This is a genomic window from Bradyrhizobium sp. HKCCYLR20261 (assembly GCF_051168435.1).
Classification (GTDB): Bacteria; Pseudomonadota; Alphaproteobacteria; order Rhizobiales; family Xanthobacteraceae; genus Bradyrhizobium.
The window spans coordinates 173,015-394,683 of sequence record NZ_JBNPUZ010000005.1; the positions used below are offsets into that span (position 1 = coordinate 173,015).

The 221,669-nt window shown below is 65.8% G+C and carries 218 protein-coding genes and 3 tRNA genes (2 of these 221 running past the window's edge); 128 read left to right on the plus strand and 93 right to left on the minus strand.

The features are described from left to right. The 6 genes from ACQR1L_RS13380 to ACQR1L_RS13405 all read left to right on the plus strand — a co-directional run. On the plus strand, positions 1–655 hold the 3' portion of the coding sequence (locus ACQR1L_RS13380) for a tetratricopeptide repeat protein (RefSeq protein ID WP_434858431.1). 263 nt of this gene lie to the left of the window's left edge; the window shows 655 of its 918 coding nt (coding positions 264–918); its start codon lies off the left edge, out of view; its stop codon occupies positions 653–655. A 280-nt stretch (positions 656–935) separates the two neighbouring features. After that, complete coding sequence (locus tag ACQR1L_RS13385) at positions 936–2,648, plus strand: C2 family cysteine protease (protein WP_434858432.1); 1,713 nt, start codon at positions 936–938, stop codon at positions 2,646–2,648. Between the two features lie 355 nt (positions 2,649–3,003). Beyond that, positions 3,004–5,121, plus strand: a complete 2,118-nt coding sequence (locus ACQR1L_RS13390) for a type I secretion system permease/ATPase (RefSeq protein ID WP_434858433.1) — start codon at positions 3,004–3,006, stop codon at positions 5,119–5,121. A gap of 10 nt (positions 5,122–5,131) precedes the next feature. Further along, positions 5,132–6,550, plus strand: a complete 1,419-nt coding sequence (locus ACQR1L_RS13395) for an HlyD family type I secretion periplasmic adaptor subunit (protein ID WP_434858434.1) — start codon at positions 5,132–5,134, stop codon at positions 6,548–6,550. A gap of 153 nt (positions 6,551–6,703) precedes the next feature. After that, positions 6,704–7,822, plus strand: coding sequence for a DUF2336 domain-containing protein (locus ACQR1L_RS13400; RefSeq protein ID WP_434858435.1), 1,119 nt, complete (start codon positions 6,704–6,706; stop codon positions 7,820–7,822). Positions 7,823–7,848: 26 nt separating this feature from the next. Next, on the plus strand, positions 7,849–8,070 hold the full coding sequence (locus ACQR1L_RS13405) for a hypothetical protein (RefSeq protein WP_434858436.1): 222 nt from the start codon (positions 7,849–7,851) through the stop codon (positions 8,068–8,070). 230 nt (positions 8,071–8,300) lie between these two features. Here ACQR1L_RS13405 and ACQR1L_RS13410 read toward each other — a convergent pair whose 3' ends face one another. Beyond that, positions 8,301–8,993 carry a TetR/AcrR family transcriptional regulator gene (locus ACQR1L_RS13410; RefSeq protein ID WP_434858437.1) on the minus strand — a complete coding sequence of 231 codons (693 nt, stop codon included), beginning with the start codon at positions 8,991–8,993 and terminating at the stop codon, positions 8,301–8,303. 248 nt (positions 8,994–9,241) lie between these two features. Here ACQR1L_RS13410 and ACQR1L_RS13415 point away from each other — a divergent pair, with 248 nt between their 5' ends. The 7 genes from ACQR1L_RS13415 (at position 9,242) to cynS (ending at position 15,961) form a co-directional block, all read left to right on the plus strand. Beyond that, a complete protein-coding gene (locus tag ACQR1L_RS13415) occupies positions 9,242–9,784 on the plus strand; it encodes an OsmC family protein (RefSeq protein ID WP_434858438.1) in 543 nt (180 codons plus the stop codon). 29 nt (positions 9,785–9,813) lie between these two features. Continuing rightward, entirely contained in the window at positions 9,814–10,935 is a 1,122-nt protein-coding gene (locus ACQR1L_RS13420) for an acyl-CoA dehydrogenase family protein (protein WP_434858439.1), read from the plus strand. A 49-nt stretch (positions 10,936–10,984) separates the two neighbouring features. Then, positions 10,985–11,860 (plus strand): sulfurtransferase, encoded by an 876-nt coding sequence (locus tag ACQR1L_RS13425; RefSeq protein ID WP_434858440.1) that lies wholly within the window; start codon positions 10,985–10,987, stop codon positions 11,858–11,860. A gap of 108 nt (positions 11,861–11,968) precedes the next feature. Continuing rightward, on the plus strand, positions 11,969–13,351 hold the full coding sequence (locus tag ACQR1L_RS13430) for a CmpA/NrtA family ABC transporter substrate-binding protein (RefSeq protein WP_434858441.1): 1,383 nt from the start codon (positions 11,969–11,971) through the stop codon (positions 13,349–13,351). A gap of 172 nt (positions 13,352–13,523) precedes the next feature. Further along, positions 13,524–14,363, plus strand: coding sequence for a nitrate ABC transporter permease (gene ntrB / locus ACQR1L_RS13435; protein ID WP_434858442.1), 840 nt, complete (start codon positions 13,524–13,526; stop codon positions 14,361–14,363). A 160-nt stretch (positions 14,364–14,523) separates the two neighbouring features. After that, positions 14,524–15,426 carry an ABC transporter ATP-binding protein gene (locus tag ACQR1L_RS13440; protein WP_434858443.1) on the plus strand — a complete coding sequence of 301 codons (903 nt, stop codon included), beginning with the start codon at positions 14,524–14,526 and terminating at the stop codon, positions 15,424–15,426. 46 nt (positions 15,427–15,472) lie between these two features. Continuing rightward, positions 15,473–15,961 carry a cyanase gene (cynS, locus tag ACQR1L_RS13445; RefSeq protein WP_315782342.1) on the plus strand — a complete coding sequence of 163 codons (489 nt, stop codon included), beginning with the start codon at positions 15,473–15,475 and terminating at the stop codon, positions 15,959–15,961. A 73-nt stretch (positions 15,962–16,034) separates the two neighbouring features. Here cynS and ACQR1L_RS13450 read toward each other — a convergent pair whose 3' ends face one another. Beyond that, on the minus strand, positions 16,035–16,352 hold the full coding sequence (locus ACQR1L_RS13450; RefSeq protein ID WP_434858444.1) for a DUF1476 domain-containing protein: 318 nt from the start codon (positions 16,350–16,352) through the stop codon (positions 16,035–16,037). A gap of 309 nt (positions 16,353–16,661) precedes the next feature. Between ACQR1L_RS13450 and purC the strand changes: the two genes are divergently transcribed. The 6 genes from purC (at position 16,662) to ACQR1L_RS13480 (ending at position 21,087) form a co-directional block, all read left to right on the plus strand. Continuing rightward, positions 16,662–17,429 carry a phosphoribosylaminoimidazolesuccinocarboxamide synthase gene (gene purC, locus ACQR1L_RS13455; RefSeq protein ID WP_016843454.1) on the plus strand — a complete coding sequence of 256 codons (768 nt, stop codon included), beginning with the start codon at positions 16,662–16,664 and terminating at the stop codon, positions 17,427–17,429. A gap of 13 nt (positions 17,430–17,442) precedes the next feature. Then, positions 17,443–17,685 (plus strand): phosphoribosylformylglycinamidine synthase subunit PurS, encoded by a 243-nt coding sequence (purS, locus tag ACQR1L_RS13460; RefSeq protein ID WP_434858445.1) that lies wholly within the window; start codon positions 17,443–17,445, stop codon positions 17,683–17,685. Positions 17,686–17,697: 12 nt separating this feature from the next. Next, complete coding sequence (locus ACQR1L_RS13465) at positions 17,698–17,931, plus strand: hypothetical protein (RefSeq protein ID WP_434858446.1); 234 nt, start codon at positions 17,698–17,700, stop codon at positions 17,929–17,931. Further along, positions 17,928–18,629 carry a phosphoribosylformylglycinamidine synthase subunit PurQ gene (purQ, locus tag ACQR1L_RS13470; protein WP_434858447.1) on the plus strand — a complete coding sequence of 234 codons (702 nt, stop codon included), beginning with the start codon at positions 17,928–17,930 and terminating at the stop codon, positions 18,627–18,629. The genes ACQR1L_RS13465 and purQ overlap by 4 nt, the downstream gene beginning before the upstream one ends. Before the next feature lie 194 nt (positions 18,630–18,823). After that, positions 18,824–20,101 carry a DUF1236 domain-containing protein gene (locus tag ACQR1L_RS13475; protein ID WP_434858775.1) on the plus strand — a complete coding sequence of 426 codons (1,278 nt, stop codon included), beginning with the start codon at positions 18,824–18,826 and terminating at the stop codon, positions 20,099–20,101. Positions 20,102–20,349: 248 nt separating this feature from the next. Further along, entirely contained in the window at positions 20,350–21,087 is a 738-nt protein-coding gene (locus tag ACQR1L_RS13480; RefSeq protein WP_434858448.1) for a tetratricopeptide repeat protein, read from the plus strand. 247 nt (positions 21,088–21,334) lie between these two features. On the opposite strand, the gene ACQR1L_RS13485 is transcribed toward ACQR1L_RS13480, so the two are convergent. Beyond that, complete coding sequence (locus ACQR1L_RS13485) at positions 21,335–21,817, minus strand: PaaI family thioesterase (protein WP_434858449.1); 483 nt, start codon at positions 21,815–21,817, stop codon at positions 21,335–21,337. Between the two features lie 197 nt (positions 21,818–22,014). On the opposite strand from ACQR1L_RS13485, the gene purL reads away from it, so the two are divergent. Further along, complete coding sequence (gene purL / locus ACQR1L_RS13490; RefSeq protein ID WP_434858450.1) at positions 22,015–24,225, plus strand: phosphoribosylformylglycinamidine synthase subunit PurL; 2,211 nt, start codon at positions 22,015–22,017, stop codon at positions 24,223–24,225. A gap of 167 nt (positions 24,226–24,392) precedes the next feature. Here the strand turns inward: purL and ACQR1L_RS13495 are convergent, their stop codons facing one another. Further along, positions 24,393–25,589 carry an acyltransferase family protein gene (locus ACQR1L_RS13495; protein ID WP_434858451.1) on the minus strand — a complete coding sequence of 399 codons (1,197 nt, stop codon included), beginning with the start codon at positions 25,587–25,589 and terminating at the stop codon, positions 24,393–24,395. Positions 25,590–26,013: 424 nt separating this feature from the next. Here ACQR1L_RS13495 and ACQR1L_RS13500 point away from each other — a divergent pair, with 424 nt between their 5' ends. After that, positions 26,014–26,187 (plus strand): DUF1328 domain-containing protein, encoded by a 174-nt coding sequence (locus tag ACQR1L_RS13500; protein WP_315719343.1) that lies wholly within the window; start codon positions 26,014–26,016, stop codon positions 26,185–26,187. Between the two features lie 75 nt (positions 26,188–26,262). Here the strand turns inward: ACQR1L_RS13500 and ACQR1L_RS13505 are convergent, their stop codons facing one another. After that, positions 26,263–26,625 carry a DUF427 domain-containing protein gene (locus ACQR1L_RS13505; protein WP_434858452.1) on the minus strand — a complete coding sequence of 121 codons (363 nt, stop codon included), beginning with the start codon at positions 26,623–26,625 and terminating at the stop codon, positions 26,263–26,265. A 231-nt stretch (positions 26,626–26,856) separates the two neighbouring features. Here ACQR1L_RS13505 and ACQR1L_RS13510 point away from each other — a divergent pair, with 231 nt between their 5' ends. Beyond that, on the plus strand, positions 26,857–27,096 hold the full coding sequence (locus tag ACQR1L_RS13510) for a BolA family protein (protein ID WP_315719345.1): 240 nt from the start codon (positions 26,857–26,859) through the stop codon (positions 27,094–27,096). Positions 27,097–27,129: 33 nt separating this feature from the next. Here ACQR1L_RS13510 and egtD read toward each other — a convergent pair whose 3' ends face one another. Beyond that, entirely contained in the window at positions 27,130–28,101 is a 972-nt protein-coding gene (egtD, locus tag ACQR1L_RS13515) for an L-histidine N(alpha)-methyltransferase (RefSeq protein WP_434858453.1), read from the minus strand. Between the two features lie 50 nt (positions 28,102–28,151). Then, the gene (egtB, locus tag ACQR1L_RS13520; RefSeq protein WP_434858454.1) at positions 28,152–29,405 is read right to left on the minus strand and encodes an ergothioneine biosynthesis protein EgtB; all 1,254 of its coding nucleotides are present in this window, start codon (positions 29,403–29,405) and stop codon (positions 28,152–28,154) included. A gap of 305 nt (positions 29,406–29,710) precedes the next feature. Between egtB and grxD the strand changes: the two genes are divergently transcribed. Next, positions 29,711–30,049: a Grx4 family monothiol glutaredoxin gene (gene grxD / locus ACQR1L_RS13525; RefSeq protein WP_006609190.1), complete on the plus strand. Its 339-nt coding sequence runs from the start codon at positions 29,711–29,713 to the stop codon at positions 30,047–30,049. After that, positions 30,046–30,615: an O-acetyl-ADP-ribose deacetylase gene (locus ACQR1L_RS13530; protein ID WP_434858776.1), complete on the plus strand. Its 570-nt coding sequence runs from the start codon at positions 30,046–30,048 to the stop codon at positions 30,613–30,615. The genes grxD and ACQR1L_RS13530 overlap by 4 nt, the downstream gene beginning before the upstream one ends. A 50-nt stretch (positions 30,616–30,665) precedes the next feature. Here ACQR1L_RS13530 and ACQR1L_RS13535 read toward each other — a convergent pair whose 3' ends face one another. From ACQR1L_RS13535 to murI, 7 genes are all read right to left on the minus strand, one after another. Then, positions 30,666–31,733, minus strand: a complete 1,068-nt coding sequence (locus ACQR1L_RS13535) for a threonine aldolase family protein (RefSeq protein WP_434858777.1) — start codon at positions 31,731–31,733, stop codon at positions 30,666–30,668. 74 nt (positions 31,734–31,807) lie between these two features. Then, entirely contained in the window at positions 31,808–32,347 is a 540-nt protein-coding gene (locus ACQR1L_RS13540) for a hypothetical protein (RefSeq protein WP_434858455.1), read from the minus strand. Positions 32,348–32,561: 214 nt separating this feature from the next. Next, the gene (gene rpsD, locus ACQR1L_RS13545) at positions 32,562–33,179 is read right to left on the minus strand and encodes a 30S ribosomal protein S4 (protein ID WP_315782312.1); all 618 of its coding nucleotides are present in this window, start codon (positions 33,177–33,179) and stop codon (positions 32,562–32,564) included. A gap of 216 nt (positions 33,180–33,395) precedes the next feature. After that, positions 33,396–34,220 (minus strand): acyltransferase, encoded by an 825-nt coding sequence (locus ACQR1L_RS13550; protein WP_434858456.1) that lies wholly within the window; start codon positions 34,218–34,220, stop codon positions 33,396–33,398. 129 nt (positions 34,221–34,349) lie between these two features. Then, positions 34,350–34,736, minus strand: a complete 387-nt coding sequence (locus ACQR1L_RS13555; protein WP_035643542.1) for a cupin domain-containing protein — start codon at positions 34,734–34,736, stop codon at positions 34,350–34,352. Between the two features lie 60 nt (positions 34,737–34,796). Continuing rightward, complete coding sequence (locus ACQR1L_RS13560) at positions 34,797–35,570, minus strand: HpcH/HpaI aldolase family protein (protein WP_434858457.1); 774 nt, start codon at positions 35,568–35,570, stop codon at positions 34,797–34,799. 12 nt (positions 35,571–35,582) lie between these two features. Then, complete coding sequence (gene murI / locus ACQR1L_RS13565) at positions 35,583–36,380, minus strand: glutamate racemase (RefSeq protein WP_434858458.1); 798 nt, start codon at positions 36,378–36,380, stop codon at positions 35,583–35,585. Positions 36,381–37,261: 881 nt separating this feature from the next. On the opposite strand from murI, the gene ACQR1L_RS13570 reads away from it, so the two are divergent. From ACQR1L_RS13570 to ACQR1L_RS13595, 6 genes are all read left to right on the plus strand, one after another. Then, the gene (locus ACQR1L_RS13570) at positions 37,262–37,591 is read left to right on the plus strand and encodes an ArsR/SmtB family transcription factor (RefSeq protein WP_434858459.1); all 330 of its coding nucleotides are present in this window, start codon (positions 37,262–37,264) and stop codon (positions 37,589–37,591) included. Continuing rightward, positions 37,588–38,067, plus strand: coding sequence for an SRPBCC family protein (locus ACQR1L_RS13575; RefSeq protein WP_434858460.1), 480 nt, complete (start codon positions 37,588–37,590; stop codon positions 38,065–38,067). Before ACQR1L_RS13570 ends, ACQR1L_RS13575 begins: the two co-directional genes overlap by 4 nt. Positions 38,068–38,085: 18 nt before the next feature. Continuing rightward, positions 38,086–38,499: a GFA family protein gene (locus ACQR1L_RS13580; RefSeq protein WP_434858461.1), complete on the plus strand. Its 414-nt coding sequence runs from the start codon at positions 38,086–38,088 to the stop codon at positions 38,497–38,499. A gap of 343 nt (positions 38,500–38,842) precedes the next feature. After that, entirely contained in the window at positions 38,843–39,259 is a 417-nt protein-coding gene (locus tag ACQR1L_RS13585) for a thiol-disulfide oxidoreductase DCC family protein (RefSeq protein WP_434858462.1), read from the plus strand. 37 nt (positions 39,260–39,296) lie between these two features. Next, on the plus strand, positions 39,297–39,569 hold the full coding sequence (locus tag ACQR1L_RS13590) for a hypothetical protein (RefSeq protein ID WP_434858463.1): 273 nt from the start codon (positions 39,297–39,299) through the stop codon (positions 39,567–39,569). A gap of 303 nt (positions 39,570–39,872) precedes the next feature. After that, entirely contained in the window at positions 39,873–40,394 is a 522-nt protein-coding gene (locus ACQR1L_RS13595; RefSeq protein WP_434858464.1) for a helix-turn-helix domain-containing protein, read from the plus strand. A 44-nt stretch (positions 40,395–40,438) separates the two neighbouring features. Here the strand turns inward: ACQR1L_RS13595 and ACQR1L_RS13600 are convergent, their stop codons facing one another. Beyond that, a complete protein-coding gene (locus tag ACQR1L_RS13600) occupies positions 40,439–40,654 on the minus strand; it encodes a hypothetical protein (protein WP_434858465.1) in 216 nt (71 codons plus the stop codon). Positions 40,655–40,825: 171 nt separating this feature from the next. Next, positions 40,826–41,461: a hypothetical protein gene (locus tag ACQR1L_RS13605; protein ID WP_434858466.1), complete on the minus strand. Its 636-nt coding sequence runs from the start codon at positions 41,459–41,461 to the stop codon at positions 40,826–40,828. A gap of 327 nt (positions 41,462–41,788) precedes the next feature. Here ACQR1L_RS13605 and ACQR1L_RS13610 point away from each other — a divergent pair, with 327 nt between their 5' ends. Genes ACQR1L_RS13610 through ACQR1L_RS13620 form a run of 3 tightly spaced genes read left to right on the plus strand, consistent with a single transcriptional unit; the run spans position 41,789 to position 46,010 of the window. Continuing rightward, positions 41,789–42,448 (plus strand): ABC transporter ATP-binding protein, encoded by a 660-nt coding sequence (locus ACQR1L_RS13610; RefSeq protein ID WP_434858778.1) that lies wholly within the window; start codon positions 41,789–41,791, stop codon positions 42,446–42,448. Continuing rightward, a complete protein-coding gene (locus ACQR1L_RS13615) occupies positions 42,442–44,808 on the plus strand; it encodes an ABC transporter permease (RefSeq protein WP_434858467.1) in 2,367 nt (788 codons plus the stop codon). Before ACQR1L_RS13610 ends, ACQR1L_RS13615 begins: the two co-directional genes overlap by 7 nt. A 2-nt stretch (positions 44,809–44,810) precedes the next feature. Next, positions 44,811–46,010, plus strand: coding sequence for an efflux RND transporter periplasmic adaptor subunit (locus ACQR1L_RS13620; protein WP_434858779.1), 1,200 nt, complete (start codon positions 44,811–44,813; stop codon positions 46,008–46,010). Positions 46,011–46,030: 20 nt separating this feature from the next. On the opposite strand, the gene ACQR1L_RS13625 is transcribed toward ACQR1L_RS13620, so the two are convergent. From ACQR1L_RS13625 to ACQR1L_RS13640, 4 genes are all read right to left on the minus strand, one after another. Then, positions 46,031–47,134 carry a D-alanine--D-alanine ligase family protein gene (locus ACQR1L_RS13625; RefSeq protein WP_434858468.1) on the minus strand — a complete coding sequence of 368 codons (1,104 nt, stop codon included), beginning with the start codon at positions 47,132–47,134 and terminating at the stop codon, positions 46,031–46,033. Between the two features lie 88 nt (positions 47,135–47,222). After that, positions 47,223–47,795, minus strand: coding sequence for a thermonuclease family protein (locus tag ACQR1L_RS13630; RefSeq protein WP_434858780.1), 573 nt, complete (start codon positions 47,793–47,795; stop codon positions 47,223–47,225). A gap of 169 nt (positions 47,796–47,964) precedes the next feature. Beyond that, a complete protein-coding gene (locus ACQR1L_RS13635; RefSeq protein ID WP_434858469.1) occupies positions 47,965–48,147 on the minus strand; it encodes a hypothetical protein in 183 nt (60 codons plus the stop codon). 140 nt (positions 48,148–48,287) lie between these two features. Further along, complete coding sequence (locus tag ACQR1L_RS13640; protein WP_009028865.1) at positions 48,288–48,701, minus strand: hypothetical protein; 414 nt, start codon at positions 48,699–48,701, stop codon at positions 48,288–48,290. 367 nt (positions 48,702–49,068) lie between these two features. Between ACQR1L_RS13640 and ACQR1L_RS13645 the strand changes: the two genes are divergently transcribed. The 3 genes from ACQR1L_RS13645 (at position 49,069) to ACQR1L_RS13655 (ending at position 51,414) form a co-directional block, all read left to right on the plus strand. Further along, entirely contained in the window at positions 49,069–49,998 is a 930-nt protein-coding gene (locus ACQR1L_RS13645; RefSeq protein ID WP_434858470.1) for a sensor histidine kinase, read from the plus strand. A 135-nt stretch (positions 49,999–50,133) separates the two neighbouring features. Continuing rightward, complete coding sequence (locus ACQR1L_RS13650; RefSeq protein ID WP_434858471.1) at positions 50,134–50,268, plus strand: hypothetical protein; 135 nt, start codon at positions 50,134–50,136, stop codon at positions 50,266–50,268. 129 nt (positions 50,269–50,397) lie between these two features. Further along, on the plus strand, positions 50,398–51,414 hold the full coding sequence (locus tag ACQR1L_RS13655) for a zinc-dependent alcohol dehydrogenase family protein (protein ID WP_434858472.1): 1,017 nt from the start codon (positions 50,398–50,400) through the stop codon (positions 51,412–51,414). A 594-nt stretch (positions 51,415–52,008) separates the two neighbouring features. On the opposite strand, the gene ACQR1L_RS13660 is transcribed toward ACQR1L_RS13655, so the two are convergent. The 5 genes from ACQR1L_RS13660 to ACQR1L_RS13680 all read right to left on the minus strand — a co-directional run bounded on the left by ACQR1L_RS13660 (position 52,009) and on the right by ACQR1L_RS13680 (position 57,602). After that, positions 52,009–53,181 (minus strand): M20 aminoacylase family protein, encoded by a 1,173-nt coding sequence (locus tag ACQR1L_RS13660; RefSeq protein ID WP_434858473.1) that lies wholly within the window; start codon positions 53,179–53,181, stop codon positions 52,009–52,011. Between the two features lie 201 nt (positions 53,182–53,382). Next, positions 53,383–53,595, minus strand: coding sequence for an MJ0042-type zinc finger domain-containing protein (locus tag ACQR1L_RS13665; RefSeq protein WP_434858474.1), 213 nt, complete (start codon positions 53,593–53,595; stop codon positions 53,383–53,385). A gap of 86 nt (positions 53,596–53,681) precedes the next feature. Then, positions 53,682–55,412: a CHAD domain-containing protein gene (locus tag ACQR1L_RS13670; protein WP_434858475.1), complete on the minus strand. Its 1,731-nt coding sequence runs from the start codon at positions 55,410–55,412 to the stop codon at positions 53,682–53,684. A 236-nt stretch (positions 55,413–55,648) separates the two neighbouring features. Further along, positions 55,649–56,599, minus strand: a complete 951-nt coding sequence (locus tag ACQR1L_RS13675; protein ID WP_434858476.1) for an exopolysaccharide biosynthesis protein — start codon at positions 56,597–56,599, stop codon at positions 55,649–55,651. A 13-nt stretch (positions 56,600–56,612) separates the two neighbouring features. Then, the gene (locus ACQR1L_RS13680) at positions 56,613–57,602 is read right to left on the minus strand and encodes a TerC family protein (RefSeq protein WP_434858477.1); all 990 of its coding nucleotides are present in this window, start codon (positions 57,600–57,602) and stop codon (positions 56,613–56,615) included. Positions 57,603–58,163: 561 nt separating this feature from the next. Here ACQR1L_RS13680 and ACQR1L_RS13685 point away from each other — a divergent pair. Together ACQR1L_RS13685 and ftsH are read left to right on the plus strand one after the other, a co-directional pair. Continuing rightward, on the plus strand, positions 58,164–59,132 hold the full coding sequence (locus tag ACQR1L_RS13685; RefSeq protein WP_434858478.1) for a lipid kinase: 969 nt from the start codon (positions 58,164–58,166) through the stop codon (positions 59,130–59,132). 65 nt (positions 59,133–59,197) lie between these two features. Beyond that, a complete protein-coding gene (gene ftsH, locus ACQR1L_RS13690; RefSeq protein ID WP_434858479.1) occupies positions 59,198–61,045 on the plus strand; it encodes an ATP-dependent zinc metalloprotease FtsH in 1,848 nt (615 codons plus the stop codon). Between the two features lie 355 nt (positions 61,046–61,400). On the opposite strand, the gene ACQR1L_RS13695 is transcribed toward ftsH, so the two are convergent. Next, positions 61,401–61,943 (minus strand): cytochrome b, encoded by a 543-nt coding sequence (locus tag ACQR1L_RS13695; RefSeq protein ID WP_434858781.1) that lies wholly within the window; start codon positions 61,941–61,943, stop codon positions 61,401–61,403. Positions 61,944–62,251: 308 nt separating this feature from the next. Between ACQR1L_RS13695 and ACQR1L_RS13700 the strand changes: the two genes are divergently transcribed. After that, positions 62,252–63,016 carry a hypothetical protein gene (locus ACQR1L_RS13700; RefSeq protein ID WP_434858480.1) on the plus strand — a complete coding sequence of 255 codons (765 nt, stop codon included), beginning with the start codon at positions 62,252–62,254 and terminating at the stop codon, positions 63,014–63,016. Positions 63,017–63,076: 60 nt separating this feature from the next. Here ACQR1L_RS13700 and ACQR1L_RS13705 read toward each other — a convergent pair whose 3' ends face one another. Next, positions 63,077–63,607, minus strand: a complete 531-nt coding sequence (locus tag ACQR1L_RS13705) for a YcxB family protein (RefSeq protein WP_434858481.1) — start codon at positions 63,605–63,607, stop codon at positions 63,077–63,079. Positions 63,608–63,638: 31 nt separating this feature from the next. Then, a complete protein-coding gene (gene purB, locus ACQR1L_RS13710; protein WP_434858482.1) occupies positions 63,639–64,946 on the minus strand; it encodes an adenylosuccinate lyase in 1,308 nt (435 codons plus the stop codon). Between the two features lie 271 nt (positions 64,947–65,217). Between purB and ACQR1L_RS13715 the strand changes: the two genes are divergently transcribed. Then, positions 65,218–65,391, plus strand: coding sequence for a hypothetical protein (locus ACQR1L_RS13715; RefSeq protein ID WP_434858483.1), 174 nt, complete (start codon positions 65,218–65,220; stop codon positions 65,389–65,391). Then, positions 65,388–65,975, plus strand: coding sequence for a TetR family transcriptional regulator (locus ACQR1L_RS13720; RefSeq protein WP_434858484.1), 588 nt, complete (start codon positions 65,388–65,390; stop codon positions 65,973–65,975). The genes ACQR1L_RS13715 and ACQR1L_RS13720 overlap by 4 nt, the downstream gene beginning before the upstream one ends. Positions 65,976–66,255: 280 nt before the next feature. Here the strand turns inward: ACQR1L_RS13720 and ACQR1L_RS13725 are convergent, their stop codons facing one another. Next, the gene (locus ACQR1L_RS13725) at positions 66,256–67,143 is read right to left on the minus strand and encodes a helix-turn-helix domain-containing protein (protein ID WP_434858485.1); all 888 of its coding nucleotides are present in this window, start codon (positions 67,141–67,143) and stop codon (positions 66,256–66,258) included. 296 nt (positions 67,144–67,439) lie between these two features. Here ACQR1L_RS13725 and ACQR1L_RS13730 point away from each other — a divergent pair, with 296 nt between their 5' ends. The 8 genes from ACQR1L_RS13730 (at position 67,440) to ACQR1L_RS13765 (ending at position 76,476) form a co-directional block, all read left to right on the plus strand. Continuing rightward, positions 67,440–69,077 carry a flavin-containing monooxygenase gene (locus ACQR1L_RS13730; RefSeq protein ID WP_434858486.1) on the plus strand — a complete coding sequence of 546 codons (1,638 nt, stop codon included), beginning with the start codon at positions 67,440–67,442 and terminating at the stop codon, positions 69,075–69,077. Positions 69,078–69,134: 57 nt separating this feature from the next. After that, positions 69,135–70,328: a serine hydrolase domain-containing protein gene (locus tag ACQR1L_RS13735; RefSeq protein WP_434858487.1), complete on the plus strand. Its 1,194-nt coding sequence runs from the start codon at positions 69,135–69,137 to the stop codon at positions 70,326–70,328. 315 nt (positions 70,329–70,643) lie between these two features. Beyond that, on the plus strand, positions 70,644–71,423 hold the full coding sequence (locus ACQR1L_RS13740) for a MotA/TolQ/ExbB proton channel family protein (RefSeq protein WP_434858488.1): 780 nt from the start codon (positions 70,644–70,646) through the stop codon (positions 71,421–71,423). Beyond that, positions 71,420–72,091: a hypothetical protein gene (locus ACQR1L_RS13745; protein WP_434858489.1), complete on the plus strand. Its 672-nt coding sequence runs from the start codon at positions 71,420–71,422 to the stop codon at positions 72,089–72,091. The genes ACQR1L_RS13740 and ACQR1L_RS13745 overlap by 4 nt, the downstream gene beginning before the upstream one ends. Continuing rightward, the gene (locus ACQR1L_RS13750) at positions 72,088–72,705 is read left to right on the plus strand and encodes a hypothetical protein (RefSeq protein ID WP_434858490.1); all 618 of its coding nucleotides are present in this window, start codon (positions 72,088–72,090) and stop codon (positions 72,703–72,705) included. Before ACQR1L_RS13745 ends, ACQR1L_RS13750 begins: the two co-directional genes overlap by 4 nt. 220 nt (positions 72,706–72,925) lie before the next feature. Next, the gene (locus ACQR1L_RS13755; protein ID WP_434858491.1) at positions 72,926–73,138 is read left to right on the plus strand and encodes a hypothetical protein; all 213 of its coding nucleotides are present in this window, start codon (positions 72,926–72,928) and stop codon (positions 73,136–73,138) included. A 19-nt stretch (positions 73,139–73,157) separates the two neighbouring features. Beyond that, positions 73,158–75,419, plus strand: coding sequence for a tetratricopeptide repeat protein (locus tag ACQR1L_RS13760; RefSeq protein ID WP_434858492.1), 2,262 nt, complete (start codon positions 73,158–73,160; stop codon positions 75,417–75,419). Between the two features lie 118 nt (positions 75,420–75,537). Continuing rightward, positions 75,538–76,476 (plus strand): S1/P1 nuclease, encoded by a 939-nt coding sequence (locus tag ACQR1L_RS13765; protein WP_434858493.1) that lies wholly within the window; start codon positions 75,538–75,540, stop codon positions 76,474–76,476. Between the two features lie 13 nt (positions 76,477–76,489). Here the strand turns inward: ACQR1L_RS13765 and ACQR1L_RS13770 are convergent, their stop codons facing one another. Then, positions 76,490–77,215, minus strand: coding sequence for an SDR family oxidoreductase (locus ACQR1L_RS13770; RefSeq protein ID WP_434858494.1), 726 nt, complete (start codon positions 77,213–77,215; stop codon positions 76,490–76,492). Positions 77,216–77,308: 93 nt separating this feature from the next. Here ACQR1L_RS13770 and ACQR1L_RS13775 point away from each other — a divergent pair, with 93 nt between their 5' ends. Beyond that, the gene (locus ACQR1L_RS13775; RefSeq protein WP_434858495.1) at positions 77,309–78,199 is read left to right on the plus strand and encodes a LysR family transcriptional regulator; all 891 of its coding nucleotides are present in this window, start codon (positions 77,309–77,311) and stop codon (positions 78,197–78,199) included. Between the two features lie 97 nt (positions 78,200–78,296). On the opposite strand, the gene ACQR1L_RS13780 is transcribed toward ACQR1L_RS13775, so the two are convergent. Then, the gene (locus ACQR1L_RS13780; RefSeq protein ID WP_434858496.1) at positions 78,297–78,524 is read right to left on the minus strand and encodes a hypothetical protein; all 228 of its coding nucleotides are present in this window, start codon (positions 78,522–78,524) and stop codon (positions 78,297–78,299) included. Between the two features lie 69 nt (positions 78,525–78,593). Here ACQR1L_RS13780 and ACQR1L_RS13785 point away from each other — a divergent pair, with 69 nt between their 5' ends. Beyond that, on the plus strand, positions 78,594–79,058 hold the full coding sequence (locus tag ACQR1L_RS13785) for a hypothetical protein (RefSeq protein WP_434858497.1): 465 nt from the start codon (positions 78,594–78,596) through the stop codon (positions 79,056–79,058). 7 nt (positions 79,059–79,065) lie between these two features. Here the strand turns inward: ACQR1L_RS13785 and ACQR1L_RS13790 are convergent, their stop codons facing one another. Beyond that, positions 79,066–80,199 carry a hypothetical protein gene (locus ACQR1L_RS13790; protein WP_434858498.1) on the minus strand — a complete coding sequence of 378 codons (1,134 nt, stop codon included), beginning with the start codon at positions 80,197–80,199 and terminating at the stop codon, positions 79,066–79,068. 520 nt (positions 80,200–80,719) lie between these two features. Here ACQR1L_RS13790 and ACQR1L_RS13795 point away from each other — a divergent pair. Both ACQR1L_RS13795 and ACQR1L_RS13800 read left to right on the plus strand, forming a co-directional pair. Then, positions 80,720–81,460, plus strand: coding sequence for a metallophosphoesterase family protein (locus ACQR1L_RS13795; RefSeq protein WP_434858499.1), 741 nt, complete (start codon positions 80,720–80,722; stop codon positions 81,458–81,460). Between the two features lie 3 nt (positions 81,461–81,463). Next, positions 81,464–82,921 carry a serine/threonine protein kinase gene (locus ACQR1L_RS13800; protein WP_434858500.1) on the plus strand — a complete coding sequence of 486 codons (1,458 nt, stop codon included), beginning with the start codon at positions 81,464–81,466 and terminating at the stop codon, positions 82,919–82,921. A gap of 349 nt (positions 82,922–83,270) precedes the next feature. Here the strand turns inward: ACQR1L_RS13800 and ACQR1L_RS13805 are convergent, their stop codons facing one another. Genes ACQR1L_RS13805 through rpe form a run of 4 tightly spaced genes read right to left on the minus strand, consistent with a single transcriptional unit; the run spans position 83,271 to position 85,853 of the window. After that, on the minus strand, positions 83,271–83,720 hold the full coding sequence (locus ACQR1L_RS13805) for a hypothetical protein (RefSeq protein WP_434858501.1): 450 nt from the start codon (positions 83,718–83,720) through the stop codon (positions 83,271–83,273). Positions 83,721–83,774: 54 nt separating this feature from the next. Next, positions 83,775–84,605 (minus strand): bifunctional allantoicase/(S)-ureidoglycine aminohydrolase, encoded by an 831-nt coding sequence (locus ACQR1L_RS13810; protein ID WP_434858782.1) that lies wholly within the window; start codon positions 84,603–84,605, stop codon positions 83,775–83,777. A 45-nt stretch (positions 84,606–84,650) separates the two neighbouring features. Further along, positions 84,651–85,136 (minus strand): ureidoglycolate lyase, encoded by a 486-nt coding sequence (locus tag ACQR1L_RS13815; RefSeq protein ID WP_434858502.1) that lies wholly within the window; start codon positions 85,134–85,136, stop codon positions 84,651–84,653. 15 nt (positions 85,137–85,151) lie between these two features. Then, the gene (gene rpe / locus ACQR1L_RS13820) at positions 85,152–85,853 is read right to left on the minus strand and encodes a ribulose-phosphate 3-epimerase (RefSeq protein ID WP_009028548.1); all 702 of its coding nucleotides are present in this window, start codon (positions 85,851–85,853) and stop codon (positions 85,152–85,154) included. A 226-nt stretch (positions 85,854–86,079) separates the two neighbouring features. Between rpe and ACQR1L_RS13825 the strand changes: the two genes are divergently transcribed. Continuing rightward, positions 86,080–86,841 (plus strand): EF-hand domain-containing protein, encoded by a 762-nt coding sequence (locus ACQR1L_RS13825; protein ID WP_434858503.1) that lies wholly within the window; start codon positions 86,080–86,082, stop codon positions 86,839–86,841. Between the two features lie 2 nt (positions 86,842–86,843). Here ACQR1L_RS13825 and ACQR1L_RS13830 read toward each other — a convergent pair whose 3' ends face one another. Together ACQR1L_RS13830 and ACQR1L_RS13835 are read right to left on the minus strand one after the other, a co-directional pair. Next, a complete protein-coding gene (locus ACQR1L_RS13830) occupies positions 86,844–87,842 on the minus strand; it encodes a P1 family peptidase (RefSeq protein WP_434858504.1) in 999 nt (332 codons plus the stop codon). Positions 87,843–87,899: 57 nt separating this feature from the next. Continuing rightward, positions 87,900–90,674: a PAS domain S-box protein gene (locus tag ACQR1L_RS13835; protein ID WP_434858505.1), complete on the minus strand. Its 2,775-nt coding sequence runs from the start codon at positions 90,672–90,674 to the stop codon at positions 87,900–87,902. 234 nt (positions 90,675–90,908) lie between these two features. Here ACQR1L_RS13835 and ACQR1L_RS13840 point away from each other — a divergent pair, with 234 nt between their 5' ends. Beyond that, on the plus strand, positions 90,909–91,313 hold the full coding sequence (locus ACQR1L_RS13840; RefSeq protein ID WP_434858506.1) for a response regulator: 405 nt from the start codon (positions 90,909–90,911) through the stop codon (positions 91,311–91,313). A 129-nt stretch (positions 91,314–91,442) separates the two neighbouring features. Here ACQR1L_RS13840 and ACQR1L_RS13845 read toward each other — a convergent pair whose 3' ends face one another. The 5 genes from ACQR1L_RS13845 to ACQR1L_RS13865 all read right to left on the minus strand — a co-directional run bounded on the left by ACQR1L_RS13845 (position 91,443) and on the right by ACQR1L_RS13865 (position 96,551). Continuing rightward, positions 91,443–92,561 (minus strand): branched-chain amino acid ABC transporter substrate-binding protein, encoded by a 1,119-nt coding sequence (locus ACQR1L_RS13845; protein ID WP_434858507.1) that lies wholly within the window; start codon positions 92,559–92,561, stop codon positions 91,443–91,445. Between the two features lie 160 nt (positions 92,562–92,721). Beyond that, positions 92,722–93,453 (minus strand): ABC transporter ATP-binding protein, encoded by a 732-nt coding sequence (locus ACQR1L_RS13850; RefSeq protein ID WP_434858508.1) that lies wholly within the window; start codon positions 93,451–93,453, stop codon positions 92,722–92,724. Continuing rightward, positions 93,450–94,283 (minus strand): ABC transporter ATP-binding protein, encoded by an 834-nt coding sequence (locus ACQR1L_RS13855; RefSeq protein ID WP_434858509.1) that lies wholly within the window; start codon positions 94,281–94,283, stop codon positions 93,450–93,452. The genes ACQR1L_RS13850 and ACQR1L_RS13855 overlap by 4 nt, the downstream gene beginning before the upstream one ends. Further along, positions 94,280–95,620, minus strand: a complete 1,341-nt coding sequence (livM, locus tag ACQR1L_RS13860; protein WP_434858510.1) for a high-affinity branched-chain amino acid ABC transporter permease LivM — start codon at positions 95,618–95,620, stop codon at positions 94,280–94,282. The genes ACQR1L_RS13855 and livM overlap by 4 nt, the downstream gene beginning before the upstream one ends. A gap of 13 nt (positions 95,621–95,633) precedes the next feature. Then, on the minus strand, positions 95,634–96,551 hold the full coding sequence (locus ACQR1L_RS13865; RefSeq protein WP_434858511.1) for an ABC transporter permease subunit: 918 nt from the start codon (positions 96,549–96,551) through the stop codon (positions 95,634–95,636). A gap of 311 nt (positions 96,552–96,862) precedes the next feature. On the opposite strand from ACQR1L_RS13865, the gene ACQR1L_RS13870 reads away from it, so the two are divergent. Next, a complete protein-coding gene (locus tag ACQR1L_RS13870) occupies positions 96,863–97,015 on the plus strand; it encodes a hypothetical protein (RefSeq protein WP_434858512.1) in 153 nt (50 codons plus the stop codon). 169 nt (positions 97,016–97,184) lie between these two features. Then, complete coding sequence (locus tag ACQR1L_RS13875) at positions 97,185–97,730, plus strand: hypothetical protein (RefSeq protein ID WP_434858513.1); 546 nt, start codon at positions 97,185–97,187, stop codon at positions 97,728–97,730. A gap of 10 nt (positions 97,731–97,740) precedes the next feature. Here the strand turns inward: ACQR1L_RS13875 and pcaD are convergent, their stop codons facing one another. Continuing rightward, positions 97,741–98,523, minus strand: a complete 783-nt coding sequence (gene pcaD / locus ACQR1L_RS13880; RefSeq protein ID WP_434858514.1) for a 3-oxoadipate enol-lactonase — start codon at positions 98,521–98,523, stop codon at positions 97,741–97,743. 232 nt (positions 98,524–98,755) lie between these two features. Between pcaD and ACQR1L_RS13885 the strand changes: the two genes are divergently transcribed. The 18 genes from ACQR1L_RS13885 to ACQR1L_RS13970 all read left to right on the plus strand — a co-directional run bounded on the left by ACQR1L_RS13885 (position 98,756) and on the right by ACQR1L_RS13970 (position 116,221). Next, on the plus strand, positions 98,756–99,202 hold the full coding sequence (locus ACQR1L_RS13885; RefSeq protein WP_006612358.1) for an SRPBCC family protein: 447 nt from the start codon (positions 98,756–98,758) through the stop codon (positions 99,200–99,202). Positions 99,203–99,333: 131 nt separating this feature from the next. After that, positions 99,334–99,819 carry a (2Fe-2S)-binding protein gene (locus tag ACQR1L_RS13890; RefSeq protein ID WP_006612357.1) on the plus strand — a complete coding sequence of 162 codons (486 nt, stop codon included), beginning with the start codon at positions 99,334–99,336 and terminating at the stop codon, positions 99,817–99,819. Positions 99,820–99,864: 45 nt separating this feature from the next. Continuing rightward, positions 99,865–100,722: an FAD binding domain-containing protein gene (locus ACQR1L_RS13895; RefSeq protein ID WP_434858515.1), complete on the plus strand. Its 858-nt coding sequence runs from the start codon at positions 99,865–99,867 to the stop codon at positions 100,720–100,722. Positions 100,723–100,744: 22 nt separating this feature from the next. Next, positions 100,745–101,653, plus strand: coding sequence for an AAA family ATPase (locus ACQR1L_RS13900; RefSeq protein WP_434858516.1), 909 nt, complete (start codon positions 100,745–100,747; stop codon positions 101,651–101,653). Positions 101,654–101,821: 168 nt separating this feature from the next. Then, the gene (locus ACQR1L_RS13905; protein ID WP_434858517.1) at positions 101,822–103,027 is read left to right on the plus strand and encodes a vWA domain-containing protein; all 1,206 of its coding nucleotides are present in this window, start codon (positions 101,822–101,824) and stop codon (positions 103,025–103,027) included. 20 nt (positions 103,028–103,047) lie between these two features. After that, a complete protein-coding gene (locus tag ACQR1L_RS13910) occupies positions 103,048–103,371 on the plus strand; it encodes an XdhC family protein (protein WP_434858518.1) in 324 nt (107 codons plus the stop codon). Positions 103,372–103,374: 3 nt separating this feature from the next. Further along, positions 103,375–104,076 (plus strand): XdhC family protein, encoded by a 702-nt coding sequence (locus tag ACQR1L_RS13915; RefSeq protein WP_434858519.1) that lies wholly within the window; start codon positions 103,375–103,377, stop codon positions 104,074–104,076. Next, positions 104,073–105,680 carry an NTP transferase domain-containing protein gene (locus ACQR1L_RS13920; RefSeq protein WP_434858520.1) on the plus strand — a complete coding sequence of 536 codons (1,608 nt, stop codon included), beginning with the start codon at positions 104,073–104,075 and terminating at the stop codon, positions 105,678–105,680. Before ACQR1L_RS13915 ends, ACQR1L_RS13920 begins: the two co-directional genes overlap by 4 nt. 297 nt (positions 105,681–105,977) lie before the next feature. Then, positions 105,978–106,379: a DUF4189 domain-containing protein gene (locus ACQR1L_RS13925; RefSeq protein ID WP_434858521.1), complete on the plus strand. Its 402-nt coding sequence runs from the start codon at positions 105,978–105,980 to the stop codon at positions 106,377–106,379. Between the two features lie 103 nt (positions 106,380–106,482). Next, the gene (locus ACQR1L_RS13930) at positions 106,483–106,896 is read left to right on the plus strand and encodes a DUF2000 family protein (RefSeq protein ID WP_434858522.1); all 414 of its coding nucleotides are present in this window, start codon (positions 106,483–106,485) and stop codon (positions 106,894–106,896) included. A 121-nt stretch (positions 106,897–107,017) separates the two neighbouring features. Further along, positions 107,018–108,043: an alcohol dehydrogenase AdhP gene (adhP, locus tag ACQR1L_RS13935; RefSeq protein ID WP_434858523.1), complete on the plus strand. Its 1,026-nt coding sequence runs from the start codon at positions 107,018–107,020 to the stop codon at positions 108,041–108,043. 101 nt (positions 108,044–108,144) lie between these two features. Next, the gene (locus ACQR1L_RS13940; RefSeq protein WP_434858524.1) at positions 108,145–109,425 is read left to right on the plus strand and encodes an alpha-glucosidase/alpha-galactosidase; all 1,281 of its coding nucleotides are present in this window, start codon (positions 108,145–108,147) and stop codon (positions 109,423–109,425) included. 121 nt (positions 109,426–109,546) lie between these two features. Then, a complete protein-coding gene (locus tag ACQR1L_RS13945) occupies positions 109,547–110,233 on the plus strand; it encodes a TetR/AcrR family transcriptional regulator (protein WP_434858525.1) in 687 nt (228 codons plus the stop codon). Next, complete coding sequence (locus ACQR1L_RS13950) at positions 110,230–111,006, plus strand: HlyD family secretion protein (protein ID WP_434858526.1); 777 nt, start codon at positions 110,230–110,232, stop codon at positions 111,004–111,006. Before ACQR1L_RS13945 ends, ACQR1L_RS13950 begins: the two co-directional genes overlap by 4 nt. After that, a complete protein-coding gene (locus ACQR1L_RS13955; protein ID WP_434858527.1) occupies positions 111,003–111,941 on the plus strand; it encodes an ABC transporter ATP-binding protein in 939 nt (312 codons plus the stop codon). Before ACQR1L_RS13950 ends, ACQR1L_RS13955 begins: the two co-directional genes overlap by 4 nt. Continuing rightward, positions 111,938–113,095, plus strand: a complete 1,158-nt coding sequence (locus ACQR1L_RS13960; RefSeq protein ID WP_434858528.1) for an ABC transporter permease — start codon at positions 111,938–111,940, stop codon at positions 113,093–113,095. The genes ACQR1L_RS13955 and ACQR1L_RS13960 overlap by 4 nt, the downstream gene beginning before the upstream one ends. Before the next feature lie 39 nt (positions 113,096–113,134). Continuing rightward, a complete protein-coding gene (locus ACQR1L_RS13965; RefSeq protein ID WP_434858783.1) occupies positions 113,135–114,445 on the plus strand; it encodes an adenylate/guanylate cyclase domain-containing protein in 1,311 nt (436 codons plus the stop codon). Between the two features lie 90 nt (positions 114,446–114,535). Then, positions 114,536–116,221, plus strand: coding sequence for a tannase/feruloyl esterase family alpha/beta hydrolase (locus ACQR1L_RS13970; protein ID WP_434858529.1), 1,686 nt, complete (start codon positions 114,536–114,538; stop codon positions 116,219–116,221). 4 nt (positions 116,222–116,225) lie between these two features. On the opposite strand, the gene ACQR1L_RS13975 is transcribed toward ACQR1L_RS13970, so the two are convergent. Together ACQR1L_RS13975 and ACQR1L_RS13980 are read right to left on the minus strand one after the other, a co-directional pair. Next, entirely contained in the window at positions 116,226–116,684 is a 459-nt protein-coding gene (locus tag ACQR1L_RS13975; RefSeq protein WP_434858530.1) for a DUF488 domain-containing protein, read from the minus strand. Positions 116,685–116,694: 10 nt separating this feature from the next. Beyond that, the gene (locus tag ACQR1L_RS13980; RefSeq protein WP_434858531.1) at positions 116,695–117,519 is read right to left on the minus strand and encodes a DUF72 domain-containing protein; all 825 of its coding nucleotides are present in this window, start codon (positions 117,517–117,519) and stop codon (positions 116,695–116,697) included. 155 nt (positions 117,520–117,674) lie between these two features. On the opposite strand from ACQR1L_RS13980, the gene ACQR1L_RS13985 reads away from it, so the two are divergent. The 3 genes from ACQR1L_RS13985 (at position 117,675) to ACQR1L_RS13995 (ending at position 120,788) form a co-directional block, all read left to right on the plus strand. Then, entirely contained in the window at positions 117,675–117,875 is a 201-nt protein-coding gene (locus tag ACQR1L_RS13985; RefSeq protein WP_434858532.1) for a hypothetical protein, read from the plus strand. Between the two features lie 265 nt (positions 117,876–118,140). After that, on the plus strand, positions 118,141–119,274 hold the full coding sequence (locus ACQR1L_RS13990; RefSeq protein WP_434858533.1) for a glycosyltransferase: 1,134 nt from the start codon (positions 118,141–118,143) through the stop codon (positions 119,272–119,274). Continuing rightward, complete coding sequence (locus ACQR1L_RS13995) at positions 119,271–120,788, plus strand: glycosyltransferase family 39 protein (RefSeq protein WP_434858534.1); 1,518 nt, start codon at positions 119,271–119,273, stop codon at positions 120,786–120,788. The genes ACQR1L_RS13990 and ACQR1L_RS13995 overlap by 4 nt, the downstream gene beginning before the upstream one ends. An 8-nt stretch (positions 120,789–120,796) precedes the next feature. On the opposite strand, the gene ACQR1L_RS14000 is transcribed toward ACQR1L_RS13995, so the two are convergent. Beyond that, on the minus strand, positions 120,797–121,597 hold the full coding sequence (locus tag ACQR1L_RS14000; protein WP_434858535.1) for an FkbM family methyltransferase: 801 nt from the start codon (positions 121,595–121,597) through the stop codon (positions 120,797–120,799). A gap of 515 nt (positions 121,598–122,112) precedes the next feature. Between ACQR1L_RS14000 and ACQR1L_RS14005 the strand changes: the two genes are divergently transcribed. Next, positions 122,113–123,297 (plus strand): tlde1 domain-containing protein, encoded by a 1,185-nt coding sequence (locus tag ACQR1L_RS14005; protein ID WP_434858536.1) that lies wholly within the window; start codon positions 122,113–122,115, stop codon positions 123,295–123,297. Between the two features lie 648 nt (positions 123,298–123,945). Here ACQR1L_RS14005 and ACQR1L_RS14010 read toward each other — a convergent pair. Next, positions 123,946–124,269, minus strand: a complete 324-nt coding sequence (locus tag ACQR1L_RS14010; protein WP_434858537.1) for a hypothetical protein — start codon at positions 124,267–124,269, stop codon at positions 123,946–123,948. Between the two features lie 82 nt (positions 124,270–124,351). On the opposite strand from ACQR1L_RS14010, the gene paoA reads away from it, so the two are divergent. From paoA to ACQR1L_RS14035, 5 genes are all read left to right on the plus strand, one after another. Beyond that, positions 124,352–124,993 carry an aldehyde dehydrogenase iron-sulfur subunit PaoA gene (gene paoA, locus ACQR1L_RS14015; RefSeq protein WP_434858538.1) on the plus strand — a complete coding sequence of 214 codons (642 nt, stop codon included), beginning with the start codon at positions 124,352–124,354 and terminating at the stop codon, positions 124,991–124,993. Then, positions 124,990–125,940 carry an FAD binding domain-containing protein gene (locus ACQR1L_RS14020; RefSeq protein WP_434858539.1) on the plus strand — a complete coding sequence of 317 codons (951 nt, stop codon included), beginning with the start codon at positions 124,990–124,992 and terminating at the stop codon, positions 125,938–125,940. Before paoA ends, ACQR1L_RS14020 begins: the two co-directional genes overlap by 4 nt. Positions 125,941–125,943: 3 nt before the next feature. Next, positions 125,944–128,163 (plus strand): aldehyde oxidoreductase molybdenum-binding subunit PaoC, encoded by a 2,220-nt coding sequence (paoC, locus tag ACQR1L_RS14025; RefSeq protein ID WP_434858540.1) that lies wholly within the window; start codon positions 125,944–125,946, stop codon positions 128,161–128,163. A 351-nt stretch (positions 128,164–128,514) separates the two neighbouring features. Beyond that, on the plus strand, positions 128,515–128,703 hold the full coding sequence (locus ACQR1L_RS14030; protein WP_434858541.1) for a hypothetical protein: 189 nt from the start codon (positions 128,515–128,517) through the stop codon (positions 128,701–128,703). Between the two features lie 106 nt (positions 128,704–128,809). Beyond that, positions 128,810–129,346, plus strand: a complete 537-nt coding sequence (locus ACQR1L_RS14035) for an HNH endonuclease (RefSeq protein WP_434858542.1) — start codon at positions 128,810–128,812, stop codon at positions 129,344–129,346. Between the two features lie 374 nt (positions 129,347–129,720). On the opposite strand, the gene ACQR1L_RS14040 is transcribed toward ACQR1L_RS14035, so the two are convergent. Both ACQR1L_RS14040 and ACQR1L_RS14045 read right to left on the minus strand, forming a co-directional pair. Continuing rightward, on the minus strand, positions 129,721–130,788 hold the full coding sequence (locus ACQR1L_RS14040; RefSeq protein WP_434858543.1) for an IS110 family transposase: 1,068 nt from the start codon (positions 130,786–130,788) through the stop codon (positions 129,721–129,723). A 231-nt stretch (positions 130,789–131,019) separates the two neighbouring features. After that, positions 131,020–131,331: a hypothetical protein gene (locus ACQR1L_RS14045; RefSeq protein WP_434858544.1), complete on the minus strand. Its 312-nt coding sequence runs from the start codon at positions 131,329–131,331 to the stop codon at positions 131,020–131,022. On the opposite strand from ACQR1L_RS14045, the gene ACQR1L_RS14050 reads away from it, so the two are divergent. The 9 genes from ACQR1L_RS14050 (at position 131,317) to lepB (ending at position 138,639) form a co-directional block, all read left to right on the plus strand. Next, positions 131,317–131,387 (plus strand) — tRNA-OTHER (locus ACQR1L_RS14050). The genes ACQR1L_RS14045 and ACQR1L_RS14050 overlap by 15 nt on opposite strands. A 1-nt stretch (position 131,388) precedes the next feature. Further along, a tRNA-His gene (locus tag ACQR1L_RS14055) sits at positions 131,389–131,454 on the plus strand. A 375-nt stretch (positions 131,455–131,829) separates the two neighbouring features. Then, a complete protein-coding gene (locus ACQR1L_RS14060; protein WP_434858545.1) occupies positions 131,830–132,981 on the plus strand; it encodes a slipin family protein in 1,152 nt (383 codons plus the stop codon). Positions 132,982–133,212: 231 nt separating this feature from the next. Next, positions 133,213–133,500 carry a GIY-YIG nuclease family protein gene (locus tag ACQR1L_RS14065; protein ID WP_434858784.1) on the plus strand — a complete coding sequence of 96 codons (288 nt, stop codon included), beginning with the start codon at positions 133,213–133,215 and terminating at the stop codon, positions 133,498–133,500. 285 nt (positions 133,501–133,785) lie between these two features. After that, positions 133,786–133,917 carry a hypothetical protein gene (locus tag ACQR1L_RS14070; RefSeq protein ID WP_434858546.1) on the plus strand — a complete coding sequence of 44 codons (132 nt, stop codon included), beginning with the start codon at positions 133,786–133,788 and terminating at the stop codon, positions 133,915–133,917. Positions 133,918–134,118: 201 nt separating this feature from the next. After that, entirely contained in the window at positions 134,119–135,459 is a 1,341-nt protein-coding gene (locus ACQR1L_RS14075; protein ID WP_434858547.1) for an RtcB family protein, read from the plus strand. Between the two features lie 150 nt (positions 135,460–135,609). Next, complete coding sequence (locus ACQR1L_RS14080) at positions 135,610–136,194, plus strand: 2OG-Fe(II) oxygenase (RefSeq protein ID WP_434858548.1); 585 nt, start codon at positions 135,610–135,612, stop codon at positions 136,192–136,194. Positions 136,195–136,440: 246 nt separating this feature from the next. After that, positions 136,441–137,784, plus strand: a complete 1,344-nt coding sequence (locus ACQR1L_RS14085; protein ID WP_434858549.1) for an RtcB family protein — start codon at positions 136,441–136,443, stop codon at positions 137,782–137,784. A gap of 72 nt (positions 137,785–137,856) precedes the next feature. Continuing rightward, positions 137,857–138,639, plus strand: a complete 783-nt coding sequence (gene lepB, locus ACQR1L_RS14090; RefSeq protein WP_434858550.1) for a signal peptidase I — start codon at positions 137,857–137,859, stop codon at positions 138,637–138,639. Here the strand turns inward: lepB and ACQR1L_RS14095 are convergent. Further along, complete coding sequence (locus ACQR1L_RS14095) at positions 138,636–139,232, minus strand: cysteine hydrolase family protein (RefSeq protein ID WP_434858551.1); 597 nt, start codon at positions 139,230–139,232, stop codon at positions 138,636–138,638. The two genes, lepB and ACQR1L_RS14095, sit on opposite strands and share 4 nt — an antisense overlap. Before the next feature lie 125 nt (positions 139,233–139,357). Here ACQR1L_RS14095 and ACQR1L_RS14100 point away from each other — a divergent pair, with 125 nt between their 5' ends. Next, positions 139,358–140,197: a LysR family transcriptional regulator gene (locus ACQR1L_RS14100; protein WP_434858552.1), complete on the plus strand. Its 840-nt coding sequence runs from the start codon at positions 139,358–139,360 to the stop codon at positions 140,195–140,197. Positions 140,198–140,407: 210 nt separating this feature from the next. On the opposite strand, the gene groL is transcribed toward ACQR1L_RS14100, so the two are convergent. Next, a complete protein-coding gene (gene groL, locus ACQR1L_RS14105; RefSeq protein WP_006612114.1) occupies positions 140,408–142,048 on the minus strand; it encodes a chaperonin GroEL in 1,641 nt (546 codons plus the stop codon). Positions 142,049–142,199: 151 nt separating this feature from the next. After that, positions 142,200–142,514, minus strand: coding sequence for a co-chaperone GroES (groES, locus tag ACQR1L_RS14110; protein ID WP_006612113.1), 315 nt, complete (start codon positions 142,512–142,514; stop codon positions 142,200–142,202). Between the two features lie 381 nt (positions 142,515–142,895). Between groES and ACQR1L_RS14115 the strand changes: the two genes are divergently transcribed. The 3 genes from ACQR1L_RS14115 to ACQR1L_RS14125 all read left to right on the plus strand — a co-directional run bounded on the left by ACQR1L_RS14115 (position 142,896) and on the right by ACQR1L_RS14125 (position 146,439). Then, on the plus strand, positions 142,896–143,180 hold the full coding sequence (locus ACQR1L_RS14115) for an usg protein (RefSeq protein WP_434858553.1): 285 nt from the start codon (positions 142,896–142,898) through the stop codon (positions 143,178–143,180). 419 nt (positions 143,181–143,599) lie between these two features. Then, on the plus strand, positions 143,600–144,205 hold the full coding sequence (locus tag ACQR1L_RS14120; RefSeq protein WP_434858554.1) for a cupin domain-containing protein: 606 nt from the start codon (positions 143,600–143,602) through the stop codon (positions 144,203–144,205). Between the two features lie 158 nt (positions 144,206–144,363). Further along, on the plus strand, positions 144,364–146,439 hold the full coding sequence (locus tag ACQR1L_RS14125) for an acyltransferase family protein (protein ID WP_434858555.1): 2,076 nt from the start codon (positions 144,364–144,366) through the stop codon (positions 146,437–146,439). Here ACQR1L_RS14125 and ACQR1L_RS14130 read toward each other — a convergent pair. Next, positions 146,377–147,627, minus strand: coding sequence for a NupC/NupG family nucleoside CNT transporter (locus ACQR1L_RS14130; protein WP_434858556.1), 1,251 nt, complete (start codon positions 147,625–147,627; stop codon positions 146,377–146,379). The genes ACQR1L_RS14125 and ACQR1L_RS14130 overlap by 63 nt on opposite strands. 117 nt (positions 147,628–147,744) lie before the next feature. Here ACQR1L_RS14130 and ACQR1L_RS14135 point away from each other — a divergent pair, with 117 nt between their 5' ends. After that, the gene (locus ACQR1L_RS14135) at positions 147,745–148,971 is read left to right on the plus strand and encodes an MFS transporter (RefSeq protein WP_434858557.1); all 1,227 of its coding nucleotides are present in this window, start codon (positions 147,745–147,747) and stop codon (positions 148,969–148,971) included. Positions 148,972–149,189: 218 nt separating this feature from the next. On the opposite strand, the gene ACQR1L_RS14140 is transcribed toward ACQR1L_RS14135, so the two are convergent. From ACQR1L_RS14140 to ACQR1L_RS14160, 5 genes are all read right to left on the minus strand, one after another. Continuing rightward, positions 149,190–149,942 carry an SDR family oxidoreductase gene (locus ACQR1L_RS14140; RefSeq protein WP_434858558.1) on the minus strand — a complete coding sequence of 251 codons (753 nt, stop codon included), beginning with the start codon at positions 149,940–149,942 and terminating at the stop codon, positions 149,190–149,192. A gap of 45 nt (positions 149,943–149,987) precedes the next feature. Next, a complete protein-coding gene (locus tag ACQR1L_RS14145) occupies positions 149,988–150,746 on the minus strand; it encodes a peptidase (RefSeq protein ID WP_434858559.1) in 759 nt (252 codons plus the stop codon). Positions 150,747–150,988: 242 nt separating this feature from the next. Continuing rightward, positions 150,989–151,837, minus strand: coding sequence for a transglutaminase family protein (locus ACQR1L_RS14150; RefSeq protein ID WP_434858560.1), 849 nt, complete (start codon positions 151,835–151,837; stop codon positions 150,989–150,991). Between the two features lie 151 nt (positions 151,838–151,988). Then, positions 151,989–152,933 carry an alpha-E domain-containing protein gene (locus ACQR1L_RS14155; RefSeq protein WP_434858561.1) on the minus strand — a complete coding sequence of 315 codons (945 nt, stop codon included), beginning with the start codon at positions 152,931–152,933 and terminating at the stop codon, positions 151,989–151,991. A 272-nt stretch (positions 152,934–153,205) separates the two neighbouring features. Further along, positions 153,206–154,624, minus strand: a complete 1,419-nt coding sequence (locus ACQR1L_RS14160) for a circularly permuted type 2 ATP-grasp protein (protein WP_434858562.1) — start codon at positions 154,622–154,624, stop codon at positions 153,206–153,208. A 229-nt stretch (positions 154,625–154,853) separates the two neighbouring features. Between ACQR1L_RS14160 and ACQR1L_RS14165 the strand changes: the two genes are divergently transcribed. The 4 genes from ACQR1L_RS14165 (at position 154,854) to ACQR1L_RS14180 (ending at position 157,280) form a co-directional block, all read left to right on the plus strand. Then, positions 154,854–155,591 (plus strand): competence/damage-inducible protein A, encoded by a 738-nt coding sequence (locus tag ACQR1L_RS14165; RefSeq protein WP_434858563.1) that lies wholly within the window; start codon positions 154,854–154,856, stop codon positions 155,589–155,591. A gap of 78 nt (positions 155,592–155,669) precedes the next feature. After that, positions 155,670–155,960 (plus strand): hypothetical protein, encoded by a 291-nt coding sequence (locus tag ACQR1L_RS14170; RefSeq protein ID WP_434858564.1) that lies wholly within the window; start codon positions 155,670–155,672, stop codon positions 155,958–155,960. A 20-nt stretch (positions 155,961–155,980) separates the two neighbouring features. Continuing rightward, positions 155,981–156,508 (plus strand): xanthine phosphoribosyltransferase, encoded by a 528-nt coding sequence (gene gpt / locus ACQR1L_RS14175; protein ID WP_434858565.1) that lies wholly within the window; start codon positions 155,981–155,983, stop codon positions 156,506–156,508. A gap of 142 nt (positions 156,509–156,650) precedes the next feature. Next, positions 156,651–157,280, plus strand: a complete 630-nt coding sequence (locus ACQR1L_RS14180; RefSeq protein ID WP_434858785.1) for a hypothetical protein — start codon at positions 156,651–156,653, stop codon at positions 157,278–157,280. Between the two features lie 103 nt (positions 157,281–157,383). Here the strand turns inward: ACQR1L_RS14180 and ACQR1L_RS14185 are convergent, their stop codons facing one another. Next, positions 157,384–160,218: an autotransporter outer membrane beta-barrel domain-containing protein gene (locus ACQR1L_RS14185; RefSeq protein ID WP_434858566.1), complete on the minus strand. Its 2,835-nt coding sequence runs from the start codon at positions 160,216–160,218 to the stop codon at positions 157,384–157,386. A 413-nt stretch (positions 160,219–160,631) separates the two neighbouring features. Beyond that, positions 160,632–161,654 carry a methionine synthase gene (locus tag ACQR1L_RS14190; RefSeq protein WP_434858567.1) on the minus strand — a complete coding sequence of 341 codons (1,023 nt, stop codon included), beginning with the start codon at positions 161,652–161,654 and terminating at the stop codon, positions 160,632–160,634. Between the two features lie 139 nt (positions 161,655–161,793). On the opposite strand from ACQR1L_RS14190, the gene ACQR1L_RS14195 reads away from it, so the two are divergent. The 3 genes from ACQR1L_RS14195 to ACQR1L_RS14205 all read left to right on the plus strand — a co-directional run bounded on the left by ACQR1L_RS14195 (position 161,794) and on the right by ACQR1L_RS14205 (position 164,305). After that, complete coding sequence (locus ACQR1L_RS14195; protein WP_434858568.1) at positions 161,794–162,498, plus strand: glutathione binding-like protein; 705 nt, start codon at positions 161,794–161,796, stop codon at positions 162,496–162,498. Positions 162,499–162,722: 224 nt separating this feature from the next. Then, positions 162,723–163,328 (plus strand): 2-hydroxychromene-2-carboxylate isomerase, encoded by a 606-nt coding sequence (locus ACQR1L_RS14200; RefSeq protein ID WP_434858569.1) that lies wholly within the window; start codon positions 162,723–162,725, stop codon positions 163,326–163,328. Further along, on the plus strand, positions 163,328–164,305 hold the full coding sequence (locus ACQR1L_RS14205) for an NADPH:quinone oxidoreductase family protein (RefSeq protein ID WP_434858570.1): 978 nt from the start codon (positions 163,328–163,330) through the stop codon (positions 164,303–164,305). The genes ACQR1L_RS14200 and ACQR1L_RS14205 overlap by 1 nt, the downstream gene beginning before the upstream one ends. A gap of 175 nt (positions 164,306–164,480) precedes the next feature. On the opposite strand, the gene ACQR1L_RS14210 is transcribed toward ACQR1L_RS14205, so the two are convergent. The 8 genes from ACQR1L_RS14210 to ACQR1L_RS14245 form a co-directional block, all read right to left on the minus strand. Beyond that, positions 164,481–165,371 (minus strand): crotonase/enoyl-CoA hydratase family protein, encoded by an 891-nt coding sequence (locus tag ACQR1L_RS14210; RefSeq protein WP_434858571.1) that lies wholly within the window; start codon positions 165,369–165,371, stop codon positions 164,481–164,483. A 413-nt stretch (positions 165,372–165,784) separates the two neighbouring features. Next, positions 165,785–167,206, minus strand: coding sequence for an amidase (locus tag ACQR1L_RS14215; RefSeq protein WP_434858572.1), 1,422 nt, complete (start codon positions 167,204–167,206; stop codon positions 165,785–165,787). 66 nt (positions 167,207–167,272) lie between these two features. Next, a complete protein-coding gene (locus ACQR1L_RS14220; protein WP_434858573.1) occupies positions 167,273–168,436 on the minus strand; it encodes a M20 aminoacylase family protein in 1,164 nt (387 codons plus the stop codon). Between the two features lie 23 nt (positions 168,437–168,459). After that, positions 168,460–169,959 carry a M81 family metallopeptidase gene (locus ACQR1L_RS14225; protein WP_434858574.1) on the minus strand — a complete coding sequence of 500 codons (1,500 nt, stop codon included), beginning with the start codon at positions 169,957–169,959 and terminating at the stop codon, positions 168,460–168,462. A 397-nt stretch (positions 169,960–170,356) separates the two neighbouring features. After that, complete coding sequence (locus ACQR1L_RS14230; RefSeq protein WP_434858575.1) at positions 170,357–172,003, minus strand: ABC transporter ATP-binding protein; 1,647 nt, start codon at positions 172,001–172,003, stop codon at positions 170,357–170,359. Between the two features lie 112 nt (positions 172,004–172,115). Then, on the minus strand, positions 172,116–173,006 hold the full coding sequence (locus ACQR1L_RS14235) for an ABC transporter permease (RefSeq protein WP_434858576.1): 891 nt from the start codon (positions 173,004–173,006) through the stop codon (positions 172,116–172,118). Positions 173,007–173,016: 10 nt separating this feature from the next. Then, entirely contained in the window at positions 173,017–173,958 is a 942-nt protein-coding gene (locus tag ACQR1L_RS14240) for an ABC transporter permease (RefSeq protein WP_434858577.1), read from the minus strand. Between the two features lie 419 nt (positions 173,959–174,377). Then, complete coding sequence (locus ACQR1L_RS14245) at positions 174,378–175,508, minus strand: M20/M25/M40 family metallo-hydrolase (protein WP_434858578.1); 1,131 nt, start codon at positions 175,506–175,508, stop codon at positions 174,378–174,380. A 336-nt stretch (positions 175,509–175,844) separates the two neighbouring features. On the opposite strand from ACQR1L_RS14245, the gene ACQR1L_RS14250 reads away from it, so the two are divergent. Together ACQR1L_RS14250 and ACQR1L_RS14255 are read left to right on the plus strand one after the other, a co-directional pair. Further along, complete coding sequence (locus ACQR1L_RS14250; RefSeq protein ID WP_434858786.1) at positions 175,845–177,401, plus strand: ABC transporter substrate-binding protein; 1,557 nt, start codon at positions 175,845–175,847, stop codon at positions 177,399–177,401. 425 nt (positions 177,402–177,826) lie between these two features. Beyond that, positions 177,827–179,440 carry an ABC transporter substrate-binding protein gene (locus tag ACQR1L_RS14255; RefSeq protein ID WP_434858579.1) on the plus strand — a complete coding sequence of 538 codons (1,614 nt, stop codon included), beginning with the start codon at positions 177,827–177,829 and terminating at the stop codon, positions 179,438–179,440. 93 nt (positions 179,441–179,533) lie between these two features. On the opposite strand, the gene ACQR1L_RS14260 is transcribed toward ACQR1L_RS14255, so the two are convergent. Then, positions 179,534–179,677 (minus strand): hypothetical protein, encoded by a 144-nt coding sequence (locus ACQR1L_RS14260; protein WP_434858580.1) that lies wholly within the window; start codon positions 179,675–179,677, stop codon positions 179,534–179,536. A 241-nt stretch (positions 179,678–179,918) separates the two neighbouring features. Here ACQR1L_RS14260 and ACQR1L_RS14265 point away from each other — a divergent pair, with 241 nt between their 5' ends. Both ACQR1L_RS14265 and ACQR1L_RS14270 read left to right on the plus strand, forming a co-directional pair. Continuing rightward, the gene (locus ACQR1L_RS14265) at positions 179,919–181,529 is read left to right on the plus strand and encodes an ABC transporter substrate-binding protein (protein WP_434858581.1); all 1,611 of its coding nucleotides are present in this window, start codon (positions 179,919–179,921) and stop codon (positions 181,527–181,529) included. 336 nt (positions 181,530–181,865) lie between these two features. After that, positions 181,866–185,000: an autotransporter domain-containing protein gene (locus ACQR1L_RS14270; protein WP_434858582.1), complete on the plus strand. Its 3,135-nt coding sequence runs from the start codon at positions 181,866–181,868 to the stop codon at positions 184,998–185,000. Positions 185,001–185,018: 18 nt separating this feature from the next. On the opposite strand, the gene ACQR1L_RS14275 is transcribed toward ACQR1L_RS14270, so the two are convergent. Further along, entirely contained in the window at positions 185,019–186,422 is a 1,404-nt protein-coding gene (locus ACQR1L_RS14275; protein WP_434858583.1) for a methyl-accepting chemotaxis protein, read from the minus strand. Between the two features lie 181 nt (positions 186,423–186,603). On the opposite strand from ACQR1L_RS14275, the gene ACQR1L_RS14280 reads away from it, so the two are divergent. From ACQR1L_RS14280 to ACQR1L_RS14290, 3 genes are read left to right on the plus strand one after another with little or no spacing between them, the layout of a single operon-like run. Next, a complete protein-coding gene (locus ACQR1L_RS14280) occupies positions 186,604–186,933 on the plus strand; it encodes an ArsR/SmtB family transcription factor (protein WP_434858584.1) in 330 nt (109 codons plus the stop codon). Further along, positions 186,926–187,405, plus strand: a complete 480-nt coding sequence (locus tag ACQR1L_RS14285; protein WP_434858585.1) for an SRPBCC family protein — start codon at positions 186,926–186,928, stop codon at positions 187,403–187,405. The genes ACQR1L_RS14280 and ACQR1L_RS14285 overlap by 8 nt, the downstream gene beginning before the upstream one ends. Before the next feature lie 28 nt (positions 187,406–187,433). After that, a complete protein-coding gene (locus ACQR1L_RS14290; RefSeq protein WP_434858586.1) occupies positions 187,434–188,093 on the plus strand; it encodes a glutathione S-transferase family protein in 660 nt (219 codons plus the stop codon). Positions 188,094–188,117: 24 nt separating this feature from the next. Here ACQR1L_RS14290 and ACQR1L_RS14295 read toward each other — a convergent pair whose 3' ends face one another. Together ACQR1L_RS14295 and ACQR1L_RS14300 are read right to left on the minus strand one after the other, a co-directional pair. Continuing rightward, positions 188,118–188,849 carry an SDR family NAD(P)-dependent oxidoreductase gene (locus tag ACQR1L_RS14295; RefSeq protein ID WP_434858587.1) on the minus strand — a complete coding sequence of 244 codons (732 nt, stop codon included), beginning with the start codon at positions 188,847–188,849 and terminating at the stop codon, positions 188,118–188,120. A 133-nt stretch (positions 188,850–188,982) separates the two neighbouring features. Next, a tRNA-Leu gene (locus ACQR1L_RS14300) sits at positions 188,983–189,069 on the minus strand. 320 nt (positions 189,070–189,389) lie between these two features. Here ACQR1L_RS14300 and ACQR1L_RS14305 point away from each other — a divergent pair. Continuing rightward, entirely contained in the window at positions 189,390–189,857 is a 468-nt protein-coding gene (locus tag ACQR1L_RS14305; RefSeq protein ID WP_434858588.1) for a hypothetical protein, read from the plus strand. A gap of 10 nt (positions 189,858–189,867) precedes the next feature. On the opposite strand, the gene ACQR1L_RS14310 is transcribed toward ACQR1L_RS14305, so the two are convergent. Beyond that, positions 189,868–191,067, minus strand: coding sequence for an FAD-dependent monooxygenase (locus ACQR1L_RS14310; RefSeq protein ID WP_434858589.1), 1,200 nt, complete (start codon positions 191,065–191,067; stop codon positions 189,868–189,870). Positions 191,068–191,077: 10 nt separating this feature from the next. Next, on the minus strand, positions 191,078–191,320 hold the full coding sequence (locus ACQR1L_RS14315) for a zinc-finger domain-containing protein (RefSeq protein WP_434858590.1): 243 nt from the start codon (positions 191,318–191,320) through the stop codon (positions 191,078–191,080). A gap of 293 nt (positions 191,321–191,613) precedes the next feature. Between ACQR1L_RS14315 and ACQR1L_RS14320 the strand changes: the two genes are divergently transcribed. After that, positions 191,614–192,765: a hypothetical protein gene (locus ACQR1L_RS14320; RefSeq protein ID WP_434858591.1), complete on the plus strand. Its 1,152-nt coding sequence runs from the start codon at positions 191,614–191,616 to the stop codon at positions 192,763–192,765. A 43-nt stretch (positions 192,766–192,808) separates the two neighbouring features. Continuing rightward, positions 192,809–193,558 (plus strand): alpha/beta fold hydrolase, encoded by a 750-nt coding sequence (locus ACQR1L_RS14325; RefSeq protein WP_434858592.1) that lies wholly within the window; start codon positions 192,809–192,811, stop codon positions 193,556–193,558. Between the two features lie 109 nt (positions 193,559–193,667). Here the strand turns inward: ACQR1L_RS14325 and ACQR1L_RS14330 are convergent, their stop codons facing one another. After that, the gene (locus ACQR1L_RS14330) at positions 193,668–195,068 is read right to left on the minus strand and encodes a hypothetical protein (protein WP_434858593.1); all 1,401 of its coding nucleotides are present in this window, start codon (positions 195,066–195,068) and stop codon (positions 193,668–193,670) included. Between the two features lie 402 nt (positions 195,069–195,470). Here ACQR1L_RS14330 and cysE point away from each other — a divergent pair, with 402 nt between their 5' ends. Both cysE and ACQR1L_RS14340 read left to right on the plus strand, forming a co-directional pair. Next, positions 195,471–196,298 carry a serine O-acetyltransferase gene (cysE, locus tag ACQR1L_RS14335; protein ID WP_434858594.1) on the plus strand — a complete coding sequence of 276 codons (828 nt, stop codon included), beginning with the start codon at positions 195,471–195,473 and terminating at the stop codon, positions 196,296–196,298. A gap of 269 nt (positions 196,299–196,567) precedes the next feature. After that, positions 196,568–196,780, plus strand: coding sequence for a DUF3126 family protein (locus ACQR1L_RS14340; RefSeq protein ID WP_006611186.1), 213 nt, complete (start codon positions 196,568–196,570; stop codon positions 196,778–196,780). Between the two features lie 240 nt (positions 196,781–197,020). On the opposite strand, the gene ACQR1L_RS14345 is transcribed toward ACQR1L_RS14340, so the two are convergent. Next, positions 197,021–197,719, minus strand: a complete 699-nt coding sequence (locus ACQR1L_RS14345; RefSeq protein ID WP_434858595.1) for a hypothetical protein — start codon at positions 197,717–197,719, stop codon at positions 197,021–197,023. Between the two features lie 197 nt (positions 197,720–197,916). On the opposite strand from ACQR1L_RS14345, the gene ACQR1L_RS14350 reads away from it, so the two are divergent. Next, positions 197,917–198,246 (plus strand): DUF6949 family protein, encoded by a 330-nt coding sequence (locus ACQR1L_RS14350; RefSeq protein ID WP_434858596.1) that lies wholly within the window; start codon positions 197,917–197,919, stop codon positions 198,244–198,246. Positions 198,247–198,321: 75 nt separating this feature from the next. Beyond that, positions 198,322–198,852: a gamma carbonic anhydrase family protein gene (locus tag ACQR1L_RS14355; protein WP_316170253.1), complete on the plus strand. Its 531-nt coding sequence runs from the start codon at positions 198,322–198,324 to the stop codon at positions 198,850–198,852. 4 nt (positions 198,853–198,856) lie between these two features. On the opposite strand, the gene ACQR1L_RS14360 is transcribed toward ACQR1L_RS14355, so the two are convergent. Both ACQR1L_RS14360 and ACQR1L_RS14365 read right to left on the minus strand, forming a co-directional pair. Beyond that, a complete protein-coding gene (locus ACQR1L_RS14360; protein WP_434858597.1) occupies positions 198,857–199,024 on the minus strand; it encodes a hypothetical protein in 168 nt (55 codons plus the stop codon). After that, complete coding sequence (locus tag ACQR1L_RS14365) at positions 199,021–199,344, minus strand: hypothetical protein (protein WP_434858598.1); 324 nt, start codon at positions 199,342–199,344, stop codon at positions 199,021–199,023. The genes ACQR1L_RS14360 and ACQR1L_RS14365 overlap by 4 nt, the downstream gene beginning before the upstream one ends. Before the next feature lie 75 nt (positions 199,345–199,419). Between ACQR1L_RS14365 and ACQR1L_RS14370 the strand changes: the two genes are divergently transcribed. From ACQR1L_RS14370 to ACQR1L_RS14380, 3 genes are all read left to right on the plus strand, one after another. Continuing rightward, a complete protein-coding gene (locus ACQR1L_RS14370; protein ID WP_434858599.1) occupies positions 199,420–200,010 on the plus strand; it encodes a hypothetical protein in 591 nt (196 codons plus the stop codon). Between the two features lie 223 nt (positions 200,011–200,233). Beyond that, positions 200,234–200,476 (plus strand): hypothetical protein, encoded by a 243-nt coding sequence (locus ACQR1L_RS14375; RefSeq protein WP_434858600.1) that lies wholly within the window; start codon positions 200,234–200,236, stop codon positions 200,474–200,476. Positions 200,477–200,618: 142 nt separating this feature from the next. After that, entirely contained in the window at positions 200,619–200,771 is a 153-nt protein-coding gene (locus ACQR1L_RS14380) for a hypothetical protein (protein ID WP_434858792.1), read from the plus strand. Positions 200,772–200,846: 75 nt separating this feature from the next. On the opposite strand, the gene ACQR1L_RS14385 is transcribed toward ACQR1L_RS14380, so the two are convergent. The 8 genes from ACQR1L_RS14385 to ACQR1L_RS14420 form a co-directional block, all read right to left on the minus strand. Further along, positions 200,847–201,659, minus strand: a complete 813-nt coding sequence (locus tag ACQR1L_RS14385) for a dienelactone hydrolase family protein (RefSeq protein WP_434858787.1) — start codon at positions 201,657–201,659, stop codon at positions 200,847–200,849. 408 nt (positions 201,660–202,067) lie between these two features. After that, positions 202,068–202,583, minus strand: coding sequence for a hypothetical protein (locus ACQR1L_RS14390; RefSeq protein WP_434858601.1), 516 nt, complete (start codon positions 202,581–202,583; stop codon positions 202,068–202,070). A gap of 262 nt (positions 202,584–202,845) precedes the next feature. After that, positions 202,846–203,259 (minus strand): hypothetical protein, encoded by a 414-nt coding sequence (locus ACQR1L_RS14395; protein ID WP_434858602.1) that lies wholly within the window; start codon positions 203,257–203,259, stop codon positions 202,846–202,848. A gap of 221 nt (positions 203,260–203,480) precedes the next feature. Beyond that, on the minus strand, positions 203,481–205,640 hold the full coding sequence (locus tag ACQR1L_RS14400) for a vWA domain-containing protein (protein ID WP_434858603.1): 2,160 nt from the start codon (positions 205,638–205,640) through the stop codon (positions 203,481–203,483). After that, the gene (locus ACQR1L_RS14405) at positions 205,630–206,220 is read right to left on the minus strand and encodes an RNA polymerase sigma factor (protein WP_434858604.1); all 591 of its coding nucleotides are present in this window, start codon (positions 206,218–206,220) and stop codon (positions 205,630–205,632) included. Before ACQR1L_RS14405 ends, ACQR1L_RS14400 begins: the two co-directional genes overlap by 11 nt. Before the next feature lie 477 nt (positions 206,221–206,697). After that, positions 206,698–207,324, minus strand: a complete 627-nt coding sequence (locus ACQR1L_RS14410) for a transglutaminase-like cysteine peptidase (RefSeq protein ID WP_434858605.1) — start codon at positions 207,322–207,324, stop codon at positions 206,698–206,700. A gap of 332 nt (positions 207,325–207,656) precedes the next feature. Then, positions 207,657–208,271, minus strand: a complete 615-nt coding sequence (locus ACQR1L_RS14415; RefSeq protein WP_434858606.1) for a PilZ domain-containing protein — start codon at positions 208,269–208,271, stop codon at positions 207,657–207,659. A gap of 144 nt (positions 208,272–208,415) precedes the next feature. Continuing rightward, on the minus strand, positions 208,416–208,973 hold the full coding sequence (locus ACQR1L_RS14420; protein WP_434858607.1) for a PAS domain-containing protein: 558 nt from the start codon (positions 208,971–208,973) through the stop codon (positions 208,416–208,418). A gap of 526 nt (positions 208,974–209,499) precedes the next feature. On the opposite strand from ACQR1L_RS14420, the gene ACQR1L_RS14425 reads away from it, so the two are divergent. Then, on the plus strand, positions 209,500–210,294 hold the full coding sequence (locus tag ACQR1L_RS14425; RefSeq protein ID WP_434858608.1) for a rhomboid family intramembrane serine protease: 795 nt from the start codon (positions 209,500–209,502) through the stop codon (positions 210,292–210,294). A 286-nt stretch (positions 210,295–210,580) separates the two neighbouring features. Further along, a complete protein-coding gene (locus ACQR1L_RS14430; RefSeq protein ID WP_434858609.1) occupies positions 210,581–211,009 on the plus strand; it encodes a CBS domain-containing protein in 429 nt (142 codons plus the stop codon). Here ACQR1L_RS14430 and ACQR1L_RS14435 read toward each other — a convergent pair. After that, positions 210,996–212,024, minus strand: a complete 1,029-nt coding sequence (locus tag ACQR1L_RS14435) for a patatin-like phospholipase family protein (protein WP_434858788.1) — start codon at positions 212,022–212,024, stop codon at positions 210,996–210,998. The genes ACQR1L_RS14430 and ACQR1L_RS14435 overlap by 14 nt on opposite strands. 242 nt (positions 212,025–212,266) lie before the next feature. Here ACQR1L_RS14435 and ACQR1L_RS14440 point away from each other — a divergent pair, with 242 nt between their 5' ends. Then, positions 212,267–213,340: a hypothetical protein gene (locus ACQR1L_RS14440; RefSeq protein ID WP_434858610.1), complete on the plus strand. Its 1,074-nt coding sequence runs from the start codon at positions 212,267–212,269 to the stop codon at positions 213,338–213,340. 228 nt (positions 213,341–213,568) lie between these two features. Here the strand turns inward: ACQR1L_RS14440 and ACQR1L_RS14445 are convergent, their stop codons facing one another. Further along, positions 213,569–214,204 (minus strand): TetR/AcrR family transcriptional regulator, encoded by a 636-nt coding sequence (locus ACQR1L_RS14445; RefSeq protein WP_434858611.1) that lies wholly within the window; start codon positions 214,202–214,204, stop codon positions 213,569–213,571. 98 nt (positions 214,205–214,302) lie between these two features. Between ACQR1L_RS14445 and ACQR1L_RS14450 the strand changes: the two genes are divergently transcribed. Continuing rightward, a complete protein-coding gene (locus ACQR1L_RS14450; protein WP_434858612.1) occupies positions 214,303–215,148 on the plus strand; it encodes a class I SAM-dependent methyltransferase in 846 nt (281 codons plus the stop codon). A 77-nt stretch (positions 215,149–215,225) separates the two neighbouring features. Here the strand turns inward: ACQR1L_RS14450 and ACQR1L_RS14455 are convergent, their stop codons facing one another. The 3 genes from ACQR1L_RS14455 to ACQR1L_RS14465 all read right to left on the minus strand — a co-directional run bounded on the left by ACQR1L_RS14455 (position 215,226) and on the right by ACQR1L_RS14465 (position 217,248). After that, positions 215,226–215,792, minus strand: a complete 567-nt coding sequence (locus tag ACQR1L_RS14455) for a TetR/AcrR family transcriptional regulator (RefSeq protein ID WP_434858613.1) — start codon at positions 215,790–215,792, stop codon at positions 215,226–215,228. A gap of 93 nt (positions 215,793–215,885) precedes the next feature. Next, positions 215,886–216,461, minus strand: a complete 576-nt coding sequence (locus ACQR1L_RS14460) for a DinB family protein (RefSeq protein WP_434858614.1) — start codon at positions 216,459–216,461, stop codon at positions 215,886–215,888. Then, positions 216,433–217,248 (minus strand): class I SAM-dependent methyltransferase, encoded by an 816-nt coding sequence (locus tag ACQR1L_RS14465; RefSeq protein ID WP_434858615.1) that lies wholly within the window; start codon positions 217,246–217,248, stop codon positions 216,433–216,435. Before ACQR1L_RS14465 ends, ACQR1L_RS14460 begins: the two co-directional genes overlap by 29 nt. Positions 217,249–218,041: 793 nt before the next feature. On the opposite strand from ACQR1L_RS14465, the gene ACQR1L_RS14470 reads away from it, so the two are divergent. Then, positions 218,042–220,510 carry a putative bifunctional diguanylate cyclase/phosphodiesterase gene (locus ACQR1L_RS14470; RefSeq protein ID WP_434858616.1) on the plus strand — a complete coding sequence of 823 codons (2,469 nt, stop codon included), beginning with the start codon at positions 218,042–218,044 and terminating at the stop codon, positions 220,508–220,510. Between the two features lie 263 nt (positions 220,511–220,773). Here the strand turns inward: ACQR1L_RS14470 and ACQR1L_RS14475 are convergent, their stop codons facing one another. Then, a complete protein-coding gene (locus tag ACQR1L_RS14475) occupies positions 220,774–221,337 on the minus strand; it encodes a nitroreductase family protein (RefSeq protein ID WP_434858617.1) in 564 nt (187 codons plus the stop codon). A 307-nt stretch (positions 221,338–221,644) separates the two neighbouring features. On the opposite strand from ACQR1L_RS14475, the gene ACQR1L_RS14480 reads away from it, so the two are divergent. Then, on the plus strand, positions 221,645–221,669 hold the 5' portion of the coding sequence (locus ACQR1L_RS14480) for a hypothetical protein (protein ID WP_434858618.1). 893 nt of this gene lie beyond the right edge of the window; 25 of the gene's 918 nt are visible here — the first part of the coding sequence; the start codon lies at positions 221,645–221,647; the stop codon falls past the right edge of the window.

The window sequence follows — 221,669 nt, forward strand, 5'->3', positions numbered from 1 at the left end:
CAAGGCTCGTCTGGCGCGCGCCGGCGCTTATTTCAACAAGGGCGATCTGGATCATGCGATCGATGACTACAAGCAGGTGATCGCCGCTGCCTCGATCGATCCGCTCTCCGCCTTCAATCGCGTGACACACGATCTGCGCAGCCACGAGCCGCTGGCCTTGTCCGGCTCGGATCAGGCGTTGCGACGCGACAGCGACCGTGCGCGCGCCTATCGCGGGCTCGGAATCGCAAGCTTTCAGGCCGGCCTGCTGGAGCAGTCGCAAGACGGATTCAGGCGGCTCAGCGCGATCGATCCCGGCAATGCCGACACCGCCCTGTGGCTCGATCTGGCGCGCCGGCGCGCTGGCCATGCCAGCGAACTCGCCAGCCAGGCGAGGCGGCTCGATATGCGCCATTGGCCCGCGCCGCTCTTGCGTCTGTATCTCGGGGAGGAAACGGTCGATGGTGTGCTTGCGGCAGCCGACCGCGGCGGGGGCGCGACACGCCGGCTGCGGCGCTGTGAGGCAAGCTTCTTTGCCGGCGAGCTGATGCTGCAGCAGAACCGCGAAGCGGCAGCCATCAGGTTGATTGACCGGGCACTTGCCGAATGCCCGCCGGGGTCCGACATGCGATCCGTTGCGGGCGCGGAAGCGCGCGTTCTCAGCGTCGTACCTTGAACTGGATGGTGCAGGGCAGCCTCGACGCGCGAATGCTCATGGCTGGCGTCGCGCGCTCGAGCACGCCCATCGCACCCGGTACTAATACGGTCTCCGTATCATTTGCCGCCGATCCGTAAACTCCTACCGGGCGAACGGCGCTGGGATACAGCTGATCGCGACAAATTTCTAAAACTTGAACGGATCGCGCAGCTTTGCCGCAAGGCCTGATGCGAACGATGGCGGGACGATCGCGAAGGCGGTCACGACAAGTCCCATCGTTCACGGAGAGCCTCGACCAATGCCGATCCTGCCGCAGGGCCTACGCAAGCCGCAGACCGACCAGACCAGCGACCCGACCGGATTGTTCGAGACCGACACCTGGTTCACGCCCGACCTGACCAAGACGTGGCTGTTCACCCAGGCCCCCGCGACAGCGGCCGCGCCGCCTCCGGCGCCGGCTGCGGACCCGTCGGCCGGGATCGCGCTCTATGGCAATTTCTGCAGCGTCGCCGCGACCGTCACCACCGCGTCCAGCACGACCAAGAGCGTCACGACGCCGACGATCAGCACGACCGCCGTCGCTGCGACCACCGCGACCAAGAGCACCGTGCCGGCCTGGGTGAACACGCTCACCAACGCCCAGATCAAGGCCGACATGACGGCCGCGATCACCAACGGCACCGTCACCTATGCCGGACTGCTCAAGGTCTTCACCGACGTCGACGCGACGCTGGCTGCGACCAAGACCAAGCTGAGCGCCAGCCAGTTCGCCGACCTCAAGACGATCGCGGCCAACCTGAACAACGGCGTGTCGACGTCGAGCTACCTGACCTATGTCACGCAGGCATTCGTCAACGGCAACGCAGGGAACGCGACCTGGACCGGCGGCGCCGCGAGCTCGGTTGCGCTCGGCAATCTCGCGACCGGTTCGACCGAGCTGCAGTTCGCCGAACTGATCGGCAAATGGTTCCTCGGGACTGATTTGCCGTCGTCGAAGGTGATCCTCGGCAGCACGCAGTTCTCGGTCTCGTATTCGAACTCGACCAAGCCGCTGTTCTCGGCCGCCGGCGCCAGCATGAACGACATCAACCAGGGCTATCTCGGCGACTGCTACCTGCTCGCGGGCCTCGCCGAGGTAGCCTACAAGGAGCAGTCGGTCATCTCGTCGATGTTCACGAGCAACGGCAACGGCACCTATGGCGTGCGCTTCTACGTCAACGGCACCGCGCGCTACGTCACCGTCAACACCGCGCTCGCCAATGGCGGCACCATCTTCAACAATGGCGGCAGCGCGATCTGGGCGAGCCTCGCCGAGAAGGCCTATGCCGAGCTGCAGGCCAGCGGCGTCTACACTGGAAACTCGATCAATTACGGCAATTCCTACACCACGATCGGCAATGGCGGTGCCCCGCAGATCGCGCTGGAGGCGATCACCGGCGCGACCCAGATCACCGACTTCCGCGCCATGGGCGGCTCATGGGGCAAGGTGGTCTATAATTCGTCGTTCGGCGTGACGAACTATACCACCGGCAATTCGACCTCCGGCGTGCTCGCGACCATTGCGGCCAGCCTTGCGGCGGGCGACGACGTGATCCTGTCGTCCTACACCAACGCCAAGGATTCGACCGGCAAGACCACCCTGGTCGCCAACCATGCCATGTCGATCTACGGCTACAACAGCGCCACCGGCATGCTGCAGGTTCGCAACCCCTGGGGCTCGGCGGCCGGGCAGTATTGGCAGACCACGTTCGAGGTCAGCCTCGCGACGTTGCTTGCGGCCGGCGATACGATCACCATCGACAATGTCGGCGACGCCAAGAAGCTCGCGGCGAGCACCACCACGACGTCGTCGGGGCTGAAGCTCGTCTCCGACGCCAACGACCTCTCTGCGGCCGCATCCGGCTTCGTCCAGGCGATCGCCTCGCTCACGGACGGTGGCTCGTCGAACGTGGCGTTCACGCAAGGCCAGACCCTGCAGCAGCGCACGCTGGCGATGCCGATGGCGGCGTGATCCGCCGAAGGCAACCCCAGTCTCCGTCATTCCGGGGCATTCGCGCGCGAAATGGCAAAGCCATTTTGTGCGTGAATGAGCCCGGAATCCATAATCACAGAACGGTGTCGTGGAGCGAGATGCCCACCACGAGTGTGCCTCAAAGCCGCTCCCTGTGGGTATGGGTTCCGGGCTCGCGCTGCGCGCGCCCAGGAACGACGCCAGACGTGATCTGCATGGGGAGATGACCAGGTCTTGCCGGCCCGTAGCGCCACGGATGCGTGCAGTCCCCGTTAAGCATCCGACTTAACGCCACGCGAACGCAGGTCCCGGAGGCTTGCGGCGGGGACGTCGGACCGAGAGGCGGGATCAGTCGATGCAGGCGTGTACGGATCAGGGCGCATGGGCGCTGGCGCTGTCGCTGCATCTGCTCGGCATCGTCGCCGATCCCGGGCGCATTCAGCATGAGGCCGGGCGAAGCGATGCGCTCTCCATCGATGATCTCCTGCGCGCGACTGCGCGCTTTCCGGTCAAGGCCAGGCTGATCACGTCCAAAGTTGCGCGGTTGAAGTCCACGCCACTGCCGACGGTGGCCGTGCTAAGAGATGGCGGCTTTGCGGTGATCGGCAAGGTGACCGAGACCGGCGTGTTGATCCAGGGGCTCGCCGATGCCGGACCGCGCCTGCTGAGCTTTGTCGAGTTCGAAGCCGTCTGGTCCGGCCAACTCATCCTGATCGCCAAGCGCGCGGAGCTCTCCGACACCGCGCGCCGGTTCAATTTCGGCTGGTTCGTCGCTGCTATCGGCAAATACCGCCGCATCCTGATCGAGGTGCTGCTGGCGTCGTTCGTGATCCAGCTGTTCGGCCTGGCGACGCCGATGATCTTCCAGGTCGTGATCGACAAGGTGCTGGTGCATCGTGGCCTGTCGACCTTGGAGGTGATGGTCGCGGGCCTCGCGCTGATCGCGCTGTTCGAGGCCGTGCTGTCCGGCCTGCGCACCTATCTGTTCACGCACACCTCCAACCGCATCGACGTCGAGCTCGGCGCGCGGCTGTTCCGGCACCTGATGCGGCTGCCGCTGGCCTATTTCGAGAGCCGCCGCGTCGGCGACAGCGTCGCGCGGGTGCGCGAGCTCGAGACCATCCGGCAGTTCATCACCTCGTCCTCGATCACGCTGGTGCTCGATCTCGCCTTCGCCGCCGTCTTCATCGGCGTGATGTTCCTGTACAGCTCGACCCTGGCGTGGATCGTCTGCGGCACGCTGCCGGTTTATGCGCTGCTGTCGCTGGCGACGACGCCGGCGTTCCGCACCCGGCTCGACGAGAAATTCCGCCGCGGCGCCGAGAACCAGGCCTTCCTGGTCGAGAGCGTCACCGGCGTCGAGACCATCAAGGCGATGGCCGTCGAGCCCTTGATGCAGCGGCGCTGGGAGGAGCAGCTTGCGAGCTATGTCGGTGCGTCGTTTTCTGCGTCGCAGATCGGCAATTGGGCGAGCCAGGCCGCGGGCCTGCTCAACAAGGGCATCGGCGCGCTGACGCTCTTTGTTGGCGCCGGGCTCGTGATCGCCAACAAGATGACGGTGGGCGAGCTCGTCGCTTTCAATATGCTGGCCAACCAGGTGTCGGGTCCGGTGTTGCGGCTGGTCCAGGTCTGGCAGGATTTCCACCAAGTGCGCCTGTCGGTGGAGCGGCTCGGCGACATCCTCAACACGCCGGTGGAGGCGAAGAGCGGCGGCGCCGAGCAGAACCTGCCGCCGCTGGACGGCGCGATCGAGTTCGAGCGCGTCACCTTCCGCTATGGCCTCAACACCCAGCCGGTGCTGCGCGAGGTCTCTCTCAAGATCGGGGCAGGGCAGGTGGTCGGCATCGTCGGTCCCTCCGGCTCCGGCAAGAGCACGATCGCCAAGCTGGCGCAGCGGCTGTACCAGCCGGAAGCCGGCCGCGTGCTGGTCGACGGCATCGACACCGCGGTGCTCGATCCGTCCTGGCTGCGGCGGCAGATCGGCGTCGTGTTGCAGGAGAACGTGCTGTTCAACCGCTCGGTCCGCGACAACATCGCGCTCGCCGATCCCGCGCTGCCGATGGAGAAGATCGTGGAGGCGGCGAAGCTCGCCGGCGCGCACGAGTTCATCTGCCGGATGCCGCAGGGCTACGACACCGTGATCGGTGAGCGCGGTGTGTCGCTGTCCGGCGGCCAGCGCCAGCGCATCGCGATCGCGCGCGCGCTGGTGGGCGATCCCCGTATCCTCATTTTCGACGAGGCGACTTCGGCGCTCGACTATGAGTCGGAGAGCATCATCCAGGCCAACATGCGCGACATCGTACGCGGCCGCACCGTGCTGATCATAGCGCACCGGCTGTCGACGGTGCGCAGCGCCGATCGCATCCTGACCATCGAGAACGGCGTCATCGTCGAGGACGGCACGCATGAGCAGCTGGTGGCCGGCGGCGGCCGCTATGCGACCCTGCACCGAATCCAGTCCGCGGGCCGCTGAGGAGAGGGCGATGAGCACACCTGCAAGCCTCCTGCGTGGCTTCTCGTTCGGCGGCAAGACCTCTGAACAGGAGTTTCTGCCCGCGGCCCTCGAAATCACCGAGACGCCGCCCAATCCGCTCGGGCGCATTACCGCGCTGGCGCTGTGCACCGTCACCTTCGCCGCGCTCGGCTGGGCCGTGCTCGGCAAGGTCGACATCGTCGCCGTCGCCAGCGGCAAAGTGATCTCGCATACCCGCACGCAGGTGGTGCAGCCGTTCGAGACCGCGAGCGTCAAGGCGGTGCTGGTGCAGCCCGGCCAGCGCGTGCGCGCCGGCGATGCGCTGATCGAGCTCGACAAGACGGCGGTGACGGCGGAGGCCGACCGCGCCCGCAGCGATTTGATCGCGAGCCTGCTCGACGAGGTCCGGCTGGCCGCGTTTCTCGATGGCGTGAAGAGTGGACCGTTCGAGCTGGTGGTGGGCGCCGAGCCGCTCGACCGCGCCCGCGCCCAGGCGCAACTGACGGCGCAGCTGGCGATGCGCGCCAGCCAGCTGGCGGCGCTGGCGCAGGAGCGCGCCCAGCATGTTGCCGAGCGCGAGGCGCTGCAGCAGACCGTCGCCAAATATGAGCAGACGCTGCCGATGGTGACGCAGCGCGCGGACATCCGCATCAAGGCCAGCGAGATCGGCAATGCCTCGATCATCGCGCGGCTGGAGAGCCAGCAGCTCCTGGTGGAGACCCGCGCGGAGCTCGAGATCAACAAGGCCAAGATCATTGCGCTCGATGCGACCATCGCCGGGCTCGATCAGAAGATCGCCGCCACCGAGGCCGACATGCGCGACAAGGCGATGCGCGATCTCGCGACCGCGCGCGAGCGCGCCCGCGCCGCCGGCGAAGCGCTGACCAAGGCCACCCGCCGCGCCGAGTTGCAGACCCTGCGCGCGCCGATCGACGGCACCGTGCAGCAGATGCACGTCGCAGCGGCCGGAGCCGTGGTGACCCCGGCGCAGCAGCTGCTGTCGGTCGTGCCCGACGACGACCGGATCGAGGTCGAGGCCGTGGTCGAGAACCGCGACGTCGGCTTCGTCGAGGCCGGCCAGCGCGTCGAGCTGAAGGTCGATGCCTTCCCGTTCACGCGCTATGGCCTGCTCGGCGGCAGGGTGACCTCGGTCGATCGCGATGCCGAGGCCGCTCCGGTCAATTCCAGCGGCGTGCAGGGCGCCGAGCGGCAGGCCGACCAGACCGACCGCGTCGAGGCCAGCGAGCGGCTGCGCTACATGGTCCACATCGCGCTCGACCGCGCGACCCTCGACGTCGATGGCCGCGCGGCGGCGCTGGTGCCGGGCATGTCGGTCAAAGCGGAGATCCTGACCGGCAAGCGGCGCATCATCGATTTCCTGCTGGCGCCCTTGCGCGAGCATGTCCACGACGCCATGCGTGAGCGCTGAGCCTGCGGCCGAGCCGTCATGCTTAATGCGCCCTGGCGCATTTGAGCAAAAATGCCCGGTCAAATCTGCCGGGCATCGCTTACGGAACGCTCGTGCTTTGACGGTATAGTTGGCAGCATACCTTTCCTCATTGCGGCGTGACGGCTCATCATCATGAACGAGACTAAATCGGTATTGCGCGACCTCGAAGACGCGATTGCGCGTGGCACGGCCGACAGCCGCGAACGGGCGCTGTGGCATGCGACTGATCTGTTGCTCGCCGGCCGCTATTGCGAGGAGGAGATCTCGACCTTCGGCGAGGTGATCGGCCGGCTCGCGGACGAGATCGAGGTCGAGGCGCGCGCCAAGCTCGCCGATCGTCTCGCCAGGATCGAGTATTCGCCCGCCAGCGTGATCCGCAAGCTCGCCTTCGACGACGAGATCTGGGTCGCCGGCCCGGTGCTGCGCGAGTCCGAACGGCTCGACGACGCCGCGCTGGTCGAGAATGCCAGCACCAAGAGCCAGGCGCATCTGCTCGCCATCGCCGAGCGCAAGTCGCTGAGCCCCGAGGTGACGGACGTGCTGGCGCGGCGCGGCGACCGCGAGGTCGCCACCGCAGTGGCGCGCAACCACGGCGCCCAGTTCTCAGGCTCGGGCTTCCTGCACATGGTCAAGCGCGCCGAGAACGATTCCATCCTGGCCGAGCATCTCGGCCGCCGCCTCGACATCCCGCGGCATCTGTTCCAGCAACTGATCGCCAAGGCGTCGGACGATGTCGGCAAGCGGCTGGCCAGCGAGCGCCCGGAGCTGATGGGCGAGATCGAGAGCTCGGTCGCCAACATCGCCGGCGATCTGCAATCGAAGTTCGGGCCGGGATCGCGCAACTACTTCGTCGCCAAGCGCACCGTGACGATCCAGCATCGGCTCGGCAATCTGCAGGAGAGCACCATCGCCGGCTATGCGACCGCGCACAAGGTCGACGAGGTCACGATCGGCCTGTCGCTGCTGTCGGGCCTGCCTGTCGACGTCGTCGACCGCGCGCTGTTCGACCGCAACCGTGAGATGCTGCTGATGCTGGCCAAGGCGCTCGGCTTTTCGTGGGACACGATGATGGCGCTCGCTTTCCTCGGCGCCCGCGAGCACAAGATGACGGCCGGCGAACTGGACGACCTGGAGCGCGACTACATCCGGCTTCATACCCAGACGTCGCGCAGCGTGCTCGAATTCTACCAGACGCGAAAGAATGCCGGAAAATCCGGCGTCAAGCATGCGCCACGGGCCGTGGCGCATTGAGGTCCAAGCGAGAGAGGTGACCGCGGATGAATGGCATGGGACTTCATCTCCACAGCGGGCGAGGGCACGGTGGCCGCGACGCCGTGGACCGCGCCGCGGTCGATGCCGCCTGGCACGTACTCGAAGCCGCCAATGAGCTCGGCGACGAAGCCACCGTCGCCGCCTGCCGCCGCATCATCGATGCGAGCCTCAACGGGGCAGGGGCAGATCAGGCCGATTTGCAGCGCGTGGCGGATTACTTCCGCTAGGTCTCGCCTCGGGGCTTCCCTAAACGGCCGGACCCGCGCGGCCCCACGATCCGCGTAAGCAAGGCACGATCTCGCCTCGTCATTGCGAGCGCAGCGAAGCAATCCAGGGTGGTGAGCGGGACTCTGGATTGCTTCGCTGCGCTCGCAATGACGCGCCGAAATAGCTCTCCTCAAACGAACAGCTCGTAGCCGAGATAAAAGCGTGACGTAGCGGCTACGTTGAGATTGGCTCACACCGCCGCAAGCTGCGGATCCGCTTTTCCAGCGCGCCTGGCCGTCTTGTGCTTCGCCGGCTCGAACAGCGCGCTCGCCGCGATGCCCGCCGTATCGGCGACATCAGGATTGCGCGACACCATGGCGGCGACGATCGCGCCGTCGATCAGCAGCGCCAGCTGATGCGCAAAACTCTCCGGCTCCGCCGCGCCCATTTCGCGAGCCAGCTTTTCGATATGCGCCAGCACCACCTTCTTGTGGCGCAGCGCGATGGTGCGAAACTGCTTCTGGTCCTTGTCGTGCTCGCCGACCGCGTTGATGAAGGGGCAGCCGTAGAACCGCTCCTCGCTGAACCAGCTCTTCAGCGCCGGGAAGATGCGCGCGAGCTTGGTCTCGGCGTCACCGCCGCCGCTCTCCATCGCGCCGATGAACCATTCCCGCCACTGCTTGCCTTCGCTCTCGAGCACGGCGGTGACGAGCGCGGTCTTCGATCCGAACAGTTTGTACAACGTGGTCTTCGCCGTGCCGGCCTCGCCGATGATGGCATCGATGCCGGTGGCGTTGATGCCGTTCTTGCAGAACAGATGCGTCGCCGCGCCGAGCAGGCGGCCGCGCGCCGACTCGTCATCACCAGCGGCGATCGGTCGCGCGACCGCCTTCTTCTTGGCTGAGTGTTTGCCCGCGGCCGGCTTGATCTCTTTCTTGCCCATGCGCGCAAGCTTATGCGCTGTGCGCGTGAGTCAGCAAGGCCGCTGATGCGGATGAGGCAGCGCTGCGCTCAATTTCATCGCTGATGGCAGCACTCTGCATGGCGCTTGGGCAGGCTCGGGCGGGCCCGATCTTGCCATCATCATCTAAGCCGCGAGGATCATTCTGCCTTTTGAAATCCAGGCTCCCTGGCACGCTTCGTGCAGGAAACAGACCGTTCGGTATCCTCGATCCCAGGGAGAGAAAAGAGATGACCGCTGTGGTTCAGAAGACGGCGCTGACGGGCTGCCTTGCCCCCATCGACAAGGGCGGGCTCGAACAGCTCATCGCCAACGGCAAGGCCAACCCCAAGGTCATCAAGACCCTGAAGTGCAAGACCGTCGCGGAGGGCAAGTTTCGCCACGCCAACTACATCCGCAACCTCGCGCCCTACATCGTCGACGAGCCGCCGGGGCTGCTGGGCGACGACACCGCGCCGAATCCGTCGGAAGCTTCGCTTGCCGCGCTCGGCTCGTGCCTCGCGGTCGGCCTGCACGCCAATGCCGTGCATCGCGGCTGGATCGTCAACAAGCTCGAGCTGGAGCTCGAGGGCGATCTCAACATCACCGCGGTCTGGGGCACGGGCGACGTGTCCGAGAAGCCCGTCGGCTTCACCGATGTGCGCGTCAAGGTCGACATGGAGTGCGAGGGCATCTCCAAGGACGATGTCCAGGCGCTGATCGATCACGTCAAGAAGTGGTCGCCGGTCGCCAACACCTTCACGCGCCCGGTCAATCTCGAAGTCGGGATCTGAGCTGACCACGCGCAGCGGAGGGCGTCATCATGGGTTCACTCGGACAGCATCTGGCGGTCGATGGGGCGGGCGTGATGCCCGTGCCGTCGACCGTGGAGCAGGTCGCGGCGATCGCGCGCAACGAGCTCGCGCCGCTGGCCTCTGGCATCGACGCCGGCACGGTGTATCCGGCTGACGTGCTCCGCCGCTTCGGCGAGGTTGGCGCTTGGAGCAGCCATGTGCCGGAAGATGGCGCAGCCGATCTCAACTGCGCCATCGGCTCCATCGCGGCGATCGGCGAGGTCTGCGGCGCCTCCGCCTTCATGGCGTGGTGCCAGAACACGCTGGTCTGGTACATCGCCAATTCGAGCAATGCGGCGCTGAAGGATCGTCTGCTCGACGATGCCGCCAGCGGCAAGCTGCTCGGCGGCACCGGGCTCTCGAATCCGATGAAGAGCTTCTTCGGCATCGAGAAGCTCAAGCTGAAGGGGCGGAAGGTCGAGGGCGGCTATGTCGTGCGCGGCGCGCTGCCCTGGGTCTCCAACCTCGGGCCGGACCACATGTTCGGCACCATCTTCGAGCGCGAGGATGCGCCCGGCGAGATCGTGATGTTCGTGGCCGATTGTTCTGACCCGGCAGTGACCTTGCAGCCGTGTCAGCCGTTCCTCGCCATGGACGGCACCGGCACCTACGGCATTCAGTTCCGTGACCTCTTCGTGCCGGATGAGCTGATCCTCGCCGATCCAGCGGGGCCCTTCGTCAAGAAGATCCGTGCCGGCTTTATCCTGCTGCAGGCCGGCATGGCGCTCGGCCTGATCAAGGACTGCATCAAGATCATGCAGGAGGTCGAGGCGCCGCTCGGCCACGTCAATCGTTATCTGCCGCAACAGCCGGTCGATTTCAGCGCACTCGCCGACGAGCTCGCCAGGGAGACCGCTGCGCTCGCCAGCGATCCCTACAACACCGACGAGACCTACTGGCGCAAGGTGGTCGCGCTCCGCCTGCGGGCGGGCGAGGCCAGCGTCGCCGCCGCTCATGCCGCGATGCTCCATTGCGGGGCGCGCGGCTACATCAAGGGCAATCGCGCCGAACGTCGCCTGCGCGAGGCCTATTTCGTCGCGATCGTCACCCCCGCGACCAAGCAGCTCCGCAAGATGCTCGCCGACGGCTGACGCCGGCGAGAACGGCAAACAACGAAGTTTAGACCAGGAGAGGCCTGCCATGACGGACGTACTGATTACTGCCGGCGAACTCGCTGACTTCATCAAGACAGAGCCGTGTGTCGTCATCGACACCCGTAATCCCGATGCCTACGCTGCGGGCCATCTTCCCGGCGCCGTCAACGTCCATGAGATCTTCACCTATCTCGCGACGTCGACCCCGGAGGGTATCGAGGAGCTGAAGACCAAGTTCGCCGACGCGTTCGGCGCCGCCGGCCTGTCGGGCGCGGAAACCGCCGTAGTCTATGAGCAGTCGATGAACTCCGGCTTCGGCCAGTCGTGCCGCGGCTACTTCCTGCTCACCATGCTCGGCTATCCCAAGGTCAAGGTGCTGCATGGCGGCTACGACGCCTGGGCCGCGGCAGGCCTGCCGGTCACCACCGATGTGCCGTCGCCGGCCAAGGCTTCGTTCAAGATCGTGCCGGAGGCGGGCAGCATCCTGATCGATGCGAAAGCCATGCTCGCTGCCGTCGGCAATCCGGCGATCGCGATCCTCGACGTCCGCGACGTCGACGAGTGGATCGGCGATTCCTCCTCGCCCTACGGCAAGGACTTCTGTCCGCGCAAGGGCCGCATCCCCGGCGCCGTCTGGCTCGAATGGTACCGCATGATGAAGCCGACCGGCGAAGGCCCGCGCTTCAAGTCGAAGGACGAGATCCTCGCCGAATGCGCCACCGTCGGCATCACGGTTGATACGCCGGTCTATCTCTACTGCTTTAAGGGCGCGCGCGCATCGAACACCTTCCTCGCGTTGAAGAACGCCGGCGTGAAGGATGTGCGGATGTATTTCGGCTCGTGGAACGAGTGGTCGCGCGATCCCTCGCTGCCGATCGAGGAAGGTCTCCCGATGCCGGCGCTGACCAGCAAAGCGGCATAGAAGCTGCATGAGATGCACGTCCGGCCGCTGAAAAACGCGGCCGGATGAGCAGTTTGAAGGCGCTGATAGCGCGAGTCTGACTACAGGTGTGACAAAGGGGCGCAGCACATGTCGATTTTCGATGATCCGTTCGATGCCGAGTCTCGCGTGAATGCCGGTTGTATCTGCGGCCAGCATCGCAGCCCGGCCGAACACGAGCACGCCATGGCGCTGCGCTGTGAGCCGGTGGTGGACTCCACTGAGAAGCAGTACGAGAACGTGGTCGCTTCGGCCGTGCTGCGCGCCGTGTTCCCCGAGGTTGCCACGCGCCGCGCGTTCCTGAAGACGGTCGGCGCCGCCACGGCGCTCGCGGCTGTTTCTCAGTTCTTCCCACTGAAGACCGCGACCGAAGCGTTCGCGCAGGCCGGCACGCCCGAGAAGAAGGATCTCAAGGTCGGCTTCATCCCGATCACCTGCGCGACGCCGATCATCATGGCCGCGCCGCTCGGCTTCTATGCCAAGGCTGGCCTGAACGTCGAGGTGGTCAAGACCGCCGGCTGGGCCGTGATCCGCGACAAGACCATCAACAAGGAATACGACGCCGCGCACATGCTGGCGCCGATGCCGATCGCGATCTCGCTAGGGCTCGGCGCGCAACCGATCCCGTTCACCGTGCCCGCGATCGAGAACATCAACGGGCAGGGCATCGTGCTGTCGATGAAGCACAAGGACAAGCGCGACCCGAAGGACTGGAAGGGGCTGAAATTCGCCATTCCGTTCGACTATTCGATGCATAATTACCTGCTGCGCTACTACCTCGCCGAGCACGGCATCGATCCCGATACCGACGTGCAGCTGCGCTCGGTGCCGCCGCCGGAAATGGTCGCCAATCTCCGGGCCGACAACATCGACGGCTTCCTCGCCCCCGACAACATCTGCCAGCGCGCGATCTATGACGGCGTCGGCTTCCTGCACATCCTGTCGAAGGAGATCTGGGACGGCCATCCCTGCTGCAGTTTCGCCGCCAGCCGCGAGTTCATCACGACGGCGCCGAACAGCTTTGCCGCGCTGACCCGCGCCATCGTCGACGCGACCGCCTATGCGTCAAAGGCCGAGAACCGCAAGCAGATCGCGGAGGCGATCGCGCCGGCCAACTACATCAACGCGCCGGTGACCGTGCTGGAGCAGGTGCTGACCGGCACCTATGCCGACGGTCTCGGTGGCGTGAAGACCGACCCGAAGCGCGTCGATTTCGATCCGTTCCCGTGGCAGTCCTTCGCGGTGTGGATGCTGACCCAGATGAAGCGCTGGGGCCAGATCAAGGGAGACGTCGACTACAAGGCTGTCGCCGAGCAGATCTATCTCGCCACAGATACTCGCAAGGTCATGACGGAGATGGGGCTCTCGCCGCCGAAGGATTCCTACAAGTCGTTCTCGGTGATGGGCAAGAGCTTTGACCCGACCAAGCCGGACGATTACGTGGCGAGCTTCAAGATCAAGAAGGCGTCGTGATGGGAGCAGCGCTGTCGGCCTCGCCAATGGTGTCGTCCCGGCGAACGCCGGGACCCATACGCCGTGACCTGTCGTGGGGCAGGGCTGGTGGAGAATATCTTATCCATCCATCGGATTCGGTGGTTATGGATCCCGGCGTTCGCCGGGATGAAGGCGGCAGGTGGGGCTGCTGATGACCACCTCACTCCGGCTGCGCGCCGCCGTCGTCTCGATCGTCCTTCTCGCCGTGTTCCTCGGCGCCTGGCATCTTGCCACGCGCAGCACCGGCACGGCCGCCAACATGAGCCCGGAATACGCCAAGCTGATGGGCATGACCGCCACCCAAGGCAAGTCCGCCATGCCCGGGCCGCTCGATGTCGGCGCCAAGCTGTGGGAGCATTTGAAGCGGCCGTTCTACGACAACGGCCCCAACGACAAGGGGCTCGGCATCCAGCTCGCCTACTCGATCGGGCGTGTCATGCTGGGCTATCTGATCGCGGTCGCCATCGCGATTCCGCTCGGCTTTTTGATCGGCATGTCGCCGTTGATGAGCAAGGCGCTGGATCCGTTCATCCAGATCCTCAAGCCGATCTCGCCGCTCGCCTGGATGCCGCTGGCGCTCTACACCATCAAGGATTCCAGCCTGTCGGCGATCTTCGTGATCTTCATCTGCTCGGTGTGGCCGATGCTGATCAACACCGCGTTCGGCGTCGCGAGCGTGCGCAAGGAGTGGATCAACGTCGCGCGCACCTTGGAGGTCGGGAATTTCCGGCGCGCCTTCACGGTGATCCTGCCGGCGGCGGCGCCGACGATCCTGACGGGCATGCGGATCTCGATCGGCATCGCCTGGCTCGTGATCGTGGCGGCCGAGATGCTCGTCGGCGGCACCGGCATCGGCTACTTCGTCTGGAACGAGTGGAATAACCTGTCGATCACCAATGTGATCATCGCCATCCTGATGATCGGCGTGGTCGGCATGGTGCTGGACCAGCTCCTCGCCCGCGTCTCGCGGCTCGTGACGTTTCCGGAGTAGGGCGCATGATCGGGCAAGCTGCTGCAACGGGCGCGACTCTGTTCCCCTCCCCCTTGCGGGGAGGGGTTAGGGGTGGGGGTGCCACAAGCGAGAGTCTTTGTGGAGGCCCCCCCTCCCTGACCCTCCCCCACAAGGGGGGAGGGAACGGAGAGACCGCGTCATGAGCGACAAATTCATCTCCATCGAGGGCATTGCCAAGCGTTATGACGGCGCGCGGAGCACGACGATCTTCGAGAACCTCTGGCTCGGCATGACCAGGGGCGAGTTCGTCTGCGTGATCGGGCATTCCGGTTGCGGCAAGACCACGGTGCTCAACATCCTGGCCGGGCTGGACGCGCCGAGCGAGGGCGTGGTCGTCGTCGACGGCCAGGCCATCGAAGGGCCGAGCCTCGACCGCGCCGTGATCTTCCAGAGCCATGCGCTGCTGCCATGGCGGACAGTGCTGGGCAATGTCGCCTATGCGGTCTCGTCCAAGTGGCGCAAATGGGATCGCGCCAAGGTCAAGGCGCATGCGCTGAAATATATCGAGCTGGTCGGCCTCGCCGGCTCCGAGCACAAGCGTCCCTCGGAGCTTTCCGGCGGCATGAAGCAGCGCGTCGGCATTGCCCGCGCGCTGTCGATCACGCCGAAGATCATGCTGATGGACGAGCCGTTCTCGGCGCTGGACGCGCTGACGCGCGGCACCTTGCAGGACGAGGTCCGGCGCATCTGCGTCGAGACCGGGCAGACCGTGTTCATGATCACCCACGACGTCGACGAGGCGATCTACCTCGCCGACAAGATCGTGCTGATGACCAATGGCCCCGGTGCGGTGCTGGCCGAGATCGTCGAGAACCCACTGCCCAAGGACCGGCTGCGCGGCGATCTGCACCGCCATCCGCTGTACTATTCGCTGCGCAACCACATCATCGATTTCCTGGTCAGCCGCAGCAAGACCTTCACCGCGGAGATGCCGGATCACGATCCGCGCAAGGTGCCGGTGGTGAAGATCGGCCGCACCGAGCCAACGATCGTCGCGTCCAAGCCGGCCGACAGCGACGCGCCGCAGGCGGCGGCGCGCTGACGCTCAGAAGAAACCCTCAACGAAGGCCCATCAAGGGAGACCAAGCATGAAGCGATCCGACCTCACCGAGAAGCTGCTCGACATCAAGCGCGAGAAGGGCTGGAGCTGGAAATACATCTGCGAGAAGATCGGCGGCTATTCCGAGGTGCTGATCGTCGGCGCCATTCTCGGCCAGATGAAGCTGACCAAGCCGCAGGCCGCCAATGCCGGCGAGCTGTTTGGCCTCTCGAAATCAGAAATCTCAATGCTGAACGAGACGCCGATGCGCGGCGAGGGCGTGCAGATGCCGCCGACCGATCCGCTGATCTACCGCTTCTACGAGCTGGTGATGATCAACGGCCCGGCCTGGAAGGAGCTGATCCAGGAGGAGTTCGGCGACGGCATCATGTCGGCGATCGACTTCGACATGGTGATGGAGCGCCTGCCGAACGCCAAGGGCGACCGCGTCAAGATCACGATGTCGGGCAAGTTCCTGCCGTACAAGTATTACGGCGCGAGCGGCAACGTGCCGGAGTATGGATTTAAAGAAGAATAGGTGAGCAGGGAGTAGCGAGTAGCGAATAGGAAAGGATTCCCTACTCGCTATTCGCCCACTCGCTATTCGCGCGTTACTGCCCGGCCTTGATCTGCGCGACCGCGGTGGCCAGCAGCTCGCTCATCTTGGCCCGGATCTCGGCCTCGGTGACGCCCTTGGCCGAGAGATCGCCCAGCACCTTGCGCACGACATCAGCGTCGCCGGCTTCCTCGAAGTCGGCCGCAATGACGTCCTTGGCATAGGCGTCGGCGTCAGCGCCGGACTTGCCGAGCTTTTCGGCGGCCCACAGGCCGAGGAGCTTGTTGCGGCGGGCTTCCGCCTTGAATTTCAATTCCTCGTCATGAGCGAACTGCTTCTCGAACGCGTCCTCGCGCTTGTCGAACGTGGTCATAGCCGGAACTTCCAGTGTTGCCGAAAAGGGTTAACCGCGCAGGCGGTTGCGGGGCGGTGGCCGCATGCCTAAATAATTGGAACACAACGCCAATACAACGGGCACGAGGCCGCAGGAAGGCCGGTAAAACTGAGGTCCGGGAGTCCGGATCGATTGTGCTCGGGACCCCAATGGGATAGGTTCAATTTGGCCCGGTTCTTGTTCTGTTTCCGTCCGATCCGGGCCTCGCGGCAGCTCCGTCGTGGTCCTGTCCAAAATCATCCGGAGCCCACCAATTTCATGGATTTCAACAAAACACGGTACATCCCAATGAGCCGTCGGCGTCGCATTTATGAAGGCAAGGCCAAGGTCCTTTACGAAGGTCCCGAGCCGGGCACCCTGATCCAGCACTTCAAGGACGACGCCACCGCCTTCAATGCCAAGAAACACCAGGTGATCGAAGGCAAGGGCGTCCTCAACAACCGGATCTCGGAGTACCTGTTTCAGCACCTCAACGACATCGGGGTGCCGACCCACTTCATCCGCCGTCTCAACATGCGCGAGCAGTTGATTCGCGAGGTCGAGATCGTTCCGCTCGAGGTCGTGGTGCGCAACGTGGCGGCTGGCTCGCTGTCGCAGCGCCTCGGCATCGAGGAGGGCACCCAGCTGCCGCGTTCGATCATCGAATTCTATTACAAGAACGACCAGCTCAACGACCCCATGGTGTCGGAAGAGCACATCACTGCGTTCGGCTGGGCGACGCCCCAGGAGATCGACGACATCATGGCGCTCGCCATCCGCGTCAACGATTTCCTGACCGGTCTCTTCCTCGGCATCGGCATCCGCCTCGTCGACTTCAAGATGGAATGCGGCCGGCTGTTCGAGAACGAGATGATGCGGATCATCGTCGCCGACGAGATTTCCCCCGATTCGTGCCGGTTGTGGGACATCAAGTCGAACGAGAAGCTCGACAAGGACCGCTTCCGTCGTGATCTTGGCGGCCTTCTGGAGGCCTATACCGAGGTCGCCAAGCGGCTCGGCATCCTCATCGAGAACGAGCGTCCGGCGGGCTCCGGCCCGGTCCTGGTCAAGAGCTAAAGGGAATCAAGACGTGAAAGCGCGTGTCACGGTGACACTGAAAACCGGCATCCTCGATCCCCAGGGCAAGGCGATCGAGGGCGCCCTCAAATCGCTCGGCGTCGACGGCGTCGCCAGCGTGCGCCAGGGCAAGGTGTTCGACATCGAGCTCGCCGGCGCCGACAAGGCCAAGGCGGAGGCGGCCCTGAAGGCCGCCGCCGACAAGCTGCTCGCCAACACGGTGATCGAGAATTATGCCATCGAGATGAAGGGCTGACGGGGCTTGGCCATGGCTGAGGTGACGAACGAGCTGATCTTCGGGATTCTCAAGCAAATCCAACAGCGGCTTGATCGCGCGGATCATCGGTTCGACGAGATGCGAGCCGATCTGACTGCTCTCCGGTCTTACCAATTGTCGATGATGCAGGATCTCCAAAACGCATATGCGGTACTCGGTCGCCTCGACGAAAGGTTTGACCGTATGGAGCGACGCCTCGAACTCAGTGAAGCTCCTTCGCTATGAAATCCGCCATCCTCGTCTTCCCCGGCATCAACCGCGAACGCGACATGGCGCGGGCGCTGCGCATGATCTCCGGCCATGAGCCGGCGATGGTCTGGCACGCCGAGACGTCGCTGCCGAAGGGGACCGATCTTGTCGTCGTCCCCGGCGGCTTCTCCTATGGCGACTACCTGCGCTGTGGCGCCATCGCGGCGCGGGCGCCTGTCATGGACGCGGTGCGCGATCACGCCGCCAAGGGCGGCCTGGTGCTCGGCGTCTGCAACGGCTTCCAGATCCTGTGCGAATCCGGCCTGCTGCCGGGTGTGCTGATGCGCAACGACCGGCTGAAGTTCATCTGCAAGGACGTGCATCTGCGCGTCGAGCGCTCGGATTCGCCGTTCACCCGCGGCTACAATGCCGGCCAGGTCATCCGCGTGCCGGTCGCCCATGGCGAGGGCAACTACGCGGCCGACGAGGAAACGTTGAAGCGGCTCAATGGCGATGGGCGCGTGCTCTATCGCTACTGCTCGGCCGAGGGCGAGGTCGGCGATCTCAGCAACATCAACGGCGCGGCGCATTCCATCGCCGGGATCGTCAACGAGAAGGGGAATGTTCTCGGCATGATGCCGCATCCCGAGAATCACGTCGAGGACATCATGGGCTGCACCGACGGCCGCGGCCTGTTCGCCGGCCTCGTCGCCCATCTCGACCGCGCGGCCTGATCCGTTCATCGAATTCGTTCCGCTGTTTTTTCTGCAGCCGTCCGGCAACGCCGGGCGGCTGTTTGCGTTGTCCGCCCGCGACTGGGGCAGGGAACCAAGGAGGTTCTCACATGACGACGAAACACTGGCTGGGAACGGCCGCGATCATCCTGGCAATCGGCACGGCATCAGGTGCTGCATCGGCGCAGGGCGAGATGAAGCGTGAGGGCGGGGCGACTGCGCCGACGGCGCGGGAGGCGACGCGGCCCGCGGGCGAAGCCAAGGGCGAAGTGAAGGGCGGTGCGGCGGCTGCTGAGCGCGGCGCGTCCGAGGCAAAGCAGAGCGCGCAGGAGCCGCGTCGCGGCGAGCCCGCAGCCGGTGGGCGCGAACAGGCGCAGGAACGCGCGGCTGAGCGGCCGGCGCATGACGCCAAGCAGAGCGCCGAGAGCAAGGGCGGTGCAGCCGCCGAGCGCGGCCGCGATGCCAAGGAAAGCGCTGAGACGAAGTCGGCCACCGACAGCAAGCAAGCCGACAAGCAGTCGGACAGCAAGTCCAAGACCGAGGCGTCCAAGGCCGAGTCGAGCAAGGCCGAGTCCAAGCAACAGCAGGACCGTGCCGCCGAGTCCAAGTCGGGCGCGACGGATCGAAAGTCCGACCGCGAGGCCGATCGCAACGGCCCCGACAAGGACAAGACCCGCCAGAGCCAGGACGAGCGCAAATCCGGCACCTCCGACAAGTCGGCGGACAAGACGGGCGACAAGCAGGACAATGATCGCAGCAAGCAGGCCAATCAGCCGACCGCTACGGACAGCAAGAACTCGACCGCGCAGCAGAACCCGCAGACCACGCCGGCCGGCACCAGTCAGCAGACCGGTCAGGCCAACACCCAGACCCAGCCGAACGGCACCCGCACCAATGCGCAGGTCCAGGTCAACGAGCAACAGAAGACCCGCGTGGTCGATCAGCTCAAGCGTGATCGCGACTTCGACCGCGCGCGCACCGACATCAACATCAATGTCAGCATCGGCGAGCGCCTGCCGGAGCGGGTGCGGCCGCGTCCGCTGCCGTCGGATATCGTGACCATCGTGCCGGAATATCGCGGCTACGAGTACACGATCGTGCATGACGAGATCGCCATCGTCGATCCGCGCAGCCGCGAGATCGTCGACGTCATCCCGCAGAACGGCATGCGTGCCGATCGCGGTTACGACCGCGGCGGTTACGGCGTGAGCTCGACCCGGATCGTGCTGTCGGACGATCAGCGCCAGATCCTGCGCCGCGCCGCGACGGAGACGGGCACCGTGGGCTCGACGACCTCGTCCTCGTCAACCTCGTCCGGCTCGAGCTGCCTGAGCCTGCGCCGCGTGCCCGAAGAGCTGGCGCGCGCCAACCCGGAGCTTGCCAACTACCAGTATCTCGCGATCGGCGAGCAGGTGGTTCTAATCGATCCGCGCGACCAGAAGGTGGTGCAGGTCATCGACCAGCAGCAGTAGGGCCGCCGCCACCGATTTGGCGAAGCGAGGGCGGGAGCGTGGCACGCTTCCGCCCTTTGCTTGTGTGCGCCCAGGATCAGCAGTGCGCAGGCCGAACGTGACGGTGCCCTCGCTTGAACCCGCCGTGACGTGATTGCGTCAAACGCCCATGGGCGGTCCTGCTGCAACAGCGCAGGATTGTCGGGCCCATCGGAGCGCGCTATCAACGAAGCGTGTACCGTTGCGGCTGTGGGACTGGGGGATTTGCCGTGCCTATCGCGCTTGTCGTTCTGCTGCTCGACATTTCGCTGATCTATCATGCGTCGCGGACAGGACGTCTGCAGCCCTGGGCCTTCATTATCCTGATGGTGCCCATGATCGGCGCGCTGGCCTACATCGTGGTCGAGCTGGTGCCGGAATGGTTGGGCAGCCACGACGTCCAGAAGGCGCGCAAGCGCGTCGCCAACAAGCTCGATCCCGAGAAGTACTATCGCGAGTTGTCGGACCGCGTTGCGATCACCGACACGATCGCCAACCGCGCCGCGCTCGCCGAGGAATGCGTCGCCATCGGTCGCTATGACGAGGCCGAGCGGCACTACGACCACATCCTCAGCCTGCCGATGGGCCATGAGCCGGTCTTCGCGCTCGGCAAGGCCAAGGCGCAGTTCGCGCGGCGGCGCCCTGCGGACGCGCTAGCCACGCTCGACGAGTTGCAGAAGACGTGGCCGGACTACAACTCCACCGAAGCGCACCTGCTCTATGCGCGGGCGCTCCAGGATGCGGGCCGGACCGATGAGGCGCTCGAGGAATACCAGGCGCTCCTGGACTACGCGCCCAGCAGCGAGGCCAAGGCGCGCTACGGATCGCTGCTCAAATCGGTCGGCCGCGTCGACGAGGCCAAGGTCGTGTTCACCGAGCTCCTGATCCAGATGAAGCGCTCGCCGCGCCACGTCCGGAAAGCGCAGGCCGAGTGGATCGCCGTCGCCGAGAAGCAGATCGCTGGGTAGGTTGGAGAGGCGGCGACCCTCGCTCTCTCCACACGTCATTCCGGGGCGCGCGTAGCGCGAGCCCGGAATCCATACTCACGAACGGGTATGTGTCGCGAGCTGCGCGCGGCGACGATCTTCGTCCCGGCCACCGATTGGGGGTATGGATTCCGGGCTCATTCGCGCTGCTTCAAAATGGCTTTGCCATTTTGCGCGCGAATGCCCCGGAATGACGGTGAGAGTTGAACATGATCGCTCTTGACCCGCGCTACGGCGAGCTCGCGGTCTCCGGCGTCCGGCGCTTCACGCGCTTGATCGTCCCGGAAAACGAGAACAGCGGCTTGGGGCCGGAATGCAGCATGCCGCGCAGGAAGATCAGCGAGGCGCCGGCGCGGGTGACCTCGCCGGTGGCTTCGATCAATTCGCCCTCGCGCGCGGCATCGAGGAATTCCGACGAGAACGACACCGTCACGCCCGGGCCCTGCAGGATCGGGGCGGCAAAGGCGAACAGGCAATAGTCGGCGAAGGTCATCAGGCAGCCGCCATGGACGTTGCCGGCGCCGTTGAGGTGCTTCTTCTCGACCCGGAAGGCGCAACGGATCGAGCCGTCCTGCTCCATCCGGTGCCAGAACGGGCCGGTGTGGGATTCGTAGCTGTCGCGCATCCAGGTGCGCCAGCCCGCGAATTCGCCGTCGGAGGCGATGTGGATGCCGGGGCGGTTCTCGAAGGCGGAACGGGACAGATCGTGCACGTGACGGGGCCTTTAACTGTTGATTGACCGTCTTAAATCCGATCAATCGCCATTCTGCAAATATCCCGCCACGCGGTCCGGGCCAAAGCTCTGGACAGGGCGGGTGAGGGCCGTAAAAGGCCTTTTCGCATCAGGCCCGGCTTTCTATGAAGCAGGGTTTAAGGGACCAGCGGCCCACGGGGCAAAGGCATTTCTCCATGCGCAATGAACCGCAGATCACCCCCGAGCTCGTCGCCGCCCACGGCCTGAAGCCCGACGAATATGAGCGCATCCTGAAGCTGATCGGCCGGGAGCCGACCTTCACCGAGCTCGGCATCTTCTCGGCGATGTGGAACGAGCATTGCTCGTACAAGTCGTCGCGCATCCATCTCAAGGGCCTGCCGACCAAGGCGCCCTGGGTGATCCAGGGCCCGGGCGAGAACGCCGGCGTCATCGACATCGGCGATGGCCAAGCCGTCGTGTTCAAGATGGAGAGCCACAACCACCCGAGCTATATCGAGCCGTACCAGGGTGCCACCACGGGTGTGGGCGGCATCCTTCGCGACGTCTTCACCATGGGGGCCCGCCCGATCGCCTGCCTGAACGCGTTGTCGTTCGGGGCCCCGGAGCATCCCAAGACCAAGCATCTCGTGTCCGGCGTCGTCGCCGGCATCGGCGGCTATGGCAACTCGTTCGGCGTGCCCACGGTGGGCGGCCAGACCCGCTTCCACACCCGCTATGACGGCAACATCCTGGTCAACGCCATGGCGGTCGGCCTCGCCGACGCCGACAAGATCTTCTATGCGGCGGCCTCCGGCGTGAACATGCCGATCGTCTATCTCGGCTCCAAAACGGGGCGCGACGGCATCCACGGCGCCTCGATGGCCTCGGCCGAGTTCGACGATTCCTCCGAGGAGAAGCGCCCGACGGTGCAGGTCGGCGATCCCTTCGCCGAGAAGCTGCTGCTCGAGGCGTGCCTGGAGATCATGGCCGCCGATTGCGTGATCGCGATCCAGGACATGGGCGCGGCGGGCCTGACCTGCTCGGCGGTCGAGATGGGCGCCAAGGGAGACCTCGGCGTCGATCTCGATCTGGACTCGGTGCCGACCCGCGAGACCGGCATGAGCGCCTACGAGATGATGCTCTCCGAGAGCCAGGAGCGCATGCTCATGGTGCTCAAGCCTGAGAAGGAAAAGGAAGCCGAGGCGATCTTCCGCAAATGGGGCCTCGATTTCGCGGTCGTCGGCTACACCACCCCGAGCAAGCGCTTCGTGGTCAAGCATGGCGGCGACGTCATGGCCGATCTGCCGATCAAGGAGCTCGGCGACGAGGCGCCGCTCTATGACCGTCCGCATGTCGCATCGCCCGCGCTGCCGGTGATCCACGCCCGCGAGGTCAAAGCGCCGATGGACGTGATTCCGGCGCTGGAGAAGCTGATCGCGACGCCCGACCTGTGCTCGAAGCGTTGGATCTGGGAGCAGTACGACCACGTCATTCTCGGCAACACCGTGCAGCGCCCCGGCGGCGATGCCGCCGTGGTGCGCGTGCAGGACGGTCCGAAGGGCCTTGCGCTCACCGTGGACGTCACGCCGCGCTATTGCGAGGCCGATCCATTCGAAGGCGGCAAGCAGGCGGTGGCGGAAGCCTGGCGCAACATTACCGCGGTCGGCGGCCGGCCGCTCGCCATCACCGACAATCTCAACTTCGGCAATCCGGAGCGGCCCGAGATCATGGGCCAGTTCGTCGGCTGCCTGAAGGGCATCTCGGAGGCCTGCCGCGCGCTCGACTTCCCGGTCGTGTCCGGCAACGTCTCGCTCTACAATGAGACCAACGGCCGGGCGATCCTGCCGACGCCTTCGATCGGCGGCGTCGGCCTGCTCGACGATTTCACCAAGTCGGCGAGCATCGCCTTCAAGGCCGAGGGCGAGGCGATCCTCTTGATCGGCGACACCCATGGCTGGCTCGGCCAGTCGGTCTATCTGCGCGACGTCTGCGGTCGCGAGGAGGGCGCTCCGCCGCCGGTCGATCTCGCCGCCGAAAAGCGCATCGGCGACGTCGTGCGCGGCATGATCCATGCGGGCACGGCGACGGCGGCACATGACCTGTCCGACGGCGGTCTGCTGGTCGCGCTGGCAGAGATGGCGATGGCCTCCGGCATCGGCGCGCGGCTGCTGGCCGCGCCGGCCTCGATTGTGCCGCACGCCTATTGGTTCGGCGAAGATCAGGCGCGCTACCTGGTGACGGTGTCGGAGACCGAGGCTGGTCGCGTCCTCGCCAAGATGCGCGGCGCCAACGTGCCGTGCACCCGCATCGGCACAACGGGCGGCACGGCGCTGGCGATTGCCGGTGAGGCGTCGGTTGAAGTCGCCGCGCTCAAGACCCGGTTCGAAAGCTGGCTTCCTGGCTACATGGGCGGCGCCGCCGCCTAAACCTCCGTTGTCGTCCCGGACAAGCTAAGGCGGCGCATCGCGCCGTTGTGGCGCTGATCCGGGACCTATACTCCGTGTACGGAGTAGTCGGGCGGGCCCGCGCCAGGCAACAAGGTCCTGTGGTTATTGGTCCCTCCGCTCGCAATGACGGAGGAGTCGGACGTGTCTTACAATACGTTCTTCGCCCCCGGAATCTGCCTGAGCACCCAGGTCGCGCCCCAGCTCAGCAGCACGCTGCCGACAAACGCGATCGTTGCCTTGGCGATCGCCGGCCCATTGAGGTCGAACAGCCAGTACTGCAGCCACAGCACGATCGGATAGTGCACCAGGAACATGCCGTAGGCATCGGCCTGCAGGCGATCGAGTACGGAGAATTCCGAGCGGCGGTGGTTCAGGAAGTAGGACAGGATCGCGAACAGGATCGCGGCGCTGAAGATCACGAAGAACACGCCATAGGCCGCCTCGTACCAGTGCGGCAGCACCGGCGGATTGTCCAGCACCTGGCGCTTGATCGTGATCAGCACCCACAGCAAGGCATAAGGCACCACGGTGACCACGATCCAGGCGCCGAGCCCGCGTTGCGACATCTGTCCTTCCGCGGCCAGCAGGCCACGCTCGAAATTGGCCGAGCCGATGCCGGCGCCGATGTAGAAATAGGCGGCGTAGAGCAGCACGCGGCTGGCCTGGACCGAGAAGGGCCCCGCCTCGAACCAGTGGGTCGGCCCGAAATACAGCCGCGAGGGGATGTAGAGGACGCCGGTGATCAGCAGGAAAATGAAGAAGAAATCGCGGGGATGTTCGAAGGCGCGCTGCGACAGCCGGTTGATCGGCTCGAGCAGGCGCGGCGAGACGCGATACAGCAGGGCCGCCGAGGTATCGAACGCGAGCAGCACCCAGATGAACCAGATCGGACCGCTCGGCCAGGGGCCGACGGTGACGGTCTTCCACCAGAAGGCCGAGAAGGTCGCATCGGGATTGGCGCGCAGTTCGATCGCATAATAGGCGAGCGGAATGAGTGTCAGCGCAGCGACGACGAAGGGCAGGCCGAGCCGAAGCAGCCGGTCGCGCAGGAATTGCAACGTCGTCTTGTGGGCGAGGCCGGACCACACGAACAGGCCCGACAGGAAGAAGAACATGGCCATGAAGAAGCTGTCGGTGGCCAGCACGATACAGTCGAAGCCGAGGAAGGAGGTCGGGTCGGTGTGCCCGAAATAGGTGTAGGGAATCACGGCATGATGCAGCAGCACGATCAGCGTGAGAAAGGTGCGCGCATGATCGAGCGCAGCATTGCGTGCCCGCGCCTTCGGGCGAGCCTGCAGTTCGACCTTGGCGGCCGCCGCCGATTGTGTAACCGATGTGACCATATGCCCCCCAGCGCCGCTGTTGTTGCCGTGCTCTTGCCGCCCCTGTGAGGCCGGCACCCCAACTCGGGCGCATGCAAACCTCGATCCAGGACGCGCGAGCTGAAATGAATGCGCTCGTGTGACTTTGGCGCCATCGTCCGCCGCAGCCTTCGCTGCAACTCAGCGGATGACGTTGCCCGAATACCAGATGTTGTCCTCGACGCTGCAAATCAGCAAGCGCTGCGGCCCGCAAGCGGGTTTCGCACACACTCGGCAAAAATCTGCAGCCATCTTCACTACGAATCGCAGCAACTCAAGTTACGCGGAGGGGCGCGGGGAGTTGCGGAATTTCACGGCGGCGGCGCGGGGGCTCAAGGAACCGGTTCCGGATCGCGTGGTTAGTGAGCCGTCGCGCCTGCGCGGCGCTGTACCGGAGGACTATACCGTGACTCTTCTGAAATGGGCGCTGCTGTTTTTCCTGATCTCCGTGGTTGCCGGTATTCTCGGCTTCACCGGGATCTCGGCCGCCTCCGCCGACATCGCGCGGATCCTGTTCTACATCTTCCTGGTGATCTTCCTCGTGCTTCTGATTCTCGGGCTGACGATCTTCAGGGTGTAGCGGGGCAAACCTTCATCCGAGCCAAACGATCGCCGCGCGTGGCAGCCTGCGCCAGCCCCGCGGCGGTCTCCAGCTTCAATCCGCGACTTCCTCGATCCTGACCTTGTCTGGATAGAACGCCAGGTGGCCTGCAATCTCGGTCATCGCCGGAAAAGGCGCTTCGTAGCTCCAGATCGCATTGTCCAGCGTCTTGCCGTTCGCCTTGATGCTGAAGTAGCTGGCGTTGCCTTTGTAGGGGCAATGGGTCACCCGCTCGGTCTTATGCAGAGCGGCCATGTCGGCGTCCGCCCGCGGCACGTACTGGACGGCGGGATAGCTCGCTTCCTTCAGCGTCAGCGCGCGCTTGGTATCCGCGATCACGACGCCGTCGGTGAGCACCCGCACGCGCCTGGGGTTCGGAGTAATGGTGATCGGATGATCCGGCCCTGGAAGCTTCATGTCCTGCCCTCGTGATCCCGCTTCCGGGGTGCGTCACCCGGTCCCGCTTTATCCCTGTTTCCCGGTATATAGTGGCTCGAGGCGTGACCGCGGAAGCAGTTCGCGCTAAATTTCGCCATCACGGTCGCGCGAGAACGCCTTGATTCGCAGCGTTCGACGGCGCACTGATGGAGGTAGTCATGGCGACCGGGGCCGCCGCGGTCCGTCGTCGAGAGAAGGAGATGCAGCGGGATGCCTATGGATGCCCACGATATCGAGCAGATGATCAAGGCCGCCATCCCCGACGCCCAGGTGACGATTCGCGATCTCGCCGGCGACGGCGACCACTATGCCGCCACCGTCATCTCCGAGGCCTTCCGCGGCAAGTCGCGGGTGCAGCAGCATCAGCTCGTGTATCAGTCGCTGCGCGGCCAGATGGGCGACGTGCTGCACGCTCTCGCCTTGCAGACCGGGGTGCCCGACCAGCGCTGACGACTGCGCCTCGCGATCGTCGCGCGTCGGGCTTCACGCCTCGGCGACGAGCGCCTGGACCGAGAACATCGTCTCGGCATCAGTCCAGACCGTTTGCACCTTCCAACCCGAGCCGCGGGCCAGCGCGCCGAAGCGCTCGATGCTGTATTTGTAGCTGTTCTCGGTGTGGATGCTTTCGCCAGCGCGGAACGACACGGTGGTGCCGAGCAGCCGGACGGTCTGCGGCTTGCGCGCGACCAGATGCATCTCGATGCGGTGCTGCTCGCGGTTATAGATCGCCCGATGAACGAAGGCGGACAGGTCGAAATTGCCGCCGAGCTCGCGGTTGATTCGGAGCAGCAGGTTGAGGTTGAAGCGGGCGGTCACGCCGGCCGCATCGTTGTAGGCGGCATGCAGAACGCGCTCGTCCTTCTCGAGGTCGACGCCCACGATCATCAAGGCGCCGGCGCCCAGGATCTCCCGCGCCGAGCGCAGGAAGCGGCAGGCTTCGTGGGGCTCGAAATTGCCGATCGTCGACCCCGGGAAGAAGCCGACCTTGGGCTTGCCTTCGATGGCATCGGGCAGCTTGAAAGCGGTGGTGAAGTCGGCGACGACGGGATGGACAGCGAGGGTCGGAAAGTCGCGCCGCAGGCTGTCGGCCTGGGCGGTCAAGAAGTCACCGGAGATATCGACCGGCACGTAGGCCGCGAAACGGCAGTTGTCCAGGAGCAGGCGAACCTTGGTGGTCGCGCCGGCGCCGAACTCGATCAGCGCGGCATCTTCGGGAATGATCGCTGCGATCTCGGGGCCACGGTCTCTGAGAATACCGAGTTCGGTGCGGGTCGGGTAGTATTCCGGCAGCCGCGTGATCTGCTCGAACAGGTCGGAACCGGCCGCGTCGTAGAAGTATTTCGGCGACAGCTGCTTCGGCTGGCGGCTCAGGCCCTCGATCACATCGGACGCGAAAGCCGATGTCTTGGCGTCAGGCAAATGGGCATTGGCCAGGGCGTTGACGTGCACGTTCATGATACTCTCCTGGACGCGCACAGGCGCGACTGTCGGGCGTGGCTGGCGGCTCAGGCGTAATCGGCGAGCCGCAGCCCGGTGAATTGCCAGCGGTGGTGCGGATAGAAAAAGTTGCGATAGCTGACGCGGCTGTGGCCGTACGGCGTCGCCAGCGACGAGCCGCGCAGTACCAGCTGATTGACCATGAACTTGCCGTTATACTCGCCGAGCGCGCCCTCGACCGGCCGATAGCCGGGGTAGGGGCTATAGGCGCTGCGGGTCCACTGCCAGACGATGCCGAAGGCGTCGTTCAACTGATTGCCGCGGGCCGCGACCTCCCATTCCATCTCGGTCGGCAGATGCTTGCCGGACCAGCGGGCGAAGGCGTCGGCCTCATAGTAGCTGACGTGGCAGACCGGCGCGTTCGGATCGATCGACTTCAAGCCGCCGAGCGTCATGATCTTCCATTCGCCTTCGACCTTGTACCAGTGTCCGGGGGCCTGCCAGCCGTCGCGGCCGGCGGTCGCGAAGCCGTCCATCAGCCATAAGGTCGCGGTCTGGTAGCCGCCGTCTGCCATGAACGCCTGCCATTCGGCGTTCGTGACCAGATTGCGCGCGATCCTGACCGGTCCCACGAGCGCCCGATGCGCCGGCCGCTCATTGTCGAAATGATAGCCGTCGCCGGCGTGCCCGACGGTGTGGATGCCTTCGGGAAGGCTGATCCAATCCTCGCCGGATCCAGCCGGCGCCGGAAAGCGCCACGACGGGTCGTAGGCCGGAGCGGTCGGATTCTGGGCGAAGGCGTGGAGGATGTCGGTCAGCATCAGCTCCTGATGCTGCTGCTCATGATTGAGCCCGACTTCGACCAGCGGGGCGACGGCCGCCAGGGTGGCGGCATCGGCGCGGCCCAGGAATTCGACCATGGCCGAATCGACATGCCGGCGATAGGCCGTGACATCGGCGGCCCCGGGACGGGTGATCAGGCCGCGCTCGCCTCGCGTGTGACGGGGGCCGGCACTGACGTAATAGGAGTTGAACAGGAAGGCGTAATCCGGGTGGTAGGGCGTATAGCCCCGGCAGTGCTCACCCAGGACGAACTGTTCGAAAAACCAGGTGGTATGGGCGCGGTGCCATTTGGCGGGACTGGCATCCGGCATCGACTGGATGACCTGGTCCTCCGGGCTCAGCGGCGCCGCGCGTCGCTCGGTCTCGCCGCGAACCGACAGGTAAGCCTCGATCAGGCCTGCGGCCTGGGCCCCTGACCTCGGCGTCGGACGCACATCAGTGATGGGAAGCGGGGCCGGGGCGGACGCTGAACTGGTCACGAGGGTCTCCGTTTGCCGGGAGAGAACGATATTCGACGGAACAAGTTCCTCTGGGCAGTTCGTCCTAGATAGGGGCTTGGTTACGGGATGAAACCCTCGCGTCGGCTATAATATTGCTGTCATCAGGCTATGGCCGGACGGTGGAGCTGCGTTGCGGCGGCCCCCTGGCATTTTACTTTGGCTGAACAACGGTTTGCGCTACATATAGAGGCTGTGACGGTCGGCCGGGCACGACGGAGGTCGAACGGCGGCCGGCGCGACACCGAGCCCCAGGCGTTCCTTGAGGCGCCCCAGAGGAAGCGAAGATGAGCATCGAGCAATTCATCGACAACGAAGTGAAGTCGAACGACGTCGTCCTGTTCATGAAGGGGACGCCGCAGTTTCCGCAATGTGGATTTTCCGGCCAGGTCGTGCAGATCCTCGATCATGTCGGCGTCGGCTATAAGGGCCTGAACGTCCTGGAGTCGGCTGAGCTGCGCAACGGCATCAAGACGTTCTCCAACTGGCCGACCATTCCGCAGCTCTATGTGAAGGGCGAATTCGTCGGCGGCTGCGACATCGTGCGCGAGATGTTCCAGAGCGGCGAGCTGCAGCAGCTGTTCACCGACAAGGGCATTCCGGTCGGCACGGCAGCATCCGCCTGAGCTATCCGGTCCGCACCATCGGCGCGACCCGGTTCGAGGTCATCGTTGCCGACATCACCAAAATCGGCGTTGACGCGATCGTCAACGCCGCCAATTCGTCGTTGCTCGGTGGGGGCGGCGTCGACGGCGCCATCCACCGCGCCGCGGGGCCGGATCTGGTCATGGAGTGCCGTATGCTCCATGGCTGCAAGACCGGCGAGGCCAAGATCACAAAAGGCTACCGGCTGCCGGCGCGCCATGTGATCCACACGGTCGGCCCGGTCTGGCAGGGCGGCGAGCGTGGCGAGCCCGAGCTGCTCGCCTCGTGCTACCGGCGCTCGATCGAGCTCTGCCACAAGCATCGTCTGGACTCGGTCGCGTTCCCCGCGATCTCGACGGGCATCTTTCGCTTTCCCGCGGACCGTGCGGCATCGATCGCGGTTGCCACGACGATCGAGGCCATCAACGACGAGACCTCGCTGTCGCAGATCGTGTTCTGCTGCTTCTCCCAGGCCAGCGCCGAGCTGCACGATGACGCGTTGAGCCAGGCCATCGAGAGCCGCGCTCGCGCAGGATCGCCGCGATAGGCGGCCGTCCTGCGGGGGCGTGGGTCCCTCGAGTCCTCGCATCGTGATCGTCATGCGCCGCGCACGATCTCCCTGACATGTCCGATCGTTTCCTCGATCATCGCGGCTGACACGTCGAGATGCGTGCAGGCGCGGATGCGGCCGTCCATCATCGCGAGCAGCACGCCGCGCTTGCGGAGTTCACTCACCATCCTGTCGCCGGAGACGCCGGCGCCGTCGGGCTTGAAGAAGACGAGATTGGTCTCGGGCTCCTGCACCTCGATGCCCTGGATCTGTGACAGCCCGCGCGCCAGCGCCCGGGCATTGGCGTGATCCTCGGCAAGCCGGTCGACATGATGATCGAGCGCGTAGATGCAGGCGGCCGCCACCACGCCGGCCTGGCGCATGGCGCCGCCGAGGCGCTGCTTCCAGCGCCAGACCTCGTCGATGAAGGCGGCGCTGCCGGCGAGCACGCCGCCGATCGGCGCGCCCAGGCCCTTGGAGAAATCGATCCAGGCCGAATCCCAGCCCGCGGTCATGTCGGCGGCCGAAATGCCGGTGGCGACGGTGGCATTGAGCAGCCGCGCGCCGTCCATATGCGTCGCCATGCTGTTCGCCTTGGCGATCGCCACGATTGCATCGAGATCAGCCTTCTTCCAGATCGTGCCGCCGCCGATATTGGCGGTCTGCTCGACGCTGACGACGGTCTGCGGCGGCTGATAGCGCGAGCGCGGATGTAGCGCGGCGCGGAACGTCTCCGGCGTGAACTGGCCGTCGGGCCCCTTGAGCTGCGTGACCTGAAAGCCGCCGAGCGCGGCATGCGCGCCGCCCTCGCGGGAGATGATGTGCGCGGTCTCGTGCGCCAGGATCTCGTCGCCAGGGCGACAGTGCACCAAGGTGGCTGCGACGTTGCACATCGTGCCCGAGGGCATCAGCACCGCGGCTTCCTTGCCCATGTGCGCGGCGACGCGGGCGGTGAGCTCGTGCACGGTCGGATCGTCGCCGATCTGCTCGTCGCCGACCTCCGCCCGCGCCATCGCCTCGCGCATCGCGGCTGTGGGGCGCGTCTGCGTGTCGGACAAAAGATTGACGCGCACGGGCGGCGCCTTGGGATCGCGCGGGGGCGGGGTGTAATACATCGGCAGTCCTCGTTCGGCTTTCACGTGAGGACCTTACCCAACTCGCATCGCTCCCGCAAAAAGCTCCTCCTCGATCAGGCCGCGCGCGGCGGATTGAGCCAGATGTCCGGCCGCCGCAACGGTCGGGCTTCGATCGGTTCGGCCACCAGCGCCGGCGCCTCGACGCAGTCGAAAACCCAGGACTCCAGCGGGCTGCGGCGCGATGGCGACAACAACAGCGCCGCGCCCGGGCGCTGCCGCTTGATGTTCCAGCCCATGTTCACCGCGGCCCAGCCGACCAGCATGGTTTGCCACTCGTCAGCGGGTTCGGGAGAATTGTCGAGACAATGGAGAAGTTCGAGCGCGAACGGATCGTAGCGAAGTTGCGCGTCGGCAAAGGTGAGCCCGGTGCCGAGATGGCGGATCACATGGGCTGTCGCATCGGACTGGACGTGCCAGCAGGAGCGTTCGAGAAGGTCGAAAACGGTCGACGGGTAGAGGCCGTCGTTGAAACGGTAGCGGATCCCCGAGAGCCGCGCGCGTAACGGTGAAGCGCGCAACGGCGGCAGAGGTGGAGCACCGACCGCATCGGCCGGCAACGCACCGAAGATGATATTGCGCCTGTTGAACTCCATGGCGAACGCCCCGCTACTTTACAACTGCGGGCAGTGAATCACGGGTCGGATTCGCTGTCAGCCCCAGGTGAGGCGATTCGGTGGCAAGTGTGGCATTCGGGAATCGGTTCGCCTCATCCGAAAACCCAAAGCAGAAGTCCAAAAAAATAAAGGCCCCGGCGCGTGCCAGGGCCTTCGGATTATCAGATGTGGGCGGAGCAGCGCTCCGTCAAGATCAGCGCGAGTAGAACTCGACGATCAGATGCGGCTCCATCTGCACCGCGAACGGCACGTCCGACAGCGCCGGGATGCGGATGAACTTCGCGGTCATCTTGGAGTGATCGGCCTCGATGTAGTCGGGCACGTCGCGCTCGGCGAGCTGGCTGGCTTCCAGCACCACGGCGAGCTGCTTCGAGGCTTCCTTGACCTCGATCACGTCGCCCGGCTTGACCTGGTAGCTCGCGATGTTGACCTTGCGGCCGTTCACCTTGATGTGGCCGTGGTTGATGAACTGGCGCGCGGCGAACATCGTCGAGACGAACTTGGCGCGGAAAACCACGGTGTCGAGACGACGCTCGAGAATGCCGATCAGGTTCTCGCCGGTGTCGCCCTTGAGACGGCCGGCCTCGACATAGATGCCGTGGAACTGGCGCTCGGAGATGTTGGCGTAGTAGCCCTTCAGCTTCTGCTTGGCGCGCAGCTGCACGCCGAAGTCGGAGAGCTTGCCCTTGCGGCGCTGGCCGTGCTGGCCGGGGCCGTATTCGCGGCGGTTGACGGGGCTCTTCGGGCGGCCCCAGATGTTCTGGCCCATGCGGCGATCGATCTTGTACTTCGCCTCACTGCGCTTAGTCATCGCGTCCTCTTCAGTCTTTCGTTCGGGTTTGAGGAAACGCGCCCTCCTGTGTGTCCCGGGAACCGGGTCCACCGACAGGCCCATCCCCAAAGCATGAAGGGAGAAGGCCACGGGTCGCGAAACGCAACGCGGGCCGAAAGCGGCCCGCGAGCAGGGCGGTTCTTAAGGGAGAAACCGCTGACTTGTCAAACCTCAACCGCCGATTTGGCCGGGAAATCACCCCTGGGGTCCCCCGATGGCGGTGATTTTCGGCCGTTTCGGCTCGCACGCCCGGCCGGTCTCCGCCAAATCCGGCCCGGCTGACGGTAAAGCCCTCAGTTCGACCGCGATCTCCCCGTTCAGCACCTGTTCAAGCCGGATCGCGGTCCTCGCGATCATGGCGCCGTCGGTCACCCGGTGATCCCAGCGGATCAGGAGGCGCACGGTCTGGTCGGGCCGGACGACGTCGTAGTTGATGATGAACGGCCCCGGGCTGAGCGCCAGCAACTGGCCGCCGCCGCAGGCGGCGACGCTGGTCACCGAAAAATTGCCGAACCAGTTCGCCCGCTGCCGCCCGAAGCTGAGGCCGACCCACCAGGCGAAGCGGCGCAGCGGGAGCGGTAACCGGGTCGCCCGCATGATCTTGCGGAACATCGGGACGTCGCCGACCGGGGCCTCCTTGCCCTGCCGGATCACCGCGTCGACCTCGGCCAGGGTCATGGTCTCCGGCCCGGACACGCGCTGCGGCAGCACGCAATCCTCGCCGTTCTCGACTCGGGCGATGGTCACGGTCGCGACGCTGCGCGGCAGCTCGTAGAAGCAGGGCCACGGCCATTTGACGTAGAGCGAGCGCAGCACCGGCTCGTCGCGGGCGACGAGCGCGAACGCCTTCACGAACAGGGCGGCGAAGCCGGGCGGGCGATCGGCCGCGGCACGAGCGTCGAGCAGCGGACCGAGCTGGAGCGTGCGCTCCAGCGACACGAACGGCACGTCGCGCGAGGCGTGCATCAGATCGATGATCAGACGGCGGTGCAGCGAAATCGGCCTGGTCTGTCCGCGCATCTGGAATCGGTACTCCCATTCATTAGTGTCGATGGCCGTCTGATGCAGCCGTTATCGGGCAGACCCGGACCGCTCCGCCGGCGGCCCTGTTACCCCGGGCCGCGGCGCGGTGAAAGCCTCGTCTTGCCGTCAGGGCGCCGGCGACGCCAGCGGCTTGGTTTTGTCGACCACATAGACGCCGAGCACCTTCAGACCCTTGTCGCCGTGAACCTTGGCGTCGTGAACGACCCCGGCCGGGATCTGGAACGAATCGCCAGGTTTCAGGTGCCGGTCGGGCTGGCCCTCGACGATGAGCTCGGCCTCGCCTTCCAGGATGTAGGCGGTCTCCACACCCGGGTGGGTATGCCGGCCCGCGGCGCCGCCGGCCGGAACCTCGGCGAGTGCCTGCACGATGGTATGGCCGTCCGGAAAATCGATCTTGTTCAGCAGGGTCCGCTTGATCGCCGGCTGCTGCGCCAGCGCGGCGCCGAGTCCCAGCACGGCCAGCGACAAGCCGAAAATCGTCTTCTTCATCATGGTCTTCTCCCCCAATGTTGTTTTTCGTTCAAAACCTGAAGTCCGGGCATCCGCGCGGACTCAGCGCCTGATCCCTTCGAAACTCGCGGCAATGCCGCGCTGGAACAAGGACCAATCGAAGCCGAGCGCGAGCGCGAGGTAGCCGCGCGCGATCATCGCATTGGCCTGTTCGGCCGAGCGCGCCGCGCCGCCGATCGGCACGCCTGACTTGAGGATGCCGGCCTCGGCGCGGGCGATCAGTGATTTCACTTCGGGATCATCGAGTTGCCCCCGCTTGTTGATCGAGGTGGCGAGATCGCCCGGGCCGATCACGGCGATGTCGATACCGGGCGTGGCCATGATCTCGTCGATGCGCTCGACCGCCTCGACATGCTCGATGGTCACCATGCAGATCATGTCGTCGTCGGCGGTCGCCATGTACTCGGCCATCGAGACGTTCCAGTGGAACGGCGCGTGGAACGGGCCCCAGAGACGGTCGCCGCGGGGCGGATAGCGCACGCTGCGCACGGCCTTCTCGGCATCAGCGCGGCTGGAGATCATCGGGAAGTTGATGCCGAGCGCGCCGAGATCCATCGGCGCCTTCGCCAGATGCGGTTCGTTGGCGGCGATGCGCACCAGCGGCACGCAGGGCGTGCCCGCCGTGGCCGTGATCATCGCATGCGCGGTGGAGAGGTCGATCGGCCCGTGCTCGAGGTCGACGATGATAAAGTCGAGCGACTGCGCCATGATGCGCACCGTCTGGATGCTCGGAATAGTGGCGATGGCGCCGAAGGTCGGCTGCTTGTCGCGCCAGGCCTGCTTGAGGCGGTTGAGCGGCTTGGGCGTTGCGGACATCGGGTGTCTCCGTCAGGCCGGCACGCGGCCGCCGAAAAACGGCGTGAGCGCCCGGCTGAGCTGATGCGGCTTGTTCGAGGTGAAGATCATCGTGGCGCCGCCGTGATCGACGCGGTCGGACTGCGGGCCGAGCAGATCGACGACGCGGCGCGCGATCGCCGGGGCCGGATCGATCCAGGCGACCGGCCAGGGTGCGAGCTTTTGCAACCGGTCGAGCAGCAGCGGATAATGCGTGCAGGCGAGCACGACGGTGTCGGTGCGAGCGCTGCCGTCACCGGCATCGCCGGTGAAGCAGGGCAGGATCTCGGCCGCGATCGCGTCATCGCTGACGCTGGTTCCGCTCAGCGCGGCCTCCGCCAGCGAGGCCAGCTCCGGCGAGCCGACCAGCGTCACCGCGCAGCCCTGCGCAAAATCGCGAATGAGCGCGTGGGTGTATTCACGCTGTACGGTGGCCTTGGTGCCGAGCACGGAGACGCGCCTGGTCTTCGATTGCGCGCAGGCCGGCTTGATCGCCGGCACGGTGCCAACGAACGGCGTCGCGTAGGCGGCGCGCAGCGGCGCCAGCGTCTGCACCGAGGCGGTGTTGCAGGCGATCACGATCAGGTCCGGCCGATGCACGGCGATGAGGTCGCCCATCAGCGGCACCACGCGGGCGATCAGCGCCGGCTCGCTATGATGGCCGTAGGGGAAGAAGGCGTCGTCGGCGACATAGACGAAATGCGCGTCGGGGCGCGCGCGCACCACCTCGCGCAACACGCTGAGGCCGCCGAGGCCGGAGTCGAACACGAGAATCGTCGGGCGGTTGGTCACGTCGGCAGTGTACCGGATCGGGGAGGGCGGTTCAGTCGGTTTTTCTGCAGGGGGTGGCGGGAGTAGGGCGTCTCGGTGTGTTCCGGTGGCGGAGGTGAAGGTTCAAACCTGCCAATGGGAGCCACTGCCGTTGCCACACATTCAGTGTCATCCCGGCGAACGCCGGGATCCATAACCACCGGCGGATATTGGTGCAAAGGCTGGCAGCTCCAGCGTGCCTCATACAACCGCCGCGGAGTCTGGGTCCCGGGTCGGCGCCGCGCCGCCGCTGTCGCGTCGTCGCAGCTTGCCCGGGACGACGACGGAGTGTGTCGACACGGCATCTCATCCTCGCACCCGCTGTCGCGTCCGAGTGTTGCTGATCTCATCGCCCTCTCGAAGATGAGGGCGCGGGGAAGGCCGGGTGCCGGTCGCACCCATGGCCCGCCTGCAACAAAAAAAGCAGGCGGCAGTCACCACAGGTACGGGCCGGATCATCCGGCCTTCCCCGCGCGATGGCGCTACGGCTTATACGTGCTCTCCTCGGGGACCGGCTTTTGACCCCGTCGCCTCGCGCGCTCGTCCAGACTTTGCGGCGCAGACTTGGTCTCGGCACCGGGAGACCAGGACCACACGATTTCGCCGTGCGCATCGGATCGTTCGTCGGCATGATCGCTCACGCTGCAACCCGACACGCCCACCGCATCCCGCACTCCACGCTCGTGACGATCGCGAAACGCCCCTCAAGTGAGGCGGGATGCGAACACCATAGCACGGTATTCGGGAAAACGGAAGAAGAAAATTCGGATTTTCGAGGTATCGAGCCCGGCGATCACCGCGCGGTTCCGGGAGGCCGAAAGGATTAGTGTTGACTAATTCATTAGTCATAGCTATTGTTTGGCATGCTCCAACCCGAATCCATCACCACCGTCATGCGCGCCTTGGCCGACCCGACCCGCCGGGCGGTGTTCGAGCGCATCGTTGATGCCGACGAGATCACCGTAGTCGAGCTGACCCGCGGCAGCAGCGTCACGCAGGGGGCGATCTCGCAGCATCTGAAAGCCCTGAAGCAGGCCGGCCTGGTCTGCGAGCGACCCGAGGGGCGCAAGGTCTACTACCGTGCCGAGCCGCGCGGCCTCGCGCCGCTGGCCGACTGGATGAGCCATTACGGCGCGTTCTGGCGCGACCGCTTCGCCGATCTGAGGAAACTGCTGAAGGACATCGATCCATGAATCAAAACCTGAAGCCGGACACGCAGGCCATCGTGGTGGAGGAGATCTTCCCGCACGCGCCGGAGGTCATCTGGAAGGTGCTGACCAATGGCGACCTGATCGGCCGCTGGCTGATGGCGCCCACGGGGTTCGAGGCCGTGGTGGGGACGCGCTTCACCTTCCAGACCACGCCGGCCGGCGAATGGGACGGCAGGATTCATTGCGAGGTGCTGGAGGTCGTGCCGAACGAGCGGCTGTCCTACGCGTGGAAGGGCGGCCATGCCGGCAATGTCGGCTACGGCGCGCCGTTGGCGACCGTGGTCACCTTCACCCTTGCCAGAGCGGACAACGGCACGCGCCTGCGCCTCGTCCATTCCGGCTTCGTGCTGCCGGCCAACGAGACCGCGTATCGCAAGATGGGCGAGGGCTGGAAGACGGTGGTCAAGAAGCTCGATCAGCTCGTCACGGACGAGACATCGCTGCAGCGGCCGCATTGACGCACACGGAGAACCACCATGACCAACGTCTATGCCGGCGGCTGCGCCTGCGGCGCCGTGCGCTACGAAATCAAGGGGGAGCCTGTGGTGATGCTGGACTGCCAGTGCCGGCAATGCCAGCGCGACAGCGGCACCGGGCATCAGTCGCACCTCACCTTCGTAGCGGCGGAGGTGAAGGTCGACGGCGAAGTGTCGCACTGGCAGACGACCGGCGACGGCGGCACCGTGAAGCGCCGCGCCTTCTGTCCGACCTGCGGCTCGTCGATGCACATGACGTTTCCGGCGATGCCCGATGTGTTCATCGTGACGCCGGCAAGTCTCGATGATCCCAGCCGGTACCGGCCGCAGTTGGTGTCCTGGACCGCGGCCGGATACGCCTGGGATCACCTCGATCCGGCGCTGCCGAAATTCGAGAAGATGCCGCCGCGGTGAGTGGGGTGCTGCGGTGACAGGTCTGGATTATCGCCGCAGTCCTGTCGCGCATGACGTTTGATCTGTCGGACCAGATTGCTTCCACGTCGTCATGGCCGGGCTTGTTGTCCCGGCCATCCACGTCGTTCGGCGCACTCCGATGGACGTGGATGCCCGGGACAAGCCGGGGCATGACGGAGTAACAAATTGGCCGTGGTTCCTGCCGCGATGGGCTCATTCTTCTATGCGACGGACCTGACTTTGCCGCATCCTTCCTCCCAATGAAATTCAACGAGCCACAGACCCAAGACCCGCGCGCGGACGTTTAAGCTCCGGGACCGAAGCCGGTGTCTTGGAGATCCGCATGGCGCCAGAGCCTGCACAATCGACCGTCTACTTCGACGGCTCCTGCCCGCTGTGCCGGGCGGAGATCGGCTACTACAGCCGCACGGATCAGGCCGGCGCGCTGTGCTTCGTCGATGTCTCCAAACGGGGTGCCGAGACTCCGGAGGGGCTGACCCAAGGACAGGCGATGGCGCGGTTCCACGTGCGCGCAGCCGACGGGCGGCTGCTGTCGGGCGCGGCGGCCTTCGTCGAGGTCTGGCGCCGCCTGCCGCGCTGGCGCTGGGCGGCGCGGGTGGCTTCGCTGCCGGGCGTGCTCACTGTCCTGGAGTTGGGCTACCGGCTGTTTCTTCCCGCACGGCCGTTCATCTCTCGCGGTGTCGGGCATATCATGCGCCGCAAAGCTCCGGCTGAAGGGCCGCAACGCGGCGGAGCCTGACGCAGCGTCCGGCTGACCAACAAACCCGGGTGGTGCGATGTCGCAATTCCTGAACTGGTTCTTCCGCAACCGCGCCACCGGCGAGATCACGATTGCCCAGATGCCGAACCCGGCGCTGTGGATCGTGCTGGTGGGAAGCGTGGTCGGCTGGGTGTGGCACCCGCAAGGGCGAATGGGCGGCAATCTCGATTGCTTGGTCAAAGCCAGTCTGGTCGTCTGGGCGGTCGACGAGATCGCGCGCGGCGCCAATCCCTGGCGGCGCTGCCTCGGGGCGGCGGTGCTGGTCTATGTCGTTGCGAGCACGGCTTGAGGCTTCCTTGTGCTGGCCACGGCGCGGGATGGTATCATTGTCACTCCGCAGTCTCCTTGAAGTCCCTACGCGATCCGCGTATGTTTGATCCCAAAGACGTCATCGTGGAAGTCACCAATGCCGACCAAGACGTCATGTTGGTCGAGCTTCGCACGTCCGTGGGAACTGTATCGATCCTTGGCAGCGTCACGCTGGAGGGACGTGTTCTGCATATCCGTCGGGCTCACATCGACGGATTATCACCGGGAGCGCTCGGCCGTTGCGGCTTGAATGCGATCGGTCGCAAACTGCTGGACGAGGCCGATGCCGACCAAGTTTTCATTGAAGGAGGCACTCGCACGACAGGCCTCTTCAAAGGCCGGAGACCGCGGATCATCCGGTTTCCCCGCCCACCGGATTCTCCTGGAGGCGACTGATCTGTCTCGTCCGGTCGAACTGGCGAAAACGCTAGTTCGTTACGGACTGAGTCTGAAGCGCGCCCATGGTGCCATCGACCGGCTGGCGTCAGGAGAACGGGTTGCCGTCGAGGTCAAGGTCGACGACGTCGAGCAGATGATCAGCGGGCTTACCTCATTTGGCTTGAACTGCTCCGTCGCTCGCATCGGAGCTGTCGATGTCAAACAGATACGCGAGCAGCAGCAGTTGTCACAGACGGAGTTCTCTCTGCTGTACGGGCTCGACGAGCGCACGCTGCAGAATTGGGAGCAGCACCGCAATGAACCCGATGCACCTGCGCGCATATTGCTTAAGCTGATCGAGACGCATCCCGAGCTCGTGGTGGATGCCGTCTACGATCAGATGAAGACCGGCGGCGACCCTGCCTGAGGAAGGTCGACGTCGCATGGCAAGGCCTGGCCGCGCCCAGCGCGTCAGTCCTCGTCGTGCTCGGCTTCGTCGAGCTCCTCCAGCTCCTCGCTGGCGTGGTCGATCACGTCGATGGCCTGCTGGACCTCGATGAGGCTCTTCACCGCAGTTTCCGTTTCGCCCTTCTTGTAGCCGGCCGCAACGGCCTTGGCCAAATTCAGGCGCAGTTCGACCAGCACGTTGCGCGCGGTCAGGTAAACGTCGAGGTCGTTGTCGGCCATGGTGCTCCTCGTCAAGGCTGTCCGTCCGATTGGTAGCCGCAGCGTATGGCGGGCATGTGTCGGATCGGGCGTGCATCGGCTGATCGCCGTGGTGTCGCGGCCCCCTGAGGCGGGGCGGCCAGCCTTGGGGGGACGGCGCCATGGCGAGCCGGGTGCGCGGCGACGGCAGCTTCACTGAAGCTGCTCGCGTGTCGGCCAGGGCGGCGCGGTCCATAAGGTCTTCCAAGCTCCGTCTCCGCAATTGTCGAGGCGGTAGTCGACCCTGATCAGCGGCAGCTCCCTGGCATCAGGCGCGATCTTGTAGATGTGCCGGACTGCTCCCGTACACATGTCGTTTCCTCCGGTGGCCTCGAACACCTGGTCGTCCTTGTTCCAGGTGACGAAGCCGGCATTGTCGGCTGCCACGAAGCCGCGCTCCGGAGCCATCTTTGCGAGCTGCAGCAAGCGGGGGTGCCGGCTGTTCTGAAGGTCGAAGATCTCGTGCCATGTGATCGCGATCCCGGAGCAGGGCACGAGCACGAACCGCCTTTTCTCGATGAATAGGAAACGGACGGGCAGCGTCTTGAGATTTTCCTTGTATCGGCAGTAGGTCTGCTCGATCGCCCGCACGAGCTGCTTCGGCAGGAGGTCCGGATCGTGAATTTCGAATTCGCTTTGTCCCTTGAAGTCGATGCCGTCGAACTCGCTGTTCTCGATTTTCCTGATGTGTGAGGCTTCGTCGTCGCTCCGCGCGGGCGCGGCGACCGCCGCGACCAGACAGAGCGCGACCAGCAACGTCCGAAAGATGGAGAGGCGGTGTCCGTTCACTGGTATCCTCACCATGATCGAGATTATTCAGGCCCATCCGTGACCCTGGGGCAACGACGTCGCTGGCCGGATATAGGCGCTCAGCGCTGCGACGCCAGTTCCCTGACTGCGCATGCCGTGCCGGGCGCGGGTGATGCCGCGCGCTTGACCTGCATCAACTGACACGGGCGGCTGCTGACCGATGGTTGGGACGCGGGACGCTTGCCGCCACGGAAGCACAGCTTGACGAGTCCGACCGCAATCGATGATCCGAATGCTGCCGCGCCTCCGGAGCCACCGGGCGCCGCGCCGGTGTTTCGCGCACGCAAGCTCTCCAAGACCTATCGCATGGGCGAGGTCGAGGTGCATGCGTTGCGTGACGTCGATCTCGACATCTACGAGGGCGAGTTCGTGGTGCTGCTCGGCCCCTCCGGCTCCGGCAAGTCCACCTTGCTGAACATCCTGGGCGGGCTCGACAGTCCGACGTCTGGCGATGCGCAGTGGCGCGATCATCAGCTGGTCGGGGCCGATGACGCCGAGCTCACGCGCTACCGGCGCGAGCATGTCGGCTTCGTGTTCCAGTTCTACAATCTGATCCCGAGCCTGACGGTGCTCGAGAACGTCCAGCTGGTCACCGAGATCGCCGAGAGGCCGCTCGATCCGCTGGAGGTGTTGAAGCTCGTCGGCCTCGAGAATCGGATCGACCACTTTCCCTCGCAACTGTCCGGCGGCGAGCAGCAGCGGGTCGCGGTGGCCCGCGCCATTGTCAAGGCGCCCGATGTGCTCATGTGCGACGAGCCGACCGGCGCGCTCGACTACGAGACCGGCAAGGTCGTGCTGGCCGCGATCGCGCGCGCCAATCAACGGCTCGGCACCACCACCATCGTCATCACCCACAATGCGGCGATCGCCGGCATGGCCGACCGCGTGCTGCGGCTCGGCGGTGGCCGCATCGTCGGCGAGACGCGCAATCCGCGGCGGCTCTCGGCCGAGGAGGTGACGTGGTGAGCCTGCTCAACCGCAAGCTCTGGCGCGACGTCGGCGCCATGCGCGGGCAGGTGATCACGATCGCGCTGCTGGTGGCCGCGGGGGTCGCCGTGTTCGTCGGCTCGATCTCGACCTATCAATCGCTGCGCGACGGCTGCGAGCAGTTCTATGCGCAGGCGCAGTTTCCGCAGGTCTTCGTCACCTTGAAGCGCGCGCCGCTGACGCTGGTCCCGCGGCTCAACGCCATCGACGGGACCATGGCGGTCGAGCCGCGCATCGTGCGCGAGGTCATCGTCGACGCGCCGGCCGCGTCGCAGCCGGTGTCGGCGCGCCTCGTCTCGCTCAGCCGCGCCGGCGACGAGCCGCTGGCCCGGCTGCATCTGCGCCGCGGCACGGCGCCAGCGCCGGGTGATGCGCGCAGCGCCGCCGTCAACGAGGCCTTTGCCGAGGCCAACGGGGTGAAGCCGGGTGACGAAATCCGCGTGCTGCTCAACGGCCGGCTGCAGGCGTTCCGGGTCTCCGGCATCGCGCTGTCCTCGGAATATGTCTACGCCGTGCGGCCGGGATTGCCGATCCCGGACGATCGCCTCTACGCCATCCTGTGGGTCGACCGCAGCGCGGCCGAGGCCGCCTTCGACATGAAGGGCGCGTTCAACGACGCGGCGGTCGCGCTGGCGCCGGGGGCCGATGCGCAATCCGTCATCGAGGAACTCGACCGGCTGCTCGAGCCGTACGGCTCGATCGGCGCGATCGCGCGGCGCGACCAGCCGTCGAACCGGTTTCTCGAGGATGAGCTCAACCAGCAGAAGGTGATGTCGATCACCATCCCCATCATCTTCTTCGGCGTCGCCGCCTTCCTGCTCAACAGCGCGCTCGGGCGGCTGGTCGCGGCGCAGCGCGAGCAGATCGCGGCGCTGAAGGCGCTGGGGTTTCCGACCCCGGCGCTGACGCTGCATTATCTCGCGCTGATGCTGGTGATCGTGCTGATCGGCTCGCTGCTCGGCATCGCCGGCGGCTTTGGCTTCGGACAGGCGATGATCGCGAGCTATCACGGCTTCTTTCGCCTGCCGGAGCTGCCGTTCCGGCTTGCGCCCTGGGCGATCCTCGCGGGCATCGCGATCAGCGCCGCGGCCGGCTCGCTGGGCGTGATCACGGCGCTGCGGGCCGTCGTTGGCCTCGCGCCGGCGGAGGCGATGCGGCCGGCGATGCCGCTGGGCTTCCGCCGCTCCTGGATCGAACTGATGATGCCCGGCGGCGCGCGGCACGCGCGGCGGATGATGATGCTGCGCAACGTTGCAGGACGGCCATTCCGCTCGCTGTTCACCGTCGTCGGTATCGCCTTCGCGGTACCGATGATGGTGCTCGGGATCTTCTGGCGCGATGCGATCGGCGAGATGATCGAGCTCCAGTTCAATCTCGTCGAGCGCGGCAACGCCACGATCACCTTTCCGCATCCCGTGGATCGTGGCGTATTGCGCGATCTGGCGCGGCAGCCGGGCGTGCTCCTGGCCGAGGGCCAGCGTATCGTGCCGGTGCGGTTGCGCGCCGGCCACCGCAGCTACTTGACCTCGGTGATCGGCCTCGCGGCGACGGACGAATTGCGCCGGCCGCATGATGCCGCGCGCCGTCCGATCGTGGCGGCGCCCGACGGCATCACCTTGACACGGCGGCTCGCCGGGCGGCTGGCGCTCGGCGCCGGCGACCTCGTCACCGTCGAGGCGATGGAGGGCCGGCGGCGGCGGCGCGACGTCCCGGTCAGCGCCATCGTCGACGAGGCGATCGGGATGGCGTCCTACATGGACATCGACACGCTCAACCGCTTCACCGGCGAAGGCACGGTGATCTCGGCCGCCAGCCTGCATGTCGACCCGGCGGCGCTGGCCGCCCTCGGCACGCGGTTCAAGAGCCTGCCGATGATCGAATCCGTCTCGATGAAGGCCTATGCTGTCTCATCCTTCATCGACAAGATCGCGGGCCTCGTGTTCGTCACAGCGGGCATCCTCACCGGCTTCGCTGCGATCATCACCGTCGGCGTGGTCTACAACAGCGCCCGCATCAGCCTGCAGGAGCGGGCGTGGGAGCTCGCCAGCCTGCGCGTGCTCGGCTTCAGCCGCGGCGAGGTCGCGGGCATCCTGTTTAGTGAATTCGCGCTCGAGGTCGCGGTCGGGATTCCGCTGGGCCTGTTGCTGTCACGCGGCATCATCGCGCTGATCGCGCGGCTGCATTCCAGCGAGAGTTTTCAGATCCCCGGCGTGATCGCGCCGCGCACCTATCTGATCGCGACCGCAGTCGTGTTGGCCAGCGCCGCGATCAGCGCCATCATCGTCCGCAGGCGGGTCGACCGACTCGATCTGGTTGCTGCTCTCAAGACCAGGGAATGAGCATGCGTCCCGTGTTGCGCCGTCTCGTCATCGTGTCAGCGGGTCTCGCGGCCGCCGCGGTCGTCGCCTGGATCGTGATGCCGAGCCCCGTGCCGGTGGACACGGCCGCGGTGACGAAAGGACGCTTCGTTGCGACCGTGGAGGACGACGGCAAGACGCGCGTGCGCCAGCGCTATGTCGTGGCCGCGCCGCTCTCCGGCCGTCTCGGACGCATCCGCTTCAAGGCAGGCGACCAGGTTAGGGCCGACGAATTGGTCGCCACCATCATGCCGGCGCCGGCGCCGCTGCTCGATCCGCGCGCGCGCCGCGAGGTGGAGGAGCGGCTCGGCGCGGCCGAAGCGAACGTCGAGCGCGCGAAAGCGGTGGTGGCGCGGGCGCAGGCGCAGAGCGCGCAGGCGAGCGCCGATCTGGCGCGCACCACGGCGTTGGCCGCAAGCGGGGCTGCGACGGTGCAAGCCAAGGAGCGCGCCGAGCTCGCGCTGCGGATCGCCGAGCGGGATCTGCGCGCGGCCGAATATGTCGACCATGGCGCCGGGCACGAGCTCGATCAGCTTCGTGCGATGCTGGCGCGCTACGGCAGCAGCACCGATGCCGAAGTGCCGGCCGGCAGCTGGAACGTGACGGCGCCGGTCGGCGGTCTCGTGTTGAAATTGATCCAGGAAAGCGAGACCATGGTGCAGCCTGGATCGCCGCTGCTCGAGCTCGGCGATCCCCACGATCTCGAAGTGGTCGTGGACGTGCTCAGCACCGATGCGGTGGAGATCCGTCCCGGCGCCGACGTCACGATCGATCGCTGGGGCGGGGCGGGCCGCCTGTCGGGCCGGGTTCGCCGCGTCGAGCCGGCGGCCTTCACCAAGATCTCCACGCTCGGCGTCGAGGAGCAGCGCGTCAACGTGCTGATCGACATCGTCTCGCCGGCCGAGCAATGGCAGCGGCTCGGCGACGCCTATCAACTCGATGCGCAGATCGTCGTCTTCACCCAGGACGATGCGACCATCGTGCCGACCGGCGCGCTGTTCAGGCGCGGCGACGACTGGTCGGTGTTCGTGCTGAAGGACGGGCGTACCGAGCTGCGAAAATTGCGGATCATCCGCCGCTCCGGCCGCTTCGCGGCCGTGGCCGAGGGCGTCGCCGTCGGCGATATCGTGATCATCTATCCCAGTGACCGCGTCGCTGACGGCGTCAAGGTCGCACCGCGCTGACACGCTGCGCCCAGGTAGGCTCAGCGCTGCGACGCCAGCTCCCGCAGCCGCGCGTGCCGCGCCAGGGCATGCGCGACCAGGCTGTCCATCAGCGCGGGCTGGGGCAGGCCGGTGGCTTCCCACATCTTCGGGTACATGCTGATGTTGGTGAAGCCGGGCAGGGTGTTCACCTCGTTGACGTAGACCTCGTCGCCGCGGACGAAGAAATCGACGCGCGCCAGGCTCTCGCAGCAGAGCGCGTTGAACACCTCGACCGCCATCTGGCGGAGGCGCGCGGCGAGCGCCGGCTCGACCTGCGCCGGGACGTGCAGCGAGGCGCCCGAGGCGTCCGTGTATTTCGCCTCATAGGAATAGAATCCGTGGCTGTCCGCCGGCACGATCTCGCCGAGCTCGGAGGCCGAGACCTCGCCGCCGGCGTGCTCCAGCACGGCGCATTCGATCTCGCGCACCGGCGCGATGCAGCGCTCGATCAGAATCTTGCGGTCGAAACGCAGCGCGAGCGTGCAGGCGGCGTCGAATTCGGCGGCGTTGCGGGCCTTGGAGATGCCGACGGAGGAGCCGAGATTGGCCGGCTTGACGAACAGCTCGGACGAGCCCACGGCCTGAACGGCGGCGTCATAGCTCACCGGGGCCGCGGCGGTCATCGTGACGAACGGCACGATCGGCAGGCCGGCGTCGCGCAAGAGCCGCTTGGCGACGTCCTTGTCCATCGCCACCGCCGACCCCAGCACGCGCCCGCCGACATAGGCGACATCGGCCAGTTCGAGCGCGCCCTGCACGGTGCCGTCCTCGCCGTTCGGGCCGTGCAGCACCGGAAAGATCACATCGAAGGCAAGCTCGCGCGGCGCGGCGGCGCTGCTGTCGACGACGAGCGCGCGGCCCTGGCCGGCGGGCAGCAGCACGATGGCAGGTGCGTCCGCCGGCACAGTCAATGCGGTCGAGGTGGCATCATTGGCCGCGTCGGCGAGCACCCAGCGACCATCGGGCGTGATGCCGATCAGGGTGACGGCGTAGCGGCTCGCATCGAGCGAGCGGAAGATGTTGGCGGCCGATGCCCGGGAGACGTCGTGCTCGGCCGAGCGCCCTCCGAACAGGATCGCCACGCGCGTTTTCGTCTCTGTCATCGTCATCCAGTCCTGGCCTTGCGGTGCGCGACCGTAGCGCGCCGGGCCCGCGCGTGGCAATTCCGGCCGCGTCCTCTCGCGGACGCCGTCAGCGCCTTGGCATCTGACTTGGCACCGGACTTGGCATCTGACTTGGCATCTGATCGTCCGAGCACGTTGAAGTCGTCCCGCCGGCATGCATGCAGCTGCGATAGAGTGGTGGCGCGATGAAGCGGCCGGACCAGATGCCGCGGCTGCCGCGGCGCGCGGCGAGCTGGTCGGGCGCATAGGCGCCGTGAGAATATTGCGGCTCCTCGATGGCGAGCCCGCGCGACACCAGGAATTGGCCGAGATCGGTGCCCCCGGCGGAGCAGCGCGCGACGATGCGGCCGTAGCGGTCGCCTTCGATCGGCGCGCAGCGCACCGTCTTGCCGCGCGTGAAGGCGTCCAGCGTATTGGCGGACAGCGCGCCACAACGGTATGCCTTGCGATCGCGCCCGCGGCAGAGCTGCGCGCTTTCGGGCGCATCGACGCCCCACAGCCGGATGCGTTCGCCATGAATGTCCAGCGTATCGCCATCGACGATGCTGACGCGGCCGACCAGGTCGCGCGCGGAGGCGGGAGACGCCGTCGCGAGCAACAGCGCGACGCAGGCGAGGCGGGGGAGACGAGATCGCAAGATGGCATCCGCGGAAAAGAGGTTGTCGTGTCGCCGCAGCGAATCGGACGCTGCGCGCGATCTGACATAGCAGAGCCTATTCGTGCGATTGTGTGGCTGATGGGTCCAGAAGGGCCGGCGGGCGACGCGCATGCGCGGTGACGTCTGCGCTGCCGGCAGCGCTCTCGAAACGTCAGCGCTCGCTCAGATTGGCCGCACGCGCGGCGCGCTCGACCTCGGCCGCCAGCGTGCTCAGATGTTCGGCAAGACGCGCGAACAGCTCGCGCTTGTCGCGATCGGTGGCGAGATCACGGATCAGCGCGCATTCGGCCGCATCCGCCCGCAGTTTGTCCGGCTGGGTGATCAACTCTGACATGTTTCGCTTCCCTGCCGCGCCGGCAAGATTTCGAAACGACGAGGGCTCCGCATTGTTCCGGGTCTCTCGAAAAATTTGCTCATCGCCAGATTCGAATACCTCTGCGCACGATCGGTCGTTGCGCGGTCGGATGCGCATCTCTATCGCTCGCCGGGCCACCATGTCGACGCCGGATGCGCGGCCGAGATCTTGGTCTCGCGCAACGCCACCAGCGCGCTACGCTTGTAGGGGCGGCCGGTTCGCCGCGAGCAATCCTGGCAGCGCATGTAGCGTTCGAGCTCGTGGATCGGCGTGGTCTTGGCGCGCCTGATGATGTCGAGCGCGACGGTCTGGTTGGTGTCGCAGCCCAGGCAGCGCACTTCGAGATAGTAGTAGCCGGCATTGAGCGCATCGCCGAGCAGCGGCGACGGTTGCGCCGGTCCCTTGTAGCCGAGCATGCGCTTGTTCCAGGCGTCGCAGGCGAGGCGATCCGCCTGCTTGCGCGCACGCGCGGCCTGCTCCTGCGCGATGCGGATGCCGGCCCCATAAAGTCTCTCGCGCGATTTCGTCGTCATGGCGCGCCATGATCGGCGCTGCGGCGCTCAGCTTCAAGCCGCTAGAATTAGCGCGGCAGGCGCTGCCGGCTACAAGCTCTCAGGCGCGGAGCGTTCTGATACCGTCTGCGCGCACGCCATTTCGAATCGCGGTGCTCTGCGCACGAGGGCGGCCAGGCGGCGCGCGTAACAGGTCGTCATCAGCACCACGTTCCGCTCGCGGCTGAGATCGTGACGCGGCCATCCGGTTCCCACCGCATCGCCAACTCCATGGCGCGCCTAAACGCAGAGCACTGAGAAAGGTTCCAAAAATTTTGGCTTCTCCCGGCAGTTCCTGCAGCTTGTTCCCATCAGCGTGCGGCGATAGACCTTGCGCTCGGGGTCAATCGTGCGCGCGGGTCGGAGTTTTTCAGATTGGATCGTTCGGAGCAGACCGTGGTCGGCGACCGCGTTCCTGCTCACCACGCTGGCCGTCGCGATGGCGACCGGCGGGCGTATCGCGCTCGATGCCGCCGGCGCCACACTGACTTACGCGACGTTCTATCCGGCAGTGGTGTTCGCGGCCCTGTTCGGCGGAATTCCTGCCGGCGTCTTTGCTGCATGGCTCTCCGCGACAGTCGTCCTCGTCGGATTCACCGACCGGCCCGATCATACCGAGGCCGTCAATCTCATCGGCTTTCTGAGCACGGCGGCGCTGGTGATCTGGCTTTCGCATCTGTGCCGCCGCGCGCTCGCGGAGCTGAAGCACAGCGAGCAGTCGCGCGAGCTGCTGCTCGGCGAACTCCGACACCGCGTCAACAATCAGCTCGCGGTGTTCCAGGCCATCGTCCGCTCGAGCCTGTCGGGGGAGGATCGCGCCAAGGGCGAGGCGATCGCGATGCGGCTCGACGCCGTGGCGCGCGCGAACACGCTGGCCTGGTCGGATCACCGCCGCATGAGCCTGCGCATGCTGATCGAGGCCGAGCTGCAGCCCTATCGCGAGTCCGGCGTGGTGATGGTGGACGGGCAGGATGTCCCGCTAGGCGGCGAGGCGGCGCGCAACCTCGCGCTGGTGCTTCATGAGCTGGCGACCAACGCCGTCAAATACGGCGCGCTGCGCGGCGAGGGCGGGCGGCTCGAGGTGCAGCTCGCACAGGACGGCGGCCGCAGCACCGTGACCTGGCGCGAGCTGTGTCCGCACCCGATCGCGCCGCCGCCGGGCGAGGGGTTCGGCACGCGCATGATCCGCGCGAGCCTTGCGGCGATCGGCGGCAGCATCGAGCAGGATTTCCGCGAGGAGGGCCTGCTCTGCCGCATCCGCTTCGAGCCGGCGGTGTGATGCCGCAGAGCGCGAGGCCGTGAGGGCTGAGTTCCTCGTGCCGCCGCAACACCGCGTATCCGCCGTGCCCGGACATGGGTCCCATGCGAAACGGGCGCTCGGCTGTCGCGTATGTATCAGATGGATCGACGCGACATGATGCTGCTGGCCGGGCTGCTGCTGATCACGATCATCATCACCTGGTTCGGCACCGAATATGTCATCAACCATGTCGTCATCCCCCTGGTCGATGGCGACAGGCCGACGGCGCCCGACATGCCGTCGCCCTAGCATCCGCGCGAGAGGCCTTGTTTGTCCGCGGCGCGGAACGAGGCCTGGCTTGATCGCGCGCCGGAAACCCTCCACCATTGCTGCATGACGCGCGAGGCAACGGCGCGCACACGGGCAGGGAGAGACGCGATGAAATGCTGGGAGCTGCAGGGGCCGGGCGGGATCGATGCGCTGGCGCTGGTGGACAAGCCGGTCCCGCAGCCGGGCCGCGGCGAGGTGCTGGTGCGGCTGACGGCTGCGAGCATCAACTATCGCGACCTCCTCACCGTACGCGGCGGCTACGGCTCGCGGCAGAAATTTCCGCTGGTGCCGCTGTCGGACGGCGCCGGAATCGTCGAGGCGGCGGGCGAGGGCGTCGCGGCCTTCACGGCGGGCGATCGCGTCACCGGCAGCTTCTTCGAGAGCTGGACCGGAGGCGAGCCGAGCGAGACCAAGATGCGCGCGGCGCTTGGCGGCGCCGTCGACGGCGCGCTGACGGAATATCGCATCTTTCCCGCGCACGCGCTGGTGAAGACGCCGGCCCATCTCAGCGACATCGAAGCCGCGTGCCTGCCTTGCGCGGGCGTCACCGCCTGGAGCGCGGTGATGAAGCTCGGCGGCATCAGGCCGGGGCAGACGGTGCTGACGCAGGGCACCGGCGGCGTGTCGATCTTCGCCCTGCAAATTGCCAAGATGGCCGGCGCGCGGGTGATTTCGACGTCGTCGAGCGAGGAGAAGATCGAGCGGCTCAGGGCGCTCGGCGCCGACGTCACGCTGAACTACAAGACCACGCCGGACTGGGGCAAGAAGGCGCGCGAGATCACCGGGCAGGGCGTCGATCTCGTCGTCGAGGTGGGCGGCGTCGGCACGCTCAACGAGTCGATCCGCGCGACGAAGATCGGCGGCACCATCGCCTTCATCGGCGTGCTCGCCGGCGCGCCGGCGTCCGAGCTGCGCCTGCCGTTGATGGTGATGCAGCAGCAGCGGCTGCAGGGCGTCACGGTCGGCTCAGTCGACGATCTGCAGGCGTTCGCGCACGCGCTGGCGCAGCATCAGGCCAGGCCGGTGGTCGATCGCGTGTTTGCCTTCGCCGACGCGCGCGAGGCGTTCCACTACATGTCGAGCGGCGCGCATTTCGGCAAGGTGGCGATTGCGATCGGGGAATGAGCGACCACGCTGCTGTTCGCGACTGCTGCATTGAAGCGAGACGGAGCTGTTAGTCATTTTCTCCGCCGTCATTCCGGGGCGCGTCGCGCAGCGGCGCGAGCCCGGAATCCATAGCCACAGGCAGATATCGTGACGTGAGATGGCCGCGGCTCTTGTCGTCACCACATGACCCGTCGTGGCTATGGATTCCGGGCTCGTCGCTTCGCGCCGCCCCGGAATGACGCGCGGAGAGAGACGGGCGGCCCATTAGAGCCACGATCAGGGCAGCGGCGGAATGCTCTCGATGCCGATCTTGACGAGGAACGAACCGTTGCGTTCGTGCAATAAGCGCACCCCATTTCGAGTGGTGCGCGGAGCCCCTGGATCGCTTCGCTGGCGCTCGCGATGACGGAGCTTTTGGAGCGTTCGGTGGCCGCCACGGCCGTCATTGCGAGCGCAGTGAAGCAATCCAGACTGTTTGCTCAGGGCTGCGGCCTTAGGGTGGGCAAAGGCGCCGCCGTGCCCACCGTTTTGCGGCGGAGTATGCCGCCTGATGGTGGGCACGCTGCCGCCTTTCGGCGGCCGCTTTGCCCACCCTACGCTTTCATCAACTGATCAGTTCGCCGGCATGCTCTTCTCGACCAGCTTCACCCAATAGGAGGCGCCGGCGCTGAGGATGTTGTCGTTGAAGCGGTAGGCCGGGTGGTGGCACTCGTTGCCCGGGCCCATGCCGATGAAGACGAAGGCGCCGGGGCGGGCTTCGAGCATGAAGGCGAAATCCTCGCCGCCCATCAAGGGAATGGCGCGGTCGTTGACGCGCTCGGAGCCGGCGACCTCGCGGGCGACGTCGGCGGCGAAGGCGGCCTGCGCCGGGTGGTTCATCGTGACCGGATATTTGCGCTCGTAGATCGCTTCCGCCGTGCCGCCATAGGCGCGCGCGGTGGCCTCGGCGACCTCGACGATGCGCTTCTCGACGAGATCGCGGATCTCCGGATCGAGCGTGCGGACGGTGCCGAGCATTTCGACCGTCTCGGGGATCACGTTGAATGTGGTGCCGCCATGGATCGAGCAGATCGAGATCACAGCCGACTTCAAGGGATCGACGTTGCGGGCGACGATCGACTGCAGCGCGTTGACGATCTGCGAGGCGATCAGGATGCTGTCGACCGCGCGATGCGGGCCGGCGCCGCCATGGCCGCCCTTGCCGGTGACCTTGATATGGATCGCGTCGGCCGAGGCGAGCATCGCGCCGGGCGAAATCTCGAAATGGCCTTCCGGCACGCCCGGCATGTTGTGCATGCCATAGACCTCCTGGATGCCCCAGCGGGTCATCAGGCCGTCATCGACCATCGCCTTGCCACCAGCGCCGCCTTCTTCCGCCGGCTGGAAGATCACGATCGCGGTGCCGTCGAAATTGCGCGTCTCGGCGAGATGTTTCGCCGCGCCCAGCAGCATCGCGGTGTGGCCGTCATGGCCGCAGGCATGCATCAGCCCGGGCGTCTTCGACGCGTAGGGCACGCCCGAGGTTTCCTCGATCGGCAGCGCGTCCATGTCGGCGCGCAGGCCGATGGTCCGGCCCGAGCCCGCGTTGCGGCCGCGGATCACGCCGACCACGCCGGTGCGGCCGATGCCGGTCACGACCTCGTCGCAGCCGAATTCGCGCAGCTTGTCGGCGACGATGCCGGCGGTGCGATGCACCTCGTACAGCAGCTCGGGGTTTTCATGGAAGTCGTGACGCCACGCGGCCATTTCGTCGGAAAGCGCGGCAATGCTGTTGATGATGGGCATGAGAAAAGAACTGCTCGCTGGAGGATTGTCGCCGTCGCGGCAGGCACGGCCGAAACGGCCGCGCGGTCACCGCGCGATCGGGGCCGACTATGGCCCGCGCGAAAAACCCAGGCAAGCAGCCGCCGGCGATGGCGCCATGCGAGGATGCAAGGGCACCGTGGACCGGTCATGCAGGGTGTTCCGGATTTCGGAACGCGCGCGTCAGGCGAAGCAGGGCGGGGTCGGCACGCGCGGATATTTGTGCTCCGGCGCCACGTCGAGACGGAAGGCCCGCAGCTTCGGTTCCTCCCACGCCGCCAACGGCGTTCCGCAGACGCCACAGTCGAAGCGGCCGGCGGCGCCGGCTGCGGATGTGGATTCCGCGATCTCATAGACCGCACGGCAATGGGGGCAGGTCACGCTGGATATCTTCATGGGCTCATCCTGGCATGCATCGCGATCGCACGTCCTTGAACCAGATCAATGCGGGTTTGGATCCCGCGGAACCGCAGGCGACGCGATCACGCCTCCTCGGGCTGCCACGGCGTCGGTGCCTTCGTGAACGCGCGCCAGGCGTCACGGAGCGGCTGTTCGACGCCGGCCATCGCATGCGCGTGCCAGCCGGTGATCGCGGCGGCCGCGATCGCAGCATCCGTCGACGTTGTGCCGAGGCTGTCGATGACGCCGGCGGTCACCGCCATGTCGTTGTAGTGGCCGAGCTCCTCCTGCAGGCCGGCGAGCGACCTGGCGTATCGCCTGGCCGGCTTGCTCGCACCATAGAGCGGCAGCAGGAAGTCGATGCTGTAGCGCAGCTTCTTCAGCACCAGGCGCAGCCGGTGGCGGCGCTCGGCCGGCAGCGTCTTGAAATGGCGGCCGCGCTTGAGCACCTTCTGATGCCGCTCCGACAGCACGTGGCCGGCGAAATCGATCGCGGGTCCCGCGAGCCGTCCGAGCACGTCGGGCGAGACGTCGTTGCGCCAGCCCCGTGTCGCGATCCAGCCGCCGAGCCCGAGCACGAAGGAGGTGCTGCGGCGTTCGGCCAGCGCGACGCGCAGCTTGCGATAGGCGAGCTCGCGCTGGCGTTCGGCGAGCCCCTGCAGCGTCTCGAAACCGGCGACGGTCGGACAGGCCTCCGCGATGTCCGGCAGCGTCTGCGTCAGGAACACGTCGAGATCGCGCGCGGCCGACAGGTTCTGCGCCAGCCAGCGCGCATCGGCCTCCAGACCTTGCAGTGTCGCTGAGGTGCCGAGCGGCCGCATCAGATGCAGCGCCGCGCGCAGCCGGCGCAGCGCCACGCGCAGCTGATGCACGCCTTCAGGATCGCGGCCGTCTTCGGCCGCGGGCATCGCCTGCAGCAGATGATGGAAGCTGCTGCGCAGGATGACGGCGAAGGCTTCGTCGAGCGACACCGCCGGATCGAGGCGCGGTTTGCGCGGCTTCTCGGCACCCGGCGCCTTGCCCGCTGCGAGATCGAAGCCGCGGGCTGATTTGCTGCGGATCGACGGCCGCACCGTGCCGTGCTCGGCCAGGCGAAGGGCGGTCTCGTAGATCGTGGCCGGGTCGCCGCTCTTCAGCTCCAGCTCGATCTCGCTGACCTCTTCGCTGTCATCGCCGGCTTTGATGATGCCGCTGTCGAATGCAATCTCGAGTACCGCGCCGGGCAGGTCGAGCAGCCGCGCGTGACGATGGACATCGGCCGTGAACACCGCCTGCAGCGGTGCATCCGTCACCGCCGCGCGCAGTTCCTCGGGAAGCAAGGCGGCCGCCAGCGCCGCATCGGGCGCGATCGAGGTCACGCTCGCCTCCCACTCGCCGCGCTTGAGCGGATCGTCGCTGTGCTGCGCCTTCACGGTCTGGACGAAGCGCGTGCCGCTCTGGCGCACTCGCAGCGTGAAGCCGTTCTTCCACAACGTGCGCTTCGGCGTGTCGTAGTAGACAGATTTGAGATGCTTGCGCGTGCCCTTGTTGCGCGCATGCGCGACCACGATCGGCGCGTGATGAAAATCGGCGAGCTGATCCGGTGCGACCAGCAGCTTCAGCTCGATCTCTTCGCCTGCATTCGCGGGGTCCGGCAAGGCCGGAGGGGCCGCATCTGCCGGGTTCTCCGCAGCGATCGGCTCCGAACCATCGTGAGACGGACCCGACGTCCCGGCTGCATCAGCCGTGTCGCTGCCTGCGGACGTGCCTGCGCCGGATGCGGCCGCCGCACGATCGCTGCTTTGCATCGGCGTCGCTGCGCCTGAATCCGCCATGTGTCGCTTCTGCAAAGGTTTGATGACCGTCATTCACACATAACCGAGCCCATATGAAAGAGACAGCATGAATTGCTCAGCGTGATGACAGAGACGGCGCGCAAGGCTCAGCCGGCAAGTTCATTTTCCATCGTCGCATCAATGGGCAATCCGTCTTGCTGCACAGGATCTGGCTCACGAAAAAATGTCCGGTGCAGGCGGCCGGCACGCCGATGCCGCCCGACGGCATGGGAACTTCAGATCCATCCCGTCAGCATCAGGCGCGTCCCGAGGAAGATCGCGGCCGCCGCGGTGGCGAGGCTCGCCGCTGCGACGAGGTTGCGGCCGCGGCGCGCCAGCGCGCGCGAGCGCTCCCGCGGGTCCTGCGCCGGGTCCATCGGCGCGCGGCGGCGACGGTGGCGAACGGCGTGAACCCACAGGGCCAGCGCAGCAGCGCCGGCCAGGACTGCGAAGACGGTCGCAACGCCGGCCGCAAAACCGAGATCGACCCCAACGCCCTCCAGCATCGCGCGGAGATGCACCGCGAAACGCGCCAGCAAGGTCGCCGCGTAGTCCGCCGCTGCGGCGCCGGTGTACAGCAGCACCGCCGTCCAGACGACGGCGGCCGCCGCGATCAGCAGCGACGTCAGCACCGCCAAGCCGTCGCCGGCCATGAAGCCGATCGAGGCGGCGATCAGCGCCAGCGCCGGCATGACATTGCCCATCGGAATCGGAAGAATAATCGTCACGGCCATCAGCAGCAGCGGCAGCGCCAGCAGCATGCGCGCGCTGCGTCCGGTCAGCCAGACCAAGCGGTCTTCGCGCAGGCCGCGCTCGGCAAATCCGGCCCAGTCGAGCCCGGCGCGGATCACCTTGCGCAGCAGCCGCTGCGGCACCGGTCGCCGCCGCAAGGTCTCCGGCAGCCACAGCCGCTCGGCGCCGAACAGGATCTGCAGCGCGACCAGCGCCACCAAGGTGCCGAACACCATGCCGAACGGTCCCGGCAGCGGGAGCAGCGCCGGGATCGTCAGCAGCAGCAAGGTCAGGCCAAGGCCCTCCGCCTCGAGGCGGTCGAACAACTCGCCGACCGACGGCTCCTCCGAGCGCACGGTGCGTGCGATCGCGAGCAGCCGCCGGCTGATCGGCCCGTTGTGGCGGCGTGGCCCGGACGAGACCTCATCGTTGGATGCGACGTCGTTCATTGCCACGCCATGACCCCGTTCATTTCACACCGCCGCTGGCCTCTTCGACCGCAGGACGGGTCTTCCACAGCGAGTAGGCGATGCCCGCGCCGAGCAGACCGAAGGTGATGCCCAGCGACAGCGCCGGCGGGAATTTCTCCAGTCCGAGCAGGTCGGCCAGGAAGATCTTCGAGCCGATGAAGATCAGCACCGCGGCCAGCGCCAGCTTCAGATACTGGAAGCGATCGACCATCGCGGCAAGCGCGAAGTACAGCGCGCGCAGGCCCAGGATCGCGAAGATGTTCGAGGTGTAGACCACGAACGGGTCGGTCGAGATCGCAAAGATCGCGGGCACGCTGTCGACGGCGAAGATGACGTCGGCAAACTCGATCAGGATCAGCGCCAGGAAGAGGGGCGTCATGAACCAGGTCATCTTGCCGCTGGCATCGGGCTGGCGCACGAAGAAGCGCTCCTCGTGCAACCGGTCGGTAACGTCGAAACGGCGACGCATCCAGGCCAGCGCCGGGTTGGAGCCGACATCATGCGGCTTGTCCTTGAACACCAGCATCTTGATGCCGGTCGCGACCAGGAACAGCGCGAACAGGTAGAGCACCCAGCTCGCCTGCGCGACGATCGCCGCACCCAGGCCGATCATGATCGCGCGCAGCACGATGACGCCGACGATGCCCCAGAACAGCACGCGGTGCTGATAGGCGCGCGGGATCGCGAAATAGCTGAAGATCATGGCGATGACGAAGACGTTGTCCATCGCCAAGGCCTTCTCGATCGTGAAGGCGGTCAGATAGGCCGTGCCGGCTTCGCTGCCGAGCTGCCACCACACCCAGGCGCCGAAGACGAGCGCGAGCACGATGTAGACGGCGCTCATCACCAGGCTTTCGCGCACCGAGATTTCGCGCGTCTTGCGGTGGAGCACACCGAGGTCGAAAACGAGAAGGGCAAGCACGATTGCGAGAAAGGCGAGCCACATCCAGACGGGCTTGCCGGCAAACGCGATGAACAGGAATTCCACGACGGGTCCTCTTGTCAGGCCGGTGAGATTGATGTCGTCAGGTCCGACATCGTGAGCGCACCGGCAGCTTCACCAGAGGGGCCCGGACCAGGGGTACTCCACGGACATATGTGGGGGTCCACCGGCTTTCAAGAGGCGGATGGCGCCGACGACGTTCAGTCAGATGAACGGGAAGGTGCGACAGACTGCCTCCGCGATGCTGCCTTGCGGCCCGACCCGCACGAACTAATTCCAGGGGACCGGAGATCCGGGCCCCTCTGATAGTCGCACGACTATGATGTCGGACTCTCTCACCTGACAGATACCGTCATCGGTATCGCGCTCTTCGCAGCGCTTTTGGGAGTTTGATGACATGCGGCCACTCGCGTCGCTTGCAGCTATTGACCTTTGCCGCTCTTCGTCCCGGCCGGGGCGCCCCGGCCGCATCAGCCAGCACGGCCCCGGGCGGCCGGATCGTCCCGACGGCGATCGTGATGGAACCGGGAGCCGCTCCGGTCATTTGGTATGGAACCCGCGCCTGATGCCCAGAGCGCGCTGGTATCTTGTGTACGGGAGCATGGCGTGACAGCGGGGGGTGACCAGACGACAGTCGCGAAGGCGCGGCTCTCGCGGCCAAGTGCCGCGGTTCGGCGTCTCCTGGTGATCATCAATCGCGGCAGCCGCTCGGGCGGCGAGGCGGCCGGAATTGCCGTGTCGCGGCTGGGGGCTGCTGGCTATGATCTCGTGATCTCGGCGCCGCATAGTCCGCGCGAGGTCGCGCCGTGGATCGAAGCCCATGCCGACGATGCGGAAGCGGTGGTCATCGCCGGCGGCGACGGCAGCCTCAATGCCGCCGCGCCCGCGCTGGTGAAAACAGGTCTGCCGCTCGGGATCATCCCGGCAGGCACCGCCAACGATCTCGCCCGGACGCTCGGTCTGCCCGATGATATGGAAGCGGCGGCCGACGTGATCGCGGCCGGTCACCGCCGTGAGATCGATCTCGGCGATGTCAACGGCCATCCGTTCTTCAACGTCGCCAGCCTCGGGCTCAGCGCCGATCTGGCGCGGCAGCTGACGAAGGAGACCAAGCGTCGCTTCGGACGGCTCGGCTATGCCATCACTGCGCTCAAGGTGCTCACCAATGCGCGACCGTTCCGCGCGATGATCGTGTCGTCGGATGGCGCGGTGCGCGTGAAGACCTTGCAGATCGCGGTCGGCAACGGTCGCTATTACGGCGGCGGCATGGCGGTCCGGCACAATGCGGAGATCGATGACTCCCATCTCGATCTCTATTCGCTGGAGATCGGGCGCGTCTGGAAGCTGCTGGCGATGGCCTACGACTTCCGCAAGGGGCGTCATGGCCTCTGGCAGGAGGTGCGGGCCTCGCGCGACACATCCTTCGAGATCCGCACGCGGCGGCCGCGCCCGATCAATGCCGATGGCGAGCTCGTCACCTTCACCCCAGCGCGCTTTTCCGTGCTGCCACGCGCGGTCTCGGTCTTCGTCCCCAGGAGCGGAGCGTCGAACGCCGCGACGCCCGACCGGCGCTGACGCGGCGCCGCTTGATCCGCGCCTTGCAGCCGCTCGTTTTCGACTGATCACACCTTGAGAGACCCATGACCAAGCAGACCCGCTTCAATCTCTGGTACGCAATCGTCGCGATCTTCGTCGCGATGATGATCCACAATGCGTGGACGAGCTATCGCCAGGTCGCCGTCATTCCCTACAGCCAATTCCAGGACCTGCTGTCGGCCGGCAAGGTGAAGGAGGTCGGCGTCTCCGAGAACTATCTGGAGGGCACGCTGAAGGAGCCGCTGCCGGGCGGCCAGACGCGCTTTGCGACCACGCGGGTCGACCAGGAGTTCGCGAAAGAACTCGCCAAGGCCAACGTCACCTTCACCGGCCGCGTCGAGAGCAACATCCTTGGCGACATCCTCTCGCTGGTGATGCCGATCGCGCTGTTCTTCGGCGTCTGGTATTTCCTGTCGCGGCGGATGATGGGCGGCGCTGGAGGGCTCGGCGGCGGCCTGATGCAGATCGGCAAGAGCAAAGCCAAGGTCTATGTCGAGGCCAATACCGGCGTGCGGTTCGACGACGTCGCAGGTGTCGACGAGGCCAAGGACGAGCTGCGCGAGATCGTGTCCTTCCTCAAGGATCCGAAATCCTATGGCCGGCTCGGCGGCCGTATGCCCAAGGGCGTGCTGCTGGTCGGCCCCCCCGGTACCGGCAAGACGCTGCTCGCGAAGGCCGTCGCGGGCGAGGCGGGCGTGCCGTTCTTCTCGATCTCGGGCTCGGAGTTCGTCGAGATGTTCGTCGGCGTTGGTGCCGCGCGCGTGCGCGACCTGTTCGAGCAGGCGCGCGCCAAGGCGCCCGCCATCATCTTCATCGACGAGCTCGATGCTTTGGGCCGCGCGCGCGGCATGGGGCCGTTCGCCGGCGGCCATGACGAGAAGGAGCAGACCCTCAACCAGCTGCTGGTCGAGCTCGACGGCTTCGATTCCTCCACCGGCCTCGTGCTGCTCGCGGCGACCAACCGTCCGGAGATCCTCGACCCCGCGCTGCTGCGCGCCGGCCGCTTCGACCGCCAGGTGCTGGTCGATCGTCCGGACAAGCCGGGCCGCATTCAGATCCTCAATGTGCATCTGAAGAAGGCCAAGCTCGCTGCCGATGTCGATCCCGAGAAGGTCGCGGCGCTGACGCCGGGCTTTACCGGCGCCGATCTCGCCAACCTCGTCAACGAGGCGACCCTGCTGGCGACGCGGCGCGGCGCTGACGAAGTGACGCTCGACGATTTCAACAACGCCATCGAGCGTATCGTGGCGGGCCTGGAGAAGCGCAACCGGCTGCTCAATCCGAAGGAGCGCGAGATCGTGGCCTATCACGAGATGGGCCATGCCATCGTCGCGATGAGCCTGCCCGGCACCGATCCCGTGCACAAGGTCTCGATCATCCCGCGTGGCGTCGGCGCGCTCGGCTACACCATCCAGCGCCCGACCGAGGACCGCTTCCTGATGACGCGCGAGGAGCTCGAGAACAAGATGGCCGTGCTGCTCGGCGGCCGCGCCGCGGAGCTGGTGGTCTACGGCCATCTGTCGACCGGCGCCGCCGACGATCTGCGCCGCGTCACCGACATCGCCCGCTCGATGGTGACGCGCTACGGCATGTCGGAGCAGTTGGGCTCGGTCGCCTATGAGCGCGACAACCAGTCCTTCCTGGCGCCGGGCGCCTCGCGCAGCGCTGACTATGGCGAGGCCGCGGGCGACGCGATCGACGCGGAGGTTCGTGCCATTGTCACTTCAGCCCTCGACCGCACCCGCAAGCTGCTGCAGGACAAACGCGACGTCCTGGAGCGCGCAGCGCGCCGGCTGCTGGTGAAGGAGACGCTCGACGAGAGCGAACTCGCGGCCATCCTGAAGCAGGACCAGCGCGCCGGTGATCTGGTGGCAGCGGCGCAGCCGATGTAGTTGGTTGGCGGCGTGGCAACCATCAAACTCGTCATCGCGCATTGGAGGATGAGCACAGTGGTCGTGAATGCGCCCTCTCCCCTAAGGCGAAGCAAAGCTTCGCCAGGGTGGGAGAGGGCATGTAGGACAGGGCAGCAGACTCGGTCGGGTGAGGGTATCTTTCCACAAGCGCAGCTCGCGGAAAGAGACCCCTCACCCCAACCGCATGCATGGATAGGCGGTACATGCCTTCTCCCACCCTGGCGAAGCTTTGCTTCGCCTTGGGGGAGAGGGCGCTGCATCTAACAGCGCAGGGGCACTTCGCTGATTTGTAGCACGTAGCCCGGATATCGCTTTCGCTCTTCCGGGTACGTGATCATCGCCTTGGCCACATCCGGGCCAGCGTCTCGTCCTTTTTGATGAACTCGTGCCAGAGCGTGGCCGCGATGTGCAGGCCCACTACGAGATAGACCACATAGGCCAGCGTATCGTGCGCGATTTCGCCGGCGTGGGCGACGGCTTTGTCGCCGGCGAACAGGCGCGGCCAGCTGAAGGTCCAGAAATAGCGCAGCGAATAGCCGCCGGCCGACGAGAACATGTAGCCGGTGGCCGGCATGATCAGCAGCAGCGCATACAGCGCCCAATGATTGAGCTGGGACAGCGCTCGGACGATGGGACCGAACGCGGCAGGCGTCGCCGGCGCTGTCGTCGTTGCCCGAACCATGATGCGCAGGACCGCCAGCAGAAACAGCGTGAGCCCGAGCGACTTGTGAATCTCGAGCAACTCGCGCCGCGGCGAGGTGCCGGCAGGCTGCAGGCCGCAATACAGCCCGATCAACATCGCCGCAATGAACAGCACTGCGGTCGCCCAATGGATCCGTCGCAGCAGCGGATCATAAGCGGTCTCGGTCGGCGGCACGTGCAGGTTCTCCATGGCGAGTTGAAACGTCAGCTCCATAGGGCACCTTGGCGCCGTTGTCGGCTCACAATTCGATGACGTGAGTGGGCAGACCTCGTTCATCTCGTGCTTTGCGGAAGCGAATCCATCGCGAGGCAAGCAGGAGTTCGTCATGATCAGCAATACAAAATCGATCTCAAATTGTCGCCGCCCTCCGGCACCACCGTATCCTGCGTGACGACGTCACGCTGCGGATGGCGTGCGCGACGGACTAGCGTTGAGGCATGGAAACGGTAGGATGCCGGCGTGGATCGTTCGAGAGGAGTGCCATGACACGACGAAGCTGGATCGGATGGGCGGCACGCCTCGCGTTTGTCGCCGTGACGCTCGGGAGCGCGGGCGCCGACGCCGCCGAGCGGACGATGTCCTGGGAGGGCGGCTGCCGCTTCACGGTCCGGTACGATCCCGCCAAGCACGACGAGACGCGGCTGCGCAACACCGTGCGTCTGCTGTTCGGCCCGTCCGATTTCGACTCGCCGGGCACGCCGCCGGCGTTCGATCCGAAGGCGGTCGCGGCGCTCGACCCCGACAAGATCGACCGCACCTGCAAGGCTGCGCTCGACGCCGCCGCGCGGCTGGAATTCATCGCGCTGCCCGGTGTCGACGATTACCGCCGCGCCAAGATGGCGGAGCTGAAGGACAGTTGCGATTTCGACCTGGCGCATACCCGCGGCTTCAAGACGCCCTCGGCGCTGCGCGACTATCAGCCCGCAGCCGCCTGTGCAAAGTTCGTCGACGCGATCGAGGGCAAGACCGACCTGCAGCAGACGTTTCGCGAGAACGTCGACAAGGGCTGCGCCGACAACGCCAGCCCCAAGGCCTGCGTCGCCCGCTACGTTGCCGAAGCCGCGAGGCCGGACGGCCAGGAGCGGATGCGGATCTATCTGGTCAATTTCGGCTGGAGCAATTGCGCCATCAACTACAACCTCCGCAACACCGGCGAGAAGAAGATGGAGGCGATGCGGAGCGCGCTCGAGACCCAGTTCCGCAAGATGTTCAAGGTCAAGCAGGACAAGTGCGAGGAGGCGGACTGACGCGCCGTCCGCCTGCTGGAAGGCGGCGCTCACGCCCGCCGCGCGATGCTGGCGTGTTCGTCAGATCAGTCCGGACAGGCGAGGCAGGCGGCGCAGCTTCTGCTCCAGCAGCGCCCTGAACTCCCGGATCGTCTGGTCGGACAGGTCCTGCTTCGGGATCGTGTGGCCGACCGACTTGCTGAGGCACAGCAGGAAGATCTTGCCGTTCTCCTTGAAGCCGCGCAAATCCGACCACGCGAGGCGCGACGTCATCCGCGGTCCCGTGATCGTGATCCCCTCGTCGTCCGCCTCGATCGCCATTGCGCCGTACAGCATGGGGTTCTGGCGATACAGCGATCCGGCGCGCATGGGGATCAGGACGAAGGTCGTCAGCGCGGCGACCGTCAGCCCGGCGATGGCGCAGAACAGCAGCCACAGCAGCACGACCGTCGCCAGCGTCCGGCCTTCATACTTGTTGAAGAAGTCGGGCAGGCTCGTGACGGTGAACACCGTGAACAGCCCGCCGCCGAACACGATCGCCTGGCCGTCACCATTCTGCAGGCGCGCGCCCTGGACGAGCGCGGCCTTGCTCAGTTCGTAGCGAAATTGCATCTTTAGCGGACTCGGCCGGCAGGAATGTTTCTCAAGCGGCCCCGAACACGCGCTTGAAGATCGTGTCGACGTGCTTGAGGTGGTAGCCGAGGTCGAACTGCTCGTCGATCTCGGCGTCCGTCAGATACTTCTTCACGTCGGCATCGGCCTTCAGCAAGGTGCGGAAGTCGCCTTCGCCGCGCCACACCGGCATCGCGTTGCGCTGCACGAGCTTGTAGGAATCCTCGCGGCTCGCGCCCTTCTGGGTCAGCGCGATCAGCAGGCGCTGCGAGTGCACGAGGCCGCCGAGCTTGTCGAGGTTCTTCTCCATGTTGGCCGGGTAGACCAGCAGCTTCTCGATCAGGCCGGCGAGGCGCACCAGCGCGAAGTCGAGCGTCACCGTCGCATCGGGGCCGATCATGCGCTCGACCGAGGAATGCGAGATGTCGCGCTCGTGCCAGAGCACGACGTTCTCCATCGCCGGGGTCACATAAGCGCGCACCATGCGGGCGAGGCCGGTCAGGTTCTCCGACAGCACGGGATTGCGCTTGTGCGGCATCGCGGAGGAGCCCTTCTGGCCCTCCGAGAAGAACTCCTCGGCTTCCAGCACTTCCGTGCGCTGCAGATGGCGAACCTCGGTGGCGAAGCGCTCGACCGAGGAGGCGATCACGCCGAGGGTGGCAAAGAACATCGCGTGGCGGTCGCGCGGAATGACCTGGGTGGAGACCGGCTCCGGGGTCAGGCCCATCGCCTTGGCGACGTGCTCCTCGACGCGCGGATCGATCTGGGCGAAGGTGCCGACGGCGCCGGAGATCGCGCAGGTCGCGACCTCCTTCCGTGCGGCGACCAGGCGCTCGCGGGCGCGCGTGAATTCCGCATAGGCATAAGCGAGCTTGAGGCCGAAGGTGACCGGCTCGGCATGGATGCCGTGCGAGCGGCCGATGGTCGGCGTCATCTTGTGCTCGAAGGCGCGCTTCTTCAGCGCGGCGAGCACCTTGTCGAGATCGGCGAGCAGCAGGTCGGCCGCGCGGGTCAGCTGGACGTTGAGGCAGGTGTCGAGCACGTCGGAGGACGTCATGCCCTGGTGTACGAAACGCGCCTCGGGGCCGACGATCTCGGCCAGATGTGTCAGGAAGGCGATGACGTCGTGCTTGGTCTCGCGCTCGATCTCGTCGATGCGGGCGACGTCGAAGGTGGCGTCCTTGGCCTTGGCCCAGATCGTCCGGGCGGCATCCTTCGGGATCGTGCCGAGCTCGGCCAGCGCGTCCGCCGCATGCGCCTCGATTTCGAACCAGATCTTGAACCGGGTCTGCGGCTCCCAGATCGAGGCCATTTCGGGACGGGTATAGCGGGGGATCATCGGGGCTCTCCGAGGCAGGAGGTGAGGTGGGCGGGCCGATCGCGGCCGCGCCTGCAGCATTTTACGCCGTGCTCTATCAGAGCCGCCGGGGGGATACAAACGGCGGGTTTCACTGTCCAATCCGGCGCTGTAAGGTATTATGATACTAATTTTAGAAATCGTGCTGACAGATATTGAAATCTGTCAGCGCGATGGTGTATATGCAATCCATGATCAACTAGCACTGTCTGACCATGGGGTTCAGCGGCTTCAACTGCGAAGGACCGCTTCGATGAAGATTGAAAAGCGATTGCTCCACTCACAATTCCAGGACTGGCTGAATCTCCGGGTGGCTCGTCACCTGGAGGCCCAGGCCGCCAAGTTCCGCGCCGTCCCGGCGGCGGATCGCGGCGAGGCGATCCAGATCAAAGCGCATCCTAGTGATGCCGATATGGTGCACGCATGAATGAGGCCGTGGTTCTGACATCCGAGCGCATCCTCGAAGTCACCGAGGACGTGTTGCGCCGTTACGGGCTCGCCAAAGCGACGGTCGTCGACGTCGCGAGAGCGCTCGATGTCAGCCACGGCTCCGTCTACCGTCACTTCCCGAGCAAGGCGTCGCTGCGCGAAGCGGTGGCCAAGCGCTGGCTCGAGCGCGTCAGCGTGCCCTTGGCGCAGATCGCGGCCGAGCCGGGGCCGGCGCCGGCCAAGCTGGAACGCTGGCTACGCGAGCTGTTCGACGCCAAGCACAAGCGAGTGTGCGAAGATCCCGAGATGTTCGCGACCTACCTGACGCTCGCCCGAGAGGCCTGCACGGTGGTGAAGGCGCATAAGCAGGATCTGATTGCCCAGGTCGAGGGCATGATCACCGAGGGCGTCGCCCAGGGCGCGTTCGAGGTCGATGATCCCAAGACCGCGGCCGCGGCAATCTTCGATGCGACGCGCAGCTTCCATCATCCCGCCCACGCCGACGAATGGGCCGATTGCACCTGTTCGACCCGGGTCGACGCGGTGCTGACCTTGTTGTTGCGAGGCCTGGCAAAGCGATAGCTGCGTCTAGCCCGAATATCGCTGCGCTCATGCGGGGTTACGGAGTCCCTGCAGGGTGGGCAAAGGCGCAAGGCACTATATCAGTTCGTGCCGAGATGTCGCGCGCCGTGCCCACCATCGATCAGCATATTCCGCGGCGAGACGGTGGGCATGGCGCCATTGCTAGCTCGCTTGTGGTAACGGCACGGCAGCGCCTTTGCCGGCCCTACAGATCCGCCGGGCCGCTCGTCAGCGTCAACCGCGCCAATGGCGCATCGACTAAAACTCTTCCACCGACGTCCTAGCCCATGCAGGCTTTGCGAAATTCGGCCGGTGTGACGTTGAGCTTGCGGCGGAAGATCCGGTTGAGGTGACTCTGGTCGGAGAACCCGCAGAGCAGGGCGATCTCCTTCAGCGCGAGCCGGTCCTTGCGCAGGTGCTCGCAAGCGCGTTCCACCTTGCGATTCAGGACGTAGGTATGCGGTCGCATGCCGTAATGCGCATGGAATTTGCGCGCGAACTGCACCGGCGTGCTGTTGCAGATGCTGGCCAACTCCTCCAGCGTGATGTTCCGGCCGATATTCTGCTCGATGTAGTCCTCGATCAGCCGCGCGTGGGCCGGCCTGAAGCGTCCCTGCGAACAGGGCAATTTGAACTGCACCGAGGCATAGCTTCGCAGGATGTGCACGCTCGCCTGAAGGGCCAGGGCATCGTAGCACAGCCGACCGCCTGGGCCGCCGTCGGAGATCTCCTGCACCATCCGGTCACTGATCCAGGTCAGGACCGGGTCGTCGATCCGGAGCAGGTCGTGGAGTTCGATTGTCTCGGCATCGCGATCGAACGCATCGCTCGCGGTCTTCGCCATGAGGCTCGGCGCGATATAGAAATGAGTGACCTCGACGTCGCTGTTCCAGCGCCAGTTCGACGCTTCCGCACGCGTCAACAACGTCGTGACGCCGCGGCCGACATGATCCTGCTTCCACGCGCCGGTCACCCGGCGGTTCATCGACGTGGTCCCTCCGCGGTAGACGACAACTAAGAAGTTCTCGGAGGGCGGCACCCAGATATCGGACGGCGCATAGCGGAAGACGCGGAGCCGAAAGTCCGCCTTTCCGATTGCCGAGCTGTCCAGCATCAGCTCGCCGGGAGCGTAGCGCGGCAGCTCCTCGACGCTGATCAAATGGCCCATCGCGCGAGCCTCCCTTGATTTTTTTATGGCGCGATTGATCGCTGCTGCTTCTCATTGGCCTTGCGGCGGAGCCAGCATAGGCCGGTTTCGCGGTTTGCCAAGCGAGCTTTGTTGCGACTTGCGAGCACAGCTGGCGCGTGCGCCGCACCGTTCAAGAAATCGTCTGTTTCGTCCAAGCCCCGACGGGGCGCCGGCCCATAGCCTGCGCGGGCGACAACGAAAACGCAGCCCCCGTCCGATGACGCACGGACGAGGAACGGCGGCGTGCGCCCTGAAACAAGGATGAGGAGGACCAGATGACGGAAGCCGCTGTGAACGCCAACGGAGACGCTTCGCGTGTGACGACCAGGCTCGATGCGGTCGTGATCGGAGCCGGCGTTGCCGGGCTCTATCAGCTCTATCGCCTGCGCGAGCAGGGACTGAGTGTCCGGGCCATCGACGCCGCATCAGGCGTCGGCGGGACCTGGTACTGGAATCGCTATCCCGGCGCCCGCTTCGATTCGGAAGCCTACATCTATCAGTATCTGTTCTCCGAGGAGCTCTACAAGGGCTGGAGCTGGAGCGAGAAGTTTCCGGCCCAGCCGGAGATCGAACGCTGGCTCAACTACGTCGCCGACCGGCTCGATCTGCGCAAGGACATACAGTTCGGCACCACCGTCAAGCGCGCGCAGTTCAACGAAGCGACGCAGCGCTGGCTGGTCACGACCGACAAGGGCGAGCTGATCGATACCCAGTTCCTGGTCACCTGCTGCGGCATGCTGTCGGCGCCCCATGTCTCGTTTCCCGGCCAGGACACGTTCGAGGGCGACCTGTTCCATACCGCGCGCTGGCCGAAGCAGCCGGTCAGCTTCGCCGGCAAACGCGTCGGAATCATCGGCAATGGCGCGACCGGCATCCAGGTCATCCAGACCGTTGCCGGCGAGGCCGGTCACCTCAAGGTCTTCGTCCGCACCCCGCAATACGTCATTCCGATGAAGAACCCGAAATACGGCGCCGACGATGCGGAGGCCTACAAGTCGAAATTCCAGCACCTGACGGAGCGCCTGCCGCACACCTTCACCGGCTTCGAGTATGATTTCGAGCATGCCTGGGCCGACCTGTCCCCGGAGCGGCGCCGGCAGGTGATCGAGGAGTGCTGGGAAGACGGCTCCCTCAAGCTGTGGATCTCGTCCTTCGCCGAGCTGTTCTTCGACGAGGCGGTCAATGCGGAGATCTCCGAATTCGTGCGCGGCAAGATGCGCGAGCGGCTGAAGGATCCGAAGCTGTGCGATCTCCTGATCCCCGCAGATTACGGCTTCGGCACCCACCGCGTGCCGCTTGAGCAGAACTTCCTCGAAGCCTTCCTTCGTCCCAATGTCGAGATCGTCAGCGTCAAGACCAATCCGATCGAACGCGTCACCCCGAAGGGCATTCAGATGGCCGACGGGACCGTGCACGAATTCGACATGATCATCCTGGCGACCGGCTTCGACGCCGGCACCGGCGCGCTGACGCGGATCGATATTCGCGGGCGCGGCGGCCGATCGCTCAAGGAGGATTGGAGCAGGGACATCCGCACCACGATGGGCCTGCAGGTGCACGGCTATCCCAATCTGTTCACGACCGCGGTGCCGCTCGCTCCCTCGGCCGCGCTGTGCAACATGACGACGTGCCTGCAGCAGCAGGTCGAATGGATCGACGACTGCATCAAATACATGCGGTCGAAAGATTTGAGGGTCATCGAGCCGACCCGGGAAACCGAGGATGACTGGGTCGCCCATCACGACGAGACTGCCAATGCGACGCTGATCGCCAAGACGAATTCCTGGTATCTCGGCTCGAATATCGCGGGCAAGCCGCGGCGGGTTCTGTCCTATTGCGGCGGGGTCGGGGCCTATCGCCAGAAATGCGATGAGGTCGCGGCCAGCGGCTACCGGGGCTTTGCCATGCATTGAGCCGTCGGCAGATGCCGGCGCTGGGACACAAAGCAAAAAGCACGAGGGAGGACTACCATGAGCACGAATTTCACCGCGGCGGCCGACGCCGTTCTCGACGGCGTCGTCACATCCACACCGCGCGTGCCTGGCGTGGTCGCGATGGTGACGGACCGCGATCGCAACATCTACCAGGGCGCGGCGGGACAACGCCGTCTCGACCGGCCTGAGCCGATGACCGCCGACAGCATCTTCGCCATCTTCTCCACCACCAAGGCGATCACCGGCACGGCCGTGCTGCAACTTGTCGAGGACGGCAGGCTGGACCTCGATGCGCCAGCGAAGCGCTACGCGCCGGAGATCGGATCGCTCCAGGTGATCGAGGGCTTCGACGCCAAGGGCGAGCCGATCCTGCGCGCGCCGAAGCGCGACATCACCACGCGCATGCTGATGACGCACACCGCGGGGCTGAGCTATGACTTCATCAATCACACCTACAACCGGCTGGCGCAGGAGAAGGGCCAGCCCAGCGTGATCGCCGCGACCAAGGCCTGCCTGATGACGCCGCTGCTGTTCGATCCCGGCGACCGCTGGGATTACGGCTCCAACATGGACTGGTGCGGCCAGATCGTCGAAGCAATTGCCGGCCGGCGCCTCGGGGAGGTGCTGAACACGCGCGTGTTCGAGCCGCTCGGCATCAAGGACATGTCCTTCGAATTGACCGATGCCATGCGCAGCCGGCTGGCCGGAATCCACGCGCGCAACGCTGACGGCTCGCTGACGTCGATGGATTTCGAACTGCCGGCCGAGCCCGAGGTGCACATGGGCGGCCACGGCCTCTATGGCACGGTCGGCGACTACATGCGCTTCATCCGCATGTGGTTGAATGATGGCGTGGGTGAGTTCGGCCGGGTGCTGAAGCCTGAGACGATACGCATGGCTGAAAAGAACCATCTCGGCGACAAGAAGGTGACGCCCTTGACCGGCGTCATTCCGGCATTGTGCAACGATGCGGAGTTCTTCCCCGGCCAGTCCAAGTCGTGGGCGCTGAGCTTCATGATCAACGAGGAGCAGGCGCCGACGGGCCGTCCGGCCGGTGCGCTGGGCTGGGCCGGCCTGGCCAATCTGTTCTATTGGATCGACCGGCAGAACGGATTCGGCGGTTTCTGGGCGACGCAGATCCTGCCTTTCGGCGACCCCACGTCGTTTGTCGGCTACATGAACTTCGAGACGGCCTTCTACCAGAGCCTGCGCCAGCGCATGGCGAGCTAGGCAGAACAACGCGGGAAACTGAACGTGTCGAAAGGGGGGCTCACCATGAGCCCCCCCCGGCGCTCGAACGACAGCTTCGCGAGCCGGCCGCGGGGAACCGGCGGTGCAGCGCTATCAGCAGCCACGCATCGCCAACGGTTTTGCCCCCATCGAACGGCGGACAATCGCTGGCGATGCTGATGCACTGCAACAAGCGCAAGCCTAAAAAAACTTCTCCAGCCTCCGAGGCAGATGTCTTTGGACGCGGTTCTGCCGCTCTGCTTAACTTCGATGTCAATGCGCCGGCGCAACGGCGCGACATCGGGGAGTGCAAGCATGAGCGTGGTCAGTCATACCGACCGAGTGGAACCCACGCGTGATCCCGCCGAGCGCGGCCCGCTGTTGCTCTGGATGATCTTCACCGGCCTCACCGTGTTCGCCGCCGTGGTGCTGGCCCGCTACGGCTACTTCCACCTGATGGTCGCCTCCGACCGCACCTATATCTCCAGCGTCATCGCGGTGCTCTATGTCATGACGTGCGCTCACTGCTTCTGGCGGACGCGGGCGATCGCGCGCGAGGCGGATGCAGCGCGCGGCTGCCGCGCCGTGCTGATCGGTCCGGATGCGGAACGCGCGCTCGAGCCGGAAGCGCGCCTGCTGCCGAACGGGCTCGTCACCAACCACATCAGGAGCCTCGTCACCAAGGCGCGGACGCAAGGGGCAGGGCGCCTCGATCAGACGCTGCTGTTGCGCACGCTGGCCGACCGGCTGCGTGGCTCCAACGGCTTCGGCAGCTTCGCCTCGGACACGCTGATGAAGCTCGGCCTGCTCGGCACCATCATCGGCTTCATCATCATGCTGGCGCCGATCGCCGGCCTCGACGTTAACGACAAGCTGGCGATGAAGTCGTCGATGGGGCTGATGAGCGACGGCATGGCGGTGGCGATGTACACGACGCTGGCCGGCCTGGTCGGCTCGATCCTGGTGCGCATCCAGTACTACATGCTCGACGCCGCCACGGGTCGCGTGTTCTCCGATGCCGTGATGCTGACGGAGACGCGGGTGACGCCGCGGCTCGAGCGCGCCATGGAGCATGCGGCGGAGCAGGGCGCATGATGGACGATTTCGGGCTCTATCCGCGCGAGGAGCCATTCGATCCGTTCAGCGTGATGCTGTTCAAGGCGCTGCAGATCGTCGCGTTCTTCTTCTTCATTGCGGTGCTCGCGATCTCGCCGGATGCCAAGGACGGCAAGGTCGACAGCAAGGCCGAGTTCCTGATCACGATGGACTGGCCCGACAACCATCCCGATGATCTCGACCTGTTCGTGCAGGACCCGGTCGGCAACATCGCCTGGTACCGGCATCGCGAGGCCGGCTTCCTCACGCTCGACCGCGACGACCGCGGCGGCGCCAATGATTTCATCCTGGTCAACGGGCTGAAGATTCCGTCGCCGATCCGTGAGGAGATCGTGACCGTCAGAGGCATCGTGGCCGGCGAATACACCGTCAACATCTCGCATTTCCAGAACGTCAGCGGCGCGCCGGTCGAAGCCAAGGTCAAGGTGCAGAAGCTGAATCCGACGGCGCAGGTGATCTTCGACGACAAGGTCGTGCTCGATCATTCCGGCGACGAGAAGACGGCGCTGCGCTTCAAGCTCGATGCCACGGGAAAGGTGATCGACGTGCAGCGCCGGCCGAAATCGCTGCTGGAGACCTTTCGAAATGTCCGCGCCAACGGCGCCGACCTCGATCCCAAGACCGGCGTGAGGATGCTGCGGCCATGATGAGCAGCCTGCAAACCGTCATCGTGACGCTCTCCGTGTGCTATGCGCTGATCGGCGCGCTGCTGCTGCTGGTGCTGGTCTATGCGCGGCTGCCGTGGCCGGTGAAGGCGGTCGCGGTCGTCATCACCAGCGCGTTCTATGTCGGCAGTTTCGTCGGTGCCCGCGGGCTGCTCGGCTGGGCCAGCGTCGACCGGCTGCCCAAGGCGTTCAAGGTCCTGCAGGTGCGGATCGTCGATCCGCATTCTGTCGAGGGCGACCCCGGAGCGGTCTATCTGTGGGTTGAGACGCTCGACGATGACAATCGCCCGAGCGGCGTGCCGCGCGCCTATCGCATTCCCTTCAGCGACAAGCTGGCCGAGAAGGCGCAGCACGCCGCCGACCAGATCGCCGCCGGCCATCCGCAAGGCGGCCGCGCCGCCGATTTCGGCACCGGCGACGGCGGCGTCATCGATGCCGCGCGCGAATACATCCTGCCGAAGACGATCATCGAGACCGCCGGCGGCGATCCGTCGACCGGCGAGTTCAAGGCCGCGCAGCATGCCGGCGACGGCGTCTCCTTCACGCCCCTGCTGCCGCCGCGCATGCCGCCGAAGGACGAGCCGGCCCAACGCTGACATATCCTTGGTCCCCGCTTGTCCTTGGCCGCTGCCTGGCCTCGTACGCTTCGGCAAGTTGCAGCGGATTGCGCGGCATGGGATTGAAACGGGATCGGTGATCCGGCGGCGGTGGCGCCTTCATCGTCGCAAAAGCGAAACCATTGACATTCGCTTCAAATGGTCCAAGAGTTGCGAATTGCTTCTCGTACAACTTCAATGTCCTCGCTGGAGTATTGCAATGGCGAACGAGACAGTGCACCCGGTCAATCCTCACAACGCCAAATATCCCGAGATCATCACGGAAACGGAGACTGAGGAGCGCACCGAGTCGACGGAAGATCAGAAGCTCACCTACGAGTCCGGCGCGCCGCGCGGCACGTCGGTGATCAAGAAGATCACCACGACCAAGACCAAGGTTCGCACCACGACGCCCTACACCGGCACTGTATGACCGCCCGCGGGGGATTCTCGTGCCGCCCCCGTCATTCAACGCGATCGACGAGCGGAGCGCGGCGCGGCCTGCGTTCGTCGATCCGTTGCGCGAAGCATTGCGCCGGTCACGCGTGGTCGTGCTGCGAGGCGCGCACGGGCTCGGCTTGCGTGCCTCGGCGCAAGCCGCCGCGCGCAGTGTCGCGGGGCCGGACATCGAGACCGCCGATGGAGACTGGCAGCGCCATGGCTATCTCGCCGGTTTCGAGGACATGCTGCTTGGCCTGCTGCGGCGCGGCGAGACGGCATACCCCGATGTCGTCGCGCGCCATGAGCAGAGCCTGAAACGGCTATGGCCGTTCCGCACGTCGGCCTGCTTCAAAGTGCCGCGCGATCTCACCAACACGTCCGACCGAGACGAGCGGACCCGGTTCTACCATCACGAATACCAAAACAAGCTGCTGGTCGGTGCGGCGGAGTTCGCGCTGGACATGCTGGAAGTGACCGCTCGAACGGTGTCCCTGATCATCGACAATGCCCAGGCCATGTCGCCCACGTCCCGAAATCTGCTCGACACGATGTTGCGGCGGCAGGGCGAGCGGGCGCGCCTGCGGATCATCCTGCTGGACCGTTCGGCGGCGGCCTTGCCGCCGCAATGGCCGTTGATCGACGTCCTGCCATGGGCGAAGCACGAGTTCGATGCGCTGTTTGATGAAGGGCGGCTTCGCCGCGCGCAGCGCGATCTCGTCTATGATCGTTCCGGCGGCAATCTCGCGGTTGCCGCCGTGATCGTTCGCTGCATGGCTCAGGGCATCAATGCCACGGACCGGCTCGATGTCGAGGCGATGGTCCACCTCCATCTGGCGACGCTGTCCCAGGAGGCGCGTATCGCCATGGCGCGCGCCTTTGTCGCCAACCGGATGGACGGCGACCTGATCGAACAGTGCAACGTCGCCAGCCTTCCGGACGAGCTCATCGACACGCTCAATATCGAGGCGCACGCGCGGCTGCTGAGCGCCCATCGCGGCGGGGAGGGGCCTCTCGTCCTGGCGCATGCGTTGGCCGTTCGCGACAGGTTCCGGCGCGCCGAAGCGCTGTGCGAGCCGTCGGCGATCCTGATGGGCATCGGCCTCTACGATACATGGTTCGCCTATTTTGCGGCGATGTTCGGCGATGCCGACCTGCGGCGACACGGCTCGGGCGACGATGCCGTCAATGGCATGTTCATCAACGCAGCCTTCGTGCTCTATGCGATGGGCTTCGCGCCGTCCGCCTTGCGCTATCTCGAGTTCTTCCTTGCCCATTTTCCCGATAGCCGTTTCGTGCCCACCGCGCTTTATGCGCAGTCCATGACCTATGGACGCTACCAGGTTCCTGTCGACCTCGATCGCGCCGAGGCCTGCGCCGTCGCCAATCTCGCGCTGATCGACCAGCGCTTTCGCGCGCATCCGCGGTACAAATACATCAAGGTCTTCGCCGAAAACGCCTACGCTTATATCCGCGCGCGCAGGGGCGACCTCCGCGGTGCGCTCGCGCTGTGCGAACATGGCATGGCTGAGATCGTCGAGGCCTATGGCGAGCAGCAGTTCCGGCTGCATCGTTCGATCCTGATCTACAATACCAGTCAGGTCTACGAGCTCGCCGGGGATAGCGCGCGCGCCGAGGCGCGCTTGCGCGACGCCATCGCCTGCGATCCGTTCTATGCGGAATATTACAATGATCTCGGCAATCTGCTCGGGCGTCTCCCCGGCCGTGAGCACGAAGCGGCGGAAGCCTATGCGCGGGCGATCGCGTTGTCGCCGCCATATTACGAGGCGCATCTCAACAGGGGCATGCTGCGCGTCGAACTCGGTGACTTCGAGGGTGCCGCGGCTGATTTCGAGCGAGCGTTGCAGATCAAGCCCTCGGAGTGGCGCGCGATGCGGGAGCTCGGCAATATCGGTCTCCTGCGCGGTGACGCGCGCGGCGCCCTCGGGCTCTACGAGCGCGCGATGGCGCACGAAGCGGGGGACGCGGATCTCTATGCCAATGCCGGGCTGGCTGCGTCCGATCTCGGCGATGTCCGCAAGGCGATGGCCTATGCGCAAGCCGCGATCGAGATCAATCCGCGGCATCCCGGCGCCAACAACAACCTGGCCGCGGAATTGCTGGCGAGCGGCGATCTCGACCGGGCTGCCGGCCATGCGCGGGTCGCGGCCGAGGATCGCAGCGATCCCGACTATGCGGCGAATCTCGACGTCATCGAGGCGCTGCTGGCCGAGCGGAACGCGGCCGTGCGCGGTGCGCCGCCGACCCGGCACTAGGAGCGCGCACACACGGTGAAATTGCCAACGCCGGTCGTTCGCGATAGCGTCCGGTTCGCTGGTCTTCTGGTGAAATCTGCGAATGGCCGCTTGTGCTCGATCGCGAGGGAGAGTTGTCGTGCGAACGCTGATGATTGCCTTCACCGTCGCCGTGCTGTGTCCGGCCGGTCCGGCCCTGGCGTGGTGGGACGAAGGCCACATGCAGATCGCGTATCTGGCCTACAAGAAGCTGACGCCTGCGGCGCGGGATCGCGCGGACGTTCTGCTCAAGCTCAATCCCGATTATGCGAGCTGGATCGCCGGCGCTCCCGCGGGCCAGGAGAAGCTCTACGCCTTCGTGCACGCGGCGACCTGGCCCGACGACATCAAGATGAAGCCGGACTACTATGACGACCAGCCGACGGATTCGACGGCGAAGCAGCTCATACCGTATGGCCATCTGAAGCATACGCATTGGCACTACAAGGACGCGCTGTTATCGGCCGACGACACGCCGCTGCCGCGTCCGGATCCGGTCGACGCGGTGTCGCAGCTCAAGCTGATGATCGCCAAGCTGCCCGCCAGCACCGACGCCTCGGAGCCGCTGCGCTCGTACAGCCTGAGCTGGACGATCCACCTCGTCGGGGATCTGCACCAGCCGCTGCACGCCGTCGCCCGCTATTCGGCCGCGCTTCCCGACAAGGGCGGCGACCGCGGCGGCAACGAGTTGCAGGTCGTCGCCGCCAACGGCGAGACGCAGAATCTGCACGCCTATTGGGACGGCATCTTCGGCGGCTATTCCACGGTGTTCGGCGCGATCTTCGATGCCGACCAGCGCGGCGGTCTGTCGACCGTGATACCCGACGCCGGCAAGGCGCAGATCATCGACCCCGCGGTCTGGGCGCAGGAGAGTTTTGAGCTCGCCAAGACGACAGCCTACGCTCCGCCGGTGCGAACCGACAAGCAGCCGGTCGAGTTGACACGCGAGTACGAGACCAACGCCCGCGATCTCGCTCGCAAGCAGGCTGCGCTCGCCGCTGTGCGGCTCGCCAACCTGCTCGAGGTGCTGTTGCGGTAGAGCCGCCTGCGTCTCACGGCGCCCGCGTCGGCCGGACGACGATCTCGTTGACGTCGACATCGTCGGGTTGCGCGATGGCATAGCGCACGGCGCGGCCGATCGCGTCGGGCTGCAGGGCAATCGCGCGGTAGCTGCGCATCATCTCGGCTGCGGTCTCGTCGGTGATGGTGCTGGCGAGTTCGCTTTCCACCACGCCCGGATGGATGCAGGTGACGCGCAGCTTGTCATTTTCCTGCCGGAGGCCGTCCGAGATCGCCCGCACGGCGTGCTTGGTCGCGCAGTAGATTGCGGCGGTCGGCACGACCTGCAGAGCGCCGATCGAGGCGATGTTGATGATGTGTCCGGAGCCGCGGGCGAGCATGCCGGGCAACACCGCCGCGACGCCGTTCAGCACGCCCTTGATGTTGACGTCGACCATGCGATCCCACTCGTCGACCTTCATCGCGGCCATCGCCGACAGCGGCATGATGCCGGCATTGTTGATCATGACGTCGACGTGCCCCCACATCGCGCGCGCAGCCCCGGCAAAGGCCGCGACGTCAGCGCGGCTGGTCACATCCAGCGCCCGAACCTCGGCGGTTCCGCCGGCCGCGCGCAGCTCGGCGGCCAGCGCCTCCAGCCGATGCAGGCGGCGCGCCCCCAGCAGCAGCCGCGCACCCGTGGGGGCCAGCTCGCATGCGATCCCCGCGCCAATGCCGCTCGAAGCCCCGGTAATCAGGATGACCTTGTCCATGTTCAACTCCCGTCGGTGGGTGACGGGCGGAAGCTAGGTGGCCGGCATTGTCACGACAATTTGCCCAATTCTTGTCTCGGTGTTAAGCGTGTCTAACCAATGCGGATCGACAAGAACATCATCGAGCTGTTCGTGGCGGTCGCCGATGCCGGGAGCTTCCGCCTGGCCGCGGACCGGCTGGGCGTGACGCGGTCTGCCGTCAGTCAGGCGATGGGCAGGCTGGAGGACCATCTCGGGATTTCCCTGGTCAGCCGGACGACCCGCAGCTTCAGCCTGACCGAGGCGGGACGCCGCTTCTATGCGGACGTCGCGCCGGCGATCGGCGCGCTGAACGCCGCCGCCGAGCAGATCGGCGACAAGGCCGGGCCGCCGTCCGGCCTGCTGCGGCTGGCCGTGTCCTCCATCGCCGAACGCTTCATCTCCGGGCCATTGCTGGCCTCGTTCATGCGAGCCTATCCCGCGATCGAACTGGACGTCACCATCACCGACGACACCTTCGACATCGTCGCCGAGCACTACGACGCGGGGGTGCGCCTGGGAGAAGTCATCGCGCAGGACATGATCGCTGTCCCGGTGTCCGGAGATCAGAGGCAGCTGGCCTTTGCCGCACCGAGATATCTGGAAGCGCACGGCGCGCCGGCGCACCCGCGCGATCTGATCCATCATGCCTGCATCGGCTGGCGGCCCGCGCCGCCGGTCGCGCCCTATCGCTGGGAGTTCACCGAAGCGGGCAGGGATTTCAATGTCGAGGTGAAGCCCAGCCTGACGACCAACGACATGTTGTTGATGATCCGCACCGCATGCGCGGGCGGCGGCATCACCTTCGGCATGGAGGAGACGTTCCAGCCCTACGTCGCGCGTGGCGAGCTGGTGCCGCTGCTCGAAAGCTTCGCGGCGCCGTTTGCCGGATTCTACCTGTACTTTCCAAGGCGTCGGAACCTGGCGCCCAAGCTCCGCGCGCTCATCGATCATGCGAAGCGGGGACTATGACGGTAGCGCGCGCAGCCCGGATGAGCGCAGCGACATCCGGGGTCACTGACGCAGCGCGTGAGACACTCGAATGCCGATACCGGCGTGAGCTCGCGGACTACGAGTCCTCCTCGAACAGGTCGGGCTCGCCGATCCAATTGATGACGATCTGCCTGGCAACCTGTTTGTGTCCCCAAGGGGATGTCAGTTTGACATCATGAATGTGCAGGTGATGCCTGTTTTGCGTCTTGAGTCTCGTCAGATGTTCTATCAACACATCAACGCCGTCGGCATCGACCATCAGATCGACACCATCAAGTACGTCATTCCAAACAGCGATGATCATCGATGACTCCGGCCAGCTGAAATTGCGGATGATTGCGAGCAACAAGGAAATGAACCGGAACAGCCTCCTGTGCTACTTATCGCTGAGGAAGCGAGCCTGCTAACGGTAGCGGTTGCTTCCGACACAGCCGAGGCGACCCTCATGCCCTACATTATTGGTCTGATTGCGGTGATCGTCATTATGAATCTGCAGATGGCCGGGGCGATTCCGATGGACGCCGTCGGTGCGGGGCTGATGATCGCGGCCGTCACATTCGCCGCCGCCTTGGCGATCGCCATCCATGAGGCGTGGACGATGAAGCGCGGCGTGATCGGCTGGATCGTGAACATCATTGTGGCGCTGCTCGGCGCCTTCTTCGCCGCCCAGGTCGGCGGCCCCGTCGTCGCGATTCCGCTCCTGGGGTTCGCGGGCGAGGGCAGCAGCTCGCTGGCTGCCGCGGGCGACGGCGTGATGGTGGCCGCGCTGGCGCTCATGATGGTCGTCGGCATCGGCGGCGCATCGGGCGCGGTCTGGCTCGTCAACAGGCGGCGCTAAGCAAATTTTATTGTGCGCCCGTGCAATCGTTGGGTGGGGAGTTTGCGAACATCGCCTGTCTCTGCCGGAACTCCACATTAGCCGATAGCGAAACTGCCTCCATCTCAGACGCGATTGCGTTCTTGTAGTCGCCGGCATAGGCATAAGCGCAGGCGAGCGTATCGAGATAATTAGCCAGATTTTCGCGTGTAACCGCGGCAGCTCCGGCCTGACGTTGCAGCGAAACTGCCTGGGCCGCGGCCTGAAGCGCTTCGGCTCTCAGGCTCTCTCTCTCCGCAAAATCGGTGGTTACAATCAGCCATGCCAGGTTGTTAAAAGGCGATGGATGGCCGGGCCGGTCGCGCATGTCTTGACGATATTCGGACAGCGCGCGGATGTACTGCTTTTGCTTCTTCCAAAGCGGTGCGCGCATGGTAGCAGCGTAGCCCATCGTCGCACTTCGACTCATGCTCTGGGCCTGAAAGGTGGGCTGATCCTTCGGTGAAACGCAGAGTCCCCGACCATTGGTGTCCCAGTCGAGCGAGCGGCCGTCAGACAGTGGCCAGCGGACGTAGTTGTGCAGACTGCCGCTGTTGAGCGTAATCTCAACCAACGATGCCGGCATTCGCAGATATTCTGCGACTGTGAGCAGGATGAGAGAGCCGGTATCACAATCGAAGATGTAGCGCGGCGGCATGCCGGACGCGCTCCGCGAGACAAGGGCGTCGCCCAAAGTCTCTGTTGGAATATAAAGTCCAAAACCGAGTTCTGCGAGAACGTCACCGGTAAGTTCGCTGATTGCGATTACGCGCGCTTCATCCGCGATACCAATTCCCGATTGCTGCGGTTCTGTTAGACGCGCTGTCACGCGATCGAGTATCTCATCCAACAGCCGGTAGGAGCTGTCGGGTACGAAGCAGGCTTCGGATTCAAGGTCCAGAATGTCGTAGCCAAGGCCGCGATGAGTGGGCTTATAGGTGCGCGGAATGGGCGTCTCGCAGGCACGTCGTGGCGCCGGGGAACCGAATGGTGGTGCGTACATCGTGCCACATACGGGGATCTGCGATCTCGCGATTTCTCCCTCCGCTGCACTAACGTTTTGTGTTTGACTCATCGATAGGACCGCCAGCGCGGCAATCGCATAGGCATGTTTCGTGAGCATTGGTCCGTCTCCGAATGATTCAATTAGACATTTGATTGATCTGGCGAGACTGTCATAAAAATCAATTTTAAGTTTAGTGTTTCAGTTCGTAATTGCAACGGTGGCTTGTGCTGCTGATTGTGCAGAAGCTGGTAAGGTTTAAGCCCGTACGGGCGGATCCTTGTCGGTATCGAATGTGCCGCACGCTGGCGATACAGCGGATGGAGACGTCACGGCTACGGCTTGGATATTTTTACGGAAGACCCGTCACGGCTCGACCGCGGTTCTATTGTTCTTTTGGAAAGGCCCCGCTGTTTCTCCCGGAGCGAGTAGCCATCCGCGGCGCATCTATTTCCTGGCAGTTGTTTTCAGAGATGATGTCGGCGAGGAGGGCTTCGTCTGCGGACGTGAGGTCGTCTGGTCTTGGCATCCCGTTCATGCCTGTGAGCCCGAAAAAAGCGCTTGCTCCAGCTCGTCCGGTTTGATGTTGCTCAAATTCCGTGCGAAGCCCACCTGTACGGTGGGAAGCGGGAGGTCACGGGTGCTGCTGGCGATATTCACCGACATCCATGCCAATCGGCAGGCCTTCGCGGCCTGCCTGGAGGCCGCGCGCGCTCGTGGCGCCGAGCGCCTCATCTGTCTCGGCGACATCGTCGGCTATGGCGGCGATCCGGAATGGTCGGTCGACACGGTCATGGAGATCGTCGCCGAGGGCGGGCTCGCGGTGCGCGGTAATCACGACAATGCGGTCTCCACCTCGAGCGAGAGCATGAATGCCGAGGCGCAGGCCGCGATGGAATGGACCCGCGGCCGGCTCAGCGCCGAGCAGCGGCGCTTCCTTGCCGAGCTGCCGATGAGCGTCGGCGACGAGGACCGGCTGTTCGTGCATTCGGAGGCGTCGAGCCCGCCGCGCTGGCGCTACATCCAGAGTTCGGCCGACGCCGCGCGCAGCATGATCGCCACCGAGGCGCAGGTCACGTTCTGCGGCCATATCCATCGGCCGGCGCTGTACTCGATGTCCGCGACTGCCAAGATGACGAGCTTCACGCCGACCGCGAACATGCCGATCCAGCTGTTGCGCGGCCGGCAATGGCTCGCCGTGGTCGGCTCGGTCGGCCAGCCGCGCGACGGCGATCCCGCGGCATCCTTCGTGACCTTCGATACGAAAACGCGCGAGCTGACCTACTGCCGGGTGCCCTACGACGTCGAGGCTGCCGCGCAGCGCATTCGCGACAACGGCCTGCCGCCCTGGCTGGCGCAGCGGCTTTCGATGGGGCGTTAGAGCATGGCGAGATCTAAGCTCCAGCCGGGCGTCGTGATCGACGGCTTCACGGTGGGCGAGTGCGTGCACTCCGGCGGCATGGCGACGCTCTGGAGCGTCACGCGCCCGGACATCGACCGTCCCATCCTGATGAAGGTGCCGCGCGTCTCCGAAGGCGAGGACCCCGCGGCGATCGTCAGCTTCGAGATGGAGCAGATGATCCTGCCGAAGCTGTCGGGTCCGCATGTGCCGGCGTGCTTCGGAACGGGCGATTTCGCGACGCAGGCCTATGTCGTGATCGAGCTGATCCCGGGCGAGACGCTGTACAAGCGGTTGCCCGAGCTGCCGCTGCCTTACGAGGAGGCGCGGGTGCTGGTCGCGAAGATCGCGACCGCGCTCGCCGACCTGCACCGGCAGCACGTCATCCATCACGACATCAAGCCTTCCAGCATCATGTTCCGTCCCTCGGGGGAGGCGGTGCTGATTGACTACGGCCTGTCCTGCCACAAGCATCTGCCGGATCTCCTGCAGGAGGAATTCCGCCTGCCATACGGCACCGCGCCCTACATGGCGCCGGAGCGCATGATGGGCACCCGCAGCGATCCGCGCAGCGACATCTTTTCGCTCGGCGTGCTCTTGTATTTCTTCACCACGGGCGTGCGGCCGTTCGGCGAGACCGAGACCTTGCGCGGCATGCGCCGGCGCCTCTGGCGCGATCCCTATCCGCCGCGGCAGCTCAAGCCGGACTATCCGCCGTGGCTGCAGGAGATCGTGCTGCGCTGCCTGGAGATCGAGCCGGTCTGGCGCTACCCGACCGCGGCGCAGCTCGCCTTCGACCTCGGCAATCCCGACCAGGTCAAGCTGACCGCGCGCGCCGAGAAGCTCAAGCGCGATCCGATCACCACGGTGTGGCGGCGCCGCTTCAACCGCGGCCTGGTACAGCCGGAGACCAAGCCGTCGGATGTCGCCGTGCAGATCGCCACCAGCCCGATCGTGGCGGTCGCGATCGACACCTCGGAAGGCGGCGAGGAGCTCAACGGCGCGCTGCGCGTCACCGCCGAGCGCATTCTCGCCACCCTGCCGTCGGCGCGGCTCGCCTGCGTCAACGTGCTCAAGCTCGGCCGCCTGACCATCGACCGCACCCTGGACGAGGCCGGTAACAACAAGCACATCGACCGCATGGTCGCGCTGAAGCACTGGGCGACGCCGCTGAAGCTCGACACGAGCCGGCTCACGGTGCACGTGCTCGAAGCCGTCGATCCCGCTGCCGCGCTGGTCGAGTTCGCCGAGGTCAACCAGGTCGACCACATCATCATCGGCGCCCGCCGCGACTCCGTGCTGCGCTCGCTGCTCGGCAGCGTCTCGGCCAAGGTCGCCGCGGAGGCGGGCTGCACGGTGACAGTCGTGCGCACGCGCGCCGCTGCGCGCGAGGCGGATGAGGAGGATGATGAGGTGGCGGCGCAGGTTGCGTCAGGAGAGTGAGAAGCTGGATGACGATTTGCGTCGGGCATTTTTCTCGGTGGGACGCTTTTGCCTACATCGGCTGTTAGTTGGAGCCGAGCCTTCACCGCGACGGCAGTGCGCTCCCTCTCCCCGTTCTTACGGGGAGAGGGTTGGGGTGAGGGGCCGCGGCACGGGCAGTCTCAGCAGGGGCAAACGCGCGGGGAGTGTTCGTGGGGAGACCTGTACCCCTCACCCGGATTGCATCTTCGATGCAATCCGACCTGTCCCCGCCCTAGCGAAGCTTCGCTTCGCCCTGGCGGGGCGAGGTACACCGAGCGCTCCGCGATATGTTCGCGAGCCAACGATCGCTGCGGCAGATGACCGTCAATCAGAGCAGGACAAGGCTCAGCATGGAGCCGAGCCCGACGAGAAGGGCGAGCATCAAGGTCTTGAGTTCGACCAACTGCGAGCCGACGATTGGAGTCAGGCGACTCCTCAACTTCGCATGAAGCACGTATTTGGTGGGGGAATGCACATGGGTGATCGCCCATGTGCCGACGACCATCGCCGCGAACAGCAGCACAAGCAAACCCAGCTTGACAAAAGAGAGTTCCCAGCCGCGGGGCAGAGCGCCGAGATGCCCCATGATCACAAGAGCGACAAAGGCCGGCCAGATCGCAGCGGCCATCCCATAAAGGGCCATGACCAACAAAAACTCCGCCGCAGTATGCTCGCGCTGGAAGCCGCCGGTGAGATAGATGCCATGCACTTTTAAAACACAGTTGGCGATCACGCCAATGAGATATACGACTGCGACGATCTTGAATGCGGTTGACATTCGATATCCTGCCGTTTCCGAAGCACGGCACGTAACTCGGTGCTTCGCCGTCACTCACCGGAACGGCCGCAGCTTCATATGCCGGTTGGAGTCCTTGTACAGCAGGTAGCGGAAGCGGCCGGGGCCGCCGGCGTAGCAGGCCTGCGGGCAGAAGGCGCGCAGCCACATGAAGTCGCCGGCTTCGACCTCGACCCAGTCGCGGTTGAGCTTGTAGACCGCCTTGCCCTCGAGCACGTAGAGCCCGTGCTCCATCACATGCGTCTCCAGGAACGGGATCACCGCGCCCGGCTCGAAGGTCACGATGTTGACGTGCATGTCGTGCCGGACGTCAAGCGGATCGACGAAGCGGGTGGTGGCCCAGCGGCCGTCCGTGCCGGGCATCCCGACGGGCGCAATCGTTGCCTCGTTGGTCACGAAGGCCTCCGGCGCGGCGATGCCGGGGACGGCCTCATAGGCCTTGCGAATCCAGTGGAAGGTCGCGGGCGCCGCGCTGTCGTTCATCAGCGTCCATTTGCAGGACGGCGGCAGGAAGGCGTAGCCGCCCTTCGCGAGGCGATGCGTGGTGCCGGCGATGGTCAGCGCGATCTCACCGCCGACGACGAACAGAACGCCCTCGGCCTCTGGATCAGGCTCCGGCTGGGTGCTGCCGCCGCCGGGCGCGACCTCGACGATGTATTGCGAGAATGTCTCCGAGAAGCCGGAGAGGGGACGCGCGATCACCCAGGTCCGCGTCTTGTCCCAGAACGGCAGCGGCGAGGTGACGATGTCGCGCATCACGCCCTTGGGGATGACGGCATAGGCCTCGGTGAACACGGCGCGCCCCGTCAGCAGGTCGGTCTGCGGCGGGTGGCCGCCCTGCGGCACGAAGTAGTTCGGCTTGTCCATCATCGTCTCTCCTGCGCGCGGATCAGCGAATTCGCGCGACACCAGTCAGGGAATGCTCAGGAACAGCGGCTGGTCGAGCCACAGCTCCTCGAGATTGTCGGGGCTCATGCGATCGACCACCATGAAGCGCGAGGCGTCGTCGAACACCAGCAGCGGATGGTGCCAGACATTGCGGGCGTAGTTCACGCCCTGGCGGCCGGTGGCGGTGAAGGCCCGGTAGCTCGTGGCATCGCGCGGGTCGGCGCAGACCAGCACAAGCCAGGGCCGGTCCTGCAGCGGCATGAACAGCTGGGTGCCGAGCGGATGCCGCTCCATCAGCTTGATCTCGATCGGGCGCGGCCGCGGCTTCGCTTCGAACAGGCTGATGTTCACGGGGACGGCGCCGGACGTGACGTCGATCGCGGCGAGCCCGTTGCAGCGGCGGGCAAAGCCCTGATTGATCTCGATCAGAGCCGCGCCATCGATCTCGACGACGTCGCCGAAGGCGGCGAACGCGGCCTTGGTCAGCGGCTGCGGCGTGAGCATCTGCATGTGCCGTCGACCGCCTCAGATCGCTTCGCCGCGCGCGGACGCGGCGGCATCGCGGATCGCGGCGATGTTGCTGCGATAGGCTTCCGTCGTGCCGCCCTTGAACACGGCGGAGCCGGCGACGAAGGCGTTGGCCCCGGCGGCCGCGAGCGCGCCGGCATTGTCGCGGCCGACACCACCATCGACCTCGATATCGATCGGGCGGCCCGCGGTCATCGCGCGCAAATCCTGCACCTTGCCGATCGCCGACGAAATGAACGCCTGGCCGCCGAAGCCGGGGTTGACCGACATGATCAGCACGAGGTCGACGAGGTCGAGCACATATTCGATGACGTTGAGCGGCGTCGACGGATTGAGCGACACGCCGGCCTTCTTGCCGAGCGCGCGGATCGCCTGCAGCGAGCGATGCAGATGCGGCCCGGCCTCGGCATGCACCGTGATGTGGTCGCAGCCGGCCTTGGCGAAGGCCTCGAGGTAGGGATCGCACGGCGTGATCATCAGATGCGCGTCGAAGATCTTGGTGGTGTGCGGGCGCAGCGCCTTGATGACATCAGGGCCGTAGGAAATGTTCGGCACGAAATGCCCGTCCATCACGTCGAGATGGATCCAGTCGGCGCCGGCAGCATCCACCGCGCGCACCTCTTCGCCAAGCTTGGAGAAATCCGACGCCAGGATGGACGGCGCAATGACGAGCGGACGCGGCGTGAAGGACTGGGTCATGGGCATCTGTTCCAGGGCGTACGGGGATGTCGCCGTATCATGCAGGGGCGGCTGCGGCAACGCGAGCGGGAAAAATCTGCCGGGTGGGGCACGATGTGCCGGGTTCAGGCGACCGTAACATCGCGAAATATCCGGACATATCAGCGGTTTGCCGCTGGCATGGGGATTGCGAGAGCCGTGGGGAGATGTTCTGCCGCCTCGCGGGCGGTCTTGCGGGAGTTTCGCCATGTGGTTTGCACTTGGGGCCGCCTCGTCGGTCCTGGACAGCCTGCAGTCGATCGGCTCGACGAAGTCGGGGTCCGGCAAGTCGGGCGGCGGTCTGTTCAGCCTCGACAGCAAGGGAGCGGGCAGCTCCGGCAATTTCAGCCCGTGGTCGAGCTCGGGCAGCAGCAGCTCGGGGCAGATCGCGCCGGAGACGATGAACGCGCTGCTGGCGGCGCAGAGCCAGTCGGGCGCATCGGCGGGTGCGAACTCCTCGACCAATCCATTGCAGGATCTGTTCTCGCAGATCGACGGCGATGGCAATGGACAGATCAGCAAGTCCGAATTCGAGAATGCTCTTGGCGCCGGCGGCAGCAACGTCGCGAATGCCGACAAGGTGTTCGGCAAGCTCGACACCAACAGCGACGGCAGTGTCAGCATGGACGAGCTGTCCTCGGCGCTGCAGGGCGCCAAGGGCCGACGCGGCCATCACCATCAGCAGGCGGGTGCGGGTCAGGCGGGCAGCTCGGGGAACTCGTCGAGCGCGGGCGCCGATGCGCTGATGCAGGCGCTGTCGGGCGCGTCGAGCTCGTCGTCCACCAACAGCGATGGCTCAACGACGACCATCATCACTTACGCCGACGGCTCCAAGATGACGCTGATCGCGCCGGCGGCCACCACGGCCTCCAATACGGCTGCCGCGTCCTACAACGACATGATCGAGAAGCTGATGCAGAATCAGCCCAAGCTGCGGCCCGCCACATCGACGACGGCGGTGAGCGTGTAAGCTCAGCCGCCGAAGCGGTCCTGCCAGCATGGCAGGGCGCCTGCGAATGGCAGCCGCTTCGCATGATAGACGCCGCGCGCGATCGCGCGGGCCAGCACGTTCGCCGCCACCATGCCGAGCTCGCTCAGTTCGACCAGCGGCTCGACGGGCTTGGCGCAGGTCGCCGCGGCGAACACGATGTCGCCGTCGAGCGGCAGGTGCACCGGATAGATCGCGCGCGCCATGCCGGTCTGGGCGATCATCGCCAGACGCTTCGCCTGCGCCTTGGTCAGGATGGCGTCGGTCACGACCAGGGTAATCGTGGTGTTCTCGGAGGCCGACGGGGCAGGGCCACCCTTGATGCGCATCGCCAGCATGTCCGGCGTGAAGCTGGCGGGCAGGCCGCGGCCGCCGAACTCGCCGTTCGCTTCGTAAGGCGCAGCCCAGAACCATGGGCCGTCGCCGACGGTCACGCTGCCTACCGCGTTCACGACCGCGATGGCCGCAACCTTGATGCCGCGGCTGGTCACGGCAGACGCCGATCCGAGACCGCCCTGCAGATTGGCCGTGGTGGCGCCGAGCCCGGCGCCGACGCTCCCCAGCGCAAACGTCGTGTCGGCCGCGGCTGCGGCGGCATAGCCGAGCTCGCGATACGGCGCGTAGCGGCCCCATTGCTTGTTGCCGCCGTTGAGCAAGTCGAACACGATGGCGCCTGGCACGATCGGAATCAGCGCGTCGCGCACGGCGAAGCCGCGGCCTTGCTCGGCGAGCCACGCCTGAATGCCGCTGGCGGCCTCCAGCCCGAATGCCGAGCCGCCGGACAGCGCGATCGCATCCACCCTCTCGACCGTATTGGCGGGGTCGAGCAGCGCGTCCTCACGCACCCCGGGGCCGCCGCCGCGGATGTCGATCGCCGCGACGGCCGGCTGATCGAACAGGATCGCGGTCACGCCGGAGGCGAGCGACGCATCGTCGGCGTGGCCGACGCGAACGCCTGCGATGTCGGTGAGAAGATTCTGCACGGTCGCCCTCGGCTGCGGGTGATGAAGGCCGATGGATACCCCAGCCGCTCGGGCCGCTCAACGATCGAGCGCGATGCGGATCATCCGGGCAAGTTCCTGCTTGCGGTAGGGCTTGGCCAGCAGCAGCACGTTGGCGTCGAGGCGGCCATGGTGCACGATCGCATTTTCCGTATAGCCGGACGTAAACAATGTCTTCAGCGACGGCCGGCGCCCGCGGGCGGCATCCGCGAGCTGGCGGCCGTTCATGCTGCCCGGCATGATCACGTCGGTGAACAGCAGGTCGATCTCGGGATGGCGCTCCAGCACGTCGAGCGCTTCGGCCGCATTGGCGGCCGCAAGGGTCGTATAGCCAAGAGCCGCGACCTGGGCGAGCACGTGCTGGCGCACCAGCGGGTCGTCCTCGACGATCAGGATCGTCTCGTCGCCGCCGCGCAAATCCGTAACCTGCTGTCCTGTCTCCGCCACGGGCGCCGAGGTGGAGCGGGGCAGATAGAGCTTGATCGAGGTGCCATGGCCGACCTCGCTGTAGATCTTGATGTGGCCGCCGGACTGCTTGACGAACCCGAACACCATGCTGAGGCCAAGGCCCGTGCCCTTGCCGATGCCCTTGGTCGAGAAGAAGGGGTCGAAGACCTTTTCGAGATAAGCGGGCGGAATACCGCAGCCGGTATCGCTGACGGCGAGCATCACGTAGTCGCCGACGGCGACCTCGTTGTTGGCATTGGCGTAGTCCTCGTCGAGCACGACATTCGCGGTCTCGAAGGTCAGCTTGCCGCCTTCCGGCATCGCATCGCGGGCATTCAGCGCGAGGTTGACGATGGCGGTGGCGAGCTGGTTGGGATCTGCCAGCGCCGTACACGGATCTGTGCTGAGGATGCGCACGATCTCGATCTGCGCCCCGAGCGTGGGTCGCAACAGCGCCGCGGTCTCGTCCATCAAGGCGTTGACGTCGAGATCGACCGGTTGCAGCGGCTGCTTGCGCGCGAAGGCGAGCAGTTGCCGCGTGAGCTCGGCGCCACGGTCGGCGGAATCATCGATCAGCTTGGCGACCGATGCAAGTTCCGGGCGATCGGACACAGCATCGGCGATGATGCCGATGCTTCCCGTGATCACGGTGAGGATGTTGTTGAAGTCGTGGGCGACGCCACCGGTGAGCTGGCCGACCGCCTCCATCTTCTGCGCCTGACGGATTTGCGCCTCGGCGGCGCGCTTCTCGGTGAGGTCGCGGCCGATGAAGAAGTGACGCTGCACCGGTTCCGACCAGCTTGCCATCCAGTTCAGGACGACGCCGCGCCCCTCCTTGTGCAGCAGCTGCGCCTCGAAATCGCGAACGTCCTGGCCGCGGCGGCAGAGCCGCATCTGCGTGCGAACGACCTCGAGCTCGGGCGGATAGACGAAGTCGCTGGCGTTGCGGCCGACCATCTCCTCGGGCTCATAGCCCAGGATGGAGCGCGCGCTGGGGCTGACCTGCATCAGCTGACCATAGGAGTTGGCGATCAGGATCAGGTCCTGCGACGTCTCGAAAATGCGGCGGCGCTCCTCGGTTTCCCGGGTCAGGGCCGTGCGGGTCCGCTTGGCTTCGGTGATGTCGCGCGCGACCTTGGAGGCGCCGATCACGGCGCCGCGCGCATCCAGGATCGGAGACACGCTGAGCGACACTTCGATCTGATGGCCGTCCTTATGGCGGCGTACCGTTTCGTGGTGTTCGATCTTCTCGCCGCCGCCGATCCGTTCCAGGATGCGATCGACCTCGCTGCGCCGGTCCGGCGGCACGATCAGGCCGATGTCGTTGCCGAGGGCCTCGTCGGAGGCATAGCCGAACAGCTGCTCGGCGGCACGGTTCCAGGAGGTGATCTTGCCGTGCAGGGTCAGCGTGATGATGGCGTCGTTGGAGGATTCCACCACGGCGCTGAACAGACGCTCGCGTGCGATAAAACGCGCGCGCTCGCTTTCGCTCTGTCGGCGCTGCCGCTGCAGGAGACGCGTCAGCTTCGCCTGCAGCCCGACATTGTCAGCGAGCAGCACGCCGAGCACGAAGCTCGCGGCCAGCAGCCCGTAGAAGCGGCCCGCATAGTAGCCGAGGTCGAAGCGGGATGCGTTGAGCAGCGACGACAGCGACAGATCGAACAGCCAGGCGCACAGTACGACCATGACCCAGAGGTCGAGAATGCTGTGCGGCCGGCGCGAGGCGAGCACCACCAGGGCAACGGTTGTCACGCACCAGATCGCGCCCACCGCAACCTTCAGTTCCAGCGTGGCGGTTCCACCTGTCAGCAACTGCGGCAGCGCTGCGTCGAAGGTGATGACGCCCCAGGTCAGAGCTCCGAGCGCGAGGGCCACGCCGCCGACGGCCACCGAGAGCGACGTCGCCAGCGAACGAACGGGCGTGAACTGGCGGCGGTCGTGCAGCGCATAGATTAGCACGAAGAGCGGAAATCCGCCGTGCCAGATCATGTAGATCCATACCGCTGTCTGCGAACCGGCTCCGAGCAGTCCGGTCGGCGAATACAGACCCGGAAAGACCAGCGTGTGCAGCAATGCCGCGGGCGCGGTGAACAGGTAGCCGGAGGCCAGCCACAGCAGCGACCGCGAGCGCATGAGGACAAACTGGGAGAACAGCAGAAATGCGGTGATGGCGTCGTTGAGGGCCAGCGCGGATTGATAGCTCGCGATGAACGCCGGGATCGCCGTCAGCTGCAGCTTGGCAAAGGGGGCGGCGACGGCAAACAGTCCCCCGGACATGGCAACCGCGGCGAGCGCCGCGAGTTGGTCTCGGCGCGTGGCAAGGGAGGTCGACAGCAGGACGTCGCGGTGATCCTCGTTGCTTGGCATCTCCAGGGTCCTGCGCAGCCGGCGTCAAGCGCGAGATCACTGCTGCGACTGATGCGCGAAAATGGCGGAAAATCTAATTAAGGTTGTGTGGTGCCGGATCGAAACGTTATGTAGAATGAGTCGAGAGTTGGAGTAACTGCACCTTTACCGCGACTGAGATAAATATACCCATAGTTGTACCTGATTTCTTTTTATGTTGTAGGCTGTCCAACAGGAAAAATTCTGGAGAAGTTGATGCCACGAATTCTTGTGGTCGACGATCAGAAGGACGTGCGGACCATGATCAGCATGGTGCTGCGCGTCAATCAGTTCGAGGTGGTCGAGGCGGGAACCGCCACGGCCGGACTCCAGTTGTTCCGTGAGCAGGCTTTCGACGCCGTGATCGTCGACATCTATCTCGACGATACCAACGGACTCGATCTCGTCAGCAGCATGCGTGCGCTGGTTCCCGATTTGCCGGTGGTGGCGGTCTCCGGGATGAGTGCCTTCGACGGTGCGTCGATGTCGGAGGAACTGACACGTGTGGTGTATCTGCAGAAGCCGTTCCGTCCCGCCGAGCTGACGCGGGCGGTCGAAATGGCCCGCTCGGCGGTCGCCGGCAATAGCGAAGCAGTCTCGCTCTCGGCCTGCGCCGGCTGAGCCGGTCCGCGCATGCCCTGAACGACGCGGCACGGCTGTGCAGTCGGGAAGGTGACTCAACAAAACGCCCCGGTCTTCGACCGGGGCGTTCGTGTTTTCGGTATTACAGAGATCGAGACCGGACGCCGATCAGGAGCCCTTGCCGCCGAGCTCGGCGTAGGCGCCCTTGGCGTCCCACTTGTAGACGACGTAGTCGATCTGCTTGATGTCGCCCTTGGCGTCGAAGCCGAGCTTGCCGAGCACCGTGTCCCACTCGCCGGCCTTGATGGTGTCCATCACCTTCTTGGCGTCGGTGGTGTTGGCCTTCTTCACCGCCTGCGACCAGACCTGGATCGCGGCGTAGGTGTAGAGGGTGTAGCCCTCGGGATCGATGTTCTTGGCCTTGAACTTCTCGACGATCGCCTTCGCGGTCGGCTTGTTGCGCGGCTCGGGGCCGAACGTGAAGAGGGTGCCTTCCGCGGCCGGACCGGTGATCGAGGCGAACTCCTTGTCGTTCATGGCGTCACCCGCCATCAGGATGGTCTTGAGGCCCTGATCGCGCATCTGGCGCAGGATCAGGCCGGCTTCCTGATGATAGCCGCCGACATAGACGAGATCGATGTTCTCACGCTTCAGGCGCGAGACGATCGCGTTGAAGTCCTTGTCGCCCTTGTTGTACGACTCGAACATCTTCTCGGTGACGCCGGCCTTGTTGAGCGCCTTCTTGGTCTCGTCGGCAAGACCCTTGCCGTAGGTGGTCTTGTCGTTGAGGATCGCGATGTTCTTGCCCTTGAAGTTCTTCGCGATGTAGTTCGCGGCGACCAGGCCCTGCTGATCGTCACGGCCGCAGACGCGTGCCACGTTCCACAGCTTGCGCTCGGTGAACAGCGGGTTGGTCGAGGCCGGGGTGATCTGCAGGACGTTGCTGTCGGCATAGGCCTCGGAGGCCGGGATCGACGACGACGAGCAGAAATGGCCGGCGACGAACGGAATGCCGGAACCGGCGAGCTTCTCGGCGACCGAGCGGGCCTGCTTCGGATCGCAGGCGTCGTCACCCACCTGCAGCGCGAGCTTCTTGCCGAGCACGCCGCCTGCGGCATTGAGGTCGGCGACCGCCATCTCGGCGCCGTTCTGCATCTGGCGGCCGAAGGCCGACTCGCCGCCGGTCATCGGGCCGGCCACGGCGATGGTGATGTCTTCGGCGAAGGCCGCGGTCGAGAGCGCAAGCGAGGCGCCCAGAGCCAGACCAATGAGTTTGAGTGGTTTCATGAGAAATCCTCACAGGGGGTAGGTCGACATGGAAATGGCCCGAACGGTGGGCCGCAGACCGCGCGCATTGTGGCTGATTTTCCGCCGAAGTCACCGCAAAATTTCGGGGAGACCGACGAAGGGCTAAGGCCATTTCGGCCGGGATTTTCGACCCCGGCCTTCAGTGGCGGCCGCCCTCCAGATAGGCCGCGCGGATCTCGGGGCGCTGCAGCAGCTCGGAGCCGGTACCCGACAGGGTGATCATGCCGTTGACCAGCACGTAGCCGCGATGGGCGAGCTTGAGCGCGTGATTGGCGTTCTGCTCGACGATCAGGACGGTCAGTCCGTCCTGGCGGTTGAGCGTCCGGATCGCGTCAAAAATCTGTCGTGCGATCAGCGGGGCGAGCCCGAGCGAGGGCTCGTCGAGCAGCAGGAGCCGCGGCCGGCTCATCAACGCGCGGCCGATCGCCAGCATCTGCTGCTCGCCGCCGGACAGCGTGCCGCCGCGCTGCTCGAAGCGTTCCTTCAGCCGCGGAAACAGCGCGAACACACGCTCCAGCGTATCGGCGCGCTGCGCCTCAGTGGTGTCGCCGGCGTCTGCGCCCATCTGCAGATTTTCCGCAACGCTCATGCGCGGGAAGATGCGGCGGCCTTCCGGCGACTGCGCGATCTTGAGCCGAGCGATCAGGTGCGTCGGCACCTGAGTGATGTCATGGCCGTCATAGACGATATGGCCGGAGCTCGCCCGCGGGCGGCCGAAGATCGACATCATCAGCGTCGACTTGCCGGCGCCGTTGGCACCGATCAGGGCGACGATTTCGCCAGCCTTGATGTCAAGGTCGACGCCTTTCAGCGCTTCGATCTTGCCATAGGACGCGCGCAAATTCTGGATCTGGAGGAGGGACGCGCTCACGCCTCGGCCTCCATCACCGCTGCGGCCTCTTCCTCATCGGTGCCGAGATAGGCGGCGATCACCTTGGGATCGTCACGGATCTCGCGCGGCGTGCCCTCCGCGATCTTGACGCCGTAGTCCATCACCACGACGCGGTCGGAGATTTCCATGACGACGCTCATGTCATGCTCGATCAGGAGGATCGAGGTGGCGTGGTCGCTGCGGATCGACAGCAGGAGCTCGCTCAACGCCGCGCTTTCGCGCGCGTTGAGGCCCGCGGCCGGCTCGTCGAGGCAGAGCAGGGCGGGGCCGGTGCACATCGCGCGCGCGATCTCGAGGCGGCGCTGATCGCCATAGGCGAGGTTGCCGGCGGCGTCGTCGGCGCGGTCGATCAGGCCGACGCGCTTCAGCCAGAACACGGCATTGTCGATCGCGCTCTGCTCGGCCGCGCGCCAGGAGGGGACGCCGAGCAAGCCGAGCAGGGTCAGGCCGGACGCCTTCATCAAGGCGTTGTGCTGGGCGACCATCAGGTTCTCCAGCGCCGTCATGCCGGGAAACAGCCGGATGTTCTGGAAGGTGCGCGCCACCTTGGCCTGCTTGGAGATGTTGAAGTCCTTCAGCTTCTGCATCTCGAATTGCGTGCCGTCGTCATGCGTCAGGCGGATCACGCCCGAGGTCGGTTTGTAGAAGCCGGTGATGCAGTTGAACACGGTGGTCTTGCCGGCGCCGTTGGGGCCGATCAGTGCCGTGATCTGCTGGCGCTGCGCGGTGAAAGACAGCGCGTTGACGGCGACGATGCCGCCGAAGCGCATGGTGAGGTTCTCGAGCGTGAGAATGGGAGCTGAGCTCATCCGTGGCCTTCCTTGACGAGGTCCGAGGAGATGCTCTTCGATTTTTCCAGGAACACGGTGGGCGCGCGATGGCCGACGATGCCGCGCGGCCGCCAGATCATGATCAGCACCATGGCAAGGCCGAACACCAGCATGCGGTAGACCTCGAGGCTGCGGAACAGCTCGAAGCCGCCGATCATGGCGAGCGCGGCCAGCGCGACGCCGAGCTGCGAGCCCATGCCGCCGAGCACGACGATGGCGAGCACCAGCGCCGATTCCTGGAAGGTGAAGGATTCGGGGCTGATGAAGCCCTGGCGGGTGGCGAAGAAGGCGCCGGCGAAGCCGCCGAACATGGCGCCGGTGGCGAACGCCGTCAGCTTGGTCGTCGTGATGTTGATGCCGAGCGCGCGGCAGGCGACCTCGTCCTCGCGCAGCGCTTCCCAGGCACGACCAATCGGCAGCCGGCGCAGCCGGATCGTGACCCAGTTGGTGAGCAGCGCCAGCGCCAGGATCAGATAGAACAGGAACACGATGCGATGGGTCGGCGAGAACGGGATGCCGAGCATCGCAGCAAGCCCGCCCTCACCGGGAGCGAGCGGAATGCCGAACAGAGTCGGACGCGGAATGCCGGAGATGCCGTTGGGGCCTCCGGTGACGTCCTGCCAATTGATCAGCACCAGGCGGATGATCTCGCCGAACGCCAGCGTGACGATGGCGAGATAATCGCCGCGCAGCCGCAGCACGGGGAAGCCGAGCAGCACGCCCCAGAACGCGGCGAGGATGCCGGCGAGCGGCAGGCAGATCCAGAACGACAGGCCGAAAGTGGTCGAGAGCAGCCCGTAGGAATAGGCGCCGACCGCGTAGAAGGCGACATAGCCGAGGTCGAGCAGGCCGGCGAGGCCGACCACCACGTTGAGACCCCAGCCGAGCATGACATAGGTCAGGACGAGGATGCCGAGGTCGAGAATGTAGCGCTGATTGTAGAAGATCACCGGCACGAGGAAGGTGAAGATCAGCAGCGCCGGCGCGAGATAGCGGGCAGCGACCGACATGCCGCTCTGCACTGACGACGGCACGAAGCTGCCGAGACCGCCGCGCGGGCCGAGCCACATTCTCAGCAGCTCGACAACGATCGAGCCGACGAACACCGCGCCGACGAGGCTCGCGAGCTCGCCGAACCGGGTCCAGTATTCCAGCTGGCCGCTCTGGCCGGCCTCGGTGCGGACGCCGACCATCAGCGAGAACAGGCCGAGCGCGACCAGCGCGCTGAGGACCGCTTTCTTGAGGATGAAGGCGGCTCCGACGGGCTCGGAGCCATTCGACGGGACAGGCGAAGATGATGGAAGAGACGCGCTCACACGGGCTCCGTCGTCAGACTTTTTCGACTTCGGGACGGCCGAGGAGGCCGGTCGGCATGAAGATCAGCACCACGATCAGGATCGAGAACGCCGCGACGTCCTTGTACTCGACCGAGAAATAGGCCGACCAGAACGTCTCGATCAGGCCGATCGCGAGACCGCCGAGCATCGCGCCGGGCAGTGAGCCGATGCCGCCGAGCACGGCGGCGGTGAACGCCTTGATGCCGGCGACGAAGCCCATGAAGAAATCGACCAGGCCATAATACAGCAGGTACATCATGCCGGCGACGGCGGCGAGCGCGGCGCCGATCACGAACGTCATGGAGATGGTGCGGTCGACGTCGACGCCGAGCAGCGCCGCCATGGTCTGGTCCTGCTCGCAGGCGCGCATGTCGCGGCCGAGCCGGGTGCGCGACACCAGCCACGTGAACAGCGCGAGCAACACGATCGTGGTGATCACCACGACGATCTGGATGTTGGACAGCTGCACGACGAAGCCGCTGTCGCCCTCGTGCAGCGTGTAGCCGCCGGTGATGATCGGCGGCACCGGCTTGACGCGCGCGCCCTGCGAGACCTGAGAGAAGTTGGTCAGCACGAACGACATGCCGATCGCCGACAGCATCGGCGCCAGGCGGAAGGAGTGGCGCAGCGGCCGATAGGCGATGCGCTCGATGGTCCAGCCATACAGCGCGGTGATCGCCATCGACACCAGCAGCACGATCAGCAGGATGACGGGAACCGCGGTCAGGCCGATCGACACCAGCACCAGGAATGAGATCAGCGCGATGAAGCCGCCGATCATGAAGACGTCGCCATGGGCGAAGTTGATCATGCCGACGATGCCGTAGACCATGGTGTAGCCGATGGCGATCAGGCCGTAGATCGAGCCGAGCACGAGGCCGTTGATGAGCTGCTGCGCGAAATAATCCATGAACTGCCGTTTTGAGACTGTCGATACTCGTTCGCAACGCGGCGGGGACCTCGCGGGCGGGTGTTGGTATTCCTCCACACCCGCGGCCGCAGGCAACGCGTCCTGGAGTACTAACAGCTAGGAACCGTCTGCCGCAACAGCGTGCAGTGCCACAATTGCGGGCTTATCCCGCCTGCTTTGATGGCTGGTTCCGCGGCCATGATTTCGCCCGATGCCCGAGTGTCGCCTGATGCCGGCAAAATGCAGCGAGAGGCAACGCGAACCCCGGTTCCCGCATTGGTTGTCATTGCAGCGTCACCGAGGAGACCCGCATGAGCAGCCTGACGGACAAGAACCAGGGCCACCAGAACCCCGGCCAGAATCAGCAGGGGCAGACCAGCGGCAAGCCGCTCAGCCAGGACCAGGGGCAGGAGGGGGCCCAGCGTCCACAGGAGAAGCCGCCAGGCCAGGATCGTGGCGGCTGAAGGCCGTTGCCGTCGGTGGACCCGCCAGCGGTCCTTACCGCCTTTGGCCCTCCGCCTGGGCGCCCGTTAAGGTAAACAAAGGGTTTAAATTGCCCGCTGCATTTGCCGCGCGTTAGCTCGTCTGGAACTCGCCATGCCGGCGGGGGACGGGACGTAGAGGCGGGCGAGCATGATCAAGAACATTGTGATCAGGAACTGGCGGCTGAGCTGCGTCAATGGCGTGCTGCTGGCGCTGTATTTCGTCCCGGTCTGGACGACTGTGGCCTTCCAGATCATGGTGTCGCCGATCCAGGGGCTGTTCGCGCGGCCAAATATCGCCGTGGCGCTGTTCATCAGCGACCATTTGCATCTGTCCGCGATCGACACGGTCCGCGCCGCCTGGCTGCTCGCCCTGGCGCGACTGACGGTCGCAGGTTTCTTCGCGATGTTCCTGGTGCTGATCCTCGTGCCGCGGGTGCGAAAGGTCGCGGGCTATGTCGAGTCGCTATCGATCGGGCTTGGTCTCGGCAGCATCCTGGCGTTCACCAGCATGATCCTGGCGTCCCAGGTCGGGGAGACCCAGGCACTGCGTCTGCATGCCACGGAGCTGCTGATGCTGTTGGGGACCGCGATCGTCATGCTCGTGGAGAAGCCGGCGACGCCGGCTCATTCGTCCGACGAGGCGTGTGCCATGCCGGCGCTGGACGTCGAGCGCGCGGCGCAGCCCAGCAGCTAGTTTCCTTTGATCAGCGCTGGGTCAGGAAGCCCAGCACGGCGTCGTTGAACGGGCCGGCCGCCTCGACATTCGAGATGTGCGCGGCGTCGACGATGGTCATGCTGGCGCCGGGAATACGGCTGCGAATCGCTTCCGCCATGTTGATGGGCGTCGATTTGTCGTAGCGGCCGGCCACGACCAAAGTCGGGCTCTTGATGCCAGGGAGATCCTCGCGCAGGTCGAGCGCGCGCAGCGCCGCGCAGCTGGCGAGATAGCCCTCGACCGGCGTGGCGAGCAGCATGGCCTTCATCCGGTCGGCAACCTCGGGATTGCGCTCGCGGAACTCCTGCGTCAGCCAGCCGGCAATCACCGTGTCGGCGATTCCGGAGAGACCCCCCTCCGTGACGGCCTTGATTCGCGCGTCCCAGATCGCCGGATCGGGGTAGTAGCAGGTGGTATTCGCGAGCACGACCTTGCCGAGACGCTCGGGGGCGTGCGCGGCAAGCCACTGGCCGACCATGCCGCCCATCGACACCCCGCACCAGTGCACCTTGTCGATGTTCAGATCGTCCAGAATCGCGATCGCATCGCGGCCGAAGCGCTCGATGGAGTAGGGCCCGGGGGCGACCGTCGACTTGCCATGGCCGCGCCGGTCATAGCGGATGACGCGAAAGACCTGCGTGAAGGCACGCATCTGCGGCTCCCACATCTGCAGGGTCGAGCCCAGTGAGTTCGACAGCATCAGGGTCGGCCCGCCGTCGCGGCCCTCGACGGTGACGTTCAACAGACAACCGTCGGCATCGATCATCGGCATGGGCGCAATCCTTGTCGCAGGCGGCGGTCAACGCCGGAGGAATCGTGCAGATTTGATGGCGAACTAACCATTGCGGGCGCCGTCTGCCAATCAAAACCCGCCGGCCGGGAGACCCGGAATGCTGCGGTGCTCCCGCGTTTCTGCAACGCTTGACGGCGCTGCTTGCCCTTCCTTTTGGGCGTTCGGTGCTTTACTTGAATGCCTCTAACCGCGCCAATCCGGGGGAATGCTCATGGCAATGACGATGACGGGCGAGGTCCAGCTGGCGGCTCCGCGTGAGGCCGTCTGGGCCAAGCTGAACGATCCTGAGGTACTCAAGGCCTGCATCCCCGGCTGCGAGGAGCTGGAGAAGACCGAGGATGGCGGCTTCCGTGCCGTCGCCAAGATGAAGGTCGGACCGGTATCCGCGCGCTTCAAGGGCAAGGTCACCTTGAGCGATCTCGATCCGCCGAACGGCTACAAGATCTCCGGCGAGGGCGAGGGCGGTGTCGCCGGATTCGCCAAGGGCGGCGCGGTCGTCGGCCTGGCGGAGAAGGATGGCGGAACGCTGCTGAGCTACAATGTCGACGCGCAGATCGGCGGCAAGCTGGCGCAGCTCGGCCAGCGCCTGATCAACGGCGCTGCCAAGAAGCTCGCCGATGAATTCTTCGCGAACTTCGCCAAGGCCGTTCAAGGCTGACCGCAACCGACCCATACGCTGTCCGGGGCGAGGTTGCCCGTCGCGGAGAGCGTCAATATGATGGTTTTCGACCGATTTTTGCTGGGCTGCGCTGCAGTGCAACGCTGTGCGCGGAATATAGAGAGTCCTGAATGGCCAAGATTTCCATGATTGTGAACGGTAATCCCGTCACGGCGAATGTCGACCCGCGGACGCTGCTGGTGCAGTTCCTGCGTGAGAATCTGCGCCTCACCGGCACCCATGTCGGCTGCGACACCTCGCAGTGCGGCGCCTGCGTCGTGCATCTCGACGGCAAGGCGGTGAAGTCCTGCACGACGCTCGCGGTGATGGCCGACGGTCACGAGGTCCGCACCATCGAAGGTCTCGCCGCAGACGGCGCGCCGCTGCATCCGATGCAGGAGGCCTTCCGCGAGCACCATGGTCTGCAGTGCGGCTTCTGCACGCCGGGCATGATCATGACCGCTGTCGATCTCGTCCACCGCAAGGGCCACGAGCTCAGCGAGGAGACGATTCGCGAGGAGCTCGAAGGCAATCTCTGCCGCTGCACGGGCTATCAGAACATCGTGCAGTCCATTGCTGCCGGCGCCAAGGCGATGGCCAAATCGGACCTCGCCTAACAGCCGGACCCCGCCTCAGCCGCCCGCCGCGACAGGACATTCCCCATGTACGAATTCAAATATCACCGGCCGGCCACCGTGCGCCAGGCCGCGAATCTCCTCACCAAGAACGAGGACGCCAAGCTGGTCGCCGGCGGTCACACGCTGGTGCCCGTCATGAAGCAGCGGCTCGCCAGCCCGCCGCATCTCGTCGACCTTTCGCATGTCGAAGGTCTGGACACGATCGAGGTCAAGGGCCGCAACCTCGTGATCGGCGCGATGGCGCGCCATGCTGACGTCGCGAACTCCGCCACGGTCGGCGAGGCGATTCCGGCGCTCGCGCATCTGGCCAGCCTGATCGGCGACCCCGCCGTGCGTCATCGCGGCACGATCGGCGGCTCCATCGCCAACAACGATCCGACCGCCGACTATCCGGCAGCGTGCCTCGCGCTTGGCGCGACCATCGTCACCAACAAGCGCAAGCTGAAGGCCGAGGAGTTCTTCCAGGGCCTGTTCACGACCGCACTGGAGCCGGACGAGATCATCACCAAGGTGAGCTTCCCGCTGGCGAAGAAGGCCGCTTACGTCAAATTCCGCAACCAGGCTTCGCGCTACGCGCTGGTCGGCGTGTTCGTCGCCCGCCGTCCGTCGGACGTGCGCGTCGCCGTCACCGGCGCTGGCGGCAACGGCGTATTCCGCGTCACCGCCTTCGAGGAAGCGCTGCAGAAGCGCTTTTCGCCGAAGGTGCTGGAAGGCATCCCGGTGTCGGCCGAGGGGCTCAACAGCGACATCCACGGCAGCGCCGAATATCGCGCCCACCTGATCGGCGTGCTCGCGCGCCGCGCGGTCGATGCCGCCAATGCCGAGGCCAAGGCCTCGACGGCGTCGGACGGAGCCGCCGAGCCCGAAGCTCCGGCGTCGTGACGTCGAAGGAAGCGGTCTCGCCATGAGTGCTCCGGCTCTGCCAGCATCGGTCGATGCGATGCTCGAATTGTTGTCGTCGCGCGGCTATCTGGCCGAGCGATCGCTGGCGACGGTGACCTATCTGTCGCTGCGCATGGGCCGGCCGCTGTTTCTCGAAGGCGAGGCCGGCGTCGGCAAGACCGAGATCGCGAAGGTTCTGTCGGCGGCGCTCGGCCGCAAGCTGATCCGCCTGCAATGCTACGAGGGTCTCGACGTCGCGTCCGCCGTCTATGAGTGGAATTCGGCGGCGCAGATGATCGCGATCCGGCTGGCGGAAGCCGGCGGCGACGTCGACCGCGACCAGTTGTCATCGGACATCTTCGCCGACCGTTACCTGATCAAGCGCCCGCTGCTGCAGGCGCTGGAGCCCGATGTCGCCGGCGCCCCGGTGCTGCTGATCGACGAGCTCGACCGCGCCGACGAGGCCTTCGAGGCCTATCTGCTCGAAATCCTCTCTGACTTCCAGGTCACGATCCCCGAGTTCGGCACCGTCAAGGCGCCGCATCCGCCGATCGTCATCATTACCTCGAACCGCACCCGCGAGATCCACGACGCGCTGAAGCGGCGCTGTCTGTATCACTGGGTCGACTATCCCTCCGCCGAGCGCGAGCTCGCGATCGTCAAGACCCGGCTGCCCGGCATCTCGCAGCGGCTGTCGCAGCAGATCGTGCGTTTCGTGCAGGCCCTGCGCGACCAGGATTTCTACAAGTCGCCGGGGGTCGCCGAGACACTGGACTGGGCCACGGCGCTGACCGAGCTCGATGCGCGCTCGCTCAATGCCGAAGTCGTCGGCGATACGCTGGGCGCGCTGCTGAAGTATCAGGACGACATCGCCCGCATGCAGGGCGATGCGTTGAACAAGGTGATCAAGGACGCGACCAGCGAGACGTAGGTCCCGCTGGTGCCTCAAACAACGGTCGTCATTCCGGGATGCGTGCGCAGCACGCAGGCCCGGAATCCATAACCACGATCGTGAGTATGGATTCCGGGCTCGCCCTTCGGGCGCCCCGGAATGACGGCCTCAAGTTGAGGCGCGTCTGGACTTCGAGGGGATCAGGCCATGCCCACCAGCATCAATCACCTCGCCCCGCCTACCGGCGGCATCGCCGACAACATTGCGGGCTTTGCGCGCGCGCTGCGGGCCGCTGGTCTGCCCGTCGGGCCGGGCGCCGTCATCGACGCGATGACCGCGCTGGAGGTCATCGACATCGGCAAGCGGCCGGACGTCTTCACCACGCTGGAATCGATCTTCGTCAAGCGCCACGAGCACGCGCTGATCTTCGCCCAGGCCTTCGACCTGTTCTTCCGCCCGGCCGAGGAATGGAAGTCGATGCTCGATTCGGTGCCGCTGCCGGATCACGCCAAGAAGAAGCCGCCGCCGGCCTCGCGCCGGGTGCAGGAGGCGATGTCGCAGCCGCAGATGCATGAGGAGCCGAAGGCGCAGGAGCAGGATCTGCGCCTCTCGGTGTCCGACCGCGAGGTGCTGCAGAAGAAGGACTTTGCGCAGATGAGCGCTGCGGAGATCGCCGAGGTCGCGCGCGCCATCGCCAAGATGCGGCTGCCGCAGGCCGAGCTGAAGACCCGCCGCCACACCACAGATCCGCGCGGCCACCGCATCGACATGCGCAAGACCCTGCGCCAGGCGCTGCGCACCGAGGGCGAGATCATCAACTTCCATCGTCTCGGGAGAATCGAGAAGCCGGCGCCGATCGTGGCACTGCTCGACATCTCCGGCTCGATGAGCGAGTATACCCGGCTGTTCCTGCATTTCCTGCATGCCATTACCGATGCCCGCAAGCGCGTTTCGGTGTTCCTGTTCGGCACCCGGCTGACCAATGTCACCCGCGCGCTGCGGCAGCGCGATCCGGACGAGGCGCTGGCGAGCTGCTCGGCCAATGTCGAGGACTGGGCCGGCGGCACGCGGATTGCCACCTCGCTCGAGACCTTCAACAAGCAATGGGCGCGGCGCGTGCTTGGGCAGGGCGCCATCGTGCTCCTGATCTCGGACGGACTGGAGCGCGAGGCCGACAGCAAGCTCGCCTTCGAGATGGACCGGCTGCACCGCTCCTGCCGCCGGCTGATCTGGCTGAACCCGCTGTTGCGCTATTCCGGCTTCGAGGCCAAGGCGCAGGGCATCAAAACCATGCTGCCTCACGTTGACGAATTCCGCCCCGTACATAACTTGACGTCGATCGAGACCCTGATCTCGGCGCTGTCGGCGCCGCTGCCGCCGCATCAGCGTAGCGCCATCCGGCCTGCCGCCTGATCAGTCCAAAGGAGATCACCATGCTCAACCGGGACGAAGACATCCTCAAGGCCGCCGAGGACTGGCACAAGGGCGGACACGGCGTGGCTCTCGCCACCGTGGTCGAGACCTGGGGCTCGGCGCCGCGCCCGGTCGGCTCCAATCTCGTGATCAACGACGATGGCACCTTCCTCGGCTCGGTGTCCGGCGGCTGCGTCGAGGGCGCCGTCGTCACCGAGGCGCTGGACGTGATCTCCAGCGGCCAGCCGAAGATGCTGGAGTTCGGCGTCGCCGACGAGACCGCCTGGAATGTCGGGCTGTCCTGCGGCGGCACCATCCGCGTGTTCGTCGAGAAGGTGGGCTGATCGATGCAACTGTCGACACTGGCCGAGCTCAACGCCGAGCGCGCTGCGCGCCGCCCGGCTATTCTCGTCACCGACGTTGCCTCCGGCGAGCAGCGCCTGGTCAAGGCGGCGGCGATCGCCCGCGATCCGCTGAGCGATGAGCTCGCCAAGCATCTGCGCATGGGCAAGAGCGGCATGGTCGAGGCGGGCGGCAAGCGGCTGTTCCTCAACGTCTACGCGCCGACGGCCAAACTCGTGATCGTCGGTGCCGTCCATATCAGCCAGGCGCTGGCGCCGATCGCAAAATCGCTCGGCTATGACGTCACCGTCGTCGATCCGCGCACGGCCTTTGCCAGCCCGGAGCGCTTCCCGGACGTGCCGCTGATCGCCGAATGGCCCGACGTGGCGCTGCCGCCGCTCAACGTCGATCACTATACCGCCTTCGTCGCGCTGACGCATGATCCGAAGATCGACGATCCGGCGCTGCTGCACGCCTTCTCGCGCGACTGCTTCTATATCGGCGCGCTCGGCTCGCGGAAGACGCACGCCAAGCGGCACGATCGGCTGCGGGCGCTGGGGGCCAGCGACGCCGACATCGCCCGTATCCACGCGCCGATCGGCCTCGCCATTGGCGCGGTGTCGCCATCGGAGATCGCGGTCTCGATCATGGCCGAGATCACCGCGACGTTGCGGCTGCCGGCCAAGGAGAAAGAGCAGGCGGCATGAAGTTCGGTCCTGCCAGTCCGCATGAGGCCATCGGCGGGGTGACCGTGCACACCCTGCGCAAGGGATCCTTGGTGCTCAAGAAGGGCACCTTGATCGGTCCCGCCGAGGTCGACGCGCTGGTCAGGGAAGGGGTCAAGGAGATCGTCGTCGTCCGGCTCGAACCTGGCGACGTGTCCGAGGACGAGGCGGCCGCCGATGTTGCCAACGTCGTGGCGGGTGAGGGCATTCATGTCGATCGCGCCTTCACCGGCCGCGCCAATCTGTTCGCGGCGCAGCCCGGCGTGTTGGTGATTGACCGTGCCGCAGTGGACCGGATCAACGAGATCGATGAGGCCATCACCTTCGCGACCTTGCCGGCGTTCAAGCCGGTGGTCGAAGGCGAGATGGTCGGCACCGTCAAGCTGATCCCGTTCGGTGTGGAGGGCCGGCTGCGTGATGCTGCGGTGGCCGCGGCAGGCCAGGGCGCGCTGCGCATTGCTCCCTACATCGTCAAGCGCGTCGGCGTGGTCTCGACGATTCTTCCAGGACTCGCGCCGAAGGTCATCGACAAGACGCTGCGGGTCACAGCCGAACGTCTGGCGCCTGCCGGCGCTGCCATTATCGCCGAGCGTCGCGTGCCGCATGAGCAGGCCGCGCTGGCGGCGGCCATCAAGGAGCTGCTGGCGCTCGGCGCCGAGCTCGTCATCGTATTCGGCGCCTCGGCGATTGCCGATCGCCGCGACGTGATCCCGGCCGCGATCACCGGCATCGGCGGCGCCATCACCCATTTCGGCATGCCAGTCGATCCAGGCAATCTGCTCCTGATCGGCAGCGCTGGCGGCGTGCCGGTGCTCGGAGCGCCCGGCTGCGCCCGCTCGCCGGCCGAGAATGGTTTCGACTGGGTGCTGATGCGGCTGCTCGCCGGCATCAAGGTGACCCGCGCCGAGCTGACGGCCATGGGCGTCGGAGGTCTGCTGATGGAAATCGTGACCCGGCCGCAGCCGCGCGCCAAGCCGGAGGAGACCGAGGGCGAGCGCAAGGTCGCCGCCATCGTCCTCGCCGCCGGACGCTCGACCCGGATGGGCGGGCCGAACAAGCTGCTCGCCGAGCTCGACGGCAAGAAGCTGGTGCGGACGGTGACCGAGCAGGCGCTGGCGTCCAAGGCGAGCGAGGTCATCGTCGTCACCGGCCATCAGGCCGAGCTGGTCGAGCAGGCGCTCGCCGACCTCGAGGTCCGCTTCGTCCGCAATCCCGATTTCGCCGGCGGCTTGGCCAGCTCGGTGAAGGCAGGCATTGCTGCAGTGCCGGAGGGCATCGACGGCGCCGTGGTCTGTCTTGGCGACATGCCGATGGTGTCGTCCGATCTGCTCGATCGGCTGATCGGCGCCTTCGCGCCCGATCGCGGCAATTTGATCGTCGTGCCCGTCTCCGAAGGCCGCCGCGGCAATCCCGTGCTGTGGTCGCGCCGCTTCTTTGCCGAGCTGATGACGCTGGACGGCGACGTCGGCGCGCGGCACCTGATCGCCAAGCACACGGAGGCCGTCGCCGAGGTGCCGGTCGACGGCGACAGCGCCTTCCTCGACATCGATACGCCGCAGGCGCTCGAGGCCGCGCGGCGGGGGTGATCTTTGTCGCCTGCGGGACTCTCACCTTGTCATTCCGGGGCGCGCGGAGCGCGAGCCCGGAATCCATAGCCACAGGAAGTCGTGGGAGGCCACGCTCGTCGTGGGAAATCTCGCCTCACGACATCTTCCTGTGGTTATGGATTCCGGGCTCATTCGCGCTGCTCCAAAATGGCTTCGCCACTTTGCGCGCGAATGCCCCGGAATGACGCCGACCAAACCCGGTCTCAACCTCTCATTCACCAAGTCTCAACGACCCCCGGCTAGATTTGCCGACATCGGGCCTCGGGGGAGGAGAGAGTGATCATTTCGACCACCGCGCGACGTCTCGCGCTGTTTGCATTTGGACTGACCGTGATCGTCGGCGCCGCGCGCATCGCGACCACCGTGATCAGCCCGGCGCATGCCGCCGGTGCCTTCGCCATCGGCCAGTGCGCGGCCTATGGCCAGGCGTTCGACTACCCGGCCGAGCACCTCGCCAAGGCCGCAGCGCTCAAGCAGTGCAAGGGCGACTGCACCGCCGTGACGATGAAGAAGGCCTGCGCGGCTTTCTCCGTCGACCTAACGAATCCTTGCGGCCCCCACGGCTATGCGGTGCGGCCGAAGATCTCTGCCTCGCTCAACGAGGCCACGCGCGAATGCTATAAGTATGGCGGCAAGGAATGCGTGATCCGGGCCTGGGTGTGCGACGCCAAGGGCTGATGGCTCGGCAATCTGAGTTCCACGCGCGCACTTTCGATTCACGACTTCACGCCCGGAATGGCCTTGCTATTCTGGGCGCTCGCAATTTGGAATTGGAAGTGACATGCAATTCGACACCAAGATCGCGCTCATCATCCGGAACGATCTCGAAGCGTGGCAGAAGCTCAACGTGGCGGCGTTCCTTGCCAGCGGCATTGCTGCGGCATTTCCGGAATGCATCGGCGCACCCTACGAGGATGGCTCCGCGACGAGCTATCACGCGCTGATTGGCCAACCGATCCTGATCTACGGTGCACCCGACAACGCGGCCTTGGCGCGCGCCCTGGATCGGGCGTTGTCGCGCAACGTCAAGCCGGCGGTCTACACGGAAGACATGTTCAAGACGACGCATGACGAGGCCAACCGTGCCGCCGTGAAGGCGGTGGCGCGTCCCGATCTCAATCTGGTCGGACTGGCGTTTCGTGCCGAGCGCAAGGTGATCGACAAGGTCGTCGACGGGCTGAAGTTTCACGCGTGAGCTTCGTGCTGTCATGAAACTGTTATATGCTGCGCATCAAAGCAGCAGCTCCCTTTGATACCGATCAAGACCGCGAGACCGCGGGGTCGTTAGTTTGCGCCTCAACATGAGGAGCAGACCGATGCAGACCATGAAAGCCGCCGTCGTCAAAGCCTTTGGCAAGCCGCTCGTCATTGAGGACGTACCCGTGCCGGTGCCCGGTCCGGGCGAGTTGCTTGTGAAGTTGAAGGCCTGCGGCGTGTGCCACACCGACCTCCACGCCGCCTCCGGCGACTGGCCGGTGAAGCCGACGCCGCCGTTCATTCCCGGTCACGAAGCCGCAGGCGTGGTCGCCGCGCTCGGCGCTGGCGTGACCGATTTCAAGGTCGGCGACGCGGTTGGTGTGGCCTGGCTGCACGATGCCTGCCTGCGCTGCGAATATTGCGAGACCGGCTGGGAAACCCTGTGCGAGCACCAGCACAACACCGGCTACAGCGTGAACGGCGGCTTCGCCGAATATGTCATCGCCTCCGCCGCCTTCGCCGCGCGCCTGCCGGCCGATGTGGACTTTGCCAGGGTGGCGCCGATCCTCTGCGCTGGCGTCACCACCTACAAGGGCCTGAAGGAAACCGACACGCGTCCCGGCGAATGGGTCGTCATCTCCGGCGTCGGCGGCCTCGGCCACGTCGCGCTTCAATACGCGAAGGCCATGGGCTTGAAGGCGATCGGCCTGGACATTGCCGAGGGCAAGCTGAAGCTGGCGCTGGAGGCCGGCGCCGAGCATGCCGTCAACGCGCTCGACAAGGACGCCGTGGAGCGTGTCATCGCGATCACCGGAGGAGGGGCGCACGGCGTGCTGGTGACGGCCGTGTCGACACCCGCCTTCGCGCAGGCGCTGAAGATGGTTCGGCGCAAGGGCACCGTCAGCCTGGTCGGCCTGCCGCCGGGCGAATTCCCGACACCGATCTTCGACGTCGTGCTCAAGCGTATCACCGTGCGCGGCTCGATCGTCGGCACCCGCCGCGACCTCGACGAAGCCATCGCCTTCGCCGCCGAAGGCAAGGTGAAGGCCGAGGTGACGACGGCGCCGCTGTCGGAGATCAACACCATCTTCGACCGCATGAAGGCCGGCAAGATCGACGGCCGCGTGGTGCTCGACTTCACCTGATCATCGCGTCGCGCCCCGCGCAGACGGTCGCCATCCTTCGAGTTGGCGGCCGTCTTGATCTGGATCACGCCTGCGGCGCGCCGGACTGGCACAGTCTGCCGATGACCGCCGTCACCAAGATCGTCTTCCTCGGTGCGAGCAGCGCATCGTTCGGGCTCAGTGTGTTCAGGGACCTGTTCTCGACGCACGATCTCGCCGGGTCGACGCTGGTGCTGGTCGGTCGCGACACGACGCGACTGGCGCGGGCGGAGCGCTTGGCGAGGCTGCTGAACGATCTCTCCGGCGCAGGCCTCGAGATCGAAGCGACGACCGACTGGCGCGCCGCGCTCGACGGCGCCGGCTTCGTGATCCATTCCACCGCGATCGATCGCAACCGGCTGTGGAAGCTCGACTTCGAGGTGCCGCGCAAATACGGCATCCGTCATACGCTCGGCGAAAATGGCGGACCGGGCGCGCTGTTCTTCACGCTGCGCACCTTGCCCGTGGTGTTCGATTTCGTGCGTGAGATGGAGCAGCGCTGTCCGCAGGCGCTGTTCATCAACTTCTCCAATCCGGAGAGCCGCATCATCCTCGCGCTCGGCCTGCACAGCAAACTTGCGCATATCGGCCTTTGCCACGGCATCTTCATCGCGCGCAGCCAGGTGGCAGCGATCCTGGGCTTGCCCGAGGGACGCGTCGAAGTGGCAGGTGCCGGGCTCAATCACTTCCAATGCCTGCTGCAGATCCGCGACCGCGAGACCGGTATCGATCTCTATCCGCTGCTGCGCGAACGGGAGCGCGGCCACGATCCCGAGGTCGCGCCGCTGACCCGAACGCTGCTGCGCGACTTCGGCTGTTGGCTCGGCTGTGGCGACGGCCATGTCGGCGAGTATCTCGCCTATGGCTGGGAGGCGGGCGAGCGCGGCTATGATTTTGCCTGGGACGAGGCGGAGAGATCCAAGCTGATCGGCCAGATCGATGATGTCCTGTCGGGGCGCGCCGACGTGCCGGATTGGTGGCGGATGCCGTCGGGCGAACGCGCGGTGACAGTGATCGCGTCGGTGCTGCACGACCGCAGGCAGGTGATCGAGTCCGGCGTCGTGCTCAATCGCGGTGTGGTCTCCAATCTTGCGGCGGACGCAGCCGTGGAAGTGCCCGTCGTTGCCGATCGCGGCGGCATTCATCCGGTCTCGCTCGGGCCGCTGCCGGATCCCGTCGCCAAGTTGATGTCGGTCCAGGTCCAGGTGCAGCAACTGGCGGTGCAGGCCGCCATGACGGCCTCGAAGGAGCTCGCGCTGCAGGCGCTGCTGATCGATCCCGTGGTCAACTCGGGCTCGGCGGCCCGCAAGATCCTCGACGAGCTCTGGGAGATCAACCGTCCCTATATCAGGCCGTGCGCCTGATCCCGCGGCTGATCCCCGCTTCGCGCCAATCGGTCCGCAGCACGCTGCCTCGCAGGAGGCGGGAACCGACCACTTCTCAGAGCGCCTTTACAATGACTGACTAGTCAGTCATATTTTGTGCATGTCGAAGTCATCGAGACGAACCGGAGAGGGAAGGGCCGCTGTGGCCGCCTCCGCAAAACAGGACGCGACCGACGCTGCGGTGTCGCGGCGCGCCGATCGCGCGGCCGAGCGCCGGGCGTCGATCGTGCAGGCCGCCATGGACGAATTCATCGCCCGCGGCTTTGCGGCGACGCGCCTTGACGACATCGCCAAACGGGCAGGGGTCGCCAAGGGTACGATCTACCTGCACTTCAACGACAAGGAATCGATGTTCGAGGAACTGATCCGAACTGCGATCGTGCCCTTCGTCGGCCGTTTGGCCGCGCCGCCGCCGAGGGGCGGCTCGGTGCGCGACATGGTCGAAGCGTTGGCGCGAATGTTCCTCCAGGAGATCGCCGGCACAAAGCGGGCCGATCTCGTCCGGCTCATCATCGCGGAAGGGCCGCGCTTTCCTGCGATCGCCGATTTCTATTACCGCGAGGTCGTCTCGCGCGGTCTCGACGCGATGCGCGCGCTGATCCAGTTGGCGATCACGCGCGGCGAGATCCGTGAGCCCAAGCTCGTGCAGCATCCGCAGCTGATGATCGCGCCGATGATGGTCGCGGTGATCTGGAAGAGCCTGTTCGAACGCCATGCACCGCTCGATGCGGAAGCGATGCTGCAGACGCATCTCGATCTGATCTTCGGGCCGAGGAGGCCAGCATGAGCCTGCTGCATTGCCTCGCCGTGCTGGTCACGGCCTTCAGCTTCGATGGTTGCAAGGAGACGCGCGATCCCGGCTACCAGGGCTGGGTCGAAGCCGACATGATCTTCGTCAGCCCGGACGAAGCGGGGCGTGTGACCAAACTCAACATTCGCGAAGGCGACGAAGTCAAGGTCGGCGATCCGCTCTATTCTGTCGACGACGATCTGCAGCAGGCCGATCTCAACCAGACCAAGGCGACGCTCGCCAACGCGCAGCAGACCTATGACCGTGCCGCCGCGCTGAGCAAGACCGGGGCGGGGACGCAGGCCACGCTCGATTCCGCCGTCTCGGCGCTGCGCATCGCCGAGGCGCATGTCGTGACCTCGCAGACTCGGCTGGCGCGGCGCAAGGGCGTGGCGCCGGTCGCCGGCACCATCCAGCAGATCTATTTCCGCGAGGGCGAGATGGTCGCCGCCCAGCGGCCGGTGCTGTCGATCATGCCGCCTGGGAACATGAAGGTGCGCTTCTACGTGCCGGAGACGGACCTGCCGAAATTCGCCGTCGGCGACGAGGTCAAGGTCACCTGCGACAATTGCGCCGCTGATCTCACTGCGCGGGTGTATTTCCTGGCGACGACGGCGGAGTACACGCCGCCGGTCATCTACAGCCTCGAGGAGCGTAACAAGCTCGTCTACCTCATCCAGGCGCGCCCCTCTCGGCCGGATGCGTTGCGCGTCGGCCAGCCCGTCAGCATCTATCCGAACCCGAAGACGCCGGTGGCGGACAAGCGATGAGCGCGGCCGGACCAGCCGGGATCGCGATCGACGTCAAGCGGCTGAGCAAATCCTTCGACGGCCGCGAGGTCGTGCATGACCTGTCCATGCAGGTGAAGCGCGGCTCGATCTATGGCTTTCTCGGGCCGAACGGCTCGGGCAAGACCACGACCATCCGCATGCTCTGCGGCCTCTTGACCCCCGACAGCGGCGAGGGCACCTGCCTCGGCTTCGACATCCGCCGCGACGCCGACAAGATCAAGCGGCGTGTCGGCTACATGACCCAGCGCTTCAGCCTGTATCAGGACCTCTCCGTGAGCGAGAACCTCGAGTTCGTCGCGCGGCTCTACGGCATGCCCGATCCACGCCGTGCCGCGCGCGACATGGTGCAGCGCCTCGGTCTCTCCGGCCGCGAGCGGCAGCTCGCCGGCGAATTGTCGGGCGGCTGGAAGCAGCGGCTGGCGCTCGGCGCCTGCACCTTGCCGAACCCGCAACTGCTGCTGCTCGACGAGCCCACGGCGGGCGTCGACCCGAAGGCGCGGCGCGACTTCTGGAACGAGATTCACGCGCTCGCCGGCGAGGGGCTGACCGTGCTGGTCTCGACCCACTACATGGACGAGGCCGAGCGCTGCCACGAGATCGCCTATATCGCCTATGGTCATCTGTTGGCGCACGGCACCGTCTCCGAGGTGATCGCGCAGTCGGCGCTGACGACATACACCGTCAGCGGCGATGATCTGCGTGCGCTTGCGGCCGATCTCGCCGGCAAGCCCGGCGTCGACATGGTGGCGCCTTTCGGCACCAGCCTGCACGTCTCCGGCCGCGACGCCAAGGCCCTGGACGAGACGATCGCGCCGTGGCGCGACAAGCCCGGCCTGCAGTGGCAGCACGCCGCGCCGTCGCTCGAGGACGTCTTCATCGACCTGATGAACCGGTCGCGGGACAATTTCCAATGAGCGAGACCGCGCATCAGCAGAGCATTCCTTCGCCGCGCTTCGGCTTCTGGCGGCGCACCTATGCGATGCTGGTCAAGGAGTTCATCCAGCTGCGCCGCGACCGGGTCTCGTTCGCGATGATCGTGATGCTGCCGGTGATGCAGCTGATGCTGTTCGGCTACGCCATCAACACCACGCCGCACCATCTGCCGGCGGCGGTGCTGCTGCAGGAGGACAGCGATCTCGGCCGCTCGATCCTCAAGGCGATGGAGAACACGGCTTATTTCCGCTTCACCCGCGAGGTCACGAGCGTCGCCGAATTCGACGATCTCCTGCTCTCGGGCAAGGTCCTGTTCGGCGTCGAGATCCCGCGCGGCTTTGAGCGCGCCGTCCGCCGCGGCGACCGTCCGGCGCTGCTGGTTGCCGCCGATGCCACCGATCCGGTAGCAGCGTCCTCGGCGCTGTCCTCGCTCGGCACCATCGTGCAGACCGCGCTGTCGCACGATCTCTACACCGGTGATCCGGTCACGACGCCGTTCGAGATCAGGGCCCATGCCCGCTACAACCCGGCCGCTTCGTCGCGGCTCAACATCGTGCCGGGCCTGGTCGGCACCATCCTGACCATGACGATGCTGATCTTCACCGCGCTGTCGGTGACGCGCGAAATCGAGCGCGGCACGATGGAGAGCCTGCTGTCGATGCCGATCACGCCGGTCGAGGTGATGCTGGGCAAGATCATCCCTTACGTGATGGTCGGCTTCCTCCAGGCGACGATCATCATCGGCATCGGCGTGCTGCTGTTCGGAGTCCCCGTGATGGGCAGCCTGCTGCTGCTGGCGCTGCTCTCGACCCTGTTCATCGCCACCAACCTCTCGATCGGCTACACCTTCTCCACATTGGCGCAGAACCAGCTGCAGGCGATGCAGCTCTCGATGATGTTCTTCCTGCCGAGCATCCTGCTGTCGGGCTTCATGTTTCCGTTTCTTGGCATGCCGCAATGGGCGCAGATCGTCGGCGAATGCCTGCCGCTGACGCACTACCTGCGGATCGTCCGCGCCATCATGCTCAAGGGCTCGACGCTGGCCAACCTCCAGCATGACACGATCGTCCTGTTCGGCCTGATGCTGTTCGCCATGACCGTTGCGGTGATGCGCTTCCGCCGCACCCTCGATTAGGGCAGAATGGCGGCCGGGCAGAGGACCGGCTGGGGCATGATGCGAATCTCGGGGATAGGCAAGGCAAGCGGTACGGCGGCCGCGCCGGCGGAGTTCAACCATGCGCTGATGCGCCAGACGTTGAACACCGAACTGTTGCGGGTGAAGGCCCTGATCGCGACGGCGACGCTGTTTTTCGTTATCACCACGGTAGTCGACATCTTCGTGCCGCGCATTTCGGAATGGATCTGGCCGAACCGAACGCGGATCCTCGATGTCCACGTGGTCATCGTATCCTTCATCGCCTTCGAGCTTCTCATCCTGTTCCGGATCAAAGCCCATATGCGCCGCGACCGCGACGTGCCGGTCGTCTGGCGCTACATCAGCGCCCTGGTCGAAACCTCGATGCCGACGCTCGTGCTCATCATGCAGATCGAGGGGATTGGTGCGGACAGGGCGCTCGGCTTCGGCGCGCCGCTGGTCTATTTCATCTTCATCATTCTCTCGACCTTGCGTCTCGATTTCTGGCTGTCGAGCTTCACCGGCCTGGTGGCTGCGGCGGAATTGCTGACGGTCGCGCTGACAGGCCGTCCCTCCATCGATGTCAGCCAGCATCCCGAGATCTACTATCACGGGGAACGCAGCTTCATCATTTTCCTGAGCGGCCTGCTGGCCGGGGCCGTCGGCGTCCAACTGAGACGCCAGTTCGCAGCGAGCATCGAAGCGGCCTCGGCGCGCGATCGCGTGACCGACCTGTTCGGCCAGCATGTCTCGCCGCAGGTTGTCGAGCGTCTGATGAAAGAGGGTACCGCGGAGGCGCGCGACATCCGGCAGGTCGCGGTGATGTTCGTCGATTTCCGCGGCTTCACGGCTGCGGCGCGATCGAAGTCGCCGCAGGAGGTTGTCGACCGGCTCGACGGCGCCTTTGCCGTACTGGTCGAGATCCTCGAGCGTCATGGCGGCATCGTGAACAAGTTTCTCGGCGACGGCTTTCTCGCGCTGTTCGGCGCACCGTTCGAGACCCGCGACGCCGCGGCGCAGGCGGTCGCGGCGGCGCGCGAGATGGTGGCATCGATGCAGGACGTCAACGCCGCGTCGTCCTGGCCGCTGCGGATCGGCATCGGCATCCATCTCGGCGAGGTCGTCGCCGGCAGCATCGGCTCGCCGCGCCGCAAGGAATACACCGTGATCGGCGACACCGTGAACTTCGCGTCCCGGCTGGAGGCGCTGAACAAGGAGTTCGGCTCGCAATTGCTGATCTCGACCGAGGTCCGGCAAGCCGCGGGTGATGGCGCCGAAAATGCGGTCTTCCACGGCGAGGTCGTCGTGCGCGGCTACGATCGGCCGTTCGAGGTCTGGCAGCTGCACTAGCAGTTGATGCCGCCGTCCCGGTCGGCGATTTACAACGGCGCATCCCCAAGGTTTACTCCCCCCCAACGAACAGGAATCAGGGGGAAATGCATGATCCGATCGAGGACCTCGTTGATCGCGGGCGTCGGCCTTGTCTGCGCTGCCGCCATGGGCTCGGCCCGCGCGGACGACGCCGGCTGCAGCAGGGTGACGGCGGAGGCGCTGAAGGTCCCCGGGCTCACCTTGACCGGATCGAAGCTTCAGGAAGCCGGCGACGGGCTGCCGCGGCACTGCATCCTCTCCGGCAAGGTCAACGAGCGGACCGGAGTCGATGGCCGGGCCTATGCCATCCAGTTCGAGATCAGGCTGCCGGAGACCTGGAACGGCCGCTTCCTGCATCAGGTGAACGGCGGCAATGACGGCGTCGTGGTGCCTGCGCTCGGCGACAAGGCCGACGGCCTTGTCAGTGGCGGCACCACGCCGCTGGCGCGCGGCTTCGCCGTGCTGTCGTCGGACAGCGGCCATTCCGGCAGCGATCCCGCCAACAAGCCGCGAGGGCTCGCGGCGGGCTCGGCCTTCGGGCTCGACCCGCAGGCGCGCCGCGATTACGGCTATTCCGCCGACATCACGCTGGCGCCGATCGCCAAGGCGATCATTGCCGCGCATTACGGCAAGAAGCCGGATTACTCCTACATCGCCGGCTGCTCCAATGGCGGCCGTCACACGATGGTCGCGGCCGAGCGCATGCCCGAGCAGTATGACGGCTTCCTGGTCGGCAATCCCGGCTTCAACCTGCCGCGCGCGGCCGTGCAGCATGCCTGGGATGTGCAGGCACTGACCAAGGCCGATGCCGACATCCGTAAGTCGATCACCCGCGAGGACGCCAAGCTGATCTCGTCCAAGATCATCGAGCTCTGCGACGGTCTCGATGGCGCCAAGGACGGGCTGACGGCCAACCTGAAGGCGTGCCAGAAGACGTTCAGCTTCGACAGCCTGCGCTGCGCTGCCGGGGCGACCGACGCCTGCCTGCCGGCCGCGAAGGTCGATGCGCTGAAGACGATCTTCGCCGGCCCGCGCAATTCGAAGGGCGAGGCGCTGTATTCGGATTGGCCGGCCGATGGCGGCGTCGGCACCGGCAACTGGCGCGCCTGGAAGGTCGAAAGCCCGGTGGCGCCGTGGAACAACCTTCCGATCATCGCCACCATGGGCGGTGCCTCGCTGAACTACATCTTCTCGACGCCGCCGGTGGAGGTCGAAGGCTCGCCGGACAAGCTCGTGGAGAAGCTGCAAGCCTACGACTTCGACAAGGACGCGCCGAAGATCTACGCCAAGGAGGGGCCGTTCACGGAGTCCGCGATGGACTTCATGACGCCGCCCGCGGTCGACAATCCGACCTTGCCGGCGTTCCAGAACGGCGCGCGCAAGATGCTGATCTATCACGGCCAGGCCGATCCGGTGTTTTCGGTCAACGACACCATCCGCTGGTACGAGAAGCTCGATGCCAATGTGCAGGGCAAGGCCGATACGTTCGCTCGCCTGTTCGCATTGCCCGGCGAGACGCATTGTGGCGGCGGCGTCACGCTCGAAAAGTTCGATGCGCTGGGCGCGCTGATGGACTGGGTCGAGAAGGGCAAGGCACCTGAGGCGATCACGGCTTCGGTCAATCCAGCCAACAAGGAGCTGCCGTCCGCGTGGAGCCCGCAGCGGTCGCGGCCGCTGTGCCCGTGGCCGAAGTTTGCCAAATATGTCAGCGGCGACATCGAACAGGCGTCATCCTTCACCTGCGCCGCGGAGTAGCGGCCTAGACCTGGGGCGCGACGAGGTTCTCCACCCGGACCTTGTCGCGCTCCTCGATGATCTCGGCGATCCATTGCCGGTGGCAGTGCGCGTGATCACGCTCGTAGCAGAGCAGGCAGACGGGGCCGGCGGTCTTGACCAGCGACGCCAACTCGTCCATCTGCTCCCTGGCCTGCGGCGTCTTCAGATGCGCGCTGTAGATCTTGTGCAGCGTATCGTAATGGCCGCTACGCGCCGCCTCGCGACCTTCCTTCGGCGTACCGAGCCCGCGCAGATGGACATAGGCGATGCCGCGCTCGTCGAGCCCGGCGGCGAGCTGGCTCTTGGCGAAGCCCGGCCGCCGTGACGCCGCCACCGCGCGGACGTCGACCAGAAGCTTCACGCCCGCTGACTGCAGTTCGTCGAGCACCGCCTTGGCCGGCGTGTGCTCATAGCCGATGGTGAACAACGTTGTCTTGGCCATCGTAGCCTCGTCAGCTCACGCGTTCGATCAATTCCATTGCGCCGGCCGGCGCGCGCACCTTGCCCTCGTGGATCACGTAGGCGAACACGTCGCGCGCTTTTTTCTTCGCCGGCTTATCGTCAACCCGCCGCAGGTCATCCGGTTCGCCACCCTCGGCCCACAGCTGCAAGCGCTTCGCCCAGGCATCGAGCTGCTTCGGCGGATAGCACGTCTTGAGCTCGTCATTGCCCTTCTGCAGCCGCGCATAGACGAAGTCGCCGGTGACATCGGCGATCGCCGGATATTTGCCGTGCTCGGCGAAAACCACGGGCGTCTCGAACTCGCGCAGCAGCGCGACGAACTCGGGCACGCAGAAGCTGTCGTGCCGGACCTCGACGACGTGCCGCAGCTTGCGGTTGTCGATCTCGCGCGGCAGCACTTCGAGAAACTTGCCGAAGTCCACCGCATCGAATTTCTTGGTCGGCGCGAACTGCCACAGCACCGGACCGAGCCGGTCGCCGAGCTCGAGCACGCCGGTGTCGTAGAAGCGTTTCACCGAGTCGCCGGCCTCCGCCAGCACCTTGCGGTTGGTCGCGAAGCGCGGACCCTTCAGCGAGAAGATGAAGCCGTCGGGCACCTCGCGGGCCCATTTGCGAAAGCTCTCCGGCTTCTGCGATCCGTAATAGGTGCCGTTGATCTCGATCGAGGTCAGCTTGGACGCGGCATATTCGAGCTCCTTCGCTTGCGGCAGCTTGTCCGGATAGAACACGCCGCGCCAGGGCGCGAAGGTCCAGCCGCCGATGCCGATATAGATCTGGCTCTTGGAGTGCGAGGCGCGTGCAGGAGCTTTGCTCACTGGATGTTCCGTTGCTGGCGGGAGGGAGGTTTGGCCTGTGGCAGAGTAGTCAACTGCGGCGCGTCTGACCAGTTTCGGCGGTGTTGCGTTGCCGCTCTTCCAGCCGTGCTGAGCCTCGTGTATCGAGGGGGCGGCTGGGAAGGGGAGATGTGACCATGAAAGCGGAATCGGTCGGCGGCCTGCTGGGCGCGATCGTCGGGGCGGCCGCGCTGGCGGCGGCGTTCTATTACGTTCCCGTCGGGCCGATGGCCCGTCCGGTGCAGCCGGCCAAGGTCGAGGTGCCGCCCACGCCCGTGCAGACCGTTCCGGTCGCGCCGGCCGTCCGTGGGCCGGTCGTGCGCGAGGTTCCGAACTAGGCAAAACTCCGGGCGGCCCTTGCATCTTCGCGGGGGCACCCCATCTAGGTAGGGACGGTGACGTCGAGCTCTCTGGGCTCCGGCACCGAGACGACCACGGCAGAGCGGTTGCGCCGGATGTACGCGCGCCCTTTGTTTGTGGTCGTTGGCATTTTGGGGCCTTGCCGGAACGGTGCAGGCCGGCACCACCGGCCGGGTTTTCTGCGCCATCCCCCAGCGGCCGTGCTTGGCAGTGCTGAAAGCGGCAGATATACGCATCGGCACCATGACCGAAGCCATCCGAACGGCCCCGCCAGTGTCCCTGCAAACCGCTGATATTCCGATCGTTTCGGTGGTCGTCCCGACCTTCAACGAGCGTGACAATGTCACCACGCTGTACCGGCGGCTGGAGGCGGCGTTCAAGGACGTGCCGTGGGAGGTGGTGTTCGTCGACGACAACTCCCCCGATGGCACCTGGCAGGTTGTGCGCGAATTGTCGCGTGGCGACAATCGCGTTCGCTGTATCCGCCGCATCGGCCGCCGCGGCCTTTCCGGCGCCTGCATCGAGGGCATCCTCGCCGCCAGCGCTCCTTTTGCGGCCGTGATCGACGCGGATTTGCAGCATGACGAGACCCAGCTGCCGAAGATGCTGGCGCTGCTGCAGAGCGGGGCGGCCGAGCTCGTCGTCGGCAGCCGCTACATCGAGGGCGGAAGTGCCGCGAGCTTCGACAGCAAGCGGGCAGGGGCCAGCGCCTTCGCCACCGAGATCGCGCGCCGCGCGCTCAAGGTCGAGGTCAACGACCCCATGAGCGGCTTCTTCATGATCCGCCGCGACCGTTTCGAGCAGATCGCGCCAAAGCTGTCGACGCAGGGCTTCAAGATCCTGCTCGACATCATCGCCAGCGCCGAGGGCGGGCTGAAGACCGTCGAGGTGCCCTATACATTCGGCTCGCGCCTGCATGGCGAGAGCAAGCTCGATTCGATGGTCGCGCTCGACTTCCTCGGCCTCGTGCTGGCCAAGATGACCAACGACGTCGTCTCGCTGCGCTTCCTCTTGTTCGCCATGGTCGGCGGCACCGGCCTGGTCGTGCATCTCGCCACGCTCTTTCTCGGTCTCAACCTGTTCGACCTGCCATTCGCCGAGGCGCAGGCGCTCGGCGCCTTCGTGGCGATGACCTCGAACTTCATCCTCAACAACTTCCTCACCTATCGCGACCAGCGCCTGAAGGGCTTTGGCATCCTGCGCGGCCTGCTTGCGTTCTATCTGGTCTGTTCTGTTGGCCTGCTCGCCAATGTCGGCGTCGCCTTCTCGGTCTATGACCAGGAGCCGATCTGGTGGCTGGCGGGCGCAGCGGGCGCGCTGATGGGCGTGGTGTGGAATTACGCGATCTCCGGATTGTTCGTCTGGCGCAAGCGATGATCCCTGCCACTGCTGGCGACGACACGCGGCTGGCGCGCAACGCCTGGCTGACCATTGCGGGCCTCGTCGTTGTCCGGCTGATCGCGGCCGCGGTCACGCCGATCACCTTCGACGAAGCCTATTACTGGATGTGGTCGAAGCATCTCGCCGGCGGCTACTACGACCATCCGCCGATGGTCGCGGTCGTGATCCGCCTGGGCACGATGATCGCCGGCGACAGCGAGCTCGGCGTGCGCTGCGTTTCGATCCTGCTCGGCTTGCCCATGAGCTACGCAGTCTATCGCACCGCCCAGATCCTGTTCGGCAGCGTGCGCGTGGCAGCCACGGCGGCGATGTTGCTCAACCTCACCCTGATGGCCGCAGTGGGCACGCTGATCGTGACGCCCGATGCGCCGCTGCTGGTGGCGTCGAGCTTCGTACTGTTCTTCTGCGCCAAGCTCGTGGAAACGGGCAGGGGCGTATGGTGGCTCGCGCTCGGCGCGGCCGTCGGCGCAGCGCTGCTGTCGAAATACACCGCGATGTTCTTCGGCGCGGCGATCCTGATCTGGCTGCTCGCCGTCCCAAAGATGCGGCCCTGGCTGGCTTCGCCCTGGCCCTATCTCGGCGGCGCCGTGGCGTTTGCGATCTTCTCGCCGGTGATCCTGTGGAATGCCGATCACCAATGGGTGTCGTTCATCAAGCAGCTCGGCCGCGCCAAAATCGAGGATTTCCGGCCCGTCTTCATCGCCGAGCTGATCCCTACCCAATTCGTCTTTGCGACGCCCCTGATCTTCATCCTCGGGGTGATGGGTCTCTACGGTCTGGCGCGGCGCCGGGCAGGGGATGCGGCGGGACGCGTCCTGATCGAGGCGATGGTCTGGGTCATCGTCGCCTACTTCTTCTGGCATGCGCTGCACGCCCGGGTCGAAGCCAACTGGTTCGCGCCGATCTATCCGGCCTTCGTGCTGGCTGCCGCGGCGGCCGCCCATGCTATGACCTGGTCCCCGCGTGAGCAGCGCACCGCAGCGTTCTGCCTGCGCTGGGCGCTGCCGGCCGGCATCGTCATGTTCGTCGCCCTGATCGTGCAGGCCGACACCGGCGTGCTGTCCGGCTACAAGCGCGACGCCACCGTGCGCAGCGTCGGCGTCGGCTGGCGTCCCCTGGCCGCCGAGATCGAGGCGGCGCGCCGGCGTGCCGGTGCGACCTGCGTGCTCGCCATGGACTACGGCACTACCGCGTGGCTTTCGTTCTATCTGCCGCGCGGCACCTGCGTGCTGCAGCCGATCCAGCGCATCCGCTGGGTCAATTTCCCGGAGCCGGATCCGGCGCAACTGGCGGGCACGCAGCTGTTGGTGGATGAGGCGCAGATCGGGCCGCGGTTCTATGTCACGAACACATTCGGCCGGGCCGAAAAGATCGGCGAGGCCGAGCGCAAGCGCGGGCCCTTGACCATCGAGACCTATGCCTTCTACGCGCTCAGCGAGCCCAAGCGCGACGTGCTCGACCGCACGCCGCCGCCGGAGTTGCAGCGCTGACGCTCGCGTCAGGATTGCTGTGGAATGATATCCGCCAGCGACGGGTCCTGCGCATGGATCCCCACCATGTTGATGCCGGCGTCCACTGTCTTGTAGCCGCGGCGCTCCAGCCATTGCCGTAACTGGTCGGCATCGGTCTTGATCTTCTCGATCAGCATGATCGGCGTGCAGCGCTCGATCATCGCCGCGGCCCCTTCCAGCGCCTCCAGCTCCATGCCCTCGACATCGAGCTTGATCAGGTCGCAACGCGGCAGGTTGAAATCGTCGAGCGGAAGCTTGCGCACCTCGACCGTGTTGTTTCCATAGTCGATCGGCTGGCCGATGAACTCGGTGTTTGGCCGCTGGCGCAGCTCCAGGCTGCCGAAGCTGGACGGGGTCAGATAGTCCGGACACGGGATGTTCAGCACGCCGCGTTCGGACGACACCGCGGCATGGATGGCGATCGCATTGAAGCAGTTGTTGATCGCGACGTTGCCGGCGAGCGCGTAGTAGATTCGCTCCTGCGCCTCGATCGACAGCACCGATCCCCAGCCGGTCATCGCCTTGGCCCATTCGATCGTATGGACGCCGATATTGGCGCCGCAATCGATCGCGACCGCGCCGTCGCCATGATGCTTGCGGCGGATGGCGAGCATGCGCACGGCCAGCTGGACCTCGGAGGGGTCGAAGGCGCCGGTCTGCAGGAGCTGGTAGCCGACGCCGTAGCCTCGGTTGGCGTCGACCATCCGATAGTCGAGCCGGTTCACGATCATCGTGCCGTGGTTGCTGGAGGCGAGAACGAAGGCCAGCTTCCGGTCGGGAATCTGCATGGGTGTCCTTATCGTGTCGTCGCGGCAGGAAGCGGACGCGGTACGATGTGCCGACGAGGCGTTGCGGAGAATCGGTCGCTACCATACTGCCGTCGTGGCCCTGGCGGCGCAAAATCCGGAAGGTTACGGGGGCGGGCAGGGTTCTCAAACCTTGGAAAACCGCGCATTGCTTGCGGCGAGTTGGTGAAAGACCGAGATGATCGGCCGCACAGCGGCGCCGCAGCCCAATCGTTAACGCCGCGTGCGATGTTTTACTGATCCGCACCGAGTAAAACCGCACCGTCTCCGGAGTTGTGCGGGGCTGATTTCCCGGCCCGGAGCGCAATTTTGCCCTGTTTCCGCCCTGTTTGGCGGCAAAACAGAGCTCCATGGTTAACCCGCCCTTAATCCGCCAAAACTTAATCAGCATTTAACTAAAAGTCGCCTTAATGAAGCTCTGTGCTTCTGCGAGATGCAAAGCGGGTGTCCGTGGCGCATCGAGCGAGAGTTTCAAGTCTTCGTTCGGGCGTGAGTAAATGAGTAACAGTCGAGCTGCGTTGGCCGCACGAAATCGCAGGAAGTCCTCCCTGATCGCTCTCTCTCACAAATTGATCGGTGGCGCGGCAATCGCATGCCTGATCGGGGGCTGCGCGGTGACGGTCTATACCAAGATCATCGCGGCCGACGCCTATCCGACCCTTGGCCCCTCTGTTGGCAGCATCGAGCAGGATGAGCCCGTCGCGCGCCCGGCGCCGCGGATCGCGACCCGCAGCGCCGCGGAGGCCGTCGGCGACGCGTTCTCGGCGCTCCCGGAATCGCCGCCGGTGACGACCGTCGCCGCGATCACGCCGCAGATGTTCAATGACCGCTTCGGCGCAGCCGTGCCCCAGGGCGTCGCCTCCAACGCGGCCGCCGGCGCACCGCCGCTGCCCAGGCTCGCCGACACTGCGCCCAAGCTGCCCGACCTGAAGCTGGCCGATGCCAAACCGGCCGAGACCGCCAAGGTCGCCGACGCGCCGAAGAAGGACGCCCGGCCGCCGATGCAGCTGGCGCTCGCCAATCCCAATCCGAAGCAGGCGCCGAAGCCGCAGGCCGACGCGCCGGCGCAGGCGACTGATGCCAATGCTTCGAAGTCCGGCGGCTTCTCGCTGCGCGCCATGACCGAACGCGCCAAGGCTGCCGTGATGTCGATCGCCGGCGAGCGCCACTCGATCCAGGAGAAGCTCTGGGGCAAGCCGGAGAGCCAGGAGGGCGGGCTCCTGGCCTACGCCTCGGCCGACTCCAACATCACCGCCTCGATCGCCAAGGATCCGACCCGGGGCGGCCGGCCGCCTTACGATTTGAGCACGGCGGTATACGACATCTCGGCCAAGGCGGTGTATCTGCCTGACGGCACCAAGCTCGAGGCGCATTCCGGCCTCGGCGAGAACCTGGACAAGCCGAGTTCGGAGAAGATCAAGATGCGCGGCGTCACGCCGCCGCACATCTACGAGCTCAAGCCGCGCGAGGCGCTGTTCCACGGGGTGCCGGCGCTGCGCCTCAACCCGATCGGCGGCGAGGATGCGATTCACGGCCGCAACGGCCTGCTGGCGCACACCTTCATGCTCGGACCGAACGGCGACTCCAACGGCTGCGTGTCGTTCCGCGACTACTACGCCTTCCTCGATGCCTACAAGAACAAGGGCATCCGCAAGCTCGCCGTGCTCGCCCGCATCGATTGAGGCGGGCAGGGGACGACGCGGCGTCGTCGTCATTGTCGTCCTCACAATCAATCGTCGTAGGGCGAGCCGCTCCAAATCCGGAACGTCGTTATCAATATGCTGCGCGATACAGCGCCCTCTCCCCTTGTGGGAGAGGGCGCATTCACGGGCAGAGCCGTAGGGTGGGCAAAGGCGCGGCACGCCTCGCTCCTCGCGAATGCTGTTAGTTGACGCCGTGCCCACCATCTTTTGATAAAGCCTGCTGCTCGACGGTGGGCACGCTGCCGCCTTCGGCGGCTGCTTTGCCCACCCTACGATTTCCGTCTTTTGCAGCCGCGACATCGCGTTCTCGCGGCGGATGACGCCCGAGTCTTGCTGATCACATCGCCCTCGACAATTGTGAGAGGGCGCGGGGAATGCCGGGTGAAGGCCTCACCCATGGCCCGCCTGCGGAAAAAAAGCAGGCGGCAGTCACCACAGGTGCAGCCGGACACGCCGGCATTCCCCGCGCGATGGCGTTACGGCTTATACGTGGTCTCCCTGGTGCGCCGGGCTTTCTGGCCACCATCGGTCGGAGCATGTCGGGCCCCGAACCTTGACACCAGCATCGGGGTGTCAGGACATCACGACTTCACCGTGCGCACCGGATCGTTCGTCCGCATGATCAGATCACGCTGCGACCGGCGCGCCCACCGCATCCCGCCCTCCACGTTCGTGACGATCGCGAGGCGCCCCCCTCATGAGAGCAGGACGGGCCCAGATTGCACGATTTCTGATTTTTGGAAAGTAAAAAATTGGCGCGTTTCGGCTGATCGGCGCGATCGCCTTGGCGGCATTGATCAAATGAGCTTCATCGCGCACGCGTTTTTCTGACGATTGGAGCGCGGCCTGCGTCGCGTGCGGTTCGGACTGCGCAACTGATTTGCCCGTCGAGCAGGGTTCGGCGGAGGGCAACCAGGCGCGGGAACATGCGTCACCGACCGTCAGCGCCATCGGGTGAGACACGTGATCGCGACGACGCAACCGATCCGTGCGGGGCGCGTTGCTCCTCACGAGTCGAGGATCGAGAACCGTGATGGACAATCCACCCTTCAGAATGAATCGCCGCGACCTGATGGTCGGCGGCGCCGTGTCGGTGGCCGGGCTGGCGATGCCGTTCTCGCCCGGCGCCTTTGCAGCCGAGCCCCGCGAGGCGGTGCCGCCTGCGACAACCAGAGTCTCCCTCGCGGTCAATGGCAGCATCAGGGAACTCGAGCTCGACACACGCACCACCTTGCTCGATGCGCTGCGCGAGCATCTCCAGCTGACCGGAACCAAGAAGGGCTGCGATCACGGCCAGTGCGGCGCGTGCACCGTGCATGTCGACGGCCGGCGCATCAATTCCTGTCTGACCTTGGCGGTGATGCACGAGGGCGATGCGATCACCACGATCGAGGGGATCGGCACGCCCGACCACCTCGCGCCGATGCAGGCCGCCTTCGTCAAGCATGACGGTTTTCAATGCGGCTATTGCACGCCCGGACAGATCTGCTCGGCCACCGCCGTGCTCGACGAGATCAAGGCCGGCATTCCGAGCCACGTCACCGGCAGCCTGACCGAGCCGCCGCAACTCACCCGTGATGAACTGCGCGAGCGCATGAGCGGCAACATCTGTCGTTGCGGCGCCTATTCCAACATCGCCGAGGCTATCCTCGAGGTCGCGGAGAACAAGGCATGAAGCCCTTCACCTATGAGCGCGCCCAATCGCCGGCGCAGGCGGCCGCTGCCCTCGCGACCAAGACCGGCGCCAAGTTCATCGCCGGCGGCACCAATCTGCTCGACCTCATGAAGCTGCAGATCGAGGCGCCCACGCATCTCATCGATGTCAATGGCTTGGCGCTGGACAGGATCGAGGATACCGGCGACGGCGGCGTGCGGATCGGCGCGCTGGTGCGCAACACCGATCTCGCGTCCGACGCCCGCATCCGGCGCGACTACGGCCTGCTGTCGCGGGCGCTCGTCGCCGGTGCCTCGGGGCAGTTGCGCAACAAGGCGACCACGGCAGGCAATCTGCTCCAGCGCACGCGCTGTCCGTATTTCTATGACACCAACATGCCCTGCAACAAGCGCCGGCCCGGCAGCGGCTGCTCGGCGATCGACGGCTACAGCCGCCAGCTTGCGGTGATCGGCGCCAGCGAGGCGTGCATCGCCACGCATCCGAGCGACATGGCGGTCGCGATGCGCGCGCTCGACGCCAGTATCGAGACCGTGAAGCCGGATGGTGCGACGCGCAGCATCCCGATCGCGGCGTTCTATCGCGAGCCGGGCACGACGCCGCATCTCGAGACCGCCTTGGCGGCGGACGAACTGATCACCGCGGTGACCTTGCCGAAGCCGATCGGTGGCACACAGATCTACCGCAAGGTCCGCGATCGCGCATCCTACGCCTTCGCGCTGGTCTCCGTGGCCGCCGTGGTTCTGCGCGACGGCTCGGGACGCGTGGCGCTGGGTGGCGTCGCGCACAAGCCGTGGCGGCTGGATGAGGCCGATGCGCAACTCGGCCAAGGCGCCAAGGCTGTCACGGCACGGCTGTTGGCCGATGCCAAGCCGACCAACGACAACAGCTTCAAGATCCGTCTGGCCGAGCGAACTCTCGGTGCCGTCATCGCCGAAGCACGAGGCTGAGCCATGAAGTTCGACACTCCCGCCACCGCCAATCCGATCGATCAGCAGAAGGTCGTGGGCCGGCCGACCGATCGCGTCGATGGCCGCTTCAAGGTCACCGGCACCGCGCCCTATGCTTATGAGCGCCACGACGTCGCGCCGAACCAGGCCTATGGCTACGTGCTCGGCGCCGGCATCGCCAAGGGCCGGATCCGATCGATGGATCTGGGCAAGGCCAAGGCGGCGCCCGGCGTGATCGCGATCGTCAGCACGCTCGACATGGACAGGCTCGAACTCGGCCGCATGAACACCGCCTCGCTGTTCGGCGGGCCGGAGGTTCAGCACTATCACCAGGCCATCGCGCTGGTCGTGGCGAAGACGTTCGAGCAGGCGCGGGCTGCGGCTTCGCTGATCGACGTCGACTATCAGAAGCAGGAGGGCCGGTTCGATCTCGGCGCCCTGGCCGGCAGCGCGCCGCCGGTCACCGGCGACAGCGGCGAGGGCAGCGGTGCGAAGCCGGTCAACGGCATCGGCGATTTCGAGGGCGCGTTCGCGGCCGCCCCGGTCAAGCTCGATGCGATCTACACGACGCCCGACGAGAGCCACGCGATGATGGAGCCGCACGCCAGCATCGCGGCGTGGGATGGCGACAAGGTGACGATCTGGACCTCGAACCAGATGATCGCCTGGGGTAAGGGCAGCATCGCCAAGATTCTCGGCATCCGCCCTGAGAACGTGCGTCTCGACTCGCCCTTCATCGGCGGCGGCTTCGGCGGCAAGCTGTTCATTCGCGCCGACGCCGTACTGGCGGCACTGGGCAGCCGGGCTGCCAAGCGCCCGGTGAAGGTCGCGCTGCAGCGGCCGCTCGTCATCAACAACACGACGCACCGTCCGGCAACGATCCAGCGCATCCGCATCGGCGCGTCGCAAGACGGCAAGATCACCGCGATCGCGCATGAAAGCACGTCCGGCAATCTGCCCGGCGGCCGGCCCGAGACGGCGGTCGATCAGACCAAGTTGCTCTACGCGGGCGCCAACCGGCTGACCGCCATGAAGCTCGCCGAGCTCGATCTGCCCGAAGGCAACGCCATGCGCGCGCCCGGCGAGGCGCCGGGCATGATGGCGCTGGAGATCGCGATGGACGAGATGGCCGAGAAGCTCGGCCTCGACCCGGTCGACTTCCGCATCCGCAATGACACGCAAGTCGATCCGGAGAATGCCGAGCGGCCGTTCTCACAGCGCAATCTGATCGGTTGCCTGCAGCTCGGAGCGGAGCGCTTCGGCTGGGACAAGCGCGCTGCACGGCCTGCGCAGGTCCGCGTCGGCCGCTGGCTGGTCGGCATGGGCATGGCGGCGGGTTTTCGCAACAACCTGCTGCAGAAATCCGCGGCGCGCGTGAAGCTCGGCCGCGACGGCATCGTCACGGTCGAGACCGACATGACCGACATCGGCACCGGCAGCTACACGATCATCGCGCAGACTGCGGCCGAGATGATGGGTGTGGCACTCGACCGCGTCGTGGTGAAGCTCGGCGACTCCGACTTTCCTGTATCCGCCGGCTCGGGTGGACAATGGGGCGGCAACAATTCGACAGCGGGCGTCTATGCGGCATGCGTGAAGCTGCGCGAGGCCGCCGCGGCGCGGCTCGGCTTCAACTCATCGGAGATCGTGTTCGCCGACGGCGAGGTCCGCGCCGGCAATCGCAGCGCGCCGCTGACGCAGGCGGCGGCCGATGGCGAGCTCGTGGCCGAAGATGCGATCGAATATGGCGATCTCGCCAAGACGCATCAGCAATCGACCTTCGCGGCGCACTTCGTCGAGGTGGGCGTCGATGCCGCGACCGCTGAAGTGCGGGTGCGGCGCATGCTGGCGGTCTGTGCGGCGGGGCGCATCCTCAATCCGAAATCGGCGCGCAGCCAGGTGATCGGCGCGATGACCATGGGCGTCGGCGCCGCGCTGATGGAGGAGCTTGCTGTCGATCGCCGCTACGGCTTCTTCGTCAATCATGATCTCGCCAGCTACGAAGTCCCGGTCCATGCCGACATTCCGCATCAGGAGGTCATCTTCCTCGACGAGACCGATCCGATGTCCTCGCCGATGAAAGCCAAGGGTGTGGCCGAGCTCGGCATCTGTGGCGTCGGCGCAGCCGTGGCCAATGCCGTCTACAATGCCACCGGCATTCGCGTGCGCAACTATCCGGTGACGCTCGACAAGCTCATCGGTGGCTTGCCGGAGGTTGCGTAAGCCGCGCCATGTTGCTCCGCCTTGCTCCGACGCGCAGCGGGGCGAAGGCCGCTGCTCTTGACGATCCCGGCAAAATCTGCGCATAGGACTGCCCCATCGCAACTGGGCCGCCGATCATCTCCGGCCTGCTGCTCTCGAGGATCACGACCGTGTCGAGCCTAGGCTCACATTTTGCGAACGCCACCACCAGCGAACGACCCTTCAATCGGTCGGGCGGCTGGTCGGGTCTGCGCGTCGCCTGTCAAGGTCCGCGCTATCTGGTGATGGCCCCGAAATGGTCGGGCCTGCGGATGTCAGCAAGATCATAACAGCGGCGGGATCTCACCCTCCGCACATTGAGCGGAGGGTCTGATGACCCGGACAATCAGCGAAGAGACCGATATCTGCGATATGTCACGTGTGCTGGCCTCGCCGGTCGCGACGGCCTTCGTGCGCATCGCGATGGCGTGCCGCGGCGTCACCGAGGCGCGCGCCCGGCAGCTCTATCTCGATTACATCAACCGCGCCCAGCCCAACGGCGCGCCGGCGGCGCGCGACTGATTGCGCTTGGCGTCAAGGCGCGGATATCGCGTCTAGCCTGTCTGATCGGCGTGTCATGGGCGCGCCAACGAATCTCGATACGGTCGACACGGAAAGGAGGTCGACGATGTCCGCAACTCATCCCGCACTCGTTCTCAACGCCGACTTCCAGCCGCTGAGCTACTTTCCGCTGTCGGTGTTCAGCTGGGAAGATGCGATCAAGGCCGTGGTCAGCGAGTCCCACGTCGTCGTCGCCGAGTACGACCGGGTCGTTCGCAGCCCGAGCGTCACCATGCGGCTGCCGTCGGTGATCGCGCTGCGCGACTATGTGAGGCCGGCGATGCGCGTGCCGTTCACGCGCTTCAACGTCTTCCTGCGCGACCGCTTCGAATGTCAGTATTGCGGTGGCCGTTATCTCCACGGCGAGCTGACGTTCGATCACGTCGTGCCGCGCGCCGATGGCGGCGAGACGTCGTGGACCAACATCGTCGCGGCCTGCAGTCCCTGCAATGTGCGCAAGGACCGGCGTTACCTCAAGCCGCGGCGGCCGCCGTTCGAGCCGACACGGCACGAGCTGATGGCCTCCCAGCGCCTGTTCCCGCCGCGTTTCCTGCATGTGACATGGCAGGACTATCTGTATTGGGACGTGGAGCTGGAGCGATGATGAAAAGCGTGTAGTCCGGATGAGCCTGCGTCGAGGCCCGAAGGGCGTCGGCGTAGGCGATATCCGGGTTCTCGTCGGCTGCGCTTGTGAACCCGGATGTCGCTTCGCTCATCCGGGCTTCTGTAACGGGCCTTGGTTTGTCAATCCCAATTGCATGTCCTATCGCCGGGCCCTTGCTTCTGTACGGGGTCGGCGCATGGCCGCCACCTGTTGGGCTGCGTAAGAGGATCCGGCCGGCCAATCTACGGAGAGCGTGGTTGTGAACCGACTACCCGGATGGCGGCCTGACCGGATCCATCGTCCCGGCGAAGGGACCCTGCTCGGGGAGAGCCTGGTGTTGTGGCCCGCCCAGAACTCGATCGATGCTCCCTTACTTAGGCTGCGGCAGGCTTAGCCTTGGCGGCCGGCTGGGCCGTGACAGGCTTGGCCGCGGGGTTGAAGGGCATGTTGTCGGCGAGCATGCGGTGAAGGATCACGGCAAGCTTGCGCGCCAGAGCCACCTTGGCCTTGCGCGGACCGGCGCGCCTGGCGACCCGCATTGCCCAGCTCTTTAGCTCTGAGCAATTTTTCACCGGCTTGGTCAGCATGATGTGCGCCGCCTGATAGAGCGCCTCGCGCACCGATGCGTCGCCGACCTTCGTGATGCGGCCGCTATAATCGGTCTCGCCGGACTGGTATCGTCGCGGCGTCAGGCCAAAATGTGCGCCGGTCGCCTTGGAGGATCGGAAGCGTTTGGGGTCGTCAATCGCGAACACGTAGGTGAGCGCGACGATCGGACCGACCGCCGGCGTGCTCATCAACAGCTTGGCCTGGGGATGGGCCTTCGCGAGCTGCTGCACCTGCCTGTCCAGCTTCTTGAACTCGCGCAGCAGCACCGCATGAGCCTCGAGCAGCGCCTGCACGACCAGCGTCAATCCCGGATGGCCATCCACCAGCTCCTCGACGCGCTTTGCGAAGCTGCGCTCGGTGGTCTTGCCGACCTTCAAGCCGAAGCCTCGTAGCACGCCGCGCAAGCAGTTATCGATATCGTGCAGCTTCGATTGCAGCAGCTTGCGGGCCGTGAGAACCGCACGCGTCTCCTGCGCCTCGATCGATTTGCAATGGACGGGCCGGAACCAGCCGAGTCGCATCAACTGGGCAATGCCCCTGGCATCGTTGCGGTCCGACTTCACCGACATCGCCCTGAAGGCGTCACGCACGTGCCGCGTCTCCAGCAATTCGACCTGCAGGCCCGCCTCCCGCATCGCCGCATACAGCCATTGCGACAGCGGCCCTGCCTCCAAGCCGATCCGCTCAATCTCGAGGCCGAGCTGCTTGAACCAACCGATCAAGGCCGCTGGCTCACTCTCGACGGGAGCCTCCCGAACGATATTGCCTCCTCCATCGACGATGCAGACCGCAGAGGATTTCAAAGACACGTCAATTCCGGCATAGTGGCTCATGGTCGTCCCCGAATGATGCGAGGAGCGGGCTTGCCCGACTCCGTTTTGAACACCATCAATTTGAGGGACGACCACCTCTCCGCCAACCGAGCGTCTCGCGAGCGCGCTTATAAATCGCGCCGTAGCGAGCGAGACGCTCGGGTGGTCGGCCCGTTACCCCATCTACGAAACGGTTTGCATATAAGCGGCCGTCATTCCTGGGCGCGCATAGCGCGAGCCCGGAATCCATAGTCACATCTGGTCATGTGGCGCGAGATGCGAGTGGCCAAAGTCTTCGACCAGCTGCCGTTCGTGGTTATGGATTCCGGGCTCGCGCTGCGCGCGCCCCGGAATGACGATGTGGATGTAGTTGAACCAGTCACGATCGACCGATCCAGAATATTCGACGAAGCGACAAACTAACACTTGCATCGACATATTAGTTGATCTATGTGCACCGTCCTTCGCTTCGGACATGGGTTCGGGCTCGCTGAGATCCCGACTGGTGCGCGCCGGTTTCCGGTGGCGTATTCCGCTGAAGAGAGGATGTGCTTCGAAGCTCATGGTGAGCATCGGGTGTGAACCCGACGGCATCGGTTCGAATCCGATCGACGCAACCAAGGATAGCTCAGTTGGTTAGAGCAGATGATCATGAATCATCCTGTCGCGGGTTCGACTCCCGCTCCAGCGCTCCGCGCATTAGCCTTGCAAGCTAATTTCCTCTGACGAGGACCGGACGCGCGCTTCAGTCGCGGTCCGGCCGTTTTGCTCGAAAGAGCAGTTCGACCTGATCAGGACACTGCAGAGCCGGCTCTGTGCCGCGGTGGATACCGCGTCGCGTATGGCCGGGACAGCCCGCGCATCGCCACGTCCGCTTCGGCGGCTGTGAGGTGTGCAGGCGCCCGGTCGCACCCGACGCTCAAGCCGTGGCCCGCTCGGTTCAGGCAGGAAGCGCCGTCCGGTCCTCACGTCCTTTGAATTTCAAACTGCTGCAGGCAGAGGCCGGCAGCCAACAGAGCAGGGCCCGGCATCCGGCCGGACCTTGCGTGACAGGAGAGTGCCATGAGCTGGCATGTGATGATGAAGACGCAGACGGTGGCGGATGGGGAGCGGGCGCTGGTCTGGCGCAACGGCCAGCTCGTGCGCGTGCTCGGCCCCGGCCGTCATGCGCTGCTCGATCCGCTGCACCGGCTGACCGTGCAGGTGTTCGACGTGGTCAAGGCCGAATACCCGGCTGATCGTTACGCGGTGCTGAAGGCGGCGCGGCCCGATCTCGCGGCCGAGCTGTTCGAGGCGGTGGAGACTGGCGCGAACGAGATCGCGATCGTGAGCCTCGACGGCCGGCCGGCGCACCTGCTGACGCCGTGGCAGACCCGCGTCTACTGGAAGGTGGCGACGCGGGTCGAGGTCGAGCGGATCGACGTCACCAGCGACGTGCGCGTGAGCGCGCGCCACCTGGCGATGATCGAGCGCAACCGCCCGGGCATCGTGACCGAGGCCGTGGTCGAGAACCACGAGGCCGGTCTGCTCCACGTCGACGGCAAGCTGACGGAGCGGCTGGCGCCGGGCCGGCATGCGTTCTGGGCGATCGGTCGCAAGATCGAGATCAAGCGCCTCGATCTCAGGCCGACCGCGCTCGAGATCACCGCGCAGGAGATGCTGACCAAGGACCGCATCGCGTTGCGGGTGACCTTGACGGCGTTCCGACGGATCGTTGATCCGGAGGCGGCGGTGGCGACGACGCCGGACGTGGATGCGTGGCTGTACCGGCTGGTGCAGTTCGCGATCCGCGAGGCGGTGGCGTCACGCACGCTCGACGAGGTGCTGGCGGCGAAGGCCTCGCTCGATGCCGAGCTGCGTGACTACGTGCGCGCGCGGCTCGATGGCTCGGGTGTTGAGGTGACGGAGCTCGGCGTGAAGGACGTGATCCTGCCCGGCGAGATCCGCGAGCTCGTCAACAAGGTGGTGGAAGCGGAGCGGCTGGCGAAGGCCAATCTGATCCGCCGCCAGGAGGAGACCGCGGCGACGCGCTCGCTCCTGAACACCGCCAGGTTGATGGAGGAGAACCCGCTGCTGCTGCGGCTCAAGGAGCTGGAGTCGCTGGAGCGCCTCGTCGAGAAGGTCGGCCGTATCGACCTGCACGCCGGTGAGGGTGCGGGCCTGGATGCGCTGCTGACAAGGCTGGTGCGGCTGAAGGCGCCGGATGCTGCGTGAGCGGCCGTGCAGGTCGGAGGTTGATAAGAAAGGCCGCCCACGGGCGGCCTTTTGTTTGTTAGGAGTTGTCTTAACGAGGAGTTGTAATCCCAACTCGGTTTTGGGAGTATGGATTCCGGGCTCTCGCTGCGCGAGCCCCGGAATGACAAGTGGATAGAGGTCGCGCTCTCTCCGCTCGTCATTCCGGGGCGCCCGAAGGGCGAGCCCGGAATCCATAACCACGGCTGTCCGATGGCGTATTACGTCTATCTGCTTGCTAGCAAGAAGCACGGCACGCTTTATCTCGGTGCGACGAATGATCCCGTCCGGCGGGTGTACGAGCATCGTACCAAGGCCACGCCGGGGTTCACCTCACGCTACGACGTCGGCAAGCTCGTCTGGTTTGAAGTCTATGATGATCCCGGCACCGCCATCACCCGCGAGAAGGAGCTGAAGAAATGGCGGCGAGATTGGAAGATCAGGCTGATCGAGGAGCAGAACCCGAACTGGGATGATCTGTATCCGGGGATCTGTAGATGAGCAGCAGGGCTCAAATGCTCATAATGCGTATGGATTCCGGGCTCGCGCTTCGCGCGCCCCGGAATGACGAGTGGAAGGACCGCGTGCTATCTGCTCCCGTCATTCCGGGGCAGCCGCGCAGCGGCTGAGCCCGGAATCCATAGCCACGAAACTCCATGATGTGCTTCGGCGGTCCCACATCGTCAAGATTGCTCATCATTAGTAGACTCCTCGCTTTACAAAGCCGAAATCACCCTGTATCTCCACGCGCCAAGTTCAATGCGGATGATCCGCAGCGAGAGACCCATGTCGTATCCGACCCCACGCCACATCAAGGACAGCGCGCTGCCGCAATCGCGGCGCCGTGAGCTGGTCCTGCGCGTGCTGGCGGTCTCCGCAGCAAACGCACTACCCGTCAATATCAGACTGATAGCCTAACGCGGCAGCGGGATCGTCCCTCTGCCGACCCGGCCAGAGCGACGATCATCCCGAGACTGGACCCCCTTTAGGGAGTCCTCCCTCAACTCAGATCCACCTCCTGGCCTGCACCACCCGCTTGCGCGACGGTTCGCGCGAGCGTCGATCGCGGAGCGCGTTCGGGCGCTCCGTGTCCTGATGCGAGCAAGAGAGGAGGATCCGATGCGAGCCGATCCCTACAAAGACCGAGCGCGAGAGCTGGCTGTCGAGGCCGGGCTCGATCCCGATGCGCGCATCGAACGGCCGGGACAGCGCTCGATGCCGTTGTGGTGCACGTTCCGTGACGCCGCGCGCAAGGAGCAGCTCGCGCGTGAGGCCGAGGCGCTGGCCGATACGGTGGCGAGCCGGCCGCAGGCGGCGCAGTACCAGAACAGCCCGCTGAAGGTGTTCGGGACTCATGAGGACGCGACGATCGCGCAGATGCGCAACTGCATGGCGGTCGGCAATGCCGTGGCCGGCGTGATCTGCGCCGACGGCCATCTCGGCTATGCGCAGCCGGTCGGCGGCGTGATCGCCTATGAGAAGCAGATCAGCATCTCAGGCGTCGGCTTCGACATCGGCTGCGGCAACATGGCGGTGCGGCTCGACACGCCGTTCAGCGCGATCGAGGACAAGGTCGGCGCGATCATCAAGGACGTGTCGAAGGTGATCTCGTTCGGCGTTGGCCGCAAGAATGCCGAGCGCGTCGAGCATGAGCTGTTCGACGATGCCGATGCCTGGCGGGAGTCCGACATGGACGCCTACCGGCAGAAGGCGGTCGGGCAGCTCGGCACGGTCGGGTCGGGCAACCACTATGTCGATTTGATGCGCGACGAGGACGGCTTCGTCTGGATCGGCGTGCATTTCGGCAGCCGTGGTCTTGGCCATACCTCGGCGACGCGCTACCTCAAGGCCGCCGGTGGCAAGGACGGCATGAACGTGCCGCCCGCCGTGGTCGACGAGGACTCGGAGCTCGGGCAGCGCTACATCGCCGCGATGCAGCTCGCCGGGCGCTATGCCTATGCGGGCCGCGAGTGGGTGGTGGAGCGCGTGCGCCAGATCATCGGCGGCGCGGTCACCGACAGCGTGCACAACCACCACAACTACGCTTGGCGTGAGACCCACGATGGGCGCGATCTGTGGGTGGTGCGCAAGGGCGCCACGCCAGCCTTTCCGGGCCAGCGTGGCTTCGTCGGCGGCTCGATGGGCGACGACGCCGTCATCATCGAGGGCGTCGAGTCGGAAGAGGCCAAGGCCTCGCTGTACTCGACGGTGCACGGCGCCGGGCGAATGTTCGGACGGCGCGAGGCGAAGCGCCGCTTCACCCGCGTCGAGATGGACGAATGGCTGCAGAGCCGCGGCGTCACCTTGATCGGCGCCGATCTCGACGAGAGCCCGATGGCCTATCGGCGTCTGCCTGAGGTGCTGGCCGAACACGCCGGCTCGGTGAAGGTCGTGCATACGCTGCGGCCGTTTGCCGTGGTGATGGCCGGCGAGGGCGAGTTCGATCCGTTCAAGGATTGAGCGAACGTAGCCCGCATGAGCGCAAGCGACATGCGGGTTCACATTTGCAGCTCGCGAGACCCCGGATGGCGCATCCGCTCGCGCTCTGGTGGGCGCGGTCGGATGCGCATCCGGGCACCGCGGCTCGATCATGCGAGAACGGAGGCTTCGATGAGTACGATTAGCTGGAGAGCGAAGAACGTCGGAACCATTGCTGGATTCCTCTCGGCGGCCGAGTGCGCCGACTACGTCAGGCTGGGCGAGGAGATCGGATTTTCCGAGGCGCCGATCTCGACGCTGGACGGGATGGTGATGATGAAGGACGTCCGCAACAACGACCGTGTCATGGTCGATGACGCAGGGCTCGCCTCGGCGCTCTACAACCGGCTCTCCGGCTATCTGGCCCCGCTGTTCCTGAAGAAATGGACCCCCTGTGCGCGGAACGAGCGGCTGCGGCTGTATCGCTACGACGTCGGGCAAACCTTCGACTGGCATCTGGACGGATATTTCGAACGTCGGAATGGCGAGCGGAGCCACTTCACCTTCATGGTCTATCTCAATGACGACTTCGAAGGCGGGGCAACGTCGTTCAAGGACGGCTATGGCGCAGCAGCGGTCGGTGATCCCTTCCGGATCACCCCGCAGCAGGGCATGGCACTGCTGTTCCATCACCCGATCATGCATCGTGGCGATCGGGTGACGCGGGGACGCAAATACGTGCTCCGGACCGACGTGATGTACCGGCGGACGAGGTGAGAGGGCAAACTCTCTCCTCGTCATTCCGGGGCAGCCGCGCAGCGGCTGAGCCCGGAATCCATAACCACGAGCTTTGGTGGGGCGAAGACAAGCGCCACGGCCATCTCGCGTCTCATAGACCCCTGGGGCTATGGATTCCGGGCTCTCGCTGCGCGAGCCCCGGAATGACGATTGGAGAGAGCATCGGCTGTGAACGCACGCGTCGCCAGCGGCGACAAACGACTCTGTTCAAGCACGAGAACCGCCATGATCGACGGAAACACTCTGATCGCCTGGGGCTTCAAGCCGGGCCGCTGGTTCAAGGACGGGCTGGCGACGGCGAACGCGATGCGCGCGAATGGAGCGGATGATGACGCGATCTTCGTCGCGCTGCAGGCGCTGCAGCCGGCGGAGGCGTTGATGCGCACCAATGGCGTGCCGTTCGCGATGCTGATCGAGGCCGAGAACGAAGTCGAGCGAGCCAATGTCGCGGCGGTGGCGCAGCATATGGACGCGTTGATGCGGGTACCGACCATCGTCGCCGGCGCCGTGATGCCCGACGCATGCCCGTCGGGCACGGCGCTCGGCACCATCCCGGTCGGCGGCGTGGTCGCCTGCGAGGATGCCATCCATCCCGGCTTCCATTCGTCCGACATCTGCTGCTCGGTGGCGGTGACCGTGTTCGCGCGCAAGGACGATCCCAAGCGCATCCTCGATGCTGTCAGCGCCGTCACTCATTTCGGCCCCGGCGGACGCGACCGGCTGCACCAGCCGCCGGACGAGGTGATGCAGGGCTTTGACGGCAACCCGTTCCTGAAGGGGCTGGAGCGCTTCGCGATCGGCCATTTCGCCACGCAGGGCGACGGCAATCACTTCGCCTTCGTCGGTCATCTCAAATCGACCGGGCAGGCGGCGCTGGTGACGCATCACGGCTCGCGCGGCTTCGGCGCGCAGCTCTACAAGCGCGGCATGGCCGTGGCAAAGCGGCACGCGGCGATCCATGCGCCGAAGGTCCCGGAGCACTCAGCCTGGATCAAGGCGTCGAGCGACGACGGCCGCGCCTATTGGGACGCGCTGCAGGTCGCGCGACTGTGGACGCGCGCCAACCACCACGCGATCCACGATCTCACGGCGGCCAGGCTCGGCAATGCCGTCGCCGACCGCTTCTGGAACGAGCACAATTTCGTCTTCCGCAAAAGCGATGGCCTGTATTACCACGGCAAGGGCGCAACGCCGAACTGGTCCGGCTTCTCGGCCGACGATGACGGCCGCACCATCGTGCCGCTCAACATGGCCGAGCCGGTGCTGATCATCAGGCATCGCGACAACAAGGAGGCGCTCGGCTTCGCGCCGCATGGCGCCGGCCGCAACCTCGGCCGCAAGGCGTTCTTGCGCGAGCATCGCCCCGAACTGCCTGATGGCATCGATGCGCGGTTCTATTGCGGCAAGCCCGATTTGTCGGAGCTGCCGCAGGCCTACAAGAACGCAGCGTCGGTGCGGGCGCAGATCGCCCGCTTCGGGCTAGGCCAGGTCGTCGACGAGGTTGTGCCTTACGGCTCGATCATGGCCGGCGATTGGGAGGACGATGCGCCGTGGCGGAAGAAGCGTTGAGCACGGCGCGCGGGTGATTGCGCAGCGCGCGGTGTTCGGTCATCCTGGCGATGCGATTGCAAGGGGGACATCGTGACGAGCGTGGATGCGGGAGAGATCAGGCCGAAGCGGGAGCCGTGGTGGGCGATCCTGGGCATCTTCATCGCCGGCTTCGTGGCGCTGTGCCTGCTGCTGGCCTCGCCGATGCTGATCCGCAACTTCCTGTATCAGCCGTTCAATGCGCCGTCGGGCTCGATGAAGCCGACCATCCTGGTCGGCGACTACTTCTTCGTGTCGAAATATCCCTATGGCTACAGCCGTCTCACCTGGCCATTTCCGTGGCCAACAGGCTTGCCGCCGTCCGCTCGCATCTGGGGAGCGACACCGGCACGCGGCGACGTGGTCGCGTTCTTTCTGCCCAAGGACAATGCCACCGTCTACATCAAGCGCGTCGTCGGCCTGCCCGGCGACCGCATCCAGATGAAGGGCGGGGTGCTCCACATCAACGGCGCGGCCGTGCCGCGCGAGCGGCTGGAGGATGTGATCGGAATAGAGGCCTGCGGCGACGACGAGGACGAGCGTGTCAAGCGCTGGCGCGAGACGCTGCCGGACGGACGGAGCTACGAGACGCTCGATTGCGTCGATAACGGCTATTTCGACAACACCAACGTCTACGTCGTTCCGCCGGGGCATCTTTTCATGCTCGGCGACAACCGCGACAACTCCAACGACAGCCGCGCGATGTCACAGATAGGGTACGTTCCCGTCGAGAACGTCATCGGCCGCGCTGCGATGATCTTCTTCTCCCTCGCGGCCGGGGACGAGGACCAGGCCGGCCGCCTTCGCCCCGGGCGCATCGGGAGCGTGATCCGCTAGACGAGCGCCGCGCCGTCGCGCGCGATGATCGCGAAGCGGTCGGCCAGCTCGGCCAGCGCCACCTCATGGATCAAGGCGGCCGATAAGGCGCCGCCCTTGCTGTCGGGCAGGTCGCGCGTCGCGCAGCTCCCGGCATCGATGGTGACGCGCCAGCCGAGATCGAGCGCGGCACGCGCGGTCGACGACACGCACATGTGGGTCATGAAGCCGGCGAGCACGATGTTCTTGTGGCCGGCGGCCGTCAGGCGCGCCTGCAGATCGGTGCCGGCGAAGGCGTTCGGCAGCGTCTTCTCGATCACGGCTTCGCCGGCCAGCGGCCTCACGGCCTCGACGATGGCGCCGCGCGGCGCGGTCCGGTCGAACAGGCTGCCCTCCTTGCCGCGATGGGCGACGTGGATGATCACGCCGCCGGCGGCTCGCGCCCGCGTCAGCAGGCGAGCGGCCTGCGCGATCGCCGCCTCCGCGCCCGGCAACGCCAGCGGGCCGTCACGATATTCGTTCTGGATGTCGATCAGCACCAGGCTGGACCCGGCGAGCGCGGGAAGGCTGAGGTCGGCGCCGGAAAGCTCCAGCAAGGTCTTGGGCGTCGGCATGGCGGTCAATGCTCCGTCGTGAGATCGCAGCAGACTAGCCGGACGATGGCCTGCGGCAACGCAGGAGTGCGCAGCCAATGGCTGCAGATTTGCAGGCAAGGCGCGCGCCGTGATACGCCCGCAGGATGAACTGGGACGACCTGCGGATCATTACGGCCGTGCGCGACGCCGGCAGCTATGCCGAAGCCGGCAAGCGGCTGCGCATCGACGAGACCACCGTCGGCCGGCGGCTGGGGCGCATCGAGGCGGCGCTCGGCGTACGCCTGTTCGAGGCGGCCGATGGCGTGCGCCGGCCGACGGCGGCCTGCGAGACGGTGCTGGCGCATGTCGAGGCGATGGCGCAACACGCCGCCGACATCACGCGCATCGGAGCCGCGCAGGCCGGCGTGAGTGGCCGCTTCCGCATCGCCGCCACCCCGGCGGTCGCCGAAACCATCCTGGCGCCGCGCCTTGCGCCGATTTTGACCGCGCATCCCGGACTGCGGCTGCAGCTTCTCACCGCGAGCCACAATGTCAGCTTCTCGCGATGGCAGGCCGATTTCGCGATCCGGCTGCGCAAGCCGGAGAAGGGCGACTTCACCATCACGCGCCTCGGCAGTCTCGGGCTCTATCTGATCGAGCCGGCAGGCGCGGCGCCGAGCTTTGTCTGCGGCTACCCCGACGAGCTCGATGGAATTCCCGAGCAGCAGATCCTGAAGCAGCGCAAGCTGATCGACGCCGCGCGCTGTATCACGGACAATGTGCGCGTGATGTCGGAGGTGCTGCGGAGCGGACAGGCCGTTGCCGTGCTGCCCGAACATTCCTGCCGTGATCTGCTTGGCGATGCGTCGCTGCGAGTCACGCAATTGCCCAGGCGGCGCGATGTCTGGCTGCTGGTGCAGACTCATCTGAAGCGCGATCCCGCCGCGCGGGTCGTGATCGATTGGCTGCGCAGTTGTTTTGTGGACTACCAAGCGCAGGCGTGACCTGGGGTCGGTGGGGTGGGCAAAGCGGCCGCCGTCAGGCGGCGGCGTGCCCACCGTCGTGAAGCGAACACAAGGCAAGACGGTGGGCACGGCGCGCAACAACGTGCCACGAATGCACGGCGTCCCAGGCGCCTTTGCCCACCCTACACACCAAAACAAAAGGGCGCGGCTTGCGCCGCGCCCTTCGTGTGTCTCGCGAGGAAGCCGGACTTAGAAGTCCATGCCGCCCATGCCGCCGCCCGGAGGCATCGCGGGGCCGCCGGCGTTCTTCTTCGGCAGCTCGGCGACCATCGCCTCGGTGGTGATCAAGAGGCTCGCCACGGAGGCGGCGTTCTGGATCGCGGTGCGCACGACCTTGGTCGGGTCGATGATGCCCTTGGACACCATGTTCACGTAGTCGCCGGACTGCGAGTCGAAGCCGTACGCATACTGCTCCTTCTCGAGGATCTTGCCGACGATGACCGAGCCGTCCTCGCCCGCGTTGATGGCGATCTGGCGGGCCGGAGCGGAGAGCGCCTTGCGGACGATCTCGACGCCGGTCTTCTGGTCCTCGTTCTTGGTGCGGACACCCTTGAGCTGCTCGGAGGCACGGAGCAGGGCGACGCCGCCGCCCGGCAGGATGCCTTCCTCGACAGCCGCGCGGGTCGCATGCATCGCGTCATCCACGCGATCCTTGCGCTCCTTCACCTCGACCTCCGTCGCGCCGCCGACGCGGATCACCGCGACGCCGCCGGCGAGCTTGGCCAGACGCTCCTGCAGCTTCTCACGGTCGTAGTCCGAGGTGGTCTCCTCGATCTGCGCCTTGATCTGCGCCACGCGCGCCTCGATGTCGGCCTTCTTGCCGGCGCCGTTGACGATCGTGGTGTTCTCCTTGTCGATCATCACCTTCTTGGCGCGGCCGAGCATCGAGAGGTTGACGTTCTCGAGCTTGATGCCGAGGTCTTCCGAGATCGCCTGGCCGCCGGTCAGGATCGCGATGTCCTGCAGCATGGCCTTGCGGCGATCGCCGAAGCCCGGCGCCTTGACGGCGGCGACCTTCAGGCCGCCACGCAGACGGTTGACGACCAGGGTGGCCAGAGCCTCGCCCTCGACGTCCTCGGCGACGATCACCAGCGGCTTGCCGGTCTGCACCACGGCCTCGAGCAGCGGCAGCAGCTCGTTCAGCGACGACAGCTTCTTCTCGTTGATGAGGATGTAGGCGTCGTCCATCTCAACGCGCATCTTGTCGGCGTTGGTGACGAAGTACGGCGAGATGTAGCCGCGATCGAACTGCATGCCCTCGACGACGTCGAGCTCGGTCTCGAGCGATTTGGCTTCCTCGACCGTGATCACGCCCTCGTTGCCGACCTTCTTCATGGCGTCGGCGAGGAACTTGCCGATCTCGGAGTCGCCGTTGGCGGAGATCGTGCCGACCTGGGCGATCTCGTCGTTCGACGTGACCTTCTTGGAGTTCTTGACGAGATCGGCGACGACCGCCTCGACCGCGAGGTCGATGCCGCGCTTCAGATCCATCGGGTTCATGCCGGCGGCAACCGCCTTGGCGCCCTCGCGCACGATGGCCTGGGCCAACACGGTCGCGGTGGTGGTGCCGTCGCCGGCCGCGTCAGCGGACTTCGAGGCGACTTCGCGCACCATCTGCGCGCCCATGTTCTCGAACTTGTCGTCGAGCTCGATCTCCTTGGCGACGGTGACGCCGTCCTTGGTGATGCGCGGCGCGCCGAACGACTTGTCGAGGACGACGTTGCGGCCCTTCGGACCGAGCGTGACCTTCACGGCATTGGCGAGAATGTCCACGCCGCGCAGCATGCGGTCGCGGGCTTCGACGCCGAACTTTACGTCTTTCGCTGACATATTGGGTTTCCCTGAGTTTTGATCGAGGTCCTCGTCCTGAGGAGCCCGCGCACGTCGCGGGCGTCTCGAAGGACGAGATGAGGAGGTGGTTGGGGCCTCATCCTTCGAGACGCCGGCTGCGCCGGCTCCTCAGGATGAGGGTCGACAGCGCTTAAGCGGCCTTCTTCTTGGCGCCGGCGTCGGTGATGACGCCCATGATGTCGCTTTCCTTCATGATCAGCAGCTCCTGGCCGTCGATCTTGACCTCGGTGCCCGACCACTTGCCGAACAGCACGCGATCACCGACCTGGACGTCGAGCGGGACCAGCTTGCCGCTCTCGTCGCGAGCGCCGGGGCCCACCGCGATCACTTCGCCCTGCGAGGGCTTTTCCTTGGCCGAGTCGGGGATGATGATGCCGCCAGCGGTCTTCTCTTCGGCGTCGATGCGCTTGACCACGACGCGGTCGTGAAGCGGACGGAAAGCCATACAGTCCTCCTAAGCAATTGAAGCGATTGTCAGTTTCTGGAGATTTGGCAGTCGATGCCGGCGAGTGCCAGCACGCGGGCTGGATTTAGGGGAGAGTTTCCAGCCGGGCAAGGCCTTGTAGCAGAAAAATTAGCAGTCAACTGCGCGCTCTGCCAAAGCGTTCCGATAGCGTTAACACGGGCGGAACGAAACGCGAAACACCGTATTAGCACCTGGGCTAAGTGGCTGCTAATGCGGCATTTTTCAACATGCCGTTAAACATTTAAGCTTGAGATGGGTTGAGGACATGCGTCACATTTCTTTTGCAGTGAGCGCATCTTTGCCGGGTGGCTCCATCCCGGTTGGCCACGCGGACATGCGCTCCAGAAACGGAGGGTTGGCATGGTGTCGAGGGGTGAGGTTTCCGAGGACTTTCGGAAACAGGTGCTGGGTTATGGGCTGACGACCGCGCAGATCCTGTATCGGATGCCGGACCATCGCTCGCTGCTGCAGACCTACGTCTGGCAGAACTACGACCTGTTCCCGAAATTTCCGGCGCTGCAGGATTTCCTGGCGTTCTGGCAGGAGAAGATCGAGGGCCCGCTGCACTCGGTCACCGTGGCGCATTCGAAGCTGATCAAGCCGGCCGAGCTGCGCGCCGTCGACGGCGTGTTCCGGCTGCATTGAGCTGAAGGTCACTGCAGGATCTACACCCACCGCTGTCATTCCGGGGCGCGCGTCGCGCGAGCCCGGAATCCATTGGGCGGCAGAACGCGCGGAGGAATGGATTCCGGGCTCGTGCTTCGCACGCCCCGGAATGACGGCCTTTGTCGGATAAGCTGCTGAGTCTCTCCAATCCGTATCCCCCCTTGCGACGAGGTTCGCAGTTCGTAGCCCTGCATGAGCCGTGGTCGCCGCCCCATCACCGCTGTCATTCCGGGGCGCGCGCAGCGCGAGCCCGGAATCCATCGGGCTGCACCACGTGCGGAGGAATGGATTCCGGCCTCGTGCTGCGCACGCCCCGGAATGACGACCTTTGTGGGAGAAGCTGCTGAGGTTCGACAACATGTGCTACCCTCGCTGCGAGGACTCGCAGGGAGAGCACCATGGCCAGCAAGAGCCGTACGACGAAATCAGTAACACGCGCCGCTGCCAAGGCTGCGGCGCTGAAGATCAGCAAGGGCAGCAAGGCGACGGTGAAGATGTCCGCCAAGACCGGTGCGAAGACCGTCGCGAAGACGCCCGCCAAGCCGGGCAGGGCGGCTGCGCCATCGGCGCGCAAGGCGCTCGTGAGCCAGGGCAGGTCGGCGCCCGCGCCGCGGCGGCCGAAGCAGAAGGTCGCGATCTCTCACCACCGCGAGGAAGACTTCAAGGCCGACGGCCTGCGCGCCTATGCGCATTACCGCGATCTCGGCATCGCGGACGCGACGCATGGCCTCGCCCGCGCGCATGTCATCCGCATGCTGCCGCCGTGCAACCCGCAGGAGGTGTCGAAGCTGCACACCCATGCCGTCGACTTCCAGATGGTCTATGTTCTCAAGGGGTGGGTGAAGAGCTATCTCGAAGGCGTCGGCGAGACCTTGATGAAAGCTGGCAGCTGCTGGACCCAGCCGCCGAAGATCCGGCACATGATCCTCGACTATTCCGATGACGTCGAGCTGCTCGAGGTGATCCTGCCGGCCGATTTCAAAACGGTCGAACTCTCGACCTAAAGCCGACAGAAACGGATGGAAACATTCGCGCGCGGTGGACGGCGGTCGCATCGCGCGTGTGTGTTGACGTCCAGTCTCGCGTCATCGGGGTTGGACGGGCCGGCGACCGGTCGGAGTGCCGTGTTCAGCGCCGGCTTGCGGAAGGCGTATCTGTTCCGTTGCCGTCCTATGTCGTCCAGTTTCGTCCGACCGCAACGTTTGCGCCGCGCAGGCTCGTCGCGCTGCGGCCCGGCATGGGCGAGGCGAGCGCGAGCTCGGCTGTCGCGCATCGCGAGGACATCGACTGGCTGCGCGCGATCGCGGTGCTCGCCGTCATCGGCTTCCATTTCGAGGCGCCGGGCATCTTCGGTGGCTTCGTCGGCGTCGACATCTTCTTCGTCATCTCGGGCTATCTGATCACCGGCATCATCACCGCGGAGATCGCGCAGGGACGTTTCTCGTTTGCGCGCTTCTACGAGCGGCGGATTCGTCGGCTGCTGCCGGCGCTCTATGCGATGGTGGCGTTTGCAGCGCTCCCGGCCGCGGACATGCTGAGTTCGGAGCGGGCCGAGTTCTTCCGCGCCGCCGCTGCCGTCGTCACCTTCGCATCGAACATCTTCTTCTGGCTGCAGTCGGGCTATTTCGACCACGCGGCGATCGAGAAGCCGCTGCTCCATACCTGGTCGCTGGCGGTCGAGGAGCAGTTCTATCTGGTGCTGCCTGTCGTCGTCTGGTCGGTGCTGATGATGGCGCGGAGACGCCGATACGTTCTGCCCCTCATTCTGGCGCTGCTCGCGGCCGCGTCTTTCACGCTCAGTCTGATGCTGATGCGCGACAACGCACCGGCCGCCGCGTTCTTCCTCAGCCCGTTCAGGGCCTGGGAATTTCTGCTCGGCAGCCTCGTGGCTGTCGCGGGGCTGCCGGCGCCGCGGCCCGGCGCGATGCGGATGGCGGCACGCGGGCTGGCACTGCTGCTGATGGCGATCCCGATCCTGTCGCTGCGGCCCGGTCCAGGCTTTCCAGGTTTGAACGCGCTAGCGCCGTGCCTCGGCGCCGCGCTGTTCCTGTGGAGCGGGACGGGGAGCGTCGCCGTTGCGCGCAGCCCGCTGTCGCCGCTGATCGTGCTGTCCTTCATCGGCCGCATCTCGTACTCGCTGTACCTCTGGCACTGGCCGCTGTTCGTGTTCGCGCGCCTCGCCAAGCCGGGACTTGCGCTGGACGGCTGGGAGCGGGCGGCCTTGTTCGTGCTGACGCTCGGTGTCTCCGCGCTGTCGTGGCGCTTCATCGAGCAGCCGTTTCGCACGCGGCAGTTCGCGCCGACGCCGCGCGCGGCCTTCGGCTTTGCGGCGCTCGCCAGCGTGCTGCTGCTCGCCGGCAGCGGCATGGGGTTGATGCGGAGCGGATCGGCGTCGGATGCGGATCGCAAGGCGCAGCGCCTCGATGCCTACAACGCCTATGACATGAAGCCGGTCTATCGCTACGGCTCCTGCTTCACGACGCCCGATGCCCGGGTGCCCGAGGAGTGCCTGCGCGTGGTGCCGGGCAAGATCAACGTCCTGCTGTGGGGCGACAGTTTTGCGGCGCATGCCTATCACGGACTGGCGGCCAGCGTCGATCCGCTTGAGGTCAATATCATGCAGGCGAGCCAGCCGACCTGCATGCCGACGTTCAGCGCCGAGACGCAAGGAGCCCCGGCCTGCCGCGCGTTCGCGCGCCAGATGCGCGACAGCATTGCCTCGCTTCGGCCAGATCTCGTGGTGATGGCGGCGGATTGGCTCGAGGATGCCCGCCCGCCGCGCTTCGCCGGCATGGTGCGCGACCTCCGGCTGACCTTGGCCCGCCTCAGCGAGGCCGGCATTCCCGTGGTGCTGCTCGGCCCGCCCGTGCAGTTTCGCGCCCGGCTGCCGGCGATGCTGGCGCGAGCGGTTTTGCGCGGCGTCACGCCTGATCCTGCGACGTTCGTTCGCCCGGATGTCTTCGTCCTGGACCAGGCGATGCAGGCGGCCCTGCCGAGCGGCGAGGGCCTGTCCTACGTCTCGATCCTCTCCGCGGTCTGCGAGCAGCGTGGTTGTCCGCTCACCGCTGGCGACGTGCCGCTGTCGTTCGACCATGCGCATTTGACCGCTGAGGGATCGGTGCACGTGATGGCCAGGGTCGCGCCGCTCTTTCTGCCGCGGACGATGCTGTCGGGCTCAATTCAGCAGGCCGACGATCGCGCCCATCAGGCAGGTGGTGAGGGTGCCCGAAACGATTGATTTCAGCCCGAGCGCGTTGATCTCGTCGCGCCGTGTCGGCGCCATCGTGCCGAGGCCGCCGATCATGATGCCGAGGCTTGCGAAGTTGGCGAAGCCGCACATCGCATACAGCATGATCAATCGCGCGCGCGGATCGAGCGCCGTGGCATCGAGCTTGGCCAGCTCGACATAGGCGATCAGCTCGTTGAGCACCGTCTTGGTGCCCATCAGGCTGCCGGCGGTGACGGCTTCTGACCACGGCAGACCCATCAGCCAGCACACCGGCGCCATCACCAGCCCGAGCAGCCGTTGCAGAGAGATCGGCGCACCGCCGATCGCGGGGAGCAGCGACAGGATGGCGTTGGCGAGAGATACCAGCGCGACCAGCACCAGCAGCAGTGCGACGATGTTCATCAAGAGCTCGAGCCCGGCACTGGTGCCTTTGACGATGGCATCCATGGTCGATGATGCCTGCATGTCGGGATCGGCGAGCGCGCCGCCGGTGAGCTGCTTGGAGGTCTCCGGCACCATGATCAGGCTGATCAAGATCGACGCCGGCGCGCCGAGCACCGAGGCGATGACGAAATGCGCGGCGGCATCCGGGATGAGCGGCGCGAGCAATGTGGCGTACAGCACCAGCACGGTGCCGGCGATGCCGGCCATGCCGCCGGTCATCACCAGGAACAATTCGCTGCGCGTCATCTGCGCCAGGTACGGCCGGATGAACAGCGGCGCTTCGACCATGCCGAGGAAGACGTTGGCCGCCGTGGAGAGCCCGACTGCGCCGCCGACGCCAAGCGTGCGCTCCAGCAGCCAGGCCATGCCGCGCACCAGCGGCGGCAACACCCGCCAATAGAACAGCAGCGTGGTCAGAACGCTCATCACCAGCACGATCGGCAGCGCCTGGAACGCGAGCACGAAGTCGGCCCCGGGCGCCTTGAGGTCGAAGGGCAGGGCGCCGCCGCCGACATAGCCGAACACGAAGGACGTGCCGGCGCGGGAGGCCTGAGAGATCGCGCCGACCGCGTCGTTGATGGCGCCGAAGGCGCGGGCCACCACGGGCACCTTGAGCAGGATCAGCGCCGTCAGCAGCGTCACCACCAGTCCCAGCGCCGCCTGCTTCAGCGAGACCGCGCGCCGGTTCTCAGCCAGCGCCCATGCGATCGCGAGCAGCGCGATGATCCCGAACGCCGATTGCAATTGCAGCATCAGATCCCCCAAACCCCGCGCAAGTATGAGCGCAGGGCACGGTCCCGCGCAATGCGCTGCGGCCATGCGGGGCTTGCGATTGACAAGCAGTGGGGCCTGCGCCACCCAGGCCCCACCATGTCGACCACCGTCCCGATCGGCGCGCGCGATCTCCTGAAGCAAAGCGCGTTCCTGTTCTTCCTGTCGTCCCGCAGCCTGTCGCGCTTTGCCAGCCAGATCGCGGCGGTGGCGATCGGCTGGCAGATCTATGACCTGACCGGGAGGGCGTTCGATCTCGGCATGGTCGGGCTGATCCAGTTCCTGCCGACGGCGCTGCTGGTGTTCGTGGCCGGCAATGCCGCCGACCGCTTCCCGCGCAAGCGCGTGGTGCAGCTCTGCCAGCTCGCCGAGGCGCTCACGGCGCTGTATCTGGGCTGGGGCGCCTCTACCGGGCAGCTCGGCGAAGTGCAGCTGTTCGCGGCGGTGTTCGTGCTCGGCATCGCCGGCGCCTTCGAGAGCCCTGCCACGGCCGCGCTGCTGCCGCTGATCGCGCCGGAGGGCACGTTGCAGCGGGCGAGTGCGCTGTCGAGCGGCGCGGCGCAGCTCGCGACCATCGCTGGCCCTGCGATCGGCGGCTTTGCCTATGCCGTCGCGCCGGGTCTGCCCTATGGCATCATGATGCTGTTCTGGATCGCCGGCATGGCGCTGACGGGACTGATGCAAGTGCCGGACGACGTGCCGGCGGAGCGGCTCGACGGCAGCAAGGACGATCTGTTCGCCGGCGTCCGCTTCATCCGCGCGAATCCCGCCATCCTCGGCACGATCTCGCTCGATCTGTTCGCGGTGCTGCTCGGCGGGGTCACGGCGCTGCTGCCGATCTATGCGCGCGACGTGCTCGACACCGGACCGTTCGGCCTCGGCGTGCTGCGCGCGGCGCCTGCGGTCGGTGCCCTCGCGATGACCGCCGTGCTGGCGCGCTACACGATCCAGCGACGGGTGGGCCTGCGGATGTTTCAGGCGGTGATCGTGTTCGGCGCGGCGACCGTGGTGTTCGCCGTGTCGAACGTGATGTGGATCTCGGTCGCCGCGCTCGCGATCCTCGGCGCCGCCGATACGATCAGCGTCGTGATCCGTTTCTCACTGGTGCAGCTCGCCACCCCGAACGAGATGCGCGGCCGCGTCGGCGCGGTGAACTTCCTCTTCATCAACGCCTCCAACCAGCTCGGCCAGTTCGAAAGCGGCGTCACCGCCGCGCTGCTCGGCGCCATGCCCGCCGCCATCCTCGGCGGTGTCGGCACGATCGCAATCGCGCTGTTGTGGATGAAGCTGTTTCCGACGCTGCGGAAGGTGGAGCGGTTAGAGTAGGGCGTTTCGCTCTCCCCGTCTTACCGGAACGTACAAATCTTTCCGTCGTCATTCCGGGGCATCGCGCAGCGATGAGCCCGGAATCCATAACCACGACACGCCGTGTGGCGAGACGATCGCCACAGCCGTCCCGGACAACATGACCGCTTGTGGCTATGGATTCCGGGCTCGCGCTTCGCGCGCCCCGGAATGACGAGCGGAGAGAATTGGAAAGGCGACTAGCCCCGGCCGACGAACGGCATCTTGGTCGCCATCACCGTAATGAACAGCACGTTGGCGCTGAGCGGCAGGCCGGACATGTAGACCACGGCATCGGCGACGGCCTGCACGTCCATGCGCGGCTCCGGCATCATGCGGCCGTCGGGCTGCAGCACGCCGCCGACCATGCGCTCGGTCATCGGGGTCTCGGCATTGCCGATGTCGATCTGGCCGACCGCGATGTCATAGGCGCGGCCGTCGAGGTTCGAGGCTTTCGTCAGGCCGGTGATGGCGTGCTTGGTGGAGGTGTAGGGCGAGGACAACGGCCGCGGCGCATGCGCCGAGATCGAGCCGTTGTTGATGATGCGGCCGCCGCGCGGGCTTTGGTCCTTCATGATGCGGAAGGCGTGCTGGGTGCACAGGAACGGCGCGGTGAGGTTGGTCGCGACCACCGACTGCCACTGCTCCATGGTCAGGTCTTCGAACGGCACCGGCGGCGCGCCCATGCCGGCATTGTTGAAGAGAACGTCGAGACGCCCGTAGGTCTTCTTTACGGTGTCGAACAGCGCTGCGATCGAGGCGGGGTCCATCATGTCGGCGGGCACGGGAAGGCTCATGCCGGCAGGGCCGAGCTTGGCGGTCTCCTCCAGCATCTCCTTGCGGCGGCCGGCGAGCACCACGGTGAAGCCCGCGTTCATCAGCGCCAGCGATGTGGCGCGGCCGACACCCGTGCCTGCGCCCGTCACCAGCGCGATCTTCTTAGCTTCAGCCATGTTTCCTCACCTTTTCACGTTTGCCGTTTTGAGCAGAGTGCAGCGTCAGTGCTTCACGTCGCTCTGAGTCTTATAGGGCGGCCGCGGGATGTTGTTATGCGCCGCGCGCAGGGCCGCCGACCAGCGCGAGCGGAGGTCGTGGAAATAGGGCTCGCCGGCCTCGATGCGGTGGTTGAGATCGGCCTCGCAGGCGTCGGCGCGCACCACCAGCACGTCGATCGGCAGGCCGACGCCGAGATTGGAGCGCATCGTCGAATCCATCGAGATCAGGCCGGTCTTGAGCGCCTCATAGAGCTCGACGTCGTAATGCATCGCGCGGTCGAGCACCGGCTTGCCGTATTTGTGCTCGCCGATCTGCAAATACGGCGTGTCGGTGGTGCATTCGATGAAATTGCCGGCGGTGTAGACCATGAACAGCCGCATCCGCGATCCCTTGATCTGGCCGCCGAACAGGAAGGAGACGTCGAACGAAATGTCCTCGGCCTTGAGCGCCGGCCCCTCGGTGGCGTGCACCATGCGGATGGCCTTGCCGATGCGCTGCGCCGCCTGGAACATGGTCGGCGCGTTCATCAGGGTCTCGACCTCGCCGGTCTCGGGGTCCTCGATGCCTTCGGTCAGGGTCGAGAGCACGGACTGGCTGATGGCGAGATTGCCGGCGCTGGCGACCGCGACGATGCGCTCGCCGGGGTTGGAGAAGATGTGCAGCTTGCGGAAGGTCGAGACGTTGTCGAGGCCCGCATTGGTCCGGGTGTCCGCGATCATGACGAGTCCGTCACGCACCAGAATTCCGCAGCAATAGGTCATCGTCGTCCCCTCGAGCCAGAGCGCGAATTAGTAGCGAAAATCGGTGGCGCGTCCAACCCTGCAGAGAAGGCTGGGGCTTAGGCAAGACGCCGCTCCACAGCAGGTCGTCATTCCGGGGCGGCGCGAAGCGACGAGCCCGGAATCCATTATTCCGCGTGCTCTGCCGCCCGATGGATTCCGGGCTTGCGCTGCGCGCGCCCCGGAATGACACCGCTGGTGGGGTTACGGGCGCGTTCCGGAATTCAGGACTGGCGCTGGGACTGCGATTGCGACTGGCCGCCGCGGCCGACCTGCTCGACCTTGACCTTCACGGTCAGCGTCTCCGAACCGCCGCCATAGCGCGTGCCGCGCACCGGCGCGGCGCCGAGATAGTCGAGCCCGATGGCGACCCGGACGTGGGCGTCGGTCGAGCAGATGCAGTTGGCGGCATCGAAGCCGACCCAGCCGAGGTCCGGCACATAGGCCTCGGCCCAGGCATGGCCGGCTTCCTGGTGCACTGCACCATCCGAGCGCAGGAAATGGCCGGAGATGAAGCGCGCGGGGATGCCGGCGGCGCGGGCGCTGGCGATGAAGATGTGCGCGTAATCCTGGCAGACCCCGCGCTTGAGCGCGAACGCCTCCGCCGCCGAGGTGCCGCTGTGGGTCGGATCCTCGTCGAAGGTCATGTGCTCGTAGACTTGCGTCATCAGCGTGTGCAGGAAGCCGAGCACGTCGGTCTCGGATTCCGCGCGCAGGTCGCGCACGATGGCGGCCATCGCCGCGTTGGCCGTGGTCAGCGGGGTCGTGCGCAGGAAAAAGCCGGGCGGAAAGCGCTCGTCGGCGCCCTTGAGGACGCCGCCGGTATCGTGGGTCTCGACCAGGCCCTCGGCGGTGATCGTGAGATCCTCCAGGGCGCCGTGGGTGATGACGTGGGTGACGTTGCCGAACGCGTCCTCGTGCATGTCGAGGCGGGAATCCGTCGAGACGTCGATCTGCCATTCCGCCACATATTGGCCGTCATGGCTGCCGGGCGTCATGCGGATGATCTGGATGACGCCGGTGGCCGCCGGCTCGTAGCGGTAGGTGGTGGAATGGGAGATACGCAGGCGCATGGTCGTGTCCGATGGAATGCCGGTCTTTCGATCGTCATGCCCGGGCTCGACCCGGGCATCCACGCGTGTTCCACCAGGAGAACCAGCAAGGCGTGGATGGCCGGGTCAAGCCCGGCCATGACGACGGTCGAGGACTTTTCAGCTTACTCGATCAGATCAGATATTGCTTGGTGATGATCTCTCCGAGCCGCGAATTGTCGGTGATGAACTCCTGGATGAACTCGTGGACGCCGCGCTGGAAGATGTCGTCCATGTTGGAATGCTCGAGCCGGTTGCGCACGCCGCGGGCGTGGCGCTGCGACGGCCCCTGGCGGCCATAGGCGACGCCGATCTGGTCGAGATTGCGGACGAGGTTGCCGTAGCAACTGGCGAGCGAACGCGGCAGCGTGTCGTTGAGGATCAGGAGGTCGGCGATCAGCCAGGGTTTCAGCGTCTCGCGATACACCCAGTGATAGGCCGTCAGCGCCGACACCGAGCGCAGGATCGAGGTCCACTGGTAGTAGTCCAGCGGGCCGCCGACATGCTCCTCCTCGGGCAGCAGCACGTGATATTTCACGTCGAGAATGCGCGCGGTGTTGTCGGCGCGCTCCAGATGCAGGCCGAGCCGCGAGAACCAGTAGGCGTCGTTGCGCAGCATGGTGCGGTAGGCCGAGCCGTCGAAGCGCAGCGAGGTCTCCTGCACGAAGCGCAGGAAGCGGGCGAGTTCCTCGCGAGTCTTGGTGCCTTTGCTCCAGACTTCCTGCAGTTCGATCCAGGAGCCGTTGAGGGTGTCCCACATTTCCGAGGTCAGCGCGGTGCGGACCGAGCGCGCATTGAGACGCGCGGCCTCGATGCAGTTCTTGATCGAGGACGGATTGGACTGGTTGAACGAGAGATATTCGATGACGTTCTGCTCGTTGGCCTCGGAATAGTGCTCGTAGAAGCTGACATTGACGCCCGCGGTCATCAGCGCCGATTCCCACTCGTTGGTCTTGCCGATATAGGCCGCGGGAAGGGCGGTGACGCGCAAGGTCGCGTCGATGGTGCGGGCGAGATACTCGGCGCGCTCGACGTAGCGGGCCAGCCAGTACAGGTTTTCGGCGGTGCGCGACAGCATGGGCAATCTATGAGGTGCGGAGGGAGCCGGCCCCGGCGGGGCAGGTGTGCACGGCTAGAGAGAAGTTTGTTGGCGAGCTGATGCCGCGAGCACGGTGCGCTCCCTCTCCCCGTCCTTCACGGGGAGAGGGCTGGGGTGAAAGGCAGCCACGAGCGCCGGCCGTGCGGAGAGCCCCCCTCACCCGGATCGCATCTGACGATGCGATCCGACCTCTCCCCGCGCGCGGGGAGAGGTTAGAGCGAGCGAGCTGCGCGGCCGGCGCAAAGCAACAGCTACTCATCCAGCACCCATGTATCCTTCGTGCCGCCGCCCTGGCTGGAATTGACCACCAGCGACCCTTCCTTCAGCGCGACACGGGTGAGGCCGCCGGGCACGATGGTGGTGCGGTCGCGTCCCGTCAGCACGAACGGCCGGAGATCGACATGCCGCGGCGCCAGCCCTGAGGCGACGCAGGTCGGGCAGGTCGAGAGCGCCAAGGTCGGTTGCGCGATGAAGCCCTCGGGCTCGCGCTTCAGCTTGTCGCGGAACGCCTCGATCGTCGCCTTGGTCGCGGCCGGGCCGATCAGCATGCCGTAGCCGCCGGAGCCGTGCACCTCCTTGACGACCAGTTCGCCGAGATGGTCGAGCACGTAGGACAGGTCCTGCGGCTCGCGGCAGCGCCAGGTCTGCACGTTCTTCAGGATCGGCTCCTCGCCGAGATAGAACTTCACGACATCGGGCATGTAGGAATAGATCGCCTTGTCGTCGGCGATCCCGGTGCCGACCGCGTTGGCGAGCGTGACGTTGCCGGCGGCATAGGCCGACATCAGGCCGGGCACGCCGAGCGCGGAATCCGGGCGGAAGGTGAGGGGATCGAGGAAGTCGTCGTCGACGCGGCGATAGATCACGTCGACGCGCTTCAGGCCCTCCGTCGTCCGCATGAAGACCTCCTCGTTCTTGACGATGAGGTCGCGGCCCTCGACCAGCTCGATGCCGAGCTTGTCGGCCAGGAACGAGTGTTCGTAATAGGCGGAATTGTAGATGCCGGGCGTCATCAGCGCCACCGTCGGCTCGGCCGAGGCGCTGAGCGGCGCCACCGAGCGCAGGCACGACAGCAGCTCGTCCGGATAGCGCTCCACGGGCGCGACGCGATGGCGCGCGAACAGGTCCGGAAACAGCCGCATCATGATCTCGCGGTTTTCCAGCATGTAGGACACGCCCGAGGGCGTGCGCGCATTGTCCTCGAGCACGATGAAGTCGTTGGCGTCGACGCGGACGATGTCGATGCCGGCGATGTGGACATAGACGTCGTGCGGCACGTCCTGGCCGTTCATCTCCGGGCGGAACACCGGGTTCTGGAAGATCAAATCATCCGGCACGACGTTGGCGCGCAGGATGTCGCGGCCGTGATAGATGTCGCGGAGGAACATGTTCAGCGCCTTGACGCGCTGCTTCAGCCCCTTCTCCAGCAGGGTCCATTCCTTGCCCGAGAGGATGCGCGGGATCACGTCGAACGGAATCAGCCGCTCCTGAGCCTCGGCCTCGCCATACACCGCGAAGGTGATGCCGATTCGCCGGAACAGCAGCTCCGCCTCATGGCGGCGATATTCCAGAGCTTCCGGCGGCGTTTCCTTCAGCCACCGCGACAGCTCCTGATAAGCCTGACGGACGTCGCCGCCCGGCTCGTTCATTTCGTCGAACGCAACTGCCATAGATGCCCGTGTGTCCCAGCCTCGCCATACACTGCATGACTCCACGTGATGGTAGCAAGGGCCGGGCCAGCGCGATATGCATTCTCCTGCGGCATTTCGTGGGAGACGCGGAAAAGCCTGCCCGAAAAACCGGCTGCACGATGCTCAAATCCGCGGCATAGACTGCGACGTTCCGGATGACATTGGCGCCGAGGCGGGCCAAAAGAGACGGGGAATGCGAGGAGATATCATGAGCGAGATCGTCACCGCGGGGTTGCTGGTCATCGGCGACGAAATCCTGTCCGGCCGGACCAAGGACAAGAACATCGGCTTCATCGCCGAATACCTGACCAATCTCGGCATCGACCTCAAGGAGGTCCGGGTGGTCTCGGACGATGAGGGCGACATCATCGCGGCGCTGGACGCGCTGCGGCACCGCTACACCTATGTGTTCACCACCGGCGGCATCGGGCCGACCCATGACGACATCACGGCCGACTCGATCGCCAAGGCGTTCGGCGTCGGCATCGACCATCATCCCGAGGTCGTCGCGCGCTTCCGCGAGCGCTGGAGCGAGCAGGAGCTCAACGAGGCCCGTCTGCGCATGGCGCGCATCCCCGATGGCGCCGAACTGATCCAGAGCGCAACCATCCTGGCGCCGGGCTTCAAGCTCGGCAACGTCATCGTCATGGCCGGCGTGCCCTCGATCATGCAGGCGATGATGGACATCGTCGCGCCGAAGCTGAAATCCGGCGTGCGCATGCTGTCGGAGACCGTGCGCGCCAACGCCCGCGAGGGCGACATCGGCGGCCCCTTGCGCGAGATCGCCAAGACGCATCCGGACACCATCATCGGCAGCTATCCCTTTATCGACGAGGACCAGAAGCCGAACACGCATCTGGTGGTCCGCTCGCGCGACCAGGAGAAACTGTCGGCGGCGATGGGAGCCGTGAAGGAGATGCTCGCCGGGCTCAACGGCAAGGCGTAGGGCGCAGCCCCGGCCATGGCGCCCTCGGGCCGCGACCTTCTGTATGTTGTGGCCCTTGGCGGACCGTGGATCTGTCTGATGCCGGTTGCGATCTGGCTCCAACTCAAGGGGTGGCAGATCTATCATCGGATCGGGAATTATTCGATCGGAGTGAGCACGTTCTTCTGGCAGCTCGCTCGACCCGGACTTAATTTTCCCGGTCCCAATGTACTAGAGGACGTGATCGCGAGGCAGCCAAGCGAGGTGCAGGCGACCATCCTGAGGCACCGCCGTCGGCTGGGCGTCTTCAGGCGCGTCTTCTTGGGGTATCTCGTTTATTTTGTCCTGTTTCTGCTGGCGGTTTCCCTTGGCCGCAAGCTATCCTCCTAGGACAACGGGCTTGATTGCAGATGGTTGAGAAAAATCCTGATCTCATTGCGCAGGAGCGGGCAGGCCGGGCTTTTCCCGTGTCCTGGGACCAATTTCATCGCGACTGCCGGGCGCTGACCTGGCGGCTCAACGAGATCGGACCGTTTCACGCCGTCGTGGCCATCACCCGCGGCGGACTCGTTCCGGCGGCGATCGTGGCCCGCGAGCTTGGCGTGCGGGTCATCGATACGATCTGCATCGCAAGCTATGACCACACCAAGCAGGGCGAGCTTCAGGTCCTGAAGGGCATTTCGCCCGACACCGCCAAACTCGGCGGCGGCACCGGCAAGGGGCTCCTGATCGTCGATGACCTCGTCGACACCGGCAAGACTGGACGGATGGTCCGCGAGCTGCTCCCGGACGCCCATTTCGCGACCGTCTATGCCAAGCCCAAGGGACGGCCGCTGGTCGATACGTTCATCACCGAGGTGTCGCAGGACACCTGGATCTTCTTCCCCTGGGACACCGCGCTGTCCTTCGCGCCGCCGCTGCGCGACGGGGCGGCGTAGCTCAACGTCGTCATTGCGAGCGCAGCGACGTGTCCGCCATGGCCCGAAAGGCGACGGCGGAAGCAGTCCAGAGCTGTGGACGGGACTCTGGATTGCCTCGTCGCTTCGTTCCTCGCAATGACGGCTGATGCGGAGTGCCGCCGTGCCGCTGCAGAACCGCGTCACGCCCTTGGGCGACATCGTCGCCACGCCGCATCGCGGGCTGTTCACCGGCAATCGCGGCATCATCCATGATCCCGCGACCAGGACGCTGCTGAGCAAGCGCTGGTCGAGCCCGGCCTGGCTGGTCTGCCTGTGCGAGTTCCGCGGCAAGCGCCGCGAGGTCATGGCGAGGCGGAGCTGGACCGAGCTGTTCTTCCTCGACGAGGCCACCGCGCTCGCCGCCGGCCACCGTCCCTGCTTCTATTGCCGCCGCGACGACGCCGAGCGCTTTCGCGCCGCCTGGGAGACGGGCAACGGCGTCAGCGCTATCCGTGCGTCCGAGATCGACAAGGTGCTGCATCGCGAGCGGCTGGAGCGCGGCAAGAAGCGTTTGCACTCATTGTCGGGGCCGGTGGCCGAGTTGCCGGACGGCGCGATGGTGCAGTCGGGTGAAGAGAGCTTCGCGATTCTGCGGGGCAGGGCGCTACCGTGGTCCTTCGCCGGCTACGGCGTGGCGCGCGATGACCTTGCTGCTCCACTGTTGCTGACGCCCCCGTCGACGCTGCGCGCGCTCCGGGCCGGTTATCGGCCGGTGTTGCACCCAAGCGCGCAGGCCGCGCAGGCCGGATGAGCGCAGCGGTATCCGGCGTCTCACGCGCCGCTGTGTCGAACCCGCATGTCGCTTTCGCTCATGCGGGCTACGGCATCGTGATGACCTTGCGGACAGGCACCCATCACCACGAATAGCGCACGACCGCCTTGCCGCCGTAGCTGCGGGTGTCGTTGGAGAACTCGCCCTCGAACGTTCCTGCGGCCGACCAGCCATTGGTCCACTTCATTTCCGCCGACGCCGAGGTCAGCGCGGAGTCGCTGGCTTGCCGCGCGCCATTGACGACGAAGGCAGCACCCGGAAGCGCCTGGAAGGTCGCTGCGATCGAGCGGTCCGGGTTGAAGTCGTGCGCCCAGGCGAAACGGCCGCGCAGTGTGAAGATGCCGTCCGACAGCGCGAAGGATTTGTCGGTGCGCAGACCGAGTTCGCTGCGCGTCGCCGTGATGTTCCTGGCGCCGTAGGCAAGCGCGAAGGTGTTGTTGCCGACGACCGCCCGCTCGCCGTAGCCCGGCAGGGCGAAGGTGGTGAACTGAGCGGCCGCGTAGGGCGTGATGCCCACGGTCGTCCAGGGGGTGAGGAAGCGATGGCCGCCCTCGATCCGGCCTGAATAGGTGTTGGCGTTGAAGTTGGCGCGCAGCTGATCGATGCCCGCGACCGTCACGGTCCGGTTCGTGGTGATATCCTGCCAGCCATAGGCCAGCGCGCCGGTGATATAGCCCGCGCCGATATTGTGCCGCACGAAGCCGCCGGCCTGGAACAGATCGGACCGGCCCCCGCCGCCATTGAAGACGTTGAAGTTCGTGCCGCCGCCCGCCAGTGCGAAGCCCGCGACAGTGTAGGGCGAGAAGCGATAGTCGGCGCCGACCGCGGTCGCGTAGAGATTGCTGGTGGCGGTGTTGGAGCCGAGCGCGGCGTTGCCGTCGGTGGTCTGGGCTCCGCCGAACGCGGCCGCCCATACGCTCCAGCCGGCCCTCGCCATCACTGCGGGAGGGGCCTTGGTGTAGATCGCCGCCAGCGCATCGCTCGGATTGCGCTTCTGCGCATAGGCGAGCTCCTGTCCGGCATAGGCCGTCGGACCGGTCGGCGGCGTCGACGGCTCGCCGCGGCCGCCGACGAAGGGATCGGTCATGACGCCCATGAACTGCGTCATCGCATTGAAGGTCGCCTGCTGGCTGCCAGTGGCGGTCTCGCCCGAGATCTGCGTCAGGCCGGCGGGCGTCAGCCCGGTGAAGACGACGGGAATGCTGCCGTTCCTGGTGAAATAGTTGCTCAGCGCCGTGTTGACGTTGATCTGGTTGGTGTTGTTGCCGAGGACGGCGAGATCGAGGTTGAGGAAGGCGTTATTGGCGTCATAGCTCAACGATGACGTGAAGCCCGCCGGCGCGCTGGTCGCGGTCACGCCGCTGAAAGTGCCGCTGACGCCGCCCGTCGCGGTGAGGATCGTGTATTTCTTCGCGACATAGGTCCCGGCGGCATAGACCGCATTGACCGTGCCGGCGAGCGTCGCGGTGCCGGTCACGCTGGCGCGCGAGGCGGTGGTCGGATCGACCTGGACCAGGTAGATCGCGCCCGACTGGAAGGCGAGATTACCGCTGACCGTCATCGTGCTGGCCGGCGTGCCGTTGCCGGGAGCGAAGGTGCCGCCCGCATTGATCTGCGTGCCCCTGACGGTGCCGACACCCGCCAGCGTGCCGCCGGAATTCACCGTGGTCAGGGTCGAGCTTGCGGCCGATCCGTTCACCTCCAGCGTTCCGCCATTCACGACGGTGTTGCCGATGTAGGTGTTGGCGGCCGTCAGCACCAGCGTGCCGCTGCCGGTCTTGACGAGAGCGGTGTTGATGCCGCCGGTGACCAGGCCGCTGCCGCCGATGGTGTTGGCATAGGTCACGGTGCCGCCGCTGACCGCGATGTTGGCGGTGACGCCGCCGAGATAGATCGCGGCGCCGGCGCCGACGCCGGCTGCGCCATTGGTGCCGTTGAACGAGCTAGGGCCCTGGCCGACGCCGGCGCTGCCGCCGGTGCCGCCGGTGACGGCCGCGCCCGAGATCGGCGAATCGAGGATCGTGAGCGTCGCGCCGGCATCGACATAGATCGCGCCGCCGCGCGCGGCGCCGCCGGCGCCGCCATAGCCGCCGTCGGCACCCGGACCCTGGCTGCCCTGGTTGTTGGTGACGCCGTCGCCGCCGCGGCCGCCGGTGCCGCCGCCGGCGTTGCCGGTGCCGCCATTGTTGTTGATGGTGTAGAAGTTGCTGTTGGTGGTGCCCGAGCCGCCGCCGCCACCGCCGCCGTCGCCGAACGAGGCGCCCGCGGTGCCCGCGGTGCCCTGCGTGCCGGTATTGCCGCCGGAGCCGCCGGCGCCGCCGCCGCCAGAGGCGCCGCCATTATTGCCGGCACCGCCTGTGCCGCCGTCGCCGCCATTGCCGGCCGGGGCCGTGTTCTGGGCGCTGCCGCCAGCGCCGCCGTTGCCGCCGGTCGCGGTGGTGCCGGTGAAGGTCACTCCGGCCAGCGTCACATTGGCGCCGCCGAGCACCAGCAGGCCGCCGCCGGCTCCGAGGCCGCCGGCGCCGCCGCCGCCGGCGCCATAGGACAGGCTGCTGTTGTAATAGCCGGCCTGGCCGTTGGTGCCGTTGCCGCCGATCGCGGCGGTGTTGGTGATCGCCAGATTCGAGATGTTGACGGTCGGCCCGTTGGCGCCGTTGACCACGATGCCCTGATAGGTCGACGAGCCGTTGATGATCTGGCCGTTGCCGGTGATGTTCACCGTGACGTTGGCATTGGCGGCTTGCAGCTGTGCCAGAGAGCTCGACAGCGTGAAGCCGCTGGTGATGTTGATGCTGACGGTGGAGTTGGCGCCGGCAGCCGCGACCGCCGCGACGGCCGTATTCCAGTCGGCCTGGTTGGCGACGTCGATCGCCAATGCCTGGGTGCTGAGCATGGTGCCCGCAAGGAGAAGCGACATGGCCAGCCAGCGCCGCGTCGCTGACCTCGGCGCAGCACCCGTCGTTCTCGCAAAGCAAGCCATCTCAATCCCCAGCAATGAAGGCAAGTGTCAGACTCGAACTAATTTAGGCGGCAGAAATTTCACGCCAAACTTGTGTTCCGAAATGAAATGTCAGGACGCATCTTGTCAAGAACAGCAAAGACACACCCGGAAACGAATGATGTTCCATAGGTGCTAAAATACCCTGGGGCCGATTGAACTGTGGACCGGCGTGTGCGGCGGATGCCGGCGGCAGCCCGCACGGCATCTGGTGCGGACGAGGTGATGGCCGCAACGCAACGTATGATGCGCAAGCGATGCCGTGTGTCGCATCGCTTCCGCGTCATTGTCGCCGGTGAGGTCGCAGGTGAGCCTGCGGATCGGTGATTCCCTTACGCGAACCGCTGCCGCGCCAGCTTCGCGCCGGTGCCGAGCGCCATCAGCTTCGCCTCTGCGACTTCGCGCCGCATCGGGGCCATGCCGCAATTGGTGGTCGCGATGATGTTCTCTTTCGGCACCACCTTCATGACGTCCTCGAGCGTCTTGCAGACGTCCTCGGCGGTCTCGATCTCGTCACTGGCGACATCGATGACGCCAGCCTGGACGATCTTGTTCTTGAGCAGGCCGAGCAGCTCGATCGGCACCTTCGAATTGCGGCATTCGACCGCGACCTGCTGAATGCTGCTGGCGTCGATGACCGGGAAGGTCTCCTCATATTGCCGCCACTCGCTGCCGAGCGTTTCCTTCCAGTCGGTGTTGGCCTTGATGCCGTAGCCGTAGCAAATGTGGACCGCGGTCGGGCACGTCAGGCCTTCGGCGGCGCGCTCCAGCGCCTTGATGCCCCAGTCGCGCACCTCGTCCATGTAGACGTTGAAGGCCGGCTCGTCGAACTGGATCATGTCGATGCCGTCGTCGTGCAGCGCCTTGGCCTCCTGGTTCAACAGCTCGGCGAAGGCGAACGCCATCTTGACGCGGTCGCCATAGTAGTTGTCGGCGATGGTGTCGATGATCGTCATCGGCCCGGGCAGCGTGAACTTCACGGCGCGCGTGGTGTGCGTGCGCGCGATCCGCGCCTCGTCGCCATGGACGCGGCCCTTCAGCGACAGCGGCGCCACGACTTGCGGCACCATCGCCTTGTAGCGGTCCTTGCGGATGCCCATCTCGACCTTGTGCGCGAAGTCGATGCCCTCGACGCGCTCGAGAAAGCCGTGCACGAAATGCTGCCGCGACTGCTCGCCCTCGGTGAGGATGTCGATGCCGGAATCCTCCTGCAGCTTCAGCGCCAGGATGGTGGCATCGCGCTTGGCGCGCGCAAGCTCGTCGCCCTTCGACTTCCACGGCGCCCACAGCACGTTCGGCTCGGCCAGCCACTCCGGCTTCGGCAGCGAGCCCGCGATGGTCGATGCAAACAGCATGGTCGTATTCTCCGGCGTAGGGGCAGTCAGGCTTGAGCGCCTGTCTGCCATGGCTTACCCTTCCCGTACAGAAGAACGAAGCCGCGTCATGCGTTCCGCAGCGCGGCATAATGGGTCGGGGACGAAGCTCGGGGAAGGCATGATCGACCTCTATTATGCGCCGACGCCGAACGGCTGGAAGATCTCGATCATGCTCGAGGAACTCGGGCTGCCTTATACGGTCATTCCCGTCGACATCCGGGCCGGCGACCAGTTCAAGCCGGAGTTCCTCGCGATCAGCCCGAATAACCGCATTCCCGCGATCGTCGATCGCGCGCCGGCTGACGGAGACGAGCCTTTCTCGGTGTTCGAGACCGGCGCGATCCTGATCTACCTCGCCGACAAGACCGGGCGTTTTCTGCCGCAGGAGATTCGGGCGCGTTCGCGCGTGATCCAATGGGTGATGTGGCAGATGGCGGGTCTCGGGCCGATGATGGGGCAACATGGCCATTTCGCGCTGTATGCGGCGGAGAAGATCCCTTACGCGATCCAGCGCTACCGCGACGAGGTCGCGCGTCTTTTCCACGTGCTCGACGTCCAGCTCGGCAAGACCGGCGCCCACGTCGCCGGCGACGACTACACCATCGCCGACATCGCCTGCTTCCCGTGGATCATGACGCACAAGGCGCAGGGTTTTACGCTCGACGATTATCCGAACGTCAAGCGCTGGTACGCGGAGTTGCGCGCGCGGCCGAAGCTGCAAGCGGGGCTCGCAATTGGCAAGTTCGTCAAGGAGCCGTTCAACGACCAGACGCGCCACGTGATGTTCGGCGCGCGGGCGAAGGAAATGACGGGGAGATCGTGAGCGGACTCCACGGCGTCGCGAGGAGAGTGGTGGCAAACTGTCCAGACTGTGCCTCGTAGCCCCTGGATTGCTTCGTCGCTTCGCTCCTCGCAATGACGCAGAGAACGGGGACGCCAGCTCTCTCCACCGTCATTGCGAGCGGAGCGAAGCAATCCAGGGGCCATGACCAACTCTCTAGATTTGTGCGCGCCCCATCGAACACATTGAGACCTTGAGGAAACACGATGATCGAATTCTTCTTCGACTGCTCCAGCCCCTGGACCTATCTCGCCTTCCACAACATCCAGCCGCTGGCAAAGGAGTTCGGCGTCGACATCGTCTGGCGGCCGATCCTCGTGGGCGGCATCTTCAACACCATCAATCCCAGCGTCTATGCGCAGCGTGAGAAGCCGGTGCCGGCCAAGGCGGCCTATATGCTGAAGGACCTGAACGACTGGTCGCGCTCGGCCGGGCTCAAGATCAAGATGCCGCCGACGGTGTTTCCGGTGAACAGCGTCAAGGCGATGCGCGCCTGCATCTGGCTCGGCAACGAGGCCATGGTGCCGTTCGCGCGAGCCGTGTTCGAGATCTATTGGGGCGAGGACCAGGACATCTCGCAGGATGCGGTACTGACCGAGGTGTGCCGGCGTGTCGGCGTCGATGCCAAGGCATTGTTCGACGGCATCGCGCAGCAGGGGATCAAGGATCAGCTGCGCATCAACACCGAGGAGGTCGTCAAGCGCGGCGGCTTCGGTTCGCCGACGATTTTCGTCGATGTCAACGACATGTATTTCGGCAACGACCGCCTGCCGCTGATCCGCGAAGCGCTGGCGAAGCGGAAGGCGGCCTGATGCCGCGGGCGATCGTCTGCCGCGAGCTCGGTCCGCCGGAGAAATTGCGGCTCGAAGAGCTGCCGCCGCGCGCGCTGGGACAAGGCGAGGTGCGGGTGAAGATCCGCGCTGCCGGGATCAATTTTCCTGACATTCTGATGGCGGCCGGCGAGTATCAGTTGAAGCCGGAGCTGCCGTTCACGCCCGGCGTCGAGGCGTCGGGCGCCATCATGGAGCTCGGGCCCGATGTCAACGGCTACGCCGTCGGCGACCGCGTCATCGTGCGCATGCGCTTCGGCGCCTATGCCGAGGAGGCGGTGGTCGCGTCGAGCCAGCTCACGCCGCTGCCGTCGCCCTTCGACTATGCGGAGGGCGCGACCTATCTGGCCGGCCACGGCACCGCGCATCACGCGCTGGTCGATCGCGGCCAGCTCAAGCCGGGCGAGACGCTGCTGGTGCATGGCGCCGGCGGCGGCGTTGGCCTCGCCGCCGTCGAGCTCGGCAAGCTGCTGGGCGCCACCGTGATCGCGGCGGCGTCATCGGAGGAGAAGCTCGCGGTGGCCCGTGCGCGCGGTGCCGATCATCTCGTGCTGTATGCGCGCGAGCCGTTCCGCGACGCCGTCAAGCGCATCACGGATGGACGCGGCGTCGATGTGGTGTTCGATCCGGTCGGCGGCGAGGTGTTCGAGAACAGCGTCCGCTGCATCGCCTGGGGCGCACGGCTGCTGGTGATCGGCTTCACCGGCGGCATCGGCCTGGCGCGCACCAATCTCATCCTGATGAAGGGCGCCAGCGTGCTCGGCGTCCGCGCGGGCGAGGCCGTGCGCAAGGATCCTGAATTGGGCGAGCGAAGGATGGCGGCGCTGCTGGACCTCGCGGAGCAGGGCAAGCTGCGCCCCAACGTGTCACATCGCGTGCCGTTCGAGGATTATGCTGCAGCAATGCGGCTGCTAATCGACCGCAAGGCCATCGGCCGGGTCGCGCTGGTGATGGAGTGAAGCAAGGCGCCGCCACACCCCCGGTGTCGTCCCGGCCTTGAGCCGGGACCCATACCGCGTGATCCATCTTGTGGCACCCTGAGCGTCGTTCTTCGCCAAACTCAAGACGGTGGCTATGGGTCCCGGCTCAAGGCCGGGACGACAGCGGGATATGTGGCGCGTGCGCGACTGATGACTACTTGTATTCCCGCTCGTCCCACCACGGGAAATAGTCCGGCATGTCGGCCGTCACCGTATTCTTGAACTGCGCCGGGCGCTTCTCCAGGAACGACACCACGCCTTCCTTGACGTCGTCGGAACGACCGCGGGCGTAGATGCCGCGGCTATCGACCTTGTGCGCCTCCATCGGATCGTCGGCGCCCATCATGCGCCACATCATCTGGCGGATCAGCGCGACCGACACCGGCGCGGTCTTGTCCGCGATCTCGCGCGCCAGCGCGCGGGCGGTCGGCAGCAGCTCGTCCGGCGGCACCACCTTGCTGACGAGACGGCCGGCGAGCGCCTCCTGCGCCGGGAAGACGCGGCCGGTGTAGCACCATTCCAGCGCCTGCGAGATGCCGACGATGCGCGGCAGGAACCAGCTCGATGCCGCCTCCGGCACGATGCCGCGCTGGGAGAACACGAAGCCGAACCGCGCGGCCTCCGAGGCGATGCGGATGTCCATCGCGAGCTGCATGGTGACGCCGATGCCGACCGCGGGGCCGTTCACCGCGGCGATCACCGGCTTCAGCGACTTGAAGATCCGCAGCGTGACCTGGCCGCCGCCGTCGCGCACCTGCGGATCGGAATAGTCGACGCGGCCGTCGGCATGCCGCTTCACCGGCCCGCGCTTGGCATCGCGGTCGAACGTGTCGGCGCCGGAGGAGAGATCGGCGCCGGCGCAGAACGCGCGGCCCGACCCGGTGACGATGATCGCCCTGACACCATCGTCCTTGTCGGCGCGGTCGAAGGCGTCGATCAGCTCTTCCATCATCGTGCCGGTGAAGGCGTTCAGCTTCTCCGGCCGGTTCAAGGTGATGGTGAGGATCTTGTCGGCGACGTCATAGAGGATGGTCTGGTAGGCCATGAGCGTTTCCTGATGTTGTTGTCGTGGCGTTTGTTAGTTGGTTGCTCGTGCCACAATCTCCGCCGTCATTCCGGGATGCGCCCTCTTGGGCGCAGGCCCGGAACCCATAACCACGATCGTGAGTATGGATTCCGGGCTCGTGCTTCGCACGCCCCGGAATGACGACGAAATTGAGATCGGCGATGGGGATACAATAGTTCAGCACGAGGCCGCGTCAAATCGTGACGACATTCCGCATGGCGGGCAAAACGCTGCGCGCAGCGTTGCTCTCCCGGCAAGCGATGCAGCAGTGATCGGGTCCACACTCTCTCCATGTCATTGCGAGCGCAAGCGAAGCAATCCAGACTCGTGGGCGGGACACTGGATTGCTTCGCTTCGCTCGCAATGACGGAGGAGGGAGCAGTGGAGATGCTTCACTTTACCGGCGGTGTCGGCCAAGGCCGCTGCTCGCCGCGGAGGCTTTCGAACGTCTTGGCCATGCCGAGCACGCCGACATCGTCGAAGCGGCGGCCGACGATTTGCAGGCCGATCGGGAAGTCGTCGGAATCATAGCCGGCGTTGACGGAGATCGCCGGGTTCTCCGACATGTTCCACGGCACGGTGTAGGTGATGTGCTCGAACGGCTTCTCGGGGTCGTTGACCGGCGAGGCGAATTCGGCCGGGAATTTCACGCCCGGCGAGACCGGCGAGATGATGTAGTCGAATTCGGTGAACAGTTTTGCGGCGGCTGCGCGCAGCGCCATCGTGACGTTGAAGCCCCTGACGACCTCGACGCCGGACAGGTCAGCACCGCGCTCGGCCCATTGGAGGATGTAGGGCAGGGTCTTCGCGCGCACTTCCGGCGCGAGCCGGGCGAGATCGTCCCACAGCCGCGCGCGCCAGAAATTGTCGAGGCCATCGAGCATCTCGCGGGTGAGAAAGCCCTTGGTCTCGGTCACGACCGCGCCGGCCTCCTCGAACGCTTTGGCCGCCGCCAGCGTCGTCGCGCGCACCGGCTCTTCCAGCGCTTGGCCGACGCCGCCGAGATCGAGCATCAGCCCGATGCGCAGCTTGCGCACCGGTTTCTCCGCGACCTTCCAGTGCAGGTCGGACGGCGGCAGCGCGGTGCCGTCGCGGCGGTCGGGTTTCGACAGCACGCTCATCATCAGCGCGGCATCGTCGACGATGCGCGTCATCGGGCCGGCGACGCGGCCGACATAGGGGGGATCGATCGGTACGCGGCCGAAGCTCGGCTTGAGGCCGACCAAGCCGCACCACGACGCCGGCAGCCGGATCGAGCCGCCGATGTCGGTCCCGACATGCAGTGGGCCATAGCCGGCAGCGGCCGCGGCGCCCGCACCGGCGCTGGAGCCGCCGGGGTTCATGCGCAGATCCCACGGATTGCGCGTCAGCGGGTGGAAGCTCGACAGGCCCGACGACAGCATGCCGTAGTCGGGCATCGTGGTCTTGGCGAAGATGATCGCGCCGGCTTCGCGCAACCGCGCCACCGGCGGCGCGTCGGCCGCGAGCGGCGCCCGCGCGACGCTGGCCGCGCCGAGCGGCATCGGCTGGCCCTTGGTCGCGATGTTGTCTTTCACCGTCGCCGGCACGCCGTCGAGCACGCCGGCCGGCTCGTCATTGGCCCAGCGTTCCGTCGAGGCCTTCGCCGCGGCGCGCGCCGCGTCGACGTCGAGCAGATACAGTGCCTTGATCTCAGGCTCCCATGCCGCGACATGCGCCAGCACGTCGTCCATCACTTCGGATGGCGAGAACTGGCGCGCGCGGTAGCCGGCGATCAGGTCGACGGCGGAGAGATCGTGCAACGAGGTGACGTCGTCTGAAACGGGCTTGTGCATGCTGGTCCTCCGTCGCCGAAGTTCGTCTCAATTCCGAGCCCGCTCATTGACATACGTCAGGCGGCGCTAGGCTGCCGCCAGACGGGTCTCGATGATCCGGGCGAACATGCTGGCGCCGATCGGCAGGATCTTGTCGTCGAGCACATAGCCGGGATTGTGCACCGGCACCGAGCCGTCATGGCCGACCCAGAAATAGGCGCCCGGGATGGTCTGCAGCATGTCCGCGAAATCCTCGCTGCCCATCTTCGGCGTCGAGCGCGTCAGCACCTTGGACGGCTCGACGACGGTGCGCGCGACCTCCTCGACGACCTTCGACTGCTCTTCCTGGTTGACCAGGACGCTGAACGTGTCGCGGATGTCGACGTCGATCTCGCAGTTGAACGCCGCCGCCATGCCCGCGCAGATCGCGCGCATGCGCTCGCGTACCAGCGCGCGGACGCTGTCCGAGAAGGCGCGCACGGTGCCGCACAGCCAGGCATCGCCGGGAATGACGTTGTAGGCCGAGCCGGCATGGATCTGGGTGATCGAGACCACGGCGGCCTGCAGCGGTTCGACGTTGCGGCTCACGATGGTCTGGATCGCCTGCGCGACGCTGGTCGCGATCACCACCGCGTCCTTGGAGCGCTCGGGCATCGCGCCATGGGCGCCGTAGCCGGAGATGCGGATGTCGAAGAAGTCGGCGCCGGCCATCGCCGGGCCGGGAAGGATCGCGATCTCGCCATGCTCCAGGTCGGGCGCGTTGTGCAGGCCGTAGAGCTCGTCGCAGGGGAATTTCTGGAACAGGCCGTCCTTGATCATCGCGCGCGCGCCGCCGAGGCCTTCCTCGGCCGGCTGGAAGATGAAATGCACGGTGCCGTCGAAGTTGCGCGTCTCGGCGAGATAGCGCGCGGTGCCGAGCAGCATCGTGGTGTGGCCGTCATGACCGCAGCCGTGGAAGCGGCCGGGAATGGTCGAGCGCCACGGCAGGTTGGTGTTCTCCTCCATCGGCAGCGCGTCCATGTCGGCGCGCAGGCCGATCTTTTTGGTGCCGTCGCCCTTGCCCTTGAGCACGCCGATCACGCCGGTGCCGCCGAGGCCGCGATGCACCTCGATGCCCCATTGCGCGAGCTTCTCGGCGACGATGCCGGAGGTGCGAGTCTCCTCGAAGCCGATCTCCGGATGCGCGTGCAGGTCGCGGCGGATGGCGGTGAGTTCGTCGGCGTAGCCTTGGATGCGATCGATCGTGGGCATGGGTGTGTTTCCGTTGATGAGGTTTAAGCGTTGAACGCCGGGCCGTTCGGCTTGAGGCGAATGCCCGGACGCAGGCGCGCCCAGGGCAGGGTGGAGGGATCGGCGGGCATCGCGCCGGGCGCGGCGCATATCAAAAGCTGCTCTGCGATCGGCTCGAAATCGGCGCGGAAATGCACCGAGCTCTTGTTGACCAGGATCGCCTGCTCGGTCGGTTCGATGCCGACGAAGCGATACATCTCCTGGTCGGCGAGCTGCGACTTGTGCGAGGCCACGACCACGCGGACGTCGCCGATGCGCAGGCAGGCGGAGGGTCCCATCTCCATCTTGCGGCCGCCGTAGAACGGGCCGGGCGCGATGAAGCGGCCGTCGGAGATCTTTTCGATGATGAAACTCTCCTCGAACGGCGCATCGCCGGGAATGCCGCTCTTGCCGCCCAGCGACAGCGTGATGGTCGCGCCTTCGCCGGCGGCATGCGCGGCGAGCGCGGCTTGCGGATCGTAGATCATGCCGATCGCCGCGCGGCTGGCGCGGTTGCGCACCAGCGCGCGGAGCATGCCGGTGGTGTCGGAATCGCCGCCGGCGCCGGGGTTGTCCTGGGTATCGGCGATCACGATCGGGCGTGTCGCAGTCTTCGCCAGCGTCATCGCATGGCGTACGCCCTCGTCGGGCGTGTAGATGCGGCCGTCGAAATCATCCTCGTGGCCGGTGACAATGGCCGCGATCGCATCTGCGGCGGCGTCCGCATCGGCCTGCGTGCGGCCATAGGCGAACACGCTGGGGCCGCAATGCACGAAGTCGGCCGCGGGAAAACCGGGCGCGAAGGACAGCGTCGGCACGGCCTCGCTCTGCAGCGCGGCGAGCTTCTCGTAGATGCCTTTGGTCGGTTGGTCGTTGGTGCACTGCCAGCTGATCGGGATCAGGAACGGCAGCTGCCGGAACGCCTTCGCCAGCGGCTGCTTGGTCCGCAGCAGCAGCGCGAGATGCTCGGCGCAGGCGCGGCCGGTGTCGGCCATGTCGGTGTGCGGATATTTGCGATAGGCGATCAGCGCGTCCGCATGCGCCATCATCTCGGGCGTGACGTTGGCGTGCAGATCGAGGCTCGCCACCAGCGGCACATCGGGGCCGATCGCCTGGCGCACGCGGGCGAGGATCTCGCCTTCGCCGTCGTCGAAATGCTCCGGCACCATCGCGCCGTGCAGGTCGAGATAGACGCCGTCGAGCGGCAGGGCCGCCTTGATGCGGTCGACCATCACGGTCGTGATGCGCTCGAACGCATCCTTGGTGACATGGGCCGAAGGGCTTGCCGCGCAGGCGATGGTCGGCACGATCTCCCAGCCGTTGGCTTCCGCAACCGCGATGAAGCCCGACTGGCCGGCATTGATGCCGCGCATCGTCGTCATGACGCTCGCTGCGTCAGCGATGGAGGCGCGGCCGCCGCCATGCATGAAGTCGTCGTAATCCGCTTTCGTCGGTGCGAAGGTGTTGGTTTCGTGCAGAAAGCCGCCGATCGCGACGCGCGTCATTACTTCGCCTCTGGCCGTGAAATGGAGTGGCGACGTTAGACTGTGCCCTGCGGCCCGCGCAAGCGACGGAGCGATGCCGTTTTGCATGCCGCTTGAGCGGCCATCGATCGGCATCCCCGCAAACAGGGTGATGGAGACGAACTATCCCTCCCTCGTCATTCCGGGGCGGCCTCGTCCGCCGCAGGCGGAGGAGGGCGAGCCCGGAATCCATAACCCCAGGGAGTTCTTCGGGGCACGCCGGTGTCCACCAGCTGTCGTAACCATATCCGCCCGTGGGTATGGATTCCGGGCTCGCGCTTGCCGCCGACATGGCTGCGCCATGCCGTCGGCAAGCACGCCCCGGAATGACGGGAGGAGGGATTTGGCCTCCCGTCTCCCTCCGGCGTTCGCTGATCGACTACGCCACCGCCTCCGAGACCGGACGGAAGTTGGCAAAATCCCAGTTCCGGCCCGGAGCGGCTTCGAGCAGGGACTTGGTGTAGGCTTCCTTCGGATGCGTCAGGATCTGGCCGGCAGGGCCCTGTTCGACGATGCGGCCCTTCTGCATCACCACGACCTCGTCGCAGATCTGCGCGGCGACGCGCAGATCGTGGGTGATGAACAGGATGGCGATGCCGAGGCGGCGCTGGATCTCGTCGAGCAGCTCCAGCACCTGGGCCTGCACCGACACGTCGAGCGCGGACACGGCTTCGTCGGCCACCAGCACGTCCGGATCGAGCGCGAGCGCGCGCGCGATCGCGATGCGCTGGCGCTGGCCGCCGGAGAACTGGTGCGGATAGCGCGAGATCGCATCCGCCGGCAGGCCGACCAGCTCGAGCAGCTCGCGCGCCCGGGCCATCGCCTTGTCGTGCGAGGTGCCGTAGTTGATGGGGCCCTCGGCGATGCTTTCGCCGACCGTGAGGCGCGGGTTGAGCGAACGGTAGGGATCCTGGAACACGATCTGGATGCGCTTGCGGTGCGGCTGCAGCAGCCGACGCGTCAGGATCGAGATCTCGTGGCCGGCGAGGCGGACGCCGCCGGAGGTCGGATCGATCAGGCGCACGATGCAGCGCGCCACCGTCGACTTGCCGGAGCCGCTCTCGCCGACGATGCCGAGCGTACGGCCCTTGCGCAAGGTCAGCGAGACGTTCTGCGCGGCGACGACCTCGCGCGGCTTCCCGAGGAAGGAGCGCTCACGATAGACCTTGCCGAGATCGTTGGTCTCAAGCACCACCGGCTCGGTGCTGTCCGGGCGCGGCGGCCGCGGAATGAGGCTCGGCACCGAGGACAGCAGGTTGCGCGTGTAGTCCATCTCGGGCGCGCGCAGGATCTTGTCGAGCGCGCCGGTCTCGACCAGGCGGCCCTGGCGCATGACCGCGACGCGGTCGGCGATCTCGGCGACGACGCCCATGTCGTGGGTGATGAACAGCACCGCGGTGCCGTGATCGCGCTGCAACTCGCGGATCAAGGAGAGGATCTGCTTCTGCGTGGTGACGTCGAGCGCGGTGGTCGGCTCGTCGGCGATCAGGAGCTTGGGCTCGAGCACCAGTGCCATCGCGATCATGATGCGCTGGCGCTGGCCGCCGGAAAGGCGGTGCGGATAGGAGCCGAAGATGCGCTCGACGTCGGGCAGGTGGACCTGCTCCATCATGTCGAGGATGCGCTTGCGGCGCGCGCGCGCATCCAGCGAGGTGTGGGCGCGCAAGACTTCGTCGATCTGACGACCGACCGGAACGACCGGATTGAGCGCGGTCATCGGCTCCTGGAAGATCATCGCCATCCGCGTGGCGCGCAGCTCGCGCAGCCGGCGATCACTGGCGGTCAGCAGCTCCTCGCCGACGAGCTTCACGCTGCCGCCGACGGCATGCAGCGCGTTCTTCGGCAACAGGCCCATCGTAGTCAGCGACGTCACCGACTTGCCGGAGCCGCTCTCGCCGACGACGCAGAGCGTCTCGCCCTTCTCGACCTTGATCGAGACGCCGTCGATGATGCGCGGGCCGTTCGGGTTCTTGGTCTTGCCGACGGTGACGACGAGATTGTCGATGTCGAGGATGGTATCGGTCATGCGTTCATTTCTCCACCGTCATTGCGAGGAGCGTCAGCGACGAAGCAATCCAGAGCTCCGGGCGCGGCCCCTGGATCGCGTCGCTTCGCTCGCGATGACGAAAAAACCAATGTCACTTGCCGGCCTCGCGCTGCTTCATGCGCGGGTCGAGCGCGTCGCGGGCGGCGTCGCCGATCAGGTTGATCGACAGAATCGCGATCGACAGCAACAGGCCCGGCCAGAAGATGAGCGACGGCTTGACCTGGAAGTAGGAGCGGCCCTCGGCCATGATGTTGCCCCAGGTCGGCGTCTCCGGGCTGATGCCGGCGCCGAGGAACGACAGGATCGCCTCGGTGAGAATCGCGGCGGCGCAGATATAGGTGCCTTGGACGATCAGCGGCGCGATCGTGTTCGGCATCAAATGCCGCCACATGATCTTGGGCATCGAGGTGCCCAGCGAAATCGCGGCCTCGACGTAGGGCTCCTCGCGTGCGGTCAGAACGACCGAGCGGACGAGGCGCGCGACGCGCGGAATCTCGACGATGGTGATCGCGATCATCACCGTGCCGACGCTGGCGCCGGACAGCGACACCACGGCGATGGCGAGCAGGATGCTCGGGATCGCCATCAGGCCGTCCATCACGCGCATCATGATGGCGTCGACCCAGCGGAAGAAGCCGGAGACGAGGCCGATGACGAGGCCGATTGCGATCGAGATGATCGCAGCGCCGACGCCGACCAGGAGCGAGATGCGGCCGCCATAGATGGTGCGCGACAACAGGTCGCGGCCGTAGGCGTCGGTGCCGAGCAGGAATTGCGCGCTCGACGGCTTCAGCCGTTGCGACGGTGCGAGCAGCACCGGATCATGCGGCGCCAACAGCGGCGCCAAGACCGAGACGATCACGATCAGCGACAGGCACACGGTGGCCACCGCGATGATCGGGGTCGAGGTGAGGAAGCCGAACCGGGGCCCCAGTCGCGTGGTGACCGGAATCGACGGCTCGGGAGTGGTAACGATCGCCATCGGGTTGGCCTCAGTAGCGGATGCGTGGATCGAGGATGGTATAGGCGAGGTCGATCAGGAGATTGACCGCGAGATAGATGAAGGAGGTCAGCAGGATCATGCCTTGGATCACCGGATAGTCGCGCGCCAGCACGGCATCGACCGTGAGCCGCCCGATGCCGGGCAGGTTGAACACGCTCTCGGTGACGACGACGCCGGAGATCAGCAGCGCAAAGCCGGAGCCGATCACGGTGATGACGGGCACGGCGGCATTGCGCAGCGCATGGCGCAGCAGCACCGCGACTTCGCTGACGCCCTTGGCGCGCGCGGTGCGCACGAAGTCCTCGCCGAGCACGTCGAGCATGGCGGCGCGCGTCATGCGCGCGATCAGCGCGACGTAGATGAAGGACAGTGCGCAGGTCGGCAGGATGATGCGTTCGAAGAACGGTCCGAAGCCGACGCTGATGCTGCGGAAGCCCTGCACGGGCACCCAGCGCAGGTTGATCGCGAACACCTGGATCAGGATGTAGCCGATCACGAACACCGGCACCGAGAAGCCGAGCACCGAGAGCGCCATCACGAAGCGGTCGATCCAGGTGCCGTGCTTCCACGCCGCGATGACGCCGAGCGGGACGGCGACGAGGATCGAGAGGACGATCGTCGTCAGCGCGACCGAGATCGACGGCTCGATGCGCTGGCCGATCATCTGCAGCACCGGCACCTTGGAGATCAGCGACACGCCGAGATCGCCGTGCAGCAGCTGATTGATCCAGGTGAAGAACTGGATGTAGAGCGGCTCGTTCAGTCCGAGCGTGGTGCGAATGCGCTCGAGCTGCTCGGGCGTGGCGTTGTCGCCGGCGAGAATCGCGGCGGGGTCGCCGGGCGTCAGCCGCAGCAGGAGAAAGACGAACAGCGCCACCACGCCCATCACGGGGATGGATGCGAGGATTCGGCGAAGCAGGTAACCGATCATCTTGAGAGAACCGCCTTCATGGTGCTGGGACGACGCTCACGACGTAACAGAGTTCTTGCGTGAGCGAGTTTGCATGTCACCGATATCAATCGCTTTCAAGGTCTCCGACGGCATCGCTGATGACGCGGCATTCGCGTTCATCGCAACTCGTCGCAATTGCGAACAATGTCGCAGGAACTTTGCAAGGCGCATGCCATCATGCGCGCGCCGTTGCGCGAAAGTCCATCGTTTTGGTCCCGGAAAATGAAACCTTGCTGCTACGCAGCAGGAATTGTCCCGAGGCAGGAGCTGGCCGGTGGCAGAAACGCGGCGATCCTATGTACACAAACGAAATCGCCGTGGCGGCGTACCGTCGAAAGCACCGCTGAGCGCGCCCAGCGATGCCTGGCCTTAGCCGCCGCTCTGCCCATGCCGCGGGCTCATGCCAGCGTCGCGAGCAGGCCGGCCATGAGCCGGCCGCGCTCGGCGAGGCTGTCGATCTCGATATACTCGTTCAACGTGTGCATGTCGGCGCCGCGCACACCCAGGCCGTCGAGCGTGGGGATACCGAGCGCGCCGGTGAAATTGCCGTCCGAGCCGCCGCCCGCGGAGCCGTGGGGCAGGGACATGCCGAGCCGCTCGGCAATGCCGCGCGCCTGCTCGTAGAGCGCCATGGTTCCGGAATCCGGCTCCCATACGGGGCGCGTCACGCCGCGTGTGACCTTGAACGCGACGTCATCATTGGTGCCGGACAGCGCCAGCATGCGCTCGACGCCGCGATCGAGATCGGCCTGGCGCTTGGCCATGCTGAGCGCTTCGCCGGTGCAGGTGGTGGCGACACAGTTGACCCATTGGCCGCCATGCACGATGCCGACCGAGAAGGTGCAGTCCTCCGTGGTCATCGCATCGATCGCGAGAACCTGCCGCGCCATTTCCCGGATTGCGGAACGGCCGGCGCCGAGCCGCGCACCGGCATGGCTCGGGCGCCCTGTGGCTTCGAGATTGAAGCGGGCGATGGCGTAGCGGCCGGTGACGACGCCGTTGTCGACGCGGCCCGGCTCGGGCACCAGCACGTATTTGTTGCGCTTCGCCTCGGCCTCGATGATGTCGCGTGTCGACGGCGTGCCGACTTCCTCGTCCGGCGTGAACAGGACGGTGATCGGCAGCGGCGTCGCGATCGAGGCCTGCATCAGCTGGCGGATGGCTTCGAGCGACAGGTAGTTGCCGCCCTTCATGTCGCAGATCCCGGGGCCATGACAGCGGCTGCCGTCGCGTCGCCACGGCAGCTTCGCCAAGGTGCCGACGGGGTGCACGGTATCCATGTGGCCGGCGATCAGGATGCCGGGCTCGCCCTGGCGCGGGTGGGGGAAGCGGGCGCGGACGCAGCCGGCGAAGCCGTCGCGGCCGGCGATGCGTTCGATCGTCGCACCCATGATCGCCATGTCGCGTGCGGCGAGGCCGAGCATGCGCTCGACCGCCGCAGCGTCCCAGGTTGGACTCTCGCACTCCACCCAGCCGCGCAAGCCCTGCAGCATGGCGTCGGTATCGAAGGGAAGATCGGCTGGATTCATGGTGGCTCTCTTTTGGCGGCGCTCTTCGAGCTTGTCGTTGTCTTGTCACACGAGACGGAGTCGGGCGCTTTGTAAAGCGAAAGCTGTGCGAGCGTTAACGCCGTTCTCGGCTGCAACGGGCATGCGCGGAATGCGGATTGACGTGAAAGGCGACCTCTGCAACTGTCAAAATCTCACGTCCTGCAGCGTGTTAGTTCGCACAAGGATTGATCTGCACGCACAACGAATGATCTGAATCTGATCGATTTCAGGTCACCCTTCCCTTCAGGAGACCTCGTAATGTTCCACACCCCGCGCTGGAAAGGCCTGATGCTCGCCACGAGCGTCGCCGTTTCCATGCTCTCGATCTCGACGGCGCTGACTACACAGGCGATCGCAGCGGGCAAGAAGACCATCACGGCGGTGATGCATTCGGATCTGCGCGTCATCGACCCCGGATTCACGACGGCCTACATCACGCGTGACCATGGCTACATGGTCTACGACACGCTGCTGGCGACCGATTCGAACTTCAAGATCCAGCCGCAGATGGCGGACTGGAAGGTCTCCGACGACAAGCTGACCTACACCTTCACCCTGCGCGACGGCCTGAAGTGGCACGACGGCACGCCGGTGACGGCGGAGGACTGCGTCGCCTCGCTGAAGCGCTGGGGCCGCAACGACGGCATGGGCCAGAAGCTGATGGACTTCACGGCGAGCCTCGAGGCGCCGGATGCCAAGACCATCGTGCTCAAGCTGAAGGAGCCCTACGGCCTCGTGCTGGAGTCGATCGGCAAGCCGTCGTCGCTGGTGCCGTTCATGATGCCGAAGCGTCTCGCCGAGACGCCGCAGGGGCAGCAGATTCCCGAGCAGATCGGCTCCGGCCCGTTCAAGTTCGTCAAGGCTGAATTCCAGCCCGGCGTGAAGGCGGTCTACGAAAAGAACACCGACTACGTGCCGCGCAAGGAGCCCGCAAGCTGGGTTGCCGGCGGCAAGGTCGTGAAGGTCGACCGCGTCGAGTGGATCACGATGCCGGACGCGCAGACTGCGGTGAACGCGCTGCAGTCGGGCGACATCGACTTCATGGAAAACCTCCCTTACGACATGCTGTCGGTGCTGGAGTCGAATCCTGAGCTCAAGATCGATGTGCTCAACAAGTTCGGCTATCAGACCCTCGGCCGCATGAACTTCCTGAACTCTCCGTTCGATAACGTGAAGGTTCGTCGCGCGGCGTTCCTGGCGCTGAACCAGAAGGACGTGCTCGACGCGCTGGTCGGCAATCCGAAGTACCAGAAGGTCTGCGGCGCGGTGTTCGTCTGCGGCACGCCGCTGGAGACCGATATCGGCGCGGAGACGCTGATCAAGGGCAACGGCATGGCGGAGGCCAAGAAGGCGCTCGCGGAATCCGGCTATGACGGCACCCCGATCGCGATCATGGCGCCGGGCGACGTCACCACCCTGAAGGCGCAGCCGGTCGTTGCGGCGCAGCTGCTGCGCGAGGCCGGCTTCAAGGTCGACCTGCAGGCGACGGACTGGCAGACCGTGGTGACGCGGCGCGCCAGCCAGAAGCCGGTCAAGGAAGGCGGCTGGAACATGTTCTTCACCAACTGGGTCGGCGCCGACGTCGCCAACCCCGTGGCGAACGTGTCGGTCGGCGGCCGTGGCACCAAGGGCGGCTGGTTCGGCTGGGCTGAGGACGCCGAGATCGAGAAGCTGCGCGACGCCTTCGCGCGCTCGTCGTCGGCCGACGAGCAGAAGAAGATCGCGACCGAGATCCAGAAGCTCAACTACGAGCGCGTGATCTACGTGCCGCTTGGCCAGTATCTGGTTCCGAGCGGCTGGCGCAAGTCGCTGACCGGCATTCTCGATGGTCCGGCGACGCCGCTGTTCTGGAACGTCGACAAGAGCGAGTAGCTCGCGGCGTTCGATCGATCGACGTCACCAAGCGGCGGAGGCAACTCCGCCGCTTTTGTTTGCGGGGAGGCGGGGTGCCGTGGGGTGGGCGAAGCAGCCGCCGAGAGGCGGCAGCGTGCCCACCATCAGGCGGCATGTTCCGTGGTGATATGGTGGGCACGGCGCTTCTGCGATCTCGCAAGTACAAATAGCACTGCCGCGCCTTTGCCCACCCTACGGGAGCGGGACTGGTAATTGGATGCACGGCGGCCGGCGAAGGGCGCCAGCAATGCCGATTGACGTCCGCGAGAACTGTTGCAAGTCTTTCGCCCGCGGAACGAACGCTGGGCGGAGACCCTAAGAACGATGCTGCGACGCCCCAGCGGTCGCCGTGTCTCGATGAGTTTCGAGGCCGTCGTTCACCCCGTCACGTCAAGAGAGATCGCATGTCACCTCATCCGCGCCGGGCCCGTTCCGTGCTCGCGTCTTGGCTTGTTGCGTCCGCCGTCCTGCTCACACCGTGCCTCGTGCCCCAGGCCCTCGCCGCCGGTAAGAAGACCATCACCGCGGTGATGCATTCCGACCTGCGCGTCATCGACCCCGGGTTCACCACGGCCTACATCACCCGCGACCACGGCTACATGGTCTATGACACGCTGGTCGCCACGGATTCCAACTTCAAGATCCAGCCGCAGATGGCGGACTGGAAGGTCTCCGACGACAAGCTGACCTACACATTCACCTTGCGCGACGGCCTGAAATGGCATGACGGCACGCCGGTGACGGCCGAGGACTGCGTCGCCTCGTTGAAGCGCTGGGGCCGCAACGACGGCATGGGCCAGAAGCTGATGGACTTCACGGCGAGTCTGGAGGCGCCGGATGCCAAGACCATCGTGCTCAAGCTGAAGGAGCCTTACGGCCTGGTGCTGGAGTCGATCGGCAAGCCGTCCTCCTACGTGCCTTTCATGATGCCGAAGCGTCTCGCGGAGACGCCGCAGGGCCAGCAGATTCCCGAGCAGATCGGCTCCGGCCCGTTCAAATTCGTCAAGGCGGAATTCCAGCCCGGCGTGAAGGCCGTCTACGAGAAGAACACCGACTACGTGCCGCGCAAGGAGCCGGCAAGCTGGACCTCCGGCGGCAAGGTGGTGAAGGTCGATCGCGTCGAGTGGATCACGATGCCCGACGCGCAGACCGCGGTGAACGCGCTGCAGTCGGGCGACATCGATTTCATGGAGGCGCCGCCTTACGAGATGCTGCCGGCGCTGGAGGCGAACGCCGAGCTCAAGGTCGATGTGCTGAACAAGTTCGGCTTCCAGACACTCGGCCGCATGAACTTCCTCAACCCGCCGTTCGACAATGTGAAGGTGCGCCGCGCGGCCTTCCTGGCGCTGAACCAGAAGGATGTGCTCGACGCGCTCGTCGGCAATCCGAAGTATCAGAAGATCTGCGGCGCGGTGTTCGTCTGCGGCACGCCGCTGGAGACTGACGTCGGCGCGGAGACGCTGATCAAGGGCAACGGCATGGCGGAGGCCAAGAAGGCGCTCGCCGAATCCGGCTATGACGGCACGCCGATCGCGGTGATGGCGCCGGGCGATGTGGTCGCACTCAAGGCGCAGCCGATCGTCGCGGCGCAGCTGCTGCGCGAGGCCGGCTTCAAGGTCGACCTGCAGGCGACGGACTGGCAGACCGTGGTGACGCGGCGCGCCAGCCAGAAGCCGGTGAAGGAGGGCGGCTGGAACATGTTCTTCACCAACTGGGTCGGCGCCGACGTCGCCAATCCCGTGGCGAACGTGTCGGTCGGCGGCCGTGGCACCAAAGGCGGCTGGTTCGGCTGGGCCGAGGACGCCGACATCGAGAAGCTGCGCGACGCCTTCGCGCGCTCGTCGTCGCCCGAGGAGCAGAAGAAGATCGCCGCCGAGATCCAGAAGCTCAACTACGAGCGGGTGATCTATGTCCCGCTCGGCCAGTATCTGGCGCCGAGCGCGTGGCGCAAGACGCTGTCCGGCGTGCTGGACGGTCCGGCCACGCCGGTGTTCTGGAACATCGACAAGAAGGAGTAGGGGGCGTCGGGCGCCTCAACTCAGGCGCGCTCGAAACAGAGCACGCGGCGGGGCTGAGCCTCGCCGCGCGCAGGACCACAGGGCTGAACAGTCTCAGCAATGTGTGTCGCGGACGGCTTCCAGCCCTTCCACCATCAGCGGGGGCGTCAGCTGATCCTGCGACGGCGTCTTGCTCGCAGGAATCGGCGCGGCGGCGCGGGTCTTGTGCTGGGGCTTGACGGCGGCTTCGGTCGGCATCTCGTGCTCCCTGGTTGCGCTCATAACGGGCCAGCGTGTGCTGGGTTCCACGCGGCGGGACCGCTTCCGACTGTGCGTGCGCGGGAGGCGATCCTTGCCATGCATCCAAGCCGATTGACCTCGGATGGAACTGCTGCAAGTCTGTGTTCCGCAAGCTTGTTTGCTCCGCGCTTTCATACGCTTGCCGGGCCTTGATCGCGGTCGGGACCGTCGGATGAAAGCTCACATCAAGAGATATTGCATGTCACATCCTTTGCGGCGGACCTCATCCGCGCTGATGTCCTGTCTGATTGCCGCGGCGATAGCGCTGTCGATGGGGCCAACGAGCACGGCCCTGGCTGCCGGCAAGAAGACGATCACGGCGGTGATGCATTCCGATCTGCGCGTGATCGATCCCGTGTTCACGCCGGCCTACATCACCCGCGACCACGGCTACATGGTCTATGACACGCTGCTCGGGACGGACGCGAAGTTTCAAGTCCAGCCGCAGATGGCGGAGTGGAAAGTCTCCGACGACAAGCTGACCTACACCTTCACGCTGCGCGACGGCCTGAAGTGGCATGACGGCACACCCGTGACCGCCGAGGACTGCGTCGCCTCGCTGAAGCGCTGGAGCCGCAACGACAGCATGGGCCAGAAGCTCATGGAGGCCACGGCCTCGCTCGAGGCCACCGATGCAAAGACGATCACCCTGAAGTTGAAGGAGCCCTACGGCCTGGTGCTGGAGTCGATCGGCAAGCCGTCCTCCTACGTGCCGTTCATGATGCCGAAGCGCCTCGCCGAGACGCCGCCCAACGCGCAGATCTCGGAGCAGATCGGCTCGGGGCCGTTCAAGTTCGTCAAGGCGGAATTCCAGCCGGGCGTGAAGGCGGTCTATGAGAAGAACGCCGACTACGTGCCGCGCAAGGAGCCGCCGAGCTGGACGGCCGGCGGCAAGGTGGTGAAGGTCGATCGCGTCGAGTGGATCTCGATGCCCGACGCGCAGACCGCGGTCAACGCGCTGCAGTCCGGCGACATCGACTTCATGGAGTTTCCGCCGCTCGATCTCGAGCCGGTGCTGTCCGCCAGCCCCGATCTGACGATGAACGTGCTGAACAAGTTCGGCTACCAGACGCTCGGCCGGATGAACTTCCTGTTTCCGCCGTTCGACAATGTGAAGATCCGCCGCGCGGCCTTCCTGGCGCTGAACCAGAAGGACGTGCTCGACGCGCTCACCGGCAATCCGAAATACTACACGATCTGCGGCGCCGTGTTCGGCTGCGGCACGCCGCTCGAGAGCGACGTCGGCTCGGAGACGCTGGTCAAGGGCAACGGCATGGAGCAGGCCAAGAAGCTGCTCGCCGAGGCCGGCTATGACGGCACGCCGGTCGTCATTCTCGCGCCCGGCGATGCGATCACGCTGAAGGCGCAGCCGGTGGTCGCCGCGCAATTGTTGCGCGCGGCCGGCTTCAAGGTCGATCTGCAGACGACGGACTGGCAGACCGTGGTGACGCGGCGCGCCAGCCAGAAGCCGCCGAAGGAGGGCGGCTGGAACATGTTCTTCACCAACTCGGTGATCGCCGACTCGGGCAACCCGATCGGCAGCACCTTCGTCAGCGCGCGCGGCCAGAAGAGCCCGTTCGGCTGGCCCGACGATCCGAAGATGGAGGAGCTGCGCGACGCCTTCGCGAAAGCCGGCACGCCGGAGGACCAGAAGCGCATCGCCGCCGAGATCCAGAAGGAAATCTACGACCAGGTGATCTACGTGCCGCTCGGCCAATGGTTCATGCCGAGCGCCTGGCGCAAGTCCATCACCGGCGTTCTCGAAGGGCAGGCGGTGCCCGTGTTCTGGAACGTCGACAAGAGCGAGTAGCTGACAGCGTGTGTAGCCCGCATGAGCATAGCGACATGCGGGTTCACCACCACCGTGCCCGAGACCCCGGATGTCGCTGCGCTCGTCCGGGCTACGCGCTCATCAGACTAATTGCTGATGAGTTGTCTAAGGGAAGATGGGCAAGCGGCCGCATTGCCCAGCCCATCGCGCGACATCATCCGCGCGCTCTGGCCAATGTGTCAGCGAATGCGCCAATCATCGAACGCAGTGCTACTCATCCGTGCAATCACGCGCCAAAGTTGTAACGTATAGTTAACTCTTGGTTAGATCGAGTTGTCCTAGATTCGCGTTCCATCAGCGGAGCGCATGCACCAGATGGCGCGTTTCTTCAGACCGCATCGCGGTCACGGCCTGGCGGCGACATCTATCATCATGGGAGCGGTCCTGGCGCAGACGACGCCAGCCATTGCCGTCGACTGGACCGGTCTGGTGTCGACGGACTGGTTCAGCGCCGGCAACTGGACGGGCGCCGTCCCTGACAATACGACGAGTGTGGCGATCGACACCATCACCCCGAATACGGCGTTGGTCGGCGCGCCCGGCGCGACGGCGGCCGATCTGAGGATCGGCGTGTCCGCAACCGGCGCGTTGATGGTTCAGAGCGGTGGCACTCTCAACGCCACCCTCGGCGTCATCGGCGACACAGCGGGTGCGATTGGCACAGCGACTGTGGATGGCACAGGTTCAAGCTGGATCAACAGCGCCGATGTGATGGTCGGGAGCGCGGGCCAAGGCACGCTGATCATTCGCAATGGCGGCGCGGTGAGCAATGACTACGGTTATGTCGGCAACGATCATGGTGCGACCGGCGTTGTGACCGTGAATGGCGCCCATTCGACCTGGAGCAACATCTCCGATCTGCTCGTCGGCTCCAGCGGCAACGGCACGCTGACCATCCGCAACGGCGGCGCCGTGAGCAATGAATTCGGCTTTGTCGGCAATGACAGCGGCGCGACCGGCGTCGTCACGGTCGATGGCGTCGGGTCGACGTGGACCAGCCGGGGGGAAGTGTATCTCGGCTCGTCCGGCAATGGATCTCTGAGTATCCAGAACGGCGGAACAGCCACCAGCGGGACAGGCCTTGCTGCCATCAATCCCGGCTCGACCAGCGCTGTGACGGTGAGCGGCGCCGGCTCGCGCTGGACGGCTGCCGGCGATCTGTATTTCGGCAGCCGCGGCAGCGCGACGCTGACGATTCAGAACGGTGGTGTCGTGAACATTGGCGGCGGCAGCTATCTTGGCGTCGCATCGGGCGCAGTCGGCGGCGCGACCGTCGACGGCAGCGGCTCGCGCTGGATCAGCAGCGGCAATCTCGGCATCGGCTACCAAGGCAGCGGCGCGGTGACCATCCGCAACGGCGCAGCCGTGAGCAACGTCTTCGGCTCGCTCGCTGTCCAGGCCAATTCGACCGGCAATGTGACGGTGGATGGGACCGGCTCGACCTGGACGAATAGCGCGGATCTCCACGTCGGCTATGGCGGCAGCGGAGCGTTGACGATCGGCAATGGCGGCAGCGTGTCTGCCTCGACCATGTTCATCGCCTATCAGCCCGGCTCGAGCGGCAAGCTGATCATCGGCGCAGACGTCGGCCAGGCGGCCACCGCGCCGGGAACGCTCAGCGCCGCTTCGGTCAACCTGGGGAACGGCAACGGCGAGATCGTGTTCAACCACACCGGCACGAACTACACCTTCGCGCCTCTCATCACAGGCAGCGGCGCAGGCACGCGAATGGTGCGCGTCGAGGCCGGCAAGACGATTCTCAGCGCCGCCAGCACCTACACGGGACCCACGATCATCAATGGCGGCACGCTGTCGGTGAACGGCTCGATCGCCGGTTCGGCTGTGACGGTGAATGCCGGCGGCACGCTTGGCGGCAACGGCACGGTCGGCAACACCATGATCAATGGCGGCAGGCTCGCGCCTGGCAATTCGATCGGCCTGTTGACCGTGAATGGCAGCCTGTCATTCACCACGGCGGCGTCCTACATGCTCGAGATATCTCCGGCGAGCGCCGACCGCGTCAATGTGAGGGGAGCAGCGACTCTCTCTGGCGCCACGGTGAACGCGTCGTTTGCGACCGGAAGCTACGTCGCCAAGCGGTACACCATCATCAGCGCCGATGGCGGCATCCGCGGCACGTTCGGTCCGGTGGTGAACAGCAATCTGCCGTCGAATTTCACATCGAGCCTGAACTACGATGCGAAAAATGCCTATCTCGATCTGGCCCTGGCCTTCATCCCACCGGCCAGGACCGGCCTCTCCATCAATCAGACCAACGTCGCCAACGCGCTGGTCAACTCCTTCAACAGCCATGGCGGCATTCCGCTGGTCTATGGCGGGATGACCGCGCCGGCGCTGACACAAGCCGCAGGCGAGATTGCAACCTCGGTGCAGCCGACCATGGTGCGCGCCATCACGCAGTTTACCACGGCGATGACCGATGTCGGCGCCGCCGACCGCAGCCGCAACCAGGCGACAGCAACAGGCGCGCCCGATCAGGCCGATCTCGCGAACGCCTATGCCAGCGTCCCGCTCCGCGGCACCTTGGGTGACACCTTCGGCACAAGTGCCAAAGCTGCGCCGCATGCACCACCATTCGACGCGCGCTGGCGAACCTGGGCCGCAGGTTTCGGCGGTGGACAGACCACCGATGGCCAACCAGTGGTCGGATCAAGCAGCGCCTCCAGCCGCATGTTCGGTATCGCAGCGGGGGCCGACTACTGGCTGTCGCCGTCAACGGTCGCCGGCTTTGCGTTGGCGGGCGGCGGCACGAATTTCGGTGTCGCCGCGGGCGGCAGCGGACACAGCGACGCCTTCCAGGCCGGCGCATACGTCAACCACAGGACTGGCTCTGCCTATGTCAGCGCCGCCGCAGCCTATGGCTGGCACGACGTCACGACGGATCGGACGCTCACTATCTCCGGCATCGACCAGCTGCGCGCTCGCTTCAGCACCAGCAGTTTCGCAGGCCGTCTCGAAGGCGGCAGCCGCTTTGTGACACCCTGGTTCGAAGCCGTTGGCCTGACGCCCTATGCCGCCGCGCAGGTGACCACCACCCGGCTTCCTGCCTATGCCGAAACCGTAACCGCCGGCGGCAACGCCTTTGCACTGTCCTATCTCGCGAAAACCGTGACGGCGGGGCGGAGCGAACTTGGCGTGCGCAGCGATGCGTCATTCGCCGTGAACGATGCGCTGCTCACCTTGCGCGGTCGTGCCGCATGGGCCCGTGATTTCAACGCCACCACATCCGCTTCGGCCAGCTTCCAGGCATTGCCCGGCGCAGGCTTTGTGGTGAACGGCGCTGCGGGAGCGCGTGATGCGGCACTGACGACGGTCTCTGCCGAAATGTACTGGCGCAAGGGCATCGCGCTCGCCGCGACCTTCGAAGGTGAGTTTTCCGCCGTGACCCGCTCCTACACCGGCAGGAGCGTTGCGAGTTACCGGTGGTGAACGGAGCGCGTTGCGCCGTTACTCCTTGATCTGATCGAGCGCCGCGAGCACCTCGCTGGAGGCCACCTCGACCTTGCCGATCTCGTTGAGCGCCTCGTCGATACGTCCAGAGCTGAACAGGCGCGCGGCCTCCTTGCCGTGGCGATGCACGGCTTCGTGCGGCCGCTCGAGCCGGCGAAACGCGGGATCGCCGGCGAGACGCTGGCCGCCTTCGCCGTAGTACCATTTGCCCAGCCGGCAATTGTGATGGTCCGAGAGCTCGTCGGCCCGCAGCTGCAGCCGTCCGACGGACATGTCGACCAGCCGCTTCTTCCAGATCACGTGATCGGCCTTGGCCAGTCGCACGACCTGGTTGTCGAGCGAGAGCTTGGACATCTCGGCCAGCATCTTGCCGACCTTCGCGTCGGTCTTGCCCATGGTGTCCGCGAGCGACATCACCTCGTTCGCGTTGGCCGTCGCCAGATCGGCGATGATGGTGATGCCCTGCGCGACCTCGTCGGTGGCCGCGGTCTGCTCGGTGAGAATGCCGGAGATCTCGTCCATCTTGCTGCTGACCATGGCCGTGCGGCTGCCGGCCTGATCGATCGTCTGTGCGAGGTCGTTCATCTCGGACATGCCGGTCGCGACCGCCTTGGCGCCGCCCGCCATGGCCTCGACGATGCCGCTCATCTCCGCCTGCAGCCGTTCGATGCGGCCCTTGATGTCCTCGGTCGCCTTGGTGGTCTGCTGCGACAGGTTCTTCACCTCTGCGGCGACGACGGCGAAGCCCTTGCCGAACTCGCCGGCGCGCGCCGCCTCGATGGTGGCATTGAGCGCCAGCAGATTGGTCTGGTTGGCGATGGCATCAATGGTGCCGACGATCGAGCCGATCTCGGCGGAGGCTGCGCTGAGGTCGGCGATCTTTGCCGAGGTGTCACGCACCGAGTTCGCAATGCCGTTCATGGTCTGCAGCGTCCGGCGTACCGCGGTCACACTGTTCTCGACCGCCTGGCGCGTGGCGGCGGCCTCGGCTGCGGCTTCGGCGGATGTCGAGCGGATGGTGTGCACGGAGGCCTGCATCTGCACCGACGCCGAGGCGAGGCTCTGGCAGCGCTCCGACTGATTGTTGGAGGCGCCGATCAGGCGGGCGGCGCTGATCGAGGCCTCGTTGCTGTTGATGCAGAGGTCGACCACCGCGTCGAGATCTTGCGATGCGCGACCGGCGAGGGTGGTGCTGAGGCGATGGATGGCCTCGATCAGGTCCGGCTTGAGTTTGGCGCGCAGCGCGGCGGCATCGACGTCCGCCACGTCGCGGTCGAGCTTTCCCGCGGCCCAGTCGCCGAGGCATTGCGCCAGTGCGGCTTGAAACGCCTCGTGTGCGACCACGTCGAAAGCGGGCGGGGCGTCCCGATGTTCGGTCTTGCGGTTGCGGAATCCAAGCATCGTGCCCCTCACATGGCGCCGGCCAGCCCGAGCCATGTCGCCGAGTCGAATGGTGGCAGCCGCTGTTCCAGCTTTGGGCAGTCATGGTTAACAGGCGGTTTCTTCTGCAACCGGCGGTAGCGAGATGCGTCGCGTGGAGACGTCCCTTGACCCATTCGTAAGTTTTGGCTTACGGTAAGTCATGGCTTACGAAACGGCATTGGCAGTCCTGGCTGATCCGACGCGGCGGCAGGTGTTCGAGCGCCTGCGCGGCGGACCGTCGCCCGTCAATGTCATCGCGGCGGGTCTGCCGGTGTCGCGGCCCGCGGTGTCGCAGCATCTGAAGGTGTTGCGTGACGCCGGCCTCGTCGAGGAGCGCAGCGAGGGTGTGCGCCGGATCTATTCGCTGCGGCGGGAAGGGCTGAGCGAGCTGCGCGACTGGCTCGACGGCTTCTGGGATGACGCGCTGCTCGCCTTCAAGATCGAGGCGGAGCGCTCGCATCGAAAGATGAAAGGGAAGGCGGATGAATGAGCGGGGCGTGATCGCGGCGGTCGAGAAGCAGGTTCGCGTGCGCGTGCCGATTGATCATGCCTTCGCCGTCTTCACCAGCGGGCTCACGCGCTGGTGGCCGCATACGCATGGCGTCGGCGGCAAGCCGATCGCAAAGGTCCTGCTGGAGCCGAAGCTTGGCGGTCGCTGGCGCGAGATCGCCGAGGACGGCACGGAGGTCTCGGTCGCCACCATCATTCTGTGGGAGCCGCCGCATCGTTTCGTGATGCTGTGGCAGGTCGATGCGCAATGGCGGCCTGACGTTGCGATGCGCTCCGAAGTCGACGTGCAGTTCTTCGCCGAGGGACCGGACATGACGCGCGTCGAGCTGCTGCACCACAAGTTCGAGACCATGGGCGAGGCGGCCGGCGCGTCGATGCGGCGGGATGTCGATGGCGGCTGGCCCGGCCTGCTGCAACGCTTTTTGGCCGAGGCCGAGAGCGAGCGCCCATAAGCTCGATCATCATCAGGGGAGAGTCGTCATGTCCGAGTTCGTTGTTCATTCCGTGCCGGGAAGCCCGTTCGGGCGCAGCGTGCTGGCGACGCTGGAAGAGAAAGGCGCACCGTATCGTCTCGTCCCTCTCGGACCTGGCGACTCCAAGTCGGCAGCCCATCTCGCGCGTCATCCGTTCGGCCGTGTGCCGGCGATCGAGCATGACGGCTTCGCGCTGTATGAGACGCAGGCGATCCTGCGCTATCTCGACCGCGTGCTGCCCGAGCCTGTGCTGACGCCGGCCGACGCGAAGCGCGCGGCGCGCATGGACCAGGTGATGAATATCAGCGACTGGTACCTGTTCCAGGGCGTCTGCAACGTCATCATCTTCCAGCGCATCGTCGGCCCGCAGTTCTTCGGTACGGCCACCGACGAGGCCGCGATCGAGCGGGCGATGCCGCAGGCGAGGGCGGTGATGTCCGAGCTGTCGCGTCTGCTCGGCGACCAGCCGTTCATGGTGGGCGAGCAGCTCTCGCTCGCCGATCTGCAAGCAGGACCGCAGGCGAGTTTCCTGGCGCTGACCCCGGAATGGGCGGAGCTGACCGAGCCCCATGCCAACCTCGCCGCCTGGGTTGAACGGCTGGAGGCACGGCCGAGCTTCAAGGCCACGACGTGGGCCCGGCTGATGGAGCAGGCGAAGGTGGCGTAGTCAGACCGTCCGCTTCGGTCGCGACTACCAGCCGAGCGGCTGGCCGTCGCGGAAGAAGCCGCCGGTCGGTCCGTCGTCGCCGAGCAGGGCCGCCCAGACCACGCCGGCTGCGCCCTCGGCCACGGGGCGTGCGCCCATCGCCGCGCCGACCTCGAACGTCGCGGTGAACCCCGGACACACCGCGTTGACGCGGAGCAACGGGTTCTCCCTTGCGAGCTTCACCGTCAGCGCGTTCAGGGCTGCCTTGGCGATGCCATAGGACGCGGGCATCGGCGCCGGCGTCGCCAGGCCGAACTCCGGATCGGCGTGCGAGCCGGCACCGCTCGAGACGTTGACGAGCCGGCCGTGGGCGCTGCTCCGCAAGAGCGGCAGGAAGATCTGCGCGACCGACCAGGCGCCGAACAGCGTGCTCTCGAAGTTGGCACGGACCTCCGTGAGGTCAGCGGACGAGGCGGTCTCGTCGTAGCTCCCCAGGGTCGCGGCGTTGTTGATCAGAATGTCGAGCCGGCCGAACCGCTCATCCAGCAGCGCCGCAACCTTGCCCACGGCATCGGTGTCGGTGATGTCCATGCCGTGCCCCTCGGCCGCGATGCCCGCCGCGGTCAGTTCGGCCGCACGGGCCTGGGCATCCTCGGCCTTGCGCGCCGTCAGGACGATATGATGGCCGCGCTGCCCGAGCTGCCGCGCCACCTCGAACCCGATCCCCGTCGCGCGCCCGGCACCCGTGATCAGGGCAATGGAAGTTGCTGCGCTCATCATCACCTCGCTGTCGGATGCGTGGGGGGACACTCGCAAAGCGGAACGCTGCCGACGTCGGCTCGGATCGATGTTTGGGCCGCTGAGCTTTTTGATCGACGGCGAGATTTTGTCGCCAAGGACTGTCGCGCCTTGGTGCGGACGGTGGGACTCGAACCCACACGACGTTGCCATCGAGGGATTTTAAGTCCCTTGCGTCTACCGATTCCGCCACGTCCGCGTTTGACATCAGAGACTTGGCGCAGGATCCGGCGAGGCGGAACGAGCTCTGCGGGGGGCTCTGACGTTCATGCTCTGCTTAAGCCAGGGCAACCGCCTTGGTAAAGCCTCAATCCGGCCGTCACCACCTGCTTGAACTGCGTCCGAGTTCAAGCGAGCTGCCAGCTCCGAGGCATGACGTCCTGCAAGACATGGACGAGGTGGCTGTTGTAAGGCACGGATGCATCACGGGAAACGATTCTGGCCCAGCGCCGCCGGTCAGGGACATTCTCGGCGCGTGAGCGCGGCGATGTCTTGAAACCACTGCATGATCGAGGCTGCATGACCACCGACTGCCACCGTTCACGCCTTCAACGTCTCGCCGTCCTCGCGGGACTGCTCGCCGGCGGATCGCTGCTCTCGGGCTGCGCGGGCATGAGCGACAGCGTCTCCACGGCGTTCGCGGACCCGGCCAAATACGAGCTCTACGATTGCAAGCAGCTCGAAGCCGAGCGCAAATCCCTGGCCACCCGCACCGCCGAGCTGCAGGGGCTGATGGCCAAGGCCGAGACCGGGGCCGGCGGCGCCGTCGTCGCCGAGGTCGCCTATCGCAACGACTACATCGCCGTGCGCGGCCAGTCGCAGTTTGCCGAGGAGGCCTGGCGCAAGAACAAATGCGTGGAAACGCCGCCGCAGCCGGTTGCCGCCAAGCCCGGCAAGCCGGCGAAGCCCGCGCGCGCGATGCGGCCGATGGCCTCGTCGAATTCGGCCGCCCCCTCGACGCTGCCGCGGGACGGCTCGGTCTACTGAACCTCCGCCGTCACGGACGCCAGCCGTAGATCCAGTTCTGCCGGGCCGACAGCCGCTGCGGCCCGAGCGCCTGGATGCTGATATCGCGGGCGAGCGCCAGCGGCCCGGTCATGTGATAGATCCGGCCCTGTTGACGGGCGGTGCGCTGGACGCGGCCGACGCGCGGCCGGCGCAGCTTGGCGTAGCGCTTCAGCGCCGCGGGGATCGCGCCGGGTCCGTCGGAGCGCGCCTCGGCCAGGCTGTTCGCGAGCACCACCGCATCCTCGATCGCCATGCCCGCGCCCTGCGCCGCGAACGGCAGCATGGCGTGGGCCGCATCACCGAGCAGGGCGACGCTGCCCTCGGTCCATTCGATGCCCTCGGGCACCGCGAACAGCGCCCATTTGCGCCAGCCGTCCACGGCATTGAGCAGCAGCCGCGCCGTCGAAGGCCAGCGCGGCGACCCGAACACTGCCTTCAACTCGGCCGGATCGCCCTCGGAACTCCAACCCGGCCGGTTCCAGGTGCCCGGCACCACCGCGACGACGTTCACCTGGCGGCCCGCGGCAATCGGATAGGCGACAAGATGCGCGCCCGGGCCCATCCAGAGCTGGACCCGCGCCGCGGTGAACTCGCGCGGCAGCTGCCGGGCGTCGAGCGTTCCGCGCCAGGCGATCAGCCCGGAGAATTCGGCGCCGATGTTGGGAAACAGATGATGGCGGACCGCCGACCAGACACCGTCGGCGCCGATCAGCGCCAGCGCGACGTCCTGGCGGCGCTCATTGCCGCGGCGATGGACGACCGTCAGGCCGCGGGTATGCGCGGTGACATCCTCGAACTGGCATCCGAGGCGCAGTTCGACGTCCGGATGCGCCATGACCTCGGCCGCGAGCGCAGCCTGCAGATCGGCGCGGTGGATCACCCAATAGGGCGCACCGGCCGCCTGGCTTGCGGCCTCGCCGAGCGGCAGGCGCGCGACTTCGCCGCCGGCGCGCGCGCTCATGATGCTCACGGCCTCCGGCACCACGGCGCGCGCGGTGAGCCGCGGCTCCAGGCCGAGATCGATCAGGATGCGGCTGGCATTCGGCGACAGCTGCAGGCCCGCGCCGACCTCTTCGAGCCGCTCGGCCTTTTCCAGCACGACGACGCGGAAGCCCTTCGCGGCGAGCGCGAGCGCGGCCGTCAGGCCGCCGATCCCGGCTCCCGCCACATAGACGGTACGCAGTGTCACGTTACGCCGATCAGGCGACGTCCTTCAGCACGCATTCCGGCGGCCGCGCCTCGCCGGCGGCGAGATCCGGCGCATGGCGGTACAGCGTCGAGCAATAGGGGCAGATGATCTCTTTGTCGTTGCCGAGATCGAGGAACACATGCGGGTGATCGAACGGCGGATTGGCGCCCACGCACATGAACTCATGCGAGCCGATCTCGATGACGGGGACACCGGCATCGTTGTGGAAATGCGGGACGATGTTATCGGCCATCGGGTTCACCTCGAGGGGCAGCGGGAGTGTAGACGGTCAGCACGACGGCGTAGCACCAGCGGCGGTCGCACGGCCGCGCGCGTCGAAAACGGCGCGACCATACTGAGCCTTAAGGCCAATTCCTAGTGTTGGGAACCCGCGTCTGGTGCAACGCACGCCGTTATGTTCTGGCCTGTGGATTCGACACAAAGCGGGGCCTTCCGAGAAGCCCTTCTTTCGTCGGGGCCGTTGTGTCCCGGACCGGGCATCCTATGTTTGTCGGCAGTGTCGGCGCGCGAAAACGTGAAGGCGACGTGATCCCTCAGCGAATCAAACCGGGAATCGTCCTGGCCGTGGCCGGGCTGCTCGCCAGTGCCGCGGTCGGCGCGGCGTGGTGGCCGCATGCCTATCGTGCCGGCGCCGTGATTGCGGCGCAGGAGGATCCGGCACGGCTGTCGGACCTGCAGATCGCAGTACTGCTCAAAAGCGATTCGGCGCTCGTTGCGCGCCAGATCGAGGAGGCGCTCGCGGCCGGCGATCCCGATCTCGCGGAAAGTTTCGTCGCGCTGGCGCGTGAGCATCGAGTTGCGCTCGATGCGGCGCTGGTCCAGCGGGTGAGCGACGCGGTGGCCGCCGAGAAGGCTCCGACCGCGGTCGCGATGCGGTTCGCGACCGGCCTCGTCACGGGCCAGGCGGATGACGTGGCGAGCCTGTCGGGCACGGTAGCCGGCGATCTGTTCGTGTTCGGCGACATCCGCGACGCCGTCCGCGAAGGCAAGCATCTGGTGATGGGCGAGGAGACCGACCGGCTCGTGCTCGGGCTTGCGACCGCAGGTCTTGCCGTGACCGCGGCGACCTATGTCTCCGCCGGTGGCGCGGCGCCGGTCCGGGCCGGTCTGACCCTGGTCAAGGATGCGCGGAAGGTCGGCCGGCTCGGCGAGGGACTCGCCGCGTGGGCCGGGCGGTCGGCGCGCGAGGTGGTCGACGCGCCGCTGCTGCAGCAGGCCGTCGCATCAGGCTCGGTGCTGCGGCCGGGCGAGACCGCGACCGCGATCCGAGCCGCGTTCCGCGCCGAGAAGGCCGGTGCGCTGATCCGGCTCGGCAAGGATGTCGGCCGCATCACCGAGAAGGCCGGCACCCGCGGCGCACTTGATTCGCTCAAGCTCGCCGAAGGCCCAAAGGACGTCGCGCGCGCCGCCCGTCTGGCCGAGGCCAAGGGTGGACAGACCCGCGCCATCCTGAAGCTGCTCGGGCGCGGCGCGCTGCTGCTGACCGCCGGCGCGTTCAATCTTGCACTGTGGCTGTTCGGCGCGCTGATGTCGCTGTTCGGCTTCGTCGCGTCCTTGAAGGCGACAACGGAGCGCGCGACGCAGGCCTGGATCGACCGCGGCAAGCGACGCCGTCTGCGCCGGATGCAGGCGGCCGCGGCACGCCCCGAACTGGTGGCGCCGGTGGCCTGCGGCTAGACTGCGGTCGCACCGACCCTCATTGCACATTCCGGGATAAGCGATGCCGAGCTTCCACAACGGCGCAGTTGAAATCGCCTTCATCGACGAGGGGGAGGGCGATCCGATCGTGCTCGTTCACGGCTTCGCCTCGACCAAGAACGTCAACTGGATCTATCCGGGCTGGACCACCGAGCTGCGCAAGGCCGGCCGCCGCGTCATCGCGCTCGACAATCGCGGCCATGGCGAATCCGCCAAGCTGTACGATCCGAAGCAGTATGCGATCGCCGAGATGGCAAGCGACGTCACCGCGCTGATGGATCATCTGGGCCTCTCCAGCGCCGATGTGATGGGTTATTCGCTCGGCGGCCGCATCGCCGCGCATATCGCGCTGACCACGCCGCAGCGGCTGCGCTCGGCGATCTTCGGCGGCATCGGCATGGCGATGATCGAGGGCGGCGGTCCCGGCGAGAACGTCGCGGCCGCGCTCGAGGCGGCCTCGATCGACGAGGTCACCGATCCCGTCGGCCGCACCTTCCGCGCCTTTGCCGACCAGACACGCTCGGACCGGCTCGCGCTCGCCGCCTGCATGCGCGGCTCGCGCGGCTTGATCACCCGGCAGGACGCCGGCCGGATCGCGGTGCCGGTGCTGGTCGCGGTCGGCACGACCGACGAGGTTTCGGGCTCGGGGCCAGCTCTCGGTGCGCTGATTCCCGGCGCCGAGGTGCTCGACATTCCCAACCGCGACCACATGCGCGCCGTCGGCGACAAGGTCTACAAGGCCGGCGTGATCGATTTTCTCGCGCGTCGGTGACCACGTAGCCCGGGCGAGTGCCGCGACCCCGGGGTCTCCGACAGAGTTCGTGTGACACCGCGTGCCGCTTTCGCCGTCGCCTCGCGGCGCCGGTTGCCGCTCATGCGGGCTACGTCATCGCCGCCGCTGTTGCGTCGGTTCGCTCGCCGCTCAACCAGCGCGCCACGGCAATCAGCGCCGTGAACGTGGCGATCCACACCAGCCGGGCGCCATAGCGGTCGTGCGGGCCGGAGATGACGCCGCAGATCACGGCATTGCCGAGCAGGGCGATCGTCACCGTGACGGCAAGCAGGGTGATGTCGTCGCGCCGCCGGCGCCAGATCGCGTGTCCGGCGATCGCCACCACCACCAGCATCGAGCCGAGCGCGACCGGGACGTGCAGCCAGTTCACGACGGCGAAATTGATCTCCCAATGCTGCTGATGCGCGGCGCGCATCTGCTTCACCTGCGAGGGGATGTAGCGTTCGATGATCCCATAGGTGTGCGGCACCCAGCCGCTGGTGCCTTCGCCGGTCGCCACATGCACCAGCTGATCGGCCGTGGCCAACGCCGCCGCCTTCGCCTGCCACAGCGGGTAGGCGGCGAGCGACCGCTTCACGATGAAGCCCATCTCCTCGTTCATGCCCTCGAAGCGGCCGAGCTTGTTGAACATGCTGTTGCCCCACAGGAAGTCATCGGCGGTGGGCGGCAGCTCGTTGCGATAGGGACAGAGCTTGAGCTTCTCCTGCGCGCAATGGTCCTTCAGATATTGCGCGACGATGCCATCCTGCAGCATGCGGCCGAAGGCGACGCCGGTGCCGCCGGGCGTCCACGCGAACTGGCCGGACAAGGCAAAATTGGCCGCCAGCAGCATGGCCGCGCCGGCCACGATGGTCATGCTGGCCTGCATCAGGCCGGAGAGCGCGATCTGCCGCCGCATCCAGGGATAGGCGATCCAGCCGACGCAGCAGAGCCCGAACAGCACGCCCAGCGTGGCGCTATGCGTGGCCGAGGCGAAGGCGACGAAGCCGAACAGCGCCGCCTTTTCCAGCACCGTGGTCCGGCGCGCCTGGGTGACCATGATGTACAGCGCCAGCACCGAGAGGCCGGCGAAGATGTCCGTCAGCAGCATGCTGGCGAGCCAGGGCAGGGCCGTGGTCAGGATCAAGAGCAGGCCGATCCACAACAGCCGCAGCGGCTGCGCCAGTCCGAGCACGCGCAAAGTGAGCTGCAGGATCCACAAGGTCGCCAGCGCCTGCAGGCCGAGATTGAGCCAGAAGCTCGAGCCTTCGCCCCAATGCAAATAGAGGCCGAACACGGTCGAGCGGCTCGGGACCAGATAGCCTTCGTACCAGCGCGCAAGATAGCCTCCGGTGTCCCACTGCAGCAGCGGGTATCCGTTCCACAGCGCGGGCGCGACCAGGAAGAGGGGGATGACGATGACCGGGAGCCAGGCCGTTCCGGCCTCGGCAGCGCGTTCGTCCAGGATCTGAGCGTTACTGATGCCTGCGTCCCCCGTTCGGAGCACCATGGCCAAAACATGGTCAAGGCGATATTCATCAATAGACGCAGCGTGATGGATGGTAAAGCCGAACCCGTGATCGCGCGGGGGACAGCCGGCTTTCGACGCCGTGTGGTTCCTTTTTGCCGCGCTCCCGGTACCCCGCGGCCGATCGACCTGATTTTTCGTCCGGATCGGCGCGGTTCATTCCGAGCGATGGCGCTTGATTTCCGGTTCCTGCTGCCCACCTTGATCCGGCCGGGCCACAGGGGGGCGGGCGGCGGAACCGTCGCGTAACGGAAATGTCTCAATCCCGTGCTCTCTGGGACCAAGGCTGGATGGAATGGACGATCGAGCTCACGCAGCCTGCAGAGGACATCATTCCATGCCCCGTGCTATAATGCCTGCCCAGTGAACGTGCGAGAAGCAGCCATGGTGATGCATCAGACCAGTCCGCAGGGCGGAAAGCTGGCGACGCTCGATCCGATCTGGGATCGGATCCGCCACGAAGCGGAGGAAATCGTCCGCCGCGAGCCCGAACTCGCGACCTTCATCTATTCGACGGTATTGCATCACAGCCGGCTCGAGGACTCGGTCGTCCACCGCGTCGCCGATCGCCTCGATCATTCCGCGCTGTCGGGCGACCTGATCCGCCAGACCTTCAATGACGCGTTGCGCGACGAGCCGGATCTCGGCCACGCGTTCCGCGCCGATCTCGTGGCGGTCTACGACCGCGATCCCGCGACCTCGCGCTTCATCGATCCCTTGCTCTATTTCAAGGGCTTCCATGCGCTGCAGACGCACCGCCTCGCGCATTGGCTGCATCGCAAGAGCCGCAAGGACTTCGCGTTCTACCTGCAGAGTCGATCGTCGGCGGTGTTCCAGACCGACATCAATCCGGCGGCGCGTATCGGCCGCGGCATCTTCCTCGATCATGCCACCGGCTTCGTCTGCGGTGAGACCGCCATCATCGAGGACAATGTCTCCATCCTGCACGGCGTCACGCTCGGTGGCACCGGCAAGGAGAACGAGGATCGTCACCCGAAGATTCGTCACGGCGTCCTGATCGGCGCCGGCGCCAAGGTGCTCGGCAACATCGAGGTCGGTCACTGCGCGCGCATCGCAGCGGGATCGGTGGTCGTGAAGCCGGTGCCGAACAACGTCACCGTCGCGGGCGTGCCGGCGAAGATCGTCGGCGAGGCCGGCTGCGCCGAGCCGTCGCGCACCATGGACCAGATGATCAACGCCATCGGCATCTGAACGCGGACGCCGTCCGGCGATCGCGAAGTCAAGACCTTCTCATCCAGGGAATTTCGTGCCAACACATGGCGGTCTGTGGATTTGACGATCCGGCATTTGTGTTGGCGGAATGAATGTGAGATCCACGGCGTCCCTTTTCAGGTCGTTCGACATCGCCGGTCCATGTTGCCTCGATCAATGGACCGACGCGCCGAACTCATAACGGCACGGACGTTCGCGCTTGCGACGTCCGCATCATCTGCAAACCTCGCTGTCGATTGGAGATCACCGTGGACGTTCAGGAAGTCAGGAAGCTCGACGCGTATCTGAAGCGCGTGTTCGGCAATCCCAAGATCCGCGTCGTGCCGCGGCCGAAGAAGGAAGACTCCGCCGAGGTCTATATCGGCGAGGAGTTCATCGGCGTGCTGTTCGTCGACGACGAGGACGATGATCGCTCGTTCCAGTTCCAGATGGCCATCCTGGAAGACGACCTCGTCGAGTAACGCGTGCTCAGTTCACGCGCGTGATCTCTTCGTCATTCCGGGGCGCGCGCAGCGCGAGCCCGGAATCCATAACCACCAGCGGTTATTTGTCGAAGACATGTGCGGCGTACTGCCCGCGATACGATGCGGCCTGTGGTTATGGATTCCGGGCTCATCGCTATGCGATGCCCCGGAATGACTCGTGGGAATAGTTTCCGCTTTAACCAGCGCACGTGGTCGTTGCGCGAGCTACTCGCCCGACTACTTCACCGCATGCATCTGTGCGGTCAGTCGCTCCATGGCCGCGGCGACGTCCTGCCAGTTTGACAGCCAGCTGCGCGGAAAGCGGAAGACGAGATCGGCACTCTCGATGCGTCGTTCGCTGAGGCACATGCCGGGCGTGGCGGCGTCACGGGTGCAGCGGGCGACCAGCGCGGGCTGCTCACCCACGAACAGGTCCTCGACATCGTAAGGCGTGCCTGCGCGAAAGCCGCGCATGGTGAGACCGTCCTGCACCGCGATCCCCGACGGATTCAGATAGCGCGGATAGATCGTCTTCAGCCGCGTCTCCGGCGACATCGCATCGTGATGCGCCGAGATCGATACGAAGATGCGATCGATCGGATGCGGCGCCTGATCGATCTGGTCGGCGCTGACGTGATGCGGGGCCTCCGGCGGCGTCAGCGACGGATAGTCGAAGCCGAGATCGACACGCTCCTGTGGCCCGGTATGGCGCTGGATCTTGACCCGGATGGCTGCGGACGGAACGTTGAAGATCGTGCCGCCGATGCTGACGGGCAGACGCTCGGGGCCCTTGAAGGCCGCGGCCCGCCAGGTCGGCCACAGCAGATAGGCCACGACCGCTACGGCCGACGCCGCCAACATGCACCCCACGACGATCGGCACGGCATGGCCATGTCCGTTCGAAGGGCGGGCACTGCGAACCGAAAACATCGTCATGGCGGGCAGGGGGATCTCACGGCCGAATCACCGGCGACTATGCCACGCCGATGCCGCTTGTCTTCAAAATCTTACCGGTGGGCACATGCGAGCCACGCGGCCATCATTAACCGTTTCTTAAGGATAATGTGGCGCGCCGAGCCGGATTTTGCCAAACCGACGTTGGGCAGTGCTGCAAGTGTGTGTGGGTGCGTTCGATGTCGGCAGAAGCGTTCAATTCCCTGTTCTCGCTCCTGATCGGATTTGCCTTGGCCGGTGCCCTGGCGAGCGGTTATCAGGTCTATGCCGAACGTCCGCCCGGGTTCGAGCTGCTGCAGGAGGGCGTCACGCCCCGGCGCTTTGCCGCGGTGCCGTTCCTGGTGTTCGCCGCGCCCTTCATCATCATGCGCAACACGTTGCGCGGCGCGCGCATCGAGCGCCGGCGGTTCGAGTTCGTGATGCTGGCGACCGTGATCGCCGGCTTCTGGAGCATGATGTGCGGCACCTTCGTGGTGATGACCCTGCGCGCCGCAGGCGTGCTGGCCTAGTTCCATCGCCGCGGCCCGCTTGCTTGAATTCGCGCTGCTGCCTGTGCCAAGGTCTCTCGCGAATGGGAGATCGCGATGGCCATCTACGAACTCGACGGGCAGGCGCCCGAGTTGCCGGCGGACGGAAATTACTACATCGCCGACAATGCGACGGTGATCGGCCGCGTGAAGCTCGCGAAGGAAGTCACGGTCTGGTTCGGCGCGGTCATTCGCGGCGACAATGACTGGATCGAGATCGGCGAGAGCTCGAACATCCAGGACAATGCCACCTGTCACGTCGATCCCGGGTTTCCCTTGCGCGTCGGCCGCAACGTCACGGTGGGCCACAACGTCATCCTGCACGGCTGCACCGTCGAGGATGACGCGCTGATCGGCATGGGCTCGATCATCATGAATGGCGCCCATATCCGCCGTGGCAGCGTCGTCGGCGCCGGCGCCATCATCACCGAAGGCAAGGACTTTCCGGAGTACTCGCTGATCATCGGCGCTCCCGCGCGCGTCGTGCGTACGCTGGAGCCGGCGCAAGTGGAGCGCATGGGGATCGCAGCCAAGGCCTACGTGGCCAAGGGGCCGCGCTACACCAAGGGCCTGAAGAAGATCGGCTGACCGCTCAGGTCCCCTCGGACTCGCCTGCTTCGGCCGCGCTCGCCACGCGCTCATGGCCGCTCGCCCACAAGGCGTGCTGGTCGGAGCCGTCCTGATACGGATTGGCCTCGGCCGGGATGTTCTCCCGCGCGGCGCGCTGGCCCTGTTCGAACGGATCGGGGTCGGTGGTCATGCTGAAATCCTGCTCCTCTTGTTCGGCTTGGTCTTTGCTCTGCGCTCGACTTCGCTGCCGCTCGTTTTGCCGCCGTTGATTTTTCTCTTCGGCTTCCGCTCAGGCTTGCTGGCGCCGCCGCCTTCCTCCGCAGCGCTCTTGCGCAGCGCGTCCTTCAAATCCGCCGGCACGCCGTGCTTCTCCAGCAGATCCATGAACGCCTCGTCGGCGAGATCCTGCAGGCTCAGCATCTGATCGCGGCCGAGCTGCTTCAGCTTGTCGAAAGTATCCTCGTCGAAGGCGATCAGCTTGCGCACGGCCCCTTGCTCTCCTCGCGCCATCAATCCGCTCCGCGTCCGTTTCGTTCCGGAACACGGTCTGTCCGCTCGGGTTGAGGTGTAAAGGGAGATCGTCCGATGGCGAGATTTTCACTGGGTACGTTGATCGTGATCGCAGGCCTCACCACGGCGACGGCCGCGTTCGCCCAGGGCGGCGGCGGAGGAGGTGGCGGTGGTAGCGGCGGAGGCGCGGGTGGAGGAGCCAGCACCGGCGGTGCTGCGAGCGGCGGTGCCGCAGGCGGCGCAACGACGGGCAGCACGAGTGGAGCGGGCGCAACGAGCGGAACGGCATCCGGGACCGGCAACGTCGGCGCGCCAAGCGCCGGCACGACGGGGATCGGAAGCGGCGGCGTCAATGGCGCGTCCTCGGGCAGCGCGGCCGGCCTCGGCAACACGCAGGGCAATCCCAACGCCGCCGGTAATGGCGCGCAGCTGTCTCAGCCGGGGGCGACCGATGCGAACGGCACCAACAGCCTCGGCACGGCGCAATCCTCCGGCTCCGGCGCGAGCGGGTCATCGGGCGTGACGACCGGTTCAGGTCGCGGCGCAGCCGGCGGCACGTCGGCTACCGGACCGAACCGAACCGGGGACTCCACTGACGATGCCGCGATCCAGCAGGAGAACCGGAAGGTCGATCAGAAGGTCAAGAGCATCTGCCGCGGTTGCTGATTGTTGCCAGCCAAGCTGTGGGCATTGGCAGACACGACATCGCGCAGATGTGAGCAGACGTGTCCGCGAGCTGTTCCAAATCAGGCTTTAAGCATCGGCCTGCAATGATGGCCTCATTGCAGGCTGTTTGTTTGGCCGGTTTGAATTTGGAGACAGATCGATGCGCAGGACATGGATGGGATTGCTGGCAGGTGGCGTGATGGCGCTGGGGATGGTCCCCGGCGTGGCATCGGCACATGGGCCCGGCGGTTTCCACGGCGGCGGATTCTACCACGGCGGATTTCACCGCGGGTTTGGTCCGGGCTTCGGCTTCGGTCTGGGGTTCGGCTATCCCTATTACTACGGCGGCGGATATCCTTACTACTACCCCTACACCTACGAGGACCTCGGCGGCTGCTATGTCGCCCGCAAGCGCGTGCGGACAGCGCACGGCTGGCGGACTCGCCCCATCGAAGTTTGCGAGTGAGCCCTCGCACGGTGAAACCGGCGCGGGAGTGATGAGTTAGCTGATCACTTCACGTTAACGACAACTCGTCACCATCATTGTCGCTGCGCTGGACGAGCGGCGACGGAGAGAGAGCTGGCGCAACGCTTGCATGGAAACAGGCATGATGAACTCACTTACATCCCCCGAACTCACGCTGGTTTTCATGGGCGTCGTCGTCAGCCTCGGCGCCGCGCTGGTCTGGATGGCCTGGGAGCTCGAGCGAGGCGCTCGGCAGCCGGCAAAGATCCGCCGCGGCGATCGCCGGCTGCGCTGAGCTGATCAGCTCGCGTGCAGGGCGCGGGTCCACGGGCGCTCGACTGGCCCGAGGACGACGGCCTTGGTGCGCTGCTTAGCCCAGCACGCCGTAGGTCTTGAACCACGCCTGCATCTGTGCCCAGCCATCTTCCGCTGCGTCCTTGCGATAGCTCGGACGGTAGTCGGCGTGGAAGCCATGCGGCGCGCCGGGATAGATCTTTAACTCCGCGGTCTTCTTGTTCTCCGCGAGCGCGGCTTTCATCGCCTCGACGCTGGCGACCGGAATGCCGGTATCGGCTTCGCCATAGAGACCGAGAACAGGGGCCTTCATCTCGGGCGCGAGCTGCGTCGGGCTCTTCGGCCATGCCGGATTGGGCGGATCGATCAGCGGGCCGTAGAACGCGACGCCGGCCTTCAGCGCGGCGCTTTTCGCGGCATACTCCCACACGGTCCGGCCGCCGCGGCAGAAGCCGACGATACCCAGGCGTGAGGTGTCGCCGCCCTGCGATTTTGCCCAGGCGACGGTGGCGTCGAGATCGGACAACAGCTCGGCATCCGGCTTGGCATTCACGATCGGCAGCAGGTCCTTGATCTCGGTGATCTTGGTGAGGTCGGTGCCGGCGCGGAAGTAGTAGTCCGGGGCCACGGCGAACGCGCCGAGCTTGGCCAGACGCCGCGTGACGTCCTTGATGTACTGGTGCAGGCCGAAGATCTCCATCGCCACCAGCACGACCGGCGGGTTGCTGGCGCTTGCGGGGCGGGCGAAATAGGCGGGCATCTCGCCATCTCCCACCTTGATCCTGGCGTCTCCCGCGTTGAGGCCGTTGCTATCCGTCGTGATGGCCTCGGCTCGGACCGGGCCAGCAGCCAGCGTGTAGCCCGCCGTCACGGCCGCGGAGGCGGTCATGAAGCCGCGCCGGGAGAAGGGGGCGACCTTGGTCAGCCCGATGATATCGGAGGTCAGCGCGGGATCGACGGACATGAAGGCTCCTCTGCGGATTGCGAGGTGCATTGAGCCGGGAATGGCAGCCGAAAAGCAAGTCACCAGCTGGAGAGCCGTCCAGGAACTGCGAGCGCGCGCGGATGGCGCGCCGCGTTCATGCATCCTGACAAAGAACAAGGCCGTCGGCGCAGTATGGCGCCAACGGCCTTGCCAGCCCCGGATATTGAAATTGGCCCTGCGCCATCCTGAAATTGGCTCGCCATCCGGTGACCACAGGATGGCCTGAATCCGTGTCCGGCTTTGTGAAGCACTTCACAAGACCCCGGGAAAATTCGGCAGGATTTGTACTGTCAGAGCGACGCGACGTCGCGTTCAGGATCGGCTGCGACGCCCCCGATGTGCGCTGCGGCTGGCGTGAGACCGGGCGCGGATGCTGCGGTTACGCGGAGCGGGAGCGGCCTGCTCCGAGCTCTGGGTGCTGGCGAAGGATTGGCGAAGGCCGTCGATGGACTCCTTCAGCGTCGAGACCTGGTCCGAGAGGCGCTTGGTGTCGGCCTGCTGGGCGGCGAGCAGGCGGCGCATGCTCTGCAACTGCTCCTGCATCAGCTGCAACTGATCGATCGATTCCTGCTGGGTGGCTTCGAGCCCCTTGGTCTTCTCGACCAACTGCTCGGAGGCCTGCACCGTGCGGGCCTGCAGTTGCCGCGTGACCGCACCGCGGTCGACCTCGACCGGAGCGCCGCCATAGGCTCGCCAGAGAACAATGCCGCCGATACCGGCGATGATCACCGCGAGCGTTGCGGCGGCGAGGGCGATCGGTTGGCCCCGCGTTGGACCCGGCCGGGTCGTGTCAGCATAGCGACTGGTGTCGCGCGTCACAGGATTCATCACGAAACCACCCAATCGAAAAGACTTCGCAGTCCTCTCCGCAGAAAATGCGGGAGGCGGGGACATTCGAGAAATCAAACGCGGACCGTTCGGCGCAGGCGTGCGCTGAACGGACAAACCTCATCGTAAAGATTTGGTGAGCAAATCGGACAAAAGCGAGGCCCGCAACCCCGAAAGAGTGCGGCGCGGCCATGCCGCGGCAAGCTTCCGGCCGCCGATCGGCCGCGGCGACGCTCCGCAAAAGGGTCAACTGATCAGGAGCTTACTGGCCCGAATTGCAGTTCCGGCAGATCGTGAGCTTCTGCTTCAGACGGGCCTCGTCGGCGAGGTCGGCAGCCTGTTCCTCCTCCCAGCTCATGCGGCCGCGTGAGCCGGAGCTGGACTGCGCGGACATGACGTCGACCCGGGAATCGCCTCGGCGCCTGGCCGGCTTGCGGGCGGTTCCGATGTCCGGCTCCATCACCATGTCGGTGTCGGTCTCGGAGGCGACCCGGCCATCCCAGTCGGCCGCCTGCGGCTGCGGGCCGGCCGCAACCGGCGTCGCCGCCATGGCGGGCGTCGCCGCGGGCGTGTTGGCCGAGGCCATCGGCCCGGAGCAGCCGGTCCCGGACATGCAGCAGTTCGCCAGGGTCAGGGCCGCCGCCAGCACGGTCGCGCTTCGCAGGATCATCATCATGCCGACAACCTAAACCCGACCATCGAGGGAAAACAAGGTTGGCGGCCCACGCCGCGCCCCGACTGCGACATATCTGCCGAGCAAGGCCAAAAAAAGTTGCGGCCAGGCCTTGGTGGCCTAGCCGCGACCGAGGGCGTTGACAAATTTCAGTCGTCCGACCCTTTTCGCCTGCGCTGGTCGCAAGTTGCGTACCGATGCCGTGGTCGAGAATCGCACATCCATTAAGGTCGCAGCGGCTGCATTGCGCTCGCGGTTTTGGCCGCGCGCACCAGCTGAAGGAACTCGGCGCGATAGGCGTAAGGATCGTCTCCGCGTGCTGCCGAGGCGATACGCAGCACGTCGTCGTAGCCGAACTGTCCGGTGTGCTTTCCACCACGTAGAATCTCGCCGAACGCGGCCACGCCGGTCGCAAAGCGGGCATCGAGCGGCGCGTCCTCGAACCGAGCGCTTTCGGATCCGCGATCGACGGGTGTGCTGATCAGCGTGCTTCGATCGGATCGCGGCAGCTTGTAACGGATCTTGACGAAGGCATATTCGGTCGGCGACGGCGAGCCGCTCGCGGGGGCAGGCGCCCCGTATCTGAGATCGTCGACCGTCCGAGGCCCGCCGACGGGCACGATGTCGTAGAGCGCCGTCACGGTTTGCCCCGAGCCGACGTCGCCAGCGTCGACCTTGTCGTTTGTGAAATCGGCACGATTGAGAAGTCGAGTCTCGTAGCCGATGAGCCGATATTCGGCGACGGCTGCTGGATTGAACTCGACCTGAATCTTTACATCCTTGCCGATCGGAAACAGCGTCGAACTTGCCTCTTGGACCAGGACCTTGCGCGCCTCGTTGATCGTATCGATGTAGGCGGCGACGCCGTTTCCGTTCTGCGCGAGCGTCTGGGCCAGCGCGTCATTGTAATTGCCGGCACCAACGCCGAGCACGGACAGGAAAATGCCCTTTTCGCGCTGACGCTCGACGAAACCCTTCAATTCATCCTTGTTGGTGATCCCGACATTGAAATCGCCGTCGGTCGCGAGGATGACGCGGTTGACGCCGCTTGCGTCAAAGTTCTGCTCGGCGAGCGCATACGCCCGCCTGATGCCCTCGGCGCCCGCCGTGCTGCCGCCGGCCTCCAGCCGGTCGATCGTCGCCAGGATCTTTGCTTTCTCGGATACCGAAGTGGATTCAAGCGCCGTTCCGGCATTCCCTGCATAGGTGACGATCGCGATGCGGTCCTCCGGTTGCAACTGGGTCACGAGCATGGCGAGCGACTGCTTCACGAGCGGCAACCGGTTCGGCGGCTGCATCGAACCCGATGTATCGATCAGGAAAACCAGATTCGCGCGCGGCCGGTTTGTCTGTTGCAGCGCATAGCCCTTGATGCCAATGCGAACGAGCTTGCGGCCTTCCGCCCAAGGGTTCGGAAACACGGCCACATTGGCCCGGAACGGCTCGTCCGGCGATGCGGGCGCTTCATAGTCATAGGGAAAGTAATTGATCAGCTCCTCGGTCCGAACGGACGCGGCCGGCGGCAGGACATTGCGGTTGAGCTGTGCGCGGACGAATGCGTATGACGCCGTGTCGACGTCGATGGAGAATGTCGAGACCGGTGCATCGCGCGCGACCTTGAAGGCGTTTTCCGGCGCATTGGCAAACTGGTCGCGGCCGACAGGCTCGGACACGCCAGGAACGCGCTCGCGCTGTGTGTGGTCGCGCAGGCTTTCGGCCGGCGCCATCTGCTGGGCATAGGCTGGCGGCGAAACGCGGTTGAATCCGTCATCGATCATGTAGTCCGCGCGGCTCCGAGCGGAATAAGGCGACGGTGTCCCCTGCAGGGGACCCTGCACCCGGCCCGTCGCGAAAGGCGCCTGCGGAACCAACAGGCGGGCGGCCTGATTTTCCACATGCGGCTTGGCGGGAGGCGGCGCCGCGGCTGCCGAAGGGGCAGCGGCTTCCAGATTGGGCTTTGCGGCCGGAGTGACGGTTTGGACTCGCGTTTGTGGCCGGTCCTGGTTTTCGCTTTCCTTCTTTGCTTGGACCGTCGGCTCAGCCTGAGCAACCTCGTTGCTCGCCACCTTCTGTTCGACGGGCGCAGCGAAGTGCGCCAACTGCGGTGACCGCGCCAGATGGAGATAGGCGCCCGATCCGGCAACAACACAGGCCAGGCTGGCAGCCAGGAGATATCGCGTTCGCTTCATGACAGGTCTCTCGCGTGACGGCCGCGGGGACGCGGCGGTTCGCTCGATGAGACGGATGTCGGTCGCGATTCCTTGGACGTTCCCCGCGCTTTTTCGATCGAAGCGCAGCAGCGCCTGTTGCACAGCCGCATCACGTGCGTCCGGCGTAGGCGGCGGGGGAGAGGGCAAACGATTCATGTCGTGATCAGAGCTCATCGCTGATGTCCTTCGCGAGACCTGCTCGTCGCCTCACCTCGTGCATGCGGCCGGAGATCGTCGACTCGGAGACACCGAGGGCCGTGGCCGCCTCCGCGTGCGTCATGCCTTCGCCGACCACGAGCACGACCGTCTCGCGTAGCAGCGGCGACAGCTGCGCCAGCTCGCTCGCGAGCCAGCTGCGACGGAAGAGATCCCTGCCATCGGGCAGCGCCGCCATTCTCGCAAGCACGGCGAGGTGGCCTTTCAGGCGCGCCAATGTCGAATGGCGCCGAGGGTGGTCATGACAGGCGTTGCGCACGATTCCGATCAGCCAGGTCGTGAACCTGGCCTCGCCCCTGAAGGACGCGATCCGTTCCACCAGCGCGCAGCAGACGTCCTGGCAGATGTCCTGCGCGTCGGTCCGGGAGCCGGTCATGCGCCAGGCGACGCGGTGCATGAGGTCGTAATGACGCCGCAGCAAGGCTTCGAACGCGGCGCGGTTGCCCTGCGTGGCCAGACGGACGAGGTCGTCATCCGTGGCCTCGCCGCTCGACGGCTCAGTCGCCCCTGCTGTCGCACGCTGAATGACGCCCCCCATGTCGTTTCCTCAGGGCCGACAGGATCGAGCATGACAATTCGGACCGTCACCCGGCCCTTCGGCCCGTCCCGTCCAGGACCGCGCTCGCATGTGACCTATCCCTGCCATGGTCGTTCCACCCCATACACCGGACACTGGGAAAGGGATTTTCCCGGCATTCACCCAGTGAGACGCATGGAACGGCGGACTCCTTGGGTCAGGTCAGGAAAAATTTTGGACCTCGCGACGCCGCCAGAGCTTGAGGCCAGCATCGGGGCATCCAGGGCAGCCGATCGGTCCGCATGAATCCGGCTCCCGCGCCAACGCAATGGGGCGGCTTTCTAACGGGTGAAGAGAATCGGCCCCGCGGATTGTCGGGCCACCCGCCCAAAAAAGTTGCGGCCAGGCCTTGGGGGAGGCCTGGCCGCGCGCGAACCGGTCTGGGACGGGGAGGGGTGGGGATGTGACCGGGTCGCGTAACTCGAAACTGTTGTCCTCTTAGCGCTCCCTTGCGCTGGCGGTGGCCACCGCCGGGCGGGCGTCGCCGAGCGAGACCCAGACGTTCGGGTCGCTCTGCGACTGCCGCTTGACGAAGCGGTAGCCGGTGTCGGTCCAGGCGACGACGTTCTCGTTCTGATTGTCGAGCACGTATTCGCCCTTGTCGGTCTTCACGGTGAGGACGGCGTGTCCCTCACCCTTCTTGTCGCGCACCACCGTGATCAGCAGCGCCTCGCGGGGCCAGCCGGCATCGATCAGCAGCTTGCGCTTCAGCAGCACGTAATCTTCGCAGTCGCCGTAGCCGTCGGTCGGCAGCGACCATTTCTCGACCACGCCCCAATGGTCCATGTCGGTGATGGGCTTCACATTCTCATTGACCCAGCGATTGACCTTTAGCAGATCGCGCCAGGCGGTCTGGGACAGCACGATGTCGCGGGGCTGCGACGCGCCGCCGCGGCATTCCTCAGGGGTCTCGGTGCAGAACTCGATCCAGCCGATCGGGGCCCGCGTGGTGTCGCCAAGGCTCGCATAGAGCACGCGGTCATCACCGGCATGCGCCATCGTCCCCATCGCCATCAGGATGGCTGCGACCGCCAATCCCTTCGCCTGTCCCGTCCGCTTGACCATTTTGGCCCCCGTTTTCGTTGGGACCATGTGTCTCACAAAGATTTTTCGCTGCCGCTAAATCGCCACGATGGATTTGACGAAAACCCAATTCAAACAAGGCGCTAATTAGAAGATCTGTTGAATCGAATACGCATAAAATTTGAATCGATCGCAGTTAGTTCAAATGCAGCGCATTAAGCCGCAAACCGCTGTGATTGCAGTCATGCCGACGCGTTTCAGGCTGCGTATTAACTGCGCCGGGCACAGCGTGCGGTCGCCGAACGGCACACGGCGCCCGCGGTGGCGGACGCCGTGTGCCCCGGAGAGTTGCGGGATTTGCAGGAGTTGCGGCTTTACCGCGCGGTAACGCTCTCTTCGAGCGTTTCGGCGAGCTGGGCGTGGATGAACTCGATGGCGAAGCCGCCTTCGAGATTTCGCACCACGCGCGCCTGGACGCGGCCGAGCATGACCTGCGATTTCATCGGCGGCTTGGTCTCCGCCGCGATGGCCGCGCCCGACAGCGACATGTCGATGATGCGGCAGGTCATCTTGGTGCCGTCTTCGAGCGTGAGCACCGCGATCGGGTTGCGCGGGATGATACGGTCGTGGCGGCGATCCTCGGGCAGGTTGAGGATGTCGCGGTTGGCGAGCCAGGTCAGCTGCGCGGCGAGCTTGTCGCGCTTGCGGGCGGTGGCGCCGATCGTCATCGCAAAGCCGTTGTCGATGATCCGGGTGATCTTGCCCTCGACGCGGCCGATATGGTCGAGATAGGCGATCACGCGGTCGCCGACATTGCCGATCCCCGGCGCGAGCAGCGCGAGGCCACCGGGCGACATGTTGATCACCTGGCAGGGAAACTCACGGCGGTCCGGCAGCATGTAGCGGCCGAGCAGATGGACCTTGACCCGCTGGAAGCGGCGGCGCTCCTCGGCGGCCGGAAGAGTCAGTTTTTTGTTCGGCAACGCCATGTTTCGCCACTTCAAAGCCGGCTCTTAGCAGCGCCGGACGGTCCAGCAACGAAACTAAATCCTACAGGGTTAATTCAGCGTTATCGCAGCACCGCAAGCGTTCATGTTGCGCACGCGTTGCGGGAAGGATCGGGCGACGTGCTATCAGCGCAGGCCCTCATACACCATCAGGCCGCGGGCAAGCGCGAGCTTGCGCAGGGCGCGCGGCACGATCGGCTCGACGGGGGGATGGATGTAGCGCCAGGAGACGACCTCGAGCGGGCCCAGCGCGCCCTTCGGGGTCTCGAACGGGGCGAGCAGGCCGGTCAGGCTGATCGGCTCGTGTGCACGCGTGGCGAACGGCAGCAGCAGGAGCTCGAAATGGGCAATCGTGCGGTCCGGCGCGCCGGCCTTCACGCCGGCGATCGCCGGCAGCGTCTCCTCGCAGACCACGGTCGTGATCTCCTCGATCTCGCGGCGGCTTTCGGACGTGAAGTGCGACGGGAAACTCTTGTCCTTCACGTCACCGCCGAGCAGGGCGCACAGCCGCGTGCCGGCCATGCGGAACGGGAAGCCGCTCCCGGCGTCGCAGGACAGCACGAAGATGTCGCCGAGCAGCTCGCGCACGGCCTGTGGCTCGAAGTCGCTGCGCTCCGGCGCCTTGGCATAGCCGCGTCTGGCGTTCCAATAGGCGAAGAGCTCGCGATTGGACGGATGTTTCATCTGAAGACCCCTCGCGCACTGGATGTCGTCGGGACATCGCTGTCCCGCTTTCGTCCAGGCGCCTCCCTGGATTGTTGTCGCAGGAGGGGCGGTGCAGCGTCCATGCCGATGGTGCGATCGTGCCGGCTTTCCCCCGGCCTTCCGCGCGTTAAGGTTAAATTAACGATGTGCTTGGCAGCGGCGGCGTGATCGTTAAAAATTCGTTTCATCAGACCGCGGCCGGGCGATGAAAGCTCCGCCGCGATCGGTCCAGGACACGAAGGCGGCGTCAAACAAGTCCGGTCGTCGCGACGGGGAGGGGTGGGGATATAACCCCGGGCTCCCCGGATGCCAACAAGGCCGGCGCTCTTGCGAGGGAGGGTTTTCTCAGGACCCTCCCTCTTTTCTTTCCAAGTCCTTCCAGATCCGGCCCGCGCCGCAACGCGCCGCTGCGCCGCACATCAACTCTGCGCCGGTGCGCTTGCGTAACCGCACCAAAGCCGCCTATCTGACGGGTCTGTTCCTCTCGTCGAAGGCGTGCGTTCCGTTGGATTCTTCGTCAGATCTCACGCAAGGGCAGCCGCTGCAGCAGGCCCGCGAGCCGATCCTCAATCTGCCGGGGGCGCTCACCGCCTACATCCTGCTGATCGCGGTGATCCACCTGCGCGTGCTGCTGCCGGAGGACTGGGACGACTTGATCATCAACCTGTTCGCCTTCGTCCCGAAACGATACGACCAGTCGCTGATGGATGGGCCGTTTCCCGGAGGCACGCCGGCCAAGATCTGGACCTTCGTCAGCTACTCGCTGCTGCACGCCAATCTCGCCCATATCGGCTTCAACGTGCTCTGGCTGCTGCCGTTCGGCAGCGCGCTGGCGCGACGCTTCGGCGCGCTCAGGTTCTATCTGTTCATGGCGGTCACGGCGGCCGCCGGCGCGCTCGCCCATCTCCTCACCCACGAGCACGCGCTGGCGCCGATGATCGGCGCCTCGGCCTCGGTGTCCGGCACCATGGCGGCGGCGATGCGCTTCGCCTTCGTCCGCGGCAGCTTCCTGTCGTTCAGCCGTGGCGACGCTGTCGCGGCCGCGAAGGTGCCGGCCTTGTCGCTCTCGCGTGCGCTGCGCAATCCGCGCGTGCTGGGCTTCCTGGCGGTCTGGTTCGGTGTGAACATCGTGTTCGGGATCGGCGGCATCACGCCGGGCGCCGAGGGCGCCGACGTCGCCTGGCAGGCCCATATCGGAGGCTTCGTCGCCGGGCTGATCCTGTTCGCGCTGTTCGATCCCGTTCCGCATGTGCGTGACGATGCTGCACCTGCGTTGCCGTCCGACGCTATCGACAGTTAGTTGCCGTTTTCCTGCGCTTGCGGGCGCGGCTGATTTCATCCATCATTTGCGTCCGCTGCAACCGGAGCACGATTCCGGAACAATGAGCAGTGCCGGTTTTTGCCGTGCAGATCCTGCGACGCAAAACGGCCTGCCAAGGGCACTGCAACCGGAACGCGATCGGTGCATTGCCAGACTGTTGATTGACCCTCGTGACTTAAGCGATCCGCTTGACGGACGACTGCAGGCATCGGCCGCAACGACGCCTCGCTCAAGAAGGCGCATCGGCCTCTCAAGGAGACGAGCAATGACAGTACGTGCGATCCTCGACACCAAGGGCCACAAGGTCGAGAGCGTCGAATCCCAGACCACACTTGCCGAAGCCGCCAAGCTGCTCGCCGACCGCAAGATCGGCGCGGTGCTGGTGATGTCGGGCACGCGGATGGAGGGCATCCTCTCCGAGCGCGACATCGTCCGCTCGCTCGGCGAGCGCGGCGCCGCGGCGCTCACCGAGCCGGTGGCGAACGTGATGACGCGCCGCGTCGTGAGCTGTCGGCCGCAGGACACGGTGGCCGAGATCATGGAGATGATGACGAACGGCAAGTTCCGTCATCTGCCGGTGATCGACGGCGGCCTCGTGGTCGGCCTGATCTCGATCGGCGACGTCGTGAAGTGGCGCGTCAACGAATACGAGACCGAGCAGGAAGCGCTGCGTCAGTACATCAAGACGGCGTAGCTCCGCCGCTGGCCGGCGAGCCCGCGCCCGCCGGCTGGCCGATCGCCTCCTGTATCGAATCCAGCGCGCGTTCGGCGGCCCTGGTGCCGAACGCGATGAGATCGGCTGCGCGATGAAAATCGAACCAGCCGATCTGGCCGACGCGCGGCGAGATCAGGAGGTCCGGCGGATCGCCGGCAAGGCGCGCACGGGTGATGCGGTCCTGCATGATGTTGAAGGCGTCGACCATGACCGAGGAGATTCCCGGCCGGCCGCCGCCGCCGAAGAACTGCCGCTTCACGGCCTTCTCCGGCGAGAACAGCTTGCCGAAGCGGCGCTTCGGCGGAGCGGTTTCCATCACCGTCTCCGGCACCTCGACGGGCTGGCCGTGCGAATAGATCGTGGTCGAATGCGTGAACACGTCGCTCGACAAATTGGCGGCGATGACGATCTCGGCGCCGAGCGCGCGGGCCGCCGACACCGGCACCGGATTGACCATCGCGCCGTCGACCAGCCAGCGGTCGCCGATCAGCACCGGCGCGAAAATGCCGGGCAGGGCGTAGGAGGCGCGCATCGCGTCGACCAGGCTGCCATGGGTCAGCCAGATTTCGTGGCCGGTGCGGATCTCGGTCGCGACGGTGGCGACCTTCATCGGCAGGTCCTCGATTCCGATGCGGCCGAGCGAGGCTTCAAGCTGGGCGGCCAGCTTCTCGCCGCCGATCAGGCCGGAGCCGTTGAGGCGGATATCGAGATAGCCGAGAATGTTGCGCATCTGCAGGCTGCGCGCCCATTCCTCGAGCGTGTCGAGCTGGCCGGCCGCATAGGCGCCGCCGACGACTGCGCCGATCGAGGTTCCGACCACGACGTCGGGCACGATGCCATGCGCCATCAAAGTGCGGATCACGCCGATATGGGCGAAGCCCCGCGCGGCGCCGCCGCCCAGCGCCAGCCCGATCACCGGTTTGCGAATGGTGCCCAGCCCGATATCGGCGCTTTCGGTTCCGCTGTGACGGCGTCCCTTCAACATGTCCAGCACTGTCATCTCCACGCTCACGCCATCGTGCCGCGAGTCGGTCAACGGCTCGTGACACCGGTCTCGAATGTACCAGAGGCATTCTTTATGCCGGCTGACGTGAGCAGCAGATGCCGCCGAATTGAAGTTCCCGCCGCCGCGTCTGTCCCGCTTCCTGCGACCAAGCCGCGCGCCACGCCGGCGCGGCGCGGGAAGGGGCTCAGTAGAGGCTTGAATTCGCCGCGTTTTCGGTCAAAAGCAGGATGATGACGAGAGGTCGCGGATCCCCAGGTTTCCGGCGCAGCGGGCAGCTATGGCTTGCGCTCGCCTGGTCATGCGCGCTGGCTTGCCTCGTTGCATCTCCCGCCGCAGCGCAGTTGTTCAGCGACAGGCCGCCGCCGGTGCCGCCGGCATCGGTGCCGGACCCCGGCAACGCCGTCAGCCTGGCGCCGCCATCAGGGCCGGGCGCGGGTCCGGTTCTGCCGCCGGCGCCGCAGGTCGTGCCCGGGCCGCCGGTCGCTGCGATCCCGCCGGGCGCACCGGCCGCCATTCCCCCGGTGGCACCGCCGCCCGCGGCCCCGAACCAGGGCGTGCTGTCGCTCTCGGCGCGCTACGGCAAGGATCTGCCCAATATCAATGGCGGGCTGGTCTGGCGCGTCTTCGCCGACCGGCCCGACGAGACCGGCGCCTTCAAGATGCTGCGCGAGGATCGTGGCGCCACGCCGAACATCGTGCTGCCGCCGGGCAACTACGTGGTGCACGTCGCGCTCGGCCTGGTCAGCTCGGTCCGCTCGGTCAATCTGAAGGCGGAGACCGATCGCGAATCCTTCGTGCTGCCGGCCGGCGGCCTGCGCCTGGAGGGCAAGGTCGGCTCCAGCAAGATCCCGCAGAACCAGATCTCGTTTGCGATCTACAAGGGCAGCCAGTTCGACGGCCGCGAACGCGCGCCGCTGGTGCCGAACGTTGCGGCGGGCGACATGCTGATGCTGCCCGAGGGAACCTATTACATCGTCTCGAACTATGGCGACGCCAACTCGGTGGTGCGCTCGGACATCCGCGTCCAGGCCAGCAAGCTCACCGATGTCACCGTGACGCATCGCGCCGCAGTGATCACGCTCAAGCTCGTCAGCGACCGCGGCGGCGAGGCGCTCGCCAACACCGCCTGGTCGGTCATCAACCCCGGCGGCGACGTGATCAAGGAATCGATCGGCGCCTTCCCGAAGGTCGTTCTCTCCGAAGGCGACTACCGCGCCATCGCCAAGAACGAAGGCAAGGTGTTCGAGCGCTCGTTCACGGTGGTCAACGGCGTCGACGGCGAGGTCGAGGTGCTCGCGCGCTGAGGCGCCTCCGCGGTTGCCGTAGCGGATGAGCGCAGCGACATCCGGATTCTCACGCGCAGCCTCTGTGAACCCGGATGTCGCTGAGCTCATGCGGGCTCCAAGGCTTCGGTGAGTGGCAAGCTCTTTCCACACGTCATTGCGAGCGCAGCGAAGCAATCCAGAGTCCCGCCCGCCAACCTGGATTGCTTCGCTGCGCTCGCAATGACGCGGAGAGAGCGTCGCCTGTCCTCATCTCGCGTCGGTCGAAGAGCCAGGGTCGCTTCCCATCGTTCTTTGCCGCATCAGTCCCGTTCCGGCCAGCGTCAGCACCCGGCGGATGACGTCCTCCAGGTCGCCGTCGCGCACGATCTGGCGGTCGACGAGCAACAGTCCCAGGCCATGCACGAGCGCCCAGAGAAACAGTGCGGCGATCGGCAGCTCCGCAGCCGGCAGTCGGGATTCGAGGCTCGTCTTCATGATCTCGTAGCTGCGTGCCCGCAAGCCGCGGATTGCTGCGCTGTGCTGCGAGACTTCCGGAAAACCCTCGCCGAACATCAGCCGATAGAGCGCCGGATTGGCGCGCACGAACGCGACATAGGCTTCGCCATAGGTCAGCAGCGAGCCGCCGGAGTGCGGTGGCGCGGCGGCAAGAGCCGCGGCGAGTCCGGCGGCGCCTTGTTCGGCGAGGCCGAGCGCGATCGCGTCGCGGCTTGGAAAATGATGATAGGCCGATGGAGCCGACACGCCGACCCTGCGCGAGATCTCACGCAGGCCGAGAAACGATGGCCCGCGCTCCTCCAGCACCTCTCGCGCCGCCGTCAGCAGGGCGTTGCGCAGATCACCGTGGTGATAGGTCTTGCGCGGCTTCTTCGCCGTCCTGGCCATGCGGTTGCTCTCCGATCCCTATCTTTACACTGTTAGAATTATGCGCTACCAGGTGATCACCTGCAACAGCGGGCATCGCGCGGGGAGAGACGATCGTCATGCAGACGGGACAGCCCAGCCGGACCGCTTTCGGAGCGGCCATTCTCCGTGCCGTTCATCAGACTGTCGACGGCGCCAGCATCTTCGCCGATCCGCTCGCCCATGTGCTGCTCGGCGATGATGCCGATGCATTGGTTGCGGCCGCCGCGGCCGATCCGAGCAGACAGCAGCTGCGGCTGTTCCTGGCGGCGCGCAGCCGCTTCGCCGAGGATGCGCTGGCCGCAGCCGTCGCGCGGGGCGTCCGCCAGGCCGTCATCATCGGCGCCGGTCTCGACACTTTCGCGCTCCGCAATCCGCACGAAGCGGGCGGGCTCCGCGTGTTCGAGGCCGATCATCCGGCCACGCAGGCCTGGAAACGGGAGCGCATCGTGGCTGCAGGCCGCGCCGTGCCGGACTTGCTCACCTTCGTGCCGGTCGATTTCGAACGGCAGCATCTCGGTGATGCCCTCGTTGCCGGCGGCTTCCGGTCCTCCGAGCCGGCCTTCTTTCACTGGCTCGGGGTCGTGCCCTATCTGCGACGCGAGGCGGTGCTCGCCGTGCTGTCATTCCTGGCGAGGCTCCCCGCGGCGGAGGTCGTGTTCGACTACACCGAACCACTCGCCAACTACGCGCCCGCGCGCCGCGTCAATGTCGCCGCGCTCGCGGCACGCACCGCCGCGATCGGCGAGCCCTGGCTGAGCTATTTCGACCCGTCGGATCTGGCCGCCGAGCTGCGCAAATGCGGCTTCGACGAACTGGTGGATGTCAGCCGCGACGACATTGTCGGACGCTATCTCGGTGTGCCCCAGGCCGAACGGGCGCGCGAGGCGGGAGCCCATGTGATGCAGGCGAGGCGGCTGACGTGAGACGGCGCGTCCATCTCATCGGCTGTCTCGGCAGTCTGGACCACGATTGGCATGTTGCCCTGCGTGCCGGGCTGGCGTCATCTCGCCGATGACCCGCCTTGCAGATAGCCGACGATCATGCGCGTCACCTCATTCACGAACTCGAGCGCGCGTGTGTCGAGAGGGTCGGGGTAGAGGATTGCGAGCTTGTGAGAGAGGTTGTCGATGGTCGAAACGCAGATAAGCGTTGCGGCGTCAATGTTCTCCACGCTGATCTCGCTACGACGCTGATCGAGATACGACCTGACGAGCGCCACGATCTGGCGATCGATTTGCTCGAGCTCGGCGAGTTGGCCCATGCGTGGGACCTCATCATTGAAGATACGGTGCAACTCGGCGTCGGCCTGATGAGCCGTCAAAATCGCGGTCATCATCGTGCGGACGCTGGCTGCAAGGCTGAGCTGAGCGGAATCTTCAATCTTGATACGAAGCAGCTCCAGCATGTCGCGATTGTGCCGGGCGACCAGCGCGCCGACCAACGCCTCCTTGTTGGGAAAGTACTGGTAGAGCGAACCGATGCTGACGCCGGCCGCCGCCGCGATCCGGTTCGTGGTCGCCCGCTCGTAACCCACCTGCTTGAGAACGTGGGCAGTGGCATCGAGCATGAAGTCCACCAACGCACGCGATCGGTCTTGAGAGGCAGATTTTCGCGGAAGCGACGCTCTGGCCATGAGCCCATCATCCTGATGATGCAGGCATCATAGGCGGTTTTGCAATTCGAGCACAAGAAAATCGGTCAACCGGTCCTGGTTCGGCGCGATGCCGTTCTTCTGCAGCAGCAGACCGACATTGCCACGATGATAGCAGCCATGCGCCGCGACGTGGAGCAGCATCTGGCCCGGTGTCATGGTCATCGGCTCGCCGTTGGTAAAGCTGAACATAATGGGCTCGTCGCGGTCTTGCGGTGACAGATGGTCCGCAAAGGTGACATACCACTCGGCAGAACTCCGCGCCGTTCGTTCGAGTATCTCAAAGGATGGCAATTTGGCCGAGCGCGCCGCGCTGTAGCCATGCGTCCGCCGTTCGAGATGGTGGATGAAGATCTCGTCAACCGCCTGAACGTGATCGAGCAGTCGGAGGACAAGTCCCTGGTCGGGCTCAGCCATGCTCCGCAGGGTGTCGCTGAGCACGGCATAGAGATCCAGCGTCGCCCACCTCTTGTAGTGCATCAGCGTGCGATAAGGACAATCAGCTATCTGTACGTCTCCGCGATACGTGGATCTTACGAAAGTCGTTTCGTCGCGGTTATCCAGCGCGCTGTGGCGCGCGGCCACGATAGATCGATATCGAGCCGCTCGGAGTCGCGAACAGGTCGGTCTCTACGACCTCGGTGAAGCCTGCCTCGCGCATCAGCTGCGGGAGAAGGCCGTCGGCATTTGGCTGTGTATCCACGAACCCGTCGACACATTGCACGAGCTTGAACAAGCTGCGCATCAGCATGGTGCGTTGCAGGCCATAGTCGGCGATCAGCACAGTCCCGCCCGGAGCCAGCGCCCTGACCATGGCTGCGAGCCCGGCGCGCTTTTCCTGCATTGGTACCTGGTGAAAGACGAGACTGCTTGTGATCTTGGAAGCCTGGCCCTCGCCGATCACCGCGCACACATCGCGCAGAAACCCATGCTTCAGATCAGCCTGAACGCTGGCGAGCGCGAGCTTGGCGGCCGCGCGATCAAGAATGCGGGCATCGGGATCGATGCCGATGAGACGCGCTCCGGAGGCCTTGACGCCTAGCAGCATCAGCAGGGAGCCGGTGCCGCAGCCAGCATCCACGATCAGCTCGCTGTCCCGAGCATCGAGCCTGTCGATCAGCGCCGACCGCCACGCTGTCTCGCGGCTGACCCATCTGACGATCAGATCGTACGCGCCAAGCACGGGGAATGCAGGGGTGAAGGCCGAACCGGGCGCCGGTGAGCGTTCGAGTTTTGGAGTCGAAGGTGATGTTTTCATGCTCCTCAAAATGAGCGTCGCCGCCAACTCTGTCCACTCGCGTTGGATGGAGATAAAGAGAGGCGTCAGCGGCCGCATGTTGATCGGGGAGAATGACCGCGTGTCGCTCGTCAATCCGGACGGTGCTCGCATTTTTGATCGCGTGAGTTTCGGCGGATCTCGGCCGCAATCAGGTACACGCCGCATGCGGGCGAAGCTCCGACTGCCCGTCGGGTTACTTTGCCGCACTTATGAGTTCTTGCGCCGTTGGGCAAATCAGGCCGATCCTCTCGGACATCCCGTCCCGAGATGAGGGGCGTATCGCGGTCGTCACGACACGCGGGGCGGGGAGCGGTGGGCGTGGTGGATTGCAGCGCGGGGGTGCTCGCGCCGACGAACAATTCGCTGCGCACGGTCAAGTCGCGCGGTCCTGATATCCCGATGCTGATATCAACTCACGTTGAGGCCCCTGAGCTTCGCGTGGGGATGGTGGCCAGAAAGCCCGGCGCACCAGGGAGAACGCGAAGCAGCCGCTAAAGCCATCGCGCTGGGAGGGCCGGGTCTGTCCGGCTGAACCTGTGGTACCTGCCGCCTGCATCTTTTTTCCGCAGGCGGGCCACGGGCCTCAGTCGAGGTCCGGTCCTCCTTGCGCCCTCACGTCACGAGGGTCCCGATCGACGCATCACCCGGACGGACATTCGCCGCGGGAGCGCGGCGCCATGGACGCCTGCGGCTGCGTTGCGCAATGGATCGCAGCCGCGCCGATGTCATAGTTGCTAATGAGCGATAACCATGAGGTGACTTAAAACCGTCACATGCGCGCGCGGCGGGACGAAGCTTCCGCGCCTTTACAACTCATTAGAACACGGCGACGCATGGGTAATGGGAGACCGCCTGTAGGCGGAGTATGGACGACGTAGGACATGCAATGAGTGCCGCCAAGACGACGCTGGATAAGGTCAGCAGCGATCTGTTCGACGATATCCCGGTGCTCAGGCGAAAATGGCAGGCGGCGCTCAAGCCCGGCCAGTCCCTGCCGCGCTATGAGGACGTGATGCTCGGCAGCCTCGGGCGTCTCGCCGACCACATCGCGGTGATCAGCAACGAGCGGGATCACCTGGAGATTTCACGCAGTGGCCGCTACATCCAGGAATGGCTGCAGGACGAGCGCTGGGACATTCCGGTCGACGCCGTCTCGCCGGATTGCGCCACCGTGCTGGCGGAGGCGGCGCATTGCGCGCTCGCGGGCCGCCAGCCTTATCTGGCCCATGCGCATTGCGTGCGCGACGGCATGGTGAGGACCTACGATGTCCTGGCGCTGCCGACCAGTTCGCGCTGGGGCAGCACGCTGGTCGGCGCCTACGTCAATGAGCGCGCGACCCAATACAATCTGCTCGATGCGATCTTCTCGACCACCGACGACGGCGTCGTCTCGCTCGCGACCATCCGCGACAGCGCCGGCACGCCCTGCGATTTCCAGGTCGTGCATCATAACCGGGCCGCCGCCGATCTGCTCCGGCTGCCTTCGCCAGACCTGCAATGGCGGCGGCTGAAGCAGGGCGGGCACATGCTCTGCACGCCCGAGGTGATGGCGCGGCTGTTCAAGGTGGTGATCCAGGGCGAGCGCGATCAGTTCGAGCTCGATTGCGACGACCGCAGCCTGCGGCTCGGTGCGCATGCCTTCGGCGACATCGTCTCGCTGACCATCGCCGACGTCACGGCGCTGAAGCGGCGCGAGCACTCGTTCCGCCTGCTGTTCGACGCCAATCCGGTGCCAATGTGCATCCTCGATAAGGCGACCGCGCAATTCCTCAACGTCAACGATGCGCTGGTCCGGCATTACGGTTATGGCCGGGCCGACTTCCTGCGCATGAGCGTGTGGAATCTGTGGCCGCCAGGGGAATGGGAGATCCTCGACGACGCGCTGCTCGGGCTCGCCGACGGCAATCTGTTTCACCGTGACTGGCGGCATCGCAAGGCGGATGGCAGCGAGATCGAGGTGCTGACCTACGGACGCGAGATCACGTTCGACGGGCGTGACGGGGTGCTGGTCGCGATCGTCGACATCACCGAGCGGCGGCGTGCCGAGGCCCGCATCGCCTACATGGCGCATCATGATGGCCTGACCGGCCTGCCGAACCGCGAGTTCTTCCAGCAACGGTTGACGCAGGCGCTCGACGGCGCCGTGTCCGGGGCCAACCGTATCGCGGTGATGTGCATCGATCTCGACCTGTTCAAGAACGTCAACGACTCCTTCGGCCATCCGATCGGCGACCGCCTGCTGCAGGCGGTGGCCGGCCGTCTGCGGCAGAACATGGATGGCGGCAGCCTCGCGGCGCGGCTCGGCGGCGACGAGTTCGCCGTGATCGTCTCGCAGACCGGAGCCGATGATGCCAGCGAATGCGCGACGCGCCTGATCGCCGCGCTCAGCGCGCCCTACGACATCGACGGCAACGAACTGGTGATCGGCGCCTCGATCGGGATCGCGCTATCGCCGTCCGACGGCACGAGCTGCGAAGAGCTGATGAAGAACGCCGACATGGCGCTGTATCGCTCGAAACAGGATGGCGGCCGCGTCCACCGTTTCTTCGAACGGGAGATGGACCTGCAGGCGCAGAAGCGCCGCGACATGGAGCAGGACCTCCGTCACGCCTTCGCGCAAGGCGAGTTCGAGCTGCACTACCAGCCCTTGATGGACGTCGCGACCAACACGGTGTCCGGCTTCGAATGCCTGCTGCGCTGGCGTCACCCCGACAAGGGCATGATTTCGCCCGCGGAGTTCGTTCCGGTCGCGGAGGACATCGGCCTGATCGTGCCGCTCGGCGAGTGGGTTTTGCGCGAGGCCTGTCACGAGGCCGCGAAATGGCCCGATGGCGTCGCAGTGGCGGTGAACCTGTCGCCCGTGCAGTTCCGCAGCCGTCATCTGGTGCAGGTCGTGGTGCAGGCGCTGGCGCAATCGGGGCTGGCGCCCGAGCGGCTCGAGCTCGAGATCACCGAGTCGATCCTGCTCGCCGAGACCGAGGCAAACCTCGCGACGCTGCACCAGTTGCGCCAGCTCGGCATCCGCATCTCGATGGACGATTTCGGCACCGGTTATTCCAGCCTCAGCTATCTCCGCAGCTTCCCGTTCGACAAGATCAAGATCGACCGTTCCTTCGTGAAGGATCTCGGGCTGCGCTCCGACTGTCTCGCCATCGTCCGCGCCATCGCCGGGCTCGGCCGCAGCCTGAACATCACGACCACGGCCGAGGGCGTCGAGACCTCGGACCAGCTCAATTGGCTGCGCGCCGAGGGCTGCAACCAGGTCCAGGGCTTCCTGTTCAGTCCGGCCAAGCCTGCGTCGGAAATTGCGGCGCTCCTGGCGCAGTTCGGGGCAAGAGCATCGAAGGCGGCGTGATGGGACGAGGAGAGGGTAGGGAGTGCCGAGCTGCGAGTGGCGTCCTCAGCTCTCTCCAAACGTCATTCCGGGGCTCGCGCAGCGAGAGCCCGGAATCCATAACCCCGGGCGCCGGTTTGGCGGTGACAGGCGCCACAGCCAGCTCGCGCTTCATGAATGCTCGTGGCTATGGATTCCGGGCTCATCGCAGCGCGATGCCCCGGAATGACAAGTGGAGAGAGCATGGCATGCTCCTCGCTAGTCGCGGTTCTCCATTCGACCCGTCAGAACCGTGTCACGATGTCGGCCAGCGCGGGGCGCGGGCGGTCCTCGCTCGGCTTGGTCGGCTTGCCGATGTGGATCAGTCCGGCGAGCTTCTCCTCCGGCTTCAGGCCGAGCCCGTCCATCACGTCGCGGTCGAACATGAACCAGCCGGACAGCCAGCAGCCGCCATAGCCGAGCGCGGTCGCCGCGGTCAGGATGTTCATCGCGCTGGCGCCGGCGGACAGCTCTTGCTCGTAGGCCGGCACCTTCGGATGCGGCCTGGTGAAGCTGACGAGACCGATCACCAGCGGCGCTTCCATGAAGCGGTTTGTCTCCACCTCGAGCTCGGCTGCGGTCGCCTGCGGATGCTTCCTGGCGAACACCGACGCGATCACCTCGCCGGCGCGGCGGCGGCCGTCGCCTTCGAACACGATGAAGCGCCAGGGCGCGAGCTTGCCGTGATCCGGCACGCGGGCGCCGATCGTCAGGATGGTGTCGAGCTCCGCGGCAGAGGGGCCGGGGCCGTTCATCTCGCGCGGCTTCACGGAGCGGCGGGTCTTCAGGAGTTCAATCGCGTCGGGCACGTCGTTCGATCTCGTTCGTTGCACACGCGACAGATAGCACGCGGCCTGGCCCGCAACGAGGCCATGGCACGCCGTTTTGATCGCTTCTACCGTTGTCGGCGGGATCGCACGGCCCGCCTGACAATCCCTGCAACTCGGCCACGTAGCGCTGAGGGGCCTCGCGCAATGCGACGCGCGGACGATGGGGTGGCTGCGGCCTTCTGTCCGGATCGCGAACGTCGGCCCGAATTGTCGAACCTTGCGCGGGCCGGTAAAAACATAGTGCTGAGAGATCTGCCGGGGGGCCGCTTCAATTGCACGTTCTGACATGCCGAGCACCGAACTGATGCCGA

What these genes read in the sequence shown, in the direction of transcription:
- ACQR1L_RS13385 (WP_434858432.1), top strand. Translation starts at nt 936, where the DNA reads ATGCCGATCCTGCCGCAGGGCCTACGCAAGCCGCAGACCGACCAGACC.
- ACQR1L_RS13390 (WP_434858433.1), top strand. Translation starts at nt 3,004, where the DNA reads ATGCAGGCGTGTACGGATCAGGGCGCATGGGCGCTGGCGCTGTCGCTG.
- ACQR1L_RS13395 (WP_434858434.1), top strand. Translation starts at nt 5,132, where the DNA reads ATGAGCACACCTGCAAGCCTCCTGCGTGGCTTCTCGTTCGGCGGCAAG.
- ACQR1L_RS13400 (WP_434858435.1), top strand. Translation starts at nt 6,704, where the DNA reads ATGAACGAGACTAAATCGGTATTGCGCGACCTCGAAGACGCGATTGCG.
- ACQR1L_RS13405 (WP_434858436.1), top strand. Translation starts at nt 7,849, where the DNA reads ATGAATGGCATGGGACTTCATCTCCACAGCGGGCGAGGGCACGGTGGC.
- ACQR1L_RS13410 (WP_434858437.1), bottom strand. Translation starts at nt 8,993, where the DNA reads ATGGGCAAGAAAGAGATCAAGCCGGCCGCGGGCAAACACTCAGCCAAG.
- ACQR1L_RS13415 (WP_434858438.1), top strand. Translation starts at nt 9,242, where the DNA reads ATGACCGCTGTGGTTCAGAAGACGGCGCTGACGGGCTGCCTTGCCCCC.
- ACQR1L_RS13420 (WP_434858439.1), top strand. Translation starts at nt 9,814, where the DNA reads ATGGGTTCACTCGGACAGCATCTGGCGGTCGATGGGGCGGGCGTGATG.
- ACQR1L_RS13425 (WP_434858440.1), top strand. Translation starts at nt 10,985, where the DNA reads ATGACGGACGTACTGATTACTGCCGGCGAACTCGCTGACTTCATCAAG.
- ACQR1L_RS13430 (WP_434858441.1), top strand. Translation starts at nt 11,969, where the DNA reads ATGTCGATTTTCGATGATCCGTTCGATGCCGAGTCTCGCGTGAATGCC.
- ntrB (WP_434858442.1), top strand. Translation starts at nt 13,524, where the DNA reads ATGACCACCTCACTCCGGCTGCGCGCCGCCGTCGTCTCGATCGTCCTT.
- ACQR1L_RS13440 (WP_434858443.1), top strand. Translation starts at nt 14,524, where the DNA reads ATGAGCGACAAATTCATCTCCATCGAGGGCATTGCCAAGCGTTATGAC.
- cynS (WP_315782342.1), top strand. Translation starts at nt 15,473, where the DNA reads ATGAAGCGATCCGACCTCACCGAGAAGCTGCTCGACATCAAGCGCGAG.
- ACQR1L_RS13450 (WP_434858444.1), bottom strand. Translation starts at nt 16,352, where the DNA reads ATGACCACGTTCGACAAGCGCGAGGACGCGTTCGAGAAGCAGTTCGCT.
- purC (WP_016843454.1), top strand. Translation starts at nt 16,662, where the DNA reads ATGAGCCGTCGGCGTCGCATTTATGAAGGCAAGGCCAAGGTCCTTTAC.
- ACQR1L_RS13465 (WP_434858446.1), top strand. Translation starts at nt 17,698, where the DNA reads ATGGCTGAGGTGACGAACGAGCTGATCTTCGGGATTCTCAAGCAAATC.
- purQ (WP_434858447.1), top strand. Translation starts at nt 17,928, where the DNA reads ATGAAATCCGCCATCCTCGTCTTCCCCGGCATCAACCGCGAACGCGAC.
- ACQR1L_RS13475 (WP_434858775.1), top strand. Translation starts at nt 18,824, where the DNA reads ATGAAGCGTGAGGGCGGGGCGACTGCGCCGACGGCGCGGGAGGCGACG.
- purL (WP_434858450.1), top strand. Translation starts at nt 22,015, where the DNA reads ATGCGCAATGAACCGCAGATCACCCCCGAGCTCGTCGCCGCCCACGGC.
- ACQR1L_RS13495 (WP_434858451.1), bottom strand. Translation starts at nt 25,589, where the DNA reads ATGGTCACATCGGTTACACAATCGGCGGCGGCCGCCAAGGTCGAACTG.
- ACQR1L_RS13505 (WP_434858452.1), bottom strand. Translation starts at nt 26,625, where the DNA reads ATGAAGCTTCCAGGGCCGGATCATCCGATCACCATTACTCCGAACCCC.
- ACQR1L_RS13510 (WP_315719345.1), top strand. Translation starts at nt 26,857, where the DNA reads ATGCCTATGGATGCCCACGATATCGAGCAGATGATCAAGGCCGCCATC.
- egtD (WP_434858453.1), bottom strand. Translation starts at nt 28,101, where the DNA reads ATGAACGTGCACGTCAACGCCCTGGCCAATGCCCATTTGCCTGACGCC.
- grxD (WP_006609190.1), top strand. Translation starts at nt 29,711, where the DNA reads ATGAGCATCGAGCAATTCATCGACAACGAAGTGAAGTCGAACGACGTC.
- ACQR1L_RS13535 (WP_434858777.1), bottom strand. Translation starts at nt 31,733, where the DNA reads ATGTATTACACCCCGCCCCCGCGCGATCCCAAGGCGCCGCCCGTGCGC.
- ACQR1L_RS13540 (WP_434858455.1), bottom strand. Translation starts at nt 32,347, where the DNA reads ATGGAGTTCAACAGGCGCAATATCATCTTCGGTGCGTTGCCGGCCGAT.
- rpsD (WP_315782312.1), bottom strand. Translation starts at nt 33,179, where the DNA reads ATGACTAAGCGCAGTGAGGCGAAGTACAAGATCGATCGCCGCATGGGC.
- ACQR1L_RS13550 (WP_434858456.1), bottom strand. Translation starts at nt 34,220, where the DNA reads ATGCGCGGACAGACCAGGCCGATTTCGCTGCACCGCCGTCTGATCATC.
- ACQR1L_RS13555 (WP_035643542.1), bottom strand. Translation starts at nt 34,736, where the DNA reads ATGATGAAGAAGACGATTTTCGGCTTGTCGCTGGCCGTGCTGGGACTC.
- ACQR1L_RS13560 (WP_434858457.1), bottom strand. Translation starts at nt 35,570, where the DNA reads ATGTCCGCAACGCCCAAGCCGCTCAACCGCCTCAAGCAGGCCTGGCGC.
- ACQR1L_RS13570 (WP_434858459.1), top strand. Translation starts at nt 37,262, where the DNA reads ATGCTCCAACCCGAATCCATCACCACCGTCATGCGCGCCTTGGCCGAC.
- ACQR1L_RS13575 (WP_434858460.1), top strand. Translation starts at nt 37,588, where the DNA reads ATGAATCAAAACCTGAAGCCGGACACGCAGGCCATCGTGGTGGAGGAG.
- ACQR1L_RS13580 (WP_434858461.1), top strand. Translation starts at nt 38,086, where the DNA reads ATGACCAACGTCTATGCCGGCGGCTGCGCCTGCGGCGCCGTGCGCTAC.
- ACQR1L_RS13585 (WP_434858462.1), top strand. Translation starts at nt 38,843, where the DNA reads ATGGCGCCAGAGCCTGCACAATCGACCGTCTACTTCGACGGCTCCTGC.
- ACQR1L_RS13590 (WP_434858463.1), top strand. Translation starts at nt 39,297, where the DNA reads ATGTCGCAATTCCTGAACTGGTTCTTCCGCAACCGCGCCACCGGCGAG.
- ACQR1L_RS13595 (WP_434858464.1), top strand. Translation starts at nt 39,873, where the DNA reads ATGCCGACCAAGTTTTCATTGAAGGAGGCACTCGCACGACAGGCCTCT.
- ACQR1L_RS13600 (WP_434858465.1), bottom strand. Translation starts at nt 40,654, where the DNA reads ATGGCCGACAACGACCTCGACGTTTACCTGACCGCGCGCAACGTGCTG.
- ACQR1L_RS13610 (WP_434858778.1), top strand. Translation starts at nt 41,789, where the DNA reads ATGGGCGAGGTCGAGGTGCATGCGTTGCGTGACGTCGATCTCGACATC.
- ACQR1L_RS13620 (WP_434858779.1), top strand. Translation starts at nt 44,811, where the DNA reads ATGCGTCCCGTGTTGCGCCGTCTCGTCATCGTGTCAGCGGGTCTCGCG.
- ACQR1L_RS13625 (WP_434858468.1), bottom strand. Translation starts at nt 47,134, where the DNA reads ATGACAGAGACGAAAACGCGCGTGGCGATCCTGTTCGGAGGGCGCTCG.
- ACQR1L_RS13635 (WP_434858469.1), bottom strand. Translation starts at nt 48,147, where the DNA reads ATGTCAGAGTTGATCACCCAGCCGGACAAACTGCGGGCGGATGCGGCC.
- ACQR1L_RS13640 (WP_009028865.1), bottom strand. Translation starts at nt 48,701, where the DNA reads ATGACGACGAAATCGCGCGAGAGACTTTATGGGGCCGGCATCCGCATC.
- ACQR1L_RS13650 (WP_434858471.1), top strand. Translation starts at nt 50,134, where the DNA reads ATGATGCTGCTGGCCGGGCTGCTGCTGATCACGATCATCATCACCTGG.
- ACQR1L_RS13655 (WP_434858472.1), top strand. Translation starts at nt 50,398, where the DNA reads ATGAAATGCTGGGAGCTGCAGGGGCCGGGCGGGATCGATGCGCTGGCG.
- ACQR1L_RS13660 (WP_434858473.1), bottom strand. Translation starts at nt 53,181, where the DNA reads ATGCCCATCATCAACAGCATTGCCGCGCTTTCCGACGAAATGGCCGCG.
- ACQR1L_RS13665 (WP_434858474.1), bottom strand. Translation starts at nt 53,595, where the DNA reads ATGAAGATATCCAGCGTGACCTGCCCCCATTGCCGTGCGGTCTATGAG.
- ACQR1L_RS13670 (WP_434858475.1), bottom strand. Translation starts at nt 55,412, where the DNA reads ATGGCGGATTCAGGCGCAGCGACGCCGATGCAAAGCAGCGATCGTGCG.
- ftsH (WP_434858479.1), top strand. Translation starts at nt 59,198, where the DNA reads ATGACCAAGCAGACCCGCTTCAATCTCTGGTACGCAATCGTCGCGATC.
- ACQR1L_RS13700 (WP_434858480.1), top strand. Translation starts at nt 62,252, where the DNA reads ATGACACGACGAAGCTGGATCGGATGGGCGGCACGCCTCGCGTTTGTC.
- ACQR1L_RS13705 (WP_434858481.1), bottom strand. Translation starts at nt 63,607, where the DNA reads ATGCAATTTCGCTACGAACTGAGCAAGGCCGCGCTCGTCCAGGGCGCG.
- purB (WP_434858482.1), bottom strand. Translation starts at nt 64,946, where the DNA reads ATGATCCCCCGCTATACCCGTCCCGAAATGGCCTCGATCTGGGAGCCG.
- ACQR1L_RS13715 (WP_434858483.1), top strand. Translation starts at nt 65,218, where the DNA reads ATGAAGATTGAAAAGCGATTGCTCCACTCACAATTCCAGGACTGGCTG.
- ACQR1L_RS13720 (WP_434858484.1), top strand. Translation starts at nt 65,388, where the DNA reads ATGAATGAGGCCGTGGTTCTGACATCCGAGCGCATCCTCGAAGTCACC.
- ACQR1L_RS13725 (WP_434858485.1), bottom strand. Translation starts at nt 67,143, where the DNA reads ATGGGCCATTTGATCAGCGTCGAGGAGCTGCCGCGCTACGCTCCCGGC.
- ACQR1L_RS13730 (WP_434858486.1), top strand. Translation starts at nt 67,440, where the DNA reads ATGACGGAAGCCGCTGTGAACGCCAACGGAGACGCTTCGCGTGTGACG.
- ACQR1L_RS13735 (WP_434858487.1), top strand. Translation starts at nt 69,135, where the DNA reads ATGAGCACGAATTTCACCGCGGCGGCCGACGCCGTTCTCGACGGCGTC.
- ACQR1L_RS13740 (WP_434858488.1), top strand. Translation starts at nt 70,644, where the DNA reads ATGAGCGTGGTCAGTCATACCGACCGAGTGGAACCCACGCGTGATCCC.
- ACQR1L_RS13745 (WP_434858489.1), top strand. Translation starts at nt 71,420, where the DNA reads ATGATGGACGATTTCGGGCTCTATCCGCGCGAGGAGCCATTCGATCCG.
- ACQR1L_RS13750 (WP_434858490.1), top strand. Translation starts at nt 72,088, where the DNA reads ATGATGAGCAGCCTGCAAACCGTCATCGTGACGCTCTCCGTGTGCTAT.
- ACQR1L_RS13755 (WP_434858491.1), top strand. Translation starts at nt 72,926, where the DNA reads ATGGCGAACGAGACAGTGCACCCGGTCAATCCTCACAACGCCAAATAT.
- ACQR1L_RS13775 (WP_434858495.1), top strand. Translation starts at nt 77,309, where the DNA reads ATGCGGATCGACAAGAACATCATCGAGCTGTTCGTGGCGGTCGCCGAT.
- ACQR1L_RS13780 (WP_434858496.1), bottom strand. Translation starts at nt 78,524, where the DNA reads ATGATCATCGCTGTTTGGAATGACGTACTTGATGGTGTCGATCTGATG.
- ACQR1L_RS13790 (WP_434858498.1), bottom strand. Translation starts at nt 80,199, where the DNA reads ATGCTCACGAAACATGCCTATGCGATTGCCGCGCTGGCGGTCCTATCG.
- ACQR1L_RS13800 (WP_434858500.1), top strand. Translation starts at nt 81,464, where the DNA reads ATGGCGAGATCTAAGCTCCAGCCGGGCGTCGTGATCGACGGCTTCACG.
- ACQR1L_RS13805 (WP_434858501.1), bottom strand. Translation starts at nt 83,720, where the DNA reads ATGTCAACCGCATTCAAGATCGTCGCAGTCGTATATCTCATTGGCGTG.
- ACQR1L_RS13810 (WP_434858782.1), bottom strand. Translation starts at nt 84,605, where the DNA reads ATGGACAAGCCGAACTACTTCGTGCCGCAGGGCGGCCACCCGCCGCAG.
- ACQR1L_RS13815 (WP_434858502.1), bottom strand. Translation starts at nt 85,136, where the DNA reads ATGCAGATGCTCACGCCGCAGCCGCTGACCAAGGCCGCGTTCGCCGCC.
- rpe (WP_009028548.1), bottom strand. Translation starts at nt 85,853, where the DNA reads ATGACCCAGTCCTTCACGCCGCGTCCGCTCGTCATTGCGCCGTCCATC.
- ACQR1L_RS13825 (WP_434858503.1), top strand. Translation starts at nt 86,080, where the DNA reads ATGTGGTTTGCACTTGGGGCCGCCTCGTCGGTCCTGGACAGCCTGCAG.
- ACQR1L_RS13835 (WP_434858505.1), bottom strand. Translation starts at nt 90,674, where the DNA reads ATGCCAAGCAACGAGGATCACCGCGACGTCCTGCTGTCGACCTCCCTT.
- ACQR1L_RS13840 (WP_434858506.1), top strand. Translation starts at nt 90,909, where the DNA reads ATGCCACGAATTCTTGTGGTCGACGATCAGAAGGACGTGCGGACCATG.
- ACQR1L_RS13845 (WP_434858507.1), bottom strand. Translation starts at nt 92,561, where the DNA reads ATGAAACCACTCAAACTCATTGGTCTGGCTCTGGGCGCCTCGCTTGCG.
- ACQR1L_RS13855 (WP_434858509.1), bottom strand. Translation starts at nt 94,283, where the DNA reads ATGAGCTCAGCTCCCATTCTCACGCTCGAGAACCTCACCATGCGCTTC.
- ACQR1L_RS13865 (WP_434858511.1), bottom strand. Translation starts at nt 96,551, where the DNA reads ATGGATTATTTCGCGCAGCAGCTCATCAACGGCCTCGTGCTCGGCTCG.
- ACQR1L_RS13870 (WP_434858512.1), top strand. Translation starts at nt 96,863, where the DNA reads ATGAGCAGCCTGACGGACAAGAACCAGGGCCACCAGAACCCCGGCCAG.
- ACQR1L_RS13875 (WP_434858513.1), top strand. Translation starts at nt 97,185, where the DNA reads ATGATCAAGAACATTGTGATCAGGAACTGGCGGCTGAGCTGCGTCAAT.
- pcaD (WP_434858514.1), bottom strand. Translation starts at nt 98,523, where the DNA reads ATGCCGATGATCGATGCCGACGGTTGTCTGTTGAACGTCACCGTCGAG.
- ACQR1L_RS13885 (WP_006612358.1), top strand. Translation starts at nt 98,756, where the DNA reads ATGGCAATGACGATGACGGGCGAGGTCCAGCTGGCGGCTCCGCGTGAG.
- ACQR1L_RS13890 (WP_006612357.1), top strand. Translation starts at nt 99,334, where the DNA reads ATGGCCAAGATTTCCATGATTGTGAACGGTAATCCCGTCACGGCGAAT.
- ACQR1L_RS13895 (WP_434858515.1), top strand. Translation starts at nt 99,865, where the DNA reads ATGTACGAATTCAAATATCACCGGCCGGCCACCGTGCGCCAGGCCGCG.
- ACQR1L_RS13900 (WP_434858516.1), top strand. Translation starts at nt 100,745, where the DNA reads ATGAGTGCTCCGGCTCTGCCAGCATCGGTCGATGCGATGCTCGAATTG.
- ACQR1L_RS13905 (WP_434858517.1), top strand. Translation starts at nt 101,822, where the DNA reads ATGCCCACCAGCATCAATCACCTCGCCCCGCCTACCGGCGGCATCGCC.
- ACQR1L_RS13910 (WP_434858518.1), top strand. Translation starts at nt 103,048, where the DNA reads ATGCTCAACCGGGACGAAGACATCCTCAAGGCCGCCGAGGACTGGCAC.
- ACQR1L_RS13915 (WP_434858519.1), top strand. Translation starts at nt 103,375, where the DNA reads ATGCAACTGTCGACACTGGCCGAGCTCAACGCCGAGCGCGCTGCGCGC.
- ACQR1L_RS13920 (WP_434858520.1), top strand. Translation starts at nt 104,073, where the DNA reads ATGAAGTTCGGTCCTGCCAGTCCGCATGAGGCCATCGGCGGGGTGACC.
- ACQR1L_RS13930 (WP_434858522.1), top strand. Translation starts at nt 106,483, where the DNA reads ATGCAATTCGACACCAAGATCGCGCTCATCATCCGGAACGATCTCGAA.
- adhP (WP_434858523.1), top strand. Translation starts at nt 107,018, where the DNA reads ATGCAGACCATGAAAGCCGCCGTCGTCAAAGCCTTTGGCAAGCCGCTC.
- ACQR1L_RS13940 (WP_434858524.1), top strand. Translation starts at nt 108,145, where the DNA reads ATGACCGCCGTCACCAAGATCGTCTTCCTCGGTGCGAGCAGCGCATCG.
- ACQR1L_RS13945 (WP_434858525.1), top strand. Translation starts at nt 109,547, where the DNA reads ATGTCGAAGTCATCGAGACGAACCGGAGAGGGAAGGGCCGCTGTGGCC.
- ACQR1L_RS13950 (WP_434858526.1), top strand. Translation starts at nt 110,230, where the DNA reads ATGAGCCTGCTGCATTGCCTCGCCGTGCTGGTCACGGCCTTCAGCTTC.
- ACQR1L_RS13955 (WP_434858527.1), top strand. Translation starts at nt 111,003, where the DNA reads ATGAGCGCGGCCGGACCAGCCGGGATCGCGATCGACGTCAAGCGGCTG.
- ACQR1L_RS13960 (WP_434858528.1), top strand. Translation starts at nt 111,938, where the DNA reads ATGAGCGAGACCGCGCATCAGCAGAGCATTCCTTCGCCGCGCTTCGGC.
- ACQR1L_RS13965 (WP_434858783.1), top strand. Translation starts at nt 113,135, where the DNA reads ATGCGAATCTCGGGGATAGGCAAGGCAAGCGGTACGGCGGCCGCGCCG.
- ACQR1L_RS13970 (WP_434858529.1), top strand. Translation starts at nt 114,536, where the DNA reads ATGATCCGATCGAGGACCTCGTTGATCGCGGGCGTCGGCCTTGTCTGC.
- ACQR1L_RS13975 (WP_434858530.1), bottom strand. Translation starts at nt 116,684, where the DNA reads ATGGCCAAGACAACGTTGTTCACCATCGGCTATGAGCACACGCCGGCC.
- ACQR1L_RS13985 (WP_434858532.1), top strand. Translation starts at nt 117,675, where the DNA reads ATGAAAGCGGAATCGGTCGGCGGCCTGCTGGGCGCGATCGTCGGGGCG.
- ACQR1L_RS13990 (WP_434858533.1), top strand. Translation starts at nt 118,141, where the DNA reads ATGACCGAAGCCATCCGAACGGCCCCGCCAGTGTCCCTGCAAACCGCT.
- ACQR1L_RS13995 (WP_434858534.1), top strand. Translation starts at nt 119,271, where the DNA reads ATGATCCCTGCCACTGCTGGCGACGACACGCGGCTGGCGCGCAACGCC.
- ACQR1L_RS14000 (WP_434858535.1), bottom strand. Translation starts at nt 121,597, where the DNA reads ATGCAGATTCCCGACCGGAAGCTGGCCTTCGTTCTCGCCTCCAGCAAC.
- ACQR1L_RS14005 (WP_434858536.1), top strand. Translation starts at nt 122,113, where the DNA reads ATGAGTAACAGTCGAGCTGCGTTGGCCGCACGAAATCGCAGGAAGTCC.
- ACQR1L_RS14010 (WP_434858537.1), bottom strand. Translation starts at nt 124,269, where the DNA reads ATGGCGCTGACGGTCGGTGACGCATGTTCCCGCGCCTGGTTGCCCTCC.
- paoA (WP_434858538.1), top strand. Translation starts at nt 124,352, where the DNA reads ATGGACAATCCACCCTTCAGAATGAATCGCCGCGACCTGATGGTCGGC.
- ACQR1L_RS14020 (WP_434858539.1), top strand. Translation starts at nt 124,990, where the DNA reads ATGAAGCCCTTCACCTATGAGCGCGCCCAATCGCCGGCGCAGGCGGCC.
- paoC (WP_434858540.1), top strand. Translation starts at nt 125,944, where the DNA reads ATGAAGTTCGACACTCCCGCCACCGCCAATCCGATCGATCAGCAGAAG.
- ACQR1L_RS14030 (WP_434858541.1), top strand. Translation starts at nt 128,515, where the DNA reads ATGACCCGGACAATCAGCGAAGAGACCGATATCTGCGATATGTCACGT.
- ACQR1L_RS14035 (WP_434858542.1), top strand. Translation starts at nt 128,810, where the DNA reads ATGTCCGCAACTCATCCCGCACTCGTTCTCAACGCCGACTTCCAGCCG.
- ACQR1L_RS14040 (WP_434858543.1), bottom strand. Translation starts at nt 130,788, where the DNA reads ATGAGCCACTATGCCGGAATTGACGTGTCTTTGAAATCCTCTGCGGTC.
- ACQR1L_RS14045 (WP_434858544.1), bottom strand. Translation starts at nt 131,331, where the DNA reads ATGAGCTTCGAAGCACATCCTCTCTTCAGCGGAATACGCCACCGGAAA.
- ACQR1L_RS14060 (WP_434858545.1), top strand. Translation starts at nt 131,830, where the DNA reads ATGAGCTGGCATGTGATGATGAAGACGCAGACGGTGGCGGATGGGGAG.
- ACQR1L_RS14065 (WP_434858784.1), top strand. Translation starts at nt 133,213, where the DNA reads ATGGCGTATTACGTCTATCTGCTTGCTAGCAAGAAGCACGGCACGCTT.
- ACQR1L_RS14070 (WP_434858546.1), top strand. Translation starts at nt 133,786, where the DNA reads ATGTCGTATCCGACCCCACGCCACATCAAGGACAGCGCGCTGCCGCAA.
- ACQR1L_RS14075 (WP_434858547.1), top strand. Translation starts at nt 134,119, where the DNA reads ATGCGAGCCGATCCCTACAAAGACCGAGCGCGAGAGCTGGCTGTCGAG.
- ACQR1L_RS14080 (WP_434858548.1), top strand. Translation starts at nt 135,610, where the DNA reads ATGAGTACGATTAGCTGGAGAGCGAAGAACGTCGGAACCATTGCTGGA.
- ACQR1L_RS14085 (WP_434858549.1), top strand. Translation starts at nt 136,441, where the DNA reads ATGATCGACGGAAACACTCTGATCGCCTGGGGCTTCAAGCCGGGCCGC.
- ACQR1L_RS14095 (WP_434858551.1), bottom strand. Translation starts at nt 139,232, where the DNA reads ATGCCGACGCCCAAGACCTTGCTGGAGCTTTCCGGCGCCGACCTCAGC.
- ACQR1L_RS14100 (WP_434858552.1), top strand. Translation starts at nt 139,358, where the DNA reads ATGAACTGGGACGACCTGCGGATCATTACGGCCGTGCGCGACGCCGGC.
- groL (WP_006612114.1), bottom strand. Translation starts at nt 142,048, where the DNA reads ATGTCAGCGAAAGACGTAAAGTTCGGCGTCGAAGCCCGCGACCGCATG.
- groES (WP_006612113.1), bottom strand. Translation starts at nt 142,514, where the DNA reads ATGGCTTTCCGTCCGCTTCACGACCGCGTCGTGGTCAAGCGCATCGAC.
- ACQR1L_RS14115 (WP_434858553.1), top strand. Translation starts at nt 142,896, where the DNA reads ATGGTGTCGAGGGGTGAGGTTTCCGAGGACTTTCGGAAACAGGTGCTG.
- ACQR1L_RS14120 (WP_434858554.1), top strand. Translation starts at nt 143,600, where the DNA reads ATGGCCAGCAAGAGCCGTACGACGAAATCAGTAACACGCGCCGCTGCC.
- ACQR1L_RS14130 (WP_434858556.1), bottom strand. Translation starts at nt 147,627, where the DNA reads ATGCTGCAATTGCAATCGGCGTTCGGGATCATCGCGCTGCTCGCGATC.
- ACQR1L_RS14135 (WP_434858557.1), top strand. Translation starts at nt 147,745, where the DNA reads ATGTCGACCACCGTCCCGATCGGCGCGCGCGATCTCCTGAAGCAAAGC.
- ACQR1L_RS14140 (WP_434858558.1), bottom strand. Translation starts at nt 149,942, where the DNA reads ATGGCTGAAGCTAAGAAGATCGCGCTGGTGACGGGCGCAGGCACGGGT.
- ACQR1L_RS14145 (WP_434858559.1), bottom strand. Translation starts at nt 150,746, where the DNA reads ATGACCTATTGCTGCGGAATTCTGGTGCGTGACGGACTCGTCATGATC.
- ACQR1L_RS14150 (WP_434858560.1), bottom strand. Translation starts at nt 151,837, where the DNA reads ATGCGCCTGCGTATCTCCCATTCCACCACCTACCGCTACGAGCCGGCG.
- ACQR1L_RS14155 (WP_434858561.1), bottom strand. Translation starts at nt 152,933, where the DNA reads ATGCTGTCGCGCACCGCCGAAAACCTGTACTGGCTGGCCCGCTACGTC.
- ACQR1L_RS14160 (WP_434858562.1), bottom strand. Translation starts at nt 154,624, where the DNA reads ATGGCAGTTGCGTTCGACGAAATGAACGAGCCGGGCGGCGACGTCCGT.
- ACQR1L_RS14165 (WP_434858563.1), top strand. Translation starts at nt 154,854, where the DNA reads ATGAGCGAGATCGTCACCGCGGGGTTGCTGGTCATCGGCGACGAAATC.
- ACQR1L_RS14170 (WP_434858564.1), top strand. Translation starts at nt 155,670, where the DNA reads ATGCCGGTTGCGATCTGGCTCCAACTCAAGGGGTGGCAGATCTATCAT.
- gpt (WP_434858565.1), top strand. Translation starts at nt 155,981, where the DNA reads ATGGTTGAGAAAAATCCTGATCTCATTGCGCAGGAGCGGGCAGGCCGG.
- ACQR1L_RS14185 (WP_434858566.1), bottom strand. Translation starts at nt 160,218, where the DNA reads ATGTCGCTTCTCCTTGCGGGCACCATGCTCAGCACCCAGGCATTGGCG.
- ACQR1L_RS14190 (WP_434858567.1), bottom strand. Translation starts at nt 161,654, where the DNA reads ATGCTGTTTGCATCGACCATCGCGGGCTCGCTGCCGAAGCCGGAGTGG.
- ACQR1L_RS14195 (WP_434858568.1), top strand. Translation starts at nt 161,794, where the DNA reads ATGATCGACCTCTATTATGCGCCGACGCCGAACGGCTGGAAGATCTCG.
- ACQR1L_RS14200 (WP_434858569.1), top strand. Translation starts at nt 162,723, where the DNA reads ATGATCGAATTCTTCTTCGACTGCTCCAGCCCCTGGACCTATCTCGCC.
- ACQR1L_RS14205 (WP_434858570.1), top strand. Translation starts at nt 163,328, where the DNA reads ATGCCGCGGGCGATCGTCTGCCGCGAGCTCGGTCCGCCGGAGAAATTG.
- ACQR1L_RS14210 (WP_434858571.1), bottom strand. Translation starts at nt 165,371, where the DNA reads ATGGCCTACCAGACCATCCTCTATGACGTCGCCGACAAGATCCTCACC.
- ACQR1L_RS14215 (WP_434858572.1), bottom strand. Translation starts at nt 167,206, where the DNA reads ATGCACAAGCCCGTTTCAGACGACGTCACCTCGTTGCACGATCTCTCC.
- ACQR1L_RS14220 (WP_434858573.1), bottom strand. Translation starts at nt 168,436, where the DNA reads ATGCCCACGATCGATCGCATCCAAGGCTACGCCGACGAACTCACCGCC.
- ACQR1L_RS14225 (WP_434858574.1), bottom strand. Translation starts at nt 169,959, where the DNA reads ATGACGCGCGTCGCGATCGGCGGCTTTCTGCACGAAACCAACACCTTC.
- ACQR1L_RS14230 (WP_434858575.1), bottom strand. Translation starts at nt 172,003, where the DNA reads ATGACCGATACCATCCTCGACATCGACAATCTCGTCGTCACCGTCGGC.
- ACQR1L_RS14235 (WP_434858576.1), bottom strand. Translation starts at nt 173,006, where the DNA reads ATGGCGATCGTTACCACTCCCGAGCCGTCGATTCCGGTCACCACGCGA.
- ACQR1L_RS14240 (WP_434858577.1), bottom strand. Translation starts at nt 173,958, where the DNA reads ATGATCGGTTACCTGCTTCGCCGAATCCTCGCATCCATCCCCGTGATG.
- ACQR1L_RS14245 (WP_434858578.1), bottom strand. Translation starts at nt 175,508, where the DNA reads ATGAATCCAGCCGATCTTCCCTTCGATACCGACGCCATGCTGCAGGGC.
- ACQR1L_RS14250 (WP_434858786.1), top strand. Translation starts at nt 175,845, where the DNA reads ATGCTCTCGATCTCGACGGCGCTGACTACACAGGCGATCGCAGCGGGC.
- ACQR1L_RS14255 (WP_434858579.1), top strand. Translation starts at nt 177,827, where the DNA reads ATGTCACCTCATCCGCGCCGGGCCCGTTCCGTGCTCGCGTCTTGGCTT.
- ACQR1L_RS14260 (WP_434858580.1), bottom strand. Translation starts at nt 179,677, where the DNA reads ATGCCGACCGAAGCCGCCGTCAAGCCCCAGCACAAGACCCGCGCCGCC.
- ACQR1L_RS14265 (WP_434858581.1), top strand. Translation starts at nt 179,919, where the DNA reads ATGTCACATCCTTTGCGGCGGACCTCATCCGCGCTGATGTCCTGTCTG.
- ACQR1L_RS14270 (WP_434858582.1), top strand. Translation starts at nt 181,866, where the DNA reads ATGGCGCGTTTCTTCAGACCGCATCGCGGTCACGGCCTGGCGGCGACA.
- ACQR1L_RS14275 (WP_434858583.1), bottom strand. Translation starts at nt 186,422, where the DNA reads ATGCTTGGATTCCGCAACCGCAAGACCGAACATCGGGACGCCCCGCCC.
- ACQR1L_RS14280 (WP_434858584.1), top strand. Translation starts at nt 186,604, where the DNA reads ATGGCTTACGAAACGGCATTGGCAGTCCTGGCTGATCCGACGCGGCGG.
- ACQR1L_RS14285 (WP_434858585.1), top strand. Translation starts at nt 186,926, where the DNA reads ATGAATGAGCGGGGCGTGATCGCGGCGGTCGAGAAGCAGGTTCGCGTG.
- ACQR1L_RS14290 (WP_434858586.1), top strand. Translation starts at nt 187,434, where the DNA reads ATGTCCGAGTTCGTTGTTCATTCCGTGCCGGGAAGCCCGTTCGGGCGC.
- ACQR1L_RS14295 (WP_434858587.1), bottom strand. Translation starts at nt 188,849, where the DNA reads ATGAGCGCAGCAACTTCCATTGCCCTGATCACGGGTGCCGGGCGCGCG.
- ACQR1L_RS14305 (WP_434858588.1), top strand. Translation starts at nt 189,390, where the DNA reads ATGACCACCGACTGCCACCGTTCACGCCTTCAACGTCTCGCCGTCCTC.
- ACQR1L_RS14315 (WP_434858590.1), bottom strand. Translation starts at nt 191,320, where the DNA reads ATGGCCGATAACATCGTCCCGCATTTCCACAACGATGCCGGTGTCCCC.
- ACQR1L_RS14325 (WP_434858592.1), top strand. Translation starts at nt 192,809, where the DNA reads ATGCCGAGCTTCCACAACGGCGCAGTTGAAATCGCCTTCATCGACGAG.
- ACQR1L_RS14330 (WP_434858593.1), bottom strand. Translation starts at nt 195,068, where the DNA reads ATGGTGCTCCGAACGGGGGACGCAGGCATCAGTAACGCTCAGATCCTG.
- cysE (WP_434858594.1), top strand. Translation starts at nt 195,471, where the DNA reads ATGGTGATGCATCAGACCAGTCCGCAGGGCGGAAAGCTGGCGACGCTC.
- ACQR1L_RS14345 (WP_434858595.1), bottom strand. Translation starts at nt 197,719, where the DNA reads ATGACGATGTTTTCGGTTCGCAGTGCCCGCCCTTCGAACGGACATGGC.
- ACQR1L_RS14350 (WP_434858596.1), top strand. Translation starts at nt 197,917, where the DNA reads ATGTCGGCAGAAGCGTTCAATTCCCTGTTCTCGCTCCTGATCGGATTT.
- ACQR1L_RS14355 (WP_316170253.1), top strand. Translation starts at nt 198,322, where the DNA reads ATGGCCATCTACGAACTCGACGGGCAGGCGCCCGAGTTGCCGGCGGAC.
- ACQR1L_RS14360 (WP_434858597.1), bottom strand. Translation starts at nt 199,024, where the DNA reads ATGACCACCGACCCCGATCCGTTCGAACAGGGCCAGCGCGCCGCGCGG.
- ACQR1L_RS14365 (WP_434858598.1), bottom strand. Translation starts at nt 199,344, where the DNA reads ATGGCGCGAGGAGAGCAAGGGGCCGTGCGCAAGCTGATCGCCTTCGAC.
- ACQR1L_RS14370 (WP_434858599.1), top strand. Translation starts at nt 199,420, where the DNA reads ATGGCGAGATTTTCACTGGGTACGTTGATCGTGATCGCAGGCCTCACC.
- ACQR1L_RS14380 (WP_434858792.1), top strand. Translation starts at nt 200,619, where the DNA reads ATGATGAACTCACTTACATCCCCCGAACTCACGCTGGTTTTCATGGGC.
- ACQR1L_RS14385 (WP_434858787.1), bottom strand. Translation starts at nt 201,659, where the DNA reads ATGACCGCCTCCGCGGCCGTGACGGCGGGCTACACGCTGGCTGCTGGC.
- ACQR1L_RS14390 (WP_434858601.1), bottom strand. Translation starts at nt 202,583, where the DNA reads ATGAATCCTGTGACGCGCGACACCAGTCGCTATGCTGACACGACCCGG.
- ACQR1L_RS14395 (WP_434858602.1), bottom strand. Translation starts at nt 203,259, where the DNA reads ATGATGATGATCCTGCGAAGCGCGACCGTGCTGGCGGCGGCCCTGACC.
- ACQR1L_RS14400 (WP_434858603.1), bottom strand. Translation starts at nt 205,640, where the DNA reads ATGAGCTCTGATCACGACATGAATCGTTTGCCCTCTCCCCCGCCGCCT.
- ACQR1L_RS14405 (WP_434858604.1), bottom strand. Translation starts at nt 206,220, where the DNA reads ATGGGGGGCGTCATTCAGCGTGCGACAGCAGGGGCGACTGAGCCGTCG.
- ACQR1L_RS14410 (WP_434858605.1), bottom strand. Translation starts at nt 207,324, where the DNA reads ATGGTCAAGCGGACGGGACAGGCGAAGGGATTGGCGGTCGCAGCCATC.
- ACQR1L_RS14415 (WP_434858606.1), bottom strand. Translation starts at nt 208,271, where the DNA reads ATGGCGTTGCCGAACAAAAAACTGACTCTTCCGGCCGCCGAGGAGCGC.
- ACQR1L_RS14420 (WP_434858607.1), bottom strand. Translation starts at nt 208,973, where the DNA reads ATGAAACATCCGTCCAATCGCGAGCTCTTCGCCTATTGGAACGCCAGA.
- ACQR1L_RS14430 (WP_434858609.1), top strand. Translation starts at nt 210,581, where the DNA reads ATGACAGTACGTGCGATCCTCGACACCAAGGGCCACAAGGTCGAGAGC.
- ACQR1L_RS14440 (WP_434858610.1), top strand. Translation starts at nt 212,267, where the DNA reads ATGACGAGAGGTCGCGGATCCCCAGGTTTCCGGCGCAGCGGGCAGCTA.
- ACQR1L_RS14445 (WP_434858611.1), bottom strand. Translation starts at nt 214,204, where the DNA reads ATGGCCAGGACGGCGAAGAAGCCGCGCAAGACCTATCACCACGGTGAT.
- ACQR1L_RS14450 (WP_434858612.1), top strand. Translation starts at nt 214,303, where the DNA reads ATGCAGACGGGACAGCCCAGCCGGACCGCTTTCGGAGCGGCCATTCTC.
- ACQR1L_RS14455 (WP_434858613.1), bottom strand. Translation starts at nt 215,792, where the DNA reads ATGCTCGATGCCACTGCCCACGTTCTCAAGCAGGTGGGTTACGAGCGG.
- ACQR1L_RS14470 (WP_434858616.1), top strand. Translation starts at nt 218,042, where the DNA reads ATGAGTGCCGCCAAGACGACGCTGGATAAGGTCAGCAGCGATCTGTTC.